The organism is Flavobacterium zepuense, from assembly GCF_007097145.1.
Classification (GTDB): domain Bacteria; phylum Bacteroidota; class Bacteroidia; order Flavobacteriales; family Flavobacteriaceae; genus Flavobacterium; species Flavobacterium zepuense.
This window is the reverse complement of record NZ_VJVZ01000001.1, coordinates 1-230,686: the sequence shown is the minus strand read 5'-3', so window position 1 is coordinate 230,686 and position 230,686 is coordinate 1. Positions and strand designations below refer to the sequence as shown.

The window sequence follows — 230,686 nt, the reverse complement described above, 5'->3', positions numbered from 1 at the left end:
CAAAATAATCGATGGTTACATGGTCGTTGCGATGTTTTTCGCCATAGGCAACCAGTTTTTTAAAACGGCTGTTAGCAGCACCTGCATTATTAAGTTTTAAGAGTGCAAGCCCCTGATAGAAGATCTTGTCAGGCTGCTGATCGTTATAAAATATTGCCGCAGCAGGCTCGGATAACCCTTCCGACGCTTTTTGCCACCAGGTTTTTGCATTTTCTAAATCGCCGATTTTTTCTAAAGCTATGCCCAGCCAATAAAAAATATCGTTTTCCTGAGCACCATCAAGTTTGCCTTCGCCAAGATTATCCGGGTAGGTTTGTGCCTGAGTTAATTTTACGATAGCTTCCTTATAATTTCCAAGCGATACATCTTTTTTAGCCAGTTCTATTAAGCTGTTTAAATACTGCCCGGCCACCTTGCCCTCGCCACCTTCCCATGGGTGAAAAATACGATTTTGCAACAAGGTTAAAGCTTCGTCATGCCTGCCCAGCAAATTATAAAGTGCTATACGCTCAAGATAAACATCATCGCGTTGCAGTACCAGATCAAGATGCTTTTCTAAAAATTGCAGCCTGTATTCAAGGCCTTTATTAAGGCGTTTGTACAGTTGGTCGAGCTCCATTAGTATTCGGGCATCGGTAGTATCCAATGCAAAAGCCTCTTCTAAAAAGGCCAGTGCCTGCTCTTCTTTATTTTCTTTGTTGAAGTACCCCAACGCCAAGTTGCGGTGCACAGTAGGGAAAGTACCATCAGCTTTCGCAGAAGCCTCCCACGCTGCAATAGCCTCAATATACTGCCTTGCACCATACCAAAAATTACCCAAATAGTAATACGCTTTAGCATCTGCGGGGTTGTTTGTTACCGCTGCTGTAAGTGCCTGCATTGCTTCTACCTGATTGGGGAAACAGTATTCAGGATTGGCTTCAGATCCTTTTTTGAAAGCAGCTGTTGCATTGGCACTATCCCCTGCTTTTTCATAAAACCAACCCAGATAGTACCAACCCATAGGGTAGCCTTCATTGCCGTTATTTATGCCAAGTTTCAGAAAATTAATAGCTTCGGTATAAAAACCGGCGGCGGCATAATCCTGCGCATATTCAATATAATTATGGATGTTGCCACGAATCAGCGTATGCAATTGCTGTAGATCAGGCTCATTATTACTCAGCAGATATTTTTCATATACCGCACCATAGTTAAAATGGTCTTCGGCAAGATACGCCTCGCTAAGTTGCGTAGCTGTATCTGTCTGCCCAAGCTTTCGGAGCAATACTAATTGCAAATGCAGTGCTTTATGATCCTGCGTATTTTTGGCGATAGCCTTGTTAACGTGTACCAATGCCTCAGTATAATTGCCTTTAATTGCATCGAGTTGGGCAATATAAAAGTAGGCCTGGTTTTGCCATGCGGCATTCCATGCGCTTTTATAAAAGGCATCATACGCCTCGTTGTTCTTGCCTAAATATTTAAGACACAGGCCAAGGTTAAAGTAAGGCTCGCCCTCATACGGGTTAGGATTACGTTGTGTAAGAGTTTTTATGGCCGCCCTGAAATACGGCTCCGCTTTACTGAATTTAGCTTTACGCATTAGCCATAAGCCCATGGCATTGTTGCAACGTATATCGCCCGGGTCGCGCCTTAAAGCCTCTTCATAATACGGTATAGGGCTGTAGGTGGCGTGGCGGTACTGCTCTAAATGCAGTGCCGTTAAAAATAATTGCTCATTATTTTCTATATCCTGTGGTAGCAGGGCAGGTTTAGCAGGTTCAGGGATTTCGGCTTCGTTAGGGCCTTCATACTCCCAGTCTACCAATATTTTTCCTTTAGCATCGGTAACCGAAATCGACAGGCCTTCAAGGCTATTTTCATTAAACGTTATTTCTTTTTCGAAGGATATTTTAGGTGACGCGTTGTATTCTTCTTTGAGGATGATATTATCTCCGTTTCTTACGGTAATGGTGGTATTTGGATAGACACCTGTGGTATACGCTTTTACAATCAGTTTATCGCCAACTTTCTCCAGGTTAACCATAGCATCCTGAGTGGCGTTTTTTACCACACCAAGGTCGCGATATGGCATAAAGTACTGTACAAAATCTTTTTGCTCGCCGGGCATCAGCCAGGAAAAATCAGGTTGGTTATCGGTATAGACACCGCACATTAATTCAATATATGGTCCGTCTTCATCAGTAAGGTTACGGTCCCATGCACGGCCAAAATCGCCATTGCCCCACGTCCATTGCTTCTTGCCGGGCGATACATGATGATTCGCCACGTGCAGCAGTCCGCCTTTACTATCATTTTCATACCCACCTACAAAGTTGTATTTAGAGGTAATGGCCATGTAAGATGTTGGTACCGGTATGTTCTTGTAGCGCGAAATATCGGTGCCCGGAGAATAATCAACCTTATAATATGTGCCTTTTGCAATAGGGAACGACGACACATCGCGCTTGCCATGATCGAACACCGCATTAACATCGGGCGGAAAAACCGACTGGTAATCATCGTTTACCTTAACGGCGGGATTTGCCCACCACAAAAAGGTTTGAGGAAAAGGGGTACGGTTATACAGCTTGGTGCGAATTTCTAAGTACGATTTATCAGGGTGCAGTGTAAACCCTGCCATACCCTTGGTGCGGAACATACGCTCCAACTCGCTGCACCACACGGTAGCGCTGCCATCGGCATGTTCTTCTATAGTAAAGTCTACCGCATCAAAAGTGCTGGGGCGGTGGTGCTGGGGCCAGTTAAACTCTATACCACCGCTTATCCACGGGCCGGTAAGGCCTACCAATGCAGGCTTAACCACCTGATTGTAGTATACAAAGTGGCGTTCTTTAGTTTTATCATACGCCATATGCACACGGCCGCCAAGTTCCGGCAGTATCATTATCTTAACAAACTCGTTTTCAAGGTAAACGGCCTGGTATTCTTTATCAACTTTTACATCTTCAATCTTTTCTATAACAGGGTAAGGATAAACCGAACCGCTGCTGCCCTGGTATACGCGTTTTTCTATAAATACCGGATTTTTTTCGGGTTTGCCCGTCTCATAGGTGGGCAGGGTCACTTTTTCCTTCCAAACTTTCACTTTTTGCATAGCAATTTATCTTAGCGGATGAAACTTATATTTTAGTTGTGTCTTTTTTGTCTTTAAGCATTAGGTGCTCAATTTCTTCAAGGCTTTTGTTTTTGGTTTCAGGCAGTTTTTTTAACACGAAAACAAAGCCGAGTACACATATGAAACCATAACACCAAAACGTACCCGATGTACCAAGGGATTCATTGAGGAATGGGAAGGTTTGCACCAAAAGCGCAGAGGCTATCCATAAGGCAAAAGATGCTATAGACATGGCCACCCCACGAATTTTATTAGGGAATATCTCTGATAATATAACCCAAACAATAGGCGCGAGCGACATGGCGTAAATAGCGATAGCCAGTAAAACCAACAGCAACAGCGGCAGGCCGGTAACATGGGCGTAATAAAAGTAGCCCATTACCGCATAAATAATAGCAAGCCCGCCGGAACCTAAAAGCATTAGCTTTTTACGGCCAAATTTATCTACTGTACCCATGGCAACAATAGTAAACACAAGGTTTATGCTGCCTGTTATAACGATATTCATAAACAGCTCGTTAATGCCATAGCCTGCTGAAACAAAAATTTCCTGGGCGTAGTTAAATATGATGTTGATACCACACCACTGCTGAAATGCCGCCAGTACTATACCTATAGTTAATATGGATAATGCTCTTTTATCCAGCAGCATCTTAAGGTCGGTTCGTTTTTCTTCTCCTGCATCAAAAGATTCGCGTATGGTTACAAGTTCATTTTCGGCATAAGCCTGCCCGCCTATTTTAGCAAGTGTGCCTTCTGCCTTAGAGTATTGACCTTTTTTGGCGCGATAGCGCGGACTTTCAGGTATAAAGAACATCAGTACAAAAAACAATACTGCGGGCAGTAAACCGGCCCAAAACATGTAACGCCAGCCCATTTGCCCATTCCAGGAAGCAAGTATCTGTTCAGGAGTAAAACCTTCCGGAATTGCCTTAGTAATAAGCATATTAATAATTTGTGCGCCAAGAATACCAATAACAATAGTAAGCTGGTTTATAGATACAAAGAGGCCCCGGGTTTCCTGCGGGGCTATCTCTGCAATGTACAATGGAGAAATGGTGGATGCGATGCCAATACCTATACCGCCAATAATACGCCAAAGGATAAAAGCGTTAAAGGTGTCGGCAAAACCGGTGCCTAACGCACAGGCGCTAAACAAAAATGCAGCTACTATTAGTAAGGGCTTACGCCCATAAGTATCAGAAAGTTTGCCTGCAACGGCAGCACCGGCCACACAGCCTACCAAAGCACTGCTCATGGCCCAGCCTTGCAGGGCAGGGGAGTTGGTTATACCAAAATAAAGCTCATAAAACGGCTTGGCACCGCCAATAACTACCCAGTCGTACCCAAAGAGGAGTCCGCCCAACGCAGCTACTAGGCTGATGGAAATTAAAAATGTATAATTATAGTTTTTCATAAAGGTTGTATAGCTGATGTAAAAATAGCTTAACTGGTTATGACAGGTATGGAGGATGTTTTGAAAGAAATGGACTATAATGCTATTTTACGGAGCAATAATTTATTGCTTGTATTCGGTCCTGTATTGTAGTGGCGATGCGCTCATTAATTTTTTAAAAAGCCGCGAAAAATAAAGCGGGTCATTATAGCCTAATGCGTAGCTTATTTCTTTTACACTCATAGTGGTGAAACTAAGGTACTGGCAGGCTTTCTGTATCTTTAAATGGTTGAAATAATTGATGGGGGAGTAGCCCGTGTAATTTTTAAAAAGGCTGAAAAAGTGTGAAGGTGAGTAGTTAAAATGAGCAGCCACATCGTTAATCTTTAATGGCTTTTCAAGGTGTTGCTTCATATACTCTATAATAGAGGTCTCAACAGTACTATTCTCCAGATTTTTTTTACCTTCTTCAGAAAAAAAACTGTTGAATACAAATGAATTAAGCAGCTGCCAAAGCGAGATGTTTACATACTCCAGGTTGTTTGCACTGTAGCCGCCTTCCATTACATTTATAAGGTTTTCAAAAATGCCAATGCGTCGCTCATCAAGGCCTAATACAGGCGCGCCTTCCGGCTGGAGTGATATAAATTTATCGTAAAAAAACGGTGCTTTTATGCCGGTAAAATGGAGCCAGTAAATACTCCACGGATTTTTTTTATGCGCAAAATAATGATGGCTTACCCCCGGCGGTATAATGTAAAAGGTATTGGCTGCGAGTTTTATAGTAATGGTATCCATTTGTATAGTGCCCTCGCCACTATAGCAATACATAAGAATGTGCTGCTTACTGCCGTTTTTTCTTGTTACCGAATGGTTTGCTGCTTTAGGGAAAAAACCAATATCTGTAAAATAGAGGCTGTTTATAAGCTCATTTTTTTTTACCCCTGATAGTATGTTCTTAGGGATCACTATCATGCGCTGGCCTAAAAAGCCATGTTTTACCAGCGGTATTGTTTCTGTATCCATCATTGTGCTACAGTATTATTTAGTTGATATGGGTAGTATTAATAAAAATAAGATTTTCCAGCCTGTTTGCAGAAAATAAACGCTGCAAACAGGTGAAAAATCTAACCCAAATAAACTTGTTTTTATTTTGTGTACCTAATTAATATTAGGGTTATTATCTACTTCAGATTGTGGTGTAGGGAAGTAAGAGTGCATGCCGGCATTAAAGTTTTGCTTACCCTGTTTATCGCTGTTAGCGATTTCAGTTTCCAGCAAGCCCCATCTCCTAAGGTCGTAAAACCTAAAGCCTTCGCGGGCAAATTCTATCATACGCTGGTGCCTAATTTCTGCCATCATCTGGTCTTGCGTGTAGCCCGTAGGTAAAGCGTCCAGTTGTGCCCTTAGGCGTACCATGTTTACATATTGGTAGGCATCGCCCACATTGCCCTGCTGGGTTAAAGCTTCGGCAAGCATCAACACTACATCTGCGTAGCGCATGGCTCTTTCGTTATTGCTGGATGTATAGTTTACCGCACCGCTTGTGCCTACAAGTTCATTATCCTGATTATAATTCTGGTATTTTTTTATTAACGTAGAGTAGCCAAACAGGAGCGAAAAATCGCTGAAAGGCTTGTTATAAAACGTACTACCCGGATAATCCCACGCCATGGTAGCATACATCCTCGGGTCGAAATCACCGGTTGTAGTTTGTTCCTCCTGAAATTCGTTAAATAGCTTATCTGTAAAGCTAACCTCAAACCAGCCCGATACTTCCTGAGGGGCAAATTCCTGTGCGGTAGTTACACCAAGCGCTTCGGTAGCATTTTCACCACCCCATGGGTTAGTACCGCCCACATCGGCCAGCTGTATCTCAAATACCGACTCCTGGTTGTTTTCGCTGGTTTGCAAAAAGTTGTCGCTAAAGTTTGGCATTAAACCATAATTGTAAGGTGCTGTTGTAAGCTGCTGAAATGCCATTTGCGCATTAGCCCAGTCGGCAGTATACAGGTGCGATTTACCAAGGTACCCAATAGCGGCACCTTTTGTAGCCCTGCCCCTAAATTCTGCAGTCCATTCTACCGGTAAGCCTGCAGCGGCTTCGGTAAAATCCTGTTTTACCTGTGCCCAAACATCCGCAGCAGGAGACTTTGGCGTATAATACTGGTCTTTAGTTACTGGCACAGTAAGTATAACTGGTGCATCGCCAAAGTTAATTACAAGGTTAAAATAGTTCATTCCACGCAAGAATTTAGCTTCGGCTATGTATTGGGCTTTCTGCTCGTCTGTAAGTCCCGGTACATTAGGCACGTTTTCGATAATCTGATTCGCCCTAAAAATACCCCTGTATGCAATTACCCAAACACTTGTTGCAGCGCCGTTATCGGCAGTATTAGTAAAGGTAGCAAGCTGGTAAAGGTAAGATACGTCATTTCGTATAAAAAAGTCGTCGCCACGGCCATTGGTAAGCTCTGTGCCACGAACACCCCAGTAACCGCCATCTACATTTTTAAATAACCCGTATGTGGCTGCAAGCGCCTGGTTAACATCCCTTTCGGTTTGCCAATAAATATCGGTAGTTATACCATTAGGGTTAGTTAGTTCTAACACATCATCGCTGCACGATGTTAGTGCCAGCATGATCCCTGCTATTATATATATCCGTTTCATATTCAATTTGTTTAATAATTAATATTGTTTAGAAAGTAAGCTGCACGCCGGTTGAAATTGTCCTGGCTAATGGGTAGGCTACGTGGCCAAAATCAACGCCACGGTCAAATATAGATCCTGTCCTTCCCAAATCAGGGTTATACCCTTTGTATTTAGTAAAGGTGGCAAGGTTATCGGCACTTAGGTAAATACGTAATGACGAAATACCTATTTTAGAGTTAAGTGTTGAAGGTAGTGTATACCCTATTTGTAATGTTTTAAAACGCAGGTACGATCCGTTCTCTAAAAAGCGTGTAGATGTCCTGTTGTTTAAGTTAGGATCGCTTGATATTACCCTTGGCATGTCTGTATCGGTATTCTCGGGTGTCCATGCGTTTAGCACAGATGTAGAATAATTATATGTAAGGTTCGTGCTTTCTAAGTCTTGGCGTAAACCGTTATATATTTTATTACCGCTTGTACCCTGAAAGAATACGTTTGCATCAAAATTGCCGTAAGCAAGGTTAAACCCAAAGCCATATTCAAACTTAGGGAACGGGCTGCCGCTGTAAACCCTGTCATTATTATCTATAATGCCATCGCCGTTTTTGTCAAAAAATTTAACATCGCCGGGTGCTGCATTAGGCTGTATAGGTGCTCCGTTAGGGCCAACATAATTATCTACTTCAGCCTGGGTCTGAAAGATGCCTTCGTCTCGTATAAGATAGAAACCTGATACCGGGCCACCTGCCTCGGTAACTGTTGTAGAAGCACCGTGGTGTGTAGGCTGGCCACCAAAAATTTGCTGGGTACCTGTACCAAGCTCATCTACCTTATTTTTGATAGATGTAAATGTACCGTAAACATTATAATTTAATTTACCTGCTTTGCCACCATAATTTAAGCCTAATTCTAAACCGTGGTTAGATAGTGTACCCGCATTAACCACAGGGTTACTGGTTGCACCTGCCGATCCCGGAATTGGTACATTTAAAAGAATATCGGAGGTCTTTTTATAAAAGTAATCAATATTACCTGTAAGAGAGCCATTTAGAACCCCAAAATCTAAACCAAAGTTGGTGGTTTTTGTGCTTTCCCATTTAATATTTGGCGATGAAAAAGCCGCCTGTGTAGCACCAAACCATTTGGTTTGGCCGTCTCCTAAAACGTAGTTAATGTTTGAGGCTATAGAGGCCGCGTACTGGTAATCGCCAATTTCCTGGTTACCAAGTTCGCCATACGATACCCTTAGCTTTAAGGTTGGTATAGTTTCGGCCAGTTTTTGAAAAAAGCCCTCGTTAGAGATATTCCATCCCACTGCTACCGATGGGAACGTACCGTAACGGTTGCTGCTGCCAAAACGTGAAGAACCATCGCGGCGCACACTTGCCGTTAGGGTATACCTGCTGTCAAACGAATATATTACCCTTCCTAAAACAGATAAAAGCGAACTTTCGGTAGAGTTACCACCCACGTTAGCTGTACCTGCACCGGCATCTATTTCTGCAATACCATCAGGCAGGTCGGTTTTGCTCGATGAGGTAAAGTTGTAGTTGTATTTTTGGTAGGTATAACCCGCAAGGGCCTGTATGCTGTGCTTACCAAATTCTTTAGAAAAGTTTAGGGTGTTTTCTAAAAGCACAAGTACATTCTGGCTTTTAGATTCAGAAAGATCGTTTGTAGGATGGGTAAACAGTGTACCTACTTCATACCTTTTGTAATAATCCCTTGCATGTGTGGAGTTATTGGTATACCCCAAATTCAGTTTATATTTAAGCGAAGGCAATATGCTTGCCTCTGCAAAGGCATTGACTAAGATGTTAGTATTTTCGGCAGTAATATCTTCAAGGTGAAGCTGTGCCAATGGGTTGGCCACGTTAACTACTGGACCGTAAGCACCGCCATAGCCGCCAATAGCCTCAGGATCATAAATTCCGAAAATAGGGATCATTTTTACTGCAGATCCTACCGGGTTACCGCCCTGGCCTCCCCAGCCACCGGCCATTTGTGTTTGCTTATCGCGTGAGAGGAACACCGTTTCGCCAAACCTAAAGATACCTTTTTTAGTTTCTGTCTTTACCCTGATATTGTAACGGTTAAAGTCGGTTGTCTCTACAATACCATCCTGCGTAACATAACCGCCGGATACGCTGTATTTACCGCTATCGCTACCGCCCGATACGCTCATATCATACTGCCTTATCATGGCGTCCCTGTAAATGGCATCCTGGTAGTCGGTACCTTTTCCTAAAGATTGCGGATTTTGTGCAATATCCAGCCTTGGTATGCCGGCAGCATCCTGTGCTGCATTGTTTACATTTGCCCATTGTTCGGCATTTAAAACATCCAGCTTATCTATAATTCGTTGTACACCCAGGTTGGTGCTAAGGCTAAACACCGGCTCGCCAGATTTACCCGATTTGGTTGTTACCAGCACAACGCCATTTGCAGCCCTGGATCCATATATAGCCGCTGCCGATGCATCTTTTAGCACATCTATAGACTCTATATCATTAGAGTTTAAATTGCTGATGCTGGCAACCTGTACACCATCAACAATATATAACGGATTTGCATTGTTAAGGGAACTTACCCCACGGATAAGTATCCTGCTTCCTGCGCCTGGGTTACCTCCTGATGATTCTACCGTAACACCGGCCATCCTGCCTTGTAGTGTACGGGTAACATCGCTCACACCCTGTTGTTTAAGGTCAGACCCGTTAACGTGTCCTATAGCGCCGGTAAGGTCTTTTTTCTTCACGGTACCATAACCTACCACAACCACCTCTTCCAGCTGCGTCTGGTCTTCCTCAAGGGTAATGTTAATGGTTGTTTGCCCATTTGCAGGGATTTCCTGTGTTTTAAAACCCATGTAAGAAACTACAAGCACCACATTATCTGATGATGCGGGCAGCGAGAAATTTCCATCTACATCTGTAGCGGTATTAATGCTGGTCCCTTTAATGCTAACGGTAGCACCGGGTAGGGGCATACCATCGCTTTTAGATATTATTTTACCGGTTATAGGCTCCTGTAAAATGCTAATTGTTGGTACATCCGCAACATGTGCAAGCATTGGGGCTGTAGAAAGTAATGATGAAGCTACGAGGACGCTCCACTTTACTTTTCGCAAGTTCAAATTGTACTTTTTTTTCATAATTAATGTTAGAGTTTTGGTATGGTTATTATTCACTTCACTGATAATCGGAGAAACTAAAACGATTGCGTAATTTTAGAAAAAAATATTTTGTATTAAAAGCCCATAGTATGGATTATACTATTCTAATTATGGATAATTAATTATTTTATTAATAAAATAACGCAACAATAAATATTGATTGTTCTTTTTTTTATGTATTTTATTGTGTATATATCAAAGGTATATGATTTTGTTAACAGACAATACCGGTAGCTACCAGTTTAATTGCTTTACCTACCAGTTTTATTTTTTTAAAGGATTAACAAAGTCGTTCAAGTAACATTTTCATTTTTTGTATTTTGATAATCAGTTTATTAGATTTTATTTATTAAGGTTTATTGATCTCGGTTTTAAATAATACGAATTATCCCGGAGAGAAATTTTGCAGGCTTGCTGCTTAATTATAGCCATCATGGATTATAATGAGCATCCAATTAAGCATTTGTATTTTCTATCAAGTGCTATTTTTGATCACTTCTACCTGGACATTATCTATAGCTTTAAAAGATGCGGTAACTGTTATACTGTTTTTAGTATTGAAATTAGATTTACACACTATTGTATTTAGTGTACTATTACTACTGCCTTTTTATAGTATAGATAATATAATAGTCCATGACAAGCCAATTTTATTCCATTTTAAATGACAGGGTAACAGCTTTCTTTGTATAACCAAATATATTTGCATAAAAAGCTATAACGTTATAGCAAATTAAAATTAGCCCGAATAATTTACAGGTATGAATATAAAGACTTACACTATTTTTTTAGGATTGTTGTTCTCTGCTATCATGGCCAATGGGCAAACCCAATTACATGAAATTAATACCGTTGTACCCCAAAAGAAAATATACAACAATCATTTAAAGCTTGGAGGATCTAACAAAAAGGGTGATAATATTAAAGTAAACAACTTTTATATGTCGCTTAATAATAAGCCTTTTATACCCATAGCTGGCGAATTTCATTACTCCAGGTACCCAAGCCGGTATTGGGATGAATCGATAAAAAAAATGAAGGCGGGCGGTATAAATGTTATTGCCACCTATGTATTCTGGAATTTTGTAGAAGATACCGAAGGACAGTTTAACTGGAAGGGCAACAACGATTTAAGGAAGTTTATAGACCTGTGCGCTAAAAATGATATTTATGTAATACTCCGGGTTGGGCCCTTTGCCCATGCCGAGCTGCGCAACGGCGGCCTGCCCGATTGGTTAATGGGCAAGCCTTTAATGATACGCTCTAACGACCAGCTGTACCTCTCTTATGTAGAGCGGTTTTATAACGAAATTGGCAGTCAGGTAAAAGGCACTTATTTTAAAGATAATGGCCCTATTATAGGCATACAGATAGAGAATGAGTACCAGCACTCTGCTGCGCCGTGGGGTTTTTCATACCCTGGACAGCCGCTGGACTTAACAGCATCTGAAAGGGACCTTGAGGCTACGCATGAAGGGGTTAGTGTAGCTGCGGGGAATAATCCGTATGCCGATTTGGGTAACGACCACATGAAGGTTTTAAAAGCCCTTGCCCTTAAAGCGGGTATGGATACTCCCCTGTATACCGCCACGGGCTGGGGCTATGCGGCTATAATCCCTAATGAGAGCATACCGGTTACGGCAGCATATGCCTATCCGTCATGGACGGGCAATAAAGACCTTTCGCCTTTTTTCCTGTATAAGGATATGCAGGTGCACCCTGATTACGAGCCGGTGCGCTACAAACCGCAGGATTATCCTGCTTTTGCCGCAGAATTAGGCTCGGGTATTATGTCTACCTACAGCAGGAGGCCTATTGCAGAGCATAAAAGTTTTGATGCCATGATAAACAGGTGCCTGGGTGGTGGGTGCAACGGTATTGGCTATTATATGTACCATGGCGGCTCTACCCCAAAAGGCAACAATTATTTTAGTGATGAAGCCTACGGCATGCCCAAAATATCATATGATTTTCAGGCACCGATAAGCGAATACGGACAAATAAGGGAAGGCTTTCACAGGTTAAAGCTACTGCACTTTTTTATACAGGAGTTTGGCGAAACCTTTGCCCCAATGGCAACCATTCTTCCGGCAAATAATGCGACTTTAAAACAGGATAATGTAAAAGACCTTAGGTATGCGGTAAGGGCAAAAGGAAATTCAGGTTTCGTATTTATCAATAACTTTCAGGATGATGCCATTACTACCGATAAAAACAACATCCAGATAAAAATTAAAACAACTAAAGGCGATATCCTGATACCGCAATCGGGTGGGTTTTCAATCAAGTCTGAAGAGAATGCTATATTCCCTTATAACTTCAACCTTAATGGCGCTAACCTGGTGTATGCCACAGCTCAGTTGTTAACTAAAAGTGACGACGGGCAAAAACCTTATTATGTTTTCTTTACCCCTGAAGGTGTTAGTGCCGAATTTTTATTCTCAGATAAAGCCACAATACAACCCGGTGCGGGTGCGACTATCAGTAAAAAGGGCAAAGAAACATTGGTAAAATGTGCCAATGGAACTTCAGAATTTACCATAACCATTAAAGGTAAAGAAACAAAGGTTTTAGTGGTAGATAAAGCCACTGCGCTAAAGGCATACGTTGTTACTATAGATGGGCACAGGCATGTATTGTTTTCTGATGCCGTGGCATTACAGGATGGTTATACCATTAAATTCCTGAGCCATGAAAAGAACAGTTTTGATGTTTCCATCTATCCTAAAACCAACAAGAAAATAACGGCAGATGTTGGCAGTGTATCGCTAATCGCAACCACTGATATATTTACATCTATGGCCGTAACGCTTCCCAAAACCGACCCTACAGTAACAAGTAGCCATGTAGGCGAAAAGAAATATGTGGTGCACCTGCCGGAAACCCTTGGCAACCTCAACGATATAACCCTACAGGTAGATTACATTGCCGATACCGCTATGGGCTTTTTAGATGGCGAACTGATTGCCGATGAGTTTTACAAGGGCATCCCGTGGCAAATAGGCCTAAAGCAGTTTATGCCTAATGCGGCATCAAAAGATATGGTTTTGTATTTAAGGCCGCTGCATAAAGATGCTCCTTTTTTAAATGACCTGCATACCCAAAGCGTACCCGATTTTGGCACTAAAAAAGAACTGATCTCAGTTAAAGGCATTAGCCTTATACCGGAGTATCAAACAACACTGAAGTTTTTATAAAACATTACCTGTCAACAAAATATATGCACAAACACACTATATTAATTAGATTATGAAACATTTTTTTACAATTTTAATGCTCTGCCTTTTGGCATTTACTAACGGGCATGCACAACAAAGTAATATAAACCTTGCAGGAAACTGGCAATTTCAAACCGACCCCCTTGATAAAGGGATTCCTGAAAAATGGTATTTGCAAAATTTAAAAGAGCAGATTGTCCTGCCTGGCTCTATGACTACGAATAATAAGGGTAATGATGTAGATGTGAACACCCCATGGGTAGGCGGCATAGTAGATTCTTCGTATTTTACCAAACCCGAATTTGCAAAATACAGGGAAAAAGGCAATATAAAAGTTCCGTTTTGGCTACAGCCCATAAAGTACTACAAGGGTGCGGCGTGTTATCAAAAAAAAGTAAGCATACCTAAAGACTGGAAGAACAAACCGGTAGAGCTTTACTTGGAACGCTGCCATTGGGAAACCCAAATTTGGATAGACGGTACTTTTGCCGGCATGCGCAACAGCTTAGGCACGGCCCATGTTGTTGATTTGAGCAAGTTTATTACCCCGGGTGAGCATACTATAACCATAAGGGTAGATAACAGGGTTAAGGATATAGATGTGGGTCAGAATTCCCATAGTATATCAGACCATACACAGGGCAACTGGAATGGCATTATTGGTAAAATGACGCTTACGGCAAAGCCTGATATTTATATAGATAACGTACAGGTGTACCCTGACATCCATAAAAAGCAGGCAACGGTTGAAGTCACGGTTTATAACAGTGCGTCTTCGGCTAAAAACATACAGTTGCAATTGCAGGCTGCCGGAACCAATGGCAAAGCACAAAGCCTGAAACAGCACAAGCAGGATTTTAAAGCAGTACCGGGAGCTAATACATTTAAGCTTAGATATGCTATGGGCGATGCCCCGTTATTGTGGAATGAGTTTACGCCTAACCTGTACTCTTTAAACGTAGCTGTAACTCAGGGCAAGGATAAAAAGGATGAAAAGACGGCAACCTTTGGTATGCGCGAATTTAAATCGGAAGGCACACAATTTACCATAAACGGCAACCTTACATTTTTGCGCGGTACGCTGGAGTGTGCCGAGTTCCCTAAAACTGGTTTTCCGCCAATCGATGAGGCGTCGTGGACAGAGATATTTGCAAAAATACGTTCGTACGGGCTTAACCATGTGAGGTTCCATTCGTGGTGCCCTCCCGAAGCGGCTTTTACTGCCGCCGATAAGCTTGGCTTTTACCTGCAAATAGAATGCTCATCGTGGGCTAACCAGGGTGCGGTAATTGGCGATGGCAAGCCATTAGATAAGTTTATTTATCAGGAAAGTGCCGATATTGTAAAAGATTACGGTAACCACCCATCATTTTGCATGATGACCTACGGTAACGAGCCCGCGGGCAAGAACCATGTACAGTGGCTTACCGATTTTGTAAAATACTGGCAGGCAAAAGATGCACGCAGGTTATATACTACAGGTGCAGGATGGCCAGTTATTGCGGAAAGTGATTACAATTCCACTCCCGATCCGCGCATACAGCAATGGGGGCAGGGCACTAAAAGCATCATAAACAGTAAGGCACCATCTACCGATTATGATTGGGCAGATATCATTAAACCCTATAAAATACCAACCGTAAGCCACGAGATAGGGCAATGGTGTGTATACCCCGATTTTAATGAAGTTAGCCAGTATGACGGTATCCTAAAAGCTAAGAACTTTGAAATTTTTAAAGATAAGTTACAGGAAAACGGCCTGGGCGACCTGGGCTCTAAATTCTTATACGCCTCGGGTAAATTGCAGGCACTATGCTATAAAGCAGATATAGAAGCGGCCCTGCGTACCAAAGGTTTCGCTGGTTTTCAGCTGCTTGGGCTGTATGATTTTCCGGGTCAGGGTACAGCTTTGGTTGGGGTGCTAAACCCCTTCTGGAAAGACAAAGGCTACATTACCGCTACCGAATACAGCCACTTTTGTAATGATGTAGTGCCGCTGGCACGTTTTAAAAAACTGGTGTTCCTTAATAACGAAAGCATGCATGCTGATATAGAGATAGCGCAGTTTAGTGCAGCTACCCTTACAGATGTGATGCCGGAGTGGCAAATTAAAAATGATAAAGGCACGGTGCTTTTTAAAGGGCAGCTTGATAAAAAGAACATCCCTTTAGGTAATACCATACCCCTTGGCGCAATACAGCAGGACCTGAGCACCATTAAAGAGCCGGCAATGCTTACACTTACCGTTAAAGTGAAAGACTACGCTAATAGTTGGGACTTTTTTGTGTACCCGGCCCAATTGACTGATGTAAAGGATGTTTACGTAACCCATACTATTGATGATAAAGCAAAACAACTGCTAAATAAAGGCGGCAAAGTATTGCTTACCCTTAAAAAAGACAGCTTAGCAAAAGATATGGGAGGCGATATTGCCATAGGTTTCTCCTCTATATTCTGGAACACGGCCTGGACGGGTGGGCAGCCGCCGGTAACGCTGGGCATTCTTTGCGATCCTAAAAACCCGGCGCTGGCACAGTTCCCCACGCAGGAATACAGTAATTTTCAGTGGCAGGATGCAATGTCGCATTCCGGTGCTATAGAGCTAAATAAGGTAGCAAAAGGCTTGCAGCCTATTGTAAGGGTTATAGACGACTGGGTAACGGCACGTTCTTTAGGGATTGTTTTTGAATGCAAGGTGGGTAATGGTAAGCTAATGGTTTCGGGTATCGATCTGCTAACCGATGCAGCAAACCGCCCCGAAGCAAAACAGTTACTATACAGCCTAAAAAAATACATGGCTCAGGATAATTTTAAACCATCGCAGCCGGTAGATATAAATGCTGTTATGGCTTTATATAAAAAGTAATGTAGGTAATATGTATCTGTAAATAGCTCATAATTAAGGTTTAAAAACCTTCGGCAATTATTACCGAAGGTTTTTTCCATTAGTAAAAAGCTGTATTAAATACATATTTTGATGCTGTTCTTATAACAAATATTACAAATTTTGCATAAAATCCCTAATGTTTGCTATAATATTGGCACTTTCTTCCTCAAGTGCAAAATGCCCGGTATCATAAATATGGTAATCAACTTTTTTTACATCTTTTAGATAGGCTTCCGCACCAGGCTCAGGAAAGAACGGATCGTTCTTACCCCATGTAATTAGTAGGGGTGGCTGGTTATCCCTTAGGTATTTTTGCCATTTAGGGTATAGTTTTACGTTGTTTTGGTAGTCAAATATCAGGTTTAGCTGCGCCTGGTGGTTACCCGGCCTCGAAATTTTAAAGTAATCAAGGTTCCAGTTGTCAGGGTTTATATGCTCAGGGTTTTTAGTGCCATGAGTATACTGCCATTTAATGCCTTCCAGTGTAAACATTTCATGTATAGGTTGCTCATTTTCAGTAGTTCGGCTCTTCCAAAAGTTTTTAGTAGCATCGAAACCCGGACTAAGGCCCTCTTCATAAGCATTGCCATTTTGTACTATTAAAGCCTTAACCCTTTCAGGATGTGCAGTAGCGATCCTGTAGCCTACAGGTGCCCCATAATCCTGAACCATAAGGGTATAGGTGGTAAGGTTTAAGCTTTCTAACAGTTCATCTATTACCTTTGCAATGGCATCAAAACTGTATTCAAATATGTCCGGCAAAGGGAAGTCGCTTTCTCCAAACCCCGGATAATCAGGCGCAATGAGGTGATAATCATCACATAACTCCGCTAAAACCTCCCTGTACATATGCGATGATGTAGGGAAACCATGCAATAATACAATAGTTTCGTTAGCCGGATCGCCTGATTCTCTGTAAAATATGTTTATATCCCTTACTTTTTTATATTTGTAACTTACCCTGTTCGTTTTCATAAATTTAATTTTAAGAATGTTATAGATGTCTAATAAACCCTCTAATATTTCACTTTTGGACTTTGAGATTGCAAAATGTTTTGCAGGCTTTTAGTCAAATTTAAAGTTTGAATCGCAGCAAAATTTTGAACAGCATCCATAGGTATCAATTTTATATAGGCATAAACTCTTATAAAATAATTCAAATAAAAAGCCTTATCTTTAAGGTGTTGAAAAACAGTATTTTAAACTATTAGACCATAAAATTTTTCACGATATATCGTAATTTTAATCACGATTTGTAAAACAATAGCATTTATATTATAATTGCCTGTGTATTTACGCGTGATTTTAAATTAAGCGTTTCATTTATCGTTACCAATTGCCATTTTTCATCAGGGGCACTTAGTTGGGTAGGTCGTATTATAACCTCTATAACAAAGTTGCAATTTACCGGCCGATAAATATTAATGTAGGAAATTGCTTAAATAAAATTCATCCGGCAGAATAAGCGTTCCCTGATACGTATCGAAAAATGTCTAATTTACCAAAGGAGGAGAAAATAATGGACCAATTATTTGATTACATAAACAATTATGCACCAAATGGAATCTCTCAGGCTGATTTTGAGCTGTTAAAAGGCTATTTTACTCACAAGAAATTAAGGAAAAGGCAATATTTCCTACAAGAGGGCGATGTATGTAAGCATTTTGCATTCGTCCTTAAGGGTGCTATGCGCCAGTATACCATTGATGACAAAGGTACCGAGCATATTGTACAGTTATCTGTAGAAAACTGGTGGGTAGGCGACCGGGAAAGCTGGACAATGCTAACACCATCTATTTATAATATAGATGCCTGGGAGGATACAGAACTGCTCCTCGTAACCAGGGCTGCCACGCTCGAACTATTGGACAGGTTTCCTGCGTTCCGCGAAATGACAACCGTGTTAGATGAAAAGAACAATATTGCTAACCAAAGAAGGATAACATCATCTATAAGTGCCAGTGCAGAAAAGCGCTACACTAATTTTATAGAATGTTATCCCAGCTTATTAGAGCGTTTCCCACAGCATATGATAGCCTCTTATCTGGGTATTACTAAAGATACCTTAAGCAGGGTAAAGCGCCAGTTGCTCTATAAAGAATAAACAAATAGTAATGATATAATTAGTAGACTTAGGTCTACTTTTTTTTTCGTCATATGTCATCTTACATCTTTTTTGTAAACATGAAATTTGTAATAAATCCAAATGTCTTTCTGCAGATTTCTGATTAGTGATACGCGCCGAACTATAAATGGACAGGATTAAATTTCATTTAAATTAACAACCATTAAATATTTAATCACATGCAAAAAAGTATTAAAACAGGGCTTGAGGCCTTATTACGCCCGGAAGACAGTATTGTAGTATTGATAGACCACCAGCCTTTTCAATTCGCTAATCTTAACAGCCACGAGCCAACTATGATTATTAATGCCGTAGCAGGACTCTCTAAAGCGGCAAAAGTTTTTAACGTTCCAACCATTCTTACAACGGTTATAGAAGAACGCGGTGGCCTGATAATTAAACAGATACAGGAAATATTTCCAGAGCAAAAACCAATTAACCGTACGTTAATAAATACCTGGCAGGATCCTAATGTTACCGATGTAGTAGCAAAAACCGGCCGCAAACAACTAATAATTGCGGGCTTATGGACAGAGGTTTGTGTGGCTATGCCTGCTATCCAGGCTGCTGCCGAAGGTTATGATGTATTTGTTGTTACAGATGCATGCGGAGGAGCATCGGCCGAAGCGCACGATATGGCAGTACGCCGCATGGTACAGCATGGTATTACGCCTATTACCTGGATGGCAGTGGCATCGGAATGGCAGCGTGACTGGGCTCGTACTGAAACTGCAATTAACTTAGGCCCGGTACTTATAGACCATGCCGGCGCAACAGGAGTGGCTTTTGCGTGGGAACTGCAATTACTGGCTACACCGGTACCGGCTAACTAATACTATTATTAAATCAACATCCTGTTCAATTCAGGGTGTTGATTTTATTTAAGTTCAAACTTTACCCATTAAAATATGAACAGCGAAGCAGCACAAGTAATGGAAGATAACCTTAACCGGGTATGGAATGAAAGATATCCGGGTAACAGGTTAAAGGCCATAGAAAAAATTTACGTTACAGATGCAAATTTGTACCACGTAGGAGATGAGGTAACAGGGTATAACGCAATTAATGACAGTGTAACTGCCACATTAAATCATTTGCCGCCCGATTTTGTATTTACCCAACTTAAACCGGTAATAATTAACAACAATTTAGGCAGGCTTATTTGGGGGGCAGGCCCAAAGGGGCAACCGCCTGTTGCTACAGGAATGGATATTGCCCATTTTAAGGATGGTAAAATTAAGTCTTTATACGTGTTTCTTGATTAATATAAAGTCAAAAGTGCCAGGAGGGTACGTTTATTAATCTTCCTAAAAGGGGGCAACATTTAAAAAATATCATTTATGAAAAAGAAAGTAATCTTTTCAACCAAAGGGCAACGGGCCGATATTGGAGATATTACCATTTATCGCATCCTTGCTAACAGATATGCCAATAAAGTGGGCTCTTTTGTGTTTTTAGACCATGTAGCACCAAAATTGCAAGCCCAGCCAAACAATAATGGCACAGGTGCGCACCCACACCGGGGTATAGCTACCCTTACTTATGTAATTGATGGCGAAGTGGAGCATCTTGATAGTATAGGTAACCGGCAAAGGGTTCACTCAGGAGGTATCCAGTGGATGAAGGCCGGGAATGGGATCATTCATGACGAATCGTTAAGCTATGATTCTAAACACGAAAGCAAACTCATCCATGCCTTTCAGTTCTGGATCAATCTGCCATCAGATATAAAGGCTCAAAAACCGGAGTATCTGGCAATACAGGGTAACGACGTACCGGTAAAAGAGTTTGATGATAACGGCGGCTGGCTAAAAGTTATCCTGGGGCAATATGATGGCTTGGCTTCAGAAATACCAAACTACCTTCCGCAGTTCCTGTACCACGTTCATTTAGAGCCCGGAAAGCAATTTGTACACGAGTTTGATAGTAATTTAGAAGTTGCAGCGTTTCTGCCATCACAAAATATAACAGTTAACGATACGCTGTTTAATGCGGGCGAGATTCTGCTCTTTGATAAAGAAAATGGCAGTATAGAAATAAGAAATACGTTAACCGAAGCTGTTGATATTTTACTCTTTGGAGGGGAAGAATACATAGAAACTATAGTTGCCGAAGGCCCGTTTGTAATGAACACACAATCAGGCATAGCCGAAGCCTATAAAGATTTTTATGCCGGAAAATACGGTACAATTAAAATTAACAGGCAATAAGCAAAAAATAGAATAAAATGACAAATAAAGAAATTGTGCTTAAAGCAATGAACGAATTGTTTCACGAAAAAGATAGTGAGGCCATAGCGCGTTATTGGCATGAGGATTATAAGCAACACAATCCGGGAATGACAGATGGCCATGAGGGGCTCAAAAATTTGCTTCCTGCTTTAGATGCTAATTTTAAATGGCAACCGGGAATAATTGTTGAGCAGGGCGATATTGTTATTACCCATAGCCTGGTTAATGGCTGGGGGCCGGTACCGGTAATAGTGGCTGATATCTTTAGGCTGCAAGGCGGAAAAATTGCCGAACACTGGGATGTGGTACAGGAGGAAGTCCCGGCATCAAAATCGGCCAGTGGCCATGCCATGACATCATTTTAATGTATCTGAAAAATGAAAAATAACCTAACTGGTAATACGTACAAAATGGAGACTGAATTTTTAAAAGTCAGGCTTTTTTTTGAGTCAGATAATTCTCTTGTATTTACAATATTGGATGGAGATTTAACAGCAATAGGCCACACCGAAAAAGTTGAAACCACCATTGCAGAAATTCGCCCAAATGTGTATATGGTTGCATGGAAAGAGATATCCGGTGCCACGGTAACACATGTGGAAGACCATGAAAATGGCATTGTATACAGTAATGCAACCTTGCCAAATGGTGGTTTTTATACAATGAAAGGTACAATAAGGCCCTTCCGCGACTAAGAATTGTACGCGATTTAAAATTTGTTATCTTAAGGGTCAGTAAAAATAAAATTAAAAAACTATGGAAATATTATTAAAAGAACAAGAATCTAAAGGATTTGCATTAGCACTGGAAAACGGAAAAAAGGCAGGGGCAATGACTTATTCTATCGCAGGAGAACACCTGATTATTATTGACCATACCGAAGTTGAGCCGGAACATAACGGCAAAAGCGTAGGTAAACAAATGCTTTATAAGATAGTAGATATGGCACGGGAAAAAAATATAAAGATTATTCCACTATGCCCCTTTGCCGCAGCTATGTTTAAAAAAACAGAAGATATTCAGGATGTATTAAAATGATAACTACACAATTATGGAAATTACAAAAGAATACCAAAAGGATAATTTAACCGTAATATGGGAGCCAAAAAAATGTATTCATGCAGGGGTTTGTGTAAAAACGCTGCCCAGGGTTTATAATCCTAAGGCCACCCCGTGGATTACCTGCGATAACGCATCGGTAGAGGCCTTAAAACGCCAGATAGATGCCTGCCCGTCCGGAGCATTAACGTATAGGGAATCCTGAGTTACATTTTGCGTGTAGCATTTTAAGTTAATTTCCTGCCGATTGAAAATGCAGCATATTATCAAATTATTAAATTACAATCAATGAGAGCTTTGCACATAGGATTAAAGTAATTTTACTTTGTTTTTTCTATTACCCAAGCCATGAAAACCAACCTTATAAAAGGCCTACGTGAGGGAGACCACTCCAGTTTTAAAGAGATATACAACCAATACCATTTTAAGGTATATCTTTTTACGAACCGCTTTACCCAGCAGGAGGCCGATACCGAAGATATTGTACAAAATGTTTTTATACACCTGTGGAACTACCGCAATAATATTTCGCCCGATGCAGTTTTAGATGCAGTGCTCTTTAAATCATCAAAGCAGGAAGTTTCAAGGTGGTATAAAAAGCAGGAAACATTTCCTGCCCTGGCCGGAGACGGGCTGCGGGAAGATGAGGATGAAGAATACGAATCGGACGAAGAGATAGCCCTTCAGCTTGAACAGATAAGCCTCCTTTTAGACCAGATACCGGAAAAGAGGAAAAAGATATTTACCCTTAATAAATTTGAGCAGCGCAGCTACAAAGAAATTGCCGACGAAATGTCTATGACCCCTACAGCGGTTGCCAAGCAAATTTCTAAAACCATCAGCTATCTTAAACAACATGGTTCTCACGAAAAAGCCCTTATTTGGTTTAGTATCACAATGTTTTTTGATAATTAATTACACTTCAATGTTTTAAGAGAAAAATAAAAATCTGTCAGGGCCTTTTTTACAATTACATAACATTTACGGGCCAGCCAAAATTTTAAAATTATTTACGTTTTTTAAATCTATACAAAACACCCTTATTTTAGTGGTGTTTTTTGTTTTTATACCCTTTATCAGGGAGTTTTTTGCCGTTAAGAAACCATTAAGGTTCATTTTAGGCAGGGATATTTTGCACCATCAAATCCTATTATATAGTAGAAGGGCACTTAATATATCAACCAGGCCCAACCGGAACTACTTAACATTATTTATTAAATGGGATTAAAAGAGCTACAGGACAAATGGAATGCAACGCCGGATAAAGGAATACTCCCCTTAAGCACAAAAACGCGCATGTGGGAAAGTATAGAAGCGGCAACCATAGCAAAACGCCGCCGTAAAACATATCAGTGGCTTGCAGCAGCCTGTATGCTACTATTGCTATCAGTAAGCACATATTACTTTTTAAATACACCACAGGCAAATGCTAATATAGTGGTAACGCATACCTACCCGGGCGATATAAGGCTGTTGCGCCTGCCGGATGGCTCCCGTGTTTGGGTTAACCAAAATACAATAATAGAATACCCTGAAGTTTTTGAAGGTAATACAAGGAACGTCACCCTTACCGGCGAAGCCTTTTTTGAAGTAGCAAGAGATGAATCTAAACCTTTCATCATTACGTCAGGCAACATTACCACAACGGTATTAGGAACATCGTTTAGTGTGGCATCGTATAAAAATAATTCGGCTATGGTATCTGTTCATAGCGGTAAGGTAAAGGTAGAGGGTAAACAAAATAAGGTATTCCTTGTAAAAGGTAATGCTGCCATATACCGCCCGGCTACTAACATGCTGCAAAAAAACACCGTACCTGTATGTGAGCCCAACTGGAAAAAATCACTTATAGATATTGACGGACTTACTTTACAACAAGTAATAGCGCAACTTAACAAGGTTAAAGCTTTTAATGTAGAGTATGCTAATGATGGACTTAAAGAATTAAAAATTAAAGGTATCCTGGACTCAAGGCAGGGTTTTGAAGCCATGTTGCAAACCATTGCTTTTGCGCTGGAGGTAAAAATTGAGCCCCACGGCCCAACTACGTACCGTATTAGCAGATAAGCCCACTTAAAATAGAGTAATACTTACACTTTCGTAAACTACAAATTTACGTTAGCAGGAGCGCCTCTGCCTTTAGTTAATGTTATTTTAAATTAATAAAATTTTGATAATCAATAAAATAATACTTATCACACTATAAATTTTAATACAAAACGATAACCCTTTTTAATTAACAACAGACACAAATAAACGTTATGAACCATGCCCTTTCAAGGCGATTTCCTAAGTATTTCTGGATATTGCTTTTACTTTTTAACCTTACTAATCTATTTGCACAATCCGGTACGGTATCGGTAGATTATAACAATGCCACACCGGCCGAGATTATAAAAAACCTGGAGTCAAGAACTCCTTACCGCTTTGTGTACCCGGAAAGCCTTGACCTAACAGGCTCTAAAATAACTTTAAAGAAAGAAAATGTATCTATAGATGAGGTATTAAAAGAACTTCAGGCTGCTACCGGCCTTAATTTCAGGCGAACAGAAAACAACATAGCCGTAAATAAAAAACAAGTTACCAAAAAGCCGGGAAAGGTAGCAGGAAAGGTGGTTGATGCTACCGGCCTTTCCTTACCTGGCGCATCAATACGAGTAATAGGGACAGGTTTCTCTGCGGTGTCAGATATCGATGGCAATTACAGCATTAGCCTGGAGCCGGCCGACTATGCCATAGAGGTAAGTTTTATGTCCTTTCAAACACAAAATATTACAGGGGTAAAGGTTACAGAAAACAATGTAACATCGCTTAATGTTGCCCTTAAAGAAGATGCGCAATCGCTTAATGAGGTTATTATTACCCAAACCTACCAAAAAGCTACAGCTTCTACAGAGGGTATGCTGCTGGAGCAAAAGAAAGCCGCACAAATGTCAGACGGTATTTCTGCCGAGCAGATATCAAGGACACCAGATAGGGATGTGGGCGCTACCTTAAAGCGTATTAACGGGGTAACCACAGTAGATGACCGCTTTGTGGTAGTACGCTCTATGGGCGAACGCTGGAACCAGGCTGTGATGGATGGCGTTAACCTGCCTAGTACCGACCCGGTGCAGCAACAGTTTAATTTTGATATCATACCTACATCAATGGTAGAGAGCGTAGTGGTAAGTAAAAATGCAACGCCTGATATGTATGCCAATTTTGCCGGTGGCCATGTAGAGGTAAGAACCAAATCGATACCTAAAGAAGACTTTACATTCCTCTCCATAGGGTCATCCCACAACAGCCGCAGTACATTTAAGGACAGGTTAACGAAAGAAAAGGGTGGTGCCGATTATTTAGGTTTTGATGATGGTACAAGAAGCTACCCGTCTAATCTTCAAAATATACCGTTGCCGGAAAGCGAGGCAGAATCAGGGCCTTTTATTGAGCAATCTAAAAGGTTTACCAAAGATAATTTTACAACCTATAAAACAAACAGCCAACCCGGAAGCTCATTTCAGTTTGCGGTAGGCCGTTCTTACGATATTAAAGATAAAGACCGTTGGGGTTTTGTAGGATCATTAATTTTTAGGAATACCCAGGAAAAACTTGAAATAGAGCATAGTGAAAGAGGAAGCCTTATGCATAACACACGGTATTTATCAGGTCCTGAGGGAGGTTATAATACATTAGAGCAATTTGGCTTTAAAAACACGGGAGCTTCCTACTCGTACAATTCTACTTTAGGGGGTATGTTTAATGCAGGGGTACAGTTTGGCAACCATAAAATTACGCTGCGTAATATTTACCTGCACATATACGATAGCCAGCTTACCCAAATAACGGGCTGGAACTTTTATGCCGATGATGTTAGTGAGATAGTTAGTGGTACAGACCTGCCTTTTACAGAGGAAACTACTTACCCGGTATACCAAACTTTTATGCAGAATAAAATTGAAGGCGAACACCTTTTTGGCAAGCTTGAGGTAAACTGGTTCCTGGCATATGGCAGTATTGATAAAGATACTAAAGATGTAACTTTTACAAGAAAACAACGCACAAAAGTGGGTGATGATGTATTGCTGTTTATACCGCTATATAACTCGGATACTAATGTTTTTACCCGTGGTAATTTTACCAACGAAGAAAAAAATTATAATGCTGCGCTAAATTTTAAATACCCCTTTAATTTTTCAGATACTTTTTTAAACGATGTTAAAGCAGGGTATTTTGGTACATATAAAAAAGCTTCTAACCAGCAAATTAAAAACTCATTAATGGTAGTTGGCCAGGACGCCGACAGGGCAAATGTATACCTGCCAGAGACACAATTACTGGATGGCTCTCATTACGGCTGGGGGCAGTTTGGATGGCAAAAGTTTGGCGGATTTGGCAACAGGTACGTGGGTGATGTAAAAATACACTCTCCCTTTATAATGTTAGATAATAAAGTAGGCAAATTAATACGGCTGGTATGGGGGGTAAGGGCAGAAAGCTTTGTATACACCCAAATTGAAAACCAGGCAGATGACGCTTTAGGATTTGAAAAAATACAGCCCGATGAAAAGGTTTGGCAATACCTGCCTTCGGCTAACCTTACAGTAAGCCCAACATCAAAAACAAACCTGCGCGCAGGGTACCACAGGTCGGTACTGCGCCCGCAATTTTCAGAAAGGCTTAGTGTTCCTTATAAAGATCCTGTAAGGAATGCGCTGGTACTTAATTATGGTGGATTGGTTTCTACTACTGTAGATAATTATGATCTAAAGGCCGAATGGTTCCCATCACGCGGTGAGATAGTATCGGTTGGGGTGTATCGCAAAAATATTAAAGACCCTATAGAAGCCATTACATTTATTGGTGGCGATGGCGGATCGCGAAGTATTTTGAATATGAATTCGCACAGCGCCAAAGTGAGGGGAATTGAAATGGAGGTATATAAAAACCTTACTTTTTTAGGAGAAGGTGAAACGTTAAAAGATATCTACCTGTATGGTAACGCATCATTTAATAAAACAAAAGTAACCGGGTATGTAAACCCGGATGGAACAGGGGATACCTATGAGGCAAACCGCCCGCTGTATGGGCAATCGCCTTACACCTATAATTTAGGTTTAGATTATATAGGCAACCGTTTTGGGTTTAGCATACGCCACAATGCCACGGGCGACCAATATATACTGGTAGGGTTTGATTATGATGCCGAAGAGATTAGGATGCCATATTCTGTTACTGATGCTCAGGTAAGCTACAGGTTTTTAAAAGACCGTAACCTGGAGTTTAAAGTTGGGGCGCGTAACCTGTTTGACAGTGCTATTGAAACCTACAACAACGGTAACAGTTACAGGGTGGGTATTGAAGGAGAATATGGCAGGAACCCCAGGGAACAGTTTGGCCTCGTGCCGGGAACCGGTAACAAGTATGATGAGGGAACCGATAGGAAATTATTTAAAGCCTGGAACGGCAGGACAATAAACCTTACGTTAAATTACACATTTTAAATGGTAATAGGTAGTAGCCGGTTAAGGCTATATGGGCAACTTGCATTTATTAAATTAAGTAACAATGTTAATGAGCCGGAGGTACGGAATATTCGTTAAAAGGAGCCACTGCAAAAGCAAAGGCATTTAAGGATTCATCACCTTCCTGAAACATGGCAACGTTATTAAATTATGTTTTGCAACACTCTTTCACATAAAAACCCTGATAGTGAAAGCAGGAAGTTAGGGATAAGTACCTGGTGGTAAACAGATGGCTTATTATACACTTACCAAAAAAGCGAAAGCCCCAAGGGAGAAAAATTTGCTGCTCTCCCCTAAGGCTCTAAAATCTAATAGCAGCAAATGTAATTATAATTTAGATAATATGAAAAAATTATTTATGTTCGCTATGTCAGCGCTACTGCTGGTTTCATGTGATAAAGATGAAACAGCTGCCGATTCTTCTTTCGAAATGGAGGCTTCAGTTGCCGATTACGCTGCTGCATCATTATTACCTAAAACAACGGTATCGGGTGCAATTACAACTAACACCACCTGGGATAACGACCACGTATGGGTATTAAGCGGTATAGTGCGTGTTACAGCAGGTACATTAACTATAGAGCCGGGTACTTTTATAATTGCAGATGCTTCGGTTTCCGGTACTACAGGTGTACTTGTAGTTTCTAAAGGTGGTACTATCAACGCGGTTGGTCTTAACCCGGATGGTTCATGTAACCCAATTGTATTTACAAGCTCTAAACTTTTAGATAATAATGCTGCTACAACTGCCGTAACCGGCGATTTTGGTGGTGTTGTTATTTTAGGTGAGGCTCCTGTTAACACTGGTACTACTACTAACAGGATTGAAGGCCTTAATACCGATACGCCTGCTGCCGACTTTGAATATGGCGGTAACATACCTGCAGATAACTCTGGTACATTACGTTATGTGCGTATAGAGTTTGCCGGCCGTGTAATTGGCGATCCGGAATTAGGTAACGAAATTAACGGCCTTACTTTAGGCGGTGTTGGTAGCGGTACTACTATTAACCACATACAGGTAACTTATGGCAGGGATGATGCATTTGAATTTTTTGGAGGAACAGTAAATGCAAGCCACCTTGTAGCTTTTGGACAGGATGATGACGCTTTTGACTTTGACCTTGGTTATACCGGTACAATAAACAAAGCAATTGCCATTGCTAACAGGAACTCTACACACAGCTTAAGTGGTGGTAACCCTGATTCTAACGGTATAGAGCTTGATAATAACGCTGGTGGTACATCTACTTCTATCATAACCCGCCCGGTTATTACAGATCTTAGTATTCTAGGCTATAAAGCTATACCAACCGTAACTGCTCAAAAACTTGAAAACGCTATACACGTACGCAGGTTGGGTCAAATTAACCTTACTAACGCAAGCGTTTCTGGTTATGAAACAGGTATAAGGTTCGATTCGCCTTCATTAAGGTCAGATTCATTCTTAGGTAATATGCGTGTTCATGCATTTACAACCATTATTTTACCTGTAGGTTCAAGCTTAGGTACAGGTGGTGCTGCTCCATCTACACTTGCATCTGCAAATACATGGGGAACAGGATCTTACCAGCCTTTCTATAACGAGGCAAGCTTTAGTCTTGCTGCTGGTACAACCGGTGCTTTTGCTAACGAGCCTAACTGGACAGATTGTTGGACAAAATGGAACGGTTTTACAACTATTTACGAATAGTATTAACAATAAATATTAATTATACCCGGGCAGCAGCCCTGCCCGGGTTTTTAAATTACAACCATGAAAAATTTTTTACTTTTTACGCTATTTTTATTTTGTTTACAGGCAAATGCCCAATTTACTGTTTGGGAAGATGATTTTAATGATGGTAATGTAACCGACTGGACTTTACAGGACGAAGACGCCAATACAAGCAACTGGCTTGCAAGGAAAAATTTATTTATAGATACAAATACAGGCGAGATAGGTGAGGGTAGTGCTGATGTACTTGCCACTTACAATATAGATCTTGCCACAGGCTATTCTTACGAAAATATTGAAAACAACTGGGCAATATCACCGGTACAGGACCTATCTTACTATGGTGGTACCCTTCAATTGGTAATTAATGCGCAAACTACAGCATATGATGGTACAGGTGCCAGCCAAAGCCTGTTAGTTTACGTGTCAAATTCACCGGATATGGCTACTTTTTTAGAAAATGAGCCAATAACACTTAACTTAACAAGAACCACCCAGAATGCCGAAGAATTTCATGAATACATAGTTGATATGTCTCAATATGCAGGTGAAGGCCAGGAAGAAGTGTATTTTGCAATTGTAAAAAATGCCCAGCCTTTTACAGGAATTGAAATTAACGATGTAAAAATAACAGCTACAGGTCTTGCCGGTGTAGATGAAGTAACTAAATCATTTACTAAAATTAAACAAAACCCTGTTACCGAAACGTTAGAACTGCAATTAGCCCCTAATGTTGATGGGAATACCCTAAACGTAAGTATCTACAACATAAACGGAATACTTGTAAGCGAATCTAAATATAACGAAACAGGAATTTCTGTAAGCGGCCTTGCCGGCGGTATGTATTTCGCCGTATTAAATAATGGGGAGGCATCTCAACAATTAAAATTCATAAAAAAATAAGTTTTTATACAGATAAAAACACTGTATTACTTACAGGTACAGTGTTTTTATTTTATAATGCTAAGGCCCTATGTTTTAATAACGCAACAGTTGTTGCGTAGCACAATTTTATTATCATGAAGAAATTTTTCAGCACCTTAGTGCTTCTTGTATTACTTAGCAGCCTCGTAACAGGCTGCGGGAACGATGATTTAACGCCCCTTTATGAGGAGCAGTCTCCGGGTAAAATAGTTATAAGGGGTTATAGCGCCCTACAGGACTCTATACAGGTATTTGCAAACGGCGAACTATTAGAGATTGGCGAACAAAATGCTTTTAAAGGGGATATAATAACCGATTACGAATTTGTGTTTTATAATAAAAAAACCGAAGCGCTGGAAATTGTTAACAAGGTTTCCGGTAGTGTATTGCATTCGTACAGCTTTCCTGCAACAACGCCAATAGATACCTTATCATTCTATGTTAAAGAAGGTATTTGGATTGACAATGTACTTGCCTTTCAGCCTGGTACACTTACCGCTACAGGCCGCACAGGTTATCGTTTTATATTCCCAACATTAAATAGATATTCTAACAGCGGTTATGATGGCCCTATTGATGCCATTATTAAAAAAACCAACGGGCAGGTATTGGGTATTTCCCAAAATATTACTAAAGAAGGTTTCAGCACCTTTGCAGAGTTTGCTTTTGCACCTCCGCCTGTTATAAATGTAGAACTGGTTAAACACGGCACTACCGAGTCTTACATTACGGGCCAGCAGGTTATTGTGCAAATGGTTATGCAAAACAACAAATCAAGGTTAATTGTTTTAGATGAAAAAGCTAATGAGTCAGGTGCTTTTTCCGGGGTTGAGGGTACTATTAACTTAGTAGATTATTTTGATTTTTAACTTAAAACACCAAGATAGTATTAACCCTACAATGTTGTAAAATGCAAAGCATAAAATCAACAAAGCATCAGGACCTGTTAAAAGCCCTTGAAAAGTTTGAAGCCCTCTTTCCGGGATTTGGGAACAATATACCGGAGGGCCGCGAGGTATACATACGCGATAAGGCCGCCGAACTGAAATGCGAATATGATTATTACCAAAACCTGCTTAAGGCGCTGGAAAATTGTATTAATTCATATGAAAATAAGCACGAGTCGCTCCGTAAAGTTATGTATCCCTGCCTTAGGAGAATGAACACAAAGTCTAAAAAAAGATAATGCTATGGTTCGTATAAAAAATTACATAAAAATAGTTTCACTTATTTTGATTTTAACAGCTTATTCCTGCCAGAATGACGATGCGCCTGAGGTTTTAAATGAGGGGACTGATGAGTTTACTAATAATTGGATATACGAGCAAATGCAGCGCTATTATTACTACAATAGCAGCCTGCCCAGTCGCGGGGATTTAAAAAAACTGCCACAGGATTATTTTTTGGGCCTGTTGCATCCTCAGGATCGTTTTTCTTATGCTGTTAACCTTAACGATGCTTCAACTTATCCGCAAAGCCTGAGAAATTCTTTTGGGTTTAATATAAGCTTTATAGAACACGAGGGGCAGGTTTTAGGGGTTGTTTTATACGTCCTGCAAGATTCCCCTGCGCAATATGCCGGGCTGCAACGTGGCCAGTATATAAATGCAATTAACGCTGTGCCGGTTAACCACGAAAACTATAATAATCTGTACGAAGAGTTGTCAGCCTCTCAAAATGCCCAACTCACGGTAATGGATTACCATGAAAATACAGGATTTTCGGCACCGTATGTAAAAAATATAACTAAAGGCACGGTGCTTTTACAACCCGTTAGGGGCAAGATTATACAAGAACAAAACCATACGGTAGGCTACATCCAAATTCCGCATTTTGATGTTGGCCTGTCGCAAGCCCTGTTAAATGCCTTTCTTAATTTTAAAAGCCAGGGCGTAGATGAGGTAGTGGTAGACCTGCGTTATAATGGGGGAGGAGATGTATCGTCTGCTACGGCACTGGCAATCCTCCTTGCGCCAAATATACAGGCAGACCAGCAATTTATCCGGTTTACAGGAAATGCTAATGGCGGCGTTGTAAATCAAAGCTTTACCGAAGCGCTTAAAACAAATGAAACGCAGGTAAGTTTTGAAGCGCTGCGTAGCGCCCATCCTTCCATTGGCCGTGTATTTATACTTTGCAGTAGCCATACTGCATCGGCTTCAGAAATTATTATTAATAACTTAAGGCCATTTATGCAGGTTATTACTATAGGCAGTAAAACAATGGGTAAAGATGTGGCAACTTTTCCTATCGAAAATGATATGGCAAGTACTGATGAAGAAAAATGGATTTTATATCCTGCAATCTACAAGATATCTAATGCAAATGGCGAAGGGAATTATGCTGCGGGTATAACGCCATCAATTGATTTAGAAGAGTTGGGCGAACTTTCAATCCATCCTTTAGGTGAGCCAAATGAAGTTTTGCTTAGCCAGTCTCTCGCTATTATTACAGGAACCGAACGCATTAATACAGGCAAAAATGTAATGCAGACACAAAAAAATATTGGCTCTATTAATGATGCCGAACCTATCATAATGAACAATCTTTCATTGCGATGATTTAAATTTTTTTAGACACCTAAAGATATTTACGTTAAAATGACGTTCCGGCGAATCTGTGGGCTCATCAGTTGTACCCACCATTATTGACCGATAATGCCAAGTTCTAACCCTCTCAATTCGGCTAAGCCGCGCAATCTGCCAATAGCAGAATATCCCGGATGTGTAGTTTTATTAAGATCGTCAAGCATTTGGTGGCCATGATCGGGCCTGAAAGGAATTGGAGTTTTGCGGATACTGTTTTCGGCTACAATAGCTTTCATGATTTTATACATATTTACGTCACCATCAAGATGATCTGCTTCATAAAAATTACCAAGCTCATCCTTCTTAACATTACGCAGGTGTATAAAATGCACACGGTGTTTTACAGCATCAAATATATCGTTAATATTATTGTTTACGCCTGCACCTAAAGAGCCGGTACAAAAGCATATACCGTTAAAGTCTGCATTTACACCTTGTATTATATATTCTAAATCTGCTTTATTGCTCGCAATTCTTGGCAATCCTAAGATAGGGTAGGGAGGATCATCCGGGTGAATTGTCATTTTTATCGACTCCTGCTCGCATACATCGGCAATTGCATTAAGAAAATACAAAAGGTTATTACGCAAACCCTCAAAACCAATAGGTTGGTATATGGTTATACTATCCTGTAAACTTTTTAAAGTAACGCCATCCTCTCCCGGCACACCCATAAGTACTACTTCGGTTAAGAGTGCTTTTTCTTCTGCGGAGATTGTAGTACTTCTCTTAGCGGCTGCATCAACAATTTCTTCAGAATAATCATTTGCAGCATTTATTCTTTGTAATATATAGATATCAAAATAGGCTAAATCTATCCAGTTAAAATACAAAGCCTTAGAACCGTCTTTCATTTCCAGGTCAAGCTTGGTACGTGTCCAGTCCAGCACGGGCATAAAATTGTAACAAACTGTTTTAAGTCCGCAGCTACTAAGGTTTTTTAATGATGTCCTGTAGTTTTCTAAATATTTTTCAGCATCAAAATTCCTTGTTTTAATAGCCTCATGCACAGGCACGCTTTCAACTACCGACCATGTAAGGCCGGCATCTTCAATTTGCTTCTTCCTTTTTAAGATTTCGTCTACAGTCCATACTTCGCCGTGGGCAATATGGTGAAGTGCAGATACTACTCCGGTTGCGCCGGCCTGTTTTACGTCCTGTAGGGTTACAGTATCATTTGGCCCATACCAGCGCCATGTTTGCTCTAATTTATTTATAGTGCTCATAGTTTAAAAATTATACGCCGCTCCAGGCATTAAAACCACCATCTACAAAAATTCGTTCGCCATTTACGAAAGCTGATGCATCACTTAATAGGTAAATTAATGTACCGGCCAGTTCCTGAGGGTCGCCAAGGCGCGAAAAAGGCGTGCTGCTTACAAATTTTTGTGCCCTATCTGTAAAATTGCCATCAGTATCGGTAAGCAGGCTGCGGTTTTGATCGGTAAGAAATACACCTGGCGCAATACTGTTAACCCGTACTTTATCGCCATAGCGTAATGCTAATTCTGTAGCCATCCATTTTGTATAACCGTCTATGCCGTGTTTGGCTACATTGTAACCAAGGCCTCGTGTTATAGCCTGGCTGGCAGCGAGTGAAGATATATTAACTATAGAACCTTTGCCTTTTTCGGCAATTACACGCCCAAATATATGGGTTGGAATAAGGGTACCGTATAAATTAAGTTCAATTGCTCTTATAGTGTCTGAAATTTCGGCATCAAAAAGATTTTGGTCTGGGTTAATTATTGCTCCGGGTATATTACCCCCGGCAGCATTCACAAGGCCATCTATTGTACCAAAATGGTTTAAGATATCATTCTTTGCGCGAATTATATCTTCTTTATCAAGCACATCCGCAATTATAGCAAGAGCTTCGGCACCAAAGGCTTCAGCCTGCGTTACACGCAATGCAGCTTTTTCTTTATCGCGGCCCAATATTGCAATTTTACCTCCGGCCTGTGCAATGGCTTTGACAAAAGATTCTCCCAGTACACCTGTCCCTCCGGTAACTACAATTACTTTTCCACTTAGGGAAAAAGAGTCTAAAATATTCATTTATTCAAGGTATAGTTTTGTAGCATCAATAGTACCGCAAAAATTAAATTTTCTTAAAATTATTTTAGATATCAAATATAACGTATTCGTATAAAGTTTTAAGATAAAGATAAAAAAACTGTAAACTTATATTTGAAAGGCATATAATAGCCCACTAAAGTATATATAACGGATAAAGAATAATAATAACGCATATGAAGAGATAATGTATTTAAAAAATAAAAAGTGATGGCTTGCTACCACTGTTTTACCATGATGATGCAGAGGTGTGTATAACTCGCGGTTATTGCACCAAGAGGTATACATCCTGGCAGGATATATCTGTTACATCATCTTATCATAATGGATGCAGAAGCTGGGTAGAGTATTAATATTACAGGACAAATTATATTGCTAAATTTACAGACAATTTAGATTGGCTAAAATAAAAAAGGGGCAGCTACCCAATGCTGCCCCTATAGTAGGGAAATCCCTTTTTTCTAAACGTAACCCAAACTTTTAGAAAGCAAATTAACTAACCCAAATTTATTCTACACTATGCATAAGCGCCTGAATCTTTTCCTCGGTTAAAATGGGGTTTGCTCCCGCCGATGCCGCTACAAGCGCTCCAACAGCACAGGCATAATCAATAGCATGCTGTGGGTTTTCTCCGGTAAGCAATCCCATAATAAGCGTAGCAAGGAAAGAGTCGCCTGCTCCTACAGTATCTACAACCTTAACAGGATAGCCATTATTGTTATAAAGGCTGCTTTCCCACATTAGTATCGCTCCGTGCTTACCTTTAGTAACACACATAGAACGCGTTTTAGTTTTCGTGGCTATAAATTCCATATTGTCTTCCAACAATGTGTGGGGAGAACCCATACCTGTAGCTATTTCCAGTAATTCTTCATCATTAAATTTTATAAAGTTTGCCGAGCCCATAAGGTTCTCAATTGCGGCCTGTGTATAATGCGGCGGACGCAAATTAACATCAAACACTTTATAAACGTTATTTAAAAGAAGCTCCTCCAGCGATTTTTTAGAAACTCTATCTCGACACACCAGGCTGCCGTATATTAATACATCTGCATCAGCTACGAGGCTACGGGCATAGTCTGTTAGCTGTATCTTATCCCAGGCAGACGGGTAGCTTATTTCATAACTTGCACTACCGCGGTCGTTTACATACACCTGCACCAGTCCGGTGGGGTAATCTTCTGTACGAATTATTCCGCCTGTGTCTAAACCCTGAGCTTTAACATAATCTACAATCTCTTCGCCATCAGAATCGTTGCCTACACAACTTATCATGGCTACATCACACCCAAGGCTTTGCATTCTCAGAGCCAGATTTAACGGTGCCCCGCCTATCTTTTTACCATTGGCAAAAACATCCCAAAGTACCTCACCGTAGGATACCGCCTTAAGTTTTTTTCCTGTATTCATTTAAATAATAATTTTAAAATTATGGTTTTACAACCTGCAATCCTGTTACAGAGGCTGTTGCGCCATTGGTAGCAACAAGTCCCCAGTTTTGCTGTTCACGGCCGTAAATCCGGTTTGTAAGTGCTACTTTATCATTTACATATATTACGCAAACACTGCCGTCTGCAATTATATCTATAGCATATGCAGTACCCTGCACAATTGTTAAGGGTAGGCGTGTAACCAACTCGCCGTTGCTGTTATAAGCAGCTATACGGTTTTGTTGAGGTTCCAGCATTATTTTATAATGAGCAGCATCGCTAACATTAAAATAAAAGCCTGCTGCACCCGTAGCATTTGTAAGGGTAAGCTGTGCCTTTATACGCACTTTTTTACCTACAGCAGCAAATGTTGCCATAGCATCAGCCGATGCACTGTTAAGGGTATACCCGCCGTTGCCCTCGGTTACTGCTCCTGTAGCAGCTTGCATACTTACCGTTGTGTTTTGCGTAAAAACAGTATTTATGGCATCTGGCGCTTTTGTAGCAAGTGTACCATCATTATTTTGAATCAGTTCATGGATTACCAGGTTACCTGCCCATTCTTTACCGCCGGTATCATTCTCAGGAGCTTTTCTTGCAGCCCAGCCAAATGCGTAACGCTTGTTACCATCGGTTGCAGTTTTAGCAGTATAATAATATTCGCCATCTATAAGGTCGTTGTCCGGTTTTGTCCACGGCCCATTAATGGTTGTTGCCATGCGGTAATGGGTACCCTTATTGCCGCTCCAGTTTTCGCTGAACATCATATACCAGTAGCTGCCCATTTTAAACACGTCGGCACACTCCATCATCAGATAGTTGTCTTCGGGTGTAGAGGTATATATTATACCTTCAGGCGTCCAGTTGCCACTTGCAGGGTCTGTAGTTGTAAATTTAAGCAAAACCGCTTTACGATCAGGTTCGGTTTGTGTGCTCACCAGCATCCAGTACTTGCCGCCGTCAGGGTTTTGGAATACCTGCGGGTCGCGGAAATCATAATCATAGTACCCGGCAGGTGCTGTTATTTTAAACGATGGCTGCTTAGTCCAGTTTTTCATATCAGTACTGGTAGCTAAAAGCACGCTTTCGCGTGGGTTGTTAGCTATAAAAGCACCGGTTTGGTTGTGCCCTGTATAATAAAAATAGTACGTAATGCCAACCTTTATTAGACTTCCTGTACCTACTGCAAAGTCAGGTTCGTCTTGGGTGCCATAAGGTATTGTTTGCCCCTGATAGGTAAATGTAGTAAGGTTAGTAGTGCTAAACTCGTGAATGTCATGAAAACCTTTTCCTGCGGGCTTATTTATAGCATCATGCAAAAAATAAATATGAAAAGTACCATTTTCGTAATAAGGCATTACATCTCCGGTATAACCCGCGCTGTAGTAAGGCTCACTGCCACCTAACCATTGTGATGGCGGCGCAGGATAAATACTGCTGATTTCAGTCTCGCCTCCCGACACTGATCCGCCGATATATTTATCATCATCCTGACACGAAAGCAATGCAAGCGCTATGGCAGGAAGAAGCATCATTGTTTTATAGTTCATTGTTTTAATTTTTGATTATTGGCCAATAAGGTAGTTGAGGCTGTTTTGTGTGAGTGTTTGTATATTGGTAATGAAAGCATTAGGTTGGCTTGGGTTACCACTTGCGTCAGTTTCATTATACCAATCGTACGCACCCATAGATATTACAACAACGTTGGCATCTTCCGCATCTCCCCATTCGGCAATAGTTACACGACCATTAAGGGCATCATCCCATGCTTCGCTGGCAAGGTTGGTACCGCCTGTCTGGCTTCTCCAGCCTGCGCCGTCATTGTAACCACCCCATTCTGGTAAAAACCACCATGCGGTATGGTTAAGCCTGAAAGTTCCGCCCTGCAATAAATTCGCTTTTCCGGTTTGGAAGGTTTCCAGCCCCTGAAATATTGGGTGGTCTTCATGCCCCATAAAAGACATTCCCCAAGAGTTGCTATCAACTCCTCCAGCTGGTAAAAAGTCTCCAAACACATTATTTGGCCCTTTACCCGGGGGTACGATACCCAGCGCATCAACATACTGCGATGCGAATGTTGTAAGCAACAAGTTTCCACCACCAGCACGGTAGGCTACTAAAGCAGCGGTAACTGTAGGATTAGTTGCTATGGTGGGCAATGTTTGTGCCGAATCGAAATGCCACCAAATTGCATCGATAGTGCTTAACTCTGCACCGGCCACTATTTCGTCAAAAGATAGATAGCGGGCTCCTGAGTAATTAGCAAACAACCAGTCGCAGGCTGTTTTCTCATCCATATTGGTTATCGCTCCGCGCGATGCTGCCGTACCTAAAAATGCAACTTCGATACCTTGTACCGGCACACTTACCGTTACTGTATATACAGCGCTTGCAATGGCGTTTGTTACTGTAAATGCTACAGGCGATGAGAAATCTATAGTTGTTCCTGAAGCAGGGGTAATTGTAACGCCCTCACTCAGTTCAATAATCGGTTGCAACGCACTAAGGTCGGTTCCTTCAGGTAAAATAAGATTTATCGTTTTAGCGCTGTTGTTAATCACTCCGGCAACATTATTTATTTTAAAGCTTATGATAGGACTGGACACTGTAACATTTACTGTGTAATCTTTAAATAAGTTACCATTTACTACCTGGAATCTCACAGCAGATGTAAAATCCGTAGGTGTGCTTAGATCTAAATTAATCGTGGCACCTTCAGGTAATGTTAGCTGTGGCACTACCGATGTAACATTGGTGCCAAAAGGCAGGGCAACGTTTATCTGTCCAGTCTGCTGGTCTATTGTGCCCGGAGTGCCGTTAATGCTAAATGCCGTTACACTTACCGGTACGTTAATTTTAAGATCACTGTTATCAAAACTGTCTTCGCAAGACAACAGGCTTACAAGCAGGCCCATTATTAAGCCTGTAAGTATAACGCTCTTAGTTATAATTTTTTTCATGATTTACTTTTTTAGGTATTAATAACCGGGATTTTGCTGGTATACACCCTGGCTAAAATTAATCTGGGTTAATGGTATAGGGCAATACTCTTCCTTGTTTTTATCAAAGTAAGCATCAGAATAATAAGCGCGCTTGGTTTTTTCTTCTCCATAATAGTCGTTTAAAACTTCGGCGGCTACTCCCCAGCGTACTAAGTCGAAAAAGCGGTTACCTTCCATGGCAAGTTCTAAACGGCGCTCAAACCGTAGTGCCTGTCGGGCATATTCCTGTGTCCATGTGCAATTTACACCGTCTATATAAGGACTTATTGTGGCGTTGCTCTCGTACCCGGAAATTAATGCCGTACTGTTTGCAGCACGGGTGCGCACCTGGTTTACAAGGGCAAGAGCTTCACCCTGCTGGCCAAGTTCTATCAGCGCTTCCGCGCGCATTAGCAATACATCGGCGTAACGAATTTGTATCCTGTTTTTAGAGTTGCCATAAAAAGGGTCTATGTTTACTACACAGCCGCAATTAGGTGATACATTTTCTTTAAGCGATGCAAAATACCCATAAGTACTTGGAGAACGTACCCAGGCTTCAACATAGGTATATTCGGGGTCATACTTGTAAGGCAGGCCGGGAATTGCAACGGTATGGTACAAACGCGGATCTACAGTGTAAGTAGCCAACTCCTCATAGTTTAGGTCGCTGTCATTGTAGTTATTTAACTGTGGTAACCCGTTAGCATTGGTTTTAAATGCGTTTACTAAATTTTGGCTTGGCTTATGAAAATCGCAACAGCCCAACCCCTGAGGTGTAGAGAGTACATCGCTGTAATTTAACCTGCCGTAAAGTGTACCATCATCTTGCGAAAACTGGATAGCGAACACCGATTCCGCCCCGTTCTCATAACTACCCGGAAGAAAGTTATTGGCAAAATCGGACTCAAGGCTGGCACTTGTAACTTGCGCAGTGGCATCTAATACCTGTTGCATATGGTTTTGATCTATACCTGTTACGTTATAATTTTCGTCTTGTGTGTAAGCCTGATACAAACGTACTTTTGCCAGGTAAGCGTAAGCGGCAGACTGGTTTGCCCTGCCCACCTCTGCCTGTGCGGCAGGTAGTCCTGCGGCGGCAGCTTCAAAATCTTTAGCAATAGCTTCCCAAAGTTGCTCGTTGTTAAGAGCTCGGTTAGATATAGTACCGTAATCTTCAATAGCTATATCTTCAGTAATAAAAGGGATGTTTCTAAACATAATCTTTAGCATAAAGTAAAAATGCCCCCTTATAAATTTCATTTCGGCAATACGGGTATCCTTTAACGGATATTCCTCAGCACTTATTTGCTCTAATGCCCTTAACGCTTTATTAGCACGGGATATCCCTACAAAGCTGTTGTACCAAAATGCATCCAGTTCGCCAAAATCAGGCCTTATATTATTTGATACTTCAAAGAAATGAAAATCCTGGATATCGTTAGTGCCGCTACCGCCTTTATAGGCATCGTCTGACCGTACATTGCCGTAAGGCCATAAGCTGAAAGGCGCATCATAGTGGTCATTACCCAATGCCGAATAAGCCGATGTCATAAAACCCTCTATGGTTTCGGCATTTACAAGCTCCTCTTCGGATAGTACACCTCTGGGGTCGTTATCTAAATAATCTGTACAGGAAACGGTTATGCTTAATAGTGCTATTCCTGCTATATATAGTATCTTTTTCATTTTGTTTGCTTTTGGATTTAATTATAATGCCAGGTTAAGGCCAACTGTAAAGGTCATTGGCAGTGGGTAGCCATAGGCAGGGCTTTCTGGATCTACACCTGTAAAGTTCTTAGCGTCTATAATAAGCAGGTTTTGTCCGCTTACATAAATTCTTAACGATTCCATACTGTATTTTTCAAGCAGCGATTTTGGCAGGTTATAGCCCAGCTGCAATACACGCAGTTTAAGGTAATCTCCCTTTTCTACATAATAGGTAGAAAAACGCGACTCGGCATTACGGTCTACCGTGGTAAGTGCCGGTATACTGGAGTTAGGATTATCTACACTCCAGGCATTTAATAATCGCGTACCTTTATTAGACCCCACATCATCCACACTCCAAAAATCAGTCTGGTATTTTTTAGTGTTAATAACGTCCACGTCACCAATACCTTCCCAGAACATAGTGAAGTCAAATGCTTTATAGCCCAGTGTTACGTTTACACCATAATTAAAACCGGGATTAGGATTACCAATCCAGGTACGGTCATCGGTATCTACAACACCATCGCCATTAAGATCGGCAAAACGTATACGCCCAAGGCCTTTACCCGGCTGCTCGGCAGAATTATCTACCTCATCCTGTGTGCGGAACAGCCCATCGGCCACATAACCGTACATAGAGTTAATAGGGCGGCCAAGAATGTTATCGTTCTGCCCGTTGCCACCATAACTGTTGCGTACGGCGGCAGGCAATTGGGTAATTTTATTTTTATTGGCAGAAAAGTTGCCCGAAATATCATAGGTAAACCCACCGCTTGTTTCATCGCGATACCCTAAAGATACCTCCCAGCCTTTGTTCTCCATAGAGGCACCGTTTACATAACGGTTGCCTCCTTCGCCTATGGCTCCTAAGTAAGGTGGCTGTACCAGGATATCTTTAGTTTTTTTGATGTAATAATCTATCGATCCGCTTAATTTTTGGTCGAAGAAACCAAAGTCTAACCCCACGTTTGTTTGCGTGGTAGTTTCCCACTTAAGATCGTCGTTACCTGTTTGTGTGGCGATAAAACCCGATGGAAGCTGGCCGTTGTTTGCACCGCTCATATCATAAGCGGTACCGTAAGATGTAGCCCATGTAGGGCTTCCACCGGCATAATTGGCAAGGTACAAAGAGTAAATTGCAGTATTACTTATTTCCTGATTACCTGTCTGTCCCCAGCCTGCACGCAGCTTAAGGTCTGAGATGAACGTTGCCTTATCCTGCACAAATTTTTCCTGACTTATACGCCATCCGGCAGATACCGCAGGGAAGGTACCAAACTGGTTGTTTTTACCAAAGCGTGACGATCCGTCGCGGCGTATGGTTGCCGATGCAAGGTAACGCCCATCATAATCATATTCTGCCTTGCCAAAATAGGAGAGGAGTTTATACTGTGTAGAAGTACCCCCGGTAAATGATTCGCCCGTACCTGCATCAGGGTACATATAATCCGGCGTCTCCAAAATAAAGTCATTTCTTCTCAGCGTAGTATTATCAAAGACATCCCGGTACATTTCAGTTCCTGCAAGCAGGTTTACGTTATGTTTGCCTAAGCTAAAATTGTACTGGGCAGTATTTGTCCACGTCCATTTATCGCTCACGCTCTGGTCTATGGTTACGCTTGTCTGGTCATTTTTAAGGTAACCCGATACATAGCTGCGTTGAAGTGAGCGCTTGTTGTAGTATCCATAGTCAATACCAAAGCTCGACCGTACATGAAGGTTTTTAATTATTTCAAGATCGGCATAGGCATTACCAAAAAGCCTTAAATATTTATAACCATTATCTTTATTATATTCTAAGAGGCGTGCAGGATTTTGCCTGTCGTTCATACCACCTACCGGGCCACCCCAGCCCTGACCATCTACGGTGCGCACGGGGATAATAGGCAGTGCCCTTAACGCCGGGTCTAAAACACCGGGATCTGATACTTCTGCATTACGGTTAATTGTGAAATTTTCGCCTATCGTAAGAGCACCATTAAAATATTTGTAGGAACTGTTCATACGGGCAGATATCCTCTTGTACTCAGTAGTATTTACAATGCCCTTATTGTCATAATACCCAAGCGAAAACAGGTAGCTGCCTTTATCTGTGCCATTTGATACCGAAAGATCATACGATTGTGCAATACCCGTGCGCGATATAGCATCATACCAATCGGTGTTAGACGATTTAAGTGTATGTGCCTCATCAAGGTACTCGGGTACTAAAACATTATTTAAAGTTGGCCTGCCATTAACTTCACCCCAGTCGTATTGGTAGCTAACATTGTTAGTGTTAGGATCTATGCCATCGTTTATATTGGCCTGCCATAAGGCCTGCCCATATTGTTCGGCGTTAAGTACTTTGGTACGATTAGCATAGCTGGAAATCGCGGTGTAGTTATTAAAGTTTATCCTCATTTTACCATTCTTACCTTTTTTTGTGGTGATGATGATTACGCCGTTAGAGGCCCGTGATCCATAAATACTTGCAGACGAGGCATCTTTAAGTACCTGTATGGTTTCAATATCATTCGGGTTAAGCTCGTGCATACCTGCCTTGGTAGGCACACCATCTATAACTAATAATGGGGATGTATTGTTTAACGTACCCACACCGCGTATAACCACGTTTGTGTTAGCACCGCTGGGAGAACCATCTGTCGATACACGCACTCCTGCAACCCTTCCCTGTAATGCCTGTATAGGGTTTGGGGCCACCTGTTTGTTTAAAGCCTTCATATCTACCACCGCAACGGCGCCAATAATATTGGTTTTCTTTTGTGTTGAATAGCCTGTTACTACTACAGCCTCCAGTTCTTTACTGTCGGACTTTAATGTTACTGTTATGGATGCCTGTGCCGCAATCGTTTGCGTTTGAAAGCCAATATAACTTACCGTAAGTTCTGCCCCCGGTGTTACACCTGCAAGGGTAAAGTTACCGTCTATATCGGTAGAGGCGCTATTGGTAGTGCCCGATACTAATACCGACGCACCCGGGAGCGGTAAACCGTCTTCAGACGAAATTACCGTTCCCTTAACTTCTATTTCCTGCGCCATTAAAGCCATCATAGGAAATAGAAAGATGAGAATTAAAATAATTTTAGATTTCATGTATTTGTTTGGTTTTAGTTAATCGCGTTTATTAAAATTTTAGTTGGTTAATTTTAAGATCACTAATTTCGAATGAAGATGTGGCAGTCGCCGAGAATGTATTAAATGGCTGGCTGGTAAAGAATATCTCAGTCATCACCGTTTCACCATCGTTATAAAACACTTCAATACTGGTCTTATCCATCAGGATACGGAATGTGCCGCTTTTTTGAATTTCACCCAATGCAGCCTTTGATGGTGTTGCTGTAAACTTATGAAATGTTGATGCATCGCTTGATTTAGAGCGGTCTACAAACAAATTGCGTTCTTTGTTATTAATGCCAAAACTCAACGTTTCGCCAGCATCATTTGTAAAGGTAAAGGTGTAAACATCCTGCTTTAGCCCTTGAACAGTAAAGCTGATGTCTGCTTTGGTAAAGTCGGTTTTGCCTTTTGCTGAAAGTATTGCCATACCTTTTACAGCAACATTTTTCTGGCTGTCGGTCTTTTCAATATAGTTTTTAAGGGCTTCGGCAGGGCTTGTTATAAGTGCGTAGTTGTTGCCTTTTTTTACCAGCTTTAGTTCCCGTGGAATGGTAGTACTACTACGCCATCCGTTAGTAGGTACTACCTCGGCATATTCCCAGTTGCTCATCCAGCCTATCATCATACGATGTCCATCTTTTACAGGGGCATTGCCCCAGGTAACCCCGGCATAATTGTCTTTGCCATAATCCAGCCACACAGCTTTTTCTTTGGTCACCCTTTCGGCAAAAGCTTTATCAAGGGTAAACGTTTTACCATCAAAATCGCCTATAAAATACTGTGTGCCGCTGCCTCCGTTTGCACCACCCGGATTAAGGCTTTGTATTAACACCCACTTTGTTTCGCCGGTGCCTTCAACTTTTATAGGAAAGAAATCAGGGCATTCCCAAACGCCTCCATGTGCACCTATGTTCTTTCCGAAATCAGACAGATAATTCCAGTCTTTTAGGTTTTTTGAGGTATATAGTTGCGACCTGTCCTGTGCAGCAAGTACCATTATCCATTGGTTGTGCACACTGTCCCACGTAACTTTAGGATCGCGAAAGTCACGTATGCCCGGGTTTTTAATTATAGGGTTGCCTGCATCATATTTTGTCCAGGTGTAACCGTTGTCAAGTGAGTAGGCAAGCCCCTGAGATTCTACATCAATTGTGCCCGCTTTTTCCTTAACAGGGTCGTGGTAAGTAAATATGGCCACCACGGGAGCAGTTTTTCCGTCGCCAAAGCCGCTGGTATTGTTTATATCGAGCACTGCACTGCCCGAAAAAATGTAGCCAAACCTATCCGGATAAAGCGCAATAGGCTGCTCTTCCCATTTTATAAGGTCTTTCGTGGTGGCATGGCCCCAATGCATCGGGCCCCATTTATTTCCATAGGGCCAATATTGAAAATAAAGATGATAGGTGCCATCGGCATAAAAAAGTCCGTTAGGGTCGTTCATCCAGTTTCCCTTAGGGGTAAAGTGAAAATTTGGCCTGTATTGGGTTTCTTCGGTAAGTTTTTCCTGTGCAGTAGCTGCAACAGTTATAAACATTGCGCTAAGCGCTAACGGTAGAAGTTTTTTTAATATCATTTTTTGGTGTGTCTTTTTTTGTTAATTCTTCGCTTAGTTCTTCAAGCGACCTGCCTTTGGTTTCAGGCATTAGGAAGGCGACAAAGCCCAGCTGGAAAACCATCATTATAGTAAAGATGAGGAATACAACCTCCGGGCCAATAGTGCTAAACAGCATGGGAATTAGTGACGGTATAATAGCGGCAAGTACCCAGTGTACCGAACTGCCAAATGCCTGGCCCGATGCACGTATGTGGTTGGGAAAAATTTCGGATATAAATACCCAGATCACTGCGCCCTGACCAATTGCATGCGACGCTATGAAAAGGAACAGGAAAGCCGGTACAGACATGCCGCCCCAATTAAGGTAAAATGCTGCTGATACCAAGCCTAACGAGATGATATAACCTATAGACCCTATGTACATAAGCAGTTTACGGCCAAGTTTATCTATAAGCGCTACGCCAAGCAGTGTAAACAGTAAATTAGCAACCCCTATACCTATACTGCTTAACAGTGCGGTATTCTGGCCTAAGCCTGCCTCTTCGAATATTCGGGGTGCATAATACAGAAATGCATTAATACCGGAGAACTGGTTAAAAAAGGCAATAAGAAATGCCAGCATTAGCGGGAAACGGTATTTTTTCATGAAGATATTTTCATGGCTTTTGTCTCCTGCCTGTTGTATTTCAAGCATCATAGCTTCAATGTTGGCACCTGGGTCTACAATGGCAAGTACTTTGCGCGCTTCTTCGTTTCTAAATTTGGAAAGTAACCATCTTGGGCTTTTAGGTACGGTAAGCATTAGCAATATGTAAATAATTGCCGGTATAGCCTGTATGCCCAGCATCCATCGCCATGCATTTTCGCCAATGTCTTTAAGAAGATAGTTAGATACAAATGCAACCAATATACCCAGCACAATATTAAATTGATATAGGGCTACAAGACGGCCTCTTTTAGATGCCGGAGCTATTTCTGATACATATGCAGGTGCAGCTATTGTTGAGGCACCTACGCCAAGGCCACCTAAAAACCTGAATGCAGCAAACGTGAAAGGATCCTTAGCGAGTGCCGAGCCGATGGCTGAAACGAGAAAGAAAGCACCTATCCATAAAAGGGTATTTTTACGCCCTATTTTATTAGTAGGTATGCCTCCAAAAATAGCTCCTACCACGGTGCCCCATAACGCCATGCCCATAACTACCGAACCATGAAAAGCATCGGAAGATTGCCATAGCGACTGTAATTGTTTATCGGCACCCGATATTACTACGGTATCAAAACCAAAAAGAAAGCCTGCCAACGCAGCGGTAACAGACCAGATAAGAATTTTATTCATTGCAGATTTTTTAATTGATCTGCTGCTAAATTATCAGTAATGCGGCATTTGCAATTTAAGTTATGTTACAATTATGTAACCTTGCAAAAACTATTATCACGCACTTAAGTTAAAATACTGATAATCATAATTATAATTTTACGAAAACGATATATTTAAAACGTTGTAGTAACGATTTTGTAACATAATATACGCTTTTGATACATTAAAAACCATATATCCTGGTATCATTTACCCTGTAGTTTTATATTCTTTTGGAGAAATGCCAAACTTATTCTTAAATGCCGTTGAGAAATAATTTGGCGATGAAAAACCAAGGGAGTAAGCTATCTCACTAATATTCATTTTGCCATCGCGTAACATGGTAGCAGCTTTTTCTAAACGAATATTATTGATGTGGTCGCTTATGCTCATTCCCAATATGGCCTTTACCTTACGGTACAGCTGTACCCTTGATACGTTAAGTTTATCTGCCAGCTCCTCCACAGAAAATTTAGGGTTGTCCATATTTTCCATAATATGGGAGTTCATGCGCGAAATAAAATCCTGCTCTAACGTTCCGAATTTAGACTCCGGCTCTACACGATAAATGTTGTTTGTGTAATAATAGCGCAGCTTTTCGCGATTGAAAAGCAGGCTGCTGAGCGACTGCCGTAAAACAGAGAGGCTAAAAGGCTTTGTAAGGTATTGGTCTACACCCGCCTGCATACCCTGTATAACCGACTCTTTATTACTTTGAGCACTGAGAATAATGATAGGTATATGAGAAGTGCGAAGGTCTTTCTTTAGTGTTTTGCTTATCTCAAAGCCATCGGTACCTGCAAGATTAATGTCGCATATAATAATATCAGGAACAAGTTCCAGAGCTAAAGTTGTTGCATTGCTGCCGTCTGAAACATGCACATCATATTCTGTAGAAAGCTTATTGCTTAAAAAGTTTACCAAATCAGGGTGGTCTTCTATTACTAACAAGGTATATTTTTCCTGACCCGGTGCTAAGAGGTTAATTTCAGGCAGGCTCTCGTATTCAAGGTCATCCTGAAGGAGTGATGTATTATACTCTGTAGCTGTTGAGGTATTTATTTCGGCAGGCTGCAAATGCTCAGTACCTTTATAAAGCGTTATAGTAAATTCGGTTCCCTGCCTGGAGCGTACTTCTATAGTGCCGTTGTGCAATGCTATAAATTCTTTAGAAAGGTTAAGCCCGATACCACTGCTATTTTTATTGTTATTTGATGCCCTAAAAAATGGATTAAATACCATATTTAATTCCTTTTCAGGGATGCCTATGCCGCTGTCTTTTACAATGATCTTTAGTGTGCCATCAGCGCCATCTTTAATGGTAATGGTTATTCGGCCATTATCAGGGGTAAATTTAAACGCGTTAGAGAGTAGGTTAAAATACACTTTATCCATCAGGCTGTTATCTATAAAAACCTCTGTATCCTTATTGTCGGCAATAAGGCGGAAATCAATATTCCTGCGGGCAGCCTCTCCTTTAAAGTTAGCCATTACCTGATCGGTAAAAAGGTAAATGTTAGTTTTAGAAGCTCTAAGGCTAAATTTTCGCTCCTCTATCTTCCTAAAATCAAGCAACTGGTTAATAAGGCGCAACAGCCGGTGAGAGTTGCTGTAAATAAGCTTTAGCTCATCCATAAGGCGGGTGCCTTTTATCTTGTCATTTTCTATTAGCGATTCGGCATAACTTAAAATAAGTGTTATAGGCGTTTTAAATTCGTGCGACAGCCCTGTAAAAAAGCCAAGCTTTGCCTCGTTACTGCGTTGTGCCGCATCAGCCATTACCTCTATTTCATTTTTCTGGGAGGTAACGGTACTGTTTATTTGTTCAAGCTGCCGTTTTTTACGCGAAATTGATATGGTGCTGTAAACACTATAGATTGCAAGGCTCAGTATAATTGCCAAAAATAAAGTCAGCAGCCGCACCAGGCTATGCTGTGATGCATACTCCTGTTCCTGGACGCTTATGGCATCAAGCTGCTGCTTTATAACCGTTTGCTGCTGATCTACTTTGTCTAACTGGTTTTCAATAATTTCGGCATTTATCTTGTCTATAACAATGGTATTAAGAAGATTGTTTTTCGTAATAGGTTCCTTATTATATATTTTTAGAGCGAGCCTTAGTGCCTCATTACCTCCGGTAGGGTAGAGGATAGTGGCCTGCAATACACCTTTTTTAACCAGTTCTATACCTCCGTTTTGTGTACTAAGGGCATCTACCCCCACAAATTTTATCTTGTTCTCAAGTCCAAGTTCCTTAGCAGTTTCCCACGCGCCAAGTGCCATACGGTCGTTCTGTGCAAAAATAAATTCAATATCGGGGTCATTTTGCAGCAACTTTTTGAGTTGCACCTTTACCGATCCGCTTTCCCAGTTGCCGTTTATAGTGGCTATAAGTTTTACCTGCGGATGCTGTTTTAGTATCTGCGAAAAACCCAGTCCGCGCTCGTAAGCTGGGGAAGATGTTTTAAGCCCTGTAATTTCTATTATTTTGCCGTTAACTGTACTGTTAGATACTATGTATTTGGCAGCAATACGGCCTACTTCAATGTTATCTGCACCTATATAAGCCGTATAACCTTCGCTGTCTATTTTGCGGTCTACCACAATTACGGGTATCCCTTTTTTTATAGATTTTTCTACTACCGCAGTAAGTGGTTTAGCCTCAATAGGCGATACGATAATGACATCTACTCCGCGGTCTATAAATTTTTCTATGTCCTTTACCTGCTGTTGTACGTTGTTGTTTGCATCCTTAATTTCTAACTGCACTTCCGGGTGCAGGGAGGCTTCAATTACCATGCTCTTATTAAGCTGCCGCCGCCAATCATCGGTATTCATGCCTTGCGAAAAGCCTATTTTTACCGTAGCGGCATTATCGTCTTTTGTACACGATGGCACCAACAGCACGGTTAGTGCTGCTATTAATATACATCTTAAGGAGGATGGAAAATAGAAAGTTTTCATTTATTACAAAGGTATAATAGGGCTATAATGGTACTGCTTAGCCTTTATAAATTTAGAATGATGTGACACCTTATTGTATAGAGATGCAAGGTGCAAGTTACTATAAAATAGTAGGTGTGTCAAAATTCACAGCAAACTAATTGAGTAATAAAATATGGGGTTTATAATTTATATACTATTTAATGATTTATATCTTAAATACAGCGTATCATTTTTGTAAAGACTGTAAAGCGATAATTAATTTGGAAAAAGGGTCGGTTAAAACACCTATAATTACCAACAGTAAGGAATTTTCTAAAGCAAAAGGATATACCTACAAGGATAAACAGCTGCAATTTCATGATAAGATAATCCGCTGCCCATAAGGCGCCGACAACGGCTGGTTGAGAAGTAACGTTAAGCAATCGCACATGAATGAGAGAAAAAAATGAAAAAAAGGCCCGCAAAACTATATTTGCGGGCTTAAAAAACTGAGGATAAAAAGGATTATTATGACCGTGAACTAATCAATACTGTTGGTATGTTTAGATTAATCATTGCTGATATTCGGTGGCATCAGTTTATACATTACCGGTGTCACGATCCTTGAAAGTATGGTAGAGCTTACCAGTCCGCCAATAAGCACGATGGCCAAGGGCGCTATGAGTGGATTGGAGTTTAAGGCAAGTGGAATCAGTCCGCAAATAGCGGTAATGGAGGTCAGTACCACCGGTAAAAAGCGTGTTTCCCCGGCGATGGCAATCGCCTCATCAATGGAGTGCCCTTCCTGCCGAAGCTGGTTGGTAAAATCTACCAACAGTAGCGAGTTCTTAACCTGTATACCCGACAGGCCAATAAAGCCGATTATCGCCACCAACGACATAGGGCTGCCGTCGATCAGTAAGAATACCACACCACCTAAAATACCCAGCGGAATTATGGAAAGCACGATGATTATGCCTTTAAAGGTTTTAAATTGAAGGAGTAACACGGCTATGAATAAAAACGTACTTAAGATAATTACTGATAGGAAATTACCACCCAGTGAATCGCCTTCCGATTCTTTCTCACCAGCCAGTTTATAATAGTAACCTTTTGGCATTTTTAAGGCATCCAGTTTCGGGACAATGTCTACAAGCAAGTCATTAGCATAGTAACCTTCCTGCGATACCGCGGTCACTTTTGCGAACCGGGCTTTATTAAAATGGTTGATGGCTGTGGGCGAAGTTTCAAACGAAAGTGTGGCAATCTGGTTGAGCGCAATGGGCATGCCCTGCACGTTATTTACATACAGGTTCTTCAGGGCATCCAGGTTAGCGAATTTCTCCCTCGGCAGGGTAAGGGTTACATTCCTGGCATCCCCACGGTCATCAATGTAATCTCCCACAGGCAAGCCCGCTACCGCCAGGCGGACTACCTTATCCACATCGCTGGTCAGTACCCCAAGAGTACGCGCCTTTTCTTTGTTGATCCTGACTTTTACATCGGTCTTGTAGGTGTTCAGTTCGTTATTGACATAAATGGTTCCCTTTTGTTTACGCAAAATAGCCTCTGCCTGAAAAGACAGCTTACGAAGTACCTCTTGGTCTTCCCCAAATAAGCGCACCACAATATTGGCTTCCAGTGGCGGTCCCTGCTCAAAGTCTTTAACTTCGATCTTGGCGTAGGGCATCGATTTAAATTTCTCGCGTAATTTCCCAATCAGTGCTGTTTTATCAGTAGGTTTTGCATCATCGGATAGCTGTACGAAGATCTGTCCAAAATCCGGCTTCCTGTCCTGTGGGTGCACATTGTAGTAGATCTGCGGATTCCCTTTGCCCACATTTGCGGTAAAGAAGGCTACTTCCTTGTGGTTCTTTAATTCTGCCTCGATCATTTTTGTAACCCTGTTGCTCTCGGTAATGTTCGATTGCAGCGGTGTTTTAATATTGATCAGGAACATAGGCTTTTCAGAAGTAGGGAACAATTTAAACCCGGCAACGGTAAATAATCCAAAAGCAGTCAGGCTTAAAGCTACTGATATGGCAATGGTTGTTTTAGGGTATTTTAGCGCTTTCGGTATAATACCCTTATACGCGTTTGTCAGGAATTTTTGAAGGTATTGCAGGAAGATGTTACCACCGGCATGCTCGTGTGTTTTCAGGAAACGGCTGCCCAAAAAAGGCACCAATGTAAGGGCAACCACCATAGAAGCTAGTACACTTGTGATCACCGCCATCGGGAGGCTGCGTATAAATTCCCCGGCAACATCAGGCAGGAACGCAAGGGGTAGAAATGCAATAACCAGTGTAGCGGTACAACCAACCACGGCAATGCCTATTTGCTTCGTGCCTTTTAAAACGGCATCCATTTTAGAATGGCCCTCGCGTAACCAGCGCTCAATATTTTCAACCACCACAATACTGTCGTCCACCAAAAGGCCTAAGGCAACTACAAGGCCTACAATGCTCAACTGGTTTAGTGAATACCCTAATGCATTCATTGCGATAAGCCCCAGTGCCAAAGACAGCGGTATGGAGATCATAACGATTATAGAAGCGCGGGAACCTAAAGGCAGCAGCGTGATAATAACAAGGAAAATAGCAAGGCCAAAGTCAAAGCCCAGATGCCCTAAACGCTCGGATACCATTTTAGCCTGGTCAAAGTTTTTAACCAGCTCAATATTTTTGGGCAGCTCTTTGGCAAACTCCTCTACAATGGGCATGTATTCTGCCTCCACATCGGTAATGTTGATGTTCTCTTTCATCCCTGCGGTAACCAGGACACAACGGTGCCCATTGATACGGGTAATATGGTCTACGGTTTCCGACTTGTAGCTCACTTTGGCAACATCCCGCATGTAGATTATCTTGCCGTTCGCATTGTAGATAACCGTATTGGCAACATCCTGGTCGTTTTTGAATTTGCCGCTGGTCTTTACGTTGAACACTTTGGTATCCAGGTCAATGCTTCCCCCCGGTATGTCAGCGGCTTCGCTCTCTAAGCTGCCCATAACCACGTTCAGCGGAATTTTAAATTGCGCCAGTTTTTCCATCTTCAGGTCGATACGGATCCCCTGTTCGGGGATACCGGCATATTCCACATCCTTAAGGTTGGTGATCTTTTCCAGTTTGGTCTTTAGCTTATCCGCTTCGTCGCGCAGTTTCTTGTCCGAGGCATTTTCAGAGACCAGTGCGACCTGAAGGATCTTTACATCTGAAGAGGCGATTTTCTCGGTTTTGATCAGGTAAAGATCTTTCGGGAGCTCACTATTTTTAAGCGCATTAATTTCTGTCGATATTTCCTGGTACTTATTGTCAACATCCACACCGTATTTGAATTTAACCTGGAAGGCAGCAACGCCGTCCTCCACGGTAGTCAGTATTTTGTCAATATTTTCGAGCCCGTAGATTTTGCTCTCGATAGGCTTGACCACCTGTTCTTCCATATCTTTTGGGCTGGTTCCGGGGTAAATGACCGTAATAAGGTACTGCGGCGCATGGGTGGAGGGGTCCTCTGAGCGTGGCATGGAGAACAGGGTGATGTAGCCCACCACGGCAACCAGAAGAAATATGATCAGTGTGAACTGATAATTTTTAACGGCAAAGTTTGTTATTTTCATTTTCTTAAGGTTAGTTGATGATCTTTATTTTCGACTGTTCGTTCAGGTAAGCACTGTTGGAGGTCACAATAACATCGGTCTTTTGCAGGCCATCCTTTAGGTACACCTTATCGTTTTCAAATTTTTGGATAGTAACCGGCTGCTTTTTTACCTTATTGCCCTTTAGCACGAAGACAAAGGCATTATTGCCATCCGCCTCTAAGAGGGCATCGTACGGGATGGTTAGCACATCATCGGTGTCCTGTCCCTGTATTGTAGCTTTCCCGAACATGCCCACCGCAGGTTTTGAATTGTTCATATTTAACTTCATCTCGACCTGGAAAGAGCCCAAAGCAACATCAGCGGCCTGTGATTTCCTGAAAATTGTGGCATTAAATTTCTTATCCGGGTAGCCATCAAGGGTTACCGTTGCCTTCTGTCCCATTTTTACCGCAGCCCATTCAATATCGGTAAGCCCTACCTTTAACAGGTAATTGTTATTCTGGCTTGTTTCGTTAATGGCCAGGATAGGGGAGCCGGGGGCAGCTACCTCTCCTTCATGGGCTATTTTACGTGCTACAAAACCATCGGCAGTGGCGTAGATCTTTGCATAGCGCGCGTCAAAGGCTACAGCATCCTTTTGCTTTTTGGCAATGTCAAGGCCTGTCTTGGTATTCTGAAGCTGTTCAAGCGTGTAAACGCTATCTTTGTAAAGGCTGTAGGCACGGGCATAATCCCTTTCATATTTTTTCAGGTTCAGGTCGGCCTGGTTCAGCCCGGCACTAATTTCTGTTTCATTTAAGGATGCCAGAAGCTGCCCTTTTTTAAAGAACTGCCCTTCTTCAACATAAATGCGGCTGATGACCCCACCAATTTTAAAGGCATAATTGGCAGCATTCTCTGTAGTTACAAGGCCAGAGGCATTGATAGAACCGGTCAGTGAAAGCGATTGTACTGTAGCGGTTTTAATGGCAATAACTTCTGATGCTTCAAATGGACTGGCTTCCTTTTTCTCGTCGTTACAGGCGTAAAAAAACGGTAGTGCCAGAAGTAAGAGTGCTATTGATTTATTCATGATTTTTATTTTAGTTTTTAAAAGTAAACGTTGCATTGGCCCTTTCTAATTCTGCAAAGACGATCCATGAATTATACAGGGAAACATTAGTGTTGAGCTGGGCATTTACCCACTGGTTTTGAGCGTCCAGGAGTTCGATATATAAGGCCTGGCCTTCTTTGTACAATTTGGTTATGTCCTCGTTGTATTTTTTTGCCGCTTCTTTTTGGTCCTTCTCGGCGTCAAATTGCTTTAAGGCGGATTTCAGATTGTTTTGTGCCACTTCATGCTGAAGCAGGAGCTGTTGCTCGACATTGTCTTTTTGGGAGGCTATCTTTTTGCTGTCCTCTTCCACCTGCCTCAGCCTATATTTGTTTTTGTTCCCTGAAAAAATATTCCACTCCAGGCTCAGGCCTGCCAGGTAGTAACGTGATTGCTTGTTGACTTCAAAGTCAAAATCCTGAAAGCCTACATCGGCAAAACCGCTCAACTTCGGGAACCAGTAGGATTGCGTAAGCTTGTTCACATTCCCATTAAGTTCCTCCACCAGATCCAGCTTTTTGAGCTCTTCCCTGTTTCTGGTATTTTCCTCCAACATTAGGTCCGGGAGGGTTTCATTCTGCGTATCGGCGTCGATTTCCGTATCCAGTTTTCGATTGATCAGGAAGTTAAAGTAGGCTTTGGCATTGTTGCTGGCCTGCTTTGCCGTTTCGAGGTTCGCCTCAATACGTAAAACTTCATTATCACTTCGCAGTACGGCAGTGCGGTTTATCTTGTCGTTTTTAAACAACGCCTGGTTCACCCTTTGGTTTTCCTTGACCAGGGTTAAGGCCTGCTCGTAAATTTTTACCCCTTCAAGGGACTGAAGGTATTTGTAGTAGGCTATTTTTATTTCCTTGACCAATTCGCGCTGGTAGATCTCCAGTTCTATTTTTTGCAGCGAATTCTGCTGGCTCCGTATCCTTTTATTATAGATGATTTCAAAGTTCAGCAGCGGCATCGTGGTATGGATTTTCGCATCGTAAAAATTATCCGGGTTTAAAAGTACCGACTGGTTTTGCAGGGTAGGGAAGGCGTTGGAGTTCGTGATCTGGTTAAGGCTGCTGTAGACGGGATTCAGTAGGTCACCAATAGGGATATCAATGGTCCTGCCTCCATCCGCTTTTGTATAGTTTGCGTTTAAGGATACCGTAGGGTAGAAGAGGGCGCGGGCCTCCTTAAGGGCATACATGCTCTTGTTGATATCAAAGTTTTGTTGCTTAACTACCTCATTTTTCTCCAACCCCATTTGGATGTAAGTGTCTAAACTGGTTTGTGCATAGCCTGAAGTTCCGAGGCTAATGATCAGTAAAAGTATTGTCTTTTTAATCATTTTATACGTTGTTTTAATATTGAACTTTGTTCATTTTTGAAGCAAAAAAAAAAACGTTACAGTTTTTCTATGATCTTTAAATATTCCTGGTAACCCTGATAAAGGATTTGATCCGGATTTGAGAATTTAACGCCCTTGGTCCTTTGCCGGATTTCAAGCGAACACATACCGTGTACTAAGCCCCATATCATAAACGATAAGGGTTCAGCAAAATGTCCTTTAAAATGCCCAATGGCAATACATTCTTCAACCGTTTTACGTAAGGCGCTAAACGTTCCAATACCCTCGTTCCATTCTTCTTTTTCCGAACTCTCAATAAATTCCATGGGCGCTTTTACAATAAACATCAGGTCATACATCTCATTATTCTCCATGGCGAATTTGAGATACATAATCCCCATTTTCTTTAAACGCTCCATAGGATCCTTAACAGTAAAAAGTTCCTTAAAATAACCTCCAAGTTCCTGGAAACCGATACTGTGCAAATCATGCAGGATGGCATTTTTATCCTTAAAGTAAACGTATACAGTGCCAACACTATAATCTATCTCATCCGCGATGTTGCGAATGGTAGTCTGCTCAATGCCACGCTCTAAAAAGAGCTTTTTAGCCCCTTTTAAGATCAGGCTTTTCAGGGCTTCTTTTTCGCGTGCTTTTCTGTCTGCTATGCTCATATAATGAATATCTGGAGCAAATGTATGTATTTATTTTGAACAATGTTCATTTTTGATTAACTTTGTTTTACCTTTATATAAATACTGTATAAAAGCTTTGCTTAATGAATATTATACCACTGGTATTATCCATCTTTTTAATTTTTTATAGTATGTTTAAGCATTTAACCATGCGATGTGAACAAGAATTATAGAGATAGTAGTCAATAATTTCAATATATTTATACATCGAATTATTTTCTTTATTCCAAATGTAAGAATATGAAACAAAATTAAAATGATTGAATCCCTAAAGCAAAATATTAAAACACACGTTACTCTTTCAGATGAGGAACTGAAAAAGTTTTGTATGCTGTTTGTGCACAATGCATTTAAAAAGAAGCGATTTTTATTAAAACCGGGAGAAATCTGCACTTTTGAAGGATTTGTGATTAAAGGGCTTTTCAGGGTATATCATATTGACGCAGATGGTTTTGACCAGGTGCTTTATTTTGCCACAGAGAATTGGTGGATTACAGATATCGACAGTTTTACCAATGTAGTACCATCACAACTTTACATACAAGCTTTGGAAGACAGCGAGGTGCTTTTGATATCGAAAGAAGACAAGGAATATGCTTACATACATATGCCAGAGATAGAAAAATTATTTCGGGTTATGACGCAAAAAACGCATGTAGCGCTACAGCGGCGGATGATTGACAACCTGAGTAAAACAGCAGACCTGCGCTATCTTGAATTTACAGAAAGTACCCGCAATTGCTACAAAGGCTCACAAACCAGCAAATCGCGGCTTATCTTGGGGTTACCAACGTTTTTCTGAGCAGGATAAGAAAGAAAATCGCCTTGCAGAGATAACTTGGGCCCGTGCTTTTTTAAACTAGTTTAAATACTTTTAGTATTAGATGGGTGCACCTTTGTGTAATCATTAAACAATATGAAATGAAAAAAGTTATCTCATCGGTATTTTTAATAACCTTAATCTTATTTAAAATGGAAGCACAGGCACAAAGTTTCAAAACCATTGAAGCAGGAAAATTAAAACTCGAAATTTTTAACGCATCAGAAAACAGTTTTGGCGTGGCATCGGTAATCATAACCGGCAAAACAGATGCCGTACTGATTGATGCACAGTTTACACTGGCAGATGCTGAGCAGGTAGCACAGGAAATAAAAAAATCAGGTAAAAAACTAACGGCTATTTACGTTTCGCACACTGACCCTGATTTCTATTTCGGGTTGGAAGTGTTCAAAAAATATTTCCCTGAAGTAACCGCCTATGCATTCCCGGCAACAGTAGAGTCTATAAAAGCCACTGCCCAGAAAAAACTGGATGTATGGGGAGAACGGTTAGGTAAAGCAATAACCTCTAACATTGTATTGCCGCAGGTTTTAAAAGGAAACAGTATTGACCTCGAAGGCCAGAAGCTTGAAATTATCGGGCTGGAAGAATTTCCGTCTAAAACATTTGTGTGGATACCCTCTATAAAAGCGGTCGTTGGCGGCATCAACGTTTTTGGCACCACTTTTAACCTATGGATGGCCGATGCACAAACACCCGAAGCGCGCAAGCAGTGGATAGCGGTACTGGACAAAATTGAAGCGCTGCACCCATCGATCGTAATCCCCGCACACGCTAATTCAAACTCGCCTTTCGATATTGCTGCGGTAAAACATACCAAAAGTTATATCCAGTTTTATGAAGAAGCCCTGAATACCAACAAAACTTCAGATGCGTTAATCAAAGCTATCAAAAGCAAATACCCGGCACTTACTTTTGATACCGCCCTGCAGATTGGCGCTAAAGTAAACACGGGTGAAATGAAATGGTAAAACTTAAAATATTTATCAGCCTGGCGGTGCTTTTAGCAGTGTCAGGCTGTTCTTTAAACAACAGCACTATGACAAATCTTGAAATTGTAAAAAGTACGTATGAGGGCATGACCTCAGAAGAGAACGGTAAGAACCTGGCCAAGTATGCAGCTGATGAACTCTCGTGGACAGAAGCCGAAGGATTTCCCTATGCAGGAACGTATATTGGTTTAGAGGCCGTAACCAAAAATGTTTTTAGCATGCTGGGAAGCGAATGGATCGACTATAAATTTACCCCGGAAGATTATGTGGCTGACGATGATAAAGTGGTAGCTTATGGAACCTATACCGGCACCAACAAAATAACCGGCAAGCCATTTTTAGCCAGGGTAGCGCATGTATGGAAATTGAAAGACGGTAAAATTATACGTTTTGAACAGTTTGTAGACAGCCAGATTGTTAATAATGCCATGCACTAACGAAACATTTTTTTTATACCTTGCATTGGTTCAAATTAATTAACGGATCAATGCACGACATTTTTTTTGCTTACGTGAACCAACACAGCAAATACCCCCTTACCAAGGACGAACAGTCCCTGATTACGGCTGCTTTCCAACTTAAAAAGCTTAGGAAAAAGCAATACTTTTTACAGGAAGGCGATGTATGCAGGTACACGGGCTTTGTTGTAAAGGGGGCCTTACGGCAATTTAGCGTAGATGATAAAGGCAGCGAACATATCGTTAACTTATTCATTGAGAACTATTGGGCAACCGACCGTGAAAGTATGATCATGCTTACCCCTTCACAGTACAATATAGATGCGTGGGAAGATACAGAGTTACTCCTTATTACGCGTGCAGACATGCTGGACCTTATGGAGAAAATTCCCGCACTTGTAGAAATGATACGCCTAATGGATGAAAGAAACGCTATAGCCACCCAACGCAGGGTAAATTCTACCATCAGCAATGCGGCAGAAAAGCGCTATGAGGAGTTTGCCATAAACCATCCGCAATTTATCCAGCGGTTCCCGCAACACATAATAGCCTCATATCTTGGCATAACTAAAGAGACACTGAGCAGGATCAGGAAACAGGCAATGAAGTAGCCATGCAGTTTAAATTTTAAAGGATTTAAAAAAACGTTGACATTTATCAACGTTTTTTTTTATCAAATCTCATCTTTCAGGGATGCGGGTATAGTGCAATTTTGTACCGTTAGATCACTGAAGAGATAACATCAAAATTTAAACAAAAAATGGAAAATACAAATTTGAACAACACACCGGCTACCCAACTACTTCGCAACAGTTTAGATACCTTCCTTGCCAAGGATATGAAAGGCTGGTCGGAACTGTGTGCTGAGGATGTAGTTGCCGAATTTCCCTTTGCCCCTGAAGGTTCACAATCAAGGTTTGAAGGCCGCACAGCCTTATATGCTTACCTGAAAGATTATCCCGGTTTTATTGATGTAAAATCAATACCAACGTTAAAAGTCTACAGCACAGACGATCCAAATGTCGCAATTGCAGAATGGAGCGCCTCCGGTGTAGTGATAGGTAACGGCAACCCTTATGAAATGAGCTATGCCACATTTGTGACCTTCCGTGACGGGCTGATAATCAACTACCGTGAATACTGGAACCCACAAGCCTTTATGAAAGCGTTGAGTGGTGGAAGTTTTGCCGCAGAATAATACAGTTAGATAGAAACCGGTTGATATGGGTTTATAAATACTATAAGGCTGTACAGCTTAGCTTGCACAGCCTTATGATATTATATTAATTGTGTTGTAGTGTTTTAAGGGTATATCCGGAGGTGGCTGATCCTGCAATATAAACTGTATAAATTTTTCCGGCGGCAAAATCTGTCGCTCCCAGTGTGGCAATGGCTTCACCTGATCCGGCACTATGGGCCTGTAATGCTATTGTGCCTGCATCAACCTCAAAATAGTTACTTTGGCTATAGCGCGCTACATTAGTTGCAAGTGCATTGCCTTCGGCATTATTTATATCCAGTGAGGCCGGTGCCCCGGTGCTGAGATGGATAAATTTAACTTTTGCCTTGCCACTTGCGGGTGCCGCAAAATCATCTTGAAATAACCGTACTTCGGCATCCGACCCTGATTCGCCGGTTAAATAAATGGTATAATCCCTGTTATCCTGGATGTCAAATTTCTCAGTTGCGTACAAGTCGTTATCATCCTGGTCCCTGAATTGTGCTACAAGATCGTTTCCTGAGGCAACATTCAGGTATCCTACGGAATTGTCTAAATAATCAAGGTCGCTGATCTCCGGGATATTGGCAAGGACAAACCGTTGCGACCCGGAGTTTGGCGCAGCATTCACCACTTTTAAATCGGCCGAACCGAATACATCCACATCATTATCGTCGCACGACGACAGCACAATGCCAAGCAGAGTTACCATAGCAAAGCTTTTTAGAAAATTCTTTTTAAATCTCATAATTATTGTATTAATAGTTAGTATAGTGTAATCAGTATTTCACAGCATGAGGTAGATACCTACATGTATTTTACTTTTATTTTAATAGTATTATTTTTTGGCGTAAGGGGTACCCTGAATTCTTCAAACAAAGGCTTTTTCATCTTTTCCATAAAAAAGTTTGAAAAGCCAAATCCTTCTTTGGGGATGCCAAGCAGGTTTTTGTCCATTTCCCCATTTTTGTTTTTATCATCTACAAGGGTAATGCCGTAGGTTCCCGGCTCTACTTCAAAGGTCACGGTCATTGAACCTTCAACAAGTTTTGTCTTTTCAAAAGTCAATGTCTTAAAAGGCGCCTGTTTTTCATACGATTCACTGTCTTTAAAAATATTGAGTATGATTTGTCCCTTGTCAGATTCAAGACCCGAAATAATTACCTTGGTATTTTGTGCCTGCAAAGGCAGCGTTGTAAGTGTTGTTATAAAGCCAATCAGCACACTCACAAAAAAGGATGTTATTTTTTTCATAATTGTCGTTTTAGATATTTTCATTTTCCTTTAGTAAAGGTAGCGGGGTAAAATGCGGTATGTAATGAAAATGAAGTGCAAACGGACAAAATGGAGGGGGAAGCGGCTTACTGTTGTTGAGGTTTTAAATGAGATATAGGAGGAGGTTATAAAAAAGGATATACTATTTATGGCAAGTAAAGCCTACATTATTGTAATGCTTTATAATTGCTCTACCCGGTAGACCAATTGTTTATCAGCAATGCCTTTAAGTACAATGCCGGTAAGGGAAAGAAATTTATAATTTTCGCAATGGGAAACCATTTTATATATATTTTCCGAGACTACAAGGTCGGCATTATAATCGCGGCACACCACCTGTAGCCTCGCGCATAGGTTAAGCACCCCGCCGTGGTAGGCAATTTCTTTTTTATATTCTCCTACCATCGCGGCCGATACCGCACCGCTGTGGACAGAACTCCTGAAGGAAGGGGATATGCCGTGATTTTTAATATAGAATGAATTTTTTTTAGAGAGCCTTGCAGCGAGCCTGTAATGCAGCAGAAGGCAGTCTTCAAAATTAAACCGTGGCTTTATTTCCCAGGTAACAACGGCTTCATCGCCTACATATTGGTAGACTTCACCACCAAGATCGAGGACAAGGGAGGACAGGTCTTTAAAACAGTCCTGTATAAAACTGCTAAATGCCGTATTCCCCATTTTTTCAACAGCTTCGGTACTGTTTTTAAGGTCGATGAACATAAAAACACGGTTTTCTATGGTAGGGGTAAAGTAGGCATTACGCACAAAATTCCGGAAGTAATTGCTGCCAAGATTCCTGCGCAAGGTAACCACCACGCCAACAAGCATTTCTATAAAAGTAAGATACAGGAAAACACCGGTAGCCGAACTTTGTAGTGCACCTGCATTTGTTTGCGGTATTGTAAAGCCTGACTGGTGAAAAAAGATGGAGGTTATGGTTGCCGTTAGTAACAGAAAAACCGATAGGCGCAAACCAATGCTTAATATAATATTTCGGGTGCGGATTAAGCGTGGGTAAACCAATGTGTGAAAAAGCCCCATAACCAGCCCTAAGATGCAGCAAGCCAAAATTGAGAAGCCATACATGTTCACTTTGTTCATCCAGGGTTCTACCGGATACATTTTATGTATAAATGCATTGGGCAGGTCGTTAAATTTTACAAATACAAACAACAACCCGCCCATTATCCATGATGCAATAATATAAAGAATTTCCTGGAGGTAATGCCTTAGGCGGTGCTTTGAAATGGCCATATAGTTCTAATAATTTTATCCTCTATAAAATGAGTAAACCTTGACTTTGTTTATTGGGCAAGCCATGCCAGCAATTTGTTTTTCTTCTCCCGGCTAACAATTATTTCTTTTTCAAAAGGCAGGGTAAGGTTAATCCTTAGTTTTCTGGGGAAATAATCTACGGCATCCTCAATGGCATTCCGGTTGACCAGGAATTGCCTGTTCATCCTGAAAAAAATACCCCCCACTTTATTCTCTAAATCTTCCAGGCTCTCGGGCATTACATATGCTTTCCCAGAGTGGGTATGCATATACGTTAATTCATTGTCAAGGCAAAAAAACGCAATTTTATTAAGGGCAAATGGTAAGAGCCTGTCGCGGTAGCGTACCATGATAGTAGCGCTGTTATTTTGGTTTATTGCAGCTATAGTGGCAAGGGCAGCTTCGTATTGCAATGCGATGTTACCGGCCATAACTTTCTGCATATTCCTGAATTTATCCAATGCGCCAGATAAAGCCTGTGTGCTAAAAGGCTTTAATATATATTCAATACCGTTTGCCTTAAAGGCATCTAATGCATATTCATCAAAGGCGGTACAAAAAATAACGGGTACTTGTATAGCAATGTGCTTTGCAATCTCAAAACTTAATCCGTCGCCCAACTGTATATCACTGAATATAAGGTCGGGTTGGGGGTTGACAGTAAAATAAGCAACAGCTTCTTTTATAGATCCAATAATTCTTACAATTTCAATATCTGGCTGTATTTGCTTCAGGTTAGCAGCAAGGTCTTCTGCTACCAGCAATTCATCTTCAATTATTATTATTTTCATGCATCATAATTTTAAGGCTTACAGAAAAGATAACACCATCATTCTTAATTATAATTTCCTCGCCCGACCAAAGCAGATAGCGTTCGGCTAAATTAACAAGCCCGCTTTTAATTGATAGTTCCCCTGCATTCCTGTGGTTAAAGGCATTACTAATACTTATGTAGCTGTCATGCTGGCGTACCATTATTTTTAAGGGGCTCTCCTTAGTAAATATGTTGTGCTTAATGGCATTTTCAAGCAACGGCTGTAATGAAAAAGAGGGCACGAACCCTTTTAGCATATTTTCGTTGTCTATAATAAGATCCCAGGACAATGCGGTGCCAAACCGTATCTTTTGCATCTCCATGTAATTTTTACAAAGTTTCAGTTCCTCTTCAAGGGTTGTTGCCTGGGTATTATTTTCAGATACCGCCGCTCGCAAAAAATCAGCAAGTTGTATAAGATAACTCTCGGCAGCATTAGGGTCTTTTTTGATTAATGCTTTTAAGGTATTTAAAGAGTTAAATAAAAAGTGTGGGTGTATTTGCTGCTTTAAGAGCAGGTTTTCTGCTTCGGCATTTCGCAATTGCAAGCGGGAGTTTTCCAGTTCAGTTTGCGATTTGCCATGGCGTACCAATGCAAAGTCCTGTAGCATTAAAATCAGGGTTGTCATTATTAGTGCTTCGCTTGTAAATATAAAGATCAGCCTCGTTTCGTCATATTCCCATTGGATATCTGATATAAAAGCAAAAAAGGGCCAGATTATAAACTGTATAATTAGTGCGCACAAGAAACTTGTGCAATAACGCACAATTCGAAATTTTGAGGTATTGGCCTGGAATTTTTTTGAGCAGTAACGCAGAATGTACAACAGGGTAAAAGAAGTGAGCCCAATATAGCAGCCGCTTTTAAGGGTCATGCCAAAAATTAATATGGTAGGTTCATGAAAAACAGTAAGAAAGAAAACAGCAAATACAGATATTAAAAGGCTAAGAAAGATATTCATCTTCGCGATTTCCCGGATGCTGTAGGCACTTACCAATTTTGAAATATCATTTCCCATAAATAACCTCTTTATTGTATTGATCGTTCAGCTAAGTTACCACTTATCTGATTCCGATAGTACCATATGGACTTCTTTGATTGATACAAAAATCCGGCGACAAAAATGTAGCCGGATTTAAGCATTACTAAAACCAAATATTCAACTGACCCAAAACAAATTATGTAAATGGCTTAAGCAGCTGCTTTAATTTAAAATATATAGAATATACTCGCTTGCGCCATGTTGTTCTGAAAATCGGTATTTACACCTGCGTTTCTCGCTTTGGTAACGTCTGTAAACGATATGTAATACCTTGCCCCGATGCCAAGCCCGTTTTCAAACTGGTATCCAAAACCGCCTACTATGCCGCCATCAATTTTCTCGGCAAAGTCAGTATCAGAATTAATCCCCAAGGCTTTAAAATCTTCATCTACCAATATACCTACCTGTGGGCCGGCTTCCAGGTATAACCCGAAGCTTGTCTTGTACTTAACAACAATAGGTACAGTAACGTACGATAGTTTTATATCCTCTCCATCCAGCAAGCCACCTTTTAATGTTGCACCCTGTTGGGAATATAAAACCTCCTCTTCTACCGAAAAGCTGTCGCTAATCTTAAACCCCACTATAGCACCGGCATGAAAGCCCACAAGGCCTTCGGTATTAAAGTTGGCATTTGTAAAATCGCTGTAATTAGCGCCGGCCTTTACCCCAAAGTGGATACGATCCATTATACGCCCAAATGAGCTTTGGCTAAAGCAATTTGCTGACAATAAGAGTAGTGCTGCAATGCATGAATTTTTTATAACCCTCATGATTTTTAGTTTTAGTTATGTATAAAGTTTTTGTTTAACAGGTCAAAAGTATTCCGGTTAACGTTTGATACGTGAAAAAATCGGGGTGAGGCGGACAAAATTGGGAGTGAAGCGGATTTGATAGCTACGTTTAATTTTTTTTAAAATTCTTAAGATTATATAAGAGATTACAAAAGTTGGAAACGTCCTGATGTAGGTTAATAAGTTTTACAATGACAGTTTCAAATCCAGCAGTTTTATACGGCTGGTTGTAATGTATTAGCCGGGATTCTTAGCACTTTACTGCGATTATTATTTTATGTGTATAAATAATAGTATTTCAACAAAAGTAATTAACAGTAATATACTTTTTAGTATATTTGTTAGCGTAAATTATTACTTATGTTAACTAAAGCTGAAAAGACAAAACAATTTATCCTGGAAACAGCCGCACCTCTGTATAACACGAAAGGTATTTCGGGTGTGAATATAGATGATGTGCTGGCTGAAACTAAGTTAACTAAAGGATGCCTGTATGGACATTTTGAAAATAAAGATGACCTAACAGTACAGGTTGTTGACATGATGCTAAAGAAGGTTTCAGACAGGATGTACCAGGCCGTATCTAATTCTAAGACAGCAAGGGCTAAGATATTTACTTTTCTTGATTTTTACAAAGACCCTATTGACACCTATATATCAGGAGGTTGCCCAATATTTAATACGGCGGTTGAAGTAGATGATAATTTTCCGTTGATCAAAGAAAAGGTAGCTGCTGTATTTCGACTCGGGCAGGAAGCACTTACCAATATATTAAAGCAGGGTATTAAAGATGGAGAATTCTCACCTCAACTTGATCCCGTTGTCATGGCATTTAAATTTGTTGCTGCCACCGAAGGCGGTATTGTAATGTGCCGTACAATGAACACCATGAAACCAATGCATTCATTAATTAAAAATCTAAAGGCAGAATTAGACCAGTACACAATCTGATTTTTTTTACCAAAAAAATAGACTAAAAAGTATATTTTAAAGATAAAATATTTATTCATAAGTAATAATAGTAAAACAAATAATATGGATCTAAAAAGCAAAACAATACTGATAACGGGTGGGGCATCGGGTATAGGTCTTGAAGCGGCCAGGCAATTTTTGGCACTCGGTGCAAAAGTTATCATTACCGGGCGAAACCAGGCCAAACTGGATGCTGCTGTAAATGCATACCCCGCTATAACAGCCATACAAAGTGATGCAGGAAATAAGGATGATGCACAGTCTCTTTTTAATAAAGTAAAAGAACTGGGAGGCATAGATATACTATATAATAATGCAGCGGTACTTGTTACCCCATTAAATTTAGGTATCCCGAATGATAAACATACGGAGGGTGCTGCTTATGAAATGGAAGTTAATTATCTGGGTGTTATAAGGCTAAATAATCTTTTTTTGGGTATGTTACAATCAAGGAAAGAAGCTGCAATTATCAACACAACATCGATACTTAGCATGGCCCCTTCGTTAATTGAGGCTACCTACTCATCATCTAAAACAGCTTTGGCTTTTTATACCATATCTCTGCGTGAGCACCTAAAAATCATCGGCAGTAACGTAAAGGTATTCGAACTGGTTCCACCCCTCGTAGCTACAGAAATGACCGCAGACAGGACTGATAAAAAGATATCGCCAGAAGAAATGGTAAAGGGGCTTATTAATGGTTTGCTAAAAAATAATTATACAATAAGGGTAGGCGATGCAAAACTCTTTAATATGGTTAACAGGGTTTTTCCAAAACTTGCCTTTAAGATCATTAACCCAATTAAAAGTCATCAACTTTTAAAAAATTAAGATGAAAGCATTTATAATAAACAAATATACTAAAGGGAACCTGCAACTCGCAGATGTCCCTGATCCTGTTGCGGGAAACAATGAGGTTTTGGTAAAAGTTCATTCGGCGGGCGTTAACCTCCTGGATTCAAAGATTAAAGTAGGGGAGTTTAAGTTAATACTTCCTTATAAATTGCCATTAATCCTTGGGCACGATGTAGCAGGCATTGTTACCAAAGTAGGTAAGAATGTAACCCGGTTTAAAATTGGCGACCAGGTATATTCGCGCACGCCGGATTACCACATAGGTACCTTTGCAGAATATATTGCCATAAATGAAAAAGATGTGGCATACAAGCCTAAAAATATAAGTATGGAAGAAGCTGCCTCCATTCCGCTTGTAGCGCTCACAGCCTGGCAGGCGCTGGTGGAAAGGGCTAATTTAAAAAAAGGCCAAAAAGTGTTTATCCAGGCAGGTTCCGGCGGTGTAGGAACGATAGCGATTCAGCTGGCTAAACATTTGGGTGCCACCATCGCAACTACTGCCAGTGTAAAAAGTTTTGAATTACTTAAAAACCTGGGTGCAGATGTACTGATTGATTATAAAACGCAGGATTTTGAATCCGTACTTAAAGATTATGATGTTATACTTAATAGCCAGGATATTAAAACGCTCGAAAAATCAATTAAAATATTAAAAGCCGGTGGTAAGGCCATTTCTATTTCAGGGCCACCAACCCCCGTATTTGCAGATGAAACCGGTCTGCCCTGGTACCTGAAGGCAATTTTATCATTGCTTAGTTTTAGTATACGGAGCAAAGCTAAAAAAAATCAGGTTGATTATTCTTTTCTTTTTATGAGGGCCGAAGGTAATCAGCTACAGGAAATCACCAAGCTAATTGAAGCCGATGTTATTAAACCTGTAATTGATAAAGTATTTACTTTTGAGCAAACAAATGAAGCGCTGGAATACGTGGAAAGTGGACGCGCAAAGGGTAAAGTGGTTATTAAAGTAAATTAAGTTTATGTAACTACAGAATAGTAGACTAAATGCTATTCTGTAATTATACAAATAAAAAGCTGCACAAAGCGCAATTATATATAACTAAGGTAAAAACAATACGATTATATATCACAAACATTAACTATATCAACTGTTCGGTTTATACTTTTGCATCAGCTTACTCATATCCTCCATCATATTTTGATCTAGTTTTTTAATTAATATTGATTGATCAAAAACTATGAGAGCACCTACCTTTCCCCAGCAATTGATGGGGAATTCCTAAATTTAGTGTACCTATTTTGGCTTAAAAAGCCTGAAAAAAAATAGGTCAACTGTTCTTTGATAATTAATGTGTTTTTTGACAGATTGTAAAAAACAAAAGCCTTTAAATACTAATATTTAAAGGCTTTTGACTTTTAAAGTTACATTTGTAACCTTATGTGGCGGAGAAAGAGGATCCTGAACCTTTATGTAAATCCCAGTAAATACTGGCGTTTTCAGAAATGTAATGGAGTAGGTACACTCATAGGTCAACTCATTATTTCTGACCAAAACACTGCTGTAAATTTACGATAAATTATGAAACCTATTAAAGTTATTATTTTAGTTGATAACACGCTTATCAAAATTTACTAATTTATAGATAATTCGTTGTTAGATTGCACAATTTGCCGTTCTATTATTAAGTTTTCTAGATGAGCCGATTTATTAGGGTAAATAAATTTACTTAAAGACTAAATAAGTACCAATTGACATAGTCGGATGAAAAAGCTTAACATTCTATTATTACCCATGTGGTAATTAAAGTCGGAAATTAGAGAGTAACAAAAACAACTTATAACCTGCCTATGGAAACGAACACCACACACACAACTTCGTTACGGGTAAATGGCGCCGATTACCGGCTGGATGTCCTTCCCTGGGTGTCCCTGCTGGATGCCCTTAGAGAAAAGCTAAACCTTACCGGTACAAAAAAAGGCTGCGACCACGGACAATGCGGTGCCTGTACCGTTTTGGCAGACGGCAAACGCGTTCTAAGCTGTCTTACACTTGCCGTTATGAAAGACGGCAGCGAAATAACCACGATAGAGGGTATAGCCCAAAACGAACAGCTGCACCCGCTGCAAAAGGCTTTTATAGAGCACGATGCGTTTCAATGCGGATATTGCACACCGGGGCAAATTTGCAGCGGCATTGGTATGCTTAAAGAGGGCAGGGCCCACACCCGTGAGGAAGTAGCCGAACTTATGAGCGGCAACCTGTGCCGTTGCGGCGCCAGTAAAGGCATTATCGACGCCCTTATGGAAGTGAAGGAAGGAGGCGGTTATGAATAATTTTGCCTATGCCAAAGCTACTGATGTTAATCAGGCTAGTGCCCAGCTTAACGGGAGCACCCAAAATAAAATAGTTGCAGGCGGAACCAACATTAACGACCTGCTAAAATACTTTGTAACACAGGCTGATAAGCTGGTGGATATTAATCCCATTATCGATAACCATACGATTACTCAACTGGATAACGGGGGCGTTAGATTAGGTGCATTGGTAACCAATGCTGATACCGCCTATCACCCTATAATAGAGCGAGATTACCCATTGTTATCTAAAGCTATACTTGCAGGTGCTTCGGCACAAATACGCAATATGGCAACCAACGGTGGCAACCTTAACCAGCGCACACGCTGCTATTATTTTTATGATGTTAACACACCCTGCAATAAGCGCGAACCAGGTTCGGGCTGTTCGGCCATAAAGGGCTACAACCGCATTCATGCCATTTTAGGGCAAAGCGAAAGCTGTATTGCCGTGTTCCCGTCGGATATGTGTGTGGCGCTGGCGGCACTTGGCGCTACTGTGAACATAACGGGTCCTGATGGCGACAGGATTTTGGCTTTCGCCGACTATCACCGCCTGCCGGGCGACACTCCGCATATTGATAATAATCTAAAACATGGCGAGATCATTACAGGTATCGACCTGCCTGCTAAAGGTTTCGAAAAAAACTATTCGTATTTAAAACTTCGCGACAGGGCATCGTATTCTTTCGCATTAGTATCGGTGGCAATCGGGTTCGACCTTGACGGCACTATTATTAGCGAAGCCCGTATTGCCCTTGGCGGTGTGGCACACAAACCGTGGCGCGTTAGCGAGGCAGAAGATTTCCTGAAAAGGAAAAAGGCAACCCGCGAAAATTTTGCCGCTGCCGCAGATATTATTTTGCAGGGCGCAGTGGGTTACGAGCATAATAATTTTAAGATACCGCTTGCCAAAAGGGCTATTATCCGAAATTGTATGATGGCACTTAACCCCGAAAGCCAACGCCCCGGAGCACAACCATCTCTTTAATAAGCCAACCAAAACACGAAAAGTATGACAAAGTTACCCTCTATAGGACAGCCGGTCAGCCGTTTGGAAGGCCGCCAGAAAGTTACAGGATCTGCAAAATATGCAGGCGAATACAACGTTTCCGATTTGCTGTACGGTTATGTTGTAAACAGCACCATTACCAAAGGCAAAATAACGGCTATAGATACATCGGCTGTAAAAGCGCTTAAGGGTGTGGAGGCAATTTTTACGCACGAAAACCGTCCGTCTACCGCGTGGTTCGACCTGCAATATGCTGATATGGATGCACCACCCGGCACGGTGTTTAAACCGCTGCATGATAATAAAATAAAGTTTAACGGCCAGCCCATAGCCTTAGTAGTGGCGCAGGATTTTGAAACCGCCCGCTATGCCGCAACGCTGATAAAGTTTGAATATGAGGAGGAAGCTTTTATAACCGGCCTTGTAACTAACCTTGATAAGGCACACGAGCCTAAAAAGGGTTTGGCTACCATGTTAAAGCCGCCACCGCCGCCACCCGTGGGCGATTTTGAGAAAGCCTACAGCTGCGCACCCGTAAAGGTGGCTGCGCAGTACACCCATGCCACAGAGCACCATAACCCGTTAGAAATGTATGCCAGCACCGTGGTATATGAAGGCAAAGGAAAACTGACCATTTATGATAAAACACAGGGCACGATAAACAGCCAGTTGTTTGTTGCCAATGTTTTTGGGCTGCATTATAAAGATGTAAGGGTACTTTCGCCTTTTGTGGGTGGTGGATTCGGATCCGGGCTACGCCCACAATACCAGCTGTTTATGGCGGTTATGGCTTCATTAGAATTAAAGCACAATGTACGTGTTACTTTAGACAGGTCACAGATGTTTACCTTTGGTCACCGTCCGCAAACGGTACAAAACCTAAGGTTTGCCGCTGATGCCGAAGGTAACGTAACCGCAATGAACCACTCCGGTATTGGCGAAACTTCATCGTACGAAGATTATGCCGAGATATTAACATCGTGGAGCCACATGCTGTACCCGGCAAAAAACACCTTGTTTGAGTACGACCTTGTTTCGTTGGATTTGCCTACGCCTATAGATATGCGTGCACCCGGCGGTGTTAGCGGTATGCATGCCATAGAATGCATGATGGACGAGCTGGCGTATGAGCTAAAAATGGATCCGTTAGAGCTGCGCCTTAAAAACTATAGTGAAACTGATCCATCAACCGGCAAGCCTTACACAAGCAAAGCTTTAAAGCAATGTTATTTAGAGGCTGCCGAAAAATTTGGCTGGGATAAACGTAACCCGCAGCCCGGCAGTATGCAAAGGGGCAATAAGCTTGTGGGATACGGTATGGCTACGGGTATTTGGGATGCCTACCAGTTTCCTGCACGTGTGCAGGTGATACTCACGAAAGAGGGTAAGCTGATATTGCACAATGCCACGACTGACATTGGTACCGGTACCATGACGGTAATGACCCAGGTAGCCGCCGATGAAATAGGCCTGCCTTTAGAAGATATAACCTTTGATTATGGCGACAGCAAAAAGCCGTTCTCTATGTTCCAGGGAGGGTCGGCCATAACGTCTTCAACCGGTGTGGCCATTGTTGCCGTGGTAAAAGAGCTCAAGAAAAAGATAATAAAGAAAGCTAAAGGTATTAAGGGTTCGCCTTTTAGCGATATTAAGGATGAAGACATCATTTTTAAAGACGGTGCCATTGCATTACGATCAAACCCGGAGCTGGCATTGTCTTTTAAAGATATCATGACGCTTATTAAAGAAACGGAATTAAAGGCTAAAAAAATGGCCGGGCCGGATGTTTTAAAGCTTAAAAATTACAGTAAGGCTACGCACAGCGCCTCTTTTGTAGAGGTAGAAGTTGATAAAGAGCTGGGTACCATTACCGTTACAAGAGCAGTTACCGCTGTTGCTGCCGGGAGGATCATTAATCCTAAAACAGCGCGCAGCCAGGTATTAGGCTCTATGATATGGGGCATAAGCAAGGCGCTGCACGAAGAGACTATCTTGGATGAAAATTTAGGTAAATACATGAACGCTAACCTTGGCGAGTACCATATACCGGTTCATGCCGATATTCATGATCTGGATGTTATTTTTGCCGATGAAAAAGACGAGCTAATAAACGAACTTGGTATTAAAGGGGTAGGAGAGATAGGGCTGGTAGCCATACCGGCGGCAATAGCTAACGCTATTTATCATGCAACAGGAAAACGTATTAATAGCTTACCTATCCATTTTGATGCGCTTTTGTAGATTAAATTGGTAAAAACTTACAATTAGGTTAATTCTGAGCAATTGAACAATATAAGACAATGGGAAATTTAAAAAAAGCATATATAGCAGGAGGATGTTTTTGGGGATGGAAGATTTGTTCGGGGTGCAGCCCGGTGTTAAAAGATACCGAGGTAGGATATATAGGCGGGCAACAGATATTATAAATATTCATAAAATTAATGTAACATTTTACGTAAAAGTTTTAAAATTAAGCAAAAGCTATTTATTTAAGATTTATTACTGAATAATTTATAATACTCGTTTTAACTTAGTACTGCACAGTTATTAATTACTGTACTATAATGGAAGACACTAAAAAACGCATTGCAATACTGGGCGGTGGCCCCAGCGGGTTGTTTATGTATAAACGGCTGGTAAAAAGTGGCCGTACCGATATTGAAATAGAAATATTTGAACGCAAACAGCAATTGGGTGCCGGTATGCCTTATAGCGCTGAGGGTGCAAACAAGGAGCATATAACTAATGTATCGGGTAACGAGATACCCACTATTGTAACCTCTATACACGAATGGATTTGCTCGGTTGATAAAGAGATACTGAAGCCCTACGATATAACCCCATTAAACTTTAACGATTACAAGGTGCTGCCCCGGCTGTTGTTTGGCAAATATTTGGAGGCGCAGTTTGATTTACTAAAGTATATGGCCAGAGAAGCCGGGATTAGTACAGTAATGCATCTTGGTATTCAAGTTACTGATGTTATCGATAAGCCTGACCTTAATAAAGTGCTGGTAGAATTTGAAGGCTCAGCGATCGAGGAGTTTGATCTTGCCATTATTTGCACGGGCCATAATTGGCCCAAAAAACATGAAGGCAAAGTTGAGGGATATTTTGACAGCCCATATCCACCCGCTAAATTAGAATTGAAGCTTAACCACCCCGTTGCAATTAAAGGTTCATCTTTAACCGCTATTGATGCCATCCGCACGCTTGCCCGTAAAAATGGCTCTTTTAAAGAAGATGCAAACGGCATTCTACATTTTGAGCCTGCACCCGGTAGCGAAAACTTTAAAATGGTTATGCACTCCCGCAATGGGTTGTTGCCTGCAGTGCGCTTTCACTTGGAAGACTCTCACCTTCAAAACAGTTCGTTACTAACACCTGAAGCCATAGAACAGCACAAAAGCGCTAACGGGGGATTCCTGTCGCTCGATTTTATTTTTGAGAAAGATTTTAAAGACCTCTTTAAATATAAAGATCCTGAGTTCTATGCCCGCATTAAAGACGTAAGCATTGAACATTTTGTGGAGGATATGATGCACTATCGCGAAAATGCATCGCCATTTGACCTGCTACGGTTAGAATATGCAGAAGCCGATAGATCGATTAAAAAGCATGAGTCGGTCTATTGGAAGGAATCGCTGGCCGTGCTAAGTTTTGCCATGAACTATCCGGCTAAATATTTCTCAGCCGAAGATATGCTGAGGCTGCAAAAGGTGCTGATGCCTTTAATATCGATAGTAATTGCCTTTGTGCCGCAAACATCCTGTAAAGAGCTGCTTGCACTTCATGACGCAGGCCGGCTTGATATCGTACTGGTAGGACAGGACAGCGATGTTGAAATTAACGATACTGGCGGTATAACCTATCATTATACTGATGATACAGGTGACGAACTCTCTAACCGTTATAAAACTTTTGTAGACTGCGTAGGCCAGCCACATTTATTGTTTGAAGAGTTCCCCTTTAAGAGCATGCTGGATAATGGAACCATTAGCAAGGCAATACTTAAGTTTCAATCGGGTAATGAGGGCAGTAAAGCACAGGCATCGGGCAATAAAAAAGTAAAGCAAAATAAGGAAGGGTATTATTTAGAAGTCCCCGGCATTACGATCAATGATAATTTTGAGGTGATAGACACAAACGGAAAGGCCAACAAGCGTATTTACATCATGGCTGTACCGTATATTGGAGGCTTTAATCCCGATTATTCAGGGCTTGATTTTGGCGAGGAGGCCTCTATGCATATCATACGATCGATAATTACAGGAAATGAAGTCCCAATGGTAGATGTAAAGTAGGATAATTCAAGTAAATTTTGTTAGTGAATAGTTTAACACAAGCTTGCCACATCTTAACAAGCCCTTAAAGATTGGACGAGTAACTTTATAATTTTACAAAACAACAATTCCTATTCTTAATTTATTAACCTTTTGTCACTTACTACAATTATTAACTTTTTTCCCCTTAATACGTTAGCTACAAGATAAATATCGATTGCAACATTGGCTCACAAGACTGACTCTTACTTGGATAAAAAAATCTTATTGAAAGTAGTTTATCGCTAAAGCATATCTGCATCCTTGGTCTGACGCACTGTTCTGATTTAGGTTGAAATCCCAAGGTGCGCACCAGTGCGCTGTCAGAGTGAAGGTACCAAGGATTCGGTAATGGTTCAGATGACGATTCCATAGCGTTTCCGGTAACTTGGAGCAATTCATTATTGATAGGGCGGCATCATCAGTTATGTTGCAATTACGGTTATCTATTGCTCCCTGAAGGGCCAATTCCATGGCGGTTTCAATATCCTGATGGTGAATGGTATTGATTTTCATAGCCGGGTGCCATTTAGCGGCAGCCACGTGTTTCGGCAGCATCTCAAGATGCCCGTCTCTGTCGCCATACACCAATGGGAAACGCAGGATTATTCACTTAAGGCCACTATCTATTAACTCTCTTATTAGCCAGTCAGGAGCAATTTTAAACACTACCCAGGGCTTTGGATATCAGTGGTATCTTAATGGAAATGCTATTGTAGGAGCTACTGGACAAAACTATACAGCTACGGCTTTGGGTATCTATACTGTTGGCGTAAAATTAAGTGAGACAACTGAGGATTTTTTAATATCAGAACAATTAAATGTGGAAACTCTTGAGGCAATAGGCCAAAGTACAGTATTAGATTCTATTATAATTTATCCATCGTCCATACTGGTAACGTTGCCCTTCACGCCTATAAATCCTGAGCCAACTCATTTGCAGATTTATCAAGCGTTTGCTGATTTCTTCCTGAGATCGCCCCAACGGCGCCTTCGTTTTTTAATGCCTTAGTAATCCTAAATCCTATACCGCTGTTACCGCCGGTAACTACAGTTACTTTATCTTTAAGTTTCATATTAATAAAATTTATAGCGGCAAAATTGACCTTCTTTCCGCAACAATTAAAGGACATTCGGCACGAAATTTTGGGGACATTTGTCGCATAATTTTAACTTATGGACATTCTGTAAACTTCGAAACGGCAACAAGCAGCTACAACTACGTACAGAGCGGTAACTTTGGTCGGCTAAAGCAACTACTTTTAATTGAATGAGCTTCTGAACTCTAATGGCGAAAGATTGGTCTTGCTCTTGAAGAGCTTGGAAAAGCTCTGGCTGTGCTCGAATCCCAGCTGGTAGGCGATTTCGGACACAGAAAGCGGTGTGGCAGAGAGCTTTTCCTTGGCCTTTTCAATAAGCTTATCGTGAATATACTGCTTGGTGCTCTTGCCAATGAGCGAGCGGAGCATGTCACTTAAGTAGCCTGCGGACAGGTTGAGCTGTCCTGAGAGGAACTGTACCGTGGGAATGCCAAGGTCGTGCGTCATCCCTGAGTTGAAATACTCGTCCAGTATCGCTTCGGTCCGTTCCAAAAGGCCTCTGTTAATGGTCTTTCGCGTAATGAATTGGCGACGGTAGAACCGGTTGACATAGCTGAGCAGCAACTCCAGCTGTGCAATGATGACTTCCTGGCTAAATTCGTCAATGCGGCCGTTCAGTTCCTTTTCCAGTATCGCGTAGACTGACAGTATGGTCTGCTTTTCATCGTCCGATAAATGGAGCGCCTCATTTACGGCGTAGGAGAAGTAACGATATTCCTTTATCTTTTTTGCTAACGGATAGCCGTGCAGAAAATCCGGATGGAGCAAGAGGATGTAGCAGTCGGCATCGCCGCTGCTATCGGTAGCGCCCACCAATTGGTTGGGTGCCAGGAACAGCATGCCGCCATCGTTAAAGTCATAATAGTCCTGCCCGTACTTTAGCCGGCCGGAACTGTCTGAAATAAAGGTGATCTTATAAAAGTCCAAAACATCATAGCCCGGCAGCCGGTCAGGGTTTATGGGCTTATCCTTGTCAAAGTGGGTGAGGCTTACCAGGGGATGCTTCGGCTTGGGCATGCCAAAGGCCTCGTGTATTTCAGGGATGGAACGGTAACGGATAAGGTTTTCTTCTTTTTTCATGGATGAAAGATAGGAATAAAAAAAACCGATGGCCTGTACTGGCCACCGGTTTTAGATTGTTACATATTACCACGGATATTTTTCCTGGTTAGGGCCGGTAAACTGTCCGGTAACGCCGCTTTCATCAAGGGCTACCCGTACCGGTTCCTTAGAGCCTTCTTCCACCGAGTCGGTTCCCTGGAAATTGTTCAGCGCTGTGGCCGTAAATCCTGGGCTTACTGCATTAACGGTGATGTTGGTGTCTTCCAATTCTATTGCCAGGGCCACATTAACGGCATTCATGGCCGCCTTCGATGCCCCGTATACCACATCATAATGCTTCCTGTACGGGTTATCCGGATTCATGTTGAGCGTCATTGAGCCAAGGCCGCTGGAAACATTAACGATACGGGGTGCGGCCGCATGCCTGAGCAAGAGCAGTACTGCCTGTGTAACCGACACAACCCCAAACACGTTGGTTTCCCAAACCGCGCGCATCTCATCAACATTGACAACACTTGGCTTTTGGGCCGCAAGCATTTCCTCCATCGTACCCTTTTGGGTTCCGGCATTGGAGATTCCTGCGTTGTTCACCAAAAGGTCAAGCTTGCCAAATCGCTGCTGGATTTCCGCAGCCGCGGCATCAATGGTACTGCGAAGGGTGACGTCCAGTTGTACCGGTATCGCATTTTCACCCAGCTGCGCTGCCGCATTCCTTCCTTTTTCAATATTTCGCGCGCCGAGGTACACGATATAGTTGTTCTCGGCCAGTGCCTTGGCGATCTGGAATCCCACACCGGTATTGGCACCGGTTACCAATGCCACTTTCTTTTGTTCTGATTGCATAATTATATTGTTTTGTTATGCAAAGTTCCGCAGCCTGATAGGGTAAGATGTAGTAGGATTACAGTATTTTGTAGCCAAATTGAGGATGAACGGTAGGTAAAGCGTGCCTTACCGCCGGCCGGATTTACGGTTACTATCCCTATTCGGCTGCGAAGCCCTGCGATAGGATGCAGTATACGGTACGTTATTTCTTAAGCTGCTCCTTAACCTGGGCCGCATCGATCAGGTACCACATTTCTATGAATTTGCCGTTTCGCACCCTGTAGGAAGCGAATTCGGTAATTGATATCGAGGCGCCGGTCGGCTCATTTCCCAAAAACGTTTTTGTAGGCGTACCGGTATCGGTCAGGCGGCAGGCGATGCGCTCACCGTCGGTAAAGAGGTCTTCTATCTTCCACTCGTAGTCAGGTACCGCGTCCAATATGTATTGGAACCCACCTACAGAATCTTCTTTTTTCTTCTTTACCCCGTTAATTATCACATCGTCGCTCACCATTCCAGCTATAGCATCGAGGTCGCGGGCATTGGCCGCCGCAATGTAGCGCCTGTAAAAGGCATCGAGGGTTTCCGCTTGCTGTACGCTCTCTGCCTTGCCTTGCTCTTCAATTACCGCCTTTGCGCTTTTATCGGTGCAGGAGACAAGGCATAGAAGTGCGAGGGAAGCAAGCATTGTTTTCACATTTTTCATACGCATACGATTGGGTGAATATTCCTTAAAAGGATTAAGGCTTTACCTTTTGCGCCACCTCATATGAATCTTCCAATAAATGGTAGCTGGCCACCTTGCCATCCTTAACGACAATGTTGATGCTGAATTGGGATTTCATCACCTTGTTGTTTTTCTTGTTGCGTGATTCAAGGTACCCCAGGATGACTACCCTGTTCCCCTTGTCCAGCATGTCTATGAAATCAAGCTTTTCAGGCTTGATGTATTCGCGCAGCAATTCGTAATGCTTGGTGATCTGTGCCCTTCCCTTGCGCTTGCCGATCCACGGCACGGTTTGGGTATCGCCCGGGATGTCCATTTCGGCATCTTCGGCATAAAATTCCGCAAGCTCCGCTGGTGTAGCACCGCCCTTAAAGGCCATAAATAGTGCATTCACTACTTTTACCGCTTCTGATTCCTGGTTGTTTTCTGCTGTCTTATTTTCAGTTTGTGCTTCCATACGTACTGTATTGTTTGGATTAATAAAATTAGGGTTTGGGTTGTGTGCCAGGGCAGCGGAAAGCAGTACCGCCATCCCTGAGATTACCATTATTTTTGCCATTTCTCTTTTAATTAAAGTTTAAGCAAAGTTAGGGTGCAATACTGGGCTGGGGTAAGACATTTGTCTGAAAGGGCAGGGGACATTTGTCCCGTAGGGGAGCAGCAGGGAACGCTTTCACTGCTGACTATGAGGAAAGCAGGTCGTAGGTGAAAACAGCAGTACTATTTGCTATTGTTGCGGATGCGGCCGAGTGTCTTTGTCGATATGCCAAGGTAGGAGGCAATCATGTTCAGCGGGAATTTTTGCAGAAAATCAGGGTAGGCTGCATTAAGCGCTGCAAAGCGCTCTTCAGGCGTCTGGCTTATTGCGGCATGGATACGCTTTTCCGCAGAGATCACGCGCTGGCTGCTTATCGCGGCAATGGTTTTGGATACGGCCGAGATAGTGTCGATAAGCTCCTGCAGGTCACTTTCGGTAATGACCAGCAGCTCGGTATCTCCCAGCATGTCGATGTTGTAGCGGGTAGGGGTATGCAGGGTGAAGCTTTCGTTGTCGCCCACCCACCAGCCGCTGGTGCCGAAATGCAGGATGTGCTCATTGCCCTTTTCGTCTACCGAATAGGTGCGTGCGGCGCCCTGTACGATAAAGCTGAAGTATTTGCATATATCGCCCTCCTGCAAAAGGTACTGGCGCTTGCGCAGGCGCTTGGCCAGAAAGCGGGATGCAATACGTTTCTTTTCCATATCGGTAAGCAGTGTACCGGACTTTACTTCAAAATAGGCAAATAATAGCTCCATAGGCTAAACGCTAGGTTGTTTGAAGAGGTGGTTGCGGTGGGTAACGCCCCAGTCTGAGATGGCAACGATGACACCTTCAAGGGTCCTGCCGTGTGCGGTAAGCTCGTATTCTACCGTGACAGGCTTGGTATCCATCACCGTACGGCTTACGATCTTATTCTCCTCGAGTTCCTGGAGCTCCCTGGAAAGCATCTTTACACCGATGCCGTCGATTGCCCTTTGTAGGTCCATAAAGCGCATGCGCCCGCTGCGGAACAGGAGCCCGGCAATCTGGATCTTCCATTTGCCCGATAGCAGCTGCAGGGTATCCTTAATGGCTATAAGCGACATAGGGTCGCAGGCCAATGGTTCGGGCTTTTGATTTTTGGGGTTCATTTTCAGGTACTTTCATTCAGGAAACTAGTTTCCCAAGGTTAAGAGATAAGGTCTGTAAAGTTAATGCATTTTACTTTTGGGGCAGTAACAATACGATAAATATATGGACTCTACACAAAAAAACAAAAAGAATCGGCTCGTTCCGATCTTCGGCCTGATCGTTTCAATTGTCTCTTGCCTTCCCTTATTTTACGGCACACTCGTCGGATTTTTCAGCCTCCCGTCACCCATACACCCAGGAGATGGTTGCCATGGGAATGCCGGCAGGCACCCCCTTTACACTTTCGTGTATCTTGCTGCCCTGTCTTATCGTATACTTCCTGCCCCGGACCTCGGCTATTGGGGCTATACTGCTTACAGGGTACATGGGAGGTGCCATTGTGGCCCACTGGCGTGTTGGGGAGGCCTTTGCGCATTGCATAGCGGTGATCCTGCTGCTCTGGACAGGCCTTTGCCTGCGCGATACGGCCATTTGGCAATCCGTAAATCCATTTAGAACGCGTTAAATCAATTACAACACCTATGAAAAAGCTATTATTACTGGGCGCAAGCGAAGAACCGGCGCCCTGGTCATGAAATTTGCGCTGGAGCGCGGCTACGGCGTGGTGGCCTTGGTGCGCAAGCCTGCGGAATTTGGGCACCGCCACAAAAACCTGAAAATTATCGAAGGCACGCCCTATAACCCTGAAGATGTGCTCAAGGCGATCAAGGGCTGCGATACCGTGATCAGCACCCTGAACAATCCAAGGAAATCGGACCTGCCCTGGGCAGCCCAGATCGGACCCACGGATGTGCTGCAGCGCACTACGGCCAATGCCCTGGCCGCCATGAAGGCGCAGGGCGTACAGCGTATCATACGGCAGTCCACGATCGGCGCCGGTGAGAGCATGGCGCTGGCACCCGGGCTGACGCGCTTCATGGTACGGCATACCAACCTCAAGATCGTATTTAGCGACCATACAAAAGCCGACAGGCTGTTGGCCGCGTCAGATACGCAATGGACATCGGTAAGGCCGGTGGCGCTGACCAACAGTACAAAGGACAAGCCGGTAACGGTGGACTACACGGCAAAACCCGGAATGTTCGTAAGCCGGCGCAACGTGGCACGCTTCATCGTGGATTGCATAGAAGATCCGGATTATTTCCAAAAGGCACCCATCCTCTCAGAAAAATAAGCTTATGCTTTTTTCCGTATCCTGCTCAGGTGCTCTGGCGTTAGCCCTAAATAGGAAGCGATATAATACTGCGGTACCTGCTGCACGATCTGGGGATACGCTTTCGCAAAATCCCGGTACTGCTCATCATGCGTTGTCGTGATGAGCTTTTTACGCTTTTCCTCGCTGGCGCAAAAAATATGCTCAATGATCAGCCGCCCGAAGCGTTCCCATATCTTATACCGGTCATAAAGTGCATTTATCGACGCCTTGTCCAGCAGCAGCAGCTCCACATCGGTAAGCGCCTCTATATACTGCGTGGATGGCGATTGCGTGATAAAGCTGTGGTAGGCACTGGTAAACTGGTTTTCGCCGATAAAGTCGACGGTGGTCTCCTTATCGTTCACAAAATTGTATTCCCTGAGCACGCCCGAATTTAAGAAGGCTATAAAATTGCATACGCGCCCTTCGGAGAGCAGCAATTCCTTTTTCTTAAGGGAGGCAAAGCGCACGATATCCACGAACGCCTCCCATTCCTCGGGATTGGGATTGATGATCGTTCGTATAAAAGCCTCTATTTTGCCAAGCGGATCGGTTGGGGTCATCATGATGTTCGTGTTATTAGGGCAAAGGGTTGACCGCCTAAAAGTATAAAATTTGGCGGTAAGGGCGCTATAGCGCAATGCATTAATCGCTCCCTAATCAACGCAGCGGCTGATCGATAAATTGTAGGCTACCTGACAATATTGGTCCTTATGGTCCCCAGATAGCTGATCGTGCTTTCCACACGGTCACCCGGCTTAAGGTAGTTCGGGTTTGCCATTTGCTCCTTGAGGTACTGCTGTAGGATATAGGGATGCATCTTTGCAGTAAGGAACCTGCCTGTAAAGATGTATTTTAATACCCTGCCAAAAATAAAGCTGCCTTTGGGCGCCTTGAATACCACACCGGCAGGCGTACCGGTTACAATAATGCTGCCTGCCGGGATGCAGTCGCCCTCAAACAAGGGTATCCGGCGCCCCGCATAGTAGCTTTCAGCCCTGTTTTTAGTGCCCAACGAGCGCGCAATGATCTCATCGATCTTCCATACCATGTCCCTTGCGGCGCCTTTTTGGCGCAGTGTCCCGTTCAAGCTCAGCTCAAGCTGGAGTTCGGCCACAAACGTGCGCCAGTTTCGGGGGATCACCATGTAGGGGCCGGTGGGCAAAAATCCCTTCAGGCTTTTGGCATCGGGGAAACCCTTGCCGCCGGTAACATCCTGGCTGTCCATGTTGCGCATCAGCGTAGCGCGATCGGTAAAGTCGTTTACCACCATAAAGCCAATGCGCTGGCTGTCGTCCAGTTCTGGGGAACAAATGTCGGAAGGGAACACGATCCCGAGCTCGACCTCGTGGTCAAGCAGCCAGCCCTCGGTATAGTGCAGGGTATGCAGGGCCGGGTCGGTCTCCACAAGCTTTGGGAACATGAACGGCCTTACCTGTCCGGTTTCCTTTCCGTGTTCGGCATAATTGATGCCGATGGCCAGGTGCCTGCTGCCGGAAACGCAAGGCAAAAGGTCGCTATAGCCTACCGTTACCGCCGTAGCTTGGCTGCTTACCAGCGCTGAGAGCTGGTCAAACTCGCTGCCGGCAATAAGGGAAAATATCTCGCTGTCGAACCGCCCCAACAGTTCGCTCAGGTCAACTCCGGTAATCGTTTCCCCGTTGTCCTCCCTTACGGCCAGTACATGGACTTTCCCCTCCTTAAGGAACCGGCTCAGGGTAAGGGCTTCCTGCGGCTGCCTGATCCTGTTTTTTTTCAGGATGCCGGTCTCGGCCAGGCTATCCAGTAGCACTCCTGCCGCGGGGGCCGATCCCTGTGACTGTGCTTCGGCAGGCTGCGCGGTAAACACCGCCAGTAGTGTAAGCAGGCAGCTTGCCGCCATACTGTTGAAGAATTTATTGATCATGATATAAGGTATTTGTTATTTGTGCTTCCCCGGAACGATGCGATAGCTGAGGCCGACCTTGAAGGAAAGGCCGCTGCTTACCTCCGGGTTAAGCGGGTCGGCCCGGTTGCCCATTTCATAGAAGTCGATAAAGCCCTTGGCCTTGTCATAGCTGTTGTACACTTCCATATTCCGGATCAGGGTATAGGCGGCCGTGGCCCGGACGGCCCAGCTATCGGTGATGTAGCGCTCGATAAACAGGCCGGGATTTACGGAGTTGTATTCAAAGTAGCGGTTCTGGTTCTCAAGCCTGTAGGTGGAGTTCTGTACAAAAAGGTTGAATCCTACGTTGACCTTTGGGCTGGCCGCATAGCTTATGGTAAGGCTATGGGGCACATCGCCGAATACCATCCACCTGTCGGTTACCTTCCAGTCCATGCCGACCAATACCACGTATTGCGGGCCATAGAACTGCTGGCGGTATCCCAGGATCGCTTTCCAGGTAATCGCCTCGGAGGCTTTCCAGCTGGCCCGGAATATCACCCCGAAATTGATGTCCGATGCCTTGATGGCTTTGTAATCGCTGTTGAGGGTGGGCACCAGCAGTCCGGTCAGGTTTACATCCCTGCCCACCCTGGTGCTGTACCCCAGCGTAGGGGAGATGCTGTAGACGCTGTTGGGCTCAAAATCGGGGTGCGTACCCGAAAAATTGAACGCTTCCAGGCTACCGCCCACAATAAGGTATCTGGAGCGGTCTTCCCTTAGGAAAATGGGTACCGCAGCGGTTAGCTTCATATTGTTGCCGGAAAAGTTTTGGTCCCCGCCCGGCGCTTCGATCTTCATGGGCAGGTGCTCGTAGCTGATGTTCACGCCTTCGATATAGCCTTGGGCGGCACATTGGGCGTGTATCAGTACTAGTAGGGCCGCTGCCGCTGCCAAGCGCCCACCAGCTATGCCCAGGTAGGGTAGTATGTGTATGGTCTTCATAAGGCTGTCCTTTAGTTAGGGTTGTGTTTATGGTTCCAAAAGTAGTGGCACGCAAACAGGGGTTCATTGATGTTTATCAATATCGTCCTCAGTAAGGGAAATTGTTGAGGCGGTTTCGATATTGATAAATATCAATGCCCGGCTGGCCTGTCCCTTACATCTTTGCACTGTCCGGTAACCACTTGCCGCCGGGCAGGCGCTTTACAATTGCAGGCAATCAATTGTTTTGCGGCAGGACAGCCATTTGAATCAATTCGAACAACTTTAAAAAATCAGAACATGGTAAAGTACATTTTAAGCAGTGCATTTCTTATTATAAGTGCAATGGCGTTTGCCCAAACAGGCACCATCAGGGGAACGCTGACCGACAAGCAATCGGAGAAGCCCATAGCGGCAGCTACGGTAGCACTTATGGGCGACCCGAACATCGTAGCCATCAGTGACGATAATGGCATGTTTACCCTTGCCGGGGTTGCTGTAGGCAGGCAAACGATACTGGTGAGCTTTGTGGGCTATGAAAACGCCACTCTGCCCGAGATCGACGTTACCGCCGGCAAGGACGCCATAGTGGCGGTGGCGCTGACAGAGAGTTTCAATTCCCTGGAAGAGGTAGTCATCACTTCAGGAGGCAATAACAAGGCCAAGCCGGTAAACAAGATGGCGGCCGTATCCGCGCGTCAGTTCTCCCCGGAAGAGGTCAACCGCTATGCCGGGGGGCGCAGCGATGTGGCGCGCCTGGCCTCTAACTTTGCCGGGGTATCCACGGCCGACGACAGCCGTAATGATATCGTGATACGCGGCAACTCGCCCACAGGGCTGCTATGGCGCCTGGAGGGCATTCCCATCCCAAGCCCCAACCACTTTTCTACACTGGGTACCACAGGCAGCCCGGTATCGGCGCTGAATCCCAACCTGCTGGCAAATTCCGACTTCATTACCTCGGCCTTTCCGGCAGAATACGGCAATGCGATAGGCGGTGTGTTTGACCTGGGCCTTCGCAAGGGCAATGCCTATGAGTACGAATATACGGTAGGCGTGGCGGCGTTCCCGGGCCTGGAGGCCATGGCGGAGGGGCCACTGGGCAAGAACGGGGGCTCCTTCCTGGCGGCGGGGCGTTTCGGTATCGTGGGCCCGCTGGGCTTTGCGGGTGTAACGGCGCAGCCCAACTACAGCGACTTTTCGTTCAATGTTGACCTGGGCAGGGGCAAGCTGGGTAACTTTTCAGCCTTTGGCATACTGGGTACCTCTAATATTGACCTGATCGGCAAAGATGTGGAGCTGGACGGCGACGACCTTTTTGCCACGCGTGATACCGACCAGTTCGTAACTTCGGGGTTCAGCGCCTTTGGCATAAAGCATACCCTGGATGTGGGGGAGAATTCCGTATTGAAGAGCGTGGCGGGCTACTCGTCTTCAAAGAACACCATAGAGGAAGACCGCTATTACAACCTTGATACCCCGCAGGAGACCAAGATACGCTTTGCTGACGGGGAGACTACCGAGAGCCGCTTTACCTTCTCCTCGGTGCTTAACTCAAAATTATCCAGCAAGCTTAACTTCCGTACCGGGCTGCTGCTGGAGCTTTTCTCGCTTGAGGCCAACCGCTGGGACCGCGACCGCCAGGCCGATAATGACGGTGACGGCTACCCCGATTATGTCAACCTGCTGGACATGGATGGCAGCTACAGCATCGTGCAGCCGTATGCCATGGGGCAGTACAGGCTTACCGAAAAGCTGACCCTTAATGCCGGTGTCCACACCCAGTACTTTTCACTCAATGAGCAGTTTGTGGCCGAACCGCGGGCTGCTGTCACCTACGCGCTTACCGAACGCAGTTCCCTGAATTTCGGCTATGGCCTGCACCACCAGAATGTCGCCGCCCCGCTGCTGTTTCTAAATGAGAACGTAAGCGGTACGCTGCAGCAGACCAATAAGAACCTCGACCTGGTGCGCAGCCAGCATTACGTAGTAGGGTATGATATCCGCTTCGCCGATAAGTGGCGTGCCAAGGTCGAAGCTTACTACCAGGACATTGACAAGGCGGCAGTGGAACGCACCCCTACCAGCTATTCCTCGCTGACGGAAGGATCTAATTTCGGCTTTTCAACGGATAAGACCTCATTGGTGAGCAAGGGCACCGGGCACAACCAGGGAATAGAGCTTACCCTGGAAAAGTTTTTCAGCAGGGGCTACAACGCATTGCTTACCACATCATTTTTTGAAAGCAAATACAAGGGCAGCGATAATATAGAGCGCAATTCGCCCTTCAACAACGGTTACGTGATTAACGCGCTGGGCGGTAAGGAATTCAAGATCGGCAAGAATAAGAAGGATGTCTTTTCCATAAACGGAAAGCTTACTACCGCAGGCGGGCGCTATTATACCCCGGTTGACCTGCCGGCATCGATTGCCAATGGCTATGAGGTGCGTGACGACCTAAGGGCCTTCAGCGAGCAGTACGATGCCTACTTTAGGATGGATATCAAGTTCGCCTTTAAGATCAACAGCAGTACTAAGAAGCGTTCGCATTCGTTTTATGTGGATTTCCAGAACGTTAACAACAACAGTAATGTGTTCACTAAGGATTATAACCGCGTAACCCAGCAGGTAAACCAGATCGACCAGATCGGATTCCAGCCTGATTTTGGTTACCGCTACCAGTTTTAAATATAGTTAGTTGGGTTGATTTGGTTGGGTTTGCCCGTTACGCTGTAGCTCGGCAAGCCCTTTCAATATACTGAGTGCAGCACACTTGAAAGAATATAACCATTAACAAGCTACCATGACAGCACAAAAGAACATTGTATACTACCTCGACAACAATGAGATCTCGATACTGGAGATCGAGGACAAGGCGGCCGGCTTGCTTGATATCGCCTGGCTGATCTACAAAGGCAGTGGGCTAACGCAGTCCTTTACCTTTCGGCGTGCCGGAACGGTGCGGCTGCGGCCCGGGTACGGAAAGCTTGGCTATTATCGCGGGAGTGGCAGCGATAAAAAGCTGTATATAGAAATTGACAGGAACATCGTGCCGTTCAGGGAAAGGAAGGCCGACTGGCTGCGATGCATACCGACGAGTTGTACCTGTACCATTCGTGCCTCTCATTTTCTATGAATACTAAGATGCTTTCAACTAAAGAAGTCGTCAAGGCCGCTATAGTTGTATGGGAAAATGATAAAAAAGCAATCACGCACAATCACCTAGAAGGTTTTGTGCGCCAAATCCTTGGATGGAGAGAATACATGCGAGGGATTTACTGGATGAAAATGCCTGAATTCGCAGGCCTTAATTTTTTCGGGCATTCGCGGCAACTGCCGGGATGGTACTGGACTGGCAATACTAAAATTAATTGCCTTAAAAGTGCCATCAGCCAGTCGCTGAGTGGTGCTTATGCCCACCACATACAAAGGCTCATGATTACCGGGAATTTCGCGCTATTAGCGGGTGTGGCACCTGAGCAGGTGGATTTTTGGTACCTGGGTATCTATATCGATGCCATTGAGTGGGTGGAAATCACCAATACCCGTGGAATGAGCCAATATGCCGACGGTGGCGTAACAGGCTCGAAGCCATATACAGGCAGCGCAAATTACATACACAAAATGAGCAATTATTGTGAAGGCTGTAGATATGACCGGTTAGAGCGCGCCAGCAATAATGCCTGCTCGTTTAACAGCCTTTACTGGGATTTTCATGACCGCCACTGCAAAAAACTCAACACCACCCTCGGCTTGCAATGGTGTACCGGCTGTGGGATAAGATACCTGATGAAAAAGAACAAACCCTTGAAAGAGCGGCCTATTGCCTGGATAATATGGAACAATTGTAAAAAATAAGTATGTAAATTAAGGCAAAAGGTTGTGCTTAATAGCGTGCAGTAAGCGCTCATGGTCTTTTTCATTTTGGTCGGCATAGCCTATAGAGAAGGTTGCGATAGTATCTTCAAAATGTTCGTCCTGGCCCATATATCCTTTTAAAATGGCTGCATCCCCCGTGCGGGCGTGTGCGCGGGATAGTGCCCAACCGCAGGAATGTGCATACCTTAAAAAGATATCATGGTCCATAGTATCTGTTAAAGGCTTTACCTTTGCATCGCGCATTTGGCGTACGTAAAACTGCCTTCCGGCGGCATCAATTGTCCAGCCCAAAAAGATATCGGTAGCCGATTGTATCAGCCTTTGCCCTTCTACCACACGCTGGCCATGGTACTTAAATTTGCTTTTACCTGCATAAGGCTCCAGCACGCTTTGGTGTGCTTCTTTAAACTGGAGGAACAGTGGGTCACCGGTAGCCGACATCAGCAATAAAACGCCGCAAAAAGTGCCTACGCTGCCCACCCCCACAACCTTCATGACCACATCTTTTATCGTATAGCGGCTAAGCAATATCCTCTTATCATGTGTAAGTGAGCGCAGGTACCGCTTATAGGCGTTTTCTGCTTCGGTAAAAAAGGCAGCTTCCTTGTTTTTTGGTACATGAAAAATAAGCGGCGGATTGTCCTTAATATGCGGCTCTCCCTTTTTGCTGTAGGTAAGCTTGGCAAACTCTTTTTCGTGCGGGGCACGCTTAATGACCTTTTTAACTTGTTTGGGGTCAAATTGCTTCAGCTCCTTAATTTTGCCAGAATGCACCAGGTCTTTCATGCTAATTTGCGAATACCATATTTGTAGTGCCGACATCTCGGCGTATTCTGCCATGTGTTTCCTGTAGCTGCTTACGGCAGTAAACGCTGCTTCCTCGCATTGAAGATTGGTAAATCCCTTATCCCTTCCGGCTATGGCAAAACTGGCAGCAAGGCGTTTTACATCCCACTCCCATGGCGCAGTGGATGTTTCATCAAAATCGTTTATGTCAAACACCAGTGTACGTTCGGGCGTAGCAAAGCCGCCAAAGTTAAGCAGGTGGCAGTCGCCGCAGATCTGTAGTTTCATATTGGTGGAAGGCAGCATAGAAAGGTCTGATGCCATAACGGCTGCACTGCCGCGGTAAAACCCAAAGGGCGATTCGGCCATGCGTTCGTACCTAAGGGGCAGCAGGCCCAGCATCCTGCCTTTACTGTTTTCCTTAAGGATATCAATAGGGTTAGCCCGGCAATCTACAGCCACCCTGCCTAATGATGCTATCGGGTAAAGCTTCTTTTGAAATTTCCCGTATTTATGGCGGTCGGCCTTAGAGGAAACCACCGCAATATTTTGTGTGTCGTTTTCCCTGTTTTCTATCATAGCTCCCTATTTGGCAGCCGCCAGCAGTTCGCGGCGGTGCATAATTTTTTGAATTAGTATCCTTAGTTTGGCCCTGTAATCATTCTGTAGCCAGTCGGTATAATTTTTTGTGACCTTGCCCAGGCATTTGGCATATTGCTTAATCCTCCAGTTAATTTCTTTATCCAGCTCATCGCTAAGGTGCAGGGCATCGGTAATTGTTTCGGCATTATCGGCGCACATCAGGGCGTGCTGCCTTAATGAGTCGCGTATAACGATCTTCGGTTTCAGCCCATTTTCCAGAGCCAGCCTGTGCGCCTCCTGCACATCAAACGAAACCTCCAGGCTGTTGGGAAATTTTGACCGCACTTCAGCCGGAATACCATGGCTTTCATATTCAGTATGGCTGTTCATGCTCTCATGGTACTGCTCAGGGTTTTCAAAAACATATTTCCAGTCTACGGGAGCGTTCCATTCGCCAAAACGGTCGGTATTGTTGCCCAGGTCTATAATATTAAATGTCTTTTTTTGCGGCAACCTGCGCGATCCGCGGCCTATCATCTGGTGGTATAGCGTGAGCGAGTTAGTGGCGCGGTTTAATATTACGGTTTGCACAGAAGGCTCATCAAACCCTGTTGTAAGTATAGAAACCGATGTAAGTATGGCACCCTTAGTTTTTTTAAACCATTTTAAGATTTCGGCTCGCTCTCCCGCAAGGGTCTTATTATCCAGGTGTCTGCAATCATAGCCTGCATCAGTAAACAGCTGGCAAACGGCCCGTGAAGTAAAAATACCGGTATTAAATATCAGCGTCTTTTTGTTTTTAGAGTGCTCTTCATACGCATGAAGTAACAGTTCCAGCATGGCGGGCGCCGAATATAAAGCATCAGAGGTGCTAACGGTAAAATCGCCATGCACGCCGGTTTTTAAGGAGTTAAGCTCTACATCATAGCGCCAGGTTTTTGGCTTTGCCAAAAAACCCTGCGCTATAAGCGATCCAATGGGTTCGCCCACAATAAGTTCACTGTAATTTTTGTGCATCGGCAAACTAATATCTGAGCTAAAAGGTGTAGCGGTAACGCCTATAATGGTAGCGTTTTTAAACTTGCCCAGCAATTTCTGGAACGAGTTATGGTGGGCTTCATCTATAATAACAAGACCCACAGCATCGGTATTTACCTGGCCGTCTTTAATCCTGTTCTTTAGCGTCTCTACCATAGCCACATAGCAGGTATAATCGTCTTTTTTGCTTATCTTTTTTACGGTGCTGTTAATGGCTCTGTTAGTCACACCGGAGTTTTTTAATGTAACCGATGTTTGCCTGCACAACTCAACACGGTGGGTAAGTACCACTACTTTTTTACCGAATTTTTCGATATACCTTTTAGCAATTTCCGAGAAAATTACCGTTTTGCCGCCTCCGGTAGGCAACTGGTATAAGAGGCGCTGTGGTGTATTGCTCTGTTCCATTTTTTGAAACAGCAAGGCAATATCAGATTCCTGATAAGTGTACAGCTTTTTTGCAGGTTTTATATGTGGGGTAGTGGTGGTAGCGGTATCCATTTGTTATAAATTATTGTAGCCTAAATTATGTATAAGTGCAATGCAGGTATTATAAATATTATATAAAACTTAATGTAATATTTTACCGGAAAGTTTTAAAATTAAGCAAAAGCTATTTATTTAAGATTTATTACTGAAAAAATTAATAATACTCGTTTTATCTTAGTGCTGCACGGTTATTAATCACTATACTATAATGGAAGACATTAAAAAACGCATTGCAATACTGGGCGGAGGCCCCAGCGAATTGTTTATGTATAAACGACTGGTAGAAAGCGACCGTAACAATATTGAAATAGAGATATTTTAACGCAAACAGCAACTTGGTGCCGGTATACCATACAGTGCAAAAGGCGCTAATGTGGAGCACATAAACAATGTATAGGGTAACGAGATACCTGCTATTGTAACCCATATACACGGATAAGTGTGCACGGTTAGTAAAGAGGTACATGAGCCTTACCATATAATCCCGCTAAACTTTAATGATTAGGTGCTGCCCCGCCTGCTGTTTGGCAGGTATTTGGAGGCGCAATTTAATTTATTGCAGAAAAAAGCTATAAAGGCGGGCATTAGAACGATAATTCATTTTGGTATAGAAGTAACCGATGTTATTGATAAGTACGGCTTAATAAAGTTCTGATAAAAAATACAGCGTAATCAGCAGTACTGTCTTTTTTACCTTTATATACCCCTACTTAAGATAAATAATATCGTTTAGATGTTCCTAAAGCTTTATATGTTACAAGTGCGGTTGCCGAAAATATAATATGGGCGGTAAGTAGCTGCTTATAATACCCAAAACGGTTATTATAAGGATGACTGTTGTGTTGTTTAAAAAGAATTTTCCATACTGCAATACCCGTCAGGCCGCTCAGTCCTCCCACTATAACTATTCTAAACCCACTTGGCCGCAACAAAACTTTTTTCCATAGCAGCCAATACAAGCTAACAAAACCTACTCCGGTTACATAGTGAAGGATATATCCGGCAGGATGTGTTATTTCATTTTTTATAGCAGGAAGATTTTTTGAATTATCAATTAGCTCATTAATCAGTACCGGTTCAGAATATTCCTGATTGTCTTGTTTAGATCTTAGCATGCTGTATAAAGTCATGAATGTTGTTCCTACGGCACCGGCAATTATAATCTTGTTTATTGTCTTCATGGTTTAGTTTCTAATTGATTCCATACATCGATTATAATAATATCTATACAAGGCATAACTATACCGGGCAATCACTGCGTATTAGGATGCCTGCACAGCGACCAGTATGCAAATATGGTCTTGAGCATTTCGGTAGTGTCTTGGATGTTGTTCTCTTTTTTGAAGAACCCCTGGATGGTCATCTGGGTATATGCCTCATTAACTTCCTGCTGGTTGGCTGATGTTGAGTAAAAGATAAAGGGAATACTCTTTTGCCTTAATTTTGGGTTACCATCGAGTTGCTTCTTAAAATCGAGTCCGCTTTGCCCCGGGAGGCTCACGTCTGAGAATATAATAAATATTATCTTAATTGTAGTGTTTAAAAATGCAAAAGCATCATCGGTGTTAGAAAACCAGATTACTTCATTTTTAAAGCCTATATCCTTAAATATTTTTTCCAGAAATATCCTGTCATCTATGTCATCTTCTATAATGACCAGCGCGCCTGATTTTGACATAGTAGTACTGTTTGATTAGTTTATAGTAAAGATATTTAATCAGTTAAAATAGCTATTATAAAATAATCATAAAAAGCAGCTAATGCCATTTTAAAATTAACCAGAAGTTATAGTAACTATACCTTACAAATCTAAAAATGTCCTTACAAAACGGTTACATAACGTTATTGTTATCCCAATTTACTACCATTTGCTTAGGGCATAGTTTGAAATGCTGTACATTGGTAACCTTAATTACACACCTTTGCCATGAATGTATACTTAAAGTATAATATAGAAAAATTGTGCAGGTCTGTACTACATGATAAGCTATCGGGAACGGGAATTTCCTATAACCTTAATCCTGATGGGAGTGTAAGTTTTCCGTTAGGTATTTGCAGGGATAAATATCAGCAATTACTTGAAGACCTGAAAAATTTCGGGATTGAAATTATAGATGATTATAAAGCGATTTTGGTGCAAAAAGTAAAATCTTTAATTACAGATATCCTTTATAAAAATAATGCGTTGCCTACCCTGAAGATTTCTGCATACCTCGCCGATACTTTAAATGAAAATTACAGGACGCTGGCTAATGTATTTACCGAAATGTGCCATATATCTATTGAAAGCTTTATAATTTTTCATAAAATTGAGTTTGTAAAAAAATTATTATTGCAGGAAGGCTTATCACTTACTGAGATTTCATACAGGCTGCAGTACAGCAGTGTGGCGCATTTATCTAACCAGTTTAAAAACATGACGGGGCTAACGCCAAGTGCCTTTCAAAAATTATCAATTAACAGGAGAAGCTTAAGGGCCGTATTGAACTAAAGAACTAAATTATGACAGTAAATGAAGTACACATCCTGTTAGCGGAAGACGACCGCGATGACCGCCTGTTTTTTAAGAATGCTTTTAAAGACCTTAAAATCAACCACCGCCTGAGCATTTGCGAAAATGGTACCGATTTAATGGATTACATTGAAGGGGCCGAAACAATACCTGACATTTTATTTTTGGATTTAAATATGCCTGGTAAAAATGGTTTTGTATGCCTCAAAGAAATAAGGTCTAAAAGCAGGTATATTGATATGTCCGTAGCAATATACACCAGCCTTTCGCTTCCGGCTATCCAAAATGAAGTATTATCTGCCGGGGCTAATGTATTTATTAAAAAGCCAAACGACCCTGCCTTGCTTAAGAAAATTTTGCTTGAAGTTTTGTATATAAACTGGCAATATATGACCGATGGGCTAAGTAAGGAAAATTTTATGCTAAGCTATCAGTAGTTAAACCGGAAAATATAAATTAAATTTTGTTCCTCTTCCAGGGTTGCTTTGCGCTGTTATATAGCCTTTATGCCTTGTCATTATCTTTTTACAAATTGCCAGCCCTATTCCTGTACCCTCATATTTATCTTTACTATGCAGCCTCTGGAACGGCTCAAAAATAAGTTCTGACTGTTCTTGTAGAAATCCTATTCCATTATCAGCTATGATTATCTTATAATAATCGGCATGTTCATGTTTTCCTTCAATGGGCGCTATTTCTTCCCGGTTGGCTAATTCATAAGAAATACGTAATATGGGCTGCTCATCTTTATTACGGTATTTTAACGCATTGCCTATAAGGTTATGTATTACCTGATATACTAACGGAGGGATAAGTTTTATATTGGGCAGGGTAGTAACAGTAACTTTTGCCCTTGTGTTCTTAATAGTCTCGTTGAAATCAGTTAGCGCATCTTGTACAATGATATTTATATCTGATAACTCATATCCGTTCTCGTGTAACGTATCCACATGGCTGTAGTGCAAGAGGTCTTCAATAAGGCGTTGCATCCTGGAGGCCGACACTAAAATCCTTTCTATATAGATTGCACTGTCTCCGGAAATATGGTTGTCCTTGTCGTCGGCAATCATTTTAACAAATGTATGCATCTTACGCAGCGGCTCCTGAAGGTCATGGCTTGCCACATAATTAAAAAGGGATAACTCTTTATTATGCGCTTTAAGTTCGCGGTTGCTTTGTAGCAATGCTTCATTCTCAGCCATTATTTTAGCTAAGGCTATTGGGTTTTTATCCATAGTAAAAGTTCCTCATCATCTAATGTAGTAAATATTATTAATATTTGCTTATAACTGCGCCGTGCCTTAAGGGCGCGGTAGTTATTATGTATAAAATTAGCTTATTCTTTCCGTTTTTGTTTTACATCTTCTGCAACTTTAGTTACATTATTGTTTTGGCAAATCATTAAAAAATTCTCATTTGAATTGAAAAATTAACATATAATTATAATTTAAAATAATAAATGGGTAACATTATACAAAGCTGGCGCAAAATCATGTAAGACATAATTATAGTAATAGGGGGAGATTTGTGTTAAATAATAAACGCACCTTAAAAAACTACTTATAATGAAAACTCCATCTCGGCCATCTAAGGCCACAGGCGCAAAAAATGGCGCTGCAAAAACAACTGCCCCTAAGGCAGCCGATACTAAAACAACTGCTGCAAAAACAACCCTAAAGCCTGCCGCATCAAAAACAGGCAATAGGGGCGTAGTTACAGCTAAGCGTTCTGCCGCCGAAGGCCTACGTGAACTTTTTGTAGACAGCCTTAAAGATATTTACTGGGCAGAGAAAGCACTTACCAAAGCCCTGCCTAAAATGTCAAAAAATGCTACTACCGAAGCGCTGGTACAGGCAATTAAAGAGCACACTGCAGTAACTGAACAGCAGGTACAACGCCTTGAAAGGGTATTTGAACTGATAGGCGAAAAAGCCGTTGCTAAAAAATGCGAGGCTATGGACGGCCTTATCAAAGAAGCCCAGGACATAATGGAAAGTACCCAGGAAGGCCCTGTGCGTGATGCTGGTATCATAGCCGCATCGCAAAAAGTGGAGCATTACGAGATTGCTACTTATGGTACGCTCGTGGCTTTTGCCAAAACACTTGGCGAGGATGAGGTGGCCGGCATACTGGCTGAAACCCTTGCCGAAGAAAAAGAAGCAGACGTAACTCTTACCGAAGCGGCTTACAATACCATCAATTTTGATGCTGCCGGTGAAGAAGTTGAAGGCGAAGAAGGATCTGAACGTCCTGACACAGAATAATTATAGCCAAAATTTATTCTACAGTACTGCCCAGCAGCTATTGTAAAAGCACCTTCTTAACGGAGATGCTTTTTTCTCATTATTGTACATTTTACTCTTGCTTTTAAACAACCCTCAAACTTCATTTATTTCTATGCAGACAGTATATAAAAAAAAAAGCGGTATTCCGGCTTCAACAGGTGATAATAACGACAACATCAAATACGATATGGTGGTGTTTTGCCACTTGCGCTGGGATTTTGTGTACCAGCGCCCGCAGCACATTATCAGCCGGCTTGCAAAAAGCCTTAAGATATTGCTTATAGAAGAGCCATGGCACCGCCCTGAACAGGAGGGCAGCCGCCTTGTTGAGGTCGCTGCTAACCTTCACATACTACAGCCTAATGTGTACCATATTGACGAAATAGCAGGTATACTTCCCCAGTATACTAACAAAAACACAGCTACAGGCTGGTTCTATTCGGCCTCGTTCCTGCCGCTTTTAGATTATTTTGATTTTGACACGGTTGTCTACGACTGTATGGACGAGCTTTCCCTGTTTAAAGGCGCCCCCGAAAAACTGGTAAGCCAGGAGCGCAGCCTTATGGACAGGGCGGATATCGTGTTTACAGGAGGCAAATCGCTATACGAATCTAAAGTAAAACACCATGAAAATGTGTACTGTTTCCCAAGTTCGGTAGACAGAGATCACTTTTCGAAAGCACTTAACGGACTTGCGATTCCGGAAGATATTGTGACTATAAAAAGTCCTATAGTGGGATATTTCGGGGTAATTGACGAACGTATTAATCTGGATTTGCTAAAAGAAACGGCAATTCTTAAACCGGAGGTTAGTTTTGTCATGATTGGTCCACTGGCCAAAATAGGCGAACACGACCTGCCCAGGCTGCACAACATCCATTATTTGGGTATGAAAGATTATAAGGAACTGCCGGGTTATCTCAAAGCATTTAGCATCGCCATGATGCCATTTGCCTTAAATGACGCTACTAAATATATAAGCCCCACCAAAACCCTAGAATATATGGCGGCCGGCAAACCAATCATCTCTACTGCCATTTATGATGTAGTGCGCGATTACAGCGAAGATGTTACCATAATAAGTAATTCAGGAGAATTCTCAAAAGCCATTGACGCAATGCTTGCAAACAATAATGTGCTTAACCCCACAGATTACAGCGATATTCTTGAAAAAACTTCATGGGATGTTACCGTAGAAAAAATGCAGGCTATAATTAAAAATACCGTAAAATAATGATGAGAGCAGATATAGTAATTATAGGTGCAGGGATATCGGGTGCGGTATTGGCACAGCAATATGCGGAAATTGGCAAAAAAGTGCTTATCATAGAAAAGCGTAACCATATTGCAGGCAATTGCTACGACTACGTCGATGAAAACGGTATACTGGTATCTAAATATGGCGCGCATCTTTTTCATACTAATGATGAGCAGGTGTGGGATTATGTAAACCGTTACAGCAACTGGTACAATTGGGAGCATAAGGTGGTAGCAAAAGTAGATGGTGCCCTGCTGCCCATTCCTGTAAATATTACTACGGTAAATAAGATATTCGGGCTAAACATCAGCTCTGAAGCTGATATGAAAAAATGGCTGGATGACAACCGCGAACCCTATCTTAACCCGACTAATGGCGAGGAGGCAGTACTGAACAAGGTAGGCGCGGTGCTGTATGAAAAAATGTTCCGCCATTATACCAAGAAGCAATGGGACAAGTACCCGGAGGAGCTTGATGCTTCTGTACTCGACCGTATACCGGTGCGCACTAATTATGACGACCGCTATTTTTCAGATACGTACCAGGCATTACCGGCAGGCGGTTATACACAGTTGTTTGAAGCCATACTGGATCATCCAAATATTGAAGTGCAGCTGGAAACCGATTTCTTTGATATAAAAGATGGAGTTACCGGCTATGAGAAGCTGTTCTATACCGGGCCTATTGACCGCTTTTTCGAGTTTAAGCACAGCCTTGAAGACAAGCTGGAGTACCGCTCGATAAATTTTGTATCAGAAACCGTTGATGCCGAATATTTCCAGGAAAATTCCGTGGTAAATTATCCCGGCAATGAAGTTGGTTTTACGCGGATTATTGAATACAAGCACTTTGGTAACCAAAAATCGGCGAGAACAACCATTGTAAAAGAATACACTACCGATGAAGGCGATCCATACTATCCGGTACCCAATGCCAGAAACCAACATATTTACGAAAAATATAAAGTAGACGCTGAAGCGTTAGCCGATGTGTATTTTGTAGGCAGGCTGGCTAATTATAAGTATTTTAATATGGACCAGGCATTTAAGAATGCACTGGAACTTTTTAGCGCACTGGAATCTACCTCGGAACCAATAATCCAGAAAGCGGTATGAGTACCTTCCAGTCATTTTTTATAGGAGGATACGAATGTGCCGACCACATTAACCGCTCGGGTGAAAGGGTAAACCTGCTGAAAGAAACGGAACATGACATACGAGTGCGCGATGATTACCGCGACCTGCTTACCATAGGCATAAAAACGGTGCGTGAAGGCATTTGCTGGAGCGCGGTGGAAACGGCACCCTACCTGTTTGATTTTACTGAAGTAAGGAACAGGATACAAGCGGCAGATAAACAGGGCATCCAAATAATATGGGACCTGTGCCACTTTGGCTATCCTGACGGCATTTATCCTACGCATCCTCACTTTCATCTCAGGTTTATAGCCTTGTGTGAAGCATTTGCTTTGTTTCATAAGTCAGCCACTACGCAGCAGCTTTTTGTAGTGCCCATTAACGAGATTAGTTTCCTGTCATGGCATTCCGGCGATGTGCGTGGTACGGTACCGTTTGCGGTAAACAGTGGCTGGGATATAAAGTACCATTTATGCAAAGCGGCAATCTTAGGGATATCGATGCTTAAAAATATCGACCCCGATTGCAGGATTGTTATGGTAGAGCCCCTGATAAAAATTCACCCGGGTTATGAAACTAACCTCGAGCATATTGATAACCTTAACGGGCACCAGTTTCAGGCCATGGATATTATAGGCGGCAGGATGTGCCCCGAGCTGGGCGGTAAAGAAGAGTACCTTGACATCCTGGGCTTTAACTACTACTGGAACAGCCAGTGGGACCACGGCATTGGGTCGCTTGACTGGCCGGAAGAAACTGTGCCACGCCGTACTGGGATTGCCGACCTTTTAGAAATGGCATACATGCGATACGGTAAACCGTTGTTTTTATCTGAGACCGGGCATTTTGGCATAGGCCGCGCACCGTGGATGGATGAGGTTACTACAGAGTGCATAAAAGCTTTAGACAAGGGCATACCGCTATTAGGAGCATGTATTTATCCGGTACTGGACAGGCCGGACTGGGATGACCTTACAACCTACCACGACTGCGGCATCTGGGACCTTGACGAAAATAAAGAGAGAGTGCCGCATACTCCTGTAATAACATCTATTTTAGAGGGCAATGTATTGCTTCTGGATACACTGGCCCACCCATTGGCTTACGTTGCATATGCTTCTGTAAAAAATGCTACCTGTACTAATAAGCCGTCGCTAATGCATACACTAACAGGATTTTAGTCATTTTTTTAATGCAAGATTGGCAATCTTCCATAGTATAATCACCACCTTTATTTGCTGATAACAATATCAAAATACACACTTTACATATGGCACAAGACAACACTCCGGGTAACCATCAGGATGACAAGCAAAAAGATTTGCTCATCAATAAATCTGATGGAACCAACAAGTACCTGACTACTAACCAGGGCATTAAAATTAATGATGACAATAACTCACTTAAAGCAGGTGAGCGCGGCCCATCGCTTCTGGAAGATTTTATCCTGAGGGAAAAAATTACCCACTTTGACCACGAGCGCATCCCTGAACGTATTGTGCATGCACGCGGCTCAGGAGCACACGGATATTTTGAGGTAACCAACCCGATACCGCAGTTTACAAAAGCCGGTTTTCTACAGGAAGTTGGACAGAGAACACCGGTATTCACACGATTTTCTACCGTTGCGGGCTCCCGCGGCTCTACAGACCTTGCCAGGGACGTACGAGGTTTTTCGGTAAAATTTTATACCCAGGAAGGTATTTATGACTTTGTGGGCAACAACATCCCGGTTTTCTTTATACAGGATGCCACCAAATTCCCAGACCTGGTACATGCCGTAAAACCTGAACCGCACAATGAGATACCTCAGGCAGCCTCAGCACACGATACCTTTTGGGATTTTATTTCGCTGATGCCGGAGTCTACACACATGATCATGTGGCTGATGTCAGACCGGTCATTACCAAGAAGCTACCGCATGATGGAAGGCTTCGGGGTGCATACGTTCCGCTTCATCAATGAGCAAAACGAGTCGCATTTTGTAAAACTACACTGGAAGCCCAAATTAGGTACCCACGCCGTGGTTTGGGACGAAGCACAGAAAATTTCGGGCAAAGACCCTGACTTTCACAGGCGCGACCTTTGGGAAGCGATTGAGATGGGCAATTTCCCTGAATGGGAATTAGGGGTACAAGTTATTCCCGATGCCGACGAACACAAATTTGAATTTGACCTGCTTGACCCTACCAAAATAGTTCCTGAAGAACTGGTTCCGGTAACCATCATTGGCAAGATGGTGCTGAACCGTAACCCTGATAATTTCTTTGCAGAGACAGAGCAGGTGGCCTTTCACCCGGGGCATGTAGTGCCGGGCATCGATTTTAGTAATGACCCGCTACTGCAGGGAAGGCTGTTCTCGTATACCGATACGCAGCTGTCTCGTCTTGGCAGCCCTAACTTCCATGAAATACCCATTAACAGGTCGGTATCGCCGGTGCACAATAACCAGCGCGACGGACACATGCGCCAGGAAATAAACGTGGGCAGGGTGAGCTATTCGCCTAATTCATTGGGCGGTGGATGCCCCTACCAGGCAAAAATTGCTGACGGCGGCTTTGCAAGCTTTAACGAAAGGGTAGACGCGCATAAGGTGCGTGCCCGAAGCGAGAGCTTTAGCGACCATTTTGGGCAGGCAAAACTGTTTTACAACAGCCAGTCGCAAACTGAAAAAGACCATATTGTAAAAGCATTGCGCTTTGAGCTTGGCAAGGTAGAAACCACCGCCATCAGGGTGCGCATGCTGGGCATACTATCTCAGGTTGATACAGAGCTGGCTCAAAAAGTTGCCTTAGGCTTAAGGCTTGTTGTGCCCGCCGTACCGGAGCAGCCTATGAACCACGGCGTATCGCCGGAAAATCTCGGTGGCGACCAGGAACCAAAATCTGTGCCTTCATCTATTGAAGGTTCGCAGGCGCTTAGCATGATAAATAACCCAACGGTAAAACCTACCATCGAGTCGCGCAAAGTAGCCATAGTTTGTGCAGACGGTGTAGACGAGCAGGCCGTATTGGATATTAAGTCAGCACTTATTAAGCAGGGCGCTAAAGGCTGCATAGTAGCACCTTACAACGGTGTGGTAAAAGGCGATGCAGGCGGCGAACTGTCTGTTGATTTTACTTTCCTTACCACGTCATCAGTTGTATTTGATGCGGTGTACATTCCTGGTGGCTTTGATCTTAATGAGCTTTCTGAAGATAGCGATGCAATGGACTTTTTAAGCGATGCTTACAGACATTGTAAGATCATAGGCGCGCAGGCCGGGGGAATCGACTTGCTTTCAGCAACCGGATTTGCGTCTAAAATAAATAATGAAGACGAAGGCATTGTTTTAGGCCGTGACGGCGATAACGATGCGTTTGCAGCCAATTTTATAACCGCCATGGCTAACCACCGTTTCTGGGCACGCGAAGCAACAATATAAACACACCTAAATTAAAAATATGAAAAATTCAGAAAAGCCTATTACTAATAAGGCACAGGCACAGGATAAAGCACCGGGGTTAATTGTTAGCCCGGCAGCAGATGCCGCTACAGAGTTAAAGGACTTTTTTATCGATTCCCTTAAAGATATTTACTGGGCAGAGAATGCGCTGGTATCGGCATTGCCTAAGATGGTTGCCAATGCCACATCGCCACACCTGGCCACTACCATTAAGGAACACCTTGCGGTAACAAAGAATCAAGTGGTAAGGCTGGAAACTATCTTTAACCTATTGGGAGAAAAAGCCGAAGGAAAAAAATGCGAAGCTATGGCTGGCCTTCTAAAAGAAGGCGACAGCATACTGGAAGAAACAGCACCGGGCTCGGTGCGTGACGCGGGCATAATTGCAGCTTCGCAAAAAATAGAGCATTATGAGATAGCTACTTATGGCACGCTTGTGGCATTTGCAAAAACGCTGGGCGAGAACGATGCGGCAAAGCTGCTTACCCAAACACTTGCCGAGGAGAAAGAAGCCGATATGCTTTTAAGCGATGCGGCTTATAGTGCCATTAACTTTGACGCTGCTGAAAACACGTTGCAGGCAGGGTTTTCAGAATAATTTAAGACATAAAGTGCTTATATTTACCGTTGCAATGGCTACCGTTGCAACGGTTTTTTAATACTATAAACTGATTATTATGGAACTTTCTACCCAGTTACTATGGCTTTTTACATTAAGCCTGCCTATTGCCTGCGTTGCCTGGACGGTAACGCATGAAGAGGTTTTTAAGGAGCCACGGGAATATTGTGTGCGCTGTTCTAAAGCCTCCCAAACGCTTATCCGCAGAAAATTCTTTTACCTCTTTACCTGCGAATATTGCTTTAGCCATTATGTTACCGCAGTATCCTGCTGATGACAAACTTCCAGCTGCTGCTTGAGGGCTGGAAAGGCTATGTAATTGCCGGCTTTGCACTGGTATTCGTTGCTAATTTTTACATGAGCCTGTTCGCGCTGTTACGGCAAGCTATTAAAAAAGAGAAAACCGAGATTGAAGTACTACAGCAGGAGGTACCAAAGGATAAGCTGTAATATTAGTGCCAAACGTTACCACTTTATGGTTAAGTGGCTGTCGCCGCGCAATGTATAGTCTGTGTAAGTGGCGCTGGTTCCGGTTTTGGGCGTTATGCTTTCTTTTGCCAAACCGGCTGTTATTCCGGTTACCGTTATTTTGGCCGGTAACTTGTCTTTTAATGGCAGGATCGCCATCCTGAAGTTCAGTTGGCTGTCACCCCTTGTATAAAAAGACAGTGTATTTTTACCCACTTTGTGTTCACAGGCAGGATATTCGGTAAATACCATAAATCCGGCTGCCTCAATTTTATAAAACTGCCGCGGCACAATACCAAAGGCAATGCCCGCACCGTATACTTCCTGGCCTACCTGTCCGCTGGGCACCCAGCCATCCTGCAGGTCTTCAAGGGCAACCCATAAATTAGGATCTATCTCGCCCATTTTTATTTCGCTTTTTGTAGCTAAAACTTCTTTTGGCAGCCTTGGCGGATAGTAATATGAAACCCTGTTTATTACATGTTTTACGAGTTCGGCCAGCAGCAACCGTACCGAAGGTAAAATTTCGTCCATGCCATCTGCTTCCTTTAAAAACATGTGAATACCCGCAAATACTTCCTGTTCTTCATAAGCAGCTGTATACGGCGCATCCTTTAGCGGGTAGATGGCAAAATAAGTAGGGTAGTGCTTTGCATTGCCATAATTGCAGTCCCACAGTTGCACATTTTTAAGTATGCCGGCTATGCACAGGTAACTCAGGTTAAGGAACAATTCATCTTTAGTTTCTTTATACAGCCTGAGCAGCGCCCCTGCCGAGAACGCGGTATTATTAGCCTGGTAAAAAATATCAAAGCCCAGGCCGTCCAGCTTTCGCGCAGCGGTAACAGCCTCATCAAAATATTTTTTGTTGCCCGTAAGCTGCCATACCTGTATCATAAGGTGGGCATAAGCACCGGGAACATCCTTCTCGCCGCCCTGGCCTTCTTCGGTTTCTGCCTTAATCACTTCTAAAGTAGCCATGTTGTAAAAAACAGGCCAGCTATAGTCAAAGTGGTGCGCCACATTAATTACATATTCGATAGAATCCAGCAGCAGTTTTTTGGCAACATCATCTCCGTCTATCGCCAGGCGCGAGAGGTTAAGCAGCGGGTGGTGCAGGTACCAGGAGTCCATAATATCCAGCTTTTTTTGTTCTTCGCTCCGGTCAAGGTCATCTGTTTTAGCAGGCAGCCACCGGGCTATTGTGCCTAACCGCTTATCAAAAAAGTTTTCCAGCCCATTGTGCAGTGTTTCAATAACAGGGCAATGGTTTTCACCGCTCCAGCGGTCATAATCCATCAGGGGCAGCAAAACTGCAAGTTGCACCATGCTTTCCGGAGGCGTTTTGTAATCGCTTACATACGCATTAAGGTAGGAGCGCCCATCGGCAAACTGCCAGCAGCCTTTATGGGTTTCCAGGTCATTTAAGCCTTTGCTAAGCATATCGGGCCAGTCATGATATTGCGTATCAGGATGGGGCAGGAGCAGGTAAATATCTGCCAGATGGTTAATGAACTGCTGCGACACCTGGTAATTATCATTGGGAACTACATTGCTTAACAGCACATAAGCGTCAGATATAATATATTCTTCCCCTGCCTTCAACGGCTTTTCTTTAGTGGTAACTGGTAGCTTCATACCCAGTTCCGGCCATGAGCCGCCCACAAGGTCGCCCGCAGAAGTTTCGGTATGTTCGCAATACTTCTGTAAAGACCCTAAATCCTGAAAATAGAATACTGAACCTATGTGCGGCTGCTCCAGGCTAAAGAATAACAGTCCCGACCGCGTACCCACCTGTGCGGCATGTATCGTGCCTTTAGTATTTTGCGTTTTACCATTATTATATAAAGGCATAATATCCCGCGGCCAATAAGGCACCAGCATATCAAACAAAGGGGTAAGCACGGTTTTAAACCCGAATATCGGCTTATGCGCATCAGGTTTTACAATGGTTACCTTTATTGCTACGGTAGTGCCTTTAAGGGCAATTTCTATTGCGTCTGTTTCTTCTATACTTTCAACCTCAAGGTGGTCGTTAGCGGCATAGGCTGCCTTAAATGCTATCTGGCCACCCTGCGGCCATTCAGCCAGTATCCAGAGGCAAAATTCTGCGGCTATTATCTTTAGCGTATAGCCCTGTAAAGTTATTTCTTTAAGCACAGTACCCTTCCTCAGGTGGTACAGTGAGGTAGCTGTAAATGCGGATATAGGATTCATGTGATTTATTTTGAACCCGAATGTAGTATTTTTAACGATGTTTGCTGTTATAGGATTTTCAGCTTTCCTTGTAAAATTTTATGAATTATGGGCTGTCATAAATGACTTACAATTTAGAAATGGTAAATGAAGTGATTTTATAAATCTTATAAAGACTGTGTAAAATATTGTAAATGAGTGGTTTTGTTGTAACTGTTTTAACATAAGCTTCGCCTTGCCTTAACAGGGTGGCATGTAATGGATGGGTAATTTTATTGAACTATAAAAAATAGTCTCAAAACCAAAATCTATCATTATGTCAGTAATTCAAAATGACCATTCAGAAGGGCCTGTAGCAAAGGCAATCGAAAAACAGACTTCAAAACTTCCTTCCGACCTTTTTTTATGGGCGGCATTAGGTTCTATGGCGGCTTCGGCTACACTAAAAGTTTTAGCTAAAGATAAAACGGCCTTATTTGTAGGCCAGTGGGCAGCACCGTTTTTACTGCTTGGGCTTTACAATAAAATTGTAAAACTAGAAGGTAGCGATAAAAAAGACAAAGGCTCATATTCGGGCCACGGGGCCTCTTTTAAGCAACAACCTATTGAAGAGCATCCTATAAGCGACTATGCTGACCCGAATAACGAATCAACTTTTTAGTGAAAAATTTAAGGCCGGTTATTATTCCGGCCTTTATTCTTTTATCCTAATTACTTATGAAACAATTGAACTATATATTGATAGCCATTGCTGTCTTAAGTGTTACGGTTTCCTTTGCCCAAAAGGGTATACCCCCAAAAGAGGACACCAAAAAAACAGTGGTGACCAATTATCCTACGCACTTAGAATACAGCCCGGCATTGGCGGCAAGCCTTAAAACTTTGCCCGGTTGGCAGGTCATTCCCGGCGCTACAGGCCTTGGCAAGCCCCGTATGCTCTACATCGGCAAGCAGGGGCAGCTGTATGTAACACGCCGTGATGCCGGCGATGTACTTATGCTGACGGATAAGGATAATGACGGCAAGTTTGAGGAAATGACCCGCGTGGCCGATTTTCCCGGTGTGCATGGCATTACATTTAAAGATAATTATATGTACCTGTGCAATAACAACCGTGTGCTAAGGTATGCGCTAAACGCCGACGGTACATTGGGCAAGGTTGCCGATACCCTCATTAAAGACCTGCCCAGCGGTGGGCAGCACCCTAACCGCACCATGGATTTTGGTCCCGACGGCAAGCTGTACATTTCAGTTGGTAGCGTGTGTAACGACTGTAAGGAGAGCGACAAAGAAACCGCCACCATGCTACAGGTAGACCCTGTAACGTGGAAGCGTAAAGTATTTGCATCCGGCCTGCGCAATACAATTGGGTTTGATTGGCATCCGCAAAATAAAGAGTTGTGGGGCGTAGATAACGGAGGTGATTTCCGTGGTGATGAATGGCCGCCGGAAGAGCTTAATCATATTGTTTTGGACGGCAACTATGGTTTCCCGTTTGCTTATGCCAAACAGGAAGTAGATAAAACCCGTGAAGACCCAGCAGGTACCACAAAAGAAATTTTAGCCAAAGCCTCAAAGCCTTCTGTAATGGAATTTGCCGCGCATAGCGCTCCTATAGCCTTTACTTTTTTTGAAAGCGGGCCTAACAAAGGCAATGCCCTCGTATGCTGGCACGGCTCCTGGAACCGGGAAAACCCTTCGGGCTTTAAAGTAGAACTGATAAAATTTGACAAGAACGGCAAGCCTATCGGAAGCGAAGACTTTTTATGGAGGTTCCTTAAAGGTAATGAGCGCTTTGGCCGCCCGGCAGGTGTCGCGGTTACGCCTGATGGCACCGTGTATATTTCTGATGATGCTAACGGTGTTATATATACCCTAAAACAAAAATAAAGCTATGAAAAAATATATTTTATTGCTTGTGGGCCTTGCTGCCTTTGCACAGCAGCCTACCAAACGTATTGAATTTGAAGCCCCGGGTACCTACCCTGAAGGTGTGGTTTATGATAATGCTACAGGAGTTTATTATGTATCGTCTGCCCGTCTGGGTACGGTGGGCAAAGTAACCAAGGACGGCAAATATTCGGTGCTGTATGAAGATAAAAGTCTGAAGTCTACTTATGGTGTAAAGGTACATCCTGACGGCAAAAGGCTGTTTGTATGCGCAGGAAATGCTAATTACAGCATTTATAGCACGCCTGCAACTAAAAAGAAGGAGGCGCGTATGCTTATCATCGACCTGAAAACCGGTAAAAAACTATCGGATGTTGACTTATCTGTACTTGTGCCGGGCGAGCATTTCCCTAATGATATTGCTTTTGATACTAAAGGCAATGCCTATATAACCGATAGCTATGCCTACGCGGTTTACAGAGTGGATGCCGCGGGCAAAGCAACAGTTTTCAGTAAAAGCGAATTGCTAAAGTGCGCTGGGGTAGGGCCTAACGGTGTTGTATTCCTGCCATCAGGTGCATTGCTTGTAGCTAATAACGGTAGCGGCGCATTGGTAAAAATTGACATTGCGAGCCCTGCCAATGCTGTAAAGGTAAAGATTGACCAGTTTTTTCCTGGGGCAGATGGATTATTACTAAATGATAATACTACACTAACCCTTGTACAGAACGGCGGCGTAAACAAAGTTTTTAAGTTAAAAACTACCGACAACTGGGCCACAGCCATGGTTAGCGAAAGCACCGCTATGGAAGACCGCTTTGCTTATCCTTCTACAGCTACTATGGCCGGCACTGATACCTGGATCATGAATGCCAATTTTAGCGAATTAGCGGAGGGCAACAACGTCCCATCAAAAAAATTCTCGATACAGCTGGCTGTATTTAAGCCGGTAAAATAAAATATAAGCATGGAAAGTAAAGATCCTATAGAAGACAGGCTAACCAGTGGCAGCCACCGTTCGTACTGGAATGATACTGAGGCACCACTGGCGTATAAGAAGCTGGAAGGCGATATCACAACCGATGTCGTTATTATAGGTGGCGGCATTGCCGGGCTTACTACAGCCTATTGCCTTTCAAAATCAGGTAAAAAGGTTGTACTGCTTGAAGACGGGTACTTGGGCAGTGGCGAATCGGGCCGGACAACCGCCCAGATCACCTATGCCCTTGACGACCGTTATTACGACCTTGAAAACATATTCGGTGAAGAGAAGGCAAAGCTTGCTGCCCAAAGCCACCTCGATGCAGTATCATGGATCAAAGGGGCTGTATTTGCAGAAAGCATCGATTGCAATTTTAAAAGTGTGGACGGCTACCTTTTTTCCGACCCTACCGATAAAGAAGAAAACCTTGATAAAGAACGGGAAGCTACAGGGCGGTTTGGGCTGCCTACAGAAATGGTTGCACACATACCAGGCTTTCCGCAGGATAACAAGCAGCGTGCCATCCGGTTCCCTAACCAGGGGCAGTTCCATATACTCAAATACCTTAAAGGTTTAGCCGACGCGATAACGCGTATGGGTGGTGAAATATATACCGGTACACATGTGGATGAAATTGATAAAGCCGCTGCAAAAGCCAATGGTTTTACAGTTACCGCAAATCATATTGTTGTGGCGACCAACTCTCCGGTAAACGATATACTCACTATGCATACCAAACAGTTTGCCTACCGCAGCTATGTTATTGCAGCCAAAGTACCCAAAGGAACATTACCCTATGCCATGTGGTGGGATACCGGTAACCAGGAATCAAAGTGGGTGGCCAAGCCCTACCATTACGTGCGGCTCGAACCGTTTGATGATACTTTTGATTTACTCATTTCAGGGGGCGAAGACCACAAAACCGGGCAGGCCGATGAAGAGCATGTTACCGAAAAACAGCGCTATAATAACCTTATTGCGTGGACAAAATCCCACTTTCCTTATTTCACCGACATAGCGTACCAATGGTCCGGCCAGGTCATGGAGCCGGTTGACGGGCTTGCTTATATCGGCAAAAACCCGGGCGATGATAACATTTATATCATCACAGGCGATTCAGGAAACGGCATGACGCACGGCACATTGGGTGGGCTTATTATCAATGATATTATTATGGGCAACCCCAACCCATATATAGCGCTTTACGACCCTTCGCGTATTACCCTCCATACAGGCCTTGATTTCGTAAAAGAAGTAGGCAACATGGGTTACAAAATGGTCAAGGACTGGGTAGCATCGGGCGATATAAAAGATGTATCTGAGCTTCAGCCGGGGCAGGGTGCTATCCTCTCTAAAGGCCTGAAAAAAATTGCCGTGTATAAAGATGATGATAATGTGGTGCACTCCTGTTCGGCCGTATGCCCGCACCTGGGTGGTGTGCTGCAATGGAACGATGATGAAAAATCATTCGACTGCCCGCTGCACGGATCCAGGTTTACCGCTCTGGGCACTGTTATAAATGGCCCGGCGATAACAAACCTTCCCACAGTAGCATTGAAAGACAATTAATGAACATATAAAAATCAACTTATGAAAGCAGCAGTAATCCATTCACCGGGAAAAATAACCTGTGACAACATCGACGACCCAAAACTTCAAAATTCTGATAACATTTCCTTAAGGTAACGTCAACCGCCATTTGTGGGTCTGACCTCCATATCTATTCGGGAGGTATCCCCAGCCGCGCCCGATGGTATTAGGGCATGAGTTTATGGGAATTATTGAGGAAGTAGGCAAAAACGTAACCCATCTTAAAGTGGGCGACCGTGTTATCGTGCCGTTTCCGATTGCCTGTGGTTCTTGTTTTTTCTGTAACCACGAACTACCGGGGCATTGCGAAAACAGTAACCCTGACCATTACGGCCCTGAAGGTGGCGTGCTGACCGAAAAAGGCGGTGCCCTGTTTGGCTATACCGACTTGTATGGGGGCTATGATGGTGGCCAGGCACAATATGTGCGTGTGCCGTATGCTAATTTTGGCCCACGTGTGGTGCCTGATAACCTGACCGATGAACAGGTGCTCTTCCTTACAGATATCTTTCCTACAGGTTATAGTGGCATTAATCGGGCTGAGGTAAAAGGAGGTGAAACAGTGGCCATTTTTGGTTCAGGGCCGGTAGGCATTATGGCCGCAAAAAGCGCGTGGCTGCGCGGTGCAGCAAGGGTTGTGATTGTAGATACCGTGCAATACCGATTAGACAAGGCAAAAGAAACTGCAGGTTGCGAGACCATACTATGGGAAGACGGCGCTAAAGATGTGGTAGAGCAGATACGTGCCATAACCAACGGCCGCGGCGCAGATGTGTGTGTAGATGCCGTAGGCTTTGAGCCCTACAGGAGTTTCTTGGACAGGGCTAAGGCCGTAGTAAACCTTGAAAAAGGCTCGGTCAAAGTGCTGGAGGCGTGTATGAGCGCTGTGCGCCGAGGCGGTATCGTTTCAGTTTTAGGGGTTTATCCTACCTATTATGATAATTTCCCCGTAGGGCAGTTCTTTGACAAAGGCATCATCCTGAAAGGTGGCCAGGCCCCCGCCCATAAGCATATAGATAAACTGCTGGGTTATGTTCAGGAAGGAAAAGTAAAATTAGACGATATCATAACCCATAGGCTTCCGCTTACCGAGATATTGCACGCGTACGATATCTTTAAAAAGAAAGAAGACGGCTGCGTTAAGGTAGTACTTGATCCTTGGGCGTAATAATTATTGAAAGATTTAAAATCTAAAAAAAATCAGGAATATGTCAGATATAAATAAATATGCACTCATTACGGGTGCCACAAATGGAATAGGCTATGAGCTGGCAAAACTTTTTGCCAATGATAAATACAATCTAGTGATCGTTGCACGGAGCGAGGCAGAACTTCAGGCTAAAGCACAGGAATTCAGGAGTTATGGTGTTGAAGTTGTCACCATTGCCAAAGACCTGTTTAAAAGCGAAGATGCCTTTGCACTATGCCAAGAAATACAAAGTAAAGGCATACAGGTAGATGTATTGGTAAACAATGCGGGCCAAGGTGTTTACGGACTGTTTAAAGATACCGATATTGATCGTGAACTTGATATTATCAGCCTAAATATTGCTTCCACCATCATTTTAACCAAGCATTTTGTAAAAGAAATGGTGGCACGTAACAGCGGTAAAATATTAAACCTTGTATCTATTGCCAGTGAAGTACCGGGGCCATGGCAGTCAGTGTACCATGCAACAAAAGCATTTGTACTGTCGTTTTCTGAAGCGCTCCGCTCAGAATTAAAGGATACTGAAATTACCGTTACGGCGCTTCAGCCGGGCGCTACGGATACCGACTTTTTTAATAAAGCAGATATGCAAAGCAGTAAGGCAGTCCTGGATAGGGAAGCACTGTCTGACCCTGCTGATGTAGCCAAAGATGGCTATGAAGCCCTTATGGCCGGTAAAGACAAAGTGGTTTCCGGGTTTAAGAATAAAGTACAGGTGGCGCTGGGTAACATTACCCCTGATACTATATTGGCCGAGCAGACCAAAAAGCAGCAGGAACCCATAGAAAAGTTGTAGTAGGTTTCAGGAAGCCTGGGCGGTAATTGCCGGGATTCTTCATATCTAATAAGAAAAATTATGAGTAAGATAAAAAATTTATTGGCGGGATTAGGCGGCGCTATTGTGTTGAATATAATCCATGAGAGCCTTAAAAAGAAAGGTCCGGATATGCCGCGTGTTGACCTGGTAGGAGAGGAGGCACTCCAGAAATCGCTTAATTACTTAGGCACATCAATAGATGATGACGCTACCTTGTATAAGGTTACCCTTGCCGGCGATGTAATTAGCAATGCCTTATATTACAGCCTGATAGGCGGGGGAAGTTATAAGCACATCTGGACATGGGCCGTATTTTACGGCCTTTCAGGCGGCATCGGGGCAGTTACTTTGCCCGAGCCTGCAGGCCTTGACCCGGAGCCTGTAAATAAAGCGCAGAAAACCAAGGTACTTACAGTTGCCTATTACCTTGCTGGGGCATTGGTAACAGGAGCAATACTGAAAGCTGTTGTAAAAAAAGACGAGTAATTATCTGATTGCTTTAAACTAATTAAATCTGAAATATTATGAGTACAGATAACACAATGAGCCGCCGCAAGGCAATAGGCAGCATGGGTGCCGTACTGGCTACAACAATTGTTAGCCCTGCGCTGGCCGGTGGGCTTACAAATACTGATATACCATCTGGTACAGCACCCGAGGACCCAACTACAAAATATGTTAGGCCACCCTTTAAAGAGCAAACCCAGCCCTGGCCGGGACTGGTAAGCAAGATGGATCCGAGGCCGGACCATGGCGAAAAAAGCTATAAAGGTTCCGGTAGGCTTAAAGGTCGTAAGGCGCTGATTACTGGTGACGACTCCGGTATGGGCAGGGCAGCGGCCATTGCCTATGCACGGGAAGGCGCGGATGTGGCTATTAATTATTATCCTACTGAGGAAGAAGATGCAAAAGAAGTAATTGCCCTTATTAAGGCAGAAGGGCGTAAGGGCATAGCAATTTCCTGGCGATTTGCGCGATGAGGCCTTTTGTAAAAAGCTGGTTGAGGATGCTGTGAAAGCGCTGGGCGGGCTGGATATACTGGTTAATAACGCGGCACGTCAGCAAACACAGGAGTCTATATAGGATATAACTTCAGAAGCTTTTGATGCTACCATGAAAACCAATATTTACGCTCCATTCTGGATCACAAAAGCGGCGCTTCCGCACTTAAAGCCGGGAGCATCCATAATTGGTACGTCCTCACAACAGGCGTACGACCCAAGCGCAGAGCTGTATGATTATGCACAGACAAAGGCAGCGACAACCAGTTATGTTGCTTTACCCCGCTAAGCGTAAGGCTGTTTCCTCCCAATAGCCGGTTTATGCCGGCAATTTTATCGAGCGCATCACGCAACTCTTCACCCTGTAGCGAAAAGTCGTCCATTATCTCGGTTTCCTGAGTCCGGTATTTTGTGGTTATGGCCATTAATCGGTTGCTATAGGTTTGCCATGCGTTTGTTTAATTAGTAATGAAAGCAATCCGGGCAGTGCTACGGTAATATTTACTAAAGCATTTGTTACTAATTCATTGCGTATCAGTTTTGCCAGGATACGGCCCATAAACATCCGTTTGCCAAAATGCTTTTTCCATTGCTGTGCATATTTTTCTTCAAGGGCTTTGCGGGATGGTAATTTCCCGGAATTATACTCAGCACCAGCTCAGCCGCAATTTTAGCGCTGTGCAGTGCCATTGCCATACCGTTGCCGCAAAGCGGATGTATAAGGCCAGCGGTATCGCCTATCATAAGTATGTGGTTTTCTATAGGCTGCTTTTTATCGAAGGATACCTGGCTTATGGTAAGTGGCTTATCAAAGGGGGAGTGGCATGCTCTAAAACCTATTTAAGGTGCTTGTCTTTATAAAGCACGTTATGATGGTAATCATCAATATTCTTATATTTTTTAAAGGAGGCATAATCAGCCAGGTAGCAAATGTTTATCACGTTATTTTCAACTTTAGATATGCCGCAATAACCACCCTTAAAGTTGTACAGGGCTACAATATCAGCATTAAAACTGCCCGAATAATGCGCCTTTACAGCCAGCCATGTCGATTTTTTAGTGATAAATCCCCTCGAAAACACCTGGTCGATATTCGACCGTTTGCCGTAAGCGCCAAATACTATTTTAGCGTGTAAAACCTGATTTGAAATGGCAACTGTAAATGTATTGTCTGCTAAAGTTACATCGATTACCGTTTCTTTAAGGATATTGCATCCGTTTGCTATGGCTTTTTGGTATAAAAAATTATCGAGTGCATAGCGGCTTACACCAATACCGCCCAACGGAAGTTCTGATTTTGTAATTTTCCCGCTGCGAGTAGTAAATTCAAAATTGTTGATTTTTGCAGGCTGTAGCTGCAGAACATCGGCGCCAAGCCATTGCAGGTAGGGCAAAATTTCGTTAGAAATGTATTCTCCGCATACTTTATGCCTTGAGTAGCCCGATTTTTCTATAAGTGTAACCTTTAACCCCTTTTGCGATAGATGTATAGCGCCCGCCAGGCCTGCCAAGCCACCACCAATTATTACCACATTAGGATTTGTTGCCATACAGGCAATTTAGCAATAAAACCTGTAACAGGAGGTATGCCCCGGCATATTAGCTTTTATTTAATAAAAGACACCATAAGGAGTATCCGGGCCTTCGCCACCCTGCTATACTTTACTCTTTGTCTTGAAGCATTTAGTGAAACTAAAGCTTTCGATATCTCATGGAACTAAAGTAATGCCATTAAGAGAATACTTAAATAACCGGTAAGGGTTTGCAGGTGCTAATATTTGTTACTAAGACAATGGCAGATAAGCAGATACCTTGGTGCCTCTTCCGGGCTCACTTTCAATTTCCATAAAGCCGCCGTGATTTTGAACTATCTTTTTACACAAAGCCAGGCCTATGCCTGTTCCCTCATATACGTTTTGAGGATGCAATCGCTTAAAGATTATAAATAGTTTGTCTATATGCTGTTGCTCAATACCTATACCATTATCTGAAATTGAAATTTTATAATAGGTGCCAGCCACTTCCTTATTAGAAACATCCACAATTTCACTGGCAATTTTTATTGAAGGCTGAAGGTTGACAAACTTTAAGGAGTTACCAATTATATTATAAAAAAGCTGGCTTATTTGTACAGGTATTCCCTTAATTACCGGAAGATTTTCCGTTTCTATTTTTGCTTGTTTTTCCTTAATTAAAAACTCAAAATCGTTTATTACGTCGTTCAGGATTTCATTAAGGTCAACTAGAACAAACATATCGGTTTCTACAGTAAGCCTTGAATAATTTAGAACATCTTTAATAAGCCTGGACATACGTTCAGCAGCGGCATTAATTTTTGGGAAATAAAGTTTTTCCTTATCGTCCTGGGTTAAATTACGTTCTGCAAGAGATGTAAAATTTCTTATTTTTCGCAAAGGTTCCTGTAGATCATGGCTGGCAATATACGCAAACTGTTCAAGTTCCCTGTTTTTTGCTGATAGCTCTTTATTAGAAGCCTTTAGGTTCTCCTGCGTAGCCTTTAACTCCCGATTATCCTTTAATGTTTCTTCAATAATTTTTTGCGCATTTATATCAAACATAGAAATTATATATCCGGATATGTCTCCTCTATCATCAGTATTGGGCATAATAGATACCATATACCAAACATAAGATTCTTTAACACGGAGCCTTGCCTGGCTCGTAAATTGTACCTTTCTTTTCTGAACAGCTTCCCATCCTTTTATAATTGCCTGACTTTCTTCAATATGAAATATTTTCTCTAAATTTGCTGCATTAAAAGCCGTAAAGTTACGGCCAAGTATTTGTTCAAGCCTTTTATTGGCTAATGTAATTACACCGGAACCCGACACTGAAAAAACGATCATTGGTATTGTATCGGTCAACTGCTTATAATTGCTTTCACTTTCGCTAAGCTTTTCAGAAAGTTCTATGAGCTGGATGTTTTTTTTGCGCAATTCATCGTAGGGCGAAAGCGGGGTTTCCCTTTGAAAATACTCTATGAATGAGGTTATACGGGATTCTGTTATTACTCCTGAGTAAGGTACCGGGAGCGTAAGGTGTATTTGATAAACCCCGTTAATGAGCTCAGTGCTAACACTCTTAGACAAACGCACCGCATAGGCATAGGCTTCCGGATTACATTCCGCTAAATTAACATCGTCGTATATAACAGCTTTTAGTTCTTTTTTGCCGCCGCTTAAAAAATTGATGCCCAGAACCACATAGGAATTTTTTCCATAAGCGATGGAGCAACGGGCAATTTCAGACACTGCCGTTGCAAAGCGGGTTTGCAATGATGTAATAAGGCCGCATAATTCAGATAGTTTCATAGCCCTTTTATGTGCTAAGATTAAATCCATCTCATTATCCAGCCGTATGCTAACAACATCCTTCATAATTATAAATTTATTTTTGCTGCAAATACAGTCATGTCATCATTATGGCGGGCGTTATCTTTATATAATGCTGCTGCTATAATATTAGGTTCATGTTTTAAAATACCCGGCATGTCAATAAGATTCCATCGTGTTTTTAACCCGTCAGAATGCATTATCAGGGTCTGGTATTTTTCAAGTTCCATGACTGAGTTATTGAGTGTGCGCGGTATATTATGGCCTACAATACCATTATATGGCGTATAATTTTTTGCAGATAGCCCTGTATATAAAACAGTAGATATGTTACCAACGCCACACATAAGCCATTTTTGGGTACTGTAGTCAAGATACGCAACTGTTGCTACCAGCCCCCTTGTTTTTTTTACATTTTCGTGTATATGGCGCAGCACATCAATAGGGCTGGAGTGCCTGCATTCTTTAAAAGCACTAATGGCTTCCTGTACCGCTTCATGAGCATTTATACCATGCCCCAGGCCGTCACCCATTAAAAACTGTATTCCGGTACTCATTTTCTTAATATGAAAACCATCTCCACACACTATTTCTCCGGGATAGCAAACCTTTACCGCACCTAAATTTATTGGATTGGGCTTAGTAAAAGCTTCACTTATTTTAAGATATACTTTGCTGTATACCACCGTACCCCAGTCTGGTAATGTAAATATGGATGAATCGTCGCTCAGGCGCTCAATGGCACCCAAACCCTGGCCTAATGTTGCGGATGAGGAAATCCCATCCTGCATCATCCGTGAAAGGTTTTGAATCCCTTTACCCTTATCCAGGCAATATATTTCAAAAAAAATACCTTTTTCATCATTACTTACACGATACAGCAATTCTCCTGTTTCGGCAAATTTTATCAGATTTGAGGTAAGTTCAGATACAATAATATCTATTTCTCCCACTTTTGCAGGGCTAAAGCCAGAACCGGTGACTAAATTATGTATTTCTCTCTTAATGAATGATACATAACTCCTGTCGTCTATTTTATAACTAACCAAAACGGTATCATCCATTTTTCCATTTTATTATGGTAACCGTTGTGCCTTCACCAACTGTAGATTGTATATTAAATTCATTTACCAGCCTTTTTGTTCCGGGCAGGCCAAGCCCGAGGCTTTTACCTGTACTAAATCCGTCCTGCATGGCAAGGCTAAGATCTGCTATACCCGGCCCCTTATCTGAAAAGACCAGCCGCACCCCGTTTTCCCTGCCATTATTTACAGCCTCTATTGCTACAGTACCGCCGCCGCCATATTTTAAAAGGTTACGCACGAGCTCACTTGCTGCAGTTATAAGCTTAGTCTGGTTTAAAATACCCATACCCGTCTTAACTGCGGCATCTTTAACCTTGTTTCGAAACGGGACCACGTCCTGTTCTTTTACAATAAGAAAATCCTCTTTACTCAGTGTCGTTGTCATCATCGTCATCGCTTTGCCCGTCACTTAATAAAATTTTAGAACGCAGTAGTTCCATACCTTTTTCAACATTAAGTGCAGTAGCGACCCCGGTAAGTGTAAGGCCCAGTTCAACCAAAGTCATAGCCACGGCAGGCTGCATACCTACAATTACCGACTGGGCTCCCATAATCCTGGACATAGCGCCAATGTTGCCGAGGATACGGCCCATAAAAGAATCGATGATTGAGACCGAAGAGATATCAATTAATACGCCTTTTGAATTATGTTTTTTTACGGCATTTACAAGATCCGTCTCAAGGTTTTCTGCGAGCTGGTCGTATAAATCTACTTGGATGGTGACAAGAAGAAAGTCACCCATCTTTAAAATAGGAATTCTATCCATTAATTAATTATTTATAAACTTCCCTTTTTTATTTACTTCCAGTTTTAGCATGCCAAAAGCTGTTTGCAGTGCGCTTGCTAAGGTAGACTTAGTAATTATATTAGACAGGTCTATTCCTAAATGTACAATAATTTGCGCGATTTCAGGCCTTATACCACTAATAATACATTCGGCGCCTAATAGCCTCGTGGCGCTAACAGTTTTAATTAAATGCTGTGCAACCAATGAATCTACTGCCGGTACGCCGGAAATGTCTAAAATTGCTATAGTGCTGCCGGTGTCAACAATTTGCTGTAAAAGATTTTCCATTACTACCTGGGTACGGGCACTGTCTAAAGTACCGATAATGGGCAGGGCAACAACACCATCCCAAACCTGGATTACAGGAGTAGAAATCTCAGTGATTTCATCCGTCTGGCGTGAAATAATATCTTCACGGCCTTTAATATATCCTTCAAATGTCAGTATAGTCATATTATCTATGATCTTGCTTATTTTAAGGCTCTCTGCATAAAGTACGGCCGGGTCATTAAATTCATTTGAAAGCACTTCTAATAAGGCTTCCTTAAAACTTAATAAATAGGTTCCAGTTTCTCTTGGAGAAAATCCTCTTTTTGCCCTTGACACTGATATACCAAGTAATGTTTCTTTTACTTTGTCAAAGCCCTTAGAGTTTTGGTCTTCTACAGTTGAATCGCTAAGCGCATTCAAAAAAGACGCTGCAAAATCTTCAGAATCCTCCTTTTGGTCATCGGCATTAAAATAACTGTCTTCAGCTTTTTGCTTGGCAGTCCAAAGTTCAAGGATGGCGTCTTTTTTTTCTTTTAAAATCTTCACTGACTGATTTGTGTTCATTACTATTTGAAAGTTTCTAAATTGGTTAACAATAATTGACTTAGGGTTACCTTTTATTTAGGTATGCGCATTGCTAACAAATATAATGTTTTTAACACCACAATAAATTATGTTTTCGTTCTAAAATGGTATAATATTATCGTTACTGAAAAACAGCAATGGTAAATTAAAGCGGTTTTAGCCATGTGTACAATTCCTTTGCCCAAATTTAGTTGTTAGGGTTAAGAGTGTATTAACCCCCACCACCATAATAATGCTGAGTTTAAGCAAGGATACTAATTTTATTCTGTATGCTATTTGTGCTTATTTTAAATCTACTTACCTATCTACTCTACACAATATATTTTGTGAACTATACATTGTCAAAAATTAAATTATTAGCCAGAAAGTAGCTAAAAGGCCGTTGAGGTGAAACGCCTAAGCTTTTGTAATAAAAAGTGGGTTGGTATAAGAAATCACTTTGTATAAATACTATTGAAAGCATGAAATTCTTATGCTGAAGCGCATTTGCAAGGAAAGGCTACGATTTGCTATAAGGTACTTCTGTATCAAGTAACGAACGGAATATAGCAGAAAAAAAGAGTTTACCTGTGTTATTTAGACCTATCGAGAGAATAGTTTATTAACTTCGCCAGGGTGCGATCAATATGTTTTGATGAGAGTGACTTACCATAGTAGGTTTTATTAGGTTAATGCTAATTTAGTATTTTTTTTAACATATTATCTAACTATGATAATAAATTAAATTCATTGATTAGGCATAGCTTAATTCCATAAAGTTTTATAGTTTCAAACAGCAAAAAAGTGCCACGAGTATGCACAAAAATTTTAAGTGGTTTTGCAAGATTTGAAAGCCAATGTATATAAATCCATTGCAAAAGGCTGCTGTGTAGTTATTTATGTAATTTTTAAGGCTTTTTGACTTCTCGTTTGAATTGATGGATTCGAACCCTCAATCCCCGAGATTAATTCAATAAACACTGATTATAAATTAGTTATATAATTCAGCTAGGCATAAAAAAAACCGAACTTTTGGGTTCGGTTTTATTTCGCGGAGAGGGAGGGAAACGAACTTAGGGTCAAAATGCACCTTTACAGCACAGAAATCGACTTTGGTAACATGAGTGCCACAAAAGTGCCACAACACTTTCCTATCTCCGGTATCTTTTAAAGCTTCCTGTAAGGAAGCCGACTGATTTAAAGAACGTTATAATTCATAATGTAGAAATTTATAAATAAATCTGTGCATAAGTAAAAACTGAGGTATAATAATTTACCTTTCGCCTATAATTATCACCTTAAAGGCTACTCACGTTGGTCTTCTAATTGCGTTTGATAAACTTTATTGTACTTGTGTCCGTTTCATTAGTTAATCGCACAATATAAATGCCATTTTGAAGTGTCGCTATATCCATGCCATCCGGGGTATAAGTTTGCTCAAGTACAAGTTTACCAAATGTGTCGTATAATGCTGCGCTGCCTTCAAAATTTGAAATGAAAATTTTTTCAGAGGCAGGATTAGGGTACACTGTTACGTTACTTGCGTTGAATGCTTTGTTTGATAATGTATTCATTAATTGTAAATTATCTACCGTAAATATAGAACTAATACCATCTTCGTTAACAGACACATGAGAGGCAGACCAATCTTCCCAACTTATAGTAAGTATCGAACAATCCAGGCTTACCCTAATTGAATCGGGGATTTCATTATTGCTATAGGTTATAGGGCAGGTAAACAAAGTGTATGAGTCGGTGCCGGAAAGCGTTAGAGTCCCGGAGCCAATAGTAATATTGTCTTTCCAAAGAGATACATTCACTGTCGCGAAATCCTCCACAAGGGTTTCATTAGACACGTCCATTACCTGGTTCAGGGAATACTTATAATAGCCATTAAGCGCTTGCGGTCGTGAATTGATAGGTGCTCCTGTAATTGCCATAGCCTTATCGTTGTGGTGAAAGACACTTAACTTTATAGCAAAATTTCCTGATTGTGCATCCGTGGGTGCCGGGAAGTAAAATGGTGGGGCAACCCATAAGGGCATGCCGTTTGTGCACGTCCACCCTAAAGCATAGTTAGTAGTTTGCGGATTTTCGGGGCTGCTGGCCCAATATTCAAAATCAGGATTTAGAAGTTGTGCCGATACGGGAATGGATAGAAAGGCTGTAGCCATAAAAAGAAATAGTTTTTTCATAAGAGTGTAATTAATAGTTTGATATTGAATAATAATATTTATCTGACCATAGAAAAGTGGCCTTTATACTGGCGTCCGTCGTTCCTTTCAACAACAAACCAATAATCTGTAGCAGGAAGCGAACGACCATTAAGGTCCCGTCCCATCCGGTACTGTTACCTGCAAAGGTTGTAATGTATTTGCCATACCTGTCGAGTATAGTTACAGATAATCCCGGTTCATTCCAGGAATGCTTAATGCGCCACGTATCGTTTATCCCATCTCCGTTAGGCGTAAAGAATTTAGGATACATTAGTAACATAATCTCATCTATATCTAAACCACAGCCATTTTTATTGCGGGCATATACATTATAAATCCCGCTTTCCAGCCCGGTAAACTCAGGGCTGTCCTGATAAGTAATGCCGTTGAGCGAATATTCATAATTGCCTGAACCAGATACCGATATGCTTATAGTGTTATGGTTGTCTGTCCAGTCGCTACTGTGTATTTGCGTAATTATTGGCGCATCTGATACATATACCGTTATGGCCTTAGAGCTTTCGCACAGGCTGCCATTATTGTTTTCAGTGACGGTTAAGATGTAGTTGCCCGGCACATTTACATTTATAATACGGGCAGTGTCTCCAGTAGACCATAAATAAGTTTCAAATCCTTCCGGGGCGGTAAGCACCGCAGTGCTACCCTGACAAAAGGTATAGTTGTCCGGCATTGCTATTACCGGTTCGGGCGCAACAATAAGGTCAAAAGATGTGGTAGCATAGCATCCTGAGTGTTTATCTTCCATCCTTACATAAATAGTTTGCGGGTTACTGGTGTTAGCAAAATTTCCATCGAGGCTATCAGTGCCCGATTCAGCATACTCTAAAGTAGTATGGTAGGTTATAATGTACTCATTTGGATCCTGCGTGCCCAATATCGGTGCGTTTTGCGCTATAAGGTTAAATAGTGCAGTACCGTTATGATTCTCATCACAAAGGGCCATATTTGCAGGTTGTGTAATGGGCGGAATAGGCGACACTGTAATACTGGTCTGTGTTACCTTTGTTATTCCCTGCCGGTGTGCCGTGAGTTTTACGGTATAGGTGCCTGCAGCCTGATAAGTATGCACGGGGCTTACCTCGGCCGAAGTGTTGCCATCCCCAAATTCCCATAAGACAGACTCGAACTGTGTTGTAGAGGGATTGATTGAAAATGTTGCTACTTCCCCAATACACAGTGTCTGATTATCAAGTTTAATTTTAAAAACCGGGGAGAGTACTGTGTTAGGCAACCCGAAAGTGCTTAACCGCAAAAAGTCATTTCCTCCCAAGCTGACACCTTCTGCCTGGAAATTGCAACCGACACCAATAGTTTCGGGATTATTAATTACACTCACATAGTTTTGATCAATCCGGGCGGCGTATATTTTATTATCCGGTCCTCGCTGGATTGATCCAAACCCTACGCCGATAATTATGACGATCCCGGAAGCCGCAATATCATTGGCCAGTAAGTCATATTGATTTAGGTGTGGCCCGGACGTTGTATATAATACATTTCCTGAAGCCGAAAATTCCACGCCATAATCATAACCACCGGTAGCTGTCAATTGAATGGGATTCGATATTACACCAGTAGCGTTGTTGAAGTCAAAAACCTGCGTGCCATTAGGTATAGCGTTTCGGGTAAAGGCTATTTTAGATCCATCTGGGGATATCTTTACAGACCCCATGCCAACGGCATCAGGAATCAAAACAGATGAACTGATGACGGGACTTGAAGATACACCACCTGTAGTCACAAGATAAGTATAAAAAAGATTGAAATTATAACTATGGGCAACTACCCAGATATCTTCCCCATTGTTGTGCCATGTGGTATTTATGCATTCAGCAGCTGGAGCCTGAAGTAAGTTGTTTTTATTGATTACTGCGCCCAAGCCACTATTAATCCCCAAATCAATAGTAGAATACCTAAAACCAGAAGTTCCACCTGCCGGTACAGTAAATACATAGTATTGCTGTTGGCTTCCAGGCTTAGGAATTATAATTGCAGACTGGGTAGAAGATTCATGCCCCATGAGGTCATTACCATTTTCCATAATCTGATGATCTTTGTTCCAAATAGTAACTCCATCTGTATAAAACAATAAGTCTCCATTATTATCGGAAATTGAGGCAGTGCCCTCTATAGTGTTAATCTGCCCATCGGTAAGCGCCAAAGGTGCACCGCCATTAAAATCAAGCCCGGCGTGGTAGCCAAAATACCAAATATTATGCTCCTGCGCCTGTGTGTAACTAGTGAACAATAGTAAGATTATAATCGTTTTCATAACCGCGTAGTTTTATAATGGTGAAACTACAGTGTGTTATACTAACAGGAGTTATGAAAATACCAGTTTTACTTATGAATTTTAATTAATTCAAGTTGTTAGTTAATAGATTTGTTTAATTGTAATCCAAACACAAAAAAAGTCAATTTTATTAGAAAGCCTTTCCAATTCCTTATAAAATATCATCAATAAAATAAAAATTGAAATAATTTTATCCCTTGTAAGCGCATCATACATACAGTTAGCAGAAACCTTACGAGCGTCCTTGCTTACATCAAACTGACGCGCATTAAAAAGAACTTTTTTGCCAAATGGTAAATAAGCACCAATCTTAAAATTTCACCTTTGCACTATGAAAGCATTTACAGATTTTATATTGAAGTTTGGAAATTTAAACAAACAACAAATTGACCTTATTATAAGTAAGGCTACCGAGACGCAACTTCCGAAAGACGATTACTTTTGGGAAGCTGGTAAAATGCCTGAACATATTGGCTTTCTTGTGGAGGGCTTTATTCGTATTTCTTTCTATGATAACAAAGGCGAAGAAATTACAAAGTATTTTTTTAACGAAAACCACTTGATAAAAGATTGGGATTATTATGAGGCAACTTTTTATTTACAAGCCATTACCGACTGCAAACTCATCACATTTACCAAAGGAGATTGGAAAGAACTTTCCGATACCATTTTGGATTGGGACAAAATGATTGATAAAATAATGAACAAGCATCGCACTGAAAAAATGGAAAGATTAAGTTCTATGATTTCGCAAGATGCTACTACACGTTATCTTAATTTTTTAAAGGACTTCCCAAACGCTGCTAATCGCATACCTCTTTCTTACATTGCTTCCTACTTGGGCATTACTCAATCTTCATTGAGCCGAATTAGGAAAAATATCAGTTAAAATCGCTATTTGCCAAATGGCAAATACTTTCTCTTTTAAACGTGCAATCTTTGCACCTTAATTTATAAAGAGAAAAATATGCCAACGATTTTAATAACAGGCGGACACAGCGGAATAGGAATTGAATGTTGTAAACTTCTTGCATCAACTTATAATTACAATTTAATTTTGGCAGGGCGTAGCCCTGAACAAATGGAAATTTTCGCAAAAGAATTACGAAAATCCTATAATGTAAAAATAAGTGTGCTTGCGATGGACACATCGTCTTTAAAATCTGTAAGGACAGGAGCTGCGCAATGCCTTAAAATGATTGTAAATGGAGAAATTGATTCGCTGCAAGCTATCATTTGCAATGCTGGAATTCGCCTAAACGGAGCTGTATCTTATTCTACTGATGGTTACGAAGAAACTATTGCAACTAACTATTTAGGACATACTTTATTGGTGGAATTGCTTATTGATAGCATAGTAAATAATGGACGGGTTGTTTTTACAGCAAGTGGCACACACGACCCTGATACAGCAGACGGAAAATTGATGGGAGTAGCGGCAGAATATGATGTAATTGGACTTGCACATACTGGTAAAGATGGCTCAAAGCCCATTTCCGCCGGCAAGTTATATGCAACTTCAAAACTTTGTATAATGCTTTATGCGTATGAATTGGATAGACGGCTAAAAAAGGTAGGTTCTTCTATTGCATCCATAGCCTATGACCCTGGTGCCACTTCAGGAACTTCCTTTTTAAGAAGTATGCCAAAGCCGGTGCGATGGCTTACAAGCACTGCATTTATTCATTGGGTAATGAAACGAAGTGGTATAACAATGGGAGATATTGTTTTTTCTGGAAAATCGCTTGCGAAGGTTGCTGTTGCCCCTGACTTTGTAAACAGCTCGGGAAAATATTTTCAATCTAACGATTTTAGATTAACAGAAAGGCGTTCTTCCAAATTGTCTTATGACGAAGAACGAGCATTAAAATTATGGAGCGACACTAAAACACTCATCCATTTAAAGCCAAATGAAGGTTCACCAATACTTCGTTAGTAGATTAACAGATAAACACAACATAGGAGTGACTCCAAAATCAGCACGACAGCACTTCGGAAAGACAGAAGGGCATATACAATCATCTGGCGTCTTATATCTTCTTATGAAAATAAACAAAAAATTGAAATAATCCCTTGTAGGCATTATACCTGTGAGTGTTTAGTTGTGGTAAACAATATTTCTCACTTTTGATGTTTACTTTCTTATTTTGAAACTAGCAACTTGAATTTACTAAAGATTGCAGTTCTGATGGTGTAAGCCCTGTCTTGCTTTTTATAAAGATGCTGAAGTTGGCGGGGCTGTCAAAATTGAGTGCGAAAGCAATTTCTTTCAAAGACATTTTCCCAAGCAGCAAAAGGCGCCGTATCTCTAATAGAAGTTCCTCATGGATAAGTTCAAGGGCCGATTTTCCAAACGCAGCCTTACAGACTTGGTTCAGCTTATTTCTGGAACAGTTCAGCATTTTGCAATAATCGGCTGCTTTCCTATGTGAGTATATATTTTGCGATAATACAGAAAGAAACTGAGAGGTGAGATGGTCATACCTTAAACCAATATTCTCGCCCTGCATCTCTACAAGGGATATTAGTATTATTTCCAAATAGCAGTATGCCTTATAAATAGAGAGTTGTGAAAAATCCTTTTGCGCCAACAAATCAGCCATTTGTTCGGTCATGCTAAAAAGACGGTCAAAAATTTGGGGTTCCGGATTAAAAACGGGGTCTATAAAGTATAGTTGATAGTGTTGTAGGGGACGTATAAACTCAAAAAGGTCTTTCCTGAATTGTATTAGCAAGCCTTGAGCGGTATTGCGATGCATTAAGTGTACTTGTCCCGGATAAACATTGAAGAGTTGCCGTCCATGCATCTCATAGGGTGTAAAGTCTACGTATTGTTTGCCTTCGCCTTTTTGTATTAATATGATTTCAAAATAGTCGTGCCGGTGAGGCCGGTGGTAATCATAAGGGTTTGGATAGTCGATAGGTTCAATCACCAGTAATTTATTAGGATGGGGCAGCCAGACTACATGGTCACGGGACAATTTTTCATTCATTTAATTATGTGTTTGGAATTTTCTACGTGTAAATAGTTTTGTTTTAAATTTATGGTAGTTGCCTTTGATCTGCGAAATTTCGGCCGTTTATAGCTAAATGATGTATCCAAATGTCCGAATGTTATAGTTAAAAGGCGCTTTTTCACCTTGGAAACCTCATTAATAATCTTAGTTGATATATAATCCTTTCAACTACGTCTTTGCGACTTTTGGCTACGTAAGCTTTTAAACAATTCTTGAACTTTGTCGCAATAAAATATCAAAATATGCATTCAAATAAGAGTACATCCCGTAGAAAATTTTTAGCGCTCGCCACAACCGCTGCCGCTCTTCCTGTTGCAAATGCAATGGGATTAAATAATAGTCAACCCTCTCAAATTGAACCTGGCGTAATGCCCGGTGCCGGACGAGTAGCCATTATTACCGGATCATCCCGTGGAATTGGCGCCGCCACTGCACGTCGACTAGCACTTGATGGCTATGCCGTAACAATAAACTACCTTACAAATAAGGACAAGGCTGAACGGCTCGTACAGGAGATTAAAGCCGCAGGAGGTAGGGCGATTTATCATCAGGCAGATGTTGCGGACCCTAAAGGAGTCAAAGCACTATTTGATGCTAACCAGGAAGCCTTTGGCGGCGTAGATGTGGTGGTTAGTAATGCTGGTATCATGAATACTAACCCGTTTGCCGATATGGGCGACGAGGCTTTTGACCGAATGATAGCTACAAATATTAAAGGGAGTTTTAATGTACTGCGTGAAGCCGCCCGCCGTACCCGCAATGGGGGACGCATTATTTGCTTAAGTTCCAGCATCATCCAAATGAAGCCTGCGGGTACAGGTGCTTATGCCGCTACCAAAGCCGCCCAGGAAATGTATGCCGGAGTATTAGCTAAAGAGCTTAGTGGCCGCCGCATCTCGGTTAATGCTATTGCCCCCGGCGCTGTTGACACAGATTTGCTGAGAAGTAAAGGCACAACCGAACAACTTCAGGGCGCGGCAGCCATGACACCCTACGGCCGCCTTGGCAAACCCGAAGACATCGCAAATACTGTTGCCATCCTGTGTTCTGAAGATGGTGAATGGATCAATGGCCAGCTTATTTATTCTAATGGTGGAATTGTATGAGAATTAACTATGAACACCTCCTGACTAAACTCTAATCAGAGCGCGCAGGAAAAAATCCGATGCAATAGGACGAGCCTTTCAGTATAGAATAAATCGGCTTTTCCACTACGATAATATGACTTTTGGCTACAGCCGCTTTATTACTGTTGCAGAACTTTGCAATAACAAAAACAAGTAAAATGCAAAACGAAATTAAAAAATGGACAGCATCGGATATTCCTCAAACAAACAGTGGCTTAGCTGTAATTACAGGTAGTACCGAAGGTGTTGGATACGAAGATGCACTAGCGTTGTCATCAGCAGGATGGAATGTGGTAATAATGGGGCGTAACGCTCAAAAAGGGGCTGATGCAATTGATAAGATACACCGGATTAATCGGAAGGCCAAAGTGAGTTTTGAAAAAATAGACCTTGCCAATCTATCCTCAATAAAAGCCTTTGTTTCGAGAATGACTTTGAAAGGGCAAGCCATCAATCTTCTAATAAATAACGCCGGTGTAATGACACCGCCAAAACGGCTTGAAACTGCCGATGGCTTTGAGTTACAGTTTGGCACAAACCATATTGGCCACTTAGCACTTACAGCACAACTTCTTCCATTATTACGTAAATCACCTGGCGCCCGTGTTGTTACTGTTTCAAGTGTAGCAAATCGTGCAGGAATAATCAATTTTGATGACCTTCAGTCAACATCTTCGTATGTTCCAATGAAAGCATATGGCCAGGCAAAACTTGCGAACCTGATGTTTGCTTTAGAACTTCAGCGGCAAAGTGAAAAGTACGGCTGGGGCATCACGAGTCTGGCTTCCCATCCGGGTGTTTCCCGAACAAATTTACTTATTACCGGTGCCGGGCGATGGAGTGCCGCAGGAATGGCGCGAACTTTTCTACCATTTTTATTCCAGCCATCTGCACAGGGAGCCTTGCCAACATTATACGCGGCGACATCTCCGGATGCTAAAGGCGGTTTGTATTACGGACCGGACAAAATGGGGGAGACCCGGGGATTTCCATCCGTCGCAAAAATACCTTCACAAGCAAAGGATTTGAATGTTTCTTTAAAATTATGGGAGTTATCGCAGGAGTTAGCTAAAGTTGAATTTTAAGACTTACAGTTTTGAGCCATTTTAAAAACTCTCAATTTCAATATTTAAACTAAAAAATGAAAAAAAAATGAAACGTATAAGTGCGGTATCGATTGTTGTGGTTGTGCTTTCATCCTGTAGTGCTAACAAAACGGTCTATATCAGTAACAAAACAGGCAATACCATCACATTGATGTTGGATAGCTCCTACGTGAACACACACCCTTTCGCTTTCACCGACTCCATAAATGGATTACGGATTGAGGATAAAAAAGTATTCGATTATGGCAAGGGAAAATGGACATTGAATGATAAAAGTAACTTGGAAGAAGTCCTAAAGCATACCAAAATCATCAAAGACGGCAGCAAAACAGCTATCGATATGCCCCACAAGACCAAAGTGTCGCATATAAGTTTCAATGTTGAAGAACTTTGGATAAATATTAAATAACATTTTACAATAAAACAAGATGAATACTATTCAAAAAAATGACAAGCTACCAATGGGTTTAACAGTATTGTCAAACGCATTGCCACCGGTAGGATTTTACCTGTATTACAGATTTAGAAAAGCATTTCCTAAAAAAGCGCGAACGGCACTTATAAACGCAATTTTAGGCATCCCTATTGGGTTGATTGGCGGTTATGTATTACAAATTTACGTTCTGAATTAATATGATAAAGAACATCATTTCATTAGTCTTATTGGTAACCTCGGTAGGCTTGAGTTTTAGCCACGGTTGGGGTTCCTTTAATTATAAGAAAAATCCAGAATCATTAAAAATGATGTCCCAGTTGGGTTTAGCGGAATGGACAATGCCTGTATTCGGTGTTTCCGCTATATTGGTTGGCATACTGCTGCTGCTACCAAGGACATTTTTCATAGGCAATCTGCTCAATGCCCTATCGGTTGTATTTATAATGGCATTTGCATTACGTGCTGGAAACTATCGCATAGCCCTGATAGAAATTCCGTTTTTAGCAATACCACTGCTATTGATTTGGCTTAAATATCCATTTAAAAATTAAGGATAAGGTAGATGAACGTGAGGAAGGTTTTGATATCAATTATTGCTGTAGCCATAATTTTCATGGCTATTGATTTTAGTAAAATATATTTTAATAAGTAACTTTACAACATGGAAGATAGAAAACCATATAGGATAAAAACCATTACAGAGCTGCACAGGCTTGGCGGCTATGACAAACCGCATCATCCGCTCATCAGTATTTTAAATCTGGAAGGTTTAGCCAACAATACAGATATCACCACTGTATTATTTGATTTTTACGTGGTGTCTATGAAGCGGGGTTGTGACAAACTTTTTTATGGTCAACAAAAATATGATTTTGACGAAGGCATGATGGGTTTTCTTGCTCCGGGGCAAATACTGCGTGGCGAAGACAATGGTGTGCCGCATAATTTAAGTGGCTGGATGTTGTTTATCCATCCCGACTTTTTATGGAATACCTCACTGGCAAAAAAAATAAAGCAATACGAATATTTTGGTTACAATACAAATGAAGCTTTATTTCTGTCCGACAAGGAAGAAGCTGTCATCAATGGAATTATAGAAAACATCAGAAACGAGTACAGCTCCAACATTGATAAGTTTAGCCAAGATATTATTATTTCCAGTCTTGAAACACTACTGAACTATGCAGAACGCTTCTATGAACGCCAGTTCATTACCCGGAAAATAATTAACCACAACATATTGAGCCGCCTGGAGGATGTACTGGCAGAGCGTATCAATAGTGAAGACCTGCTTTTAAAGGGATTGCCCAGTGTTAATGAAATTGCTGATATCCTGAATATGTCATCCAAGTATTTAAGCAGTCTATTAAAGCAGCTTACCGGCCAGACCACCCAGCAGTTGATTCATGAAAAACTGATTGAAAAGGCGAAAGAAAAGCTATCAACCTCAGAATTATCCGTTAGTGAAATTGCATACCAGCTGGGGTTTGAACATCCCCAGTCATTTAGTAAGCTCTTTAAAAGCAAGACCAATCAAAGCCCTTTAGATTTCCGGCAATCGTTTAATTAAATAGCATTAATAAACCTATCACTATTTATAAAAAACCTGCATATTCTGATATTGCATCTCTACTAGTTCCTATACAGTCCTGTTAAAAGTACCCAGGGCAAAATGTGCAACAACATATCCCCAATAAGCTGATTGAAAAATCAAACGAAAAACATTCAATAACAAATCTATCTTTAAACGAGATTGCATTTAAGATAGACTGCGAACACCCTTAACCGTTTAGCAAGCTTTTAAGACTAAACCAACTTTTACTTACGCAAATCCGGCAATATTTCAATCTTACAAGTGATAAACTGATATAAGGAATGGTTAATATTTCCATTTATTATTCAGCATTTAATAGGCTATTAAAACATTATCGGGGTAGTCGCTTCTCAAATACCTGCCTTCAATTTAAATCTTTTGTGCCGCAAAATTTCTCCCTTTCGACTACGTCTATGCGACTTATGGCTACATACACTTTTTACTAATACTTGAACTTTGCCGTAATAAAAGTTAAGAATATCCCTATATGCTATGTTAAGCTGGCTACTAATGGTAATAATACGTTCGTCCCAATAAAGATTGGACCTAAAAAATTAATAACTGTAAACACTCAATCCATGTAATTATGTTTAATCACAATTTGTTTATTTCTCATTCTCCTTGTTTAGCAAAGAAAACGCTGGATCGCCTAACGGCCCTAATACTATTCACCTCATTTTTAACATTGCCATTCCTTGCCAATGCGCAAAGCCAGGACAGTGTTGCCAAGAAGGTAATCCGCTTCAACGCCGATAAGTTCGCCGAACAGAGGCCTTTCAGTATCGATTTTAAACAATACGGTAATTATAATTTCTCATCAAATTTAAGGGATCGGGATCTGCCGGATGGAGAGTTTACAAACTGGTCACAGTCTACAGCAAGTATAAACCTTAATTTGCTGCAAAACCGCCGGTGGCTGGTACAGATAAACGGGCTTTACCGGCTGATCTCATCCGAATCAAGATTTTCGACATCAACACCCAACATTCAACAAAACTACAAAGAGGATTACCATTATCATACTGAGGGGCTAAACTTTAGTTATTTTGCAAAGCTATTTGGTAAGACAGTCATCTACACGGCAGGATTTGCATTGGATGGAAGTGAAAAGAGAATAGAACGTACACGTGGGGTTTTTAGCGGTATTGTTGTACTAAAAGCTAATGAGACAACAACTATGAGTGTCGGTATAGCAGGAACAACAGACCCAGGCGCGCAAATTCCAATTGCACCAATATTTATTTACCAGCATAAATTTAATGATAAACTAACGGTAGACCTTACACTTCCCCGTTATGCCTACTTACGCAGGCAAATGTCAAATAATGGTAGGCTTTCTGCTGGTTTCGATCTTGATTTTAATACAACCTTTTTCCTTTACGATCGAGATGCCGCCAATACCACTTACCAGTATCGGCAACTTGACGGTAACGTTGGCCTTGTTTACGAACATATTTTACCGGGCAGCATTACCCTTACTTTCAAAACAGGCTACCGGGTAAACCCAACTGTACGGGTGCTTGAAAAGAACAGTTCGTTTAATGATTATACTTGGGAAGCGCATACAGATTCTGCCCCGTATATTAATATTGGGGTGTCACTTAATCCATTTGTAAAACACAAAAAGTAGATTTTTTTAGATGGAGGCTAATTTGAATGAACGACGCGCCATATTCAAAATGTGATGCATCTGCGTCAACATAAACCTTCCTACTGCAACAATGCAACTTTTGGATACATATGCCCCATAATATCACAGGATATTTGCCCAAACACCAACTCCGGTGTTTAAGCCAACTAAAATAAATGAGGTTACTTCGGAACCTTCTGTAAATTTGATTTTGCAAAGTTGCCCGCCATTATTTTATATCTATCTGACTAAATTTCATAACTAATGAAAATACCATTTGAAATTAACGTGCTTAGGAAACACGTGATGAAAATCCTAACTAGGGATATAGGAAAGTCATCAGTACAAAATAATGACTTTAGACTTTTAAGAGATAGGAAGATACTGATTACAAGGCCAAATCATAGATTAGGCAACCTTTTATTAATTACGCCGCTGGTGCAGGAAGTAACCTACATGTTTCCTGGATGCAGAATAGATTTATTTGTTGGTGGGAGCGCCGCCCCGCATATATTTATGAACTACGAAAATATCGAAAAGATCATCCAGTTACCCCGAAAACCTTTCAGCAATATACTGAAATACATCCGAGTGTGGCTTGTACTCAGGGTGCGCTCCTATGACCTTGTCATCAATGCAAATGAAGGTTCCTCTTCGGGAAGGCTATCAACATTATTTGCCAGGTCAAAGGTCAAATTTTTCGGGGAAGCTGATAATTATTACAAGTTTGCATATCCAGACCACGGGCACCATGCCAAATGCCCTGTTTACAACTTTAGGGGGTTCCTGATTCGTCAGGGTTTTGAGGAAAATAAAAATCAGATTCCACCGCTGGATCTCAGGTTATGTGCCGGAGAAATTGCTGAAGGAGAAAAAATACTGAATGCTATTGTTCAGAACAAAAAATTGACCATCTGTCTTTTCACTAATGCTACCGGCAATAAATGCTACTCTAACCAATGGTGGGAAGCATTTTATAATGGGCTGGTTGAATCTTTTCCAGACTATAATTTCATTGAGATGTTGCCTGTAGAAAACATTTCAAGGTTAGACTCCATTATACCATCTTTTTACAGTACCAACATACGCGAAATAGGGGCAATTATTGCTAATGCATCACTCTTTATAGCAGCCGATAGCGGAGTAATGCATTTGGCCAGTGCAGTAGGTACACCAACAATAGGTTTGTTTTCCGTAACCAGTGAGCAGGTATATGCGCCCTACAATAAACACAGTCTTGCGATAAATACGGGCAAAATAACTATCCCTGAAATGTTCGCCCTAATTGAACATACGCTCCTAAACACTTCCTATACAAAGGGGAGCATGCACGGATAATGTACTGTATTGAAATGCTAAACTCATAGCTGTTGACTTCGAATTTTTACTAAGGTTTTGCCAGCCGGGGAGGGCTGGTCATGTTCGTTAGTTGTTTTTGATGATGCTGTTCGGGATATATTTCCGGGCAGCTTTCATCTTCTTGGAGCAGTGGCTTCTACAAAATATAGAAATATAAAGCAATTTATATTTTATTAATAGTTGCTGAGTACCACATAATAATAACCACTTTTTCTCCCATAATTAGAAAATGAAAAAAATAGTTTTACTGGTTTCTTTCTGCTTTGTTTTAGAATCTTGTGATTTATTTGAATATAGCCCATATGATGGAAAAATAACAGGTGAAAGAAATATTAACTCGAAAAATATTAGCCGAATAGAGGAGAGCTGCGAAGGAAAAAAGGTCATACGGTTTGCATTTATAAGTGATACGCAGCGTTGGTATGATGAAACACAGGCTTGTGTACAGTCGATCAATAACCGCGATGACTTAGATTTTGTCATTCACGGAGGAGACCTTACAGATTTTGGTGCAACAAACGAATTTAAATGGCAAAGGGATATTCTAAATGCGTTGACCATACCCTACGTTGCGCTGCTTGGCAATCATGATTGTCTTGCCAATGGCCAACAAGTATTTGAAAGCATCTTCGGAAGTTCAAATTTTTCCTTTCTTGCAGGGAACATGAAATTTGTGTGCCTGAATACAAATGCTTTAGAGTACGATTACTCACAGGCAGTTCCCGATTATCAATATATAGAAAACGAACTTAACGATTCCCGTAGCCAATATGAAAAAACGGTCGTTGCCATGCACGCCCGTCCCTTTTCTGAACAATTCAACAATAACACCTCAGGTTTATTTCAATACTATACTAAGCAATTCAGAGGTATGCAATTTTGCCTTAATGGACATGAGCACCAACTACATCAGGTTGATCTTTTTAATGACGGTATTGTATACTATGGTGTTTCAAATATTGATAAGCACAGGTATTACATATTTACGATAACAAATGAAAGCTACAATTATGAGGTTGTTAGTTTTTAAGTTGTTTTATACTGGAATGGCATTTATCATATCTACGCATGCATTCGGGCAGGACAGCATTTCTGTTAATGATTCAATCGAAAGGACTAAACAGTATCGGTCAGTTTGGGATAGCTTTATTCCAAAATATGTTAAGCTTCAATATGCCGGAGGAATGGGGTTTCTCGCCATAGGGTCAGGATGGGATTATGGTAATAAAAAGCAGTGGGAGAGTGATTTCCTGATAGGATGGCTACCTCGCTATACCGGTAAGCAAAGTCAGCTTGTGTTTACTATAAAACAAAATTATATACCATGGTCATTACATATAAATGGTAAAGTTATCTTGCGTCCACTTCATACCGGACTTTACATAACCAGCACAATGGGACGTGATTACTGGATAAAGGAGCCAGACAGTTATCCAGACAGTTATTATGGCTTTTCAACCAGACTGCGTATAAATGCTTTTATCGGCCAACAGCTGACTTTCCTATTTCGCCAAGAAAAGCCTTTGTTGGCAAAATCAATAACATGTTACTATGAAATAAGCAGCAATGACTTGTATATTGTGAGTGCTGTTACGAATAGCTACCTGCAACCGCAAGATTATTTAAAACTTTCTTTAGGGGTAAAAGTGCAGTTATTGTAGCAACTTTCCTTATTAGTCTATCCTATGGCGTTTCGATATAAAATATTTGGATTCATTTAAACCAGTAAGCGCATCTTCATAAAAGGAAAGTAATAGTCCACATCGTAAGCAGTCATTATCATATGAGGCGGGCAGGACACAAGCGCTCAAAGCCCCTAAAATATTTAGGAGCTTCTATGTGGCACTATTGAAGAGGCTGAGCTTTTGAGTTGAAGCGATTTGAAGATTACGCCCATCTTTGCTGTATTTCCGGCGGGATCAGTTAAAAGATTAGAGTAAGTTGTCAGATTAGGTTTTCCTGCGCTGCCTGATAAACAGTCCTCACAGAAGGTTGAAAGCCCAGACTGCGGGCCAGTGAGGCATCAGCATGCAGATACCAGGGGTTGGCCAGCGGCTCCGCGGATGCAGTCATATTTTCACCAACGAGCTGCAATAATTCGTAAAGTGTTGTTGGCGCCTCATCTGTAATATTGACCACCCGGCCATCGATGATCCCCTGCAAAGCCATGATGATAGCCGTATATATATCGCGATGGTGAATGGTACTCATCCGCATAGCCGGATGAAATTTGGCAGCAACTACATGTTTAGGCAATTCTTCCAAATGTCCATCACCATCCCCATAAACAAACGGGAAGCGGAGAACTGACCAGTTCAGTCCGCTTTCGCGTAGTTCCTTTTCCGCAGCAACTTTACTGGCCGGATAGGCATGCTGCGGATTAAGCGCATCATCCTCCCGACCGGGGTGCGGATTGTTTTTGTCATATACATGGCTGGTACTTGCAAAAATGAAACGGACATCCGGAGCAATAGTCTTTACGGCATTAATGAGGTTGCGCGTACCCTCCATGTTACTTTTCCAGATCAGGTCCGTGTCCGGTGAGCGGAACACGGCTGCCAGGTGAATGATGGCTTTTGCGTCTTTCACCGCTTCTTGCAGTGTTGCCGGGTCAAACAAATCGCCTTCTATAACCGTTACTCCGGCCGGAACTTCTTTGCCACGTACCAGTGCAAAACAATCATACCCATCTTCAACAAGGCGAGGCAAAAGCCTCGAACCTACTAAACCGGTCGCACCGGTTACCAATATTTTACCCACTTGTCTGTCCATAATTAAATTATTTTTGACAAATGTGGGGCTAATATACTTCTAGGGATCGGACAAAAACCGCATTTACAGGGACAAATCCTGATAAAAGCTGGCTACCGTTTTACCGGTTACTTTCTTAAACAACCGCGAAAAATAACCCGGGTCATTAAAGCCAAGCTCAAATGCCAGTTCCTTTACAGATGTGTGTTGGTTATTATACATTCTGCGCCTTGCCTCGATAATCAAACGGTCAGTGATGAATTCCTTAGGTGAAACCCCGGAATGCTGTTTCACGATCCTATATAAACAATCTGTGCTTAAGGCAAGCTTTTCTGCTATCTCTGTTATGGCAGGCTGATCTGTAAGATGATCTTCTACAAATAGCTTAAACCCTAAAAACTTATCAAGGCTTCCTATCGTTTGCTTTTTATGCATTATAAAATAAGCGGCGTTTATCTCGGTAAGCAGGCTGTTCAGGTAAGCAAGGATCAGTTCCGGATCAGTATCGGCAGTACGCAGTAGGTCATTTAAGGTTTTAAATGTATTACAAAGCCTAAGTGCAGCATCGGGCGGAAAACTGATTTTTTGCTGGTTCAGGGGGTTGAGCAGAAAGGGAAACTTCCGCGGCAATCGCGAAAGGCAATCATCGTCAAAGCCCAGTTTATAATAGTCCGCACCATTGCCGCTTCTAGCCAGTTGTCTAATCTGATGGGGTAACGCAAAAAAAAGCTCATTTTTACCTACTTCGATAGTTTCCCTGTCAATAATCTCCTGACTACTCCCATAGAGCACTAAAAGAAAAAAATAGTAAGGCAGCCGCTGGGCAGGACCGTATTGAGCCGCCGACTCCGGCGCTATATGGCCAAACTCAGGAGAAACAATACGTATAGAAAGCCCTTTGTTTTGACTTAGATTTTCTGGAAAAGTGTTACTGCGCATAACTCCTGACAATCATTTAAGTGAAGTTAATCAATAAGTCTTTATGTATTCGTTAAAAGTGAGGTTGGAACTATCCCAAACTCTTTTTTGAAGGCCACAGAAAAATGGGACAAAGATTCAAAACCGAGTTCAAGATAAATATCTGAAGGCTTCCGGCCTTGATTTTGCACAAGAAAATAGGCCTCCTGTAAGCGCTTCCGCACTAACCAGCGGCTTGGTGAATCCTTAAAAGCCGCTTTAAAGTCACGCTTAAACGCAGAAAGGCTGCGCCCTGTCAGCAAAGCAAATCGCTCCAGGCCGACATTGAACCTAAAATTCCGGTTCATATAGGCTTCTATATTAATTTTTTGAGGGGCATCAAAATTAAAGAATATACCCTCAAGCTCAGGTTGCGACCTGAGCAGGATAAGCAGAAGCTCCTCGTACTTAATATCTTCAAAAGCTGCGTCCAGTTCCATAGCACCTTTATAGTAAGGTTTTACCGAGCGGATAAAGCTATCAATCAATTCGTTTTTAGCAACCGCAATAACAGCCCGCTCGGACAAAAAGTTTTCCCTGTTATTTCGGTACTTTTGCCAAAACTGGTGGAGAAACTCCTCATCAAAACAAAACATGATGGGCTCAAAATCTTCCGCAGTGCTGTTGAGTATGAATTTGACAAGGTGGTTCCTGCGGGCAATACAGCAATCCCCGGACTGGTAGGTATACATTTCATTGCCATCAAAAAAGCTGACATTACCTTTGGCAAGATATAAAAATAGGTGGTCTGGAATGAACTGTTCTCTCAGTATGGCAGGCTTTACCTGGTTTGTTGTCGTTCTCATCTTTACCGGATTTAGTGTTGTTAAGTCGTTTCGTCTTTAAAGGGATGCCCTAAATAAATCAGCAACAAAGGCACGATCAAAAAACGGCACTTCTATTAAAGCGAACTTATAATTCCCTGCTTTTAGCGCCAGGGCCATCATGACTATCAACTGCACGGCTCTTAGCGTATTTCCCCAAAAGAACCACCTTGGGAACATGATCAGTAGGGCCGAGGTGATCGCCCAGACGCCAAACACTATTCGAATAGCATCCGGTATTCCCAGGGCCGACATCATACGGATGTATTCTTCAGACGGTTTCCTGAATGCACGGCTAACATGACTGATACCCAAATATAAGGAAATCAGAATCAACGCCCCGCTTATTATTCTCATATCAGTGAACTTTAATAAGGTTATATTTTACCATGCTATCTACCGATGCCAGTAATGTTTCTTCCTGTGGGGCAATAGGGCGCCAGCCTAATACGCTCCTGGCTTTTTGATTGCTTACATTCCGGTTCATCCTGATGAGTAACAGCGCTTCTTTAGCCTGCCCGTTTACCAATGCCACTAATCGCAGGATCCAGGTCGGCAGCCGCCTTGTAGCAACCAGTTGTGATGCATACGGTCGCTCTTTTTTTAGTAATGCAGCAATCTCAGGCAATGAAATTTGTCCGTTTGCACTGGCAATAAAGCGTTGTCCACCGGCCTCAGGGGTCAGCATGGCGCGGATGTGCAGGTCTGCCACATCCCTGACATCTACAATGTTTAGCGCAATTTCCGGCACCGCTTTCATTGAACCGTTCAGCAGGTTTTTAAGCAAATGGAAGCTACCGGAGATATGCGCATCAAGTGCCGGGCCCAAAATGGCAACGGCGTTGATGGTTACAAATTCCAAATTGCCACCTTCTGACCGTATAAAATCCCAGGCTGCTCTCTCTGCCAGTGTTTTTGATTTTTCGTAAACTGATAACCCCTTTGCTGCTGTATCTGTCCAGTCCGTTTCTGTGGTTTCTCTACTTTTATCGGTTTGCGTAAACCCGACCGCACCGAAATTGGAGGCCATGACTACCCGCTGCACGCCTGCGAGCTTTGCAAACTTCAGAATACGCAAAATGCCTTCCACCGCAGGCCGGATGGCTTCCTGCTCATTTTTGAGCTTCTTAAAGAATATCGGCGATGCTACGCTCAATACATATTTGCAACCTTCCATTACCTGTTGCCAGTTATCATCCTTTGTAAGTTCTGCTTCTGCAAACGAAAGATAATCAATGGCCGTCACCCCCTGTGCTATCAGCGTGTCTTTCAATTCGGCTGTACTTGCCGGGTTGCGGACAGTTGTCCTAACCCGGTAACCTTTTTGTAACAATTGCAGGATGATTTGCCGAGCTACAAAACCCGTTCCGCCCGTTACTAAAACAGTTGCTTTATCTTCCATTTTTCGAGATTAAAATATAGGACAAAAGTCTGGCTAAAAATGAAGGGATGGTTTTCTGAAAAGTCCAAATTACTTTATTGAGCGGTCCTATATAAACGACGTTTGAATTGTACTATTATTTTATGACAGAGTAGTCTCCAGCTTTACTTAGAGATCGTATATACTAATTGCAGGCATTATTGAGGCTTTTTATTATTCTTGTCAATAATGTCTAAGAACAGGTACATCAATAGGTCAACTAAATCCTGAAAACAAAAAAACCTTTAATTCCTGGGATTTAAAGGTTCTTGTTTTGTTGAAGTCTAGTCGTAAACTTCATCTGGCGGAGAAAGAGGGAGTGGAACCTATAGCTCCAAACCCGCGTAAATGCTTATTTCCTTCTTGTTCAAAGAAGTTTTGCCACAAAATTGCCACAACTTCTTTGACACCGCACATATTTCTACTTTTTCAAGTTGAAAATGGCTTTGGCGGAGAGGGAGGGAAATGAACTATGGGGTCAAAATGCGCTTTTACAGCACAGAAATCAACTTAGTAGATGTGAGTGCCACAGAAGTGCCACAACACTTTCCTATCTCCGGTATCTTTTAAAGCTTCCTGCAAGGAAGCTGACTGATTTAAAGAACGTTATAATTCGTTATATGCAAAGTTACAAATAAATCATTAGTTAAGTAAATCGGTCAGTAAAAACTATAACCGTTGCTCCAAGATAAAACTACTAGGCAAAACTAATTTGTTCATTATGGACATTTTGGAATTGATCCTAAATTCATTTCCGCATCTGTTATTAAATAAAAGGAAAAGAATTCCGAACGAAAATTGGTAATAAACGCTTCGTCGGTGATATTGAATAAATTAACCTTGATTTTCAAGTTCTTATTGGTCCTGCGAACTAAAAAAAAGAAGCGAATTTAAGTCTAAGATTTTGTAGACAGGATCATAAGCAGTCAGTATTGAAACTCTTGTTAGGCCCGATAAGCAATCTGTTAGTGTACAAAAGTAATAAATGATAGATCGTGCATTACCACATAAGGGGAATGGTACTGGTCATCACATCCAGTAAATCTCTAATTGAATTCGGAATGTCTTTAATCCATTTTCCAAATGACTTTTCCTGATATTAATGCCTTAAAGCGGTATAAATTACTTGTCAGCTTAATAAGCTGATATTAACTAATAAAAAGGAAACATCTACAGAAACATTTGATTTATCACTATTAAAAATGTCAATTATACAAGCAAGCTCCCTCCATCAACCACGATAATTTGGCCGGTGCTAAAGCTCCCGCGAATCAGATACAAATAAGCCTCAGCAAGTTCATTTGCATTGCCAACCCTACCTGTTAACAATTTGCTTCCAATTTGGCTGTAGAAAGCTTCTCTGCGCTCTTTAGGCATGTTTCCCAGAAGGTTGGTCCTGACAGTCCCAGCACATACCGCATTAACCCTTATTGGTGCGAGTTCAAAAGCAAGTGCGCGGGTCAGCCCTTCAATTGCACTCGCTATCGCTGAGATCACAATTGTACCCTTCCTCGGCTTTCGTCCTAGGGCACCCGTGGTTAAAGTAATCGACCCATCTTTTCTTATCCGTGGTGACCCATACTTTGCTACCATTACAGCGCCCCAAAAACGAAGATTGATAGAGTGTTTTGCCTCTTCAATGTCCAATTTCGATAATTCGTGCAGTTGTAACGTATCTCCGGCGGTAAAAATTAGGTGGTCAAGTTCTCCAATCTTTTCAAAAAGCTGCTCGATCTGTTTTTCGTTTCCAAGATCGGCGGCCAAGCCAATGCTTTCTTTTGGTAGTAAGGTTAAAGCTTCGTCAACCTTTTGTTGGCTGCTTGATACCACGACAACGAGTGCACCTTCCTTTGCCATTGCTGATGCGGCAGCAAGGCCAATTCCTGAAGTGCCGCCCAGCAGCACCACCTTTTTACCCTTTAATGGGTAATCGCTTCTGTCTTCCATTTACTTGGTGTATTTAATCTGTTGTTTACTGGCAAATTTATTCCAACATAACTGTTAACTTGCTATTGCTTACCTATAGGAAAGCGACCATCCGTATGAAAAAATTAAAATGTGATCTTAAGCCCAATATTGAAAGGCAATTAGCCCTGACAGATGCAATTGAACTTTTGAGTGGTAAATGGAAGATTTCTATTTTACGAAGCCTGTATCATAGCAGTTCTTTGCGGTTCAAGGACCTTGCCATGGTATCGGGCGGCGTCACCCCGAAGGTGCTATCCAAGGAACTACAGCAATTGGAAGAAAATATGTTAATTACCAGAACAGTTAACAACACTAGACCCGTGACGGTATCTTATGCACTGACAACCCATGCTTTAGAAACCCTGCCTGTAATCAGAGCCTTGGTAGAATTTGGGCTTCAGCACAGGACAAACATAAAAGGCAAAATATGAATTCTGCTAACAGGTATAAAGTGTATGATTTCTATTTTGAAATGAACGGTTTAAAATATACCTTTGCTTTATCGCAATATAGTCAATGTGGACAAATGCAGTTCACAACCAAAAAATTACCCAGTAGTAGTTTAAATAATCGATTGCACTGACCGCATTTCTTTGACTAACGTTTTAAATTTATTATGGTATGGAAATTTTCAGGCAATATCTTAAAAGTAAAACTTCTATTACTGATGAGCAGTTTTCCATGCTATCTAATGAGTTAAAAACAAGACAAGTATCTAGGGGAGAGATATTACTGATTGCGAATACCCGCACGAAATTATTCTTTTTCGTGAGTAAAGGCCTTCTCCGTTCTTATACTTTGGATAAGCAGGGCAAGGAACATATTATTCAATTTGCGGTTGAAAACGGCTTTATTGGAGATCGCAATAGTGTTGTTTTCGAAGAGCCAGCTCAATTCTATGTAGATGCCCTCGAAGATTCTGAAGTTGTGGTTATCAATAACAAATTTATGGATCTGGCCCATGTAGTCATTCCTGATTTTGGATTATATAATACACTTAGACTTAATGATACGATTCGAGATATACAAAGAAGGGTAAGTTTACTGCTAGCTGCAACAGCAGAAGAAAGGTACAACAGTTTCATAAAATTGTATCCTGATCTGGGTCTTCGACTATCACAACTGGTTATAGCATCCTATCTTGGGATAACCCCTGAATCACTTAGTCGGATCCGTCGGAACCTGGTCAGGAATCCCGAAAGAGGCATGAAATAAATTTTTCAAAGCAATCTTGCCATAAACATTGTCCTAGATAACAAAGGTATTTTATTTGCAAGAAGAATATTGGAAAAATGGAGAACCGCTCAGTTTGACCACATAAAACCATTACACTTGCAAGGATGTAAATTGTTTTTATTATCAGTATTATTTATTTTAAAACAGATATAAAAACTAAGACTTAAAGCTTATATCTTTTGCTCAACAGCCTGAAAATACGTCCTTATGCAATAGTGTTTTTGTACAACCACATACGCATTTAAAGATCAGACATTTATTCTATAAGTTAAAATGCATAAATTTTATTTAGAGAGGCAATCACAGAATTGTTTGGTCATTCGTGATTAGGCATCCCAAAATATAACAGGCTTAATCAAACGATAGCATCACCTTTTTGCATAGCTCAACCTGTTGCGAACTCCACATAAGGAGTTGATGCATTAACTGCCATTACACGATGACTATTTTAATAACCTTCAAAGATATTCTCATCTTTGCCAATGCTTGTATAATCTGGGTGCTAGGATGCAGAGTGCTATAAATACGATTTATATAGAAATTCCTTAAAGCCTGTTCCACCTTCGTCAGCGCATTCATTTCTATTGATCCGGCCGATTTATCTAACAAAGATATCCGCCCGCGACACAAGATAACGAAAACCATCAAGTATATCTTACCATAGATCAAGTTTCTAAGGTTTTGATGTGCATAATTTTGTTTCAGAAAGCATCACAAGTATCAATCACTTGATGTTTTTCTGGCAGAAATAATAGTAACATTTTAAAATTTAGAAAACATGAGTAGTTTACCAATTCGCAATCAGGAATCAGACCACCTGCTTACAGCAGAAAATGCCGCTTTAATTATCATCGATTATCAACCTCCGCAAGTTAATTCTATAGCTTCAATGGACAGGCAGTTGTTAATCAATAATATCGTCGGAACGATAAATGCGGCAAAACTTTACCGTATGCCAATCGTGCTGACAACCGTGAATGTCAAGACCGGGCTAAATCAAGAAACCATTCCACAAGTAAAAAAACATCTTGGCGGCATATTGTCATTAGACAGAACTTCTATTAATTCTTGGGAAGATAAAGAATTTGTAGAGGCGGTAAAAGCAACGGGGCGCAAAAAACTTATTATGGCTGCCTTATGGACGGAGGCTTGTCTTGCATTCCCGGCCCTGGATGCATTGAAAGAGGGCTATGAGGTTTATTTGGTGGTGGACGCTGTGGGCGGGACCTCCAAAGTCGCTCACGATGTAGCCATCAGACGATTGGAACAAGCCGGTGCGATTTCGATCAGCACAGTACAACTTTTTTGTGAACTCCAACGCGACTGGGACAGAAAAGAAACGGTGGAAGGTTTTATGAAATTATTTATAGAAACCGGTGGAACGGCAGGCATTCAGTTTGGTTATGACGGTTCTGCCGGGGAAAAATAACATACATGCGGGTCCGGAATAATCCCAGCCCGCATTTTTAACACCTGATATTTCTTTCTCAATTAATCAACAAAAAAACCATTATGAAATTATTGGACGACACATTACAAAATGTAACCGAAATAGTATCGGAAGAAGAAACAATATGGAGGAACGACCAAGACCATTCGCATTTAGGTTTTACCGTTACCCACATGTTGATCAATGATATCACAGGCAGGTTTAATACTTTTAATATCGATATTAAAACCTCGAAACCCGATTTTAGTGATGCATCCATCGAATTCAGCGCCCTGGTGGATTCAATTGATACACAAGTCAGGCAGCGCGATGAACATTTGCGCAGCGCAGATTTTTTTGATGGCGAAAAATATCCCTTTATCCACTTTAAAAGCTTGATCATTGGTGAAGTGTCAGCTCACCATTACAAGGTAATTGGCCAATTAACCATACATGGAATAACCAGGACCGTCACTATTGATCTGCACTACAGGGGAACAAAGATAAATCCACATACGCAAAACCTGACCGCCGGTTTTCAGGTCCTGGCCGAGATTAAGCGTTCGGATTATGGAGTAGGCAGAATATTGCCGTTTCAGCAGTTAATGGACGAGGTGGTCATTAAAGCAGATGGTGAGTTTGTGATAGTTTAAAATTCAGGCCATGGAAAAACTGAGAAAGCATATCCAGCAGATCACGCCGATCAGCGATGAAGAGTTTGAGTCTGTAAAACCATATTTTACGATCAGAAAAGTATTGAAAAATCAGTTTCTGATTCAGCAGGGTGATGAGGCCTTGTATGAGTACCTGATCCTGAGCGGTATTTTCCGGGTGTTCTATCTGGAAGAAAGTGGAAAAGAACATATCGTACAATTCGCAACGGAGAACTGGTGGATGTCAGACTATATTGCCTATTTCAACCATCGGCATACTAATATGAATGTAATTTGTATGGAAGCGGGGGAAGTTCTATGCCTTACCCTTGAGGGCAGGGAAAACTTATCGGCGGCACTCCATAAGATGGAACATTTCTTCAGGATAAAGCTGACAAAAGGCTATGTGGCACTTCAGCAAAGGATCATTTCATTGCTTTCCGGAAATCCGGAACAGCGGTACGAGGAATTTGCACGCCTATACCCGAACCTGATACAAAAGATGCCCAAAAAGTATGTAGCCGAATATTTGGGCCTTAGCCGGGAAACCCTTAGCAGGCTTCACGCAAAGCACGGATGACTTCTTTCTAACCAATATAACTGTGATTTCAGTCACACTGTTTTTGTGAGTTCCCTCCTTGTACTGAGGAGGGTTGACGTAATAAATTTGTACTATAAATAATTTATAACAATTAAAAAATGACAGCCATGAAAACAATAATGGTATTCACTCTCATGCTTGCTTTTTTATCTTCCAACGCGCAGTATAAAAAAGACAACACATCAGCAAAAGAAAAAACAAGTACTACTAAAAGTAAAGAAACCATGAAAAAGAAAATTTTAATCATCGTGTCCAATGCCAATGCGATCGGACCGAACAACAGGAGAACCGGGATCTTTCTTCCCGAAGTTGCACACCCTTATGCAGAATTTAGCAGAGCGGGGTACCAAATAGATTTCGCCAGCTTAACAGGCGACACGCCTTATCTGGATGCACTTAACCTGGCGAGTGACCCGGACAACCTCGCCTTTTTAACCGGCAAAGGATGGGAGGCCATGCAAAAAGCGGGCAAATTGTCAGATGCTAACATCGACAGTTATGATGCAGTGTTCATACCGGGAGGCTTGGCACCGATGGCAGATATGCCGGAAAATGCGCTCCTTAAAGAGGTAATACGCAAGACATACGAACGGAAAGCGATTGTTGGCGCGGTATGTCATGGCCCCGTTTCTTTATTGAACGTTAAATTGAGTAATGGATCCTACCTGGTAAACGGAAAGAATATCACATCGTTTACCGATGAGGAAGAAAACGCCTACGCCGTAGCGGACGTCCCTTTTCTACTGGAGACAGCCTTAACAAAACAGGGTGCTAAATTTCACGCAGCTGCGCCATGGTCTGCTCACAGCATTGCGGATGGTAACCTGGTAACCGGTCAGAATCCAGCCTCAGCTAAAGGAGTAGCGGAAAAGATGGTCAATATCCTGGAATCTAAAAAAAAGTAAAAGATAGTGATACCGTCCCTCTTTAGTATACAGCCGGGGGGCGGTTTCCTATTAACTTCTCAATTATTAAAAATTATTACAAGGGAAGCAAAATGGAAAAGCAACAAATCATCCATGTATTCGCTACATGGAAAGTCAGGGAAGGGCAGATAGATAAGGTCTTAAACCTATTAAAGACTGTTCGGGCCGAAAGTATCAAAGAAACAGGCAACCTTTTTTATAAAATCCACCAAAGCATTTCGGAGCCAAATATCTTGGTATTGGCAGAAGGTTATACAGGCGAAGCTGCCGTGGCAGAACACCGTAATTCATCTCATTATCAGGAGCTGGTAATAGGGGAAATTTTGCCTTTACTGGAAAACAGGGAAGTTGTTTTAACCATTCCTTTGGACTAAATATCTTAAAAAAAGCGTTATGAATGTTACACTGAATCAGGCCGAAAAGATTTTAGCAGCAGCAAAGGCCAAGGCAGAAAAAATTGGTGTTGCCATGAACATTGCAATAGTAGATGAGGGTGCTAACCTGAAACTGTTTTGCAGGATGGATGGTGCCCTGTTGGGCTGTGCAGATATCGCGATAAAGAAAGCAAAGACATCTCGCTTTTTTGATATGGGCTCGGGTGAAATTGGAAAATTATCACAACCAGGCGGCAGCTTGTACAATATTGAACATTCTAACGGAGGTTTAATTTCATTCGCGGGCGGTATGGTTTTAATAAATGGCGATGACAAGATAATAGGCGCAATTGGTATATCCGGAGGGACTGTAGCACAGGATGAAGAGGTGGCAGTTGCCGGTGCTAACGCTATATAACATTAGGTTATTATAAATCTAAAAATAGAAAAATGGAAAATAATATTAAAAATAAAATAGTAGTAATTACCGGAGCCAGCAGTGGCCTGGGAGAAGAAACTGCAAAACATCTTGCCGAAAAAGGCGCAATTGTTGTGCTGGGGGCAAGGCGCTCAGACAAACTAGAACAAATTGTAAACGATATTACGGCAAAGGGGGGCAAAGCATTATATCAGGTAACGGATGTAACCCAAAAAGAACAAGTGCAAGGCTTAGTTGATATAGCCGTCAGTGCGTACGGTAAGATCGATGTTTTGATCAACAACGCCGGCATTATGCCGATCGCGCCCATGGCTGAAGTGAGAACCGACGAATGGGACAATATGATCGATGTCAATATTAAAGGGGTACTTTATGGGATCGCCGCAGCTTTACCGATCTTTCAAAAACAGGGATCGGGTCATTTCATCAATTTAGGTTCTGTTGCCGGGATCAAAGTTTTTAGCCCCGGTGGTACCGTTTACAGTGGAACCAAATATGCTGTCCGGGCAATAAGTGACGGGTTGAGACACGAAGTAGGTCGTCATATTCGTACCACAATAATTGAACCTGGCGCAGTAGATTCGGAATTGAAGTTAAGCACCAACCACGAAGAGAGTTCTGTCGGTGTTAATGAATTTTATAAAATTGCTATTCCGGCTGCCAGTGTAGCAAGAGCAATAGCTTTTGCGATAGAACAACCGGCTGATGTTGATATCAATGAGATCGTACTCAGGCCAGCAGCACAGGATTTCTAATAGCCTATCCCCATGCTGTAAGCTTTGAGAAATTAAATTATAACATATGACTACAAATATTGGAATATCAGATAGCGACCGATAAGCTATAGCTAATGATCTGTCAAATATATTAGCTGACGAATTTGTGCTTTACACCAAAACAAAAAATGCGCACTGGAACGTGGAAGGTATAGACTTTTATGATAAGCATAAATTTTTTGAGGTGCAGTTTGAGCAATTGGATGATATCATTGACGGCATTGCGGAAAGGATCCGTTCATTGGGCCACTACGCGCCAGCTACCTTAAAGACATTCTTGGATCTAACAAAATTGCTGGAATCCGGTAATGATGAAAAAGATAGCAGAAGTTTTGCAGCCCGACTATTACTGGATCATGAGCATATTATCAGAATTTTAAGGGAAAAGATAAGCCGGTTCACGGAGGATTTCAATGATCTGGGCACAAGTGATTTTATAACTGGATTAATGCGTGATCACGAGAAGATGGCTTGGTTTCTACGCACACAAATATAAAAATCATGGAAAACACAGTGAAAATAAGATCGCCGTACGATCAAAAGTTGGTTAAGGAATTGACTTTGATCGAGGCCAATGAAATTGAGAACATTATTCAAAATGCTAAAAGCTTATTCGATGACCAGTCTCTTTGGCTTCCGGCATACCAAAAGATCGAAGTACTGGAAAAAGCAGCCTCGATAATGAATGCCCGGATCGAAGAGTTAACGTTTTTAGCAATTAGCGAAGGCGGCAAACCTTACAAGGATTCTAAAGCAGAAGTGTTAAGAGCCATAAAAGGCGTTAAATTGGCCGTTGAGCACATTTCACAATTAAAGGGTGAACAAGTTCCTATGGCGCTTACTGAAGCATCATTAAACAGGCTAGCTTTTACAATTAAAGAGCCTATTGGCGTCGTGGCTGCTATCAGTGCGTTCAACCACCCTTTGAATTTGGCCGTTCATCAAATTGTTACTGCTGTGGCGGCGGGCTGTCCCGTAATATTCAAGCCAGCGTTAGCAACACCATTATCAAGCCTGGCCCTTGCCGATATTTTAAGAGAAGCAGGATTGCCATCCGGATGGCTCCAGATTGTGCTTTGTTCTAAAGAGGCCGCAGAAAAGTTAGTCACTGACCCTCGGATCAGTTTTTTCTCGTTTATTGGTTCTGCAAAAGTCGGATGGTATCTAAAAAGTAAACTGTCTCAAGGCACAAGATGTGCATTAGAACATGGTGGCGCAGCCCCGGTAATTGTTGAGCAAGATGCTGATTTTGCCGAAATGATACCCGATCTGGTCAAAGGCAGTTTTTACCATGCAGGCCAGGTTTGTGTTTCCGTCCAAAAAATTTATGTGAACCAGGATATTTGCGACCTGTTCATTCAAAAGTTTACCCAAGCGACCAATAAATTAATTGTTGGCGACCCTTCAGAAAAAAGTACAGATGTAGGACCTTTGATCAATTCAAGAGAAGCCGATCGCGTGGCCGAGTGGGTCAAAGAGGCTATTGCTGATGGCGCTGAACTAATTACCGGTGGAACAAGGGTCTCTGAAACTATTTTTCAGCCAACGATTTTATTTAATCCACCAGAAAGTTCTAAAGTGTCTTGCAAAGAAATTTTTGGCCCGGTTGTATGCATCTATCCCTTTACAGTGCGTGACGAGGCCATTAAGAAAGCCAATGCATTGGAGGTTCATTTTCAGGCCGCTGTTTTTACGAAAGATTTAGATATCGCCTTCGATATAGTTAAAAAATTGAATGCTACCGCCGTAATGATCAACGATCATACTGCTTTTCGTGTCGACTGGATGCCATTTGGTGGGCGGGATTCATCAGGTATTGGTATGGGAGGCATTTCTTATTCCATGAATGAAATGACAAGAGAGAAGCTAATGGTTATTAAAAGTAAAAACTTGTGATGGGATAGTCGATGTTGAATTTGACCCCAATAGGATATGAACGTAGTGGCTGCCAGTGGATATGACGACACCGGCATTTTGCAGATATTTTAAGCGGCAAACTGAAATGACCTTTCCTGATTTGTTAATCAATACCGCGTCAAAAAAGCCAAAGCACCTCTTAATGAAAGGGCCCTGATGTAGTTGCAACTTGTTATGCAGTCGGGTTTAAAGGTTAGTCTTTTTTCAATATGGTGGTATTTAAAGCTATCGTAAATTTAACACCTTCGGAAATTAAACAGCACACGATGAGTAAACATAGTGTATGAGCGTGTACTGAATGCGCTTGCCTGTTGAAAAGCCTGACACCAAAACCTGTGACAAATGTCAATGTCTTTGCGTCATATTATTTCTTTTTGAGGAGTTAATCCTTCTCATTTTGTCCGGCACCCGGTTAGGGCAATAATACTTATAACACTAAAAATAAAAGGATATGAAAAATCAAAATAGTAATCATACACCGGTGTATTTTCAGGACGCCACAACACTGGCGAAAATGATCCGTGACCGTGAAGTTTCGCCTGTCGAAATCATGAAAGTACATCTTGAGCGCATTGAAGGTTTAAACCCTGAAATCAATGCGATTGTAACCGTTGCTGACAGCGCACTGGCGTACGCCAAATTAGCAGAAGATGCCGTGATGAGAGGCGATGAGTTAGGACCGTTACACGGTGTGCCTTTTACCGTAAAGGATTCAATAGATACCGCTGATGTCCTAACCCAGCGGGGTTCACCGATTTTCAAAGGCCGTCTTCCCGATACCGATGCCACCAGCGTTTTGCGGATGAAACAGGCAGGCGGTATACTTTTGGCTAAGACGAATCTTCCCGAATTCTCTTACTGGATCGAAAGCGACAACCTGCTTAGCGGCAGGTCCAACAATCCATGGGACCTTACCCGTACGCCGGGCGGTTCCAGCGGCGGTGAATCGGCTGCTATAGCGGCGGGTATGTCCCCGATTGGTTTAGGCACTGACCTGGCCATCTCTGTTCGAGGCCCGGCTGCGCAAACCGGTATCGTATCACTTAAAGCGACACATGGCCGCGTCCCGATGACAGGGATCTGGCCGCGCGTACCGCGCCGATTCTGGCATGTGGGGCCAATGGCACGCAGCATCCGTGATTTGGAACTTGCCTTCAAAATACTTTCCGGGCCTGACGGCTTCGACGCCTTCGCCACAAGTACCGTACAGTTTGATGCCGGAGCAGGCAAGTCTGCTGGTCGCCAACTGCGGGTGGGATGGATGGTTGGGCCAGGCTTCGGTCCGGTAGACCCCGAGGTGGCGCGCACAGTTGAGTCAGCGGCTAAAGCGCTTAAAGAGCTGGGTTTAACAGTTGAGCAGGTTCGCATACCGGCACTGGAACGCGACTTTGCACTTGACGTGTTTAACAAGTTGCACGTGATGGAAATGAAAGAAGCGTTTCGGGAAGCTACGGTCGGCCGCAGTGAAGATGAATTGTATAAGATGGCTAAGACAATGCTGTCCCTTCCGGATACCTCCATGGGAGACTTTATATACGCAGAACAGGCTGCGGAACGCCTGAGGGACGGCTTTGCGCAATATTTCCAGCAGTATGATGTGTTACTTACGCATGTGCTTCCAATTCCGGCGCACAAACATGGTGTGGAAGAGTTTATCATCGATGGTCAGCAGGTAGATGCTACTTATTTACAGGGCGCAACCGTTCCATTAAACGTTACCGGCTTACCGGGCATCGCGATGCGCTTCGGTACCAGTAAAGAAGGTTTACCTATTGCCGTGCAAGTCGTAGGTAGCTGGCTGGCAGAGTCAACTATTCTGCATGTAGCATCGCTATTAGAAAGCGTGAGTGAGGTACGCGATCTGCACCCTAACATTTAAACTGATAGAATGTCCAGGAAACAATAAGTCCGTTCGGATATCTCCGGATGGACTTGTTTATTTCTGGCAAAGCCTGTCTTCACCCAGCTCATTGTTTTCCTAGAAATGCCTGGATAGGGTAGTGCTCGTTTGACCTTAAAAAGTTTAAGCCGTTTGAGCAATTCGTGATCGAGGCCAAAGCAGTGATTATATATTCATCTATTTTCAGGATAGCAATTAGCTGCTTATCGCTATCCTGAAAATTCAGAGGTAGTTACGTTTTGTATGGTATACTTTGATTTACAAGCTATTAATTGCCTCTTCGATCGGAATATCTCCATCATGCATACTGATCACTTTTCTAAAGGTTTTGGGATTGTTCAATACGGCCACCAATGTATTTGCTACATTCTCTATCGAGTTACTCCGATGATGCTGGATATTTACTGTAATTTTTCCTGAACCAGGTGTCTCGGTTAACCAACAAGGCTGCATCAATGTGTAGTTAAGCTTAGTGTTGTTGATCAGCCACTGGTCAGCGTAATGTTTAGCGATACCGTAATCGGTCAGTTCTTCAAGCCCTTCCTCTTTCCATTTAGCTGGTTCCAAAGAAAAACCGAAACTTAGATGAATAAATCGTTCAATGCCTTTGCTTTCGGCCGCCGTCATAATCTTTATAGCCCCATGCAGGTCGGTTTGCAAAAGGCCTTCGTCAGTCCCCGAGCCGGCCACGCAATATACTGCGTCAAAATCATCAGTAATCTTGGCTACGATCTGAGCTAATTGCTGCGTGATATCAAGGTTTAAATGCTTGTAATTTGGATGATCAAACAATGGCTTATTGTGTCTTGATGTTCCGGTAATTTCATGTCCAAGTGCTAAAAGCTGAAGGGTGAGTATAGTTCCGACCCTGCCACTAGCACCAACGATTAAGATTTTCATCAGTAGATTTTTAGTTGTTAAGAATTTATATATTTTACTGGTATCAAATATCAGCAGCAATTAGTTGCATAAAATTGATCTATGGTAATAATGCTTTAAATGATAAACGTATTAAACCTACAATTAAACACTTGATCTTATAGATACGCGGTTTGATTTTTGCTTTAATTGTCAACTAAAGATCATTTACTGTTAAAGTAAGTAGTTTTAATTGGAACGAAAGGTTTAATATTGTACATTTGTCCTATGCCAAGAAACAAAGAATTCGATTATGATGAAAAGCTGAAAACAGCCAGGGACCTTTTTTGGAAAAAGGGTTACAATGCAACGACTATGAATGACCTTGTAGATACCATGCAGATCAACCGTAGCAGTCTGTATCTGGCTTATGGTAATAAACACGACCTGTTCTTAAAGTCGCTGACCAACTATATTCAAAAAAAAGATAAGCAGTACAATCAGGCGGCACAAAAAAGCGATCAGCCATTAGAGGCGATCAGGAATGTGATTTATTCCGTTTTTAAATCTGCAGTGCAGGATACGAATTGCCTGTTCACAAATTCTGTTTTTGAACTGGCATTGACCGACAAAGAAGTAAGCGAGCTATTGCAAAAGCAAACGTTGAAAGCGGTCGGACTTTTCGAGAAATTGCTCAAGCAAGCTCAGGCGGATGGCTCACTATCAGCAGATAAAAACCCGCTGGCTTTAGCACACTTCTTAGTATCCGGGCTCGTATCTATTTACAACACACATATTTTGTTTGCCGATGCAAAGCTCACCAAACAAACGACTGAAATTTTAATAGGCACTATAGTAAAATAATTTTTTTGCCCTATTGTGGAACGATAGGTTTAATAAAGAAAGAATATGATAACTCAAGTATTTAAAAACAATGCTGCATTCCAAATTATGTCAATAGGAAGCTTATTGTTGATAACTGCGGTAATAGTATCACAATTATTAGCATTGTGCGGAACCGGAAACCCAACCCAAAACATGAGAGAAGCAGTTAATATAAATGCAAAAGCCGCTCAGGAGACTTTCCAGGAACTAGGCTTTTTTGGTGATATCAAAAAAGAAAAATGGAACGACTTTGTCGGGGCAGTTCAAAACAACATTACCCATTCGCGGAAAGAAAAGGGCAATATTTCCTTTAGCTTGTACAAACCTGAGGATGGGAAATTGCAACCCATATGGTTTGAACGTTTCGAGAACAAAGCGGCTCATAATTATCACAAAGAGCAGGTCTATTTTAAAGATGCCATTACGGTCATCCAGCAATCGCTCGCAGGAGATGCAAAGTCTATAACGCTTAAAGTCTTAGATGAGATACCTGCAATGATCCCTAAAATTACTGCTCACAATGGGACAGATCGTTTTGTGATCGTGCTGTTTGATGTTAAGCCTGAAAAAAGGAAATCCTTTATTGGTGCAATGGCCGGGATCGTTTCCCCGACGCGAAAAGCCCAGGGAAACCTGGAGTTTAACCTTTATGGTTACGCAGAGGATCCGAACAAATTTGTGCTAATAGAAGGCTGGCAAAGCCAGGCTGACCATGAGGCGCAATTAAAACAGGACTATATCAAGCAATTGACAATTGCTTTAGAAGGTCTTTTTGTATCCAACCCAGTGGACACCCGCTATATTGTCAAAGATATAGCGCAATAAATACAGATCAATAATACTTAAATGATCATCTATCTCCTGAAATAACAATTCATATATATATATAATTAACATGCAAACAATTAAATTAAACAACGGCGTAGAAATGCCACTTGTAGGTTTAGGCGTATTCCAGATACCGGACCTGAACGAATGCGAACAAACCGTACTGACCGCCATCAAAGCAGGCTACCGCCTGATAGACACCGCTTCCCTATACCTGAACGAATCCGCTGTGGGTAACGCCATCAAAAAAAGTGGTGTAGCCCGGGAAGAACTATTTATTACTACGAAACTTTGGGTACAGGATGCAGGTTACGAAAAGACCAAAAAAGCGTTCGAAAAATCGTTAAAAGAATTACAGCTGGAGTACATAGACCTGTATTTGCTTCATCAGTCGATGGGCGATTATTACGGCTCGTGGCGCGCCATGGAAGAACTGTATAGAGAAGGTAAGATCCGCGCCATCGGTATCAGTAATTTTTTTCCTGACCGGGTGGTCGACCTTATTGCGCACAACGAGATCGTTCCGGCGGTGAACCAGATAGAGATCAATCCTTTCTATCAAAGAGCATCCGACCACGAATTATTGAGGAAAAACAATATCGTTACGCAATCCTGGGCATCCTTTGCAGAGGGTAAAAATGAGATCTTCAACAATAAAGTACTTACTGGCATAGGTACTAAATATGGCAAATCTGTTGCCCAAGTTACCCTGCGCTGGCTTGTGCAGCAAGGGATCGGTGTGATCCCGAAATCGGTTCGCGAAGAACGAATGGTTGAAAATCTTAATATTTTTGATTTTGAACTGACCCAGGAAGACATTGATGCTATTGCCGCCCTGGATACTGGCAAAAGTGTGTTTTTTGATCACCGCGATGCAGAAACCGCAGATTGGCTGACCAAACTGACGTTTTAAGTAATAGATCATTATTAACTCATTTCCATAGTCTAAACAGGCTATGGAAATTTTCACCTATCCCAAAAGCATGCAAACGATCAAATTAAATAACGGTATAGAAATGCCTCTGTTAGGGCTGGGCGTCTATTTAATGAACGACCCTGAAGAATGCGAACGATCTGTTTTGACCGCCCTAGAAGCAGGTTACCGCCTTATTGATACCGCTTCAGCTTATGGTAATGAGGAGGTGGTTGGCCATGCCATCAGGAAAAGCAACGTAGCCAGGGAAGACCTGTTTATCACCACAAAGCTTTGGGTGCGGGATGCCGGGTATGCAAATACCAAAAAGGCTTTTGAGGATTCATTGAACCGGTTACAATTAGAGTACCTGGACCTGTACCTCATTCACCAGGCCGTGGGCGATTATTACGGTTCCTGGCGCGCCATGGAAGAACTTTACAAAGAAGGAAAAATAAGAGCCATTGGAATCAGCAACTTTTTCCCGGATAGGGCTGCCGACCTGATCGCACACAATGAAATTGTCCCTGCCGTGAACCAGATTGAAGTGCACCCATTTTATCAACGTTCGGACACGCAAGCGTTTTTGGAAAGTAAGGGTGTGCAAATCCAGTCCTGGGCATCGTTTGCCGAAGGCAGAAATAATCTTTTCACGAATGAGACTTTGGCTTCGATCGGAAAAAAGTATAACAAATCCGTGGCACAGGTTACTTTGCGCTGGCTCATCCAAAGAGGAATTGCAGTTATACCAAAATCTGTCCGCCAGGAAAGGATCATTGAGAACGCAGATATATGGAACTTCGAGTTAACATCAGCCGATATGGATGCCATCTCGGAGCTGGATAAGAACCAAAGTGCGTTCTTCGACCACAGGGACCCGCAGATTATATCAAAATGGATACCTCGTAAATTTAGACTTTAACTGTTAATCAATAAAATTATGAAGCATATTAAACTTGGAGGTCTGGAAGTAGGCCGTATCGGTCTTGGCGCCATGGGTATGTCAGCATATTATACTATGGGTGAAACCAATGAATCAGAATCAATCCGCACCCTTCACCGGGCAATAGACCTTGGTGTTACACTGATCGATACCGCTGAAGTATACGGCCCTTATACCAATGAAGAACTGGTGGGCAAAGCTTTAAAGGGCAAAAGAGACCAGGTTGTTCTCGCCACCAAATTCGGCCTGATCTCACATGCTAAAGGAGTTGCTAATGAGATGGACAGCAAGCCATCAAACATCCGGTCGGCGGTGGAAGGTTCGCTCAGACGTTTGCAAACGGATCATATTGACCTTTACTATCAACACCGGGTTGATCCTAATACTCCTATAGAGGATACGGTCGGTGCCCTTGCTGATCTGGTTAAAGAAGGAAAAATACGTTATATCGGGCTTTCTGAAGCAGGTGTATCTACTATTCGCCGTGCGCACGCCATTTATCCCATCTCGGCTCTACAAAGTGAATATTCCCTTTGGGTCCGCGATCCCGAGGCAGAAATACTGCCGGTTTTACGTGAACTGGGCATCGGTCTAGTCCCTTATTCGCCTTTAGGTCGCGGTTTTCTGACAGGACAGATCAAATCCGCTGATCAGATCACCGATGATGACTGGCGTAAAAACAATCCGAGGTTCACAGGCGAAAATTTCACAAAGAATTTAAAGATCGTTGAAGAGGTTGAGACAATCGCCGCCGAGGTAAACGCCAAACCCGGGCAAATTGCGCTCGCTTGGTTACTTGCGCAAGGCAACGACATTGCGCCGATCCCGGGAACTAAACGCGTAGACCGCCTTAAAGAAAACGCAGCTGCTGATCTTATTGAACTTAGCAAAGCTCAGATCAGTAAACTGAATAACCTTACGCCAGCTTCAGGAGAACGGTATGAAGATGTGTATATGTCATCAATTGAACGTTAGAGATATTTCTCTTGATATTTCGATCGACCGGTGCTCCAACGCATCAGGGCAATTTTTTACCATATGGTAAATGATCAGGTTTTAATAATGCCGAAATTTAACTTATGAAAGAATTCATCGATTACATATTACAGTTTGGGAACCTCAACAAGCAACAGACAGACCTCATCATAAGCAAAGCAATAATGCGCGAACTTCATAAGGATGAATATTTTTCAGAAGCCGGAAAGGTTCCGAGGCAGGTTGGATTTATTTTGGAAGGCGTGGTTCGTTTCTGCTACTACAATAACAAAGGTGATGAGATCACTCATCATTTCATTGACGAAAACAATTTTGTTTCGGACCAACAAAAGTTTGAGTTACAAGTAGTAGCTTCCGAGTACATACAGGCTGTCACTGATTGCAAAATGCTTGTATTTTCAAAGAAAGACTGGGACGACATCGGGAATACAATTGTTGGCTGGCATAATATTACGGCACTGATAACGAAGAATTGTTTGTTAAAAGCGATTGAAAGAAGGAGCCCGTTGGTTTCAGAAGATGCAACTACACGTTATTTATCGTTTATTGAAAATTTTCCTGCCCTTATAAATCGTATTCCTCTTTCCCATATCGCTTCTTATTTGGGGATCACGCAACAATCATTAAGCAGGATAAGAAAAAATATTCGTTAACATCACTTTTTACCAAATGGTAAATGGTTTCATTTTTTAGAAGTCAACCTTTGTATCATTAATTTAAATAAAAAAAATGAATAAGAAAGTCGTATTAATAACGGGAACAAATAGCGGGTTTGGATGGCTTACCGCGAATTCGGTAGCCGCTTTAGGGCATAAAGTTTATGCCACCATGAGAGATACCCAAGGCAAGAATGCTGATAAAGCAAAAGCCTTGTCACAGGTGGAAAATGTAACTGTTCTTGATGTTTCCTTGACTGATGAGACCAGTGTAAAAAATGCAATCGATACAATCATTTCCAATGAAGGGACAATTGATGTGTTGGTCAATAATGCAGGAGCAGGGATATTCGGTGTGGCTGAAAGCGCTACTACGGATGATGTACAGTGGATGTTGAATGTCAATGTTATTGCCCCATGGAGATTAATGAAACTGGCGTTGCCATTTATGCGTAAACAGTCTGAAGGTTTGATCATCAATGTTTCGAGCGGCTGGGGTAGATTCTCTCCTCCATTTTCAGCAGTGTACGGTGCATCAAAATTTGCTTTGGAAGGTCTAAGCGAAGGATTGCATTATGAAGCAAGACCGTTAGGAGTTGATGTTGCTATAATTCAGCCCGGTGCTTTTCCTACCGAAATGTCTCAAAAGATCCAAACTGGCTCTGACGCATCGGTTGCCGATAATTATCAGGCTATAGCGGAATTCCCAAATAAAATGTTTGCTGCTATTGGTCAAATATTTGAAGCTACCAATCCAAATCCACAGGATGTTGCCGATGCAGTTGTAAACTTGATCAATTTACCAAAAGGACAAAGGCCATTAAGGACAGTTGTTGACCCGTCCACGGGAGAAATCACTAAAAGGGCTAACGACGCTGTTAAAGCTGAATACGAAAATGTTTTAACGGCATTCGGACTGAAAGATCTTTTAAGTTAAACCGAGGTTCAAATGAATTGTCCCCCTGCATAAACTAAAGTTCTTAAAGGGGGGACAATTATGCGATGAAAGTCCCTGCTACTTTGGTTAGGGATTAAATGGTAATTCGATCATTATTACAAATTCATTCCACCAGTCATCTCTATACGCTGGCCATTGACCCAATTTGCGTCACCGCTACAAAGAAATGCTACCACACCGCCAATATCATCGGGTGTTGCCACGCGCCCAAGTGCGGTTATACTTGCCACATGTGTACGTATTTCCGGAGTATCTTCCATGGCCCCGCCCCCAAAAACAGCACCGGGCGCAACAACATTAGCCGTAATGCCACGTGCTCCCAGCTCAAGAGCCAAATACCTGGTATAGACATCTATGGCTCCTTTCATCATTGCATAAGCAGATACTCCCGGAAAGCTGACACGTGATGTGGCCGAAGAAATATTGATTATACGACCTCCGTCACGAAGATAACTTAAGGCTTTTTGTGTTAAGAAATAGACTCCTTTTATATGAATATTCATCATCTCGTCAAATTGTGCCACGGTCGTATCCAATATTGGAGATGTTAGGCTGGTTCCTGCATTATTGATCAGGAAGTCGATCCGGTCTGCACCGAAGGTATTCTGTAGTGCAGAATTGGCTTCTTTGAAAAAGTTTTCAAAGCTATTTGTGTCGGCTGTATTTAACTGAATTGCTACGGCTTTGCTACCGGTTGCTGCAATTTCAGCTATCGTTTTTTCAGCCTCATTTTTATTGCTGTGATAGGTTAATATAATATCGACACCTTTTTGTGCGAGCTTGATTGAAATGTCTTTGCCGATGCCCCTGCTTCCGCCGGTTACTAATGCGATTTTTTGAATTGCCATTGTACTTTTTTTATACTGATTATACAGTACAAAAGTCTGGGAAAAAAATGAGGCTCCGTTTGTTTTAAACAATCAGATTTATGTATAATTCAAAGATTTTAATTGGCTTCGGAAAGCTCCAGGTGAAAGAGATGACTGCTTTTTAAAGAAATGTGCAAAATGTGAGAAATCTGAAAAGCCAAGGCTTTCAGCGATTTCCGATATAGGCCAATTCGTCTGGCGCAATAGCGTTTTAGCTTCCTGAAGAATTCTTCCAGTTATTAATTCTGTTGTGGTAAGGCCAGTGGTATCTTTAAGTAATTTGTTCAAATGATTGACATGAACAGCGAGCTTATCGGCGAATTGTTTTGCAGTACGAAGGTCAATTCTTTGCTGTGGGTTTTCAATGGGGTATTGTTTTTCGAGCAACTCTAAAAAAAGGGATGTTAACCGTTCTGCCGCAGTATGGCCCGAATGCAATATTATTTTGGATTGCAATTTCTGCCCAAGGTGAATTAATTCCAGGGTGTAAGCGCGAAGAAGGTCATATTTATAGGCATAGTTTGAATAGATTTCGGCCTTCATGTTTTCAAAAATGTTTTGTATACGTTCCAAATCCTCAACTGAAAGTGTAAGAATAGGATTTTCTGGCGATTTAAAGATTGGCGTTTCATCGAGGGATAATCCGCTTCTGCTTGGATGAAGGAATTCTGCTGTAAATACGCAGAAAACGCCCGTCTGGATACCAACGGGTGTCCAATAAAAGGGACTTTTTGGAGTTGAGAAGATAAGGGACGGCTTTGAAATTTCAACGGTTCGATCAGGATACTCTGCTTTTGATTGCCCTGTTAGTAAGCTGATCTTGTAGAAGGCGCGGCAATCGTAGGGAATCGGCGGTTTCTCCGTTAAAGTCTGGGTAATCTGATTGAGGTTGAATATATTGAAATGACCCACTTCCTGCTGGATATCTTCAGGTAGTAGTACACTGAGATCAGAAGATAGGCCACTGGAAAGCCGCAGACATAATTCTTCAAAGGAGGTTGTGTCCATAAATTTATTTGTAAAAATCAAATATACTAAAGAAATTAGCTGCATAATAATTTTGACTGTCTAATTTAAAGCTATTAAGTATTGATTTAATAATTACTTTACTAGTTATCCAGCTTCACATTTGGAGATTCATTCAAGTCAATTTTTATCAATCTTTTAACAATTTTTATCAATATCAGCATGTGTCGTAAGACTTATTATTATTGATCCTGGTTGGCATTAGCATATTTTACTATATCCTAAAGCTTGATACCGATGAGATTATCGGTCAAAAAAATTGGCAGTCCATTTTACCAGACGTTTAAACAAAGTTAATTGGGACTTTTGAACAAACTTTGTTTAATACGAGTAGCCTACATTTGTTCCTGATTTTAGAAACAACAGGAAGATGAAAGAATTAAAAAATGTATTGATTACCGGGGCGGCAGGTGGTTTTGGGATGGCTATCATAGAAGCGTTACTTCAGGAAGATTATATTGTAGCAGGCGCTATGCGTGATCCAAAAGGCAGAAATAAAATGGCAGCAGATGCCTTAGAGCATAAAGGTGTATTTATAGTAGACATAGATGTTACCAGTGATGGCAGCGTTACACAAGGTGTAAACATAGCGGCAGCGCAAATGGGTAGTATAGACATCCTTGTTAACAATGCTGGGTTAGGCGCTGGAGGCATCCAGGAAGGTTTTACAGCCGATGATTGGAAGAAAGTGTTTGATGTCAATGTATTTGGCGTGCAACGCATGACCCGCGCCGTATTGCCTTTTATGAAAGAGCAGCAGCATGGACTTTTGATACTGATATCAAGTTTAAGCGCAAGGCTTTCAGTGCCTTTCCAAGGCCCTTACAGCCCCTCCAAATGGGCTGCCGAAGCATTAGCCGAAAGTTACCGGACAGAAGTATCTAACATGGGTATTGAATCCTGTATTGTTGAACCGGGAGCATTTCCCACACAATTTATCGGTTCTTTACTCAAGCCAAGCGAGAAGGAGCGCTCGTCTGATTACGGGACAATCAAAGATTTGCCTGATACCTTGTTAGCATCCATAGAAAGTGTTTTTGAAGCAAATCCCGATCAAAGCCTGGAATTACTTTCCAACGCGATCATTCAGCTTATAAAGATTCCCCACGGTACCCGTCCAATACGTACTGAAGTAGACAGGATGTTTATGGGAGAACTAGTGGCTCCATTAAACAGGCAGTTAGAAGAGGCTAATAAAAAAGTGTACGAGGCTTTTCAGATGGAGCATCTTACAAAGGTCAAAAATTAATTTCCGGAGAATAACTAACCTTCTATTAGTTATTCTCTTCCTGCGTTTTTGTAAATTTATACATGCAAAACAAATTACAGAATCCTTCGACTGAAGTTGTATTAGCTTGCCTGGAGGAAAAATATTTACGAAATGAAGTAATGCTGGATGATCATTGTTTCGTCAGGATTATTTCCGGCGAGGTAAAAATAGTATCATTTGAAACCAGCCAGGTATTTGGCCCTGGGGATACTATGTTTTTTCCACGCCGTCAGCTCTCTACTATAATCCAGTATCCTAAGGATGACCAAGCCTATAAGTGCGTCTTAATTATACTCAAAACAGACCGCTTAAAAGAGTATTATTCCCGTCATAAGGCTCACGAAACTACAGGATACCTACCAACTGTTAAAGCTTATGATAAGCATCCGCTTTTAGAAAGTTATTTTGCTTCTTTACTACCTTATTTTGAATTGTACGAAGAGCTGCCCGAAGAGCTTTTGGCGCTAAAGACTGATGAGGCCATAACTATTTTAAGAACGATTGATAAAAGTATCGATACATTTTTAGCCGATTTCTCAGAACGCGGTAAAATAGACCTGGCCGATTATATGGAAAAAAATTTTATGTTTAATATGCCTTTAGATAAATTCAGTTATCTGACCGGGCGAAGCCTTACAACCTTTAAACGTGATTTTTTCAAAATCTACGGTATGACGCCTCAGCGCTGGTTGACTGAGAGGCGTCTGAAATTAGCCCACTATCTACTTTCGAAAAATAAGCAAAAGCCGGTGGAAGTATACCGGGAAGCGGGCTTTGAGAATTTGTCCCATTTTTCATATGCATTTAAGAAGCAATTCGGCTTTGCGCCAAAAGAATATTTAAAGAATTAGGTAGCTATAAAAGGAAACTTTGCAGACTAGAAATATTTTCCATACGATACAGAATGCTAATTATACCAGTAAGCTCCCTTCATTATTTATATAAGCAAATGTTTCTATTTCTGAATACCGTTACGTCTTCGCATAAAGACTATTTACCTCCTTTCCACCTCCGCACTTTAGTTTGCGCTTCATAAGGCATTCCGTCGGGATAGGTAATAAACTCAACACAACTTCCCCAAGGTGTTATACCATAGCAGAACAAATTGGTTTCTCCAGTTTCCAAAGGAAATAAAAGAGGTTTTGGTTCAGATAAAACTTTTCCACCTGCTGTTGCAAACTTTTCAAGCGATACTAAAATATTGTCTGTATAAACCGCAAAATGCTGCAATCCCAAGTCGCTGGATTTTACGGATTCTCTTTGGCCATTGACATGAATTTCAAACAATTCTATGTTAATCCCATTGCCTATTTTAATCATTCGACAGGAATGAAGTTTCGCATGTGATGCCAAGTTTAAGGTAGTTGCTTCTATGCCTTCCACCTCTAAAGGCGGTTGTTCTTTACTATACGATTCATATATTACTTCTGCCTCAAACGCGTGCTGAAGGAAAACGGTTGCTGTATCTATATCAGGGACATTAATCCCAATGTGGTCTATACCTGAAATGGCGGTGGTTTTTTGATTCTCCATAATTAAATATTGTATTCGATTGAAAAATATTGAAGTGAGTAGTATCCCTGTATCCGAAACCATAGAATAAACAGAGCAAGGCTGTCTATACTAAAATAACCCGTTATCATTTTGTGACTGCTGCTCAATAACTTGCAGGACATCCCAATGTTCTACGATCTTACCTTCAGCATCAAAACGGAATATATCTATTCCAGCATAGTCAGAGTCATCAGGCCAGTGTTGAAAGCAGTGAAGTACCACTAAATTATCTTCTGCGATAACACGTTTAATTGTAACATGTTTCCCGGGATAGTCAACTGCCATCCGCTCGAAGTAAGCAATGAAGCCATCTTTTCCGTCAGCAACATGCGGATTATGCTGGATGTAGGTGTCACCCGCATATAATGCAATTGCTTCTGCCGGACGGCAATCATTGAACATAAGTTCATAAAATGCAACCGCAGTAAGTTTGTTTTTTTCTGTGTGGGCCATATTTTAAACGTGAGTTCTACGTGTATTTAGTGATAGATTTTTAAGGGTTTACATTCTACACACCTCTCTTTAACTTTATGCTGAAATTCAAATTAAAAATAACAAAATTAATTTTATTATTAAATGATTATTCATTTAATTTTGAGTGATTATTTAGTATGAGGACAAGAGACGTTAATAAGGAGCAGTTAGTAAGGCAGAAAGCCATAGAAATTATTGTCAAAGATGGTTTGGAAGGCTTCACAATCAATAAACTGGCGAAAGCCTGTGGTGTATCTGTGGGTACACCATACGTATATTATAAAGACAAGGACGACCTGATTGTGAAAATTGTGCTCGAGGAAGGTGCGAAAATGGAAGTAGCAATGAATAAGAATTTCGATCTGGAAGCAAGTCTTGAAGAAGGTTTAAGAGTACAATGGAGAAATCGATTTGATTATATGATGGAAAATCCTGGACTGGGACAGTTCTTCGACCAGATAAGCAGTTCATCGTACCATCAGCAATTCCTTGAAATGTTTAATAACGACTCAGCAGGATTTCTGGCAAATTTCAAACAGAATATGGGCCGGTTTATAGACGTTAATGTGAAACGTGGAGAAATGATTGACCTGCCTATCGAGGTATACTGGTCTATTGCATTTGGCCCGTTATATACCTTAATGCGTTTTCACCAGCGGAATCAAAGTATAACCGGCGCCCCGTTCGAAATCAATGAAGACTTTATATGGTTAGCTTTTGACAGGGTAATAAAGTCATTAAAAATAAGCTGATAAAAAATACAAAATAAATGATAAATTCCTTCTTAATGATCGGTCAGTCTAATATGGCGGGTCGCGGGTACCTTGAGGATGTTAAACAGATTTACGATGAGCAAATTAAAATGCTTGTAAACGGACGCTGGCAGACAATGACAGAACCCATAAATTTTGACCGATCGACAGCGGGTATCGGGCTTGCTGCGTCTTTTGCAGGATGTTGGAGATTAAATAATGAGAATGAGCAAATTGGTCTTATCCCATGTGCTGATGGGGGGTCGAGCCTTGACGACTGGAAAGTTGGCGGCGCTCTTTTCGAAAATGCTGTGTTCCAAGCAAAGGCAGCCAAGCAAATCAGCACATTAAGCGGAATTTTATGGCATCAGGGTGAAAATGATAGTTTTGCCGGGCGTTCTGCTGAGTATTATGATAAATTGGATGTTATTGTTGATGCCTTTCGTCATGAGTTAAATGTACCTGAAGTTCCTTTTATAACAGGCGGTCTGGGTGACTTTTTAAGTAGTGGCCGATACGGTAACTATTTTACAGAATTTAAGGAGGTCAATCAGGCGCTTCAGAAATTTGCTAAAACCAGGGCCAATTGTTATTTTGTAACTGCAACAGGACTGGCAGCTAACGGAGATGGCCTTCATTTTAACGCTGTGTCGCAACGAAAATTTGGCATCCGGTATTTTGAAGCATTCAATAAAAAGCAAACCGTCATTATGCCACCCGATAATGAAAATGAGTTGGTAACTATAATTCAGGACAGGCCGCTCACACCAACCGAGAAAATAGCCCAATTAGAGATTAGCTTCGCGCGGGGTAAATTATCATTAGACGATCTTGAGCGGGAGCTAATTTTAATAAATACCAGCTTGAAATCCTGATTGAAATCGCACTACACTAAAATTGAACTCAGGTTAAAGCTTGTCAATTATATAGCCCCAACGGGACAAATGTCGAACCTTTTTGCCGAGGACTTGGATAGACTGGCCCAACTCGTTGCTTAACAATATTAAGTTACACCATCGGGAGTCAAGGGATGGATACTGAGCGATACTGTATGCAGGTTGCGCTTGCTTAACATGGAATCCCTAGTCGTTCCATAGAAATTGGTTTTGATCTGCTTCCAGCCATGCTCATGCCCTCGGGGTGAATAAAGGTAATACTTTCACGTGCTGACCAGATACCTCTGGCCAGCGTAGTATCAGCAAGATCAATCGACTGGCAGTATGAGCGTACCAACTGGTGAATTTCAGTCGTGTCGCTTAATAGGGAGCTTTGATCTACGGTCTTAGCCTGGCTATAACCAGATAAGGCAGCCATTACGAGAATGGCTGCCATTATATTTTTGAATGCGGGAATCACTGTGATTAAAAATTAAATTTTCCGTTGTTGTTTTTCCATTCGGCTTGGGGTTCAATAGTTTCAATCACATCCCAGTGTTCGGCAATCTTACCGTTCTCTACACGGAAGAGATCATAAAACGAGGAATGTTTACCGCCTAGATGCCCTTCACTTACAACGAGGACAAAATTGCCTTCACCCAGTACTTGGTGGATAGTATCATACTTCATGGTAATGCCAGCTTTTGCCATTTCGCCTAATGCTTTCCCAAGGCCTGACAGCTGGTCTGGAATAAGTGGATTATGCTGAATGTAGTTGTCACCGTTGAAATAACCGGTAAGCTTATCCATTTTGCCATTGACCAAAATGTCATCCACGAAATTTCTGACCAATACTTTATTACTTGCAGTTTTATCCAGGTCAGTTACTTGGGTTGTACCATCAATCATAGTATGGCCGCTTGGATTGGTTGACTCAGGTTTTTCCTGAAGGTTATCCCAGTGCTCCACGACTTTGCCGTTCTCATAGCGGAAAATGTCAAATCCGATTTTTGGGCCAAAAAAGTTATAATCCGTGTGGGCAAAAACATAATTGCCGTCCTGGAAGACGCGGATCGTTTGCACTTTTGCTGAGCCTGCGGGTAAGGCCTGCAAAGCAGCGCCGAAGCCTGCCAGTCCGTCTGCAATTGCCAGGTTGTGCTGCTTATAGCTGTTGGCATTAATAATTGCAACTGGCGCTGCTGCACCTGTTTCAATGGCTTTTAGTAAATCTACTGTTTCTTGTTTGTAGTTCATCTTTTCCGCTTTTTTTGTTTTTACTTTTTCCTGAGCAGCACCATACTGGAGGGTTAGTACTGTCGATAACATAAATAGGGTATGCTTCAAATGCTTCATTTCTATGATATTTTGATAATACAAAGATGGCATGCAAAAGCCCGTGTAAAAAGGTAGAAAAGCGCCGTTAGATGATACTTTTAGGCAGATGTTTGAGCAGTTAGCTTTTCACGGAATTCTACTGGCGTAGAGCCGTTATGCTTCCGGAAATATTTAATAAAATTGGTAGGTTCCTCAAAGCCAAGCGCGTACCCGACCTCTTTGATCGTGTCATGCGTATGTGCCAGCATTCTTTTGGCTTCCAGCAGGATACGGTCGTCGATCATCTGCTTGGCCGTTTTCCCCAGCACTTTAGATGTAGCTTGGTTCAGTCGTTTTTCAGTAACACTTAGATTGGAAGCAAAATGACGAACCTGTTTGTGAGTTTTGTATTCCGATTCAATCAGGTCATTGAAAAGTAGTACATAGTCCAGGTCTGCACCTTTCCTGACTTCTTTATAACCTTGTTTACGTCTTTCTCTTTCCGCATGGAGCAAAAAGTTGTGCAGGTAACCCCTCAGTACATCTGCCTGGTAATGATCCGACGGATGGGAAACCTCGGTTTCCATCAGATCTAAGAGCACTGGAAAAACACAAGGACTTGGTAAACGTATAGCCGAGATCGTAAACAGGTCGTTAAATAGAATCGTCTCTTTTAAGAAGCGGACGTCGGCCTCGGTTCTACAGAAGAAAGTATCGGTAAACAATATGGCTTTTCCCTCGATATACGGCGAACGATCATAAACCTGGACAATGTCTTTTTTAAGAAAGAGAATGGTGTCTTCCTCGATTGGGAAAGGTTGAAAGTCCACCATGTGCGTCAGGTTTCCGGTTTTGAACCATATGATATGGTAAAAGGCTGTACGGTGCGGCTGAGTGAGTAAATCGCGGCTGCGGGCATACAGATCAACCAACGAAACAACCTCAAGTCCTAAAGGCAGGTCGTCCTTAAATTGGTGATTTATGATGTCTGATTTCAATGCTCTACTATATACTATCCAAATTTACCACTTATTTGTATCATGACAGCGTCTATATCTGGCTCTATTATGCGGTTTTGGGATTTTTAGGAAATAACGATCGATTGATTTCTATTGTTTCCTCATGCGAGGGTTGACTAGTACGTTCCATGAAAATTTTGATAACAGAATCCCTGATCTGAGGTGCAGCTTCCCTGTCACCATCTTTGAGGGCCTGTTTCAGCTCCGTTGCATTTAATTCTGTGCAATAAGCAGGCGTTCCAGGCTGGTGCCTCCATGAACTTTCCAGATCACCAGCGTCAACAACATCGAATCCTGCTTCATCTACGAGCCCAGATATAATTTCTTTGGCTTTAGCATCATCGCCTGATATGGCCATCGCTATACGCGTTGGTGCGCCATTGGGTTTGCCCCCGGATACCAGTGTTTCTGCCAATAACATATTAAAAGCTTTGATAACAGGGCAGCCTATTTGCTCAGACAGCCAGACACTTTCTGCTTTACCATATTTGATTTCTTCAATATCGGCATCACGAAACGGATAATAGTTAGAAGTATCAACCACGATAGTTTCCTGCGATACTTTATCGAATAGCGTTTTAGCCAGGCTCGGAATCGCAATGGTCGGTACGGAAATTATAATAATCTCTACATCTCTAACAAGGTCCTCTAACATCTTAGGCGAAGCTCCTAATTCGTCAGCGCGGTCTTCTAATTTTTTAAAATCCCCCGAATTGCTTACTGAAACCTGATGTCCCGCCAAAACCATTTTTTTAGCGATGGTACCTCCAATGGCACCTGTTCCAATTATTCCTATTTTCATTTATTTAATATTTAATGTCAAATTGGTTACTCGTTTATTTGCTACCGTGGTGATGCTTCTCTGGATGTTAGCCCGCAGATCAAACCTGCAACCTGCCTTCCGATTTTTTTAAGTCTGATTAAATTTAGCGTTATTGCAAAGCTACCTATATTTTGCTTTCCTTTGTATAGTCCTTTCCCAAAGGAAAGTGTAATTTTAATTAAAGGATTCTATGGCTCAGAAAAAAACACACTGCGATTGCTTAAATACAATAAAGCCGGTAAGGGATGCACTTGACGTAATAAATGGTAAATGGAAGCTACCTATTATCATTTCAGTGGGCGTCGGCAATGACCGGTTTACTGATATACAGGAAAGCATACCAGGGATAACCCCTAAAGTATTGGCTAAGGAACTTAAAGAACTTGAACAACACAAACTTCTTAAGCGCACTGTGCTGGGTGATTATCCCGTTAAGATCGTATATACCCTGGAAAAGTATGCCGATACTTTAACCCCCATAATCTATTCATTAAAAGATTGGGGTGTAAATCACAAGCAGGTTGTTTCCCAAGATTAGTACATCGATGACAGATATGCATACCCGGAGGTGAAACGTTGAAACGTTTCATTATTGCCCACTTTTGTATCATGATAGCTATTACTAATTAGCAGAAATTTGTACCAAATCAAATTAGCATCCGGACTTGCCGGACTCTTTTGTTAAATCCTGAAAAATGAAGCATTTCCTAAAAATCAGCGACCTGCATGAAGCCCTTGGTGTTAAACCGCCAGAACATCCGCTTTTCAGTGTGGTATATGGTGAACGCGACTCTTGTAACGGCAATGGTAAAGTTGAATTTTCCTCTGCATTTTATATCATCGGGTTCAAAAAGTTGAAATCCGGTAGCATGCTGTATGGGAAAACAAAATATGACCACGACCGCGGTTCCATGTCCTTTGTAAGGCCACAGCAGAAAGTGGTCTTTAAAAATGTCGAACTGGAGGAAAAAGGATTTCTGATCCTTATCCATGAGGACTACTTACCAGGAACGTCCCTATATAGCGAAATTAAGAAATATGGCTATTTCGATTACGAGGTGAACGAGGCTTTGCATCTTTCGCCTGGAGAAGAGGAGATCATTTGGAATTTGTACTTCAGCATTGAAAAAGAGTACTATAATAACACTGATGAACTCAGCAAGGCTATCATGATCAGTCATATTGACTCGATGCTTAAATATGCGCAACGGTTTTATAAAAGACAATTCATCCACAGAACAACGTTAACGGGGGCGACACTTACCAGGTTCAACGCTTTGCTTGCCGCTAATTTTGAAGAGCGAAAGCTGAAAAATACCGGGTTGCCTACGGTGACTTCACTTGCAGAAAAGATGCATATATCTCCCCGGTATTTAACTGACCTGCTTAAAGAGGAAACTGGTAAAACAGCGTTAGAACTTATTCACCTCTTTTTGATCGGTGAGGCAAAAAATATGCTAACAGGAGGCGATATGAACATATCGGAGATTTCCTCCTCGCTTGGTTTTGAGAATCCAACCTATTTTTCACGCCTGTTCAGAAAAGAAGTTGGCAGTACTCCTAATAATTTTAGGAACAGTTTATTGAACTAATACTGGTCATCTGCTCAGTATATCCATACTATTTATTAAAAGAATTTAACAATTATTAAAACATATAAAAATGTCAAACTATCAGAATAAAATAGCCTTAGTGACCGGTGCAAGCCGTGGACTGGGAAAAGATGCAGCTATACAATTAGCAAAAAAAGGATTTGATATCATCCTTACTTATCAAACCAAAAAAGAATTTGCGGATGAAGTGACAAAAGAAATTGAAACAATTGGGCAAAAAGCCTTTGCATTGCCTTTGGATATTTCCACAACATCTGGCTTTGACCATTTTATAAACTCAGTAAAAAACCTCTTAGAAAAGGAATTTTATAATGCCAAACTGGACGCGCTGGTTAATAATGCTGGTATTGGCATCAACGAACGCATTGAAACGATGACGGAAGAGATCCTTGATTCAATGACCAACATCCATTTTAAAGGGCCTTATTTCTTAACGCAGAAATTATTACCGTTGTTAAATGATGGAAGCAGTATTGTTAATACGTCTTCAGGCCTGGCAAGATTTTCATTTGAAGGATATTCTGCTTACGGCGCTATGAAAGCAGCAATCGATTCTTTATCAAAATATCAGGCGCTTGAATTGGGAAGCAGAAAAATAAGGGTCAACTCCATTGCTCCCGGTGCCATTGAAACGGATTTTGGCGGCGGCGCTGTCCGTGATATTTCCGACTTAAACAAACACTTAGCCTCAGAAACAGCTTTAGGAAGAGTGGGTTTGCCCGATGATATTGGTAGTGTGGTCGCGTTTCTTTGTTCAAATGATTCGAAATGGATCAATGCACAACGCATTGAAGTTTCAGGCGGATATAGAATATAATTTCCCTGAAAATAAAATAGAAAAACCCATTTGGAATTTTTCAAATGGGTTTTTTAGTATACTGAAGTGTGGATGAGGATGTAGTGTATTTGAAACTTACTACTAATAGACTGAAGTAAATTTTAATATTAGATTGTATTTCATTTATTTATTATCATTAATTTAGTAATATATAATCCTTATTACAATGAATAGACCTTTGATCTTTGATTATAAGACAATCCGCCAAGGCGATGGTAATGGCGTTGCTTTTCAATATGACGATGATGCTTCACTAAACATGATAACCATCAATGGGGTCAAGCAAAAATTCATCGAATCTGAGAGTAGCGCTGTTCAACTAGAAACTAAAACTAAAGTACATCAGGAGCAGGATGACGACAATTTTCTTTTAGAATTAAGTACAAAAACACTTACTAAAGTTGAACGAGATGATGAAAGATTTAGTTTGTTAGATCTGGATACAAAGACATTAATCAAGCAAGAAAGGGATGATGAGCATTTTAATTATTACCAATAAGAATGACATCACCAGTGATTTTATAGTTCAAGCCCTCTCCAACAAAGACGTCCCCTTTTACCGGTTAAATACTGACGAAATTGGTAATTCCATACAGCTGTCCTTTAATATCAAGGATAATCAATTTTTCATTTTCGATTCCAAAAAAGACGTCTCTATAGATCTTTTAAGAATTAGAGCGGTTTACTTCCGGCGCCCGGAAATTATAGTTCATTCGCAGGGTTTGTCTTCAGGCGAGATTAATTTTATCAAATCTGAGCTTTGGTTCACATTAGAGGCTTTGTACAAAATTTTAAATAAAGCCTTTTGGATCAATACCGTAGATGATATCCGTAGAGCTGAAAATAAAGTATACCAATTATTATTAGCGCAGGAAATTGGATTTGATATTCCAAATACTATTTTAACCAATAAACCTGAGAGCGCCAAAAAATTTTATGATTCAAATGATGCGAAATGTATTATAAAGCCAATTAAATCAGGACTAATAGCTGCCGAAATTGAAGAAGGTGTAATTTTCACAAGTGAATTGGAATTGGATGAAAGTAAGGCCGAAAGAGTTGCGCAATGTCCCGTTTATTTGCAAAATTTGATAACTAAAACCGCTGATTTAAGAATAACGGTGGTAGGCAATAAAATATTTGGCGCATTAATTCATTCGCAAGTTGGAGAAGAATCTTCAGTAGACTGGAGGAGAGCCAGCCATCCTTTGAAACACAGTGTAATAGATATCCCTGAGGACATCAAGCAAAAATGTCTCGCACTTACAAAAAAGCTAAATCTCAATTTCGGTGCTATTGATTTTATTTTAGACCAAAATCAAGAGTATGTTTTTTTAGAGATAAATCCAAACGGACAATGGGCGTGGATCGAAAGACAATTAAACTTTAATATATCAGATGAAATCACTTCGCTCCTGGTTGAAGAAAGCAGGTTATAATATAAGAGAATTTATATGGCCATTACTGGAACTTGAACCTGCTGTTACAAATGCCCCTGTTCAGGAATTTATTCTGGACGTTGATGATGAGAATTTAGACCAGGTTCTTAGCCTTGCTACAAAATTAAGTGAAAGCGAGGATGAACGACGGAAAGGTATCGAATCAAAAGCAGCCTTATTTATCAGTACAATAAGCGTTGCCAGTTCCATAGTTGTGGCAGCGAATGCTATGGTAATTTCAAATACCAATTATGGGTTGACAATCGTAATTTCGGTTTTTATTTCTTTCACTTTATCTATTTATGCTGCGCGTACTGTATGGTTTGCCGTTAGAGCATTAGAGAGAGGAAGCTATTCTGTTTTAGGCCCTTCTGAGATTAATTTTAAAGGTAACAAGCAAGAGTACCAAAAGCATCTAATTAACTGGCTAATTAAACGCAGAAATAATAACTTAAAAACTATCAATTCAAAAGTTGATAGCTTAACCATGTCGCAGGAATACTACAAGAGAGCAATTATTATTATTTGTATCTATTCATTTGAAATATTTTGCCAGTGCGTGTATAAGTATATGCTGACATATTATTTTAGTTGTTTTTTTATAACTCCGTTATTATCTCTATACTAAGCTTGCCCTCTCCTCCTTACTCATTCAAAGAATTGTGGTGGTTGAGAAGAACATCATTTGAAAAAGGAAAATCCTTCGTCAAAACCATTAATTGACGGGAAGCAGCATGTTCATTTATTGTATATTTACGTAATGCATGTAACATTACATAACAGTTTAAGCAAAGACACTTTCTTATTGCAATTCTATGGATGGATTGTAAGGGGCTTGTTATCTGACGTTGATAGGAAGGCAATCTATATTTTAATAAATAAAAACATAGAACGATTACAATTAATGCAAGATGATCTCAAATGGGATGGCAGGTATGATTTAGTCATAGATCAACAGGCAGAAACGCAACGTTTTGTTAGCGAAGCGAAAAAGAAACTTGAATTTAAACAGATTTGTGATGACAAAGACATCTCTGATTATATTAACAACAACCCTGACTTTACGGTTAAAGGAATTATTCTAAATGACTTAAGACATTTAGTAAATGTTGACAAAGCGCTTAAGAGAGGACATTTACTTCATGATGTTTATCATGGTTACCCGGAGCATTTCTATTTGTTTCAGGTAGATTGTATGGATTATATGCACTCAGCGGCTCATTTTTACAACGAAGGATATGATTACTATTATCAAAGGAAAACTATAAAGAATTACAGTGAAATAGACATTAATTCAATTCATTGGACAGAGCAAAAACGTATTCAACCAAGCGACGAAGTTTCATTCCGCAATTTTAGAGAGGCTCATATTAATTTAATTTTTTTTGTAGAAAGTTTCTTAAATTCAGTAGGTTACCATGCTTATCTTTCTGGAGCCGGTAAAAATGTGGATGAAGAAAATCAACTACGGGGTATTGAAAGTATCACGAGGAAAGGTTTTAAGAACTACTCAAATTTAAAACAACGAATTTCAAATATTTCCCGAATTGTAGGCGGTCAGGCTTTAGATTGCGATCAAGAACCTTTTAGTACGTACCTACAAACCAGTGTGGAACTGAGGAACCAGTATGTTCACTCTTCCGTAGATAAACCCAAAATTTACCAAACTTTAGAAAATTGGAAAGAGAAATGTGATAAAATGATTGATACGGAATGCATGGGTTTAATAAGGAAATTTTGGCAGGCATGTTACCCCACCCAACCTTTTCCGATCATTATCGCAAATGCTTTTGATGGTAATTCATTTAAAGGGCGCCCAGGTAAATTTTATGCCGAACAGGACTAAGTAACTGGCAATCTTTCAGAAACCTTAAAAAGCAATTTTCGTTGCTGATAGAGAAACTCGTTAATATTGTGTAAAAACCTTTGTAGTGTGTCAAACTATTTCTAAAAAGGTCGATATAAGATAAGTTTACACTTTACATGAGTTCTCATGGAATTCTACAGTCCAATTTCGTAGTATATCCAATAACTTTAAATTGAAACTATTAGCTATTACTAAATGTGCTTTCTCGATTAAGGCTACAATTTATTCCACTTTAATGACGCCTCTAGTTATATCCGTAGCGTCATTCGCTGAAGTTTAAATACTGTCCTAACCTCTTCCTAGAAAATCATGTTTACGTTCACTAACTGCGCTTTTTCTGCAATAATCAATTTCACTATTAATATAAATTTTATGTTCCAAAAATTCAATTTTAGGATTCATTTCTTCGACAACAAATTTTATTTGAGTCCAAATTCTTTCATTGATTTCACCCAGTATGGAATTACCATTGCGGATAATTGTACCTTGGTCGGTCCAATTAATCTTCCTGAATAAAGTTATGTCTTGGTTGTGTTCCAAGAAATGGCGGAATAGTGATTTAAAATTAGCTTGATATTTATTTTGGATAATTTTAAAACTAGCATTCATTTTCTTAGCATCCCGATTGTTTAAGCAGATATAATATTTAAAAAAACTAATTTTTTTATTAGTGTCGACTTCATCAGCGGTGAATTCTATCAAATGGTCCAAAATTCGTTCACCTGCAAATAAATACGATGGTTTAGGGACTATATGGTCGAAGACCATTGCAATATTACTTAGATAGTTAGGTAATTGCCAAAGGCAGGTAAGTTCATTGTACTGATCTCTTTCATACCATGATTTACTTGAGATCGACTGTATATACCTTTCTAAAAATTCTGGTTTTAGTTTCAAAATAAATGAGAGCTCATGACCCTCGTAGTCATATCTATCACTTGATAAACACAAATAAAGGTTTTCAGCGGTTTCAATTGAATTTAATATACTGAACTTCTTTTCAATGAAATCAGAATCCAATGACAAAGTTATGTTCTTCCTTTCTGCCTTGTCTATCAAAGTAGTAATAACGTGCTGTAAGAAGCTTGGATCAACAGCACAATAAAGATATGCATTCTTAAACGTTAAGTAAAATGTGCCCTCTATTTTATCAAATGTTCTTTTGTAGGATTGACAACGTTCATTTGTAATGTTCGATTGGTATAGCGAATTAAAGAATTCGATCCTAGTATATTGACTGATTTTAAAATCACCGGAAAATATTATTGCTTCCACCTTGTCAAGTAAATTGGGCGCGGTTTGCTGGACCGTAATAAAAAAGGTGTTGAGATCAATAATTTGATTAAAATACGGTTTAGTCACCAATACAGCGAAAAGTTCAAGAAACATCTTTTCATACTTCAGTATATTGCTCAAAAGGACTAGCGCGGCATCTTTAGGATGATAAAACTCCCAAATATTATGTGTAACACAGTCTCCCATTAAATCAAATAAAGGCAGATATTGTGCTGATGTATCGTAGTTAAAATTGGACAGAATCTCCTCTGCTTTTAGAAAATTGAACCTTGTGCGAAAGTCGTTATGGTTTTCATATTCTTCTCTGACAATTTCTCGGTTCCTTACTATGCTATAATCTAAAACCTTAAACCACCTGTATTCCTCCGTATCTACCTTTTTAAGATATTCGGAATAATACTTCGTGGTTTTTCCCCCTCTTGTCAGATCAATAATTAATTTATTAATAGTGAAAGTGTCTATAAAATTTTTAGGGTCAAAATGACGATCAAAAAGGGTCGCCAGGGCTTCCCAATCACTAGCTCTCAGTAAGTGATGATCATTTTGAGAAAGTCCATTTTTAATATTGTCTAAGGTATATAATGATAACAATCTGTAGTTATTAAAAATATTGCTAAAAGTTGTCCAATATATGGCCCGGATTGTTATAACTTTTTCAATCAGGGCATACGACACTTTTCCAACCTTGGCACCGTGGTAATTGACATGATGGAAAAATGTCGTTTTTAAAAAATTCGGAGCAAGCCTTAAAAATATATAGATGTGGATTGGATGTCCAGTCGCGACTCTGCTCGCTAATTCGATGGAGAAGAAATTTTCTTTCTCAAATCCTAAGCGTTCATCGTCAGCTGAAAACGCGATGTAGCCTGAAATTAACTCGATAAATAATTCAGCAACGTCCTGTTTTTTTTCAATGTAATCAAACATTAGGCTGAGGGACAGGGTAAAATTAGGATTAAAATCTTTGAGAAATTCGGATATTAGTTCAAAGAAGGAATCGTGATGATATCGCTCTATTTTTTTCCCCCCTTCAAAAATAAAGGCTTTTTGCGCAGCGTTACTATTTTCTACTTCGTTTAATAAAACTAAGGGTTCTTCTGTGGGGAGACACTGAATGGTTTTATATAAATAGTTTAATGTTTCGTCGGGCAGATAGGAATAAAATATTTTGAGAAAGTCAAATTCTGATTCGCCGTGCCTAATAATAGAATCAAATTTTTCTTGAACATAGGGTAGAAGTTTATTTTCAAAATCAATTTTGCCGAAAGTGTTCTGACCTTCGATTGCAGTAAATTTAATACGGCCGCTGTATGAAGGAAAAAATTGATCTAAAATAACACGGTAAGAAACTAATTTATCTTCAAGGAATACTTTATAAAATAAATAGCCTTCCAATATTTGATCTGTAAATTTGGCTGTTGTTTTATCTGAAAATACATCCACGATCTCATAAGTTTCCAATGCATATATTTTTGTCCAAAATTGATTTTCGTCAATATTGAATGCTGAAAATATTTTTTCGGAATCCTCCCTATTGTCACTATCAATAGTTCTAAAAAAAGAGAGAATACCTAATACTTTTAAATACTCAGGCTGCTTCAAAACAGGACTATCTCCCGATACCCTCTTATAGTATTCGTTATATATATTTATTACACTATCAAGGACGACGAGCTGTTTATCTTTGCAGGCAATTGCAGCCATAATCGCTAAACGTGCATTTCCCTTGGATAGTTGAATTATTTTTTTTTGGTAAGCACTGTCAACTATATTAAATGGTTCACTTGAAATAATTTTCAAGATTTCATATTCATTAAAGTCAGGTAAATAATAGGTATTATTACTGTACTCTTTCAGAGAAGGATATATTTGCTTATAAACATATTCTCTTACAGTTACCACGATCTTCAATTGCACATCACGTTCGGTAAACCACGTGAATATTTCCCTCAATAAATGAATGCTCTTGTTTACGTCATCAATAAATAGTAGCGTGTTTTTTGCTGTCCCAAGGTGATTTCTCAAATCATTTATAATAGGCAAGTCTTTATTAGATATACAAAAGCAACTATAATCCGGATGATCATGCCTGAATCGCTTCATTATTTCTATTGCTACTTTCGATTTCCCCACGCCTGATTTCCCGTTAATGATTGTAATCATATTGGCCTCTACGAGGGACTTGATTGCCTTTATTTCATTCTCCCTATGGTAAAATGGATTGGATAGCGGCGTAGCTATCCCACCTTTCTCATATTCGCTTACAAACTGCTCTAATGGTAGTATTTGGTAAGTGCCGATTGCGATTCCTAAATAATCTTTAGCCAAATAAGGATAGTACTTATAAATGTTATGGGCGATTGTAGTAAGGTTATATAATTTTAAAGGTACACCATAAGATTTCGTGAGATCCTTTAATTTTTGTTCAGTTTCTTCGTTCAGGTTGCTATTAAAGAACAGTACTACATATTCGATATCCTTGCAAGATATTGAGGTTTTTTTCGGATCAAAACAAGCCTCCAGGTCAGTAACAAGTTTATTATAAAAGGCTTTTTTTTCGGGGCAGTTCTTCTGTGTTGTATACTGAATAAAAATATGTTTACCATTTTTAAGCGTAATTCGCGTATCCGGAGTTCCTTTTGTAGACTTTTGTTTACCTTCCGACTGGCCTACAGGATTGATGCTTTCATAATCTTTTCCACCTTCAAAAAACAGATAGTGATCACCCAACCGGTGAAGAGCATCGCCATTCATGGCCATTAATCTCATTTCTATGGCCTCAATATTCATATTTTATGGAATTAATAAGCAAGTCGCTAAAGTTATTTGAAGTTTAAAAATACTAAATAAATTAGTCAACAGACTCTTGCCAAGCGTAATTTCTAATTTACTTTTTGAAATATAAGCTTATAGCAGTCATGAGCTGGTTTCGCTTGAAATACCTGAATCGCCTTTTTTTCGCAGATATCCATAATATCCTTCTTACGTTTTTGATCTATACGATATCCAAGAAAGACGCGGGATTGGCAGTTCATATTGTAATTTTTCTTAGGATAGGAACCTCCAATATTTATGATAAAACGCCATTCTTTTTCATATGACCATTCGCTTGATTTAGTAGATCCTGAGATTATGGAATATAGTGGATTAAAACCTGCGTGGCCTATTAGGTTTTGCATCAAATGCCCTGTGGCATCGTAGCGTTTATCCTGATAAATAATAGGATAAAGCAGCCTCCTGCGTATATCTTCCTGTGGCCAAAGTGTTGTGTCATATTCTACGCAAAAGCCCGTATGATAATCCGAGTAATGACTCCACATTAATAATTGTTCATGGGTCTCACAAAACGAACAGACTTTCATCTGCTCTTGCATAAAGTCAATTTTTGATTCCTGCAAAGCTATGTATTGCTCTTGCACAACTTCTGCTACAGCGGACTTGAAAATTTCAATCTCATTACTATCACGTCCTTCCTTTAGGAATGCATAATCAATTAGTATTTCAAGAGGGTTAAAAGCGCTCCGTGCCTCTTTTTTAACCTCATCAGGCACTGGAAAGCTTTTGGCAAAATGTGAAACAACGTCAAATCCCGCATCTCTATTTAAAGGAGCTTGCAATTGTTTAAAATCTATGTATTCCGCAAATTCAAATGGGTCATTATATTCTGATGGTTTATTCAACCATACTGTATCTGATTCCAAATTTTGTAGTGCGTAATCTGTAGCAGGCCTGTACTTATAAAGTTTACTTGGCAGATTCTCGTTTTTTAACTGCATTGCTTCATCTACCCGAAGGTCGAGCGGATTAACGCAATCCAGAAATTTAACATAATCAGTTTTCCAATTCAATGTGCTAAAATTTTATTATTTTCTTTACGGTAGTAATCGCTTTGTCGATAGCTCGTTACTTCTTCTTCCTAGGAAATCGATTTTTTAGACTTTCAAGCTGTTCTGGGGGGATTGAGCCTACAACTTTTGGACCAGGCAAAATATATTCACGCTTTTTGGCTGGTAGAATTTCTATTTCTTCTATTTCTTCAATAGCAACAATTTTTTCTTCTTCGGTGACTAAATTTGCTTCCTGCGTTTCTTCAATATTTGATTTTTTAGGTGCATCAATCGCAACGCTTTCTTGGAAATTAGACAATTTACGTACATCAATGGCAAATAGTCCATCGTGTCGAAATCCAACATAAAAAGTTACACGAGATGTTTCATCTTTGCCCTCAATAAAATTACCTGCAGTTGGAACAAAAAATGCTTCTATTCCAGATTTAAGGGCAATTTTCCCTTGTTGTCTACTACTTATTTGAATAATAGTACCTTCTACGCGCTCCAGCATTGAATCGTCTCCGTATGGCTTTTCTTTATGATTTATAAGGCAATCAATACCATTGCCTTTTCCATACCATTCAAATGAATATTTGCTATTTCTTGACATCTCCCTGCATTTACTTATAAACATGGTTGCCTCATCTTTATAGATTGTACTAAATGAATCACCGGCCTCAATGGTAAGACATACGTATAGGATATATAAATAGTAAGATGCTTCTAAGTTTAAAATCTTTGAATTCTCGCTGTTATTGTACCAGATTTTTAATCTGGATATGATTTCTTCTGTTGATATATCGATGTGAGAATATCTAACTAATTTGAACCATAATCTCAATGTTAAAATACTGTGGGGATCTTGCAGAATATTGTCATTAAGGGCTTTTTCTATATTTTTTATTTCTTCATCCCTCAACTTATACCATGCTTCATCTATTTTTTTGTAATTTCCTTGCACCTTATTCAAAAGAGTTGAATGAATGTACATTAAGCGTAATTGGGGACGATATGCACGATCTGCTTTATCTATCAAATTTTTAAACATTTCAATTGATGTCCCATAATTACCTAAAAGTTCGTATGAGTGACCTTCGCTTGAAGAAATATAATATCTTGCTTTTGCGATTTTGTTAGTTTTTCCCAGCGTTTCCTGTTGCTCAATTAATATCTGAGCTTCGTCAATTAATTTCTTAACTGTATAATATTGGTCTAAATACCATGTATGCTCGGGGCTTGTGATAAACTTTTCTTTTTTCTCAATACCTGATAATTCACGTCCAAAGTCAATGGCTAAAATTAAAGTTTGTATCTGAGCAACATAAGCGTGTATGTTATATGGATTTATTGAACGACTTGTATTAAAATACGTATTTGCCTCGTCACTAAGCTCTATAATATAAGATTCTGAAAATGTAGTGGTCTGGCTTTTATTATAATTTCTTTTTAAAAACTCAATATGCCTGCGTTTACACATCCCCCCAAGATGTTGAAGATTGTAATCATTTTCTCCATCGAAGTCAAGTGCGCTCTTGATGTAAGTTTCTGCTTCGAAAAATTCTGCTTGTTCCTCAGCCTTTTCGTACAAAAAGCGGGCTAAATGACCTAAAAAATGGCTTTCATTGGGATAGGCTTCAACCAAAGCAGTGAGGACAGCTTTTTGTTTCTCTTTTACTGCTATATCTCTTATCAAAAAGGAGAACTGATCATTATTTACGTTACTGTGCCATTGCTCTTCCGTACCTAATAAGTCCTCATTATTTCTTTCAAAGAAAACACTTTTTAATATAGCCCTTGTTTCATCGACTAAATATTCATTATTGGTTTTAATTATCTTAATGAGCTCAAGGGAATACATATCAATTTGGTCTTTCCAATTATCAACCTTTTTTCCTCCTAAAAGAATTATCAATACCGTCTCCGCAAACTTTGAAAATCGGGGACGCCAGTACTCGGTGTAGATATAATCGTCCTGATCAAATTCCTGAATAAGGATTTTCCTTATATATTGATTAGCAAACGCTACTTGACGTAATTCTTCCGAAAGTCCCTTTCTGAATAATGACCTAAAAATCAGTTCCGAAACACTTTTTTGTGAATAATAATATATAATTGAAGCGAAAACGGTGAATTTAGCTTGATCATCGCTCATTTTTTCCGTGTAAGCCTCAATGTATTCTATCAGTTTGCTTTTACTATAATCTCTTTCGTTAATGGCCAATGAAAAATCTATTACCTCACTTTCCGCAGGTTGTCTTTTTGCTAAAGCCTCAATCGTCGTTTTATCAGTTGTATATATACCTGTTTTAGCTAAAAACTTATCACGTTCACTAATATCGGCCATTGCATCGTTAAGGTATAATGAAAATTCTCCTGGCCTACCAATTTGAAGAGTTCTTCTTATATAAAGGAAGCATACAGTTTGCTTACTGGCATTGCAAGTTCTAATTAATTCTTCCACATCATTTAGACCCATATTTGAAGCTTCCACGACAGCCAATACTGGGCGATTAACTTTTTCCAAAAAAATTGAAATTGATTTGTAGGTATTGACTTTTTCAAAATGCGTTACTACAATTGTAGGAAACAGGCTTCTTAAATCGAATGCTACCCGATGGGCAAGCGTGGTACCCCCCGCGCCAGGTTTGTGGAAAAGTTCAAATTTTAATGATTTTTTTGTTAAAGTTAAATGGGACTTTAATTTCAACAATAATTCGTCATATTTTGCTCGTTTTGCCTCAATATCGATGGATAAATCTTTCCATGTTATCTGCTCTCCTTGATAAAAAGCAGGAACCTGATTTGCAGCAATGTAGATTGTACTTTGTTCAATGTTCTTATAAACAATGCTAACATGATTATCTAAGAGCTTATTATAAATATCCGATATATCTATATCTGTTTGCTCCCCGGCAATTGTTCGACCAGGAACTATGATCTTATCATTTTCTAGCTCTTGTTTACTTAGAACATTGGCTAGGTTACTAATAATCGTTTGTAGTGATAAGTTGTAAGCTTTGTAATTAATATCAAATTTGTCAAATTTGTCTATCTCGGTAAGAGTATCGAAGTTTTCTGATATAAATACATGACGGATTAAATCATTTCCTACATTATCTATTTGAGAAACTATACGAGTAATCTCTTCAATATATTCTACATCATCCCAAAGGTAAATTATCACGTAGCGATGTACAGCTTTTGAAAAAAAATCAGAAAATAATTCCTTTATAAAAAGGTGGTATCTATTGCTGAGCCAACTCTTAACATTTTTTGTTATAGTGTCGGCAATTGTTTTTAATCCATTGGCAAAGAGCCAGTTTACACTGCCATACGCACCTGTTCCAACTATATTCCTTTGCCCCTTTTGTTTAATCGTTAATGGGACAAAACCTGAGCCTACAGTCTTTTCGAATGATTTAAACAAGCCATGTTCTTTTGAATCGGGATTAAAGTCAATAACAAATGACCAATTAATTCTTGCTAATACTTCTAATTGATTTAAGCTACAATCTTTATACACAGGAGGCGCAACTAAGATGTATTTATTCTGCTTAGAAAATCCGTCAACATAATTATAAAGCTCATCCCAATCAGACACTTCTAATGTTTCAATTAAATCTTGGCTAATTTTTCCGTTATAGGCATTTGTAATGTCGGCCGGAATATCAATTCCAATTTTTTTGTACAACAATTCAGTTAAGTGAAAAGACTGTGATTTGCATAACTCGGCATTTGCCTTATAATCTATAGGAAAATTGGGATTATGTACCGCCGTCCTTGCTTTTTTTTGCAGATCAATCAATTTACTGAAGTCGCTTGCAGAAAAAAAACTTTCGTCTTTTGCTATGTTCAGGTATTCTTGGTAATCGAGATATTTTTGCTGCCCCGTAGGATTTAGATGGCGATCTAATTCGCCTAAGATAATTTCTTCACCATTTAAATCGCCAAACTTTTCTAAAATATATATTTTCAATAGAGCCTCACCACTTTTACGAAAATCTCCAAGTGTGTGTTCATAATCATTCTTATAATAAAAGCTTAATGCAAAGACAACATGCTTTTTGTATTCGTTTATTTTATTAGAAAGTAGTGGCGTGATGGTCATATGGTAGGTCTAAGGTATTTATCAAATAGATAATGATGGTAGGTTTTTCCGGAGATATTATGAATATAGTAAATGTAATTATTTGTCCGGCATCAAGTATCCAATAATTCAATTTTTTATTTATAAAACATTATTACCCCATTAGTTCCTTTCATCTTTTTAAACCTTTACCATCAAGATGATTGTTTTAATTCGGAAACAAACTTAACATACTTTATAGGCGAAAGACAAAATCCATATTGACTGACGAAGATTAATTCATCGATTAAAAACTATAAAAAAGCAAATAAATTTAGAGCATGACATACCCAAGCCGTTGTTGCAGTGAGAACGAAGCCAAGCGCCGCTAGCTCATTGGATCAAAAGCAGCGATTTATCACTACAATAAGTGTTGCCAGTTCCATTGTAGCAGCTGCCAATACCATGGTAGTCTCTCGCACTAATTACGGGCTGACAATCATGATTTCGGTTTTTATTTCCTTCATTTTATCTATATATGCAGCACGTATTGTATGATTTGCTGTTAAAGTATTAGGGATAGGAAGCTATTCAGTTTTAGGCCCTTCTAAGATTAATTTGAAAGATAACAAACAAGAGTACCAAAAGCATCTGATTAACTAGCTGATTATGCGCGGGAATAATAATTTAAAAACTATCAATTCAAAGGTAGATAACTTAAGAATGTCGCAGGAGTACTATAAAAGAGATATTATAATAATTTGTATTTATTCATTTGAAGTATATGGTCAAGCATCGTCCAATATTTATTATCATGCTGAAACGATTTTTAATGTAGATTCTGCGTTTGCTTAAATATGAGCTTACTATCAATATTACCCTCTGCCTTTAAAAAATCTGCGATATAACCAGGCACCTATGAGTCCAAGCACAATATAGACTCCGATATCGGATTCGCTTTTATCGCCAGCCGCGTTATGTTTTCCTGATGTATCAGCTTCTAACTTTTGAGGTTGCACGTATAATTCCCTGGGTGCATGCGATAAAACCCAATCTTTAAAATATTCATAATTGAAAAGCTTATTTTTTTCAGCTGAAATATTAATTTCTAAAACCCGCTCGTTGTTATTTAGGTAAACGTCTAACGTTGAACTTTCAATTTGATGGGAAAATAAAATTTCTACAATCAGTGAGGTGCTTTGGTTGGTGATATAAGCGTCGGGACGTTTGCTGTATTTAGTCATTTCGATATCGCAGCTTGAATACGAAAATGATTCATCTTCGCTGATTTTTAGAGAAGTAGATTTTTTTATAATCTCCTTTGCTGCAAAATGGAAAATGCTTTCCAATGTGCCCTGACAATCCGTGCCCGGCTTATGTCTAAAAAATTTCTGTCTATTTAAAACCTGTGGATGAACAGCTTGTAAATCTTTGCCACATTCTAAACATATACAATTACATTTATTACCATTTGAAACCATTCCGGCATCGTAGATAGCACTTGTTAATTTGTCTTTGCCGAAAGGTATTTTTAACATTTAAAGTTTAAGTTTAATACGATGGATAATGTTGAAATAAAACGAATTATCATAATGTCGATACGGATAGCGTCTCAATTCAACAGATTACGTCACCATTCAAAACAGCCTTATTGCACTTAAAATTTGAACGGAACCTGATCACCCACTATAGTTGCTATTTGCAATATGGACGCTAAGTACCAGCCCAGGCTTCTACGCCTGTGAACTCCGGTGATTTGGCGTCCCATTGGTATCTCAAAAAAAGTATTGGAGGGATCATTGAGCTTTAATTGCTCAAACTGATATTGTCTCGGCCAAACATCGTAGCTTCTGCAAGAGGTAACAACTGCTTCTGCATCAGGATACAGTTTGATGAATGCAACCAGATCGTCGATTAATTTGGGAGTATCCGTAGCTGACCAAAAGATTATTTTTCGATCATGTGCGATTAGAAGACAATGGAAATCCTCACCCATCTTGGTGAAACTACTAACAGCATAAGTTGCTGCCAGATAATCTTTGTAACGTGCTATGGATGGTGTTTTACCAGCAGCAGTGGGTCCGGAGAATAGAAGAAAATTCATGATGAAGGTTTGGATAATAATATGTCTTGTAAAAATACAATTAATAGCCTTACGGTACTTAACAAGGTCTATATCATTTAAAAAATTAGCAAATTGTAATCGAACTCTAATGAAAATCGGCGATGTGCCAATCCTTGGAATGTAGCATCGAGCATCAATAATAAGCGTCCCACAATTATCCTTACTAAGAAACCCGATTGAGCGACGAAGGGCTGCCAACATGCCTGTTAAAAAATTTGGCTATAAAATATCCCTTGTCCTATTCGTCATCACGTTAGATGGTTGTTTTTTATGATTTTGTCGGCCAGGTCGGTCAGAGGTTTAGCTTTCCAATGCTCCACATCCATATTAAGATATAGGGCTGAATTAAAAAAATCAGGAAGCTCTTTGGAAGGGTTGTCTCTTATTACGGGAATAATTTGTCCTTTAAAACGTCCCTTCAAAATTTGATTCGAAAGCAAGGAAGCTTCATATCCTGCACCTGATGGTGAAGTTTTTCTGTCGTTGGCCTTTTTTGTATAAGAACTTGAACAAATTGCTATAATTACAGGAATGCTTACAGCCTTCTCCATAAACTCAGTAAGTTCCTGCCCGAATTCGACTGAATTACGATCCATTATGACGCGTATTTGCCTTAACGCTAATTCTTGGGCGAGTTCATTTATCCACTTTAGATGTTCGGGTGAATGCCAAGAATATGAGAAGAAAGCTTTAGCAATTAGATGATCCGGACTAATTAAATCTATTCCATTCCCCCATGGCGATCTATAAAATAAGGCGACGGTATCAAGCGACTGGGCAGGATATCTAAGTCTTCCTGGTGACCATAATTCTAATCTCATGTCTAATGTTCCCAAAACGCATTCGCGGTCAACTGGTATATTAATGCTGAAGTGTCGTTCGGAATTCTGAGCAACTTCAAATCGTAAAGATTGCTTTTGTCCATTGGTAAAATCCCGGTCTGAGTCAAATAATACTTCAGCGTGTTGATTTTCTGCGAAAGCTAACTTTATGACAATGTAAGTAGTTCCAGTTTCATCAAAATTATTTTTTATTATTCCATTGATTTGAAATGAGCTACCAGTTTCTACGATATAGCTTGATTTTTCACACTCAGTAATTGCAAAATGCTGAAAAGAATGAAGCGGCCAATGGCTTCCAAAGTCAGGGGATGTCATAATAGTATGTTTAGGTTGTTGATTTTATTCTAAAAAATCTCCATTTAAATAACAATAAATTTACACAAATGATTTTTTCTATTATTCAAATTTCCAAATCAAGTCAGTGCCATACACTTTACCATCGACATTTTTAATTTTTTGCTTTTGCTCCATCCAAAAATGTGCTTTAGTAATCGCAGCAGAAGGATTTTCTGCCAATAATCCATTGTATACTTTTTCTGTAAGCAAAATTGAGGGATAAATAATTTTTCGTTCTAATCGCTCAAATGAAATCATTTTGCCTCCAGAGTTATAATATCCATTGCCATTTGAATGCATGGTAAAACTGCTAGCAAATTCAGATTCTGACATTTCAACGGTTTCTGTTGTAGAAAGATAAAATGGTGCAGATGGATCATAGCTCCCCATGTTGGCTATGCCAGGAAAATCAAATAGAGGGAATATTGATCTTATCGCTCTAGGATTTATTGGGTTTCTTACAACCTTGTAATAAGTCTGCATAATTTCTTTGTGCCCCATGTCGGTTAGTCGGGATGCTATATTGGCTGGGTAGCCAGCCCAAATCAAACCTTTATTTTGCGGTCCCTCGGTACCGTTACGTTGTATGCCAACTTTAATAACCTTTAATTCACCGTAATCAATCCCAATGCCGCATTTAAAATCAACATTAGCAAACTTAATGTTCAAGATTTTACGTGTAATGTGGTTAATTGTAATTGCACACTTCACAGCATTTGTAAAACAGTTGGATTTTGGAAAGACAATCATAACACGGTCGCCGATAATATTTCTCGTATGCCCGCCATGATGCCTGCCTGCTTTAATGACTGCTTTGGTAAATGCAGTATAAATTTTACCCATTGTAATAGACTTGTGTTTTTCAGTAAGAGCAACGGAATTTCTAATGTCTACGTACAAAACACAGGTTTCCAAAATTTTGCCCTTCTTTTCCTTCGTTCGTTCGTAGCTTAACCCCGGATCGTTAAAACTTGGAACATCACCCGTTCCTGTATAGACAAACTGGGTATTTAATACGTCGGCGACATCAGTTTCGATTTCTGCTATAATAGATTTTTCAGCCATTTAAGTTAGATTACTGATTTACATATTAGTTCATCGTTTATCATGCTATAGATTATTTATAAGGTATGAAAAGACAGATAGAATAAGGATGACAAGGCTTCCAATAAAGAAACGTAACGACCAGCCAACGCTCCGGTATTTAAGCCAGGCGATTTTAGATATAACATGAATCTGTTCAGTTATTTCATCGGTTAATTTGTCTTCATCGTCAATGATAGCCTGTGCGCGTGTTTTATAAGCAGCTTTAGAAAGGTCTTTGTAGATATGACCAAAATATATAATTGAAGTGGAGGTGTCGTTCCTAAGGACGGGGTTGACGGACAAAAAAGCAAAAACGACGGATGTTAAGCTGAATGCGCCATATAAGAAAATCAGGAATAGAAGCCAGCCGGAAGATTTAACGGCATCAAAAACGGAACTGGAATTAGAGTAAGCAATAGTAAATATAATTCCGTATACAGTTAGTACTAATGTTGCTTTTGTTTCGGAAAAGCGCAGCCATTCTATGTTTAGCTGTAAAATTTCCCAATATTTTTCGGAGTGTTTTGGTTCGTACATGGCTTTAGGTTACGTATGCATTAAAGATACAATATAATTAAGCACAACCTTTGTCATTCAATATTACACTAAAAAAAAAGCAGCTACCAACCTGAACTGGGAAGTTCGGGTTGGCGGCTGCACCGCTTTGAGCGCCCCGCAATTCCCTGACGAAGGAAGCCAATTGCGGGGCGGCGGGCGTTAGCCCACCGCTATAGGTTCAGATTTAAAATTGGCAAGATTCAGGAAAAAACCCCTGTATACAGTCATCCCTTCACGGAACAAACTCCACAACAGCGAGCCGCCCAAATCCGCCAGTGCGGGGTTTATAAACAAATCCTGTTTTAAAAGTGCTTCAGCCAGAGAACAACTCGGTTCACTGTTGTCCGCTTCTGCCAATAGCTGTTCTGCGAATTCTTCAGTAACAAAAGGTAAGTAAGAAATCGCCCTGTACTTTTGCGAATCTGGCTGTTTAACACGGTAAATGGTCGATAGTATAACCTGACCTGACTTACGGGCATTGCCCATGTCCATCCAATAGAGTGGCTTAATATTGTCAAAAGTGTTATTAGCGTCTAAATTGGATAAAGCCTCCGCAATGTCAAAGCGTGCCGATACGGTATCGACACAGGAAATATAGATATTTGCCCTGCCACGCATCGGCAGGTTGCGCATTTTCTTTCTTTGAAAAGGCTTGGTGACAGCTTTCCAGTTGGTGCCAAAAAATCGGTTGACCCTATTTATCAATGCTACGGATTTATGTAAACCAATTTCGGTAGCTGCAAAAAGCTGCCTGCCTTTATTCGCCTCGGTTACCACATCATCATCATATAAGTAGACCTGTAAGCCTGGGTGTCCCAGTTCAATGAGGCTACAGTTTATTTTTGCAAGTGCGGTAAGCATATGAGAGCCTGTTCCACCTGCCCCGATAAGGTTTACCAGTATCGGGTTGGTCGGGTTCAGCAAATAATTATCGGTATAATGGATTGGAGGTAGCGTATTCATTGCAGTAATTGTTTAAGTGTTATACCTTTTTTAATGAGGGCTTTGGTGGGGAACTGTTTTTTTGTCCCCGCCAAGCTTTGCCACAATTGTATGATATTGCCCTTGACGGGGCTTTGCCCACCAATAACATGGCTGAAATAGCTTTCAAAAAAATACCGCTGCCATTGCTCAATGAATTCCTCTAACATGCAATCGGTTTGAATGGCAACCTTAACTGTGCCCATGCAAACCCGCCCATCGTCATGGATGTTGAAAAAGGGCGCTTTGTAGAGCGGGGTCTGTTCGTTGATAGCGGTATCATCGGCTAAGGCAAATATTTTAAGGGTGGTCTTTGATGCTTTCCACAATAGTGCGGGTATGGCTACTTTTCCACTTGGGATGGTCAGCGCCTCCTCGAAATATAAGTTTGTGTATTGTTTAGGGGTATGCCACAGTGCAAAACCCTTATGGTCAGGGTTGATGTACAATACGTTCTTGGGCAGTAAGCCTTTAGGCTTTAGAAAGTTTCGCTTTAATTCCGATGATGCATCCAAGGCATTCGCCAGTTGGCTGCTTTCGGTTAGGCTTAATGGGTGCGCATTAATCGGGTAGCCGTTACTGTCCATATCATAGCCTTCCACATACATAGTGTTAACCACATCACTTTGTTTGTTTTCATAAACCACAAAAGCTTTTACGGGACGGTATAATGTGCCGAAATTCTCTGTTATATTTTTCATGGGAGTTCATTTAAAAGGGTACATAAATCATTCAGCAGCGCAAAGAGCCTGTACTCAAAATCAAGCCCTTTTCCCTCAGGGATACCTTCGGTATCGAAAACCTCGATTAATGCGGGTTGTTCCATCTCGCAGCATTCGTTGAATGCATCGTTGAGCATCAGGGTTACCTGCTCGAACAGGCTGCCTGAGGTATCAGAGATAAAGGAGATGTACTGGAAAGCCTCTACAATCGGTTCGTCCACATCTTCAGGTTCATCGCAAACCATGTTGCGGAAAATGTTTTGGTCGGGATACTCCTGAAAGAGTGCCAACGCCTTTTTAGCTACATTCAGGCACGACCAATTGAGATAGCCGCCTGTTTCAAAACTTGCAACACGCGCTGCAAAGCTATCAAGATGGCGCAGGTCAAAAACCTGCTCCAGTACGGCTTCGCCATTTTTTAAAGCAGTGGTGGTTTCGCCTGTAAGGCTGTTTTCCTGTTCATCACCCTCTTCATACCATTCTTTAAGGCACTCGTAATACCCGAAGAGGTAACTGTCCTCTTCGGTATAAAAAGGCAATCGGGCTACGTGGTAGAGGTAAGCAAATACGGATAGAAGCAATTCTGCGGTCTGCCGCTGCGCTGAATCCTGCAAGAGCCGGTATAGGGGTAGTACCGGGATATAGTGCAATGTCCTGCCTGTAGCGTACGAATTATTTACTTGCAGTTGCAATTTTCCCGTACCGTCCTGTATGATGGATAGTGCTGCATCCTGCCCTGAATTGCGCAGTTGCCTTTGCGCATTATCATACGCAAGTAAAATGTTGTAGGGATAGGCTTTATCATTAAAGTCCTCCGCGATAAAGCCTTTCGACTTGGCAAGGGTTGACAGGCAGCGAAAAAACTGATGCTCTGCACTCGTTTGGGCGGGTGTCTCCTCTGAGGCTTCATACAGGGGCAGGAACTGATGCCTTAAAAAACCATCGGCAGTAAGTGGGGCGGGGCAGCCGCTGCCTTGTTGCCCTGTACTTCCTGCGCATCGGGTAGCCTGTTCTGGTCTTTTACGAATGTGCCTATTTGCTGATAAAGTTTCCATTGGGTTTCTTTTTGGGGCGGGGTAATACGCCCTGTTACTAATTTCGTTTTCATGGTTTATCCTTTTGTGCCGAGTTGGGTTATGAATTTATACTGCACCTGGTCATTGTTAATTTCAGGCCCCTGTATGGTGGCGGTAGTGAGTATGGGGTAGGTCTGGGCATAGAAATTCAGTACTGCCTCAGGACTAAAAGCCCCTGACGGGTCGGCAAGTTCAATGTCCTGCCCTTTATCCTTGAAGGAAAATACCCTTTGTAATTGCGTGGCTACTAACATGGCTATTCAGATTTTGGTTCGTTAAATAAATCGGGTGCGAATTGTGCTGAAAGTGCTGCCTTACGGCTGCACAGGGTTTCAGCCTCGTCGGGATAATCCTGCGGGGATGGCACTTTCATCCACGCCTCTTTATATTTGCCCTCCGCTTCGAGTTCGTCCACCTTTTTCAGGGCTTCCTCATATTTTTTCTGCTTGTCGGTCTTGTCCTTATCCGCCTTAGCTGCCTTTTCTTTTTCCATCTGCGAGGCTTGTTTTGCCTGTTCCCGCTGTTTCAGGTAACTTTCCATATTAGTAAACAGGGCTGCGGTTTGTTGCACGGGATTGGCGACGGCATTAAAAAATCCCTCGTCCAGTTCGGCAACCGTACCCCTTAAGATGATGGGCGGTACTTTTTTTCGCGCATCGTCGCCAACCTTATCGTCGTAAAAAAGTACCGAAACAATCAGCCTTTCTGTGTTTTCACTTGTAATATTGATATTCCACCCGCCCTGAACCTGTAGGGCTGCAATGGATTGAAAAAAGTTCGTTTCCATAATCTTGTGTTTAATGTCCTGTAATGAATAAAAGGATAGCAGCTACAATGAGAAGAAATGATGCGAGCATCAGTGCCTTTTCAAAAAGGGTGGTAAATAATGCCTTGCCGTAGCTGCTGAAATGCTGCATACCGCCCAAGCCCCTGCGGTAGAACCTGCGGCTGTTTACCCACAGGCGTATCACAATGCCGATAGCCAAAAGGCTTAGGCTTTTAGGGTGCGCTGTTATAAATGCTGTTATTGTTTCCATGATAAATAGGGTTTAAATTGAAAAAAACAAGTCAAATGCTTTATAAAAGTCCATGTTCTCCAGTCGCCTTTTTGTGGTATAGCCCCTGAGGCAATGGATGGAATATAGCGCCTGATACCCGTCAAATAACTGGTCGGTAAACAGCCTTTGGTTGTGGTAGAGTTTTTTCCCGTACTGCTTTATGATGTCATGGCCATGCTGTACAAGGCGCAGCCAAAAATCAAAGTCAAAAAATGCGTTATCCCACTTTGCACGGTATTCTGTTTCATTTTCCTCAATGGCAAGTGACATGCCCTGCATGGTTTCGATATAGGCAGGCACTTCGTCGGGAAATAGCCCAAAAAGCAACTTTGCTTTTTCGACGTTATTCAGGTGCTTAAATGTTTTCATGGCGTATAGTGTATTATGGGACAGGCTAACTGCCTGTCCCTGTTAGCTTATATGATTTAATTCAGTAATAGGATGCCGTTACCATCTTTGGCAAAGCTGCTGCACAGTTCAAAAGCTTTTTGAGCCTTTCCCTGCGCCGTACCACCCATGATGATGGATTGCAGTTTGGCTTCGTCATCCTTGTAATTGCGTACATTTTGGTAGTACCCTGTCACGGCATTGTATGCCCCGAATAATGTCCCTTTTGTCGTTTCCATTTGTTGGGTATCGCTTATCATGGCGTAGGCGAAGGCTTCATCCACCGTATTTTTGAATACGGTGGATAATTCATCTTCCGCACCTTTTTTCAAAAGGTCAAAGGTTTCCTTGTTAGGGCAGAGGGCAAGCTGAATGAGTTTTTTTACTTCGTTATCCGTAACCTTAACTGTAGCCCAGTCATTAAAAATTCCCTCTAACTGGCTGCTCAGGGTATTGGCCAGTCCCATAACTTTATGGGCATCTTCCAAACGCTGTTTTGCCCCTGCCGTATGCTTGATGCGTACTACGTTGCTCATGTTTCGCAAGGCCGCATTAACGGTATTTTGACAGACAACCCTGATGGGCGTAAATGCTGCGGTTATGCTTCCGCTTCCATCATGGGAGGTGGTCAGGAATATGTATTTTTCGGTTACGTCCTCGCCATTGCCTACACGGATATAGCCCGGCAGTTTGGCAGTTATGAAAATACGTTCCCCATTGCCTAACGCCCCTGCCGTCTCGTACAGGATGCCATCCCCACCACCTACGATAGCGTCAAAGAAGGCAAAGGCATCCCTGTTCTGCACAATATGGTAATCCCTGCCCACCACACCGAGTACGGCATTGTTGTCGGTGCGCACGTTAGCAAAATAATTCGGTACGGCTACCTCGCCACCTGTCTCCAAGCCGCTTGCGGTTTGTATAATATCGGAGCCTTTGGTGTACAGCGGTGCTTTAGCTACCTCGTAGTCCAGCCCTGCATGTTTTATCGCCTCGGCACTTGTGGGGTACTCGGTTACGATTTGCCCCAAGTTGTGCCATGCTTTTTCTTTTACGCTAAAGAAAGAATAGCGTCCTGTATGCTCGTTGAAATTCAGATTATGTGCCATGATTTCTAAGATTTTAATGATTAAAGAATTGAAAGTTTGAAAGATTAAAAAGGAAGGTCGTCTTCGGGTGCTGCTGTGTTTTGCCCCTGCACGGTCAGGTCTATGGCTGCCCGTTCCGCTTCTTCCGCTTTTTTAGCAAATGCTAACACCTTAAAGTCGTTGGTGTGGAAAGTCAGGCTTCCGACTGCCTGCCCGTCCATGTTGTTGTACACGTCCATCCCGATGCGCCCAATTACCTGTACCACTGCGCCTTTTTTCAGCACCTTTGCACGGTTGGCACTTAGCCAATAGGCACATCTGATGTAGGTCACTACGTCTTTGTACTCGCTACTGCCTTTAGGCTTGTAGCTGTCGTTGATGGCAATACTGAAATTGACCACCTCTTTGTCCCCGTTTACCGTTTTTACGGTAGCGTCTGCTGTAACACGTCCTGCGATTTCCATGACTAAAAAATTTAAGTTTTACATTTTTCACGTATCCCTTTTTTAAAGCCGTCTGCCTCACTCAAAAACATAAAAGTTTTTCACAAAGAAAAAACGGTAAAAAAGAAAGCCAGTTGAAAGCGGGCGGTAAGCCAGTGGAGCGCTATAAGTCCCGAAGGGTGGCGTAGCCATTATGCGCGCGCAACAGGCGTCTCACGCTAACTTAGCTGCCCTTTTTAGCCGTTTTCTTGATGGAAAACTATCATCAACTCCGGTAGATCAATAAAGCCTCAACCCATCGCAACATTGCAGTGGAAGAACAAAATGCCTTTTAAAATTGTAGTTTAGTAATAGCGATAGTGTGCCAGAGCATTAGTAAATTAGTATTTTACCAGTACTTACTTCAGCATGAATAAAAGCCGGTCCAATTTTTACCTAAGCATCATTGCAGGCACTTTAATCCTGTGGGGATGTTCCATTCCCGAAATGGAGATTCTGCCGATAGATGTCGCATTTAATAGGCAAATGATCACAAAGGATGGGTTGGATAAACGCCTTTTTCCCTTTGATGAAGTATTTCAATATTACGAGGTTCGTCATGCATCCAAAATAAAAGCGGATGCCCTGCGCTCCAAGCTATTGGCCTATACCCACAAACACTACAGCACTGATGCGTTAAAGAAAGCCAGAAGTTTCACAGTTTTCTTTTATAAGGGCGGCAGCTTAAAAGGGTATAAAGACATGCTTTACCGGTCAGCCTCGCAAAACGCGGAGGGAAATTTAACCGATCAAAACGATAACTTATTGGCAGAGATCCGGCTGGCTGTTCTAAAGGATGATAGCACCCGCTATATTCAAACCACCTGGCAATTTCCTAAGGGAGAAAAAGCAGTGATGACCAGTGATACCCTAACGATCCAATAACCTAAAAGCAAACCTTTTGAATCAATGAACACTGTAAAAAGAAACCTATACCTGATTATAATTGGCCTGTTCGCAGGCTTTCTTACCAATTGCCAAAACCCCCAGCGCCAGGTAGTCCAAAGCGAATCGCCAGATAAATTAACAGGAACCTGGACAATGATAAAAGAAAGTGGTGGTAAATACGCGCTAATGGATTGTGGTGATGGCAGTGAAACAATTGAGCTTACCGCTGATTCTGTTTTGCATAAAGGGATCATGGAAGAAACGGGCAGCAAAATAGACCACCGCGCTCGTAGTGGCGATAGCACGGCTATTTACCTTGACAAAGCCGGGACTTCCTATTATAAGTTAGTCAAGCCCGATATGCAAACCGGGATATCGAAATGGTTAATCAAAGAAGGCGACGGACCGGAAATTGAGAAGTTTTTTGTGGATAAAGCCCACCTTGCAACTATCAAGAAATCGAAGGGTACAGCATCTGACTGCGGGACAAATTTAAGTGCAGGGGATCCCGTGGATGATTCCCTTGTAATCGGTAATGGCAGCCTAACAGCCAGCATTGAGGGGGGCAACTGCATTTCGATAAGGGATAAAAGCGGGAACATGCAATTTGAGCGTTGCCTGGATGAGGGTAATATCATAGAGCTACGAAAAGTCAAAGGTGATTTTTTACCGCTGACTTTTATGAGCGGGCCGCATTCGATGGATGCTGACTTTTTCCTCAGGGGCAAAGAATGGACCACTAAAAGCATTACCTTTTATAGGCATACTGAAAGCGGTGATGTGAAGACTACTAAGGCAATGGATGTCTCGTTACGTGATTTTGATTTTGGAAGCGTGGCTGAAAGCTTTGAATAACTTTATACGGATTGACTTTGCTGCTTCGTCCTATTCATCAAAATGATAATTGTGACACTATAAATAATCACAATAGCTAGGGGAATACAAACAAACCGGTGCGCCGGAAATAGGTACCACAGTAACAGTACAGCTATAGTACGAACGAGCGAATGAAATATACCCACCCAGTGGTCAATGATCCAACTCAGGGGAAGCCACATCAGACCCGTTAGTATTCCTACAGTTAATGGAAGTGAAGTATAATCTTCCATAAAAAAAGGAATGGCGATAGAGTAAACCAAGACTGCTTGCGCGACTGTATAAAAAAACAGCCTGTCAAAGGTGTTTTTTGGTTTGCTTTGATTAAGGAAGTCCTCACCGGTTAGCTTCGAGATGCCCATACTTAAATAAACGATAGAACCTGTAGCGACAAACAGTACCCAAACGGTAACTTCATCAGAAAACAATAAACCCGAAATAAATACTGTTAACCAGGCTATTAAACCGGCTATAGGTGTAGCCAAAAGTTTGCTTTGTTTGAACTCGTTCCTTTGTTCTTCAAGTGTCCTGCTATTTTGTTCCATGTTTCCGGTATGAGATTAAATAAATTAGTAACAAAGACATTGAGCTAACATAATTGTGCATCAGGGATTGGAGCGGATATCCTTTTCTGATAAGAAAAGATTGCAGCGAAAAGCGCGGCCGAAGGGATGCCCTAATCATAACTTACCAGATGCCTGAATTTATAATATCCGAGATCTTAACTGGGAGTTGCCTGCTACTGCCCTTACATAGTTCAAAAAGATCCTCATCGCATTTCCACGTCATGCCCTCTTTTTTTACTTCCTCAAGTAATGTTTGGTAATGAGTGTAATTCTCCGCTTTTTGTATAAAGTCGTCAAATTTTTCTGCGCGTTCACTGCAATCAGAACCTTCGAAAAATCCTTTCTCGGTGTCCCATTGTATAGCCTGGACTAACAGAGGCCACCTCACCATAATGATTAGCCAGCGGCTAAGGATATCGTCTTCAATCGTAAGCAAGCCTTTTCCGGGTATCGTAAACCTGAAGAAGTGATAAAATAAGAAAAGATTTAGGAACCGTTTGATCGTTCTTGGCGAGTCAAGATATTCACCTATGTCTATGATGATGTTTTCCAGTTCATTATCGTCTACCTGAAAACTCCTGAAGGCACTTGCCAAAATTTCGTCCTGGAGATTTACGATCAATTGAGGGCTGAATTTTTTGATCTCTTTTTCGAGGATTTCCTTTTGCTCGGTAAAAATTTCAAACGGGTCGGTCCTGGTCATAATATCGCGTTGCAATGCCTCATATTCACCACGTAACTGTTGCTGCCTATCAAGGGGAATGATGCTGCTCTCGTCGATCATGGGAAGTAATGCGTCTACAAACGAGCGTTTGATATCGTCACTCATGACCGGTAAGTTAATGGTCAGTTGTGAGAATTTTTCCAAAAAGAAGCGGCCGATTGTACTGTGCTCGCTTTCAAGTTTACCCAGCTTGGCAGATATCTTTTCGTAAGCCGCATCGAGTGATGCCGTAACAATTCTCGGATCCTGGCCAATGATGAAATAACAATTTGAAAGTTCCCCGGTCATAAACGCATTTATTGCCTCAACTACATCTGCAATGACATTAGGCGAACACCGGTCAAGGTCATCAATAAAAATGACTGCCGGTTTATCGATGCTTACGGCCAGCTTAACAGCATTTTTAAGATCTTGCTCTACTTCATGCAGGTAGCCGGTTTTGGAACGATATTCAGGCCGCGATAAAAACTTCGAAAAATCGATGTCAGGAACCTTCGAAAATTCGAGATTAACTCTTTGCGCCGCAGCGAGTATCCCTGCAACGATGGGTAAGGTAATAAATGCCTTAGAATTATTTTTTACAAAATCGGGCAGTATCTCAGAAAAAGAATCTGAAGAAAAGATGTAAGTCAACAGGCCGGTTATTAACAGGTAAATAAAAGGGAAAAATATTTTTCTCAGGAAACTTAGCCCTAATTCCCACTTAATCTTACTGATATCTACACGACTGATGTTAAGCCTGAACCAAAATTTTTGACGGTCAAGCGGAGCAAGTTGCGCAGCTAACTGCAAAATGATCTCGTCTGCAAGGCCCGCCCAAACCTGCTCGCTTTTTTGAAATTTCCATGCATTAAACCATATCACGGGATTTTCCAACGGCCTATTAAAATCTCTTTGATCCTTTGAAAGACTCCACCAAATCAACTTCAGATAAGATACGGGTTTATCGCTTTTTTCGCGATTTTCCAGGTTAGGGTTTATTCTTTTTTCGATAAACCGCATTAGGCTTGTTTTACCTTTACCCCAAGGTGCCATAATACTAATATTGAACGGGGGACTACTTAGCTTCGATGTAATAAGCCGGGCCACAATGGAGGCATATGTCTCGTAATGTAGCAGGTCTTCCTTGGCATATATATCGGAGTGCATCAATAATTTCAGATTTCGCTGGCGTATCGCCTCAGCTATTTCAAAGGCTTCAGCCGGTTCGTCCTCAACTAAAGGGCTATCGTTTGTCGCTATATCTGATAAAGGAACAGAAATATAGTCCCGCTCCAATTCAACATTCCATAGTTCCTTTAAATCCGGAATGTACAGTATCCTGGAATACAGTGAACCGTTGTTTTCAGGATTGGCACAAATAAGGCCTTTGGACCTAAAGTAGTCACCAATGGCATAGGTAATCTCTTCCTGTGCGATACCTCCAAAAAGCTCTTTGGCAACAAGCATCCTATGGCGGGCAGAGAGCATGGTTAAATTCTCCGAAGGCTGCCTCAAGTAAAGGATGGCATTCCTGATACTTAATGGAAGCGTATCATACTCCTGGCCTGACGCTTTAAATGCTATCAGGTTTTCTATCCAGCGGGTTTGATTGACCGAGGATCGCGCCAGGGTCCTTTTATCCTCATACAGGTTCCAGACCGCTTTATTATAAGCGCTGCGGTCAATATAGGCTACCAGTTCACCACATAAAGTTAGGAAGCCAAATTCCGGAGTGCCTTCAGGGAAGGTGTACAGGAACTTACTAAAGACTATTTTAGATTCTTTAAATTTATCCAGTATTGCATTATAAAAGTCTCTTTCACCCTGATGGTCATAATACTGGGAGCACTTCTGTTTGGCACGCTCGAAATAAAATTCAGGCATCTTAAGCTGCTCTTCAACCCAGGAAATGGCTTTGATATCGTCGGTCGTATAATCAAAAACCAACCTTTTGGCCGTTTTACCGCTTACCTCACCATTCATTTTTTCAATTTGCTCCGCAGTTTTCAGATCAACGATATGTATTGTTATTTCTTTTTCCGGCAACAACTCGTTTAAAGTGGCTACGGTCAGATTGTAAACCTTGTTAGGTTCCAGGCTGCCTGCTCCCGCGCCAAGTAGTGGCATTGCAATACTTTTGACATCTTCGGGGCAATCTGCCTTTAAGTTGTGTATGATCCGGTAGATAGCGGTATAGGTACTTGTGAAATCGTTTACACTACAGGCAAGGGCAAGGTATTTTGCATTTGTTGCTGTAACGGGCCGAATTGTGACCCCTCCAAGGTCCGCTGTGGCAATAGGGTCGCTTACCCCAAAGAGGTAAAGCAATTTTTGAAAGGGATCAGAAAGCGTACCTCTTGTTGATTGTGGTAGGACAATCATATCGGCTTTCGTGGTTGCTACAATTGGAGAAGTTACAAAGTTGACCATAAGAAGATTGGTTAAGGTTGACGCAAGTTAAGCATTTGCATGAAACGAACATTCCTGATTATTAAGATTTTATATAGGTTACCGCAGAGAAGAATTTAGGCTCCGCTGCCCGATTTTGACACAACTCGAGTTTGTGCTTATGGCATTACAACGTCCCTGCAAAGCACCTTAGTGAGTGCTTCGGATACTTAATTAGGTAACCCCCTGAAGGCTTGTTGCTTTTTTGTAATGTTTAAGCAAATTACTAAGTATCCAGCAGTTGAAAATACCCAACAATGGGTATTTTATTAAATACTTCTAAGGCAGGCTGAGCCCTTGCGGCCATCTGTAAAACGAGTATTATATTAAAGACGCGAACACGACTGATTCGTTAAACGTCATGTTCATCGTAATGAAATGGCACCACAAAGCATTAACTATAGTTCTTAACAAGTTCTTTATCACGGATAGTACGGCAATAAAAACTAAAAATACCTATAAATGGGTATTGTTAATATCGATTGCTTTCACTAAGTTTCCTGTAAATTATTCTAAACCAACATCATATGCACAAGTTATCTCATCTAAGGCTAAAATCCGGCCCTTTGTAACAAGTTCCGTCCTATTACTTTACATGCCCTTTAAATCACAGTCGGGTAAAAATTTATATTGTATAATTTAAAGTAATTAGTATGTCTGGAACACTGGAAAAAGGTATTGGTATCGCCATCATGTTGTTTATATTAAGCATGATCTCCGAACGCGTTGTAACGTGGATAAAAATATATTTTGGCAAGCAGGGGCGGCGGCTTTGGTTCCTGTTTAATAATGATAAGAAAAATTTACGGGAAGTAAACAGTAAGGAAGACGAAAAATCGATGGAGGTTAGGGTACTTGGCCTAAATATTTGCATAAGTATCTTCATAGCTATCGGTGCAAATGCCAATTTTTTCGCGATTTTTAAAGCAAGCGACCCTTTCATGGCTGTTGGATGGGAAAACCAGCAATGGGATTTTTCCTTAAACGGGTTGGGTTTTGTATTTTATACGTTGATCGGTTGTGCCCTTACCGGGTTGTTTATCAGCCTGGGCTCAAAGTTTTGGCATGACATGCTGGATCTTTTATTTTATACCAAGAACCTGCGTGAGAAACTTAGCCAAAAACAAACGTATGAGGCCTCAAGTACTGATGAACTGGATGAATACCTGGCATTGGACGGTTCTGAATTAGCGCAGTTGGCCGTTGATCAAAATGGCTCTTATTTAAAAGTTAAATTCCCGAACATCAATTTTCTTACTGATTCTGTCGCCATAATTGATAGCCAGCGTAAAAATGTGGTAGCTATCTATTTAATTGACAGCAATGTAACAAACCTGCCTGCCCATGTCCCGGTAAAATTGCCAAGCGGAAAAGTCCATCAGGTTGAAACGGAAATAATTACTGATGTTGGTATTGGTAAGCCCTCAGCCGGGCTTGACGGAAGTGTCGCCAAAAAGAGCGCTCCCGGTTACCAGGGTTCGGCATGCTGTGTTGCAACAGACGCAAGTGGCTTTACTTACCTGGTCACCAACTGTCACGTATTGACGGAAGGCGACCTTAAAAGCCCACAGGATGAAACTGGGAATGAAGATGTGCTATATAACCAAAAGGACACAGGGGACTGGTCTTTTGGCAGTATGGATAAAAGGGGTGATTTTGCCCTTGTGAAACTTAAAAACCCGGACCAATTTATAAATGCCAATGAGCCTCAATCCTATGGTGGCAGATTAAAAAAGATTACCACAGCCGATCACTTTAAGGAAGTAAATATTGCCGGCAGGGTGACTACCGGTAAGGGTTACATCATAGAAAATGTAAAGAATGATGTGGGCATCATGTATAATTACGGCAATTCTTTAAAATTTAACGAAGCCATCCTCGTCGGTAACATTTCCGACCGAAAAAAGTGCAGGCCTGCTTCAGAGCAAGGCGATTCCGGTGGAGCGGTATACGATAATGACCAGAACCTCATTGGTATAATCACGGGTTTGATCGAGGGGAAATTTAGTATCGTTATCCCGCTGCATCAATTTGTATCAGACAACACCTTAAATATTTATTAGATATGAAGAAACTTTACAAATTCTTACTGATTTTATCGTTGGCTGCGGCATGGAATCATAGCGCTGCCCAGGTTACGGGGTTTCCTGCCAAGGACGTCCTTACCTTGCACAAGCTTTTAAGTGACGGGACCTCACCAGAAACCATTGCCGGGATACTGGCGTACTATTACAATGATCCGACAATAAACGCCAGCAACTATAAAAGCAAGGTACAGGCATCCAGCAACATCTTCCTTAATAACCCTATCGTTCTGAATAAGATGGCCAATGGAGTCGGCCCAGTTTTAGGTACGCCTACAGCAGCCGGTTCGGCCATATTGGGGGCGAATGTAACCAACTATGCCGATGGCATTGCGAAATTCCTGATCAGTCGCGGTAAAAAAGAACTGTCTATGGCTTTCTTTGAAACCATGAAGAAAGACCTGAAAAAGTTCCCCGAAGTGCGTTACCTGTTCCCTAGAACTGTTGAGATCATCGATAATATTGAAAGCCATAATATAATGACATTATTGCAAGAGCTCAGGGATGCCTTTACCAAGGACATCGTTAATGAAGCTCAAAATATTTTATCACTAAGTGAGATGGATGCTGTAAAAGATTGTCCCAATAGCGATACTGATTGCCAGAAGCGGGCTGCTGCCATTAAGACAGCCTTGCAGAGTAAGCCTTTGGTGGTCGCTCTAAACCTCATCCAAAATTTTGTGGAAGGCAACACCATAATAACAGGCTTTGACAAAGTGATAAATGACCCGCTTATATGTACCGCTACTGACGAGTATACCAATTATCTGAAATTAACAAATATACTCCTCAGTTCGCTGCGAACAGAGAAAGAGGGTGAAGGCATCTTTATTACGGAAAACACCTTACGTACAATTTTTTCCTCAAGTGAAATATTGAATTTATATTTTGGCTTGGTTTATCAACAGTATTCCAAGCATCCGTGCTACTTAAACCTGAAGATTGGCACAGCGGATCTTGCGACAATCTTCACTAACATTTTAACTAACCATCAAAAATTCCTTGGAACTTTATCCTCTTTAGATAACATTAATGTAGCGTATAAGGCCTTAAGGGTCAAGATAACTGCCGGTGAAAAGATCGAGACGACATATTATGCTTCTTTCGTAACTACATCGTTAGGAGCAATTGGTAATATAGCCGAAAGCTATGCCAAGGTGATGAACGTAACTTTACCGGCCGATCTTACATTAACAATTAAAAATCTCGAAACCGGGAGGGGCCTTTGCATTGATATCCAACAGAGGAATTACCCGGGTATCTTTAACGGATGTATCAAACTTATAAATGATAACAAGATTTTTGTGGATCAAAAAGCTAAAGAAAAAACTGTTAAATATCTTTCATTTGCCGCTAACCTGGCTTCAGCCACAACTTCTGATGAAGTGGAGAACGTGATTGAGTCTGTGGCACTGCCGCCTGGAAGTTATTCTGTAAAACAAAAATCATCGTGGAATATAGCGTTGAATGGCTATATAGGGTACGCAGCCGATTTCAATGGCGGCCTGTATGCACATGGTTTTTATGCACCGGTCGGATTAGCATTCAGTAAGGGGCTTAGCTCAAAGGGCCAATGGGCAATCACGATCTTTTCATCTATAATAGACGTGGGCGGGATTGTTTCCTATCGTTTAAAAGACAGCGAAACGGAATCACTAAAACAGGAAGTACGTCTGGAAAGCATTATTTCACCATCAGCCCAACTCGTCATTGGCATCCCCAAAACGCCTATTGCCGTAAGCGCAGGGTGGCGTATGTCACCTAAATTATTTTACTCCGGGGGTGATACCTTTGAGTCTGTCCCGGCCAAGAGCGTATTTAATATTGGGGTCTTAATTGACATACCAATCTTTACTTTTTTCAACCGTACTTATAATTGATAGCAAGGAGTTAAATGAAATGAGGTTGTATTAAAAGTGAAATTGAGGCTCTGAGAATCGTCTGTACGAAAACTATCTCAGCCACCTATCCGAATAATTTAAAGAAAAAAGAGGCTGTCTCGTACTTATGAGACAGCCTCTTTTTTTTAGCTAAAGCAGTGTTATGTCGGCGATTTTGTTTGACGCCTTACTCAAAAGATATAGGACGTGTTGCTTTCAGGACGATAGATTCATCTTTAAGGCTACCATAGTTTATCACGTAAAATTTATACTTTCCCGTATTTTGATTTGTAATACATCAAAAAATACAGCACCTACACCATATTATTGAAAATTCAAGTGTGATTATAGCATCCTTATGCTGGGAAAAAACAATCGACTTTCAACAGTATTATTATTCTTTATAAAGTATGGGGAGCTGTAAAAGCGGCTGAATTAATCTTTAATTTTAGCATGTGAGGTTTTAAAATAGCCCTGCTGTCATCGTCGGGCTCAGATAAATAACCTCTCAAGCACTATAACTAAATAAGGCACTAAACATGAAGTATATCCTTTTTTTAATTTTCTTCATTTCGATAAATACTATGGCGCAGGATCTAGATATTATAATTATAGGTGTCTCCCATGACTACAGCAAATACCCAAAGCAGGATTTTGCCAGCATACATAATAAGATTAGAAAGTTTATACCAGATGCCTTTTTTGGAGAGTTTTTGAGTAAAGAAGACGAGCGGTTGGTAATGGATTATTGGTGTAAAAAAGACAATATCAAGCGGCTAAAAGTCCTAAGGAGCAATCGAAGCATAGCAGAGGAGTTACTGCCAAAGACAATTGACAGTTTGAAAAAACTAACCCTGTTAAAACCTAATGACTATCATGTAAAAATTGACTTGGCCCATGCCTATTACCTCAATCAGGATGTTGCAAACGGACATTATCAATTTTGGCAAGTATTTGATCACCTTCAGCGAACACCTGATGCTGACCTCAAAAACTATGTCGATAAAGTACTTAGTCCCAAATTAGATACTACGGGGCGAAGTATGAAAAGATTGAAAACTTCTGAGTATGCATGGATAGCGTTCCCGCTGATGCAGGAAATGGGGATGCGTGAATTGCTTTCAATGGATTGTCAGGACTATGATCTAAACTGGGGAGCTTCCTGGGCGGCATTCGATGCAAAGTTCAATTTATCCAGAAAAGACACAATCTCGACCTTTAGCAATAGAATAAAACCACAATTGGCTAAGATTAACAACGGCTTTAAAAAATATGGTGAGGTAGAAACGACCTCGAAGACCGTGACGGAGTGGCTAAACACAGATGAAGCCTCTGCAATATCTGCCTCAGGCGATTTTTATTTGCCAGAGATGTATAATATGAAGAACTTCCCTAAAGAAGAAATGCTTTCAAAAATACATTGGTGGATGATGAGAAATAAAGGTATGTGTGATAATGTTGTAAACAGGGCGAGAAAGACAGGGGCAAAAAAAGTAATCGTTATTGCGGGTGCCAATCATAGAAAATATATGCAGGACATTTTCAAGGATATGCCAAATGTACGGGTTAGGAACATTAATGAAGTTGATTAAGTAATATTTACATGGAGAGTAATAGATAGATGTCTGCAAGGTACAAGGCGTTAGCAGGTTGAAAGTTGAAACCCTATTTGATAAATTCAAAATCAATGCTTTTCCCATTACCGGAGACAACAACTTTGAGCTTTTTACCGGTCATTTGATAGCTTATTTTTTTCGGGAAGTCATGTGTGGCATTTTCGCAGACAAATCCCGTATCAGAAATTTCGGTAAATTTAAAATATACAGGCTTTTTGTTTTCTTCCACATAGGCAACGTAATAGATACCGTCTTTCTGAGCGATGATTTGCAGCTTTTCAGAAAAGATCGTATCCCTTCCCTTTAGTGTAATACCATTACCGACGAATTTATCACGGGATTGTTTAATCCAGTTTTCTACACCGGTTTGGCCCGGTTTACCATTGGTGCGGTTCCATTTACCGGTCAGCCATTCGATCTTGCTAAGGGTTTGTTGTTGACTTGTCTGGCCGTGGATTGATATCGTAATTAAAAGTAAGACTGATAAAAAGTAAGTTATTTTGATCATTTTGGAAGCGATTAAGTATTAAATAGTCATATTATTACACAAAGGCCGACATAGCGGATTCCGCTACGGTTTCGTGACCAAACCCAGCATATTTTCTTCGGGATCTTTAAACCATGCAAACTGCTTGCCACCTGGCAAGGTAATAGGCCCTAATACCTTTTGACCACCTTCACTAACGACATGCTCTAAATGAGCATTAATATCATCCACCTGTATGTACACCATCACATAGTTATGCGGTTCGTGCCCCAGGGCGGTGATCTGCCCTTCTATGCCATCGGAAGTTCCTGTATCGATCAGGTTGGCAAATGGGATGCCTGTGGGCGACCAGCCAAACAGGTTTTGATAAAATAAGGTATTTTTTTCGAGGTCTTTGCAACCGATATCAAAAAATACGACCGGATGAACTGATGTTTTCATGAGTTATTTTGGGTTTATTGAAATAAGCAATCAAGGCGCCTGCATACTTGGCAAGGGTAGCGATTATGTAGGTCGGATAATTTGATTTAAGATCAGCTTGTATCGCCACTATGATACAAATATCGATCAAAGTATAAACGGTGGGCAGTGTTAAGGAATATAGTAAATGGCGGGACGGTTTTTTGTTCATGTAGTGGCGTGTAAAAACAAACATGAGGAACCCGCCCGCAATACCCGACACCCACGGGGCGCTTTGCAGGGCATGAGCATCATAAAAGGAAGCGGGTTTATCAGGAACGAACCGGGCATAAATGAATACTTCTAATACCGACAATAGCACATCAATTATCATGATCAATATAGCGGTACCTAATATCCTAAGTACGAACAGCAGCTGAGTTTTCATATGGGAATTTATTACAAGCCAAAATTAGGCCGGGTATTTCGCAATAAATTGTAAAAATGTTTCCTTGGACAAAGAAATAAAATTGGGCGTATGACGGATCTCCGGATAGTGCTGGCATAGCATCCGGTACTGGCTGGGCGTCATGCCGGTTCTTGCCTTAAAGTCGTTAATGAAATGTGCTTGGTCGTAGAAGGTATGAATTGAAGACAGGGATTGATAAGGGTCACGGGAAATAGTGGCCAGGTGCTCACCGAACCGGATTATCCCCTGCATATTTTTGACCGGCGAACCAAAATAATAAATGGCATCCGCACGCAGTTTCTTCCGGGTACAGCCCAGAACCATGCAAATCTCTTGCACTGTGTTTTCAGGCATCGCTTTGCTCAGATAATTGATGTTTTGAAGTGCTGAAGGGTTTTGCACCTCTAATTTGCCCGTAAAATAGTTATCGATCAGTTCAAACCCAGCCTGTAGGTTTTCACACGCTATCAGTTTATGTCTTAACTTGAACATATCCGGTTCCGCCCAGTGCTCTGCCCCAAGTGCCGTTCCGTTTGTTTCGGCTACCGGCACTTTTGAAAAGTACGGTAACATACCGGGTTTTACACCAATCACGTACATACTTGTCTTTCCCGGATTTTCCAGGGCAAAAGGGCGCTCGTGCTGGCCGTTGATCCAAATGACAGATGAATTTTCTTTAGCAGGTTCGTCCTTGTAAAGATCAGACGTATAAAAATTGGAACCTGTATTAATAATAATGGTCTGATAAACCCGCTGCAAAGCGATCCCCATACCCATATCCTCAAGGTATACTATAGAGCTGACGAATTCTTTAAGTAAGCCTTGGGGTAAATAAGTGGTTAGTGGCATAGTCACCATTTATATGGGTTGAATTGGAATTGCGCGGAAATATCAATTAATTGATATTAAATTTAATTTAAAATATTATAAGTAATACAGAAAGATCATATATAATTTAGTCTCGAATAGTCAATAATCAAGCTGTTAAAAACTGGTCAAGATAATCTACTATCCGTATGTTGTCCAGGCAAGATACAATATAGAACATGGAGCATTGTGCCCGGTGAAGGTCAATACAAAGGGTATGCCTTAGCTCTTGGTGCCGTCTTAAGTGCACGCAATCATATCCATCCGACTTCCTTTCGCCACTTATTGAATTCGCTATCGGAAGGGTGTAAGTCATGGCCTGCCTGATGCTCTAATATGACGCCCTCGTCGTGCGGCTTTAAATGCAATGCTTCACGCAGGCGTACCATTTCTGCCTTATCTTCGACCGGATACATGCCACGGTCGTCAAACTGGGTACCGTACTTCTGCGGCTTCCCTTCAAAATAGCAGATCCTGTCGTATAGATATGCAAGGTTTTGCGGGTTTATATCATCACCTATCTCAATGAAAATCGCATAGCACCTTTTCATCAAAGCCGGTTCACTAATGGCATGCTGTACGATAAGCCATGCTGCATCACTTGCTTCTTTTCCCACTTTTGAGGTTGTAGGATAGCCGATAGCGTCGATGATTTCTTCCAACCGTGCTGCATTGATCCTATGAACCCGTTCCATATCAGGATTGTAGCCTGATGTGAGCTTGCCTTCATTTAATAGTTTTTCACGAACATGCAGGTCATGATTCGCCATCTCTATCAGTTCCTTAGCGATATGTGTATTCATACATGAAGATGGATAAGTAGTGTAAATTACAAAATCCCAAACAAACTGCTGTGAAGTTCATTTTTTAAATGCAGCTCCGGAAATAACCGTGAACCTGAAATGCGATAAATAATAAAAGCCTCCCAACACTCGCTGCGGGAGGCTTTAACCTAAACCTTATCACACAGGGCCAGGAGCCCTGAAATACGAATATGCGTAAAATACCTAAGAATTAAAAATCATCGTCCGCGAAACGGATCTTCCGGCGCAGTCGGGTGAAGAGGTAATCATTTAACATATTGAAGTAAACACCCTCAAACTGCGATTCCCTGCTTTCGGAGATACCGGTATCGCTCAGGGCGACCTCCAGCAATATGCGGGATTGCAGGCTTTCTTCAATCCCGACCATTGCCCCGAACATATCTTCATCGTTACTGCACAGGCGCAGTTCGCGGTAGGTTTGGAAAGGTGCAATATCAACATGCATTTCCTCGCGGAAGATCTCCCCAAGCTGGTCGGCGGCTTCGGGGTTGTCGCCATTGCCGGACATTAAGGCAACCATAGCCATAAAACCCACGAAACTTTCTTTGGTGCCCTGCCATTTGACCTTCCAAAAGTCGGGATCGCCTAATTGCGCCCTCAGGTCTTTTGGCATGTCAAGCCTTGATGCTATCTTTTCTAATGCAAGGTAAATGTCCTCGTCCGTTTCCGCAGTTTCATTTTCCAGCCTTGCCATTAATACGGGCAGGGAAAATACGCTGCCGATATCGCCCAGGATGTCAGCAATTGTCTCGATATCCCAGAAATTATCGGTGCGCCGCAGGACTTCCAGTAAAAACAATTCGCCTTCTATTCCGGGTGCCGCCCGCAGCGCTTTAAGAGCTGAGGAGCGTACTAAAAAGTCCCCCTTTCGGATGCATTCTTTTATGCTCTCAAGGTCTGTACCTTCGGGCAACTGCAAGGGCTCAATATGGCTCAGCAGTGAATTCCTTGTGATCCGGTCGGGGTCTTCCAACCCCTTGAGCAGGCAATTGGCTGTGGCCAGGTCCGGCTTATCAGGGATTATCCTTTCCAATACCAGCCGGGCAATGGAGCGTTTAAAAAGGTCGGTTTCTGTTTCGATGAACCGGCAAAGCACTGGCAGGTAACTTTGATAGGCCTCGCGGTCCACAGCCCGGAAATTGCTGTCGAGGGAAAAAGGCGGCTCGCCGGGCAGAACGTTGCCGTCAAGCAGTTGGGTGATGTAGCGGTCGATGTCTGTCATGGCGTGATGTGTTTAATGAGCAGATATCACAAATTTACAGATTTTTGAATAGCAGTGCCTTTAGAACATAAAAAAGCGGCTACCAATATCGATCAGGATGCTACAGGCTTCTGCTTAATTCAGGAAATTCTTTAAAGCAAGGCTGCAACCTTTGGGCGACCACTTCATCACCGAAGTCTTTTGCTTCCTGATGGGTAGCCAGGCACAGGTAATAATTAGTACCATCATGCTGCGTGTAGATAATCCATTCACCGGTCTGTTTTTTTAGTGGCCTGAACTTACTTTCGTACAATATCCTATTGAGCAGGAAGGTAAGTGCTTTCTGCTGCGCTACAGCCGGACTGTATTCATCAAGGAGCTTATAGAAAATATTGGTGAGCAGGCTGTTCTGGAATGTAACTTCATCTTTTTTACCATACTTTTCACGCCAGGTATTGAGCATGTTCTGGGCAATGAAGGTATTTGAATTGTGGTGGATGTGCTTTAATCCCGCTAAAGGTTCGTTCCTGAAATCCCTTACATTCATCACCGCACCATTCTCGACCTGTTCTATGATATCCAGGATCGTTTGGAAATGGTATGCGTGGAGCTCATTACCGAATTTCTCATAGATATTTAATTTATGCCGCGCCAGCTGTTCTACCAGTACTGTACTATACCGGGCATGCTTTAAGCGGACGTTCAGCCGCTGGCGGATATCCTCTGTAGCGGCATCAAAATCACTGTCATCCACTTCAAATTTTTCAAAAGCGGCTTCGCTGTAGATACCGTTGTAGGTATGCTCCATGATGATTTTCGAGAGAGGTGTGTTTAAAGGACTGTAGGGCATAAAAAAATGAATTGCGCTAAGGGTTTATAAAACCTGTTTTATAGCAGCTTAAGGGTTAAAGGGTCGAACAACCCGGCGAAATACTTTACCAATACCTCGTTAAAAACCGGGTCGGTATCTTTGACCTGGGCGAAAAGCGTCATAGAAGAGCACAGCTTCAGGTCATCCGGCGAACCAAAAATTTCATTAGCGGTCCTGCCTTCAACGGCCAGTACCGCGTAGGATATTTCTACGAGGTTCTTGCCCAACACAGGGTGCTTCAGGTAATCAGCTGCCTCTACAAGTCCTTCAATGGCATAGTAAATTGATGTATCACTTTGCCCCAGCCCTTTGAGCTGCGGAAATATGAACCACATCCAGTGGGTAACTTTCTTACCTGCCTTAACTTCGGCCAGGGCTTTCAGGTAAACCTGGTTCTGCGCATTTAAAAACCTTCCAGCTTTTTCTAATTTCATTGTTTAAGGTGTGTGTAATTATAAGGCAAATTTAAACTTTTTTCATTTTATGGCGTGGCATGCCAATCGGCTGTTCCTGAGGGTATGGGCCGCGCCGATAAGATTACCGGTTATGGGATTGGTTAGGATTATCAGGTAATTATAGGGTTTTAAGGTTAAACGTTGTTGCAACGTTAATATCAGTGTGTATAAGCCTTACCTTTGCATCTGCAATTAAATTCAATCTGAATGCTTTTAAATAAAAATCGACGAATAACACTTATAGCCATTTTTATAGCGGTTTTAGTATTTACAGCATTCATGGAGCTTGGTTTAAGAGCTTATTTGTTTACTAAATTGGGTAATGATTCCGTATTGGCCGGATCAATGCCAAATTTTGTGGCAGTTGTATTAATTACCTTTATATATGCGATAATCAAGGAAAGAAACAAACAGGATAGTGTACTAAAGATAAGTTTGATGGGTTGCTTAATTATGGTTTTCTATGAATTAATTCAACCCCTTATAGCCGGCCGAACATTTGATTGGTTTGATATTTTAGCTTCTTTCTTAGGTGGAATATTTTGCTACTGCGTGCTTAACTTAGTTAATTATTGTACTAAGGCAATTAGTTAGCTTCTTCAATATCATCAATACCGTACTAATTGGCTGTCTCACGTGTCCCAGCCTTTTGACCTGTGGATATATATACCACATCAACGGCTAACCTTTTTACCATTTTTGATCTCTGCCAATGCTTTTGGGTAGACATGGTTCCGTGCATTTAAAGCCTGTGTGCTCCTTTGAACTCATCTTAAATATTATATTTTTTTTGGTGCGTTTTACAAATTTAAGCTTTTTTCATTTTGTGGCGCGGCAGGCCAATCGCTTGTTCCTGAGGATATGGGGCGCGGTCGGTCATGCTGATATCCTCGCGAAGCTGCCCGTGCGCCTTATATTGCCGCTCATTGGCATTTGAATAACGCGGATCAGGGATAAAGGGAAGCTTTGCCATTTTGGTAATGGTGATGGTTGGAAAATGGTAGTCTACCTCCACGTTCCCTAAAAGCAGGTAACATCCGGGCCCTTGAAAAGGATATGCTTTCAGTACATTATTGAAGTGGGCCGTATCAAAGAATTCTCCATTTACGTCCACCCAGGTCCCAAAATACATCTCACCGCGCACGGTCGGCACGTGCTTGCGGGACACAAGGTAAGCGATCATGCGTACCTGTTTTTTATGGAAGCTTAACAGATCCTTTGCCATCACATCCCCGCGTGAGCGCGTTTGTAAGAGGTCGAAAGGCGAGCAGGATACTGGAAAGCCTAACAGCTCGATCTCATCAAAGGCATCCTCGAAAGCAGAGCGTTCTAATGCCGGTAATTTGTATTCTTTAACCGGTTCCTGGATCAGCTTTAGGGCGCGGTCTTCAGGCTTGAAATTTGAAAGGATCAGGCGCGCAATAACCAATAACTGGTTCTTTGTTTTACCGGTAAAACGGAACGCGCCTATAAAAATGAGGGTCTGGATGCTTTCAATGCCAATGGGCATACGATTGATGAAATCTTCCAATGAAAAGTAATCACCGTTACGCTGTCGTTCCTCGATAATGGCACTTGCCAATTTGCTTTCAAGCCCGTCAAGGTGCATGAACCCAAGATAGACATCCACGCCGTACAGCGTAGCTTCATACTCGCTTTTATTAACGCAGGGATTATGGATGACAGCCCCTGACATCCTCGCCTCATGTACATAAACCTCTGTGCGGTAAAAACCACCCTGGTTGTTGATGACCGCGACCATGAACTCTACAGGGTAATACACTTTCAGGTACAGGCTCTGGTAGCTCTCCACGGCATAAGAAGCCGAATGCGCCTTACAAAACGAATACCCGGCAAAGGATTCGATCTGTCGGTAGATCTCCTGGCTCAGCTCCAGTGGGTGGCCTTGCGCAGCACAGCATTCAAAGAAATGGTCTTTTACTTTTTGCAGCGCGTCTTTCGAACGGCCTTTTCCGCTCATCGCCCTTCGCAATATATCGCCGTCTTCGGCAGGCAGCCCACCGTAATGCAGGGCGATCTTGATCACATCTTCCTGGTAAACCATGATACCATAGGTTTCACCGAGCTGCTCTTCAAATACTTTGTGGAAATATTCAAACTTGTCTGGGTTGTTATGCCTAAAAATGTACTCGGTCATCATCCCGCTTTGCGCCACGCCGGGGCGGATAATGGAGGATGCGGCGACCAGAATCCTGTAAGATTTACACAATAGCCTGCGCAGCAACCCACGCATGGCAGGGCTTTCAATATAAAAGTTGCCAATCGTCCATCCTTTGCTCAGGTATTCATTGCATTTTGCTTCATCGATACAAATGCTGGTGTCGCTGATATCAACTTTTACACCACGGTTCTTTTCAATGATACGTACCGCCTCATCAATATGGCCGAGGCCGCGCTGGCTCAGGATATCGAACTTTTCAAAACCAATATCTTCTGCCACATGCATATCGAACTGCACAATAGGAAAGCCCTTTGGCGGCATTTCAAGTGTTGTAAAGTTAGTAATGGGCTCTTCGGATATAATGATGCCACAGGAGTGCATGCTGCGCTGGTTGGGGAACTTTTCCAGCATTTTGCCGTACTTGTGCACTTGCTGCACCCGTTTGTTTTTGTCATGGGCTTCCATCGGTTTGGTCGCCAGCATATCGAGCTCCTCTTTGGGCAGCCCGAACACTTTACCAACTTCACGGAATATGGAACGGTATTTAAACTCGACGTTGGTGCCGCAAAAAGCGACATGGTCGGCTCCATAGCGGTCGAAAATATATTGCAGGATGATGTCGCGTTCTTTCCAGCTCCAGTCAATATCGAAATCCGGCGGGCTTTTACGGTTCAGGTTCAAAAAACGCTCAAAATACAGGTCCAGTTCCAACGGGCAAATTGCAGTTATGCCCAGACAATACGCGATTATGCTGTTTGCACCACTGCCACGCCCTACGTGCATAAAGCCCATACTATTGCTGTATCGGACAATATCCCACGTGATTAAGAAATACCCACTGAATTCAAGTTCATCAATAACCTTCAATTCCCTGGCAACACGGGCTTTGGCAGCGGCATTGTTAGCCCCATATTTTTTGACCATTCCTTGCTCAGCCAGCCGTGTTAAAAGCTGTATATCGGTTTTCCGGTTTTCGGTGTAGTATTTCTTATTACGCGGGATGCCAAATTCATATTCAAAATGGCATTGGTCAATTACGTTTTGCGTATTATTAGTGATCGAAGGATAGTTGCTGTATTTTTCCAGTAATGCCTCCTGTGGAATCATCATTTCAGAGGCATTGCAATAGTCATTTTCCTTAAGCATTGAACCCAGGATATTCAGGTCAATGGCGCGAAGTATTTTATGGAGGTTAAATTCATCTTTGCCCCGAACAGTTACCGGCTGCAAAGCCACCATTTTATCAAGCCTGCTGGTCCATTTTTCATGAAACAATAGCAACAATTCGTCTGGCCTGATACCGATGTACTCATAATCCTGTAGAACAGCCGGGGCATTATCCAGTGGGTAGATTACGATAACATTTTCAAAAGCCGGTGCAATTAGCGGCAGCGGGGTATCATCGAAATTGTGCCTGGTCAGAAAGCGGTTCATTTTACCAAGCCCTTCGCGGTTTTTGGCAAGGCCAATGTAGCGCATTACATGGTTGCAGCGGAATTCCATACCTACAAGAGGTTTAATGCCTGCCGCTTTACAGAGTTTAATAAAATCATAGATACCTGTTACCGTATTGATATCGGTAAGCGCCATTGCCGAAACTTTGCAGGCAGCAGCCTGCTGTACCAGATCCTGCAAAGGAATGGTGCCATAACGCAGGCTGTGGTAGGAATGGCAATTGAGGTACATCTTATTTACTCTTTAAAAAAATGCCGGCACCACGGGCTACTGCATCAAAACCAAAGCGCTTTTTCATTTTGTCCATCGCCTGGTAAAGCGCCATCATTTCTTGTGTGTCCTCGAATATGTTGATCTGGTAAGTTCCGCGTACCAGCCCGCCAAACTGGATGCCCACCTTGCGCAGGGTCATGCGGCGCTGGTACAACCTGTCAAAGAGTTCTTTTACCACACGCACCAAAGTATGGTCTGCCGAGGTATAAGGCACCTTACATTGCTTTGTCTCGGTGTCAAAGTTGGAATATTTGATGCTCACCACCACGGTTGACGTCAGCCACTGCTCAGAGCGCAGCTTAAACGCGAGCTTTTCAACCATGCCTGCTAATATGCTTTTAAGGAAAATGATATCTGTGGTGTCTTCATGGAAGGTCTGGTCGGTCGATAATGATTTTCGTTCCCTGTAGGGTTCTACGGGGCTTAGGTCAATGCCGTTGGCTTTGCGCCATAACTCCGCGCCGTTCTTGCCGATCATCTGTTGCAAGACCTCGGCAGGCATTTCAGAAAGCGTTTCAATATTCCGGATGCCGATACGTGAGAGCAGGGTGAAGGTAACCTCTCCCACCATGGGGATCTTACGGATGGATAAGGGGTTTAGGAACGGACGCACCATATTTTCAGAAATTTGCAGGTTGCCTTTCGGCTTACCCTCACCGGTTGCAATTTTTGAAACGGTTTTGTTCACGGATAAAGCAAAACTTATCGGCAGGCCAGTTTCTTTGGTCACGGACGCCGCGAGTTCGCTGGTCCATTTGTACGAACCATGAAACCTGTCGATACCGGAAATGTCAAGGTAATGTTCATCGATGCTCGCTTTTTCCATTACGGGAGCTTTTTCTTCGATGACCTGGGTAACGGTATTGGACAGTTTTGAATAGAGTTCCATGTCTCCCTTGATGACCTTTGCCTGTGGGCAAAGACGAAGTGCCATCTTCATGGGCATCGCAGCGCGTACGCCAAAGACGCGCGCTTCATAAGAACATGAGGCAACCACACCACGGTCGCCACCGCCGATAATGAGCGGAATACCCTCTAATTTAGAGTTGGTTAGCCGCTCGCAGGATACAAAGAATGTATCCAAGTCCATATGTACAATTGCCCTGTCCATGATCACCTCATTTAATACCTGACAAAATTAGTCCGTATCAGAACATAAAATTATATATTTGCTGTTCTAATTCGGAACAAAATTATTATGTCCTTATTTTCAGATAATATTCGTTTCTTGCGTACAGAGAAAAAAGTCTCCCAGGATAAGGTGGCAGAGGCCACCGGCATTCCGCGTTCCAACTATGCCAAGTATGAATTGGGGTATAGTGAAGCCCCACATGATGCGTTGCTTAAACTATCCCGATATTACCATTGCAGCATTGACCTGCTGCTCTCGGTAGATGTCCGTAAGGTCGATTTTGAAAAATTGCTGAAGCTGGATGACAACCGAATTTTGCTACCCATAACTGTAGACTCCAATGGTGATAATGTTATCGAGGTAATACCCCATAAAGCTAAAGCCGGTTATTTAAGCAGCTATAGTGACCCGGAATTTATAGAGAGCCTGCAACACCTTACCCTGCCTTTTTTGAAAAATGGCAAGTTCAGGGCATTCCCGGTAGAAGGCGATTCCATGCCGCCGCACAAGGATGGTTCCTTTATCGTTGGCAGGTATATTGAGAATTTAGGGGATGTACTGGATGGTAAGACCTATGTGCTGCTTACCAAAAGTGAGGGTATCGTTTACAAAAGGCTGATCCGTAGCGGAGCAAAAAAACTAACCCTGCAATCCGACAATTCGTTTTATAAGCCGTATGAGATCAGGATCTCTGAAGTATTAGAGATCTGGGAATATACCTGTAGCATTGCTACAAAAGAATTCACACCTGATGACCTCAGCCCTGAATCAATTACGGAAATGTTTTTACAACTGCAAAGAGGTATTACTGAGATCAGGGAAACCCTAAAGGATTAGGTTAGTTCGTATTTACCCAATAGCACTGCTCAATTGGAACATAGGTAAATACATCGCGATAAGTAAAACGGCTACAATGCCGCCAACAAATAAAATTATCAGAGGTTCCAAAACCGTAGACATTACTTTGGATTGTTGGATAACTTCCTGATTGTATTGCTCGTTAAGCTGGTTAAAAACAAATTCAGTCTGGTTGGTTTCCTCGGCTACTTTTACTAGTGAAATTATCCTTCGGTCAAAGAGCCTGGTTTGCTTCAGGCTCTCGCTAAGGCTACTTCCTTTGAGAATATCTTCTTCCACCTTTTGCAAGTCATCCTGCAAAGGAACGAACTGTATCATTTGCCGTACCATCTGGATACTGTTAAGGATAGGCACTTTAGACGAGGTTAATAATGTTACTGCCTGTGTGAACTGTGCAAGGTAAACCTTTGCTGTAAATGGGCCTAAAACAGGTATCTTAAGCATTGAATAATGCAGGGTTTTACGATATGTATGATTGTCCTTTAAAAAACGGCTGGCAAAAAATAACCCGATAATAACGATAAAGATCACCAGCCCATAAGTTTGGGTAAGTGCTGACATCTTCATAATAATCCGGGTAAGGGCCGGGAGTTCCATCTGATTTTGTTTAAAGATACCTTCAAACATCGGCACAACATAACTAAGCATGAAGAACACAACTAAAATTGCGGTAGAAAATACTATTCCGGGATAAGTAAGGGCAGCGATCACGATACGACGCTGCTCGTTCTTGCGTTCAAAAAACACTCCTAACTCCCGGCATACGCGCGCAGTAGTACCTGTCTCTTCACCAATTTTTAACGAGTGGTATTCATACTCGGAAAATTGTTTTGAAGCAAACAATGCATCTGAAAAGGGCTTCCCGTTTACAACCTGTTGTAAAACGGTTTCAAACAATTCTTTATCGGCCTGCTTTTTAAAAGAATCTACGATAAGCGTCAGGGCTTCTTTTATAGTAATGCCTGCTTTTAAAAGCACACCTAATTCAAGATAAAAAGACTGTTTTTTTTTATTGTTAAACCCACCGCCAAAAAGAGTGATCTCTTTTTTGAGTAAACGCTCTATCTCGCTGCCGGTATTATTTTTAACTTTCGCTGCCGGAATATTGTCTAATTTAAAAGCCATCCTTATTCATGTTTAGGGTTGCATCGGGAGTGGAAAAAACAAAAAAAGAATAACCCGGTATTTCCGCCTCTGCTGATATACCAATTGCATCAATATATCCTGATTTTACTTCACGCCCATTAAATAACAGCTTTTCTATTTGTAAATTGCCATATATTGTATCCATGTTTCGCAACACAAAATTTTCTGAAAAAGAATAGGTTACTGTGTCAGTATTCGACAGGGCAACTAGTTTTCGATCGTGATAATCAAGGGTGTTATGCGAGTTAAAGTCCTGCCAAAGCCTTTGCTCCAGCAATGATAATTCTGTTGTTTTATCAAAATTCCTTTTGATGATATATACCTGCTTTTGTACCAGGCTAAGAACACTAAAGGCCATACCTACCACAATGGCAGTAATGATCATTACCACCAGCATTTCAGAGAGTGTAAATGATTTTACTTTTGCAGTGTGCATAACTGATTTCTTATTATTTCTTTGTTATTTGCATTGTTTACCGCCATAATTTTTAACCATTGTTTCCCCTGTTGCTCTTGTTTTATCAGTTCAACATGCCAGTTTTTGAACTCTTCAGAATAGGGTAATTGTATGGTATTGTGTTGCGCACTGTATTCCAATTCGAAAAGCCTGTTCTTTATAGCATGTGTGTTACGGGAAAAGGAGTTAAATAGCAGGTTGTTAAGTACCAAACTGGCTACAATAAAAACTACAACAATAAGCACTGTAGCCACAAGGGCCTCAATTAAAGTTGCCGATCTTAATTTTGTTAATAAAGCCATTTCATGACCGATTTAGTTTGGTTCGCCAACAAAATACCGCCAAAATTCTCGGGTAGGTCTTTGCTTGTTATAGCGGCATCATATAAATGGTTTACATATATTGTACCACCCTCATTAGTAATAAATTGATTAGTATAAACTGTCCCTTCTACTTTACCCCTAAGCTCCAAATTGCCTTGGCAATAAATATCTCCTTTAATTGCCGTGTCATTGCTTATGTAGATATTGACCTTAAAATTGGAGTCGGTAAGAGTGCCCAGATAACACACCGATCCACGAACAGTTGAACCGGAATCTACAGCTATTTTATTATTGAACAGTTCATTTCCATCACCGGTTTGAACGCCATCGTAGGACAAAACAAGTGCCGAAGGATACTGTAGTTGACAATTTTTGCCCACTTTTATAGTTTCGGATGCTATTGCCTGAAAATTGCCATCAACGCCATCTTCAATTATAATTACAGGGGCACTTATAATTATATCTTTTAGTAGCGCTGTCTTTCGTATCGTTATTTTTTGGGCCGACCGTATTACAATATTCCCGGTTAGAGTAACATTTGCTAATACAATGGGGCCTTCCGAAACATACCCTTTCACAGGATCTTTAAAGGAATTTGTTAGATTAACCTTTGAGTGCACCGGAATAAAATCTTTATCTGCTACCGGCATAAATTCTTTGAGGTAATAGTTAAGTTCTGCCTTATAGTCGTATTTCAATTTAGGTAAACTATCAGTGCTTTTTTTTACCACGCCAAAGATCAACTCGCTGCCGTAATAGCTATGTCCGGCAAGACTGCCCGTAGTGATGCCCTGCTCGGGCAGATAGGCAGTACCGTCAATATGTGTAGCGCCAACAACAGCAAGTGGTTTAAACGTTTCTCTAAGGTATAACGCTGGCCGGTTTTCTGTAGTCATACTACAGCCCATTAAACAACATTTTATAAATATTTTGTTCCCTTGCTTAGCCTCTACAAATGCTTTTTCAAAAAGTCCCCAATGCGAAAGATGGGTTGTCACTTTTTGATTTTCAGGGACATCAGGAATGCTTAACAAAATCGTGTCTGGCCCTATTTTTTGCTGATCAAGGAGTGCCGCTATACCAGTATCAGCTAACTGGATATTATTTACAATAGCTTTAGATTGTTCCAAAAAAAAGCGGTGTGTGTAGGCAAGCAATAAGGCACCGGCAAGGACCAAAGCAATAACTACCGATATAAAAACAGTAAATTGTAAAGCCCCAGAGCGTAACTTATGTTGCCAGTTAATCTTCAACTTATTGCTGTATTAGTATTTTATTCGTGTTCCCCTTGTATAATACATCTATGTATTCCCGGTTACCATTTTTTAGGATAATTTGCTGTTCAGTATCTTTCTGGCGCATCAGATACGTTTGCCCGTTAATAATAACCATGAACACCTTTTTTTTATCTTTACTATCAGACACGATACCCTTGTAAACCACAGATGGCCAGTTAACTGTCTCTTTGGGCATTGCTTTTTTCTTAGTACCAGCTGTTCTCATATTAGGATCTATCGGCAAATAGGCTTTGCCCAAAAAAGGATCGCGATAATTTACATTAATAGCGATACTATCCCTTTCTTTTACAGCTAATGGCGTAACCTTTAAATTTGTAGTTATGGCTTCCTGGACGGCTTCGCCTGATGTAAAAGAAAAAAACTGGTATACCAGCAAACCCCATATAAGGAGCACCGCCGATAATAGTATGTAGGTATTTCTTTTATTTTTCATCTTTTAATTAAGCGTAAAGCTAAACACACTGCTTTGCTGGCTTACATTTCCGGCCGCATCAAACGCTTTAACAAACCAAAAATAGGCACCATCTCCCAGCGTGGCCGTGTTGTAAGGGCTGGTTTGTTCGTTTTTATATTCAAGGTCAGTAAGGGTGTTGTTATTATAAATATAAATACTGTCTTTTTCGACGCTTCCGGCAATAGCAACCCTGTTCCATTGAAAAGTTACATCGTTATTTGAGGTATTGGTTAGGTTAGCCGGTAAAGTTAGCTGGGGCGTGTTGGGGGCAGTATGGTCTACTAAAATAGTGCGCGATGAGTATAATGTGTTTTGGTCACCATTGCCGGCCCTTACTTTCCACTGGTAGCTCCCTTCGGGAAATAAATAAGTAAACGTAGTACCATTAGTATCCTGTTCTAATACCGAAGTGTTAGATTGGGTATTTACTATCTGTATATGGTAGCCAGTAGCGCCAATTACCTGCTGCCAAACAAGATTTTGTGAGGCAACATTTGTAATTGCGTTATTTGCAGGCAATGATAGTGTTACCGAATTATTCTGGAAATCTTCATTGCTCAACACCTTTAATGACCTGGTGGAATAAGCAGTTTCGTACCCGCTGTTTACTGCCTTAACACGCCACTCATAATCACCGACATTTAACTGGGTTGTGAACGAGGTGGTATCGACAACATTGTCGGTAATAATTTGTAATGGGGCAGTAAAATTGGGCCTTGCAATTTGTATCCTGTATTGGGTGCCGTTCTCTATAGGGTCCCACGTAAATGTTATGCCGGTAGAATAAAATTCGGCATCATCTACCGGAGCAACCAAATTTACAGTTTCATCCGTAATATCGTCCTCCAATAAGATCTCCTCACACGAGAAAACCAAAAGCAGTAGCATCGGTAGCAGTAGTATTTTTTTCATGGCTGCTTATAATTTAAATAAATTTTTCTCTTCCTTATCCTCTACACGGGTCTTAGTGTTGCCTTTACAGCTCTTGTTATCTTCTACGATCTCGCCAATGTACCATTGCTGCCTATCGTTAACAGCCCAGCAAAATTTGCCCAAGGTATAGGCAAGTGGTATGCTGCTCCCTAATTCAATAGTTTCTGTTTTTTTACCGGCCTTATAAAGTGCAATGGTGTACTTTTTATCCTGGCTGTTTAAAAGGTAGTATGCATCAGCCGATTTAATTTTCGCCAGTTCTTCGCCAGGCAGTACCAATGCCATACCGGTTATGGCAACCGTTTTTTTAGTGTCTTTCAGGTATGTTGCAATATCTCCGTTGTATTCTGCATTGAGCTCGTTAGCAAAGCCTGTACGATCCATAATAGAAACTGTTATATATTCCGGTTTAACAGGCAGGCTATCTGCATAGTTAACTTTTATTACAGAAGGATTTGTTGCAGTTTTATTTATATATATTTTATTGATGGCTTTTGTAAAGGGCAGTACCTGGATATCCAGCCTGATCTTGTTTTGCAATATTGGAATGGAATGTATGGAGAAACCATTATCTAAATCATACATTGAACTGGCCCTTCCGATAGTACCTAATTCTATTGTAGCTTCTGAGACTTTATAGGTCTTGTCTTTTATACAGGTTGTTTGGCAACCGGTAATAACCAGCAGCACAAATAATATCTTTTTCATTAGTATTTATTGTAATTTTTATCATTATCCCTTTCCTTAACCGTCTCACTTTTTTGAAGGATAACTTCCCCAGTGAGGTAATCCTCCCCAGTCCTATAATTTTTCTTTTTTATGAAGGTTATAGTTTTAACATATCCTAGTGAAGGATTATTTTCAAGGCTATTAATTAGTAAAAGTATCCCATTAAAGCTTCCCTGAAGGGAAAACACATAACTATTCGTCCTGATATTTTTCTCTACAAAAGTGTGCGGCTCCTTAAAATCTACTATTTTAAGCCTATCCCTGCTGCTTAAAATACTCAGTTGCCTGAGTAGTTCATTTTGGAAGGACGCGTCGGTGGTATTTGTATATTGGGATAATACCTTATCCAGTTGTTTTTCTTTTTGCAACAAATTCTGTAAGTAGGCAGGGTCGTTTAAACCAGTATCAGTAAGTTCCCTTTGCGTTGTATATTGGCTGTAATATTCCCAGGTATTGGAAAAGGCAAATGCATAGCATATGTAAAGCACAATGCAAAACCCAAGTAGTAATATTTTATTTTTTTTATTCAGCTTCATTTCTGTACGGTTATGCTTATTGAAAAAACGGTATTGCCCTCAGCATCCTTCCCAAAAGAATTGATGGTGACTTTTCCAACCCAGTTCATTTTTTCAATACTCTCAACCCAGTTTGTAAATGCCAGGTTACTTAAAGAGGAACCTGAAATCTCAATAAGGCTGTCGGTAGCCATAATCACTTCATCTGCTTTTACCTTCTTTTCAAGCGGATGATATACAATACTTGATAAAAGCAGTGATGCCGGTATATCTTTAACCAGTTGATTGATTGCCAAAGAACTTGCAGAAACGGTAGCACCTGTAAAACTTTCAAGGCGTTGTTCTTTATCTTTTATCCTTTTTTTAATCCTGGTTATATTTTCAATCCCCGCTTTGTTTAGGGCTACTGTTTCTGCAATTTCACTTGCCTTTTTAAAATAGTGCGAGAAAAGGAAAAAATTTATAAGGAGTAAGGTAAGGATAACTACAATCGCCGTTTTTAATCCTTTTTCAAAAAAAGTTTTCTGTTTAAACGTTTCATGAATTATGGTCCCCAGTTCCCAAAGACTACCTGTTGTCGCGGTTGGTAGTAGTAAGGATAGAACCCCACTGAAAGCTAAAATATGAGTGTTGGGCACATTAAGCTCATTAATAGTATAGTCTTTGTTTTCAGGCAACCCACCTGTAATTATATTTTCCTGATCGAGATCAAGTATGCTTGTATTAGTTGCTAACGCCGGCGGTAATTCAAATTGTGAAAGGACCGATATCGCACAATTACCTAAACTGATTGCAGCTACCCTAAATCCGTCTTCCATATCGGTAAGTAATTTATCTACGTAGGTCTTTCTGCAAATAGCTACCAAAGACGATGTATCGCGCCTCCATATTTCATAATAAAAATCATCAGCCTGCAAATTTGGGAAGGCCTTGTGCAATAGTTTTTTATCGCTGCTATCGGTACCCAGTACTTCTTTTTGCAGCACGTGCTCATTATTTATGATAAGTGCAGTAGGGAATTTTGATTTTTGCAAGAACAGATCCTCGATATTGTTATAAATTTCCTTTTGGGCAATAACAAGTTCGTTCTTTTTCTTTTGCACCAACAGGAAGGCAATTTTATCCTGACGGTTTAAAGAAAAGAATTCTAAAGCTACATATTGCTTTCCCAAAAGCATATTTTCTACACGTGCAGCCATTAATAGATAACGGTTGGTTTTATAAGTACACTAAGTTTTTTTCTGGAATCTTCACGCTTGCGCGAACTGAACAGCCATTTAATTATAGGTATCCTTGAAAGTAGCGGAACGCCACTTCCTGAGTCATTTTTAACCTTTTCTTCAAGTCCACCAAGTACAATAAGGTCGCGATCTTTTACCCTTATTATCGAGGTGAATTCCCGTGAATTAATTCCCGGAGGGGCATCTTCATCAATTCGCTCGCCATTAAAGCTCGACTGTATCACTTTGATGTCAAGGGTTATTTGCCCATCGCCCGATACTAATGGCCTGATAGTTACTGATAAGTCGGCATCAATGGGCTGGTAGTTTTTGATTTCAGATGTTTGCGTTATTTGAGAGCCGTAATAATTCTGGCTGGTTACCACATAGTAGGTAGTTTCCCCGATAGAAAGGCTTGCTTTATGCCCGTTTAGCGTAGATAACCTGGGGGATGAACGTATTTTTATATTACCGTTGGTTTCAAGCGCTTTAAGGCTTAAATAAAAGTTAGGTACTACTGAGCCTATATTTAATGAGCCGAAACCGTCAAAACCATTGATGATCTTGTTAATGGTCTGGGCGCCTAAATTTATATCTGCCGTTGGGAATACCGTTCCGGTAGTCGTAGTGGGTTTATCACCTATACCTGCGCTAATACCGGTTTCTACTACTGCTGTCCTGCTTACCTCCAGTAACATTACCTCAATTAAGATAACGGGTACCGGTTTGTCTATATACTTTATGAACGACTCAAAACGCTGTATGGCATCAGCAGGGCCATTTACCAAAAAACTGTTTAGTTCTTTGTCTATTTTTATATCAAGGTCTTTTTTGGCCTCATCTGGGATAATGGAAAGAATTGATTCTGACGGAGCGCTCTCGTTACCTCTACTGTTCTGGCTTTGTTGGTTTTGCTGCTGCTGGAACCCGTTATTAAGGCCGCCACCTGCGGAGCCACTGTTATAGTTGGTAAAGTTTGTTTGTGTCCTGCCAACGGTTTTTTCTGAACTTGCCGGGTCGCCCAACAATTCAATAGAGCGGTGCATCATCATAATTGACTTTATATTACGTACCGTAAGCTGGCTCTTAGTGCCAAAGTAGTAAATATTGTCTTTCTTCATAAAGGTGTAGTTATCACCTGTTGTAGCACTGACAGGGGTGCCACTGCTCATTCCATCACTAAATTGCTGTTGCCCATTTTTATTCGCAGCTATTGGCACATTTGCAGCATTCGACTGGAACATCTTAATAAGGAGTTCATCGAAAGTGATGTTCTTTGCTTTTACGGTGGCATTACCCGCATTCTCTAACGGGCTGGCAATAAACATGTCGATTTGTAATTCGGTGCCAATATCATAAATGATACTGGAGATAGGGGTGTTCTCAAAATCCACTTCAAGGAGTTGCCTGTCCGCATCCAGAATATTAAAGAAGAAGTTAGAACGCCTTTGGCGCTGTGGCCTGCTTTGGCGAACAGCCCCGCCTTTATCGGCGGTGCTTACAGCTGCCGCCCCGGCATTATCAAACTTATCAAAAAGGTAAAAATTATCCCTTGATTTTGAAATAGCAAGGTCATTAGCATAAGCCAGTTTATTTAAGGCGGCATCAAAAGGCATATTTTTTATGTACACCGTAAGCAATTGGTTTTCCATACCCGGTGCAAATACCAGGTTTTTACCGCTTACATCCATGATCCTTTTAAAAGCATCATATAGCTTGTCATCTTTCAAATTAAGGGTTAGGAGATCTTCATTAGGATCGTAAGCTACATCAATAACTTTTTCAGCAAGGATTTCCTTTGGCAGTTGATAAAGGCTAATAGCTAATATATTCCCGGTAAAGTCTACCGAGAGGTTATACTGCTTACACAAAAAGATAAGCAGGTCAGCCACTGTAACATCTGTAAAATTGTTAACAATATTGATCTGTTTAAGTGCCGGATCAATACTAAGGTTTACCTTGTGTACTTCAGAAACTGCAAGCAAAAAATCAGAAAGCGGTGCTTCCTTGATCTTGATGTTTACGCGTTCCATAAGGCCAGGTGTATCCGCCGCGATAGCCTCAATATGATTACGGATCTGCTCAACCCTTGGGCTATCCTGCGCCTGTAGTAGTTGAGAAATCAATAAAAAAACGCCGCAAAGTAATAGTCTTCTCATAATTCTTCATTCGTGGCATAACTGCCATCTTCATTATTATTTTATTCCATAAGTAGCGCAAAAACCTCGTCTACTGATGTTACACCTTTTTTTATAAGGTCTATAGCATTGCTTTTTAGCGTTTGCTTCTTTTTATTTTCAAGGTAGTCGTCTATCGCAAGCACATTAGCTTTGATGAGCCCCATGAGTTCTTTATCTATAGGTAGTATCTCATATATGGCTTTCCTGCCAAAGTAACCGGTATGGTGGCATTCTTCGCAACCAACGGCCTCAAAATGATGCGTTAGCGCAGCAGGTATTATAAATCCTGTAGGGAAAAGTCCTGCATGCAGAGTTTGCTGCACCTTACATGTATTGCAAAGTTTACGCACCAGACGCTGGGCAATACTGACATTGAGGGTGCTCGCAATCAGAAAAGGTGGTATACCCATATCAATAAGCCTTGACACTGTAGCCCATGCAGAGTTGGTGTGGATAGTCGAGAGCACCAAATGGCCGGTTAATGCAGCCCTTATGGCCATATTGGCTGTATTTACATCACGTATCTCTCCTACCATTATAATATCAGGATCCTGCCTTAAAAAGGTGCGCAACGTGGCTGCAAAATCCAGCCCAATATTTTCTTTTAACTGTACCTGGTTGATTCCCTCAAGGGTATATTCGATAGGGTCTTCAACTGTAAGGATATTGGTATCGTCCTGGTTTAACTTTTTTAAAGTGGCATATAATGTTGTAGTCTTACCGGAACCCGTTGGTCCTGATACCAAAATAATCCCGTTGGGTTTCCTGATACTCTCCAAGTATATTTTGAGTTCCTCATCTGAAAAACCAACCGACTCCAGTTCGATATGGCTGGTATCTTTACTGAGTATTCTTAAAACTATTTTCTCGCCATATAGCGTGGGTAATACTGATACCCTGACATCAAAATCTTCATATTCGGTTGTAACTGTAATCCTGCCATCCTGAGGCAGCCGCTTTTCAGAAATATCAAGTTGCGCCCGAATTTTTATCTTGTTGACTATACCAGGGTATTCCTCCAAACTTAAATGAAACTGTTCCTTGAGCTTACCGTCTAATCGAAAGCGAACGCGTGCTTTCATTTCATAATGCTCAAAATGGATATCACTGCTTCCGGTTTCTTTAGCGCTTAACAAAATTTTCTCCAGAAAGTCATTAGAGTAATGAATCTCGGAAACCCGGTTACTTGATGATTTTCTATAGTTGGTAGAGAGGTAGCGGTTAATATTTTCAGTAGTATCAACTGTTAATTCTACGGCAAGGTCTAATAGTATGAGTAATTCTGACCTTAATCCGGCTAAATTCTCATTATCTGTTTTAAATGTAATAGTATTACCAGCTTTTTCTATCGGAACGATACGGTAATGGTATGCCTGCTGGGCATTAACCAGTTGCTGTAATTCGGTAGGTAAATTAAAATTCACATTCATAGCTAGTATGAGAACAAATACTGAGGTTTAGTAAAAAAGGATATACAGTAAACTGTAGCAAAAAACAAAGCCATATAACCGGCTAAAGGAACGGTTTTGTCAACTTGCCTATTCTTGAAAATCATATGTAACAATAGCGAGAAGAGCAGGGAAAAGACAAATAATAAGGTAAACGCTACCGTTGCAAAAGCAAAGGGCAGGGACACAAAAAAAAGCAGGTCACCGGCACCTATACTTTCATTCAGGTACTTTCTTCTCTTAATCACCACTATGTATAAGTAACTAATGGAAAGGATGATTAGGACAAATACTAAATTCAGGCCCGTGTTGACAATAGATGGGAGCACCCCAATGGTCTTTGCATGTAACATATAGGCCACAACGCCAACTAAGGGGTATAAAAACCAGAGCACAAGCCTTTCTTTAGTGTCTTGCCAAAAGATTAATAGCAGTACAACAATAAGGCTAAATTTAAGCGCAACATCAATCATTTGTTACTTGCTTGGGATTACCGTCCTGGTCTATCTCCCATATATTGAACACACCATCTCCGTTAAAATCCTTAATAGCCGTTGCTCGGGCTTTAAAAGTATTATCGGATGTCTCTATAACTTCGTAGGCATAATTTGCTGTTCCGTTGTCTTTAATTGTTTTTGGCGCATCGAACTCAATTTCATTAAAATCCGCACTGTATTTAGAGTACATAAAGTAGTACTGTTTTTCGGCATTAAATATTGCCTTAAGCTGTGTTTGTGCCTCTACGCTTTTTGCTTTAGTAATTAAAGGCATAAGGTTAGGTAATGCTATAAGGAGTAATATTCCTATGATAGCAAGTACAATAAGCATTTCCTGTAAATTAAAGGAAGGCAGCTTCTTAATATATTTTTTAGTCATAAGGTTAGGTTTTGCTACCGGGCAATATTAAAAAAAGATAAAATGCAATAAAGAATTCACATTATTTAAATTAATAATAAAATTTAACATTGTTATGTTAATAATGCTAAATGGCATAAACTAAGGTTTCATTTCGGAGATTCGATGAGGTCAAACTCTGTTATTATCTAAAATTCTCTTATACTACGATTTCTGTAGAGAGTTCATTGCTTACAAAACTTTTATTGGAACTTTATTTGATTCGATAATACCATGATAAACTTTCACTTTATTTGTCTTAATCGTTTTTAAAATGTCTCGGGGAAGAATGTTTTTATAATTGGTAGAATCACTAGATATTGAAACTGTAGCTTTATAATCTTCCCTTTTATCCAAACTTATAAGTCCAACTCGAACGGCTTCATACCCAACAGTGCTATTTAAATTCAATGAATATTCAAAATAAATAGTTTCTCCTGGGTATATATAAAAATTTTTATAACCGAAATTTCTGTAGAAACCTACTTGATTATCATAATCAAGACTTTTTTCGAGAATGCTAGCGTTTTCTATTAAATAAGAATAGATATTGTTTTCTTTCTTAGGATAATTTGTGTTGGAATTATACTTTATTTCTTTATCAAACTGATTGTAAATTTGAAGGTTGACACCATCTGAATATATGGCTCTCTTGAAAACTCCCTTATCAATACATATATTATTAATATAATAGAAATTGTCAGAATTGTTTGTTATAGAGTATTTAATAATATTGACAATGCCACAATTTTCATTTGAGCATGCTATAATTGTGTCATTTTCTAATTTAAGTTCTATTTCCTCCTTATGTTTGGTACAGCTACAAAAAGCAACCAACATAATTAATGTAATTAATGTTTTCATGATATTATTTTTTTTTATTCCAAAATTGCGACACCATATATTCAAAATACTTAGACATACGACTATGCACTTCTGAATCGTGATCACCCATACGATACTGAAACGCATAGGCATCAAGTTCAATTCTTGCCCATACTCCTCCATCTCCAAGATACCCTGAACTATACAGACGTTCCCAATAGGTGAACATACTTTCATTTCCATTAAATGATATGTACTGCCACTGGTGTCTATATTCATGAAATAATACACTTGCGTACCTATAATTTGTTAATATTTGTGTACGATTTAACTTCACTATACCTTCAGTTGTAGCATCTCCTGTATCACCTACATCATAAAATTCCACTTCAGGCTTGCCACCATCTTTGTATGCGTCAGCTAATCCTGTAACCGCGCCATTAATTTTTTGTATACCTTTATCACTAAAATCAGGTTTTGCATCAGGATCTACTATATACTTACCATTTTTATCCTTCTGGAATCTATCTCTTAAACTTAATTCTTGATCTTTTTCTGCCGCTCTATCAAATTTAGCTTGCCCACTCTTACTTAATTTTACATCTGCGCCACTATAGCTAATAGATCCACTAATTTGACTTGTTTTTCTCATACGACCGTAACCAATATCTACGGATACTTCAAAATCGCCTGTATCAAGAATTTCATCTGATCCAGTTGCTTGCATCCCATCCGGGTCTATAAAATATATAGGATTATTTAAAGCGTATGTGTATGGGGAGAACCTTCTTGAAGTTTCTGCAAGCGGATCAATGTTAAACCACCTTCCAAGAGCAGAATCGTAATTGCGCGCCTGATAATCGTACCAGTTTAGTTGTAATTCATCCTGTAGTTCTTTACTGTTAAACTTAATTTTCTGAGCAGGATTAGTGGATAACGCAACACCGTAACCCTTATGCTCCATGCCGAAAGCATAATAGTTATTGGTACTTATAATTTCTAAAGCGTTGGTTTGTGTATTCTTCCAATAGGCTAACCGCACATTACCCAAATGGTCTTTGTACTGGTAAATGTATGAAAAACTTCCTGAGGTTTCGCGCCTTGCATAACCTTCGGTATGCCCAAAATATTGCAATACGCTATTTTCATATAGAAACCCTCCTGCATATAGTGTGGTAGTTACATTACCGCTACCATTGGTCACCTTCTTTTGCAATCTTGACCCTGCTGCATCATATGTATATTCTACCGTATGGGTGGCATCTACAATTACTTTTGTGGGCAGGTTAAGGTAATTGTACGCTATTTCTTCATCGGGTGTTTCGCCTATATTTTTGTTAAGGTCTTTTGTCATGTTGCCGCTGGCATCGTACTTGTAATCGTCGCCTGTGCCACTTGTACCATTATTAAAGCCTGCAATATTACCTGCATCGTCAATAACACTTTTTAGCCTGTTGCTGTAAGGGAAATAGGTATATGCTAAATTATCTATCAGGCCAAAACTATTATCGCTTTTTTGCCCATTACGTGTTAAGCTTATGATATTGCCATTTTTATCGTAGGCTATAGGGCCTTCGGTATATTTATCGTTATTGATACTTGCCCTAAACGTGGCTTTTTTGAGCCTGTTGAGTTCGTCATAATTATAATTATAGCTCCTTTCTATATTATCATGGGCATTTTTCCATCGTGTTTCAGAAATGTTGCCA

Annotated in this window: 213 protein-coding genes and 3 pseudogenes (1 of these 216 cut by a window edge); 105 read left to right on the top strand and 111 right to left on the bottom strand. The window is 41.4% G+C overall.

Annotated features, from left to right (window positions below; genetic code table 11):
• From FMM05_RS01060 to FMM05_RS01040, 5 genes are all read right to left on the bottom strand, one after another.
• Positions 1-3,100: the 5' portion of a DUF5107 domain-containing protein gene (locus FMM05_RS01060; protein WP_143371483.1), read on the bottom strand. It extends 212 nt beyond the left edge of the window; only the first 3,100 of its 3,312 coding nucleotides appear in the window; the start codon lies at positions 3,098-3,100; its stop codon lies off the left edge, out of view.
• A gap of 25 nt (positions 3,101-3,125) precedes the next feature.
• On the bottom strand, positions 3,126-4,538 hold the full coding sequence (locus FMM05_RS01055) for a sugar porter family MFS transporter (RefSeq protein WP_143371482.1): 1,413 nt from the start codon (positions 4,536-4,538) through the stop codon (positions 3,126-3,128).
• Between the two features lie 102 nt (positions 4,539-4,640).
• Positions 4,641-5,546 carry an AraC family transcriptional regulator gene (locus FMM05_RS01050; protein WP_235894335.1) on the bottom strand — a complete coding sequence of 302 codons (906 nt, stop codon included), beginning with the start codon at positions 5,544-5,546 and terminating at the stop codon, positions 4,641-4,643.
• A gap of 132 nt (positions 5,547-5,678) precedes the next feature.
• Positions 5,679-7,190: a RagB/SusD family nutrient uptake outer membrane protein gene (locus FMM05_RS01045; protein ID WP_143371481.1), complete on the bottom strand. Its 1,512-nt coding sequence runs from the start codon at positions 7,188-7,190 to the stop codon at positions 5,679-5,681.
• 28 nt (positions 7,191-7,218) lie between these two features.
• Complete coding sequence (locus FMM05_RS01040) at positions 7,219-10,326, bottom strand: SusC/RagA family TonB-linked outer membrane protein (protein WP_143371480.1); 3,108 nt, start codon at positions 10,324-10,326, stop codon at positions 7,219-7,221.
• Between the two features lie 782 nt (positions 10,327-11,108).
• Between FMM05_RS01040 and FMM05_RS01035 the strand changes: the two genes are divergently transcribed.
• Together FMM05_RS01035 and FMM05_RS01030 are read left to right on the top strand one after the other, a co-directional pair.
• The gene (locus FMM05_RS01035) at positions 11,109-13,544 is read left to right on the top strand and encodes a beta-galactosidase (RefSeq protein ID WP_143371479.1); all 2,436 of its coding nucleotides are present in this window, start codon (positions 11,109-11,111) and stop codon (positions 13,542-13,544) included.
• A 52-nt stretch (positions 13,545-13,596) separates the two neighbouring features.
• Entirely contained in the window at positions 13,597-16,431 is a 2,835-nt protein-coding gene (locus tag FMM05_RS01030; RefSeq protein ID WP_143371478.1) for a sugar-binding domain-containing protein, read from the top strand.
• Between the two features lie 132 nt (positions 16,432-16,563).
• Here FMM05_RS01030 and FMM05_RS01025 read toward each other — a convergent pair whose 3' ends face one another.
• Positions 16,564-17,427, bottom strand: coding sequence for an alpha/beta fold hydrolase (locus FMM05_RS01025; protein WP_143371477.1), 864 nt, complete (start codon positions 17,425-17,427; stop codon positions 16,564-16,566).
• A 514-nt stretch (positions 17,428-17,941) separates the two neighbouring features.
• On the opposite strand from FMM05_RS01025, the gene FMM05_RS01020 reads away from it, so the two are divergent.
• The 16 genes from FMM05_RS01020 to FMM05_RS00945 all read left to right on the top strand — a co-directional run bounded on the left by FMM05_RS01020 (position 17,942) and on the right by FMM05_RS00945 (position 32,576).
• The gene (locus FMM05_RS01020) at positions 17,942-18,556 is read left to right on the top strand and encodes a Crp/Fnr family transcriptional regulator (RefSeq protein WP_235894334.1); all 615 of its coding nucleotides are present in this window, start codon (positions 17,942-17,944) and stop codon (positions 18,554-18,556) included.
• A gap of 200 nt (positions 18,557-18,756) precedes the next feature.
• Positions 18,757-19,410: a hydrolase gene (locus FMM05_RS01015; RefSeq protein ID WP_143371475.1), complete on the top strand. Its 654-nt coding sequence runs from the start codon at positions 18,757-18,759 to the stop codon at positions 19,408-19,410.
• Between the two features lie 75 nt (positions 19,411-19,485).
• Entirely contained in the window at positions 19,486-19,842 is a 357-nt protein-coding gene (locus tag FMM05_RS01010; protein ID WP_143371474.1) for a nuclear transport factor 2 family protein, read from the top strand.
• 75 nt (positions 19,843-19,917) lie between these two features.
• Positions 19,918-20,787 (top strand): pirin family protein, encoded by an 870-nt coding sequence (locus FMM05_RS01005; RefSeq protein ID WP_143371473.1) that lies wholly within the window; start codon positions 19,918-19,920, stop codon positions 20,785-20,787.
• 17 nt (positions 20,788-20,804) lie between these two features.
• The gene (locus FMM05_RS01000) at positions 20,805-21,173 is read left to right on the top strand and encodes a nuclear transport factor 2 family protein (protein ID WP_143371472.1); all 369 of its coding nucleotides are present in this window, start codon (positions 20,805-20,807) and stop codon (positions 21,171-21,173) included.
• 12 nt (positions 21,174-21,185) lie between these two features.
• Positions 21,186-21,503, top strand: coding sequence for a MoaF-related domain-containing protein (locus tag FMM05_RS00995; protein ID WP_143371471.1), 318 nt, complete (start codon positions 21,186-21,188; stop codon positions 21,501-21,503).
• 61 nt (positions 21,504-21,564) lie between these two features.
• Complete coding sequence (locus FMM05_RS00990; RefSeq protein ID WP_143371470.1) at positions 21,565-21,846, top strand: GNAT family N-acetyltransferase; 282 nt, start codon at positions 21,565-21,567, stop codon at positions 21,844-21,846.
• A gap of 13 nt (positions 21,847-21,859) precedes the next feature.
• Positions 21,860-22,072, top strand: coding sequence for a (4Fe-4S)-binding protein (locus FMM05_RS00985; protein ID WP_143371469.1), 213 nt, complete (start codon positions 21,860-21,862; stop codon positions 22,070-22,072).
• Between the two features lie 143 nt (positions 22,073-22,215).
• The gene (locus tag FMM05_RS00980) at positions 22,216-22,782 is read left to right on the top strand and encodes an RNA polymerase sigma factor (protein ID WP_143371468.1); all 567 of its coding nucleotides are present in this window, start codon (positions 22,216-22,218) and stop codon (positions 22,780-22,782) included.
• A gap of 303 nt (positions 22,783-23,085) precedes the next feature.
• Positions 23,086-23,934 (top strand): FecR family protein, encoded by an 849-nt coding sequence (locus tag FMM05_RS00975; RefSeq protein WP_143371467.1) that lies wholly within the window; start codon positions 23,086-23,088, stop codon positions 23,932-23,934.
• Between the two features lie 194 nt (positions 23,935-24,128).
• Positions 24,129-27,353: a TonB-dependent receptor gene (locus FMM05_RS00970; protein ID WP_143371466.1), complete on the top strand. Its 3,225-nt coding sequence runs from the start codon at positions 24,129-24,131 to the stop codon at positions 27,351-27,353.
• Between the two features lie 364 nt (positions 27,354-27,717).
• Complete coding sequence (locus FMM05_RS00965) at positions 27,718-29,067, top strand: hypothetical protein (RefSeq protein WP_143371465.1); 1,350 nt, start codon at positions 27,718-27,720, stop codon at positions 29,065-29,067.
• A gap of 63 nt (positions 29,068-29,130) precedes the next feature.
• Complete coding sequence (locus FMM05_RS00960; RefSeq protein WP_143371464.1) at positions 29,131-29,994, top strand: T9SS type A sorting domain-containing protein; 864 nt, start codon at positions 29,131-29,133, stop codon at positions 29,992-29,994.
• 116 nt (positions 29,995-30,110) lie between these two features.
• Positions 30,111-30,884, top strand: coding sequence for a hypothetical protein (locus FMM05_RS00955; protein ID WP_143371463.1), 774 nt, complete (start codon positions 30,111-30,113; stop codon positions 30,882-30,884).
• 41 nt (positions 30,885-30,925) lie between these two features.
• A complete protein-coding gene (locus FMM05_RS00950; RefSeq protein WP_143371462.1) occupies positions 30,926-31,201 on the top strand; it encodes a hypothetical protein in 276 nt (91 codons plus the stop codon).
• Between the two features lie 4 nt (positions 31,202-31,205).
• Positions 31,206-32,576: a S41 family peptidase gene (locus FMM05_RS00945; protein WP_143371461.1), complete on the top strand. Its 1,371-nt coding sequence runs from the start codon at positions 31,206-31,208 to the stop codon at positions 32,574-32,576.
• Positions 32,577-32,659: 83 nt separating this feature from the next.
• Here FMM05_RS00945 and uxuA read toward each other — a convergent pair whose 3' ends face one another.
• The 14 genes from uxuA to FMM05_RS00875 all read right to left on the bottom strand — a co-directional run bounded on the left by uxuA (position 32,660) and on the right by FMM05_RS00875 (position 56,461).
• A complete protein-coding gene (gene uxuA / locus FMM05_RS00940) occupies positions 32,660-33,829 on the bottom strand; it encodes a mannonate dehydratase (protein WP_143371460.1) in 1,170 nt (389 codons plus the stop codon).
• Positions 33,830-33,839: 10 nt separating this feature from the next.
• On the bottom strand, positions 33,840-34,661 hold the full coding sequence (locus FMM05_RS00935; RefSeq protein ID WP_143371459.1) for an SDR family oxidoreductase: 822 nt from the start codon (positions 34,659-34,661) through the stop codon (positions 33,840-33,842).
• A gap of 525 nt (positions 34,662-35,186) precedes the next feature.
• Entirely contained in the window at positions 35,187-36,089 is a 903-nt protein-coding gene (locus FMM05_RS00930) for a carbohydrate kinase family protein (protein ID WP_143371458.1), read from the bottom strand.
• A 19-nt stretch (positions 36,090-36,108) separates the two neighbouring features.
• Entirely contained in the window at positions 36,109-37,659 is a 1,551-nt protein-coding gene (locus tag FMM05_RS00925) for a glycoside hydrolase family 32 protein (protein ID WP_143371457.1), read from the bottom strand.
• 15 nt (positions 37,660-37,674) lie between these two features.
• A complete protein-coding gene (locus FMM05_RS00920; protein ID WP_143371456.1) occupies positions 37,675-39,069 on the bottom strand; it encodes a DUF4960 domain-containing protein in 1,395 nt (464 codons plus the stop codon).
• Between the two features lie 18 nt (positions 39,070-39,087).
• The gene (locus FMM05_RS00915; protein ID WP_143371455.1) at positions 39,088-40,779 is read right to left on the bottom strand and encodes a RagB/SusD family nutrient uptake outer membrane protein; all 1,692 of its coding nucleotides are present in this window, start codon (positions 40,777-40,779) and stop codon (positions 39,088-39,090) included.
• A 21-nt stretch (positions 40,780-40,800) separates the two neighbouring features.
• Complete coding sequence (locus tag FMM05_RS00910; RefSeq protein WP_143371454.1) at positions 40,801-43,899, bottom strand: SusC/RagA family TonB-linked outer membrane protein; 3,099 nt, start codon at positions 43,897-43,899, stop codon at positions 40,801-40,803.
• A 31-nt stretch (positions 43,900-43,930) separates the two neighbouring features.
• The gene (locus tag FMM05_RS00905; protein ID WP_143371453.1) at positions 43,931-45,496 is read right to left on the bottom strand and encodes a glycoside hydrolase family 32 protein; all 1,566 of its coding nucleotides are present in this window, start codon (positions 45,494-45,496) and stop codon (positions 43,931-43,933) included.
• Complete coding sequence (locus tag FMM05_RS00900; RefSeq protein WP_143371452.1) at positions 45,462-46,817, bottom strand: sugar porter family MFS transporter; 1,356 nt, start codon at positions 46,815-46,817, stop codon at positions 45,462-45,464. Before FMM05_RS00900 ends, FMM05_RS00905 begins: the two co-directional genes overlap by 35 nt.
• A 231-nt stretch (positions 46,818-47,048) precedes the next feature.
• A complete protein-coding gene (locus FMM05_RS00895) occupies positions 47,049-49,802 on the bottom strand; it encodes a substrate-binding domain-containing protein (RefSeq protein ID WP_143371451.1) in 2,754 nt (917 codons plus the stop codon).
• Between the two features lie 529 nt (positions 49,803-50,331).
• Entirely contained in the window at positions 50,332-53,382 is a 3,051-nt protein-coding gene (locus FMM05_RS00890) for an efflux RND transporter permease subunit (RefSeq protein WP_143371450.1), read from the bottom strand.
• Positions 53,383-53,392: 10 nt separating this feature from the next.
• Positions 53,393-54,436, bottom strand: a complete 1,044-nt coding sequence (locus FMM05_RS00885) for an efflux RND transporter periplasmic adaptor subunit (protein WP_235894333.1) — start codon at positions 54,434-54,436, stop codon at positions 53,393-53,395.
• Positions 54,437-54,446: 10 nt separating this feature from the next.
• Positions 54,447-55,787 (bottom strand): TolC family protein, encoded by a 1,341-nt coding sequence (locus FMM05_RS00880; protein WP_143371448.1) that lies wholly within the window; start codon positions 55,785-55,787, stop codon positions 54,447-54,449.
• A 56-nt stretch (positions 55,788-55,843) separates the two neighbouring features.
• The gene (locus FMM05_RS00875; protein WP_143371447.1) at positions 55,844-56,461 is read right to left on the bottom strand and encodes a TetR/AcrR family transcriptional regulator; all 618 of its coding nucleotides are present in this window, start codon (positions 56,459-56,461) and stop codon (positions 55,844-55,846) included.
• A 277-nt stretch (positions 56,462-56,738) separates the two neighbouring features.
• Here FMM05_RS00875 and FMM05_RS00870 point away from each other — a divergent pair.
• From FMM05_RS00870 to FMM05_RS00850, 5 genes and pseudogenes are all read left to right on the top strand, one after another.
• Positions 56,739-57,319: pseudogene (locus FMM05_RS00870) on the top strand (Crp/Fnr family transcriptional regulator).
• Between the two features lie 84 nt (positions 57,320-57,403).
• Positions 57,404-58,294, top strand: a complete 891-nt coding sequence (locus FMM05_RS00865) for an MBL fold metallo-hydrolase (protein ID WP_143371446.1) — start codon at positions 57,404-57,406, stop codon at positions 58,292-58,294.
• Positions 58,288-58,752, top strand: coding sequence for a nuclear transport factor 2 family protein (locus tag FMM05_RS00860; RefSeq protein WP_235894332.1), 465 nt, complete (start codon positions 58,288-58,290; stop codon positions 58,750-58,752). Before FMM05_RS00865 ends, FMM05_RS00860 begins: the two co-directional genes overlap by 7 nt.
• Positions 58,753-58,802: 50 nt before the next feature.
• Positions 58,803-59,384, top strand: coding sequence for a Crp/Fnr family transcriptional regulator (locus FMM05_RS00855; RefSeq protein WP_143371445.1), 582 nt, complete (start codon positions 58,803-58,805; stop codon positions 59,382-59,384).
• A gap of 149 nt (positions 59,385-59,533) precedes the next feature.
• Positions 59,534-59,971, top strand: coding sequence for a nuclear transport factor 2 family protein (locus FMM05_RS00850; protein WP_185965480.1), 438 nt, complete (start codon positions 59,534-59,536; stop codon positions 59,969-59,971).
• An 85-nt stretch (positions 59,972-60,056) separates the two neighbouring features.
• On the opposite strand, the gene FMM05_RS00845 is transcribed toward FMM05_RS00850, so the two are convergent.
• From FMM05_RS00845 to FMM05_RS00820, 6 genes are all read right to left on the bottom strand, one after another.
• A complete protein-coding gene (locus FMM05_RS00845; protein WP_185965479.1) occupies positions 60,057-60,704 on the bottom strand; it encodes a DUF4397 domain-containing protein in 648 nt (215 codons plus the stop codon).
• Between the two features lie 95 nt (positions 60,705-60,799).
• On the bottom strand, positions 60,800-61,246 hold the full coding sequence (locus tag FMM05_RS00840) for a DUF2141 domain-containing protein (RefSeq protein ID WP_185965478.1): 447 nt from the start codon (positions 61,244-61,246) through the stop codon (positions 60,800-60,802).
• 201 nt (positions 61,247-61,447) lie between these two features.
• Positions 61,448-62,521, bottom strand: coding sequence for an adenylate/guanylate cyclase domain-containing protein (locus tag FMM05_RS00835; protein ID WP_143371442.1), 1,074 nt, complete (start codon positions 62,519-62,521; stop codon positions 61,448-61,450).
• A gap of 50 nt (positions 62,522-62,571) precedes the next feature.
• Positions 62,572-63,333 (bottom strand): LytR/AlgR family response regulator transcription factor, encoded by a 762-nt coding sequence (locus FMM05_RS00830; protein ID WP_143371441.1) that lies wholly within the window; start codon positions 63,331-63,333, stop codon positions 62,572-62,574.
• A complete protein-coding gene (locus FMM05_RS00825; RefSeq protein WP_143371440.1) occupies positions 63,314-64,375 on the bottom strand; it encodes a sensor histidine kinase in 1,062 nt (353 codons plus the stop codon). The genes FMM05_RS00830 and FMM05_RS00825 overlap by 20 nt, the downstream gene beginning before the upstream one ends.
• A gap of 191 nt (positions 64,376-64,566) precedes the next feature.
• Positions 64,567-65,172, bottom strand: coding sequence for a porin family protein (locus FMM05_RS00820; protein WP_221932238.1), 606 nt, complete (start codon positions 65,170-65,172; stop codon positions 64,567-64,569).
• A 381-nt stretch (positions 65,173-65,553) separates the two neighbouring features.
• Here FMM05_RS00820 and FMM05_RS00815 point away from each other — a divergent pair, with 381 nt between their 5' ends.
• The 8 genes from FMM05_RS00815 (at position 65,554) to FMM05_RS00780 (ending at position 74,652) form a co-directional block, all read left to right on the top strand.
• Positions 65,554-66,144 carry a TetR/AcrR family transcriptional regulator gene (locus FMM05_RS00815; RefSeq protein ID WP_143371439.1) on the top strand — a complete coding sequence of 197 codons (591 nt, stop codon included), beginning with the start codon at positions 65,554-65,556 and terminating at the stop codon, positions 66,142-66,144.
• Between the two features lie 84 nt (positions 66,145-66,228).
• Entirely contained in the window at positions 66,229-66,996 is a 768-nt protein-coding gene (locus FMM05_RS00810; protein ID WP_143371438.1) for an SDR family oxidoreductase, read from the top strand.
• A 1-nt stretch (position 66,997) separates the two neighbouring features.
• Positions 66,998-67,996 (top strand): NADP-dependent oxidoreductase, encoded by a 999-nt coding sequence (locus FMM05_RS00805; RefSeq protein WP_143371437.1) that lies wholly within the window; start codon positions 66,998-67,000, stop codon positions 67,994-67,996.
• A gap of 833 nt (positions 67,997-68,829) precedes the next feature.
• Positions 68,830-69,315 (top strand): (2Fe-2S)-binding protein, encoded by a 486-nt coding sequence (locus FMM05_RS00800; RefSeq protein ID WP_143371436.1) that lies wholly within the window; start codon positions 68,830-68,832, stop codon positions 69,313-69,315.
• Positions 69,308-70,327, top strand: a complete 1,020-nt coding sequence (locus FMM05_RS00795) for an FAD binding domain-containing protein (RefSeq protein ID WP_143371435.1) — start codon at positions 69,308-69,310, stop codon at positions 70,325-70,327. Before FMM05_RS00800 ends, FMM05_RS00795 begins: the two co-directional genes overlap by 8 nt.
• Positions 70,328-70,351: 24 nt before the next feature.
• Entirely contained in the window at positions 70,352-72,589 is a 2,238-nt protein-coding gene (locus tag FMM05_RS00790; protein WP_143371434.1) for a xanthine dehydrogenase family protein molybdopterin-binding subunit, read from the top strand.
• 59 nt (positions 72,590-72,648) lie between these two features.
• Positions 72,649-72,774, top strand: a complete 126-nt coding sequence (locus FMM05_RS00785) for a peptide-methionine (S)-S-oxide reductase (RefSeq protein WP_143371433.1) — start codon at positions 72,649-72,651, stop codon at positions 72,772-72,774.
• Between the two features lie 138 nt (positions 72,775-72,912).
• Entirely contained in the window at positions 72,913-74,652 is a 1,740-nt protein-coding gene (locus tag FMM05_RS00780) for an FAD/NAD(P)-binding protein (protein ID WP_143371432.1), read from the top strand.
• Between the two features lie 243 nt (positions 74,653-74,895).
• Here FMM05_RS00780 and FMM05_RS20910 read toward each other — a convergent pair whose 3' ends face one another.
• The 8 genes from FMM05_RS20910 to FMM05_RS00745 all read right to left on the bottom strand — a co-directional run bounded on the left by FMM05_RS20910 (position 74,896) and on the right by FMM05_RS00745 (position 80,055).
• Positions 74,896-75,186, bottom strand: coding sequence for a hypothetical protein (locus FMM05_RS20910; RefSeq protein ID WP_185965477.1), 291 nt, complete (start codon positions 75,184-75,186; stop codon positions 74,896-74,898).
• Between the two features lie 398 nt (positions 75,187-75,584).
• Complete coding sequence (locus FMM05_RS00775; RefSeq protein WP_221932237.1) at positions 75,585-75,746, bottom strand: SDR family NAD(P)-dependent oxidoreductase; 162 nt, start codon at positions 75,744-75,746, stop codon at positions 75,585-75,587.
• Between the two features lie 186 nt (positions 75,747-75,932).
• Complete coding sequence (locus FMM05_RS00770) at positions 75,933-76,850, bottom strand: helix-turn-helix domain-containing protein (RefSeq protein WP_143371431.1); 918 nt, start codon at positions 76,848-76,850, stop codon at positions 75,933-75,935.
• Between the two features lie 66 nt (positions 76,851-76,916).
• Positions 76,917-77,675, bottom strand: a complete 759-nt coding sequence (locus FMM05_RS00765) for an SDR family NAD(P)-dependent oxidoreductase (protein ID WP_143371430.1) — start codon at positions 77,673-77,675, stop codon at positions 76,917-76,919.
• Positions 77,676-77,859: 184 nt separating this feature from the next.
• A complete protein-coding gene (locus FMM05_RS00760; protein WP_185965476.1) occupies positions 77,860-78,345 on the bottom strand; it encodes an ester cyclase in 486 nt (161 codons plus the stop codon).
• A 52-nt stretch (positions 78,346-78,397) separates the two neighbouring features.
• A complete protein-coding gene (locus tag FMM05_RS00755) occupies positions 78,398-78,943 on the bottom strand; it encodes a nuclear transport factor 2 family protein (RefSeq protein ID WP_143371428.1) in 546 nt (181 codons plus the stop codon).
• A 161-nt stretch (positions 78,944-79,104) separates the two neighbouring features.
• Complete coding sequence (locus FMM05_RS00750; RefSeq protein WP_143371427.1) at positions 79,105-79,680, bottom strand: Crp/Fnr family transcriptional regulator; 576 nt, start codon at positions 79,678-79,680, stop codon at positions 79,105-79,107.
• A 3-nt stretch (positions 79,681-79,683) separates the two neighbouring features.
• Positions 79,684-80,055, bottom strand: coding sequence for a winged helix-turn-helix transcriptional regulator (locus FMM05_RS00745; protein WP_143371426.1), 372 nt, complete (start codon positions 80,053-80,055; stop codon positions 79,684-79,686).
• A 167-nt stretch (positions 80,056-80,222) separates the two neighbouring features.
• Here FMM05_RS00745 and FMM05_RS00740 point away from each other — a divergent pair, with 167 nt between their 5' ends.
• Complete coding sequence (locus FMM05_RS00740; protein WP_317129551.1) at positions 80,223-80,561, top strand: DoxX family protein; 339 nt, start codon at positions 80,223-80,225, stop codon at positions 80,559-80,561.
• Complete coding sequence (locus tag FMM05_RS00735) at positions 80,562-81,230, top strand: NAD(P)-dependent oxidoreductase (protein WP_317129555.1); 669 nt, start codon at positions 80,562-80,564, stop codon at positions 81,228-81,230. It begins immediately after the preceding gene.
• Between the two features lie 2 nt (positions 81,231-81,232).
• Here FMM05_RS00735 and FMM05_RS00730 read toward each other — a convergent pair whose 3' ends face one another.
• From FMM05_RS00730 to FMM05_RS21150, 4 genes are all read right to left on the bottom strand, one after another.
• Positions 81,233-81,817, bottom strand: a complete 585-nt coding sequence (locus FMM05_RS00730; protein ID WP_143371423.1) for a Crp/Fnr family transcriptional regulator — start codon at positions 81,815-81,817, stop codon at positions 81,233-81,235.
• Between the two features lie 125 nt (positions 81,818-81,942).
• Positions 81,943-83,157, bottom strand: a complete 1,215-nt coding sequence (locus tag FMM05_RS00725; protein ID WP_143371422.1) for a fumarylacetoacetate hydrolase family protein — start codon at positions 83,155-83,157, stop codon at positions 81,943-81,945.
• Between the two features lie 15 nt (positions 83,158-83,172).
• Complete coding sequence (locus FMM05_RS00720; protein WP_143371421.1) at positions 83,173-84,123, bottom strand: DUF6268 family outer membrane beta-barrel protein; 951 nt, start codon at positions 84,121-84,123, stop codon at positions 83,173-83,175.
• A gap of 272 nt (positions 84,124-84,395) precedes the next feature.
• A complete protein-coding gene (locus FMM05_RS21150) occupies positions 84,396-84,578 on the bottom strand; it encodes a hypothetical protein (protein ID WP_235894348.1) in 183 nt (60 codons plus the stop codon).
• On the opposite strand from FMM05_RS21150, the pseudogene FMM05_RS21145 reads away from it, so the two are divergent.
• The 4 genes and pseudogenes from FMM05_RS21145 to FMM05_RS00705 form a co-directional block, all read left to right on the top strand.
• Positions 84,511-85,044: pseudogene (locus FMM05_RS21145) on the top strand (carboxypeptidase regulatory-like domain-containing protein); the annotation flags it as partial. The gene FMM05_RS21150 and the pseudogene FMM05_RS21145 sit on opposite strands and share 68 nt — an antisense overlap.
• A 204-nt stretch (positions 85,045-85,248) precedes the next feature.
• Positions 85,249-86,790: a TonB-dependent receptor domain-containing protein gene (locus FMM05_RS21140; RefSeq protein ID WP_235894347.1), complete on the top strand. Its 1,542-nt coding sequence runs from the start codon at positions 85,249-85,251 to the stop codon at positions 86,788-86,790.
• A 115-nt stretch (positions 86,791-86,905) separates the two neighbouring features.
• Positions 86,906-87,238 carry a hypothetical protein gene (locus FMM05_RS00710; protein ID WP_143371419.1) on the top strand — a complete coding sequence of 111 codons (333 nt, stop codon included), beginning with the start codon at positions 86,906-86,908 and terminating at the stop codon, positions 87,236-87,238.
• A complete protein-coding gene (locus tag FMM05_RS00705; RefSeq protein ID WP_185965475.1) occupies positions 87,235-87,960 on the top strand; it encodes a cryptochrome/photolyase family protein in 726 nt (241 codons plus the stop codon). The genes FMM05_RS00710 and FMM05_RS00705 overlap by 4 nt, the downstream gene beginning before the upstream one ends.
• Positions 87,961-87,969: 9 nt before the next feature.
• On the opposite strand, the gene FMM05_RS00700 is transcribed toward FMM05_RS00705, so the two are convergent.
• The 4 genes from FMM05_RS00700 to FMM05_RS00685 all read right to left on the bottom strand — a co-directional run bounded on the left by FMM05_RS00700 (position 87,970) and on the right by FMM05_RS00685 (position 92,554).
• Positions 87,970-89,346: a DUF2252 domain-containing protein gene (locus tag FMM05_RS00700; protein WP_143371418.1), complete on the bottom strand. Its 1,377-nt coding sequence runs from the start codon at positions 89,344-89,346 to the stop codon at positions 87,970-87,972.
• A 6-nt stretch (positions 89,347-89,352) separates the two neighbouring features.
• The gene (locus FMM05_RS00695; RefSeq protein WP_143371417.1) at positions 89,353-90,888 is read right to left on the bottom strand and encodes a DEAD/DEAH box helicase; all 1,536 of its coding nucleotides are present in this window, start codon (positions 90,886-90,888) and stop codon (positions 89,353-89,355) included.
• 698 nt (positions 90,889-91,586) lie between these two features.
• Positions 91,587-92,057 carry a hypothetical protein gene (locus FMM05_RS00690; protein ID WP_143371416.1) on the bottom strand — a complete coding sequence of 157 codons (471 nt, stop codon included), beginning with the start codon at positions 92,055-92,057 and terminating at the stop codon, positions 91,587-91,589.
• Between the two features lie 71 nt (positions 92,058-92,128).
• Positions 92,129-92,554 (bottom strand): response regulator, encoded by a 426-nt coding sequence (locus FMM05_RS00685; RefSeq protein WP_143371415.1) that lies wholly within the window; start codon positions 92,552-92,554, stop codon positions 92,129-92,131.
• A 249-nt stretch (positions 92,555-92,803) separates the two neighbouring features.
• On the opposite strand from FMM05_RS00685, the gene FMM05_RS00680 reads away from it, so the two are divergent.
• Positions 92,804-93,367 (top strand): helix-turn-helix domain-containing protein, encoded by a 564-nt coding sequence (locus FMM05_RS00680; RefSeq protein WP_143371414.1) that lies wholly within the window; start codon positions 92,804-92,806, stop codon positions 93,365-93,367.
• Positions 93,368-93,378: 11 nt separating this feature from the next.
• Positions 93,379-93,825 (top strand): response regulator, encoded by a 447-nt coding sequence (locus tag FMM05_RS00675; protein WP_143371413.1) that lies wholly within the window; start codon positions 93,379-93,381, stop codon positions 93,823-93,825.
• Here the strand turns inward: FMM05_RS00675 and FMM05_RS00670 are convergent, their stop codons facing one another.
• On the bottom strand, positions 93,826-94,590 hold the full coding sequence (locus FMM05_RS00670) for a sensor histidine kinase (RefSeq protein WP_185965474.1): 765 nt from the start codon (positions 94,588-94,590) through the stop codon (positions 93,826-93,828).
• A 363-nt stretch (positions 94,591-94,953) separates the two neighbouring features.
• Here FMM05_RS00670 and FMM05_RS00665 point away from each other — a divergent pair, with 363 nt between their 5' ends.
• The 8 genes from FMM05_RS00665 to FMM05_RS21130 all read left to right on the top strand — a co-directional run bounded on the left by FMM05_RS00665 (position 94,954) and on the right by FMM05_RS21130 (position 102,581).
• Positions 94,954-95,652: a YciE/YciF ferroxidase family protein gene (locus tag FMM05_RS00665; RefSeq protein ID WP_143371411.1), complete on the top strand. Its 699-nt coding sequence runs from the start codon at positions 94,954-94,956 to the stop codon at positions 95,650-95,652.
• Positions 95,653-95,785: 133 nt separating this feature from the next.
• A complete protein-coding gene (locus FMM05_RS00660; protein ID WP_143371410.1) occupies positions 95,786-96,907 on the top strand; it encodes a glycosyltransferase in 1,122 nt (373 codons plus the stop codon).
• The gene (glf, locus tag FMM05_RS00655) at positions 96,907-98,046 is read left to right on the top strand and encodes a UDP-galactopyranose mutase (RefSeq protein ID WP_143371409.1); all 1,140 of its coding nucleotides are present in this window, start codon (positions 96,907-96,909) and stop codon (positions 98,044-98,046) included. The genes FMM05_RS00660 and glf overlap by 1 nt, the downstream gene beginning before the upstream one ends.
• Positions 98,043-99,248: a glycoside hydrolase family protein gene (locus FMM05_RS00650; RefSeq protein WP_185965473.1), complete on the top strand. Its 1,206-nt coding sequence runs from the start codon at positions 98,043-98,045 to the stop codon at positions 99,246-99,248. Before glf ends, FMM05_RS00650 begins: the two co-directional genes overlap by 4 nt.
• Positions 99,249-99,337: 89 nt before the next feature.
• Complete coding sequence (locus FMM05_RS00645) at positions 99,338-101,491, top strand: catalase (protein ID WP_143371408.1); 2,154 nt, start codon at positions 99,338-99,340, stop codon at positions 101,489-101,491.
• A 19-nt stretch (positions 101,492-101,510) separates the two neighbouring features.
• Entirely contained in the window at positions 101,511-102,110 is a 600-nt protein-coding gene (locus tag FMM05_RS00640; RefSeq protein WP_143371407.1) for a YciE/YciF ferroxidase family protein, read from the top strand.
• Positions 102,111-102,189: 79 nt separating this feature from the next.
• Positions 102,190-102,405 (top strand): hypothetical protein, encoded by a 216-nt coding sequence (locus tag FMM05_RS21135; protein ID WP_235894331.1) that lies wholly within the window; start codon positions 102,190-102,192, stop codon positions 102,403-102,405.
• Complete coding sequence (locus FMM05_RS21130) at positions 102,405-102,581, top strand: hypothetical protein (RefSeq protein ID WP_235894330.1); 177 nt, start codon at positions 102,405-102,407, stop codon at positions 102,579-102,581. Before FMM05_RS21135 ends, FMM05_RS21130 begins: the two co-directional genes overlap by 1 nt.
• 15 nt (positions 102,582-102,596) lie before the next feature.
• On the opposite strand, the gene FMM05_RS00630 is transcribed toward FMM05_RS21130, so the two are convergent.
• Positions 102,597-104,816, bottom strand: coding sequence for a hypothetical protein (locus FMM05_RS00630; protein WP_143371406.1), 2,220 nt, complete (start codon positions 104,814-104,816; stop codon positions 102,597-102,599).
• 295 nt (positions 104,817-105,111) lie between these two features.
• Here FMM05_RS00630 and FMM05_RS00625 point away from each other — a divergent pair, with 295 nt between their 5' ends.
• The 9 genes and pseudogenes from FMM05_RS00625 to FMM05_RS21210 all read left to right on the top strand — a co-directional run bounded on the left by FMM05_RS00625 (position 105,112) and on the right by FMM05_RS21210 (position 112,574).
• On the top strand, positions 105,112-105,456 hold the full coding sequence (locus FMM05_RS00625) for a hypothetical protein (protein WP_221932236.1): 345 nt from the start codon (positions 105,112-105,114) through the stop codon (positions 105,454-105,456).
• 56 nt (positions 105,457-105,512) lie between these two features.
• Positions 105,513-106,685 (top strand): PQQ-dependent sugar dehydrogenase, encoded by a 1,173-nt coding sequence (locus tag FMM05_RS00620; RefSeq protein WP_143371405.1) that lies wholly within the window; start codon positions 105,513-105,515, stop codon positions 106,683-106,685.
• A gap of 4 nt (positions 106,686-106,689) precedes the next feature.
• Positions 106,690-107,643: a beta-propeller domain-containing protein gene (locus FMM05_RS00615; RefSeq protein ID WP_143371404.1), complete on the top strand. Its 954-nt coding sequence runs from the start codon at positions 106,690-106,692 to the stop codon at positions 107,641-107,643.
• 9 nt (positions 107,644-107,652) lie between these two features.
• Positions 107,653-109,236: an FAD-dependent oxidoreductase gene (locus FMM05_RS00610; protein WP_143371403.1), complete on the top strand. Its 1,584-nt coding sequence runs from the start codon at positions 107,653-107,655 to the stop codon at positions 109,234-109,236.
• Positions 109,237-109,438: 202 nt separating this feature from the next.
• On the top strand, positions 109,439-110,425 hold the full coding sequence (locus tag FMM05_RS00605; protein WP_235894329.1) for a zinc-binding dehydrogenase: 987 nt from the start codon (positions 109,439-109,441) through the stop codon (positions 110,423-110,425).
• Between the two features lie 40 nt (positions 110,426-110,465).
• Positions 110,466-111,263: an SDR family NAD(P)-dependent oxidoreductase gene (locus tag FMM05_RS00600; protein ID WP_143371402.1), complete on the top strand. Its 798-nt coding sequence runs from the start codon at positions 110,466-110,468 to the stop codon at positions 111,261-111,263.
• A gap of 60 nt (positions 111,264-111,323) precedes the next feature.
• Positions 111,324-111,770, top strand: coding sequence for a hypothetical protein (locus FMM05_RS00595; protein ID WP_143371401.1), 447 nt, complete (start codon positions 111,324-111,326; stop codon positions 111,768-111,770).
• Between the two features lie 38 nt (positions 111,771-111,808).
• The gene (locus tag FMM05_RS21215) at positions 111,809-112,264 is read left to right on the top strand and encodes an SDR family NAD(P)-dependent oxidoreductase (RefSeq protein ID WP_262711221.1); all 456 of its coding nucleotides are present in this window, start codon (positions 111,809-111,811) and stop codon (positions 112,262-112,264) included.
• Between the two features lie 31 nt (positions 112,265-112,295).
• Positions 112,296-112,574, top strand: a pseudogene (locus FMM05_RS21210) (SDR family NAD(P)-dependent oxidoreductase).
• Positions 112,575-112,819: 245 nt separating this feature from the next.
• Here FMM05_RS21210 and FMM05_RS21260 read toward each other — a convergent pair.
• The 9 genes from FMM05_RS21260 to FMM05_RS21250 all read right to left on the bottom strand — a co-directional run bounded on the left by FMM05_RS21260 (position 112,820) and on the right by FMM05_RS21250 (position 122,854).
• Positions 112,820-113,029 carry an NAD(P)/FAD-dependent oxidoreductase gene (locus tag FMM05_RS21260; RefSeq protein WP_317129550.1) on the bottom strand — a complete coding sequence of 70 codons (210 nt, stop codon included), beginning with the start codon at positions 113,027-113,029 and terminating at the stop codon, positions 112,820-112,822.
• A gap of 92 nt (positions 113,030-113,121) precedes the next feature.
• On the bottom strand, positions 113,122-113,835 hold the full coding sequence (locus FMM05_RS21255) for an NAD(P)/FAD-dependent oxidoreductase (protein ID WP_317129549.1): 714 nt from the start codon (positions 113,833-113,835) through the stop codon (positions 113,122-113,124).
• A 234-nt stretch (positions 113,836-114,069) separates the two neighbouring features.
• Positions 114,070-115,683, bottom strand: a complete 1,614-nt coding sequence (locus FMM05_RS00575; protein WP_143371400.1) for a sensor histidine kinase — start codon at positions 115,681-115,683, stop codon at positions 114,070-114,072.
• A 2-nt stretch (positions 115,684-115,685) separates the two neighbouring features.
• Complete coding sequence (locus FMM05_RS00570) at positions 115,686-116,702, bottom strand: SpoIIE family protein phosphatase (protein ID WP_143371399.1); 1,017 nt, start codon at positions 116,700-116,702, stop codon at positions 115,686-115,688.
• Positions 116,695-117,111, bottom strand: a complete 417-nt coding sequence (locus FMM05_RS00565; RefSeq protein WP_235894328.1) for an anti-sigma regulatory factor — start codon at positions 117,109-117,111, stop codon at positions 116,695-116,697. Before FMM05_RS00565 ends, FMM05_RS00570 begins: the two co-directional genes overlap by 8 nt.
• Positions 117,089-117,466: an STAS domain-containing protein gene (locus FMM05_RS00560; RefSeq protein WP_235894346.1), complete on the bottom strand. Its 378-nt coding sequence runs from the start codon at positions 117,464-117,466 to the stop codon at positions 117,089-117,091. The genes FMM05_RS00565 and FMM05_RS00560 overlap by 23 nt, the downstream gene beginning before the upstream one ends.
• A gap of 27 nt (positions 117,467-117,493) precedes the next feature.
• Positions 117,494-118,327 carry an STAS domain-containing protein gene (locus FMM05_RS00555; RefSeq protein ID WP_235894327.1) on the bottom strand — a complete coding sequence of 278 codons (834 nt, stop codon included), beginning with the start codon at positions 118,325-118,327 and terminating at the stop codon, positions 117,494-117,496.
• A 1,340-nt stretch (positions 118,328-119,667) separates the two neighbouring features.
• On the bottom strand, positions 119,668-120,540 hold the full coding sequence (locus FMM05_RS00550) for a T9SS type A sorting domain-containing protein (RefSeq protein ID WP_143371396.1): 873 nt from the start codon (positions 120,538-120,540) through the stop codon (positions 119,668-119,670).
• A 10-nt stretch (positions 120,541-120,550) separates the two neighbouring features.
• Positions 120,551-122,854: a T9SS type B sorting domain-containing protein gene (locus FMM05_RS21250; protein ID WP_143371395.1), complete on the bottom strand. Its 2,304-nt coding sequence runs from the start codon at positions 122,852-122,854 to the stop codon at positions 120,551-120,553.
• A gap of 352 nt (positions 122,855-123,206) precedes the next feature.
• On the opposite strand from FMM05_RS21250, the gene FMM05_RS00540 reads away from it, so the two are divergent.
• A complete protein-coding gene (locus FMM05_RS00540) occupies positions 123,207-123,764 on the top strand; it encodes a Crp/Fnr family transcriptional regulator (protein WP_143371394.1) in 558 nt (185 codons plus the stop codon).
• 78 nt (positions 123,765-123,842) lie between these two features.
• Complete coding sequence (locus tag FMM05_RS00535; RefSeq protein WP_143371393.1) at positions 123,843-124,811, top strand: SDR family NAD(P)-dependent oxidoreductase; 969 nt, start codon at positions 123,843-123,845, stop codon at positions 124,809-124,811.
• Between the two features lie 217 nt (positions 124,812-125,028).
• Here the strand turns inward: FMM05_RS00535 and FMM05_RS00530 are convergent, their stop codons facing one another.
• Complete coding sequence (locus FMM05_RS00530; protein ID WP_143371392.1) at positions 125,029-125,868, bottom strand: helix-turn-helix domain-containing protein; 840 nt, start codon at positions 125,866-125,868, stop codon at positions 125,029-125,031.
• 266 nt (positions 125,869-126,134) lie between these two features.
• On the opposite strand from FMM05_RS00530, the gene FMM05_RS00525 reads away from it, so the two are divergent.
• The 10 genes from FMM05_RS00525 to FMM05_RS00480 all read left to right on the top strand — a co-directional run bounded on the left by FMM05_RS00525 (position 126,135) and on the right by FMM05_RS00480 (position 134,805).
• Positions 126,135-126,998: an SDR family oxidoreductase gene (locus tag FMM05_RS00525; RefSeq protein ID WP_143371391.1), complete on the top strand. Its 864-nt coding sequence runs from the start codon at positions 126,135-126,137 to the stop codon at positions 126,996-126,998.
• Positions 126,999-127,120: 122 nt separating this feature from the next.
• Positions 127,121-128,104, top strand: coding sequence for an SDR family oxidoreductase (locus tag FMM05_RS00520; RefSeq protein ID WP_221932235.1), 984 nt, complete (start codon positions 127,121-127,123; stop codon positions 128,102-128,104).
• Positions 128,105-128,171: 67 nt separating this feature from the next.
• Positions 128,172-128,534 (top strand): hypothetical protein, encoded by a 363-nt coding sequence (locus FMM05_RS00515; protein WP_143371390.1) that lies wholly within the window; start codon positions 128,172-128,174, stop codon positions 128,532-128,534.
• Positions 128,535-128,553: 19 nt separating this feature from the next.
• Positions 128,554-128,757 carry a hypothetical protein gene (locus tag FMM05_RS00510; protein WP_143371389.1) on the top strand — a complete coding sequence of 68 codons (204 nt, stop codon included), beginning with the start codon at positions 128,554-128,556 and terminating at the stop codon, positions 128,755-128,757.
• A gap of 1 nt (position 128,758) precedes the next feature.
• Positions 128,759-129,112, top strand: coding sequence for a hypothetical protein (locus FMM05_RS00505; RefSeq protein ID WP_143371388.1), 354 nt, complete (start codon positions 128,759-128,761; stop codon positions 129,110-129,112).
• 110 nt (positions 129,113-129,222) lie between these two features.
• Complete coding sequence (locus FMM05_RS00500) at positions 129,223-130,131, top strand: helix-turn-helix domain-containing protein (protein WP_143371387.1); 909 nt, start codon at positions 129,223-129,225, stop codon at positions 130,129-130,131.
• 610 nt (positions 130,132-130,741) lie between these two features.
• On the top strand, positions 130,742-131,785 hold the full coding sequence (locus FMM05_RS00495) for a DUF6268 family outer membrane beta-barrel protein (RefSeq protein ID WP_143371386.1): 1,044 nt from the start codon (positions 130,742-130,744) through the stop codon (positions 131,783-131,785).
• 264 nt (positions 131,786-132,049) lie between these two features.
• Positions 132,050-133,123 (top strand): glycosyltransferase family 9 protein, encoded by a 1,074-nt coding sequence (locus FMM05_RS00490; RefSeq protein WP_143371385.1) that lies wholly within the window; start codon positions 132,050-132,052, stop codon positions 133,121-133,123.
• Positions 133,124-133,373: 250 nt separating this feature from the next.
• A complete protein-coding gene (locus tag FMM05_RS00485; protein ID WP_143371384.1) occupies positions 133,374-134,174 on the top strand; it encodes a metallophosphoesterase family protein in 801 nt (266 codons plus the stop codon).
• Entirely contained in the window at positions 134,140-134,805 is a 666-nt protein-coding gene (locus FMM05_RS00480; RefSeq protein WP_221932234.1) for a hypothetical protein, read from the top strand. The genes FMM05_RS00485 and FMM05_RS00480 overlap by 35 nt, the downstream gene beginning before the upstream one ends.
• Positions 134,806-135,088: 283 nt before the next feature.
• Here the strand turns inward: FMM05_RS00480 and FMM05_RS00475 are convergent, their stop codons facing one another.
• The 6 genes from FMM05_RS00475 to FMM05_RS00450 form a co-directional block, all read right to left on the bottom strand.
• Positions 135,089-135,916 (bottom strand): NAD-dependent epimerase/dehydratase family protein, encoded by an 828-nt coding sequence (locus FMM05_RS00475; protein WP_143371383.1) that lies wholly within the window; start codon positions 135,914-135,916, stop codon positions 135,089-135,091.
• Positions 135,917-135,979: 63 nt separating this feature from the next.
• Positions 135,980-136,834, bottom strand: a complete 855-nt coding sequence (locus tag FMM05_RS00470; protein WP_143371382.1) for an AraC family transcriptional regulator — start codon at positions 136,832-136,834, stop codon at positions 135,980-135,982.
• A 41-nt stretch (positions 136,835-136,875) separates the two neighbouring features.
• Complete coding sequence (locus FMM05_RS00465) at positions 136,876-137,658, bottom strand: helix-turn-helix domain-containing protein (RefSeq protein ID WP_143371381.1); 783 nt, start codon at positions 137,656-137,658, stop codon at positions 136,876-136,878.
• A gap of 36 nt (positions 137,659-137,694) precedes the next feature.
• Positions 137,695-138,033, bottom strand: a complete 339-nt coding sequence (locus FMM05_RS00460) for a DoxX family protein (protein WP_143371380.1) — start codon at positions 138,031-138,033, stop codon at positions 137,695-137,697.
• A gap of 1 nt (position 138,034) precedes the next feature.
• On the bottom strand, positions 138,035-139,078 hold the full coding sequence (locus tag FMM05_RS00455; RefSeq protein ID WP_143371379.1) for an NAD-dependent epimerase/dehydratase family protein: 1,044 nt from the start codon (positions 139,076-139,078) through the stop codon (positions 138,035-138,037).
• Between the two features lie 1,227 nt (positions 139,079-140,305).
• On the bottom strand, positions 140,306-141,043 hold the full coding sequence (locus FMM05_RS00450) for an SDR family oxidoreductase (protein ID WP_143371378.1): 738 nt from the start codon (positions 141,041-141,043) through the stop codon (positions 140,306-140,308).
• Positions 141,044-141,138: 95 nt separating this feature from the next.
• Between FMM05_RS00450 and FMM05_RS00445 the strand changes: the two genes are divergently transcribed.
• The 12 genes from FMM05_RS00445 to FMM05_RS00390 all read left to right on the top strand — a co-directional run bounded on the left by FMM05_RS00445 (position 141,139) and on the right by FMM05_RS00390 (position 151,294).
• Entirely contained in the window at positions 141,139-141,495 is a 357-nt protein-coding gene (locus tag FMM05_RS00445; protein WP_143371377.1) for a winged helix-turn-helix transcriptional regulator, read from the top strand.
• A gap of 190 nt (positions 141,496-141,685) precedes the next feature.
• Complete coding sequence (locus FMM05_RS00440; protein ID WP_143371376.1) at positions 141,686-142,279, top strand: Crp/Fnr family transcriptional regulator; 594 nt, start codon at positions 141,686-141,688, stop codon at positions 142,277-142,279.
• A 799-nt stretch (positions 142,280-143,078) separates the two neighbouring features.
• Positions 143,079-143,729 (top strand): hydrolase, encoded by a 651-nt coding sequence (locus FMM05_RS00435; RefSeq protein ID WP_143371375.1) that lies wholly within the window; start codon positions 143,079-143,081, stop codon positions 143,727-143,729.
• A gap of 83 nt (positions 143,730-143,812) precedes the next feature.
• Positions 143,813-144,382, top strand: a complete 570-nt coding sequence (locus FMM05_RS00430) for a YceI family protein (RefSeq protein ID WP_143371374.1) — start codon at positions 143,813-143,815, stop codon at positions 144,380-144,382.
• A 103-nt stretch (positions 144,383-144,485) separates the two neighbouring features.
• Positions 144,486-144,962, top strand: a complete 477-nt coding sequence (locus FMM05_RS00425) for a Crp/Fnr family transcriptional regulator (protein ID WP_235894326.1) — start codon at positions 144,486-144,488, stop codon at positions 144,960-144,962.
• Between the two features lie 128 nt (positions 144,963-145,090).
• Positions 145,091-145,888 (top strand): type 1 glutamine amidotransferase domain-containing protein, encoded by a 798-nt coding sequence (locus tag FMM05_RS00420; RefSeq protein WP_221932233.1) that lies wholly within the window; start codon positions 145,091-145,093, stop codon positions 145,886-145,888.
• A gap of 92 nt (positions 145,889-145,980) precedes the next feature.
• Positions 145,981-146,283: a putative quinol monooxygenase gene (locus tag FMM05_RS00415; RefSeq protein ID WP_143371372.1), complete on the top strand. Its 303-nt coding sequence runs from the start codon at positions 145,981-145,983 to the stop codon at positions 146,281-146,283.
• A gap of 19 nt (positions 146,284-146,302) precedes the next feature.
• Positions 146,303-146,701, top strand: coding sequence for a GlcG/HbpS family heme-binding protein (locus tag FMM05_RS00410; RefSeq protein WP_143371371.1), 399 nt, complete (start codon positions 146,303-146,305; stop codon positions 146,699-146,701).
• A gap of 32 nt (positions 146,702-146,733) precedes the next feature.
• Complete coding sequence (locus tag FMM05_RS00405; protein ID WP_143371370.1) at positions 146,734-147,477, top strand: SDR family oxidoreductase; 744 nt, start codon at positions 146,734-146,736, stop codon at positions 147,475-147,477.
• Positions 147,478-147,565: 88 nt separating this feature from the next.
• Positions 147,566-147,994 (top strand): Dps family protein, encoded by a 429-nt coding sequence (locus FMM05_RS00400; RefSeq protein WP_235894344.1) that lies wholly within the window; start codon positions 147,566-147,568, stop codon positions 147,992-147,994.
• Positions 147,995-147,999: 5 nt separating this feature from the next.
• Positions 148,000-149,394, top strand: a complete 1,395-nt coding sequence (locus FMM05_RS00395) for an aldehyde dehydrogenase family protein (protein ID WP_143371369.1) — start codon at positions 148,000-148,002, stop codon at positions 149,392-149,394.
• Between the two features lie 472 nt (positions 149,395-149,866).
• On the top strand, positions 149,867-151,294 hold the full coding sequence (locus tag FMM05_RS00390; RefSeq protein ID WP_143371368.1) for an amidase: 1,428 nt from the start codon (positions 149,867-149,869) through the stop codon (positions 151,292-151,294).
• Positions 151,295-151,573: 279 nt separating this feature from the next.
• On the opposite strand, the gene FMM05_RS00385 is transcribed toward FMM05_RS00390, so the two are convergent.
• Entirely contained in the window at positions 151,574-152,215 is a 642-nt protein-coding gene (locus FMM05_RS00385; RefSeq protein WP_143371367.1) for an NAD(P)H-binding protein, read from the bottom strand.
• A gap of 246 nt (positions 152,216-152,461) precedes the next feature.
• Between FMM05_RS00385 and FMM05_RS00380 the strand changes: the two genes are divergently transcribed.
• The 7 genes from FMM05_RS00380 to FMM05_RS00350 all read left to right on the top strand — a co-directional run bounded on the left by FMM05_RS00380 (position 152,462) and on the right by FMM05_RS00350 (position 158,331).
• Positions 152,462-153,037, top strand: coding sequence for a TetR/AcrR family transcriptional regulator (locus FMM05_RS00380; protein WP_143371366.1), 576 nt, complete (start codon positions 152,462-152,464; stop codon positions 153,035-153,037).
• Positions 153,038-153,082: 45 nt separating this feature from the next.
• A complete protein-coding gene (locus FMM05_RS00375; protein WP_143371365.1) occupies positions 153,083-153,883 on the top strand; it encodes a putative quinol monooxygenase in 801 nt (266 codons plus the stop codon).
• A gap of 70 nt (positions 153,884-153,953) precedes the next feature.
• Positions 153,954-154,799 (top strand): aldo/keto reductase, encoded by an 846-nt coding sequence (locus FMM05_RS00370; protein ID WP_143371364.1) that lies wholly within the window; start codon positions 153,954-153,956, stop codon positions 154,797-154,799.
• A gap of 70 nt (positions 154,800-154,869) precedes the next feature.
• Complete coding sequence (locus FMM05_RS00365; protein ID WP_143371816.1) at positions 154,870-155,721, top strand: aldo/keto reductase; 852 nt, start codon at positions 154,870-154,872, stop codon at positions 155,719-155,721.
• 18 nt (positions 155,722-155,739) lie between these two features.
• A complete protein-coding gene (locus FMM05_RS00360) occupies positions 155,740-156,717 on the top strand; it encodes an aldo/keto reductase (protein ID WP_143371363.1) in 978 nt (325 codons plus the stop codon).
• 104 nt (positions 156,718-156,821) lie between these two features.
• Entirely contained in the window at positions 156,822-157,391 is a 570-nt protein-coding gene (locus tag FMM05_RS00355; RefSeq protein ID WP_143371362.1) for a Crp/Fnr family transcriptional regulator, read from the top strand.
• Between the two features lie 76 nt (positions 157,392-157,467).
• Complete coding sequence (locus FMM05_RS00350) at positions 157,468-158,331, top strand: SDR family oxidoreductase (RefSeq protein WP_143371361.1); 864 nt, start codon at positions 157,468-157,470, stop codon at positions 158,329-158,331.
• A gap of 116 nt (positions 158,332-158,447) precedes the next feature.
• Here FMM05_RS00350 and FMM05_RS00345 read toward each other — a convergent pair whose 3' ends face one another.
• Together FMM05_RS00345 and FMM05_RS00340 are read right to left on the bottom strand one after the other, a co-directional pair.
• Positions 158,448-159,200, bottom strand: coding sequence for an SDR family NAD(P)-dependent oxidoreductase (locus tag FMM05_RS00345; protein ID WP_143371360.1), 753 nt, complete (start codon positions 159,198-159,200; stop codon positions 158,448-158,450).
• Between the two features lie 78 nt (positions 159,201-159,278).
• Entirely contained in the window at positions 159,279-160,229 is a 951-nt protein-coding gene (locus FMM05_RS00340) for a helix-turn-helix domain-containing protein (RefSeq protein WP_143371359.1), read from the bottom strand.
• A 388-nt stretch (positions 160,230-160,617) separates the two neighbouring features.
• Here FMM05_RS00340 and FMM05_RS00335 point away from each other — a divergent pair, with 388 nt between their 5' ends.
• Together FMM05_RS00335 and FMM05_RS00330 are read left to right on the top strand one after the other, a co-directional pair.
• Complete coding sequence (locus FMM05_RS00335; protein WP_143371358.1) at positions 160,618-161,496, top strand: SDR family NAD(P)-dependent oxidoreductase; 879 nt, start codon at positions 160,618-160,620, stop codon at positions 161,494-161,496.
• Between the two features lie 62 nt (positions 161,497-161,558).
• The gene (locus FMM05_RS00330; protein WP_143371357.1) at positions 161,559-162,368 is read left to right on the top strand and encodes a helix-turn-helix domain-containing protein; all 810 of its coding nucleotides are present in this window, start codon (positions 161,559-161,561) and stop codon (positions 162,366-162,368) included.
• Positions 162,369-162,507: 139 nt separating this feature from the next.
• Here the strand turns inward: FMM05_RS00330 and FMM05_RS00325 are convergent, their stop codons facing one another.
• On the bottom strand, positions 162,508-163,050 hold the full coding sequence (locus FMM05_RS00325; RefSeq protein ID WP_143371356.1) for a VOC family protein: 543 nt from the start codon (positions 163,048-163,050) through the stop codon (positions 162,508-162,510).
• Between the two features lie 90 nt (positions 163,051-163,140).
• The gene (locus FMM05_RS00320) at positions 163,141-163,524 is read right to left on the bottom strand and encodes a nuclear transport factor 2 family protein (RefSeq protein WP_143371355.1); all 384 of its coding nucleotides are present in this window, start codon (positions 163,522-163,524) and stop codon (positions 163,141-163,143) included.
• Between the two features lie 158 nt (positions 163,525-163,682).
• On the opposite strand from FMM05_RS00320, the gene FMM05_RS00315 reads away from it, so the two are divergent.
• Both FMM05_RS00315 and FMM05_RS00310 read left to right on the top strand, forming a co-directional pair.
• Complete coding sequence (locus FMM05_RS00315) at positions 163,683-164,297, top strand: TetR/AcrR family transcriptional regulator (protein WP_143371354.1); 615 nt, start codon at positions 163,683-163,685, stop codon at positions 164,295-164,297.
• A gap of 17 nt (positions 164,298-164,314) precedes the next feature.
• The gene (locus FMM05_RS00310; protein WP_143371353.1) at positions 164,315-165,172 is read left to right on the top strand and encodes a sialate O-acetylesterase; all 858 of its coding nucleotides are present in this window, start codon (positions 164,315-164,317) and stop codon (positions 165,170-165,172) included.
• A 486-nt stretch (positions 165,173-165,658) separates the two neighbouring features.
• Here the strand turns inward: FMM05_RS00310 and FMM05_RS00305 are convergent, their stop codons facing one another.
• The 3 genes from FMM05_RS00305 to FMM05_RS00295 all read right to left on the bottom strand — a co-directional run bounded on the left by FMM05_RS00305 (position 165,659) and on the right by FMM05_RS00295 (position 168,307).
• Positions 165,659-166,525, bottom strand: a complete 867-nt coding sequence (locus FMM05_RS00305; protein WP_185965472.1) for a nuclear transport factor 2 family protein — start codon at positions 166,523-166,525, stop codon at positions 165,659-165,661.
• An 80-nt stretch (positions 166,526-166,605) separates the two neighbouring features.
• The gene (locus FMM05_RS00300; RefSeq protein WP_143371352.1) at positions 166,606-167,484 is read right to left on the bottom strand and encodes an AraC family transcriptional regulator; all 879 of its coding nucleotides are present in this window, start codon (positions 167,482-167,484) and stop codon (positions 166,606-166,608) included.
• Between the two features lie 67 nt (positions 167,485-167,551).
• Complete coding sequence (locus tag FMM05_RS00295) at positions 167,552-168,307, bottom strand: NADPH-dependent F420 reductase (RefSeq protein ID WP_143371351.1); 756 nt, start codon at positions 168,305-168,307, stop codon at positions 167,552-167,554.
• 211 nt (positions 168,308-168,518) lie between these two features.
• Here FMM05_RS00295 and FMM05_RS00290 point away from each other — a divergent pair, with 211 nt between their 5' ends.
• The 7 genes from FMM05_RS00290 to FMM05_RS00260 all read left to right on the top strand — a co-directional run bounded on the left by FMM05_RS00290 (position 168,519) and on the right by FMM05_RS00260 (position 174,064).
• On the top strand, positions 168,519-168,866 hold the full coding sequence (locus FMM05_RS00290; RefSeq protein WP_143371350.1) for a winged helix-turn-helix transcriptional regulator: 348 nt from the start codon (positions 168,519-168,521) through the stop codon (positions 168,864-168,866).
• 157 nt (positions 168,867-169,023) lie between these two features.
• Entirely contained in the window at positions 169,024-169,920 is an 897-nt protein-coding gene (locus tag FMM05_RS00285; protein WP_143371349.1) for a helix-turn-helix domain-containing protein, read from the top strand.
• Between the two features lie 70 nt (positions 169,921-169,990).
• Positions 169,991-170,758: an SDR family NAD(P)-dependent oxidoreductase gene (locus FMM05_RS00280; RefSeq protein ID WP_143371348.1), complete on the top strand. Its 768-nt coding sequence runs from the start codon at positions 169,991-169,993 to the stop codon at positions 170,756-170,758.
• 187 nt (positions 170,759-170,945) lie between these two features.
• Entirely contained in the window at positions 170,946-171,278 is a 333-nt protein-coding gene (locus FMM05_RS00275; protein WP_185965471.1) for a hypothetical protein, read from the top strand.
• On the top strand, positions 171,250-172,218 hold the full coding sequence (locus FMM05_RS00270; protein ID WP_143371347.1) for an MvdC/MvdD family ATP grasp protein: 969 nt from the start codon (positions 171,250-171,252) through the stop codon (positions 172,216-172,218). Before FMM05_RS00275 ends, FMM05_RS00270 begins: the two co-directional genes overlap by 29 nt.
• Complete coding sequence (locus tag FMM05_RS00265) at positions 172,178-172,846, top strand: hypothetical protein (RefSeq protein WP_143371346.1); 669 nt, start codon at positions 172,178-172,180, stop codon at positions 172,844-172,846. Before FMM05_RS00270 ends, FMM05_RS00265 begins: the two co-directional genes overlap by 41 nt.
• A 57-nt stretch (positions 172,847-172,903) precedes the next feature.
• Complete coding sequence (locus FMM05_RS00260) at positions 172,904-174,064, top strand: hypothetical protein (RefSeq protein ID WP_143371345.1); 1,161 nt, start codon at positions 172,904-172,906, stop codon at positions 174,062-174,064.
• 309 nt (positions 174,065-174,373) lie between these two features.
• Here FMM05_RS00260 and FMM05_RS00255 read toward each other — a convergent pair whose 3' ends face one another.
• From FMM05_RS00255 to FMM05_RS00175, 17 genes are all read right to left on the bottom strand, one after another.
• Entirely contained in the window at positions 174,374-178,171 is a 3,798-nt protein-coding gene (locus FMM05_RS00255; RefSeq protein WP_143371344.1) for an nSTAND3 domain-containing NTPase, read from the bottom strand.
• 92 nt (positions 178,172-178,263) lie between these two features.
• Entirely contained in the window at positions 178,264-179,229 is a 966-nt protein-coding gene (locus FMM05_RS00250; RefSeq protein ID WP_143371343.1) for a DUF2971 domain-containing protein, read from the bottom strand.
• Positions 179,230-179,284: 55 nt separating this feature from the next.
• The gene (locus tag FMM05_RS00245; protein WP_143371342.1) at positions 179,285-183,319 is read right to left on the bottom strand and encodes a hypothetical protein; all 4,035 of its coding nucleotides are present in this window, start codon (positions 183,317-183,319) and stop codon (positions 179,285-179,287) included.
• 833 nt (positions 183,320-184,152) lie between these two features.
• Complete coding sequence (locus FMM05_RS00240) at positions 184,153-184,815, bottom strand: hypothetical protein (protein ID WP_143371341.1); 663 nt, start codon at positions 184,813-184,815, stop codon at positions 184,153-184,155.
• 119 nt (positions 184,816-184,934) lie between these two features.
• A complete protein-coding gene (locus FMM05_RS00235) occupies positions 184,935-185,603 on the bottom strand; it encodes a hypothetical protein (protein ID WP_143371340.1) in 669 nt (222 codons plus the stop codon).
• Between the two features lie 47 nt (positions 185,604-185,650).
• Positions 185,651-186,559 (bottom strand): toll/interleukin-1 receptor domain-containing protein, encoded by a 909-nt coding sequence (locus FMM05_RS00230; protein WP_143371339.1) that lies wholly within the window; start codon positions 186,557-186,559, stop codon positions 185,651-185,653.
• Positions 186,560-186,640: 81 nt separating this feature from the next.
• A complete protein-coding gene (locus tag FMM05_RS00225) occupies positions 186,641-187,645 on the bottom strand; it encodes an adenylate/guanylate cyclase domain-containing protein (protein WP_143371338.1) in 1,005 nt (334 codons plus the stop codon).
• 45 nt (positions 187,646-187,690) lie between these two features.
• On the bottom strand, positions 187,691-188,203 hold the full coding sequence (locus FMM05_RS00220; RefSeq protein WP_143371337.1) for a Pycsar system effector family protein: 513 nt from the start codon (positions 188,201-188,203) through the stop codon (positions 187,691-187,693).
• Between the two features lie 180 nt (positions 188,204-188,383).
• Entirely contained in the window at positions 188,384-189,187 is an 804-nt protein-coding gene (locus FMM05_RS00215; RefSeq protein ID WP_143371336.1) for a PRTRC system ThiF family protein, read from the bottom strand.
• On the bottom strand, positions 189,184-189,906 hold the full coding sequence (locus tag FMM05_RS00210; RefSeq protein ID WP_143371335.1) for a PRTRC system protein B: 723 nt from the start codon (positions 189,904-189,906) through the stop codon (positions 189,184-189,186). The genes FMM05_RS00215 and FMM05_RS00210 overlap by 4 nt, the downstream gene beginning before the upstream one ends.
• Positions 189,903-190,982: a hypothetical protein gene (locus FMM05_RS00205; protein WP_143371334.1), complete on the bottom strand. Its 1,080-nt coding sequence runs from the start codon at positions 190,980-190,982 to the stop codon at positions 189,903-189,905. Before FMM05_RS00205 ends, FMM05_RS00210 begins: the two co-directional genes overlap by 4 nt.
• Positions 190,983-191,038: 56 nt before the next feature.
• Positions 191,039-191,257: a PRTRC system protein C gene (locus FMM05_RS00200; protein ID WP_143371333.1), complete on the bottom strand. Its 219-nt coding sequence runs from the start codon at positions 191,255-191,257 to the stop codon at positions 191,039-191,041.
• Positions 191,258-191,259: 2 nt separating this feature from the next.
• Positions 191,260-191,790 (bottom strand): PRTRC system protein E, encoded by a 531-nt coding sequence (locus tag FMM05_RS00195; RefSeq protein ID WP_143371332.1) that lies wholly within the window; start codon positions 191,788-191,790, stop codon positions 191,260-191,262.
• Positions 191,791-191,800: 10 nt separating this feature from the next.
• Positions 191,801-192,040: a hypothetical protein gene (locus FMM05_RS00190; RefSeq protein ID WP_143371331.1), complete on the bottom strand. Its 240-nt coding sequence runs from the start codon at positions 192,038-192,040 to the stop codon at positions 191,801-191,803.
• Positions 192,041-192,052: 12 nt separating this feature from the next.
• The gene (locus FMM05_RS00185; RefSeq protein ID WP_143371330.1) at positions 192,053-192,430 is read right to left on the bottom strand and encodes a hypothetical protein; all 378 of its coding nucleotides are present in this window, start codon (positions 192,428-192,430) and stop codon (positions 192,053-192,055) included.
• 56 nt (positions 192,431-192,486) lie between these two features.
• Entirely contained in the window at positions 192,487-193,557 is a 1,071-nt protein-coding gene (locus FMM05_RS00180) for a DUF932 domain-containing protein (RefSeq protein ID WP_143371329.1), read from the bottom strand.
• Between the two features lie 44 nt (positions 193,558-193,601).
• A complete protein-coding gene (locus tag FMM05_RS00175) occupies positions 193,602-194,000 on the bottom strand; it encodes a single-stranded DNA-binding protein (protein WP_143371328.1) in 399 nt (132 codons plus the stop codon).
• Between the two features lie 387 nt (positions 194,001-194,387).
• On the opposite strand from FMM05_RS00175, the gene FMM05_RS00170 reads away from it, so the two are divergent.
• Positions 194,388-194,903 carry a hypothetical protein gene (locus FMM05_RS00170; protein WP_143371327.1) on the top strand — a complete coding sequence of 172 codons (516 nt, stop codon included), beginning with the start codon at positions 194,388-194,390 and terminating at the stop codon, positions 194,901-194,903.
• A 24-nt stretch (positions 194,904-194,927) separates the two neighbouring features.
• On the top strand, positions 194,928-195,761 hold the full coding sequence (locus FMM05_RS00165) for a hypothetical protein (protein WP_143371326.1): 834 nt from the start codon (positions 194,928-194,930) through the stop codon (positions 195,759-195,761).
• A gap of 2 nt (positions 195,762-195,763) precedes the next feature.
• Here FMM05_RS00165 and FMM05_RS00160 read toward each other — a convergent pair whose 3' ends face one another.
• Positions 195,764-196,327 carry a DUF7010 family protein gene (locus tag FMM05_RS00160; RefSeq protein ID WP_143371325.1) on the bottom strand — a complete coding sequence of 188 codons (564 nt, stop codon included), beginning with the start codon at positions 196,325-196,327 and terminating at the stop codon, positions 195,764-195,766.
• 142 nt (positions 196,328-196,469) lie between these two features.
• Positions 196,470-199,484, bottom strand: coding sequence for a P-loop NTPase fold protein (locus tag FMM05_RS00155; RefSeq protein WP_143371324.1), 3,015 nt, complete (start codon positions 199,482-199,484; stop codon positions 196,470-196,472).
• A 671-nt stretch (positions 199,485-200,155) separates the two neighbouring features.
• On the opposite strand from FMM05_RS00155, the gene FMM05_RS00150 reads away from it, so the two are divergent.
• From FMM05_RS00150 to FMM05_RS00140, 3 genes are all read left to right on the top strand, one after another.
• Entirely contained in the window at positions 200,156-201,565 is a 1,410-nt protein-coding gene (locus tag FMM05_RS00150; protein WP_143371323.1) for a trypsin-like serine protease, read from the top strand.
• A 2-nt stretch (positions 201,566-201,567) separates the two neighbouring features.
• Entirely contained in the window at positions 201,568-203,466 is a 1,899-nt protein-coding gene (locus FMM05_RS00145) for a hypothetical protein (protein ID WP_143371322.1), read from the top strand.
• A gap of 539 nt (positions 203,467-204,005) precedes the next feature.
• Complete coding sequence (locus tag FMM05_RS00140) at positions 204,006-205,058, top strand: DUF5694 domain-containing protein (RefSeq protein ID WP_143371321.1); 1,053 nt, start codon at positions 204,006-204,008, stop codon at positions 205,056-205,058.
• Between the two features lie 73 nt (positions 205,059-205,131).
• On the opposite strand, the gene FMM05_RS00135 is transcribed toward FMM05_RS00140, so the two are convergent.
• From FMM05_RS00135 to FMM05_RS00100, 8 genes are all read right to left on the bottom strand, one after another.
• Entirely contained in the window at positions 205,132-205,590 is a 459-nt protein-coding gene (locus tag FMM05_RS00135) for a DUF6265 family protein (RefSeq protein ID WP_143371320.1), read from the bottom strand.
• 63 nt (positions 205,591-205,653) lie between these two features.
• On the bottom strand, positions 205,654-206,010 hold the full coding sequence (locus tag FMM05_RS00130) for a VOC family protein (RefSeq protein ID WP_143371319.1): 357 nt from the start codon (positions 206,008-206,010) through the stop codon (positions 205,654-205,656).
• On the bottom strand, positions 205,976-206,416 hold the full coding sequence (locus FMM05_RS00125; RefSeq protein WP_143371318.1) for a hypothetical protein: 441 nt from the start codon (positions 206,414-206,416) through the stop codon (positions 205,976-205,978). Before FMM05_RS00125 ends, FMM05_RS00130 begins: the two co-directional genes overlap by 35 nt.
• Positions 206,417-206,440: 24 nt before the next feature.
• Positions 206,441-207,286 carry a DUF6597 domain-containing transcriptional factor gene (locus FMM05_RS00120; RefSeq protein WP_185965470.1) on the bottom strand — a complete coding sequence of 282 codons (846 nt, stop codon included), beginning with the start codon at positions 207,284-207,286 and terminating at the stop codon, positions 206,441-206,443.
• Between the two features lie 272 nt (positions 207,287-207,558).
• Positions 207,559-208,107: a DUF6624 domain-containing protein gene (locus FMM05_RS00115; RefSeq protein ID WP_143371316.1), complete on the bottom strand. Its 549-nt coding sequence runs from the start codon at positions 208,105-208,107 to the stop codon at positions 207,559-207,561.
• A gap of 211 nt (positions 208,108-208,318) precedes the next feature.
• Positions 208,319-209,350 carry a HEAT repeat domain-containing protein gene (locus FMM05_RS00110; protein WP_143371315.1) on the bottom strand — a complete coding sequence of 344 codons (1,032 nt, stop codon included), beginning with the start codon at positions 209,348-209,350 and terminating at the stop codon, positions 208,319-208,321.
• A 100-nt stretch (positions 209,351-209,450) separates the two neighbouring features.
• Entirely contained in the window at positions 209,451-210,137 is a 687-nt protein-coding gene (locus FMM05_RS00105; protein WP_143371314.1) for a hypothetical protein, read from the bottom strand.
• An 80-nt stretch (positions 210,138-210,217) separates the two neighbouring features.
• Positions 210,218-210,634 carry a DUF1810 domain-containing protein gene (locus FMM05_RS00100; RefSeq protein WP_143371313.1) on the bottom strand — a complete coding sequence of 139 codons (417 nt, stop codon included), beginning with the start codon at positions 210,632-210,634 and terminating at the stop codon, positions 210,218-210,220.
• 228 nt (positions 210,635-210,862) lie between these two features.
• Between FMM05_RS00100 and FMM05_RS00095 the strand changes: the two genes are divergently transcribed.
• On the top strand, positions 210,863-211,249 hold the full coding sequence (locus FMM05_RS00095) for a hypothetical protein (RefSeq protein ID WP_143371312.1): 387 nt from the start codon (positions 210,863-210,865) through the stop codon (positions 211,247-211,249).
• A gap of 214 nt (positions 211,250-211,463) precedes the next feature.
• On the opposite strand, the gene FMM05_RS00090 is transcribed toward FMM05_RS00095, so the two are convergent.
• Together FMM05_RS00090 and dinB are read right to left on the bottom strand one after the other, a co-directional pair.
• Positions 211,464-214,523: a DNA polymerase III subunit alpha gene (locus tag FMM05_RS00090; protein WP_143371311.1), complete on the bottom strand. Its 3,060-nt coding sequence runs from the start codon at positions 214,521-214,523 to the stop codon at positions 211,464-211,466.
• 1 nt (position 214,524) lies between these two features.
• Positions 214,525-215,676 (bottom strand): DNA polymerase IV, encoded by a 1,152-nt coding sequence (dinB, locus tag FMM05_RS00085; protein ID WP_143371310.1) that lies wholly within the window; start codon positions 215,674-215,676, stop codon positions 214,525-214,527.
• Positions 215,677-215,763: 87 nt separating this feature from the next.
• Between dinB and FMM05_RS00080 the strand changes: the two genes are divergently transcribed.
• Positions 215,764-216,534: an XRE family transcriptional regulator gene (locus FMM05_RS00080; RefSeq protein ID WP_143371309.1), complete on the top strand. Its 771-nt coding sequence runs from the start codon at positions 215,764-215,766 to the stop codon at positions 216,532-216,534.
• Between the two features lie 12 nt (positions 216,535-216,546).
• On the opposite strand, the gene FMM05_RS00075 is transcribed toward FMM05_RS00080, so the two are convergent.
• The 14 genes from FMM05_RS00075 to FMM05_RS00005 all read right to left on the bottom strand — a co-directional run.
• Positions 216,547-217,680 carry a type II secretion system F family protein gene (locus FMM05_RS00075; RefSeq protein ID WP_143371308.1) on the bottom strand — a complete coding sequence of 378 codons (1,134 nt, stop codon included), beginning with the start codon at positions 217,678-217,680 and terminating at the stop codon, positions 216,547-216,549.
• Positions 217,670-218,137, bottom strand: coding sequence for a PulJ/GspJ family protein (locus FMM05_RS00070; RefSeq protein WP_143371307.1), 468 nt, complete (start codon positions 218,135-218,137; stop codon positions 217,670-217,672). The genes FMM05_RS00075 and FMM05_RS00070 overlap by 11 nt, the downstream gene beginning before the upstream one ends.
• The gene (locus tag FMM05_RS00065) at positions 218,119-218,460 is read right to left on the bottom strand and encodes a hypothetical protein (RefSeq protein ID WP_143371306.1); all 342 of its coding nucleotides are present in this window, start codon (positions 218,458-218,460) and stop codon (positions 218,119-218,121) included. Before FMM05_RS00065 ends, FMM05_RS00070 begins: the two co-directional genes overlap by 19 nt.
• On the bottom strand, positions 218,448-219,734 hold the full coding sequence (locus FMM05_RS00060; protein WP_143371305.1) for a polymer-forming cytoskeletal protein: 1,287 nt from the start codon (positions 219,732-219,734) through the stop codon (positions 218,448-218,450). Before FMM05_RS00060 ends, FMM05_RS00065 begins: the two co-directional genes overlap by 13 nt.
• A 1-nt stretch (position 219,735) precedes the next feature.
• Positions 219,736-220,212, bottom strand: a complete 477-nt coding sequence (locus FMM05_RS00055; RefSeq protein ID WP_143371304.1) for a hypothetical protein — start codon at positions 220,210-220,212, stop codon at positions 219,736-219,738.
• A 3-nt stretch (positions 220,213-220,215) separates the two neighbouring features.
• The gene (locus FMM05_RS00050; RefSeq protein ID WP_143371303.1) at positions 220,216-221,145 is read right to left on the bottom strand and encodes a hypothetical protein; all 930 of its coding nucleotides are present in this window, start codon (positions 221,143-221,145) and stop codon (positions 220,216-220,218) included.
• A 6-nt stretch (positions 221,146-221,151) separates the two neighbouring features.
• Positions 221,152-221,874: a hypothetical protein gene (locus FMM05_RS00045; protein WP_143371302.1), complete on the bottom strand. Its 723-nt coding sequence runs from the start codon at positions 221,872-221,874 to the stop codon at positions 221,152-221,154.
• The gene (locus tag FMM05_RS00040) at positions 221,874-222,431 is read right to left on the bottom strand and encodes a general secretion pathway protein (RefSeq protein ID WP_143371301.1); all 558 of its coding nucleotides are present in this window, start codon (positions 222,429-222,431) and stop codon (positions 221,874-221,876) included. The genes FMM05_RS00045 and FMM05_RS00040 overlap by 1 nt, the downstream gene beginning before the upstream one ends.
• Positions 222,428-223,609: a general secretion pathway protein gene (locus tag FMM05_RS00035; RefSeq protein ID WP_143371300.1), complete on the bottom strand. Its 1,182-nt coding sequence runs from the start codon at positions 223,607-223,609 to the stop codon at positions 222,428-222,430. The genes FMM05_RS00040 and FMM05_RS00035 overlap by 4 nt, the downstream gene beginning before the upstream one ends.
• Positions 223,609-225,789 (bottom strand): type II secretion system protein GspD, encoded by a 2,181-nt coding sequence (locus FMM05_RS00030; RefSeq protein WP_143371299.1) that lies wholly within the window; start codon positions 225,787-225,789, stop codon positions 223,609-223,611. Before FMM05_RS00030 ends, FMM05_RS00035 begins: the two co-directional genes overlap by 1 nt.
• Before the next feature lie 41 nt (positions 225,790-225,830).
• Positions 225,831-227,240 (bottom strand): GspE/PulE family protein, encoded by a 1,410-nt coding sequence (locus tag FMM05_RS00025; RefSeq protein WP_143371298.1) that lies wholly within the window; start codon positions 227,238-227,240, stop codon positions 225,831-225,833.
• A 483-nt stretch (positions 227,241-227,723) separates the two neighbouring features.
• The gene (locus FMM05_RS00015; protein ID WP_143371296.1) at positions 227,724-228,134 is read right to left on the bottom strand and encodes a prepilin-type N-terminal cleavage/methylation domain-containing protein; all 411 of its coding nucleotides are present in this window, start codon (positions 228,132-228,134) and stop codon (positions 227,724-227,726) included.
• Between the two features lie 210 nt (positions 228,135-228,344).
• Entirely contained in the window at positions 228,345-229,016 is a 672-nt protein-coding gene (locus FMM05_RS00010; protein WP_143371295.1) for a hypothetical protein, read from the bottom strand.
• A gap of 4 nt (positions 229,017-229,020) precedes the next feature.
• On the bottom strand, positions 229,021-230,686 hold a 1,666-nt coding region (locus tag FMM05_RS00005; protein ID WP_143371294.1), incomplete at its 5' end, for an RHS repeat domain-containing protein.

What these genes read in the sequence shown, in the direction of transcription:
- FMM05_RS00305 (WP_185965472.1), bottom strand. Translation starts at nt 166,525, where the DNA reads ATGAAGCATTTGAAGCATACCCTATTTATGTTATCGACAGTACTAACC.
- FMM05_RS00750 (WP_143371427.1), bottom strand. Translation starts at nt 79,680, where the DNA reads ATGGAGCTATTATTTGCCTATTTTGAAGTAAAGTCCGGTACACTGCTT.
- FMM05_RS00755 (WP_143371428.1), bottom strand. Translation starts at nt 78,943, where the DNA reads ATGGCAAAAATAATGGTAATCTCAGGGATGGCGGTACTGCTTTCCGCT.
- FMM05_RS01000 (WP_143371472.1), top strand. Translation starts at nt 20,805, where the DNA reads ATGACAAATAAAGAAATTGTGCTTAAAGCAATGAACGAATTGTTTCAC.
- FMM05_RS00640 (WP_143371407.1), top strand. Translation starts at nt 101,511, where the DNA reads ATGAAAAATTCAGAAAAGCCTATTACTAATAAGGCACAGGCACAGGAT.
- FMM05_RS00720 (WP_143371421.1), bottom strand. Translation starts at nt 84,123, where the DNA reads ATGAAGACCATACACATACTACCCTACCTGGGCATAGCTGGTGGGCGC.
- FMM05_RS00860 (WP_235894332.1), top strand. Translation starts at nt 58,288, where the DNA reads ATGGTAAAACTTAAAATATTTATCAGCCTGGCGGTGCTTTTAGCAGTG.
- FMM05_RS00890 (WP_143371450.1), bottom strand. Translation starts at nt 53,382, where the DNA reads ATGAAAATAACAAACTTTGCCGTTAAAAATTATCAGTTCACACTGATC.
- FMM05_RS00185 (WP_143371330.1), bottom strand. Translation starts at nt 192,430, where the DNA reads ATGAAAACATTTAAGCACCTGAATAACGTCGAAAAAGCAAAGTTGCTT.
- FMM05_RS00235 (WP_143371340.1), bottom strand. Translation starts at nt 185,603, where the DNA reads ATGTTGGCAGCCCTTCGTCGCTCAATCGGGTTTCTTAGTAAGGATAAT.
- FMM05_RS00475 (WP_143371383.1), bottom strand. Translation starts at nt 135,916, where the DNA reads ATGGACAGACAAGTGGGTAAAATATTGGTAACCGGTGCGACCGGTTTA.
- FMM05_RS00810 (WP_143371438.1), top strand. Translation starts at nt 66,229, where the DNA reads ATGGATCTAAAAAGCAAAACAATACTGATAACGGGTGGGGCATCGGGT.
- FMM05_RS00430 (WP_143371374.1), top strand. Translation starts at nt 143,813, where the DNA reads ATGAAATTATTGGACGACACATTACAAAATGTAACCGAAATAGTATCG.
- FMM05_RS00130 (WP_143371319.1), bottom strand. Translation starts at nt 206,010, where the DNA reads ATGAAAACATCAGTTCATCCGGTCGTATTTTTTGATATCGGTTGCAAA.
- FMM05_RS00045 (WP_143371302.1), bottom strand. Translation starts at nt 221,874, where the DNA reads ATGAAAAAGATATTATTTGTGCTGCTGGTTATTACCGGTTGCCAAACA.
- FMM05_RS00705 (WP_185965475.1), top strand. Translation starts at nt 87,235, where the DNA reads ATGAATACTAAGATGCTTTCAACTAAAGAAGTCGTCAAGGCCGCTATA.
- FMM05_RS00325 (WP_143371356.1), bottom strand. Translation starts at nt 163,050, where the DNA reads ATGGAGAATCAAAAAACCACCGCCATTTCAGGTATAGACCACATTGGG.
- FMM05_RS00070 (WP_143371307.1), bottom strand. Translation starts at nt 218,137, where the DNA reads ATGCACACTGCAAAAGTAAAATCATTTACACTCTCTGAAATGCTGGTG.
- FMM05_RS00850 (WP_185965480.1), top strand. Translation starts at nt 59,534, where the DNA reads ATGGAAAATACAAATTTGAACAACACACCGGCTACCCAACTACTTCGC.
- FMM05_RS00215 (WP_143371336.1), bottom strand. Translation starts at nt 189,187, where the DNA reads ATGAATACGCTACCTCCAATCCATTATACCGATAATTATTTGCTGAAC.
- FMM05_RS00335 (WP_143371358.1), top strand. Translation starts at nt 160,618, where the DNA reads ATGAAAGAATTAAAAAATGTATTGATTACCGGGGCGGCAGGTGGTTTT.
- FMM05_RS00055 (WP_143371304.1), bottom strand. Translation starts at nt 220,212, where the DNA reads ATGAAAAATAAAAGAAATACCTACATACTATTATCGGCGGTGCTCCTT.
- FMM05_RS00255 (WP_143371344.1), bottom strand. Translation starts at nt 178,171, where the DNA reads ATGAATATTGAGGCCATAGAAATGAGATTAATGGCCATGAATGGCGAT.
- FMM05_RS00200 (WP_143371333.1), bottom strand. Translation starts at nt 191,257, where the DNA reads ATGTTAGTAGCCACGCAATTACAAAGGGTATTTTCCTTCAAGGATAAA.
- FMM05_RS00125 (WP_143371318.1), bottom strand. Translation starts at nt 206,416, where the DNA reads ATGAAAACTCAGCTGCTGTTCGTACTTAGGATATTAGGTACCGCTATA.
- FMM05_RS00805 (WP_143371437.1), top strand. Translation starts at nt 66,998, where the DNA reads ATGAAAGCATTTATAATAAACAAATATACTAAAGGGAACCTGCAACTC.
- FMM05_RS00290 (WP_143371350.1), top strand. Translation starts at nt 168,519, where the DNA reads ATGGCTCAGAAAAAAACACACTGCGATTGCTTAAATACAATAAAGCCG.
- FMM05_RS00420 (WP_221932233.1), top strand. Translation starts at nt 145,091, where the DNA reads ATGAAAACAATAATGGTATTCACTCTCATGCTTGCTTTTTTATCTTCC.
- FMM05_RS00725 (WP_143371422.1), bottom strand. Translation starts at nt 83,157, where the DNA reads ATGATCAATAAATTCTTCAACAGTATGGCGGCAAGCTGCCTGCTTACA.
- FMM05_RS00210 (WP_143371335.1), bottom strand. Translation starts at nt 189,906, where the DNA reads ATGAAAAATATAACAGAGAATTTCGGCACATTATACCGTCCCGTAAAA.
- FMM05_RS00240 (WP_143371341.1), bottom strand. Translation starts at nt 184,815, where the DNA reads ATGTTAAAAATACCTTTCGGCAAAGACAAATTAACAAGTGCTATCTAC.
- FMM05_RS00095 (WP_143371312.1), top strand. Translation starts at nt 210,863, where the DNA reads ATGCTTTTAAATAAAAATCGACGAATAACACTTATAGCCATTTTTATA.
- FMM05_RS00955 (WP_143371463.1), top strand. Translation starts at nt 30,111, where the DNA reads ATGAAGAAATTTTTCAGCACCTTAGTGCTTCTTGTATTACTTAGCAGC.
- FMM05_RS21150 (WP_235894348.1), bottom strand. Translation starts at nt 84,578, where the DNA reads ATGCCATTATCGTCACTGATGGCTACGATGTTCGGGTCGCCCATAAGT.
- FMM05_RS00515 (WP_143371390.1), top strand. Translation starts at nt 128,172, where the DNA reads ATGAAACGTATAAGTGCGGTATCGATTGTTGTGGTTGTGCTTTCATCC.
- FMM05_RS00265 (WP_143371346.1), top strand. Translation starts at nt 172,178, where the DNA reads ATGAAATCACTTCGCTCCTGGTTGAAGAAAGCAGGTTATAATATAAGA.
- FMM05_RS00405 (WP_143371370.1), top strand. Translation starts at nt 146,734, where the DNA reads ATGGAAAATAATATTAAAAATAAAATAGTAGTAATTACCGGAGCCAGC.
- FMM05_RS00050 (WP_143371303.1), bottom strand. Translation starts at nt 221,145, where the DNA reads ATGAAAAAAATACTACTGCTACCGATGCTACTGCTTTTGGTTTTCTCG.
- FMM05_RS00770 (WP_143371431.1), bottom strand. Translation starts at nt 76,850, where the DNA reads ATGAAAAAAGAAGAAAACCTTATCCGTTACCGTTCCATCCCTGAAATA.
- FMM05_RS00760 (WP_185965476.1), bottom strand. Translation starts at nt 78,345, where the DNA reads ATGCTTGCTTCCCTCGCACTTCTATGCCTTGTCTCCTGCACCGATAAA.
- FMM05_RS00845 (WP_185965479.1), bottom strand. Translation starts at nt 60,704, where the DNA reads ATGGTAACTCTGCTTGGCATTGTGCTGTCGTCGTGCGACGATAATGAT.
- FMM05_RS00935 (WP_143371459.1), bottom strand. Translation starts at nt 34,661, where the DNA reads ATGAATATTTTAGACTCTTTTTCCCTAAGTGGAAAAGTAATTGTAGTT.
- FMM05_RS21250 (WP_143371395.1), bottom strand. Translation starts at nt 122,854, where the DNA reads ATGAAAACGATTATAATCTTACTATTGTTCACTAGTTACACACAGGCG.
- FMM05_RS00565 (WP_235894328.1), bottom strand. Translation starts at nt 117,111, where the DNA reads ATGATGACAACGACACTGAGTAAAGAGGATTTTCTTATTGTAAAAGAA.
- FMM05_RS00295 (WP_143371351.1), bottom strand. Translation starts at nt 168,307, where the DNA reads ATGAAAATAGGAATAATTGGAACAGGTGCCATTGGAGGTACCATCGCT.
- FMM05_RS00360 (WP_143371363.1), top strand. Translation starts at nt 155,740, where the DNA reads ATGAAGCATATTAAACTTGGAGGTCTGGAAGTAGGCCGTATCGGTCTT.
- FMM05_RS00795 (WP_143371435.1), top strand. Translation starts at nt 69,308, where the DNA reads ATGAATAATTTTGCCTATGCCAAAGCTACTGATGTTAATCAGGCTAGT.
- FMM05_RS00665 (WP_143371411.1), top strand. Translation starts at nt 94,954, where the DNA reads ATGAAAACTCCATCTCGGCCATCTAAGGCCACAGGCGCAAAAAATGGC.
- FMM05_RS00345 (WP_143371360.1), bottom strand. Translation starts at nt 159,200, where the DNA reads ATGGCAATTCAAAAAATCGCATTAGTAACCGGCGGAAGCAGGGGCATC.
- FMM05_RS00310 (WP_143371353.1), top strand. Translation starts at nt 164,315, where the DNA reads ATGATAAATTCCTTCTTAATGATCGGTCAGTCTAATATGGCGGGTCGC.
- FMM05_RS00195 (WP_143371332.1), bottom strand. Translation starts at nt 191,790, where the DNA reads ATGGAAACGAACTTTTTTCAATCCATTGCAGCCCTACAGGTTCAGGGC.
- FMM05_RS00160 (WP_143371325.1), bottom strand. Translation starts at nt 196,327, where the DNA reads ATGGAACAAAATAGCAGGACACTTGAAGAACAAAGGAACGAGTTCAAA.
- FMM05_RS00745 (WP_143371426.1), bottom strand. Translation starts at nt 80,055, where the DNA reads ATGAACCCCAAAAATCAAAAGCCCGAACCATTGGCCTGCGACCCTATG.
- FMM05_RS00385 (WP_143371367.1), bottom strand. Translation starts at nt 152,215, where the DNA reads ATGAAAATCTTAATCGTTGGTGCTAGTGGCAGGGTCGGAACTATACTC.
- FMM05_RS00695 (WP_143371417.1), bottom strand. Translation starts at nt 90,888, where the DNA reads ATGGATACCGCTACCACCACTACCCCACATATAAAACCTGCAAAAAAG.
- FMM05_RS00970 (WP_143371466.1), top strand. Translation starts at nt 24,129, where the DNA reads ATGAACCATGCCCTTTCAAGGCGATTTCCTAAGTATTTCTGGATATTG.
- FMM05_RS01040 (WP_143371480.1), bottom strand. Translation starts at nt 10,326, where the DNA reads ATGAAAAAAAAGTACAATTTGAACTTGCGAAAAGTAAAGTGGAGCGTC.
- FMM05_RS00990 (WP_143371470.1), top strand. Translation starts at nt 21,565, where the DNA reads ATGGAAATATTATTAAAAGAACAAGAATCTAAAGGATTTGCATTAGCA.
- FMM05_RS00450 (WP_143371378.1), bottom strand. Translation starts at nt 141,043, where the DNA reads ATGGAAGACAGAAGCGATTACCCATTAAAGGGTAAAAAGGTGGTGCTG.
- FMM05_RS00485 (WP_143371384.1), top strand. Translation starts at nt 133,374, where the DNA reads ATGAAAAAAATAGTTTTACTGGTTTCTTTCTGCTTTGTTTTAGAATCT.
- FMM05_RS01005 (WP_143371473.1), top strand. Translation starts at nt 19,918, where the DNA reads ATGAAAAAGAAAGTAATCTTTTCAACCAAAGGGCAACGGGCCGATATT.
- FMM05_RS00165 (WP_143371326.1), top strand. Translation starts at nt 194,928, where the DNA reads ATGAACACTGTAAAAAGAAACCTATACCTGATTATAATTGGCCTGTTC.
- FMM05_RS01035 (WP_143371479.1), top strand. Translation starts at nt 11,109, where the DNA reads ATGAATATAAAGACTTACACTATTTTTTTAGGATTGTTGTTCTCTGCT.
- FMM05_RS00835 (WP_143371442.1), bottom strand. Translation starts at nt 62,521, where the DNA reads ATGGCCATTTCAAAGCACCGCCTAAGGCATTACCTCCAGGAAATTCTT.
- FMM05_RS00915 (WP_143371455.1), bottom strand. Translation starts at nt 40,779, where the DNA reads ATGAAAAAGATACTATATATAGCAGGAATAGCACTATTAAGCATAACC.
- FMM05_RS00340 (WP_143371359.1), bottom strand. Translation starts at nt 160,229, where the DNA reads ATGGACACAACCTCCTTTGAAGAATTATGTCTGCGGCTTTCCAGTGGC.
- FMM05_RS00680 (WP_143371414.1), top strand. Translation starts at nt 92,804, where the DNA reads ATGAATGTATACTTAAAGTATAATATAGAAAAATTGTGCAGGTCTGTA.
- FMM05_RS00330 (WP_143371357.1), top strand. Translation starts at nt 161,559, where the DNA reads ATGCAAAACAAATTACAGAATCCTTCGACTGAAGTTGTATTAGCTTGC.
- FMM05_RS00465 (WP_143371381.1), bottom strand. Translation starts at nt 137,658, where the DNA reads ATGAGAACGACAACAAACCAGGTAAAGCCTGCCATACTGAGAGAACAG.
- FMM05_RS21215 (WP_262711221.1), top strand. Translation starts at nt 111,809, where the DNA reads ATGAGTACAGATAACACAATGAGCCGCCGCAAGGCAATAGGCAGCATG.
- FMM05_RS00930 (WP_143371458.1), bottom strand. Translation starts at nt 36,089, where the DNA reads ATGAATACAGGAAAAAAACTTAAGGCGGTATCCTACGGTGAGGTACTT.
- FMM05_RS21255 (WP_317129549.1), bottom strand. Translation starts at nt 113,835, where the DNA reads ATGGCAACAAATCCTAATGTGGTAATAATTGGTGGTGGCTTGGCAGGC.
- FMM05_RS00375 (WP_143371365.1), top strand. Translation starts at nt 153,083, where the DNA reads ATGATAACTCAAGTATTTAAAAACAATGCTGCATTCCAAATTATGTCA.
- FMM05_RS00435 (WP_143371375.1), top strand. Translation starts at nt 143,079, where the DNA reads ATGAGTAGTTTACCAATTCGCAATCAGGAATCAGACCACCTGCTTACA.
- FMM05_RS00800 (WP_143371436.1), top strand. Translation starts at nt 68,830, where the DNA reads ATGGAAACGAACACCACACACACAACTTCGTTACGGGTAAATGGCGCC.
- FMM05_RS00645 (WP_143371408.1), top strand. Translation starts at nt 99,338, where the DNA reads ATGGCACAAGACAACACTCCGGGTAACCATCAGGATGACAAGCAAAAA.
- FMM05_RS00025 (WP_143371298.1), bottom strand. Translation starts at nt 227,240, where the DNA reads ATGAATGTGAATTTTAATTTACCTACCGAATTACAGCAACTGGTTAAT.
- FMM05_RS00040 (WP_143371301.1), bottom strand. Translation starts at nt 222,431, where the DNA reads ATGAAGCTGAATAAAAAAAATAAAATATTACTACTTGGGTTTTGCATT.
- FMM05_RS00875 (WP_143371447.1), bottom strand. Translation starts at nt 56,461, where the DNA reads ATGAGCATAGCAGACAGAAAAGCACGCGAAAAAGAAGCCCTGAAAAGC.
- FMM05_RS01025 (WP_143371477.1), bottom strand. Translation starts at nt 17,427, where the DNA reads ATGAAAACGAACAGGGTAAGTTACAAATATAAAAAAGTAAGGGATATA.
- FMM05_RS00075 (WP_143371308.1), bottom strand. Translation starts at nt 217,680, where the DNA reads ATGGCTTTTAAATTAGACAATATTCCGGCAGCGAAAGTTAAAAATAAT.
- FMM05_RS00415 (WP_143371372.1), top strand. Translation starts at nt 145,981, where the DNA reads ATGGAAAAGCAACAAATCATCCATGTATTCGCTACATGGAAAGTCAGG.
- FMM05_RS00460 (WP_143371380.1), bottom strand. Translation starts at nt 138,033, where the DNA reads ATGAGAATAATAAGCGGGGCGTTGATTCTGATTTCCTTATATTTGGGT.
- FMM05_RS00960 (WP_143371464.1), top strand. Translation starts at nt 29,131, where the DNA reads ATGAAAAATTTTTTACTTTTTACGCTATTTTTATTTTGTTTACAGGCA.
- FMM05_RS00445 (WP_143371377.1), top strand. Translation starts at nt 141,139, where the DNA reads ATGAAAAAATTAAAATGTGATCTTAAGCCCAATATTGAAAGGCAATTA.
- FMM05_RS00920 (WP_143371456.1), bottom strand. Translation starts at nt 39,069, where the DNA reads ATGAAAAAAATTATAACTAAGAGCGTTATACTTACAGGCTTAATAATG.
- dinB (WP_143371310.1), bottom strand. Translation starts at nt 215,676, where the DNA reads ATGGACAGGGCAATTGTACATATGGACTTGGATACATTCTTTGTATCC.
- FMM05_RS00780 (WP_143371432.1), top strand. Translation starts at nt 72,913, where the DNA reads ATGGAAGACACTAAAAAACGCATTGCAATACTGGGCGGTGGCCCCAGC.
- FMM05_RS00905 (WP_143371453.1), bottom strand. Translation starts at nt 45,496, where the DNA reads ATGATATTAAAAAAACTTCTACCGTTAGCGCTTAGCGCAATGTTTATA.
- FMM05_RS00015 (WP_143371296.1), bottom strand. Translation starts at nt 228,134, where the DNA reads ATGACTAAAAAATATATTAAGAAGCTGCCTTCCTTTAATTTACAGGAA.
- FMM05_RS00170 (WP_143371327.1), top strand. Translation starts at nt 194,388, where the DNA reads ATGAATAAAAGCCGGTCCAATTTTTACCTAAGCATCATTGCAGGCACT.
- FMM05_RS00975 (WP_143371467.1), top strand. Translation starts at nt 23,086, where the DNA reads ATGGGATTAAAAGAGCTACAGGACAAATGGAATGCAACGCCGGATAAA.
- FMM05_RS00830 (WP_143371441.1), bottom strand. Translation starts at nt 63,333, where the DNA reads ATGAAAATAATAATAATTGAAGATGAATTGCTGGTAGCAGAAGACCTT.
- FMM05_RS00605 (WP_235894329.1), top strand. Translation starts at nt 109,439, where the DNA reads ATGGGAATTATTGAGGAAGTAGGCAAAAACGTAACCCATCTTAAAGTG.
- FMM05_RS00615 (WP_143371404.1), top strand. Translation starts at nt 106,690, where the DNA reads ATGAAAAAATATATTTTATTGCTTGTGGGCCTTGCTGCCTTTGCACAG.
- FMM05_RS00140 (WP_143371321.1), top strand. Translation starts at nt 204,006, where the DNA reads ATGAAGTATATCCTTTTTTTAATTTTCTTCATTTCGATAAATACTATG.
- FMM05_RS21135 (WP_235894331.1), top strand. Translation starts at nt 102,190, where the DNA reads ATGGAACTTTCTACCCAGTTACTATGGCTTTTTACATTAAGCCTGCCT.
- FMM05_RS00500 (WP_143371387.1), top strand. Translation starts at nt 129,223, where the DNA reads ATGGAAGATAGAAAACCATATAGGATAAAAACCATTACAGAGCTGCAC.
- FMM05_RS00120 (WP_185965470.1), bottom strand. Translation starts at nt 207,286, where the DNA reads ATGCCACTAACCACTTATTTACCCCAAGGCTTACTTAAAGAATTCGTC.
- FMM05_RS00815 (WP_143371439.1), top strand. Translation starts at nt 65,554, where the DNA reads ATGTTAACTAAAGCTGAAAAGACAAAACAATTTATCCTGGAAACAGCC.
- FMM05_RS00925 (WP_143371457.1), bottom strand. Translation starts at nt 37,659, where the DNA reads ATGAACTATAAAACAATGATGCTTCTTCCTGCCATAGCGCTTGCATTG.
- FMM05_RS00950 (WP_143371462.1), top strand. Translation starts at nt 30,926, where the DNA reads ATGCAAAGCATAAAATCAACAAAGCATCAGGACCTGTTAAAAGCCCTT.
- FMM05_RS00765 (WP_143371430.1), bottom strand. Translation starts at nt 77,675, where the DNA reads ATGCAATCAGAACAAAAGAAAGTGGCATTGGTAACCGGTGCCAATACC.
- FMM05_RS01045 (WP_143371481.1), bottom strand. Translation starts at nt 7,190, where the DNA reads ATGAAACGGATATATATAATAGCAGGGATCATGCTGGCACTAACATCG.
- FMM05_RS00145 (WP_143371322.1), top strand. Translation starts at nt 201,568, where the DNA reads ATGAAGAAACTTTACAAATTCTTACTGATTTTATCGTTGGCTGCGGCA.
- FMM05_RS00495 (WP_143371386.1), top strand. Translation starts at nt 130,742, where the DNA reads ATGTTTAATCACAATTTGTTTATTTCTCATTCTCCTTGTTTAGCAAAG.
- FMM05_RS00525 (WP_143371391.1), top strand. Translation starts at nt 126,135, where the DNA reads ATGCATTCAAATAAGAGTACATCCCGTAGAAAATTTTTAGCGCTCGCC.
- FMM05_RS00110 (WP_143371315.1), bottom strand. Translation starts at nt 209,350, where the DNA reads ATGACAGACATCGACCGCTACATCACCCAACTGCTTGACGGCAACGTT.
- FMM05_RS00505 (WP_143371388.1), top strand. Translation starts at nt 128,759, where the DNA reads ATGATAAAGAACATCATTTCATTAGTCTTATTGGTAACCTCGGTAGGC.
- FMM05_RS00115 (WP_143371316.1), bottom strand. Translation starts at nt 208,107, where the DNA reads ATGAATACACATATCGCTAAGGAACTGATAGAGATGGCGAATCATGAC.
- FMM05_RS00395 (WP_143371369.1), top strand. Translation starts at nt 148,000, where the DNA reads ATGGAAAACACAGTGAAAATAAGATCGCCGTACGATCAAAAGTTGGTT.
- FMM05_RS00945 (WP_143371461.1), top strand. Translation starts at nt 31,206, where the DNA reads ATGGTTCGTATAAAAAATTACATAAAAATAGTTTCACTTATTTTGATT.
- FMM05_RS00785 (WP_143371433.1), top strand. Translation starts at nt 72,649, where the DNA reads ATGGGAAATTTAAAAAAAGCATATATAGCAGGAGGATGTTTTTGGGGA.
- FMM05_RS00245 (WP_143371342.1), bottom strand. Translation starts at nt 183,319, where the DNA reads ATGACCATCACGCCACTACTTTCTAATAAAATAAACGAATACAAAAAG.
- FMM05_RS00030 (WP_143371299.1), bottom strand. Translation starts at nt 225,789, where the DNA reads ATGAGAAGACTATTACTTTGCGGCGTTTTTTTATTGATTTCTCAACTA.
- FMM05_RS00355 (WP_143371362.1), top strand. Translation starts at nt 156,822, where the DNA reads ATGAAAGAATTCATCGATTACATATTACAGTTTGGGAACCTCAACAAG.
- FMM05_RS00315 (WP_143371354.1), top strand. Translation starts at nt 163,683, where the DNA reads ATGAGGACAAGAGACGTTAATAAGGAGCAGTTAGTAAGGCAGAAAGCC.
- FMM05_RS00535 (WP_143371393.1), top strand. Translation starts at nt 123,843, where the DNA reads ATGCCAACGATTTTAATAACAGGCGGACACAGCGGAATAGGAATTGAA.
- FMM05_RS00560 (WP_235894346.1), bottom strand. Translation starts at nt 117,466, where the DNA reads ATGGGTGACTTTCTTCTTGTCACCATCCAAGTAGATTTATACGACCAG.
- FMM05_RS00150 (WP_143371323.1), top strand. Translation starts at nt 200,156, where the DNA reads ATGTCTGGAACACTGGAAAAAGGTATTGGTATCGCCATCATGTTGTTT.
- FMM05_RS00855 (WP_143371445.1), top strand. Translation starts at nt 58,803, where the DNA reads ATGCACGACATTTTTTTTGCTTACGTGAACCAACACAGCAAATACCCC.
- FMM05_RS00685 (WP_143371415.1), bottom strand. Translation starts at nt 92,554, where the DNA reads ATGTCAAAATCAGGCGCGCTGGTCATTATAGAAGATGACATAGATGAC.
- FMM05_RS01055 (WP_143371482.1), bottom strand. Translation starts at nt 4,538, where the DNA reads ATGAAAAACTATAATTATACATTTTTAATTTCCATCAGCCTAGTAGCT.
- FMM05_RS00080 (WP_143371309.1), top strand. Translation starts at nt 215,764, where the DNA reads ATGTCCTTATTTTCAGATAATATTCGTTTCTTGCGTACAGAGAAAAAA.
- FMM05_RS00220 (WP_143371337.1), bottom strand. Translation starts at nt 188,203, where the DNA reads ATGTACGAACCAAAACACTCCGAAAAATATTGGGAAATTTTACAGCTA.
- FMM05_RS00600 (WP_143371402.1), top strand. Translation starts at nt 110,466, where the DNA reads ATGTCAGATATAAATAAATATGCACTCATTACGGGTGCCACAAATGGA.
- FMM05_RS00620 (WP_143371405.1), top strand. Translation starts at nt 105,513, where the DNA reads ATGAAACAATTGAACTATATATTGATAGCCATTGCTGTCTTAAGTGTT.
- FMM05_RS00610 (WP_143371403.1), top strand. Translation starts at nt 107,653, where the DNA reads ATGGAAAGTAAAGATCCTATAGAAGACAGGCTAACCAGTGGCAGCCAC.
- FMM05_RS00035 (WP_143371300.1), bottom strand. Translation starts at nt 223,609, where the DNA reads ATGGCTGCACGTGTAGAAAATATGCTTTTGGGAAAGCAATATGTAGCT.
- FMM05_RS00825 (WP_143371440.1), bottom strand. Translation starts at nt 64,375, where the DNA reads ATGGGAAATGATATTTCAAAATTGGTAAGTGCCTACAGCATCCGGGAA.
- FMM05_RS00440 (WP_143371376.1), top strand. Translation starts at nt 141,686, where the DNA reads ATGGAAATTTTCAGGCAATATCTTAAAAGTAAAACTTCTATTACTGAT.
- FMM05_RS00470 (WP_143371382.1), bottom strand. Translation starts at nt 136,834, where the DNA reads ATGCGCAGTAACACTTTTCCAGAAAATCTAAGTCAAAACAAAGGGCTT.
- FMM05_RS00730 (WP_143371423.1), bottom strand. Translation starts at nt 81,817, where the DNA reads ATGATGACCCCAACCGATCCGCTTGGCAAAATAGAGGCTTTTATACGA.
- FMM05_RS00625 (WP_221932236.1), top strand. Translation starts at nt 105,112, where the DNA reads ATGTCAGTAATTCAAAATGACCATTCAGAAGGGCCTGTAGCAAAGGCA.
- FMM05_RS00980 (WP_143371468.1), top strand. Translation starts at nt 22,216, where the DNA reads ATGAAAACCAACCTTATAAAAGGCCTACGTGAGGGAGACCACTCCAGT.
- FMM05_RS21260 (WP_317129550.1), bottom strand. Translation starts at nt 113,029, where the DNA reads ATGATAGGCGATACCGCTGGCCTTATACATCCGCTTTGCGGCAACGGT.
- FMM05_RS00865 (WP_143371446.1), top strand. Translation starts at nt 57,404, where the DNA reads ATGAAAAAAGTTATCTCATCGGTATTTTTAATAACCTTAATCTTATTT.
- FMM05_RS20910 (WP_185965477.1), bottom strand. Translation starts at nt 75,186, where the DNA reads ATGAAAATCAATACCATTCACCATCAGGATATTGAAACCGCCATGGAA.
- FMM05_RS00490 (WP_143371385.1), top strand. Translation starts at nt 132,050, where the DNA reads ATGAAAATACCATTTGAAATTAACGTGCTTAGGAAACACGTGATGAAA.
- FMM05_RS00190 (WP_143371331.1), bottom strand. Translation starts at nt 192,040, where the DNA reads ATGGAAACAATAACAGCATTTATAACAGCGCACCCTAAAAGCCTAAGC.
- FMM05_RS01015 (WP_143371475.1), top strand. Translation starts at nt 18,757, where the DNA reads ATGCAAAAAAGTATTAAAACAGGGCTTGAGGCCTTATTACGCCCGGAA.
- FMM05_RS00965 (WP_143371465.1), top strand. Translation starts at nt 27,718, where the DNA reads ATGAAAAAATTATTTATGTTCGCTATGTCAGCGCTACTGCTGGTTTCA.
- FMM05_RS21130 (WP_235894330.1), top strand. Translation starts at nt 102,405, where the DNA reads ATGACAAACTTCCAGCTGCTGCTTGAGGGCTGGAAAGGCTATGTAATT.
- FMM05_RS01050 (WP_235894335.1), bottom strand. Translation starts at nt 5,546, where the DNA reads ATGATGGATACAGAAACAATACCGCTGGTAAAACATGGCTTTTTAGGC.
- FMM05_RS00090 (WP_143371311.1), bottom strand. Translation starts at nt 214,523, where the DNA reads ATGTACCTCAATTGCCATTCCTACCACAGCCTGCGTTATGGCACCATT.
- FMM05_RS00540 (WP_143371394.1), top strand. Translation starts at nt 123,207, where the DNA reads ATGAAAGCATTTACAGATTTTATATTGAAGTTTGGAAATTTAAACAAA.
- FMM05_RS00275 (WP_185965471.1), top strand. Translation starts at nt 170,946, where the DNA reads ATGAATAGACCTTTGATCTTTGATTATAAGACAATCCGCCAAGGCGAT.
- FMM05_RS00690 (WP_143371416.1), bottom strand. Translation starts at nt 92,057, where the DNA reads ATGAAGACAATAAACAAGATTATAATTGCCGGTGCCGTAGGAACAACA.
- FMM05_RS00280 (WP_143371348.1), top strand. Translation starts at nt 169,991, where the DNA reads ATGTCAAACTATCAGAATAAAATAGCCTTAGTGACCGGTGCAAGCCGT.
- FMM05_RS00365 (WP_143371816.1), top strand. Translation starts at nt 154,870, where the DNA reads ATGCAAACGATCAAATTAAATAACGGTATAGAAATGCCTCTGTTAGGG.
- FMM05_RS00885 (WP_235894333.1), bottom strand. Translation starts at nt 54,436, where the DNA reads ATGAATAAATCAATAGCACTCTTACTTCTGGCACTACCGTTTTTTTAC.
- FMM05_RS00650 (WP_185965473.1), top strand. Translation starts at nt 98,043, where the DNA reads ATGAGTACCTTCCAGTCATTTTTTATAGGAGGATACGAATGTGCCGAC.
- FMM05_RS00230 (WP_143371339.1), bottom strand. Translation starts at nt 186,559, where the DNA reads ATGACATCCCCTGACTTTGGAAGCCATTGGCCGCTTCATTCTTTTCAG.
- FMM05_RS00550 (WP_143371396.1), bottom strand. Translation starts at nt 120,540, where the DNA reads ATGAAAAAACTATTTCTTTTTATGGCTACAGCCTTTCTATCCATTCCC.
- FMM05_RS00410 (WP_143371371.1), top strand. Translation starts at nt 146,303, where the DNA reads ATGAATGTTACACTGAATCAGGCCGAAAAGATTTTAGCAGCAGCAAAG.
- FMM05_RS00510 (WP_143371389.1), top strand. Translation starts at nt 128,554, where the DNA reads ATGAATACTATTCAAAAAAATGACAAGCTACCAATGGGTTTAACAGTA.
- FMM05_RS00670 (WP_185965474.1), bottom strand. Translation starts at nt 94,590, where the DNA reads ATGGCTGAGAATGAAGCATTGCTACAAAGCAACCGCGAACTTAAAGCG.
- FMM05_RS00985 (WP_143371469.1), top strand. Translation starts at nt 21,860, where the DNA reads ATGGAAATTACAAAAGAATACCAAAAGGATAATTTAACCGTAATATGG.
- FMM05_RS00995 (WP_143371471.1), top strand. Translation starts at nt 21,186, where the DNA reads ATGAAAAATAACCTAACTGGTAATACGTACAAAATGGAGACTGAATTT.
- FMM05_RS00380 (WP_143371366.1), top strand. Translation starts at nt 152,462, where the DNA reads ATGCCAAGAAACAAAGAATTCGATTATGATGAAAAGCTGAAAACAGCC.
- FMM05_RS00175 (WP_143371328.1), bottom strand. Translation starts at nt 194,000, where the DNA reads ATGGAAATCGCAGGACGTGTTACAGCAGACGCTACCGTAAAAACGGTA.
- FMM05_RS00675 (WP_143371413.1), top strand. Translation starts at nt 93,379, where the DNA reads ATGACAGTAAATGAAGTACACATCCTGTTAGCGGAAGACGACCGCGAT.
- FMM05_RS01020 (WP_235894334.1), top strand. Translation starts at nt 17,942, where the DNA reads ATGTCTAATTTACCAAAGGAGGAGAAAATAATGGACCAATTATTTGAT.
- FMM05_RS00390 (WP_143371368.1), top strand. Translation starts at nt 149,867, where the DNA reads ATGAAAAATCAAAATAGTAATCATACACCGGTGTATTTTCAGGACGCC.
- FMM05_RS00065 (WP_143371306.1), bottom strand. Translation starts at nt 218,460, where the DNA reads ATGGCTTTATTAACAAAATTAAGATCGGCAACTTTAATTGAGGCCCTT.
- FMM05_RS00900 (WP_143371452.1), bottom strand. Translation starts at nt 46,817, where the DNA reads ATGAATAAAATTCTTATCTGGTCTGTTACCGCTGCGTTGGCAGGCTTT.
- FMM05_RS00630 (WP_143371406.1), bottom strand. Translation starts at nt 104,816, where the DNA reads ATGAATCCTATATCCGCATTTACAGCTACCTCACTGTACCACCTGAGG.
- FMM05_RS00820 (WP_221932238.1), bottom strand. Translation starts at nt 65,172, where the DNA reads ATGAGGGTTATAAAAAATTCATGCATTGCAGCACTACTCTTATTGTCA.
- FMM05_RS00595 (WP_143371401.1), top strand. Translation starts at nt 111,324, where the DNA reads ATGAGTAAGATAAAAAATTTATTGGCGGGATTAGGCGGCGCTATTGTG.
- FMM05_RS00530 (WP_143371392.1), bottom strand. Translation starts at nt 125,868, where the DNA reads ATGAATGAAAAATTGTCCCGTGACCATGTAGTCTGGCTGCCCCATCCT.
- FMM05_RS00135 (WP_143371320.1), bottom strand. Translation starts at nt 205,590, where the DNA reads ATGATCAAAATAACTTACTTTTTATCAGTCTTACTTTTAATTACGATA.
- FMM05_RS00270 (WP_143371347.1), top strand. Translation starts at nt 171,250, where the DNA reads ATGATGAGCATTTTAATTATTACCAATAAGAATGACATCACCAGTGAT.
- FMM05_RS00225 (WP_143371338.1), bottom strand. Translation starts at nt 187,645, where the DNA reads ATGGCTGAAAAATCTATTATAGCAGAAATCGAAACTGATGTCGCCGAC.
- FMM05_RS01010 (WP_143371474.1), top strand. Translation starts at nt 19,486, where the DNA reads ATGAACAGCGAAGCAGCACAAGTAATGGAAGATAACCTTAACCGGGTA.
- glf (WP_143371409.1), top strand. Translation starts at nt 96,907, where the DNA reads ATGATGAGAGCAGATATAGTAATTATAGGTGCAGGGATATCGGGTGCG.
- FMM05_RS00370 (WP_143371364.1), top strand. Translation starts at nt 153,954, where the DNA reads ATGCAAACAATTAAATTAAACAACGGCGTAGAAATGCCACTTGTAGGT.
- FMM05_RS01030 (WP_143371478.1), top strand. Translation starts at nt 13,597, where the DNA reads ATGAAACATTTTTTTACAATTTTAATGCTCTGCCTTTTGGCATTTACT.
- FMM05_RS00910 (WP_143371454.1), bottom strand. Translation starts at nt 43,899, where the DNA reads ATGAAATCTAAAATTATTTTAATTCTCATCTTTCTATTTCCTATGATG.
- FMM05_RS00350 (WP_143371361.1), top strand. Translation starts at nt 157,468, where the DNA reads ATGAATAAGAAAGTCGTATTAATAACGGGAACAAATAGCGGGTTTGGA.
- FMM05_RS00660 (WP_143371410.1), top strand. Translation starts at nt 95,786, where the DNA reads ATGCAGACAGTATATAAAAAAAAAAGCGGTATTCCGGCTTCAACAGGT.
- FMM05_RS00180 (WP_143371329.1), bottom strand. Translation starts at nt 193,557, where the DNA reads ATGGCACATAATCTGAATTTCAACGAGCATACAGGACGCTATTCTTTC.
- FMM05_RS00880 (WP_143371448.1), bottom strand. Translation starts at nt 55,787, where the DNA reads ATGATTAAAAAGACAATACTTTTACTGATCATTAGCCTCGGAACTTCA.
- FMM05_RS00790 (WP_143371434.1), top strand. Translation starts at nt 70,352, where the DNA reads ATGACAAAGTTACCCTCTATAGGACAGCCGGTCAGCCGTTTGGAAGGC.
- FMM05_RS00320 (WP_143371355.1), bottom strand. Translation starts at nt 163,524, where the DNA reads ATGGCCCACACAGAAAAAAACAAACTTACTGCGGTTGCATTTTATGAA.
- FMM05_RS00895 (WP_143371451.1), bottom strand. Translation starts at nt 49,802, where the DNA reads ATGAAAACTTTCTATTTTCCATCCTCCTTAAGATGTATATTAATAGCA.
- uxuA (WP_143371460.1), bottom strand. Translation starts at nt 33,829, where the DNA reads ATGAGCACTATAAATAAATTAGAGCAAACATGGCGCTGGTATGGGCCA.
- FMM05_RS00105 (WP_143371314.1), bottom strand. Translation starts at nt 210,137, where the DNA reads ATGGAGCATACCTACAACGGTATCTACAGCGAAGCCGCTTTTGAAAAA.
- FMM05_RS00480 (WP_221932234.1), top strand. Translation starts at nt 134,140, where the DNA reads ATGAAAGCTACAATTATGAGGTTGTTAGTTTTTAAGTTGTTTTATACT.
- FMM05_RS00700 (WP_143371418.1), bottom strand. Translation starts at nt 89,346, where the DNA reads ATGATAGAAAACAGGGAAAACGACACACAAAATATTGCGGTGGTTTCC.
- FMM05_RS00285 (WP_143371349.1), top strand. Translation starts at nt 169,024, where the DNA reads ATGAAGCATTTCCTAAAAATCAGCGACCTGCATGAAGCCCTTGGTGTT.
- FMM05_RS00455 (WP_143371379.1), bottom strand. Translation starts at nt 139,078, where the DNA reads ATGGAAGATAAAGCAACTGTTTTAGTAACGGGCGGAACGGGTTTTGTA.
- FMM05_RS00010 (WP_143371295.1), bottom strand. Translation starts at nt 229,016, where the DNA reads ATGAAAACATTAATTACATTAATTATGTTGGTTGCTTTTTGTAGCTGT.
- FMM05_RS00155 (WP_143371324.1), bottom strand. Translation starts at nt 199,484, where the DNA reads ATGGTCAACTTTGTAACTTCTCCAATTGTAGCAACCACGAAAGCCGAT.
- FMM05_RS00575 (WP_143371400.1), bottom strand. Translation starts at nt 115,683, where the DNA reads ATGAAGGATGTTGTTAGCATACGGCTGGATAATGAGATGGATTTAATC.
- FMM05_RS00710 (WP_143371419.1), top strand. Translation starts at nt 86,906, where the DNA reads ATGACAGCACAAAAGAACATTGTATACTACCTCGACAACAATGAGATC.
- FMM05_RS00840 (WP_185965478.1), bottom strand. Translation starts at nt 61,246, where the DNA reads ATGAAAAAAATAACATCCTTTTTTGTGAGTGTGCTGATTGGCTTTATA.
- FMM05_RS00205 (WP_143371334.1), bottom strand. Translation starts at nt 190,982, where the DNA reads ATGGAAACTTTATCAGCAAATAGGCACATTCGTAAAAGACCAGAACAG.
- FMM05_RS00775 (WP_221932237.1), bottom strand. Translation starts at nt 75,746, where the DNA reads ATGAAACTTAAAGATAAAGTAACTGTAGTTACCGGCGGTAACAGCGGT.
- FMM05_RS00100 (WP_143371313.1), bottom strand. Translation starts at nt 210,634, where the DNA reads ATGAAATTAGAAAAAGCTGGAAGGTTTTTAAATGCGCAGAACCAGGTT.
- FMM05_RS00570 (WP_143371399.1), bottom strand. Translation starts at nt 116,702, where the DNA reads ATGGATGATACCGTTTTGGTTAGTTATAAAATAGACGACAGGAGTTAT.